This window comes from Polynucleobacter nymphae (assembly GCF_018882155.1).
GTDB classification, from domain to species: domain Bacteria; phylum Pseudomonadota; class Gammaproteobacteria; order Burkholderiales; family Burkholderiaceae; genus Polynucleobacter; species Polynucleobacter nymphae.
The window spans coordinates 1488671-1670505 of record NZ_JACVPA010000001.1; the positions used below are offsets into that span (position 1 = coordinate 1488671).

At 45.2% G+C, this 181835-nt stretch carries 164 protein-coding genes and 2 tRNA genes (1 of these 166 cut by a window edge); 85 read left to right on the forward strand and 81 right to left on the reverse strand.

Annotated elements, in window-relative coordinates:
• Positions 1-984 carry the 3' portion of an ammonium transporter gene (locus ICN29_RS07770; protein WP_216131404.1) on the forward strand. The gene continues 219 nt to the left of window position 1, outside the view, so 984 of the gene's 1203 nt are visible here — the last part of the coding sequence; its start codon lies beyond the left edge, outside the window; its stop codon occupies positions 982-984.
• 45 nt (positions 985-1029) lie between these two features.
• Positions 1030-1554, forward strand: a complete 525-nt coding sequence (locus ICN29_RS07775; protein ID WP_216131405.1) for a gamma carbonic anhydrase family protein — start codon at positions 1030-1032, stop codon at positions 1552-1554.
• 8 nt (positions 1555-1562) lie between these two features.
• Here the strand turns inward: ICN29_RS07775 and ICN29_RS07780 are convergent, their stop codons facing one another.
• From ICN29_RS07780 to ICN29_RS07790, 3 genes are read right to left on the reverse strand one after another with little or no spacing between them, the layout of a single operon-like run.
• A complete protein-coding gene (locus ICN29_RS07780; RefSeq protein WP_216131408.1) occupies positions 1563-2546 on the reverse strand; it encodes a Bug family tripartite tricarboxylate transporter substrate binding protein in 984 nt (327 codons plus the stop codon).
• A 29-nt stretch (positions 2547-2575) separates the two neighbouring features.
• Complete coding sequence (locus ICN29_RS07785; RefSeq protein ID WP_216131410.1) at positions 2576-3337, reverse strand: SDR family oxidoreductase; 762 nt, start codon at positions 3335-3337, stop codon at positions 2576-2578.
• Positions 3338-3376: 39 nt separating this feature from the next.
• Positions 3377-3841: an Lrp/AsnC family transcriptional regulator gene (locus tag ICN29_RS07790; protein WP_088525350.1), complete on the reverse strand. Its 465-nt coding sequence runs from the start codon at positions 3839-3841 to the stop codon at positions 3377-3379.
• Between the two features lie 147 nt (positions 3842-3988).
• On the opposite strand from ICN29_RS07790, the gene ICN29_RS07795 reads away from it, so the two are divergent.
• Genes ICN29_RS07795 through ICN29_RS07805 form a run of 3 tightly spaced genes read left to right on the forward strand, consistent with a single transcriptional unit; the run spans position 3989 to position 9023 of the window.
• A complete protein-coding gene (locus ICN29_RS07795; protein ID WP_216131413.1) occupies positions 3989-4945 on the forward strand; it encodes a 2-oxo acid dehydrogenase subunit E2 in 957 nt (318 codons plus the stop codon).
• A 34-nt stretch (positions 4946-4979) separates the two neighbouring features.
• Positions 4980-7631, forward strand: a complete 2652-nt coding sequence (mdeB, locus tag ICN29_RS07800; RefSeq protein ID WP_216131416.1) for an alpha-ketoglutarate dehydrogenase — start codon at positions 4980-4982, stop codon at positions 7629-7631.
• A gap of 54 nt (positions 7632-7685) precedes the next feature.
• Positions 7686-9023 carry an NAD(P)H-dependent oxidoreductase gene (locus ICN29_RS07805; protein WP_216131419.1) on the forward strand — a complete coding sequence of 446 codons (1338 nt, stop codon included), beginning with the start codon at positions 7686-7688 and terminating at the stop codon, positions 9021-9023.
• A 16-nt stretch (positions 9024-9039) separates the two neighbouring features.
• Here ICN29_RS07805 and ICN29_RS07810 read toward each other — a convergent pair whose 3' ends face one another.
• On the reverse strand, positions 9040-9936 hold the full coding sequence (locus ICN29_RS07810) for a LysR substrate-binding domain-containing protein (protein ID WP_255538105.1): 897 nt from the start codon (positions 9934-9936) through the stop codon (positions 9040-9042).
• A 150-nt stretch (positions 9937-10086) separates the two neighbouring features.
• Between ICN29_RS07810 and ICN29_RS07815 the strand changes: the two genes are divergently transcribed.
• Positions 10087-10926, forward strand: a complete 840-nt coding sequence (locus tag ICN29_RS07815; RefSeq protein ID WP_216131425.1) for a class II aldolase/adducin family protein — start codon at positions 10087-10089, stop codon at positions 10924-10926.
• Between the two features lie 84 nt (positions 10927-11010).
• Here ICN29_RS07815 and ICN29_RS07820 read toward each other — a convergent pair whose 3' ends face one another.
• From ICN29_RS07820 to ICN29_RS07830, 3 genes are all read right to left on the reverse strand, one after another.
• A complete protein-coding gene (locus ICN29_RS07820; RefSeq protein WP_216131428.1) occupies positions 11011-12117 on the reverse strand; it encodes a glycosyltransferase family 4 protein in 1107 nt (368 codons plus the stop codon).
• A 127-nt stretch (positions 12118-12244) separates the two neighbouring features.
• The gene (locus ICN29_RS07825; RefSeq protein WP_216131431.1) at positions 12245-13009 is read right to left on the reverse strand and encodes a glycosyltransferase; all 765 of its coding nucleotides are present in this window, start codon (positions 13007-13009) and stop codon (positions 12245-12247) included.
• 246 nt (positions 13010-13255) lie between these two features.
• The gene (locus tag ICN29_RS07830; protein ID WP_216131433.1) at positions 13256-13921 is read right to left on the reverse strand and encodes a GntR family transcriptional regulator; all 666 of its coding nucleotides are present in this window, start codon (positions 13919-13921) and stop codon (positions 13256-13258) included.
• Between the two features lie 123 nt (positions 13922-14044).
• Here ICN29_RS07830 and ICN29_RS07835 point away from each other — a divergent pair, with 123 nt between their 5' ends.
• The 3 genes from ICN29_RS07835 (at position 14045) to ICN29_RS07845 (ending at position 16887) form a co-directional block, all read left to right on the forward strand.
• Complete coding sequence (locus tag ICN29_RS07835; protein ID WP_216131436.1) at positions 14045-15601, forward strand: Rieske 2Fe-2S domain-containing protein; 1557 nt, start codon at positions 14045-14047, stop codon at positions 15599-15601.
• A gap of 64 nt (positions 15602-15665) precedes the next feature.
• Entirely contained in the window at positions 15666-15953 is a 288-nt protein-coding gene (locus tag ICN29_RS07840) for a 2Fe-2S iron-sulfur cluster-binding protein (protein ID WP_369411648.1), read from the forward strand.
• Positions 15943-16887 (forward strand): ketopantoate reductase family protein, encoded by a 945-nt coding sequence (locus ICN29_RS07845; protein WP_216131439.1) that lies wholly within the window; start codon positions 15943-15945, stop codon positions 16885-16887. Before ICN29_RS07840 ends, ICN29_RS07845 begins: the two co-directional genes overlap by 11 nt.
• Here the strand turns inward: ICN29_RS07845 and maiA are convergent.
• The 5 genes from maiA to ICN29_RS07870 are packed head-to-tail and all read right to left on the reverse strand — an operon-like array spanning position 16880 to position 22277.
• Positions 16880-17548, reverse strand: a complete 669-nt coding sequence (gene maiA / locus ICN29_RS07850; RefSeq protein ID WP_216131442.1) for a maleylacetoacetate isomerase — start codon at positions 17546-17548, stop codon at positions 16880-16882. The genes ICN29_RS07845 and maiA overlap by 8 nt on opposite strands.
• A 4-nt stretch (positions 17549-17552) precedes the next feature.
• Positions 17553-19151, reverse strand: coding sequence for a gamma-glutamyltransferase (gene ggt / locus ICN29_RS07855; RefSeq protein ID WP_216131445.1), 1599 nt, complete (start codon positions 19149-19151; stop codon positions 17553-17555).
• Between the two features lie 35 nt (positions 19152-19186).
• A complete protein-coding gene (locus ICN29_RS07860) occupies positions 19187-20629 on the reverse strand; it encodes a TRAP transporter large permease (protein ID WP_439651268.1) in 1443 nt (480 codons plus the stop codon).
• On the reverse strand, positions 20629-21171 hold the full coding sequence (locus tag ICN29_RS07865; protein WP_216131449.1) for a TRAP transporter small permease subunit: 543 nt from the start codon (positions 21169-21171) through the stop codon (positions 20629-20631). The genes ICN29_RS07860 and ICN29_RS07865 overlap by 1 nt, the downstream gene beginning before the upstream one ends.
• 20 nt (positions 21172-21191) lie before the next feature.
• On the reverse strand, positions 21192-22277 hold the full coding sequence (locus ICN29_RS07870; RefSeq protein WP_216131452.1) for a TRAP transporter substrate-binding protein: 1086 nt from the start codon (positions 22275-22277) through the stop codon (positions 21192-21194).
• A 335-nt stretch (positions 22278-22612) separates the two neighbouring features.
• Here ICN29_RS07870 and ICN29_RS07875 point away from each other — a divergent pair, with 335 nt between their 5' ends.
• On the forward strand, positions 22613-24283 hold the full coding sequence (locus ICN29_RS07875; RefSeq protein ID WP_216131455.1) for an MFS transporter: 1671 nt from the start codon (positions 22613-22615) through the stop codon (positions 24281-24283).
• 54 nt (positions 24284-24337) lie between these two features.
• Here the strand turns inward: ICN29_RS07875 and ICN29_RS07880 are convergent, their stop codons facing one another.
• Both ICN29_RS07880 and ICN29_RS07885 read right to left on the reverse strand, forming a co-directional pair.
• The gene (locus ICN29_RS07880) at positions 24338-24949 is read right to left on the reverse strand and encodes an MOSC domain-containing protein (RefSeq protein ID WP_216131458.1); all 612 of its coding nucleotides are present in this window, start codon (positions 24947-24949) and stop codon (positions 24338-24340) included.
• 14 nt (positions 24950-24963) lie between these two features.
• On the reverse strand, positions 24964-25284 hold the full coding sequence (locus ICN29_RS07885) for a 7(1) septoil knot domain-containing protein (RefSeq protein ID WP_216131461.1): 321 nt from the start codon (positions 25282-25284) through the stop codon (positions 24964-24966).
• A gap of 68 nt (positions 25285-25352) precedes the next feature.
• Between ICN29_RS07885 and ICN29_RS07890 the strand changes: the two genes are divergently transcribed.
• The 10 genes from ICN29_RS07890 to ICN29_RS07935 all read left to right on the forward strand — a co-directional run bounded on the left by ICN29_RS07890 (position 25353) and on the right by ICN29_RS07935 (position 35745).
• Positions 25353-25429, forward strand: a tRNA-Met gene (locus ICN29_RS07890).
• 60 nt (positions 25430-25489) lie between these two features.
• Complete coding sequence (locus ICN29_RS07895; protein ID WP_216131463.1) at positions 25490-26023, forward strand: DUF2878 domain-containing protein; 534 nt, start codon at positions 25490-25492, stop codon at positions 26021-26023.
• 166 nt (positions 26024-26189) lie between these two features.
• Positions 26190-27233 (forward strand): recombinase RecA, encoded by a 1044-nt coding sequence (gene recA / locus ICN29_RS07900; protein ID WP_255538107.1) that lies wholly within the window; start codon positions 26190-26192, stop codon positions 27231-27233.
• A gap of 4 nt (positions 27234-27237) precedes the next feature.
• Positions 27238-27765, forward strand: coding sequence for a recombination regulator RecX (recX, locus tag ICN29_RS07905; RefSeq protein WP_216131469.1), 528 nt, complete (start codon positions 27238-27240; stop codon positions 27763-27765).
• 188 nt (positions 27766-27953) lie between these two features.
• On the forward strand, positions 27954-29123 hold the full coding sequence (gene sucC, locus ICN29_RS07910) for an ADP-forming succinate--CoA ligase subunit beta (RefSeq protein WP_216131472.1): 1170 nt from the start codon (positions 27954-27956) through the stop codon (positions 29121-29123).
• Between the two features lie 15 nt (positions 29124-29138).
• The gene (sucD, locus tag ICN29_RS07915) at positions 29139-30032 is read left to right on the forward strand and encodes a succinate--CoA ligase subunit alpha (protein WP_216131475.1); all 894 of its coding nucleotides are present in this window, start codon (positions 29139-29141) and stop codon (positions 30030-30032) included.
• A 49-nt stretch (positions 30033-30081) separates the two neighbouring features.
• Entirely contained in the window at positions 30082-30786 is a 705-nt protein-coding gene (locus ICN29_RS07920) for a TerC family protein (protein WP_216131478.1), read from the forward strand.
• A 121-nt stretch (positions 30787-30907) separates the two neighbouring features.
• Complete coding sequence (locus ICN29_RS07925; protein ID WP_216131480.1) at positions 30908-31426, forward strand: pilin; 519 nt, start codon at positions 30908-30910, stop codon at positions 31424-31426.
• A 150-nt stretch (positions 31427-31576) separates the two neighbouring features.
• A complete protein-coding gene (locus ICN29_RS07930) occupies positions 31577-33046 on the forward strand; it encodes a tetratricopeptide repeat protein (RefSeq protein WP_216131483.1) in 1470 nt (489 codons plus the stop codon).
• Positions 33047-33180: 134 nt separating this feature from the next.
• Complete coding sequence (locus ICN29_RS07935) at positions 33181-35745, forward strand: tetratricopeptide repeat protein (RefSeq protein WP_216131486.1); 2565 nt, start codon at positions 33181-33183, stop codon at positions 35743-35745.
• Between the two features lie 63 nt (positions 35746-35808).
• Here ICN29_RS07935 and moaC read toward each other — a convergent pair whose 3' ends face one another.
• Positions 35809-36288: a cyclic pyranopterin monophosphate synthase MoaC gene (gene moaC / locus ICN29_RS07940; protein ID WP_216131489.1), complete on the reverse strand. Its 480-nt coding sequence runs from the start codon at positions 36286-36288 to the stop codon at positions 35809-35811.
• 23 nt (positions 36289-36311) lie between these two features.
• On the opposite strand from moaC, the gene ICN29_RS07945 reads away from it, so the two are divergent.
• A complete protein-coding gene (locus ICN29_RS07945) occupies positions 36312-38012 on the forward strand; it encodes a M48 family metalloprotease (protein ID WP_216131492.1) in 1701 nt (566 codons plus the stop codon).
• Here the strand turns inward: ICN29_RS07945 and ICN29_RS07950 are convergent.
• The 5 genes from ICN29_RS07950 to ICN29_RS07970 are packed head-to-tail and all read right to left on the reverse strand — an operon-like array spanning position 38009 to position 41299.
• Positions 38009-38629, reverse strand: coding sequence for a DUF2946 family protein (locus tag ICN29_RS07950; protein WP_216131495.1), 621 nt, complete (start codon positions 38627-38629; stop codon positions 38009-38011). The genes ICN29_RS07945 and ICN29_RS07950 overlap by 4 nt on opposite strands.
• Before the next feature lie 8 nt (positions 38630-38637).
• Positions 38638-39072, reverse strand: a complete 435-nt coding sequence (locus tag ICN29_RS07955) for a YybH family protein (protein ID WP_216131498.1) — start codon at positions 39070-39072, stop codon at positions 38638-38640.
• Positions 39073-39091: 19 nt separating this feature from the next.
• Positions 39092-40126, reverse strand: a complete 1035-nt coding sequence (gene waaF / locus ICN29_RS07960) for a lipopolysaccharide heptosyltransferase II (protein ID WP_216131501.1) — start codon at positions 40124-40126, stop codon at positions 39092-39094.
• A gap of 46 nt (positions 40127-40172) precedes the next feature.
• Positions 40173-40361 carry a zinc-finger domain-containing protein gene (locus ICN29_RS07965; protein ID WP_216131504.1) on the reverse strand — a complete coding sequence of 63 codons (189 nt, stop codon included), beginning with the start codon at positions 40359-40361 and terminating at the stop codon, positions 40173-40175.
• Positions 40362-40375: 14 nt separating this feature from the next.
• Positions 40376-41299, reverse strand: a complete 924-nt coding sequence (locus tag ICN29_RS07970; RefSeq protein WP_216131506.1) for a branched-chain amino acid transaminase — start codon at positions 41297-41299, stop codon at positions 40376-40378.
• 189 nt (positions 41300-41488) lie between these two features.
• Between ICN29_RS07970 and ICN29_RS07975 the strand changes: the two genes are divergently transcribed.
• The 7 genes from ICN29_RS07975 to ICN29_RS08005 are packed head-to-tail and all read left to right on the forward strand — an operon-like array spanning position 41489 to position 48974.
• A complete protein-coding gene (locus ICN29_RS07975) occupies positions 41489-42700 on the forward strand; it encodes a phosphoglycerate kinase (RefSeq protein WP_216131509.1) in 1212 nt (403 codons plus the stop codon).
• A gap of 2 nt (positions 42701-42702) precedes the next feature.
• On the forward strand, positions 42703-44139 hold the full coding sequence (gene pyk / locus ICN29_RS07980; RefSeq protein ID WP_216131512.1) for a pyruvate kinase: 1437 nt from the start codon (positions 42703-42705) through the stop codon (positions 44137-44139).
• A gap of 46 nt (positions 44140-44185) precedes the next feature.
• Positions 44186-45250 (forward strand): class II fructose-bisphosphate aldolase, encoded by a 1065-nt coding sequence (fba, locus tag ICN29_RS07985; RefSeq protein WP_216131515.1) that lies wholly within the window; start codon positions 44186-44188, stop codon positions 45248-45250.
• Positions 45251-45257: 7 nt separating this feature from the next.
• Positions 45258-46154 carry a phosphoribosylaminoimidazolesuccinocarboxamide synthase gene (locus ICN29_RS07990; protein WP_216131518.1) on the forward strand — a complete coding sequence of 299 codons (897 nt, stop codon included), beginning with the start codon at positions 45258-45260 and terminating at the stop codon, positions 46152-46154.
• Between the two features lie 40 nt (positions 46155-46194).
• Positions 46195-46689, forward strand: a complete 495-nt coding sequence (purE, locus tag ICN29_RS07995; RefSeq protein ID WP_216131521.1) for a 5-(carboxyamino)imidazole ribonucleotide mutase — start codon at positions 46195-46197, stop codon at positions 46687-46689.
• Positions 46690-46693: 4 nt separating this feature from the next.
• On the forward strand, positions 46694-47878 hold the full coding sequence (locus tag ICN29_RS08000) for a 5-(carboxyamino)imidazole ribonucleotide synthase (protein WP_216131524.1): 1185 nt from the start codon (positions 46694-46696) through the stop codon (positions 47876-47878).
• A gap of 1 nt (position 47879) precedes the next feature.
• Positions 47880-48974, forward strand: a complete 1095-nt coding sequence (locus ICN29_RS08005) for an L-threonylcarbamoyladenylate synthase (RefSeq protein ID WP_216131527.1) — start codon at positions 47880-47882, stop codon at positions 48972-48974.
• Here ICN29_RS08005 and dacB read toward each other — a convergent pair.
• The 4 genes from dacB to ICN29_RS08025 form a co-directional block, all read right to left on the reverse strand.
• On the reverse strand, positions 48920-50389 hold the full coding sequence (gene dacB, locus ICN29_RS08010) for a D-alanyl-D-alanine carboxypeptidase/D-alanyl-D-alanine endopeptidase (protein WP_369411649.1): 1470 nt from the start codon (positions 50387-50389) through the stop codon (positions 48920-48922). The genes ICN29_RS08005 and dacB overlap by 55 nt on opposite strands.
• Positions 50390-50507: 118 nt before the next feature.
• A complete protein-coding gene (locus ICN29_RS08015; protein WP_255538109.1) occupies positions 50508-52901 on the reverse strand; it encodes an ATP-binding protein in 2394 nt (797 codons plus the stop codon).
• Between the two features lie 52 nt (positions 52902-52953).
• Positions 52954-53577: a response regulator transcription factor gene (locus ICN29_RS08020; protein ID WP_216131537.1), complete on the reverse strand. Its 624-nt coding sequence runs from the start codon at positions 53575-53577 to the stop codon at positions 52954-52956.
• On the reverse strand, positions 53577-54419 hold the full coding sequence (locus ICN29_RS08025) for a diguanylate phosphodiesterase (protein ID WP_216131541.1): 843 nt from the start codon (positions 54417-54419) through the stop codon (positions 53577-53579). Before ICN29_RS08025 ends, ICN29_RS08020 begins: the two co-directional genes overlap by 1 nt.
• Positions 54420-54734: 315 nt before the next feature.
• On the opposite strand from ICN29_RS08025, the gene ICN29_RS08030 reads away from it, so the two are divergent.
• From ICN29_RS08030 to ICN29_RS08040, 3 genes are all read left to right on the forward strand, one after another.
• A complete protein-coding gene (locus tag ICN29_RS08030; protein ID WP_216131544.1) occupies positions 54735-55025 on the forward strand; it encodes a co-chaperone GroES in 291 nt (96 codons plus the stop codon).
• 28 nt (positions 55026-55053) lie between these two features.
• Positions 55054-56706, forward strand: a complete 1653-nt coding sequence (groL, locus tag ICN29_RS08035) for a chaperonin GroEL (RefSeq protein WP_216131547.1) — start codon at positions 55054-55056, stop codon at positions 56704-56706.
• A gap of 116 nt (positions 56707-56822) precedes the next feature.
• A complete protein-coding gene (locus ICN29_RS08040; RefSeq protein ID WP_216131550.1) occupies positions 56823-58532 on the forward strand; it encodes a tetratricopeptide repeat protein in 1710 nt (569 codons plus the stop codon).
• Between the two features lie 68 nt (positions 58533-58600).
• Here ICN29_RS08040 and ICN29_RS08045 read toward each other — a convergent pair whose 3' ends face one another.
• The 4 genes from ICN29_RS08045 to ICN29_RS08060 form a co-directional block, all read right to left on the reverse strand.
• Entirely contained in the window at positions 58601-59335 is a 735-nt protein-coding gene (locus tag ICN29_RS08045) for a hypothetical protein (protein WP_216131553.1), read from the reverse strand.
• A 178-nt stretch (positions 59336-59513) separates the two neighbouring features.
• Positions 59514-60881, reverse strand: a complete 1368-nt coding sequence (locus ICN29_RS08050) for an NAD(P)(+) transhydrogenase (Re/Si-specific) subunit beta (RefSeq protein ID WP_216131556.1) — start codon at positions 60879-60881, stop codon at positions 59514-59516.
• Between the two features lie 33 nt (positions 60882-60914).
• Positions 60915-61253, reverse strand: a complete 339-nt coding sequence (locus tag ICN29_RS08055; RefSeq protein WP_216131559.1) for a proton-translocating transhydrogenase family protein — start codon at positions 61251-61253, stop codon at positions 60915-60917.
• A gap of 28 nt (positions 61254-61281) precedes the next feature.
• Positions 61282-62412 carry a Re/Si-specific NAD(P)(+) transhydrogenase subunit alpha gene (locus tag ICN29_RS08060; RefSeq protein WP_216131561.1) on the reverse strand — a complete coding sequence of 377 codons (1131 nt, stop codon included), beginning with the start codon at positions 62410-62412 and terminating at the stop codon, positions 61282-61284.
• A gap of 179 nt (positions 62413-62591) precedes the next feature.
• Between ICN29_RS08060 and mnmA the strand changes: the two genes are divergently transcribed.
• Positions 62592-63704, forward strand: a complete 1113-nt coding sequence (gene mnmA / locus ICN29_RS08065) for a tRNA 2-thiouridine(34) synthase MnmA (RefSeq protein ID WP_216131564.1) — start codon at positions 62592-62594, stop codon at positions 63702-63704.
• Between the two features lie 24 nt (positions 63705-63728).
• Here the strand turns inward: mnmA and ICN29_RS08070 are convergent, their stop codons facing one another.
• On the reverse strand, positions 63729-64343 hold the full coding sequence (locus ICN29_RS08070) for a glutathione S-transferase (RefSeq protein WP_216131567.1): 615 nt from the start codon (positions 64341-64343) through the stop codon (positions 63729-63731).
• A gap of 94 nt (positions 64344-64437) precedes the next feature.
• Here ICN29_RS08070 and purB point away from each other — a divergent pair, with 94 nt between their 5' ends.
• Together purB and ICN29_RS08080 are read left to right on the forward strand one after the other, a co-directional pair.
• Positions 64438-65817 (forward strand): adenylosuccinate lyase, encoded by a 1380-nt coding sequence (purB, locus tag ICN29_RS08075; protein ID WP_216131570.1) that lies wholly within the window; start codon positions 64438-64440, stop codon positions 65815-65817.
• 2 nt (positions 65818-65819) lie between these two features.
• Positions 65820-67175 (forward strand): 3-deoxy-D-manno-octulosonic acid transferase, encoded by a 1356-nt coding sequence (locus tag ICN29_RS08080; protein WP_369411650.1) that lies wholly within the window; start codon positions 65820-65822, stop codon positions 67173-67175.
• Positions 67176-67187: 12 nt separating this feature from the next.
• Here the strand turns inward: ICN29_RS08080 and secF are convergent, their stop codons facing one another.
• The 5 genes from secF to queA form a co-directional block, all read right to left on the reverse strand.
• Positions 67188-68162, reverse strand: coding sequence for a protein translocase subunit SecF (secF, locus tag ICN29_RS08085; RefSeq protein ID WP_216131576.1), 975 nt, complete (start codon positions 68160-68162; stop codon positions 67188-67190).
• A 3-nt stretch (positions 68163-68165) separates the two neighbouring features.
• Entirely contained in the window at positions 68166-70025 is a 1860-nt protein-coding gene (gene secD / locus ICN29_RS08090; RefSeq protein WP_216131579.1) for a protein translocase subunit SecD, read from the reverse strand.
• 25 nt (positions 70026-70050) lie between these two features.
• The gene (gene yajC, locus ICN29_RS08095; protein ID WP_216131581.1) at positions 70051-70377 is read right to left on the reverse strand and encodes a preprotein translocase subunit YajC; all 327 of its coding nucleotides are present in this window, start codon (positions 70375-70377) and stop codon (positions 70051-70053) included.
• Between the two features lie 130 nt (positions 70378-70507).
• Positions 70508-71665 carry a tRNA guanosine(34) transglycosylase Tgt gene (tgt, locus tag ICN29_RS08100; RefSeq protein WP_216131584.1) on the reverse strand — a complete coding sequence of 386 codons (1158 nt, stop codon included), beginning with the start codon at positions 71663-71665 and terminating at the stop codon, positions 70508-70510.
• Positions 71662-72708, reverse strand: coding sequence for a tRNA preQ1(34) S-adenosylmethionine ribosyltransferase-isomerase QueA (queA, locus tag ICN29_RS08105; RefSeq protein WP_216131587.1), 1047 nt, complete (start codon positions 72706-72708; stop codon positions 71662-71664). The genes tgt and queA overlap by 4 nt, the downstream gene beginning before the upstream one ends.
• 30 nt (positions 72709-72738) lie before the next feature.
• Here queA and recG point away from each other — a divergent pair, with 30 nt between their 5' ends.
• Positions 72739-74805 (forward strand): ATP-dependent DNA helicase RecG, encoded by a 2067-nt coding sequence (gene recG / locus ICN29_RS08110; protein ID WP_216131590.1) that lies wholly within the window; start codon positions 72739-72741, stop codon positions 74803-74805.
• A gap of 10 nt (positions 74806-74815) precedes the next feature.
• Complete coding sequence (gene ubiA, locus ICN29_RS08115; RefSeq protein ID WP_216131593.1) at positions 74816-75679, forward strand: 4-hydroxybenzoate octaprenyltransferase; 864 nt, start codon at positions 74816-74818, stop codon at positions 75677-75679.
• A gap of 16 nt (positions 75680-75695) precedes the next feature.
• Here the strand turns inward: ubiA and proC are convergent, their stop codons facing one another.
• From proC to ICN29_RS08140, 5 genes are read right to left on the reverse strand one after another with little or no spacing between them, the layout of a single operon-like run.
• The gene (gene proC / locus ICN29_RS08120) at positions 75696-76529 is read right to left on the reverse strand and encodes a pyrroline-5-carboxylate reductase (protein ID WP_216132161.1); all 834 of its coding nucleotides are present in this window, start codon (positions 76527-76529) and stop codon (positions 75696-75698) included.
• 32 nt (positions 76530-76561) lie between these two features.
• Entirely contained in the window at positions 76562-77287 is a 726-nt protein-coding gene (locus tag ICN29_RS08125; RefSeq protein ID WP_216131596.1) for a YggS family pyridoxal phosphate-dependent enzyme, read from the reverse strand.
• Positions 77284-78561 carry a glycolate oxidase subunit GlcF gene (gene glcF / locus ICN29_RS08130; protein WP_216131599.1) on the reverse strand — a complete coding sequence of 426 codons (1278 nt, stop codon included), beginning with the start codon at positions 78559-78561 and terminating at the stop codon, positions 77284-77286. The genes ICN29_RS08125 and glcF overlap by 4 nt, the downstream gene beginning before the upstream one ends.
• 8 nt (positions 78562-78569) lie before the next feature.
• Positions 78570-79712, reverse strand: coding sequence for a glycolate oxidase subunit GlcE (glcE, locus tag ICN29_RS08135; RefSeq protein WP_216131602.1), 1143 nt, complete (start codon positions 79710-79712; stop codon positions 78570-78572).
• Positions 79712-81202 (reverse strand): FAD-linked oxidase C-terminal domain-containing protein, encoded by a 1491-nt coding sequence (locus ICN29_RS08140; RefSeq protein WP_216132164.1) that lies wholly within the window; start codon positions 81200-81202, stop codon positions 79712-79714. Before ICN29_RS08140 ends, glcE begins: the two co-directional genes overlap by 1 nt.
• A gap of 42 nt (positions 81203-81244) precedes the next feature.
• Between ICN29_RS08140 and ICN29_RS08145 the strand changes: the two genes are divergently transcribed.
• On the forward strand, positions 81245-81814 hold the full coding sequence (locus ICN29_RS08145) for a cob(I)yrinic acid a,c-diamide adenosyltransferase (protein ID WP_216131605.1): 570 nt from the start codon (positions 81245-81247) through the stop codon (positions 81812-81814).
• A gap of 51 nt (positions 81815-81865) precedes the next feature.
• On the opposite strand, the gene ICN29_RS08150 is transcribed toward ICN29_RS08145, so the two are convergent.
• From ICN29_RS08150 to ICN29_RS08165, 4 genes are read right to left on the reverse strand one after another with little or no spacing between them, the layout of a single operon-like run.
• Positions 81866-82990 (reverse strand): 3-deoxy-7-phosphoheptulonate synthase, encoded by a 1125-nt coding sequence (locus tag ICN29_RS08150; protein WP_216131608.1) that lies wholly within the window; start codon positions 82988-82990, stop codon positions 81866-81868.
• A gap of 30 nt (positions 82991-83020) precedes the next feature.
• Positions 83021-84511: a metalloprotease TldD gene (tldD, locus tag ICN29_RS08155; protein ID WP_255538112.1), complete on the reverse strand. Its 1491-nt coding sequence runs from the start codon at positions 84509-84511 to the stop codon at positions 83021-83023.
• A gap of 20 nt (positions 84512-84531) precedes the next feature.
• Positions 84532-85365, reverse strand: coding sequence for a carbon-nitrogen hydrolase family protein (locus ICN29_RS08160; RefSeq protein WP_216131611.1), 834 nt, complete (start codon positions 85363-85365; stop codon positions 84532-84534).
• The gene (locus ICN29_RS08165; RefSeq protein ID WP_216131613.1) at positions 85362-89516 is read right to left on the reverse strand and encodes a YhdP family protein; all 4155 of its coding nucleotides are present in this window, start codon (positions 89514-89516) and stop codon (positions 85362-85364) included. Before ICN29_RS08165 ends, ICN29_RS08160 begins: the two co-directional genes overlap by 4 nt.
• A gap of 78 nt (positions 89517-89594) precedes the next feature.
• On the opposite strand from ICN29_RS08165, the gene glnE reads away from it, so the two are divergent.
• Entirely contained in the window at positions 89595-92414 is a 2820-nt protein-coding gene (gene glnE, locus ICN29_RS08170) for a bifunctional [glutamate--ammonia ligase]-adenylyl-L-tyrosine phosphorylase/[glutamate--ammonia-ligase] adenylyltransferase (protein ID WP_216131617.1), read from the forward strand.
• Positions 92415-92417: 3 nt separating this feature from the next.
• Here the strand turns inward: glnE and recN are convergent, their stop codons facing one another.
• Together recN and ICN29_RS08180 are read right to left on the reverse strand one after the other, a co-directional pair.
• Positions 92418-94088 (reverse strand): DNA repair protein RecN, encoded by a 1671-nt coding sequence (gene recN / locus ICN29_RS08175; protein ID WP_216131620.1) that lies wholly within the window; start codon positions 94086-94088, stop codon positions 92418-92420.
• Positions 94089-94114: 26 nt separating this feature from the next.
• Positions 94115-95020, reverse strand: coding sequence for an NAD kinase (locus ICN29_RS08180; protein ID WP_216131622.1), 906 nt, complete (start codon positions 95018-95020; stop codon positions 94115-94117).
• A gap of 37 nt (positions 95021-95057) precedes the next feature.
• On the opposite strand from ICN29_RS08180, the gene hrcA reads away from it, so the two are divergent.
• The 5 genes from hrcA to dnaJ all read left to right on the forward strand — a co-directional run bounded on the left by hrcA (position 95058) and on the right by dnaJ (position 101166).
• Entirely contained in the window at positions 95058-96068 is a 1011-nt protein-coding gene (gene hrcA / locus ICN29_RS08185) for a heat-inducible transcriptional repressor HrcA (protein ID WP_216131624.1), read from the forward strand.
• Between the two features lie 27 nt (positions 96069-96095).
• Positions 96096-97190, forward strand: coding sequence for a ferrochelatase (gene hemH, locus ICN29_RS08190; protein ID WP_216131626.1), 1095 nt, complete (start codon positions 96096-96098; stop codon positions 97188-97190).
• A gap of 67 nt (positions 97191-97257) precedes the next feature.
• On the forward strand, positions 97258-97830 hold the full coding sequence (gene grpE, locus ICN29_RS08195) for a nucleotide exchange factor GrpE (protein ID WP_369411658.1): 573 nt from the start codon (positions 97258-97260) through the stop codon (positions 97828-97830).
• Between the two features lie 163 nt (positions 97831-97993).
• Complete coding sequence (dnaK, locus tag ICN29_RS08200; RefSeq protein ID WP_216131632.1) at positions 97994-99928, forward strand: molecular chaperone DnaK; 1935 nt, start codon at positions 97994-97996, stop codon at positions 99926-99928.
• Between the two features lie 113 nt (positions 99929-100041).
• On the forward strand, positions 100042-101166 hold the full coding sequence (gene dnaJ / locus ICN29_RS08205; protein ID WP_216131635.1) for a molecular chaperone DnaJ: 1125 nt from the start codon (positions 100042-100044) through the stop codon (positions 101164-101166).
• A 7-nt stretch (positions 101167-101173) separates the two neighbouring features.
• On the opposite strand, the gene panB is transcribed toward dnaJ, so the two are convergent.
• The 6 genes from panB to ICN29_RS08235 are packed head-to-tail and all read right to left on the reverse strand — an operon-like array spanning position 101174 to position 106442.
• Entirely contained in the window at positions 101174-101989 is an 816-nt protein-coding gene (panB, locus tag ICN29_RS08210) for a 3-methyl-2-oxobutanoate hydroxymethyltransferase (protein ID WP_216131638.1), read from the reverse strand.
• A gap of 17 nt (positions 101990-102006) precedes the next feature.
• On the reverse strand, positions 102007-102534 hold the full coding sequence (gene folK, locus ICN29_RS08215) for a 2-amino-4-hydroxy-6-hydroxymethyldihydropteridine diphosphokinase (protein ID WP_216131641.1): 528 nt from the start codon (positions 102532-102534) through the stop codon (positions 102007-102009).
• Between the two features lie 52 nt (positions 102535-102586).
• Positions 102587-103990 (reverse strand): polynucleotide adenylyltransferase PcnB, encoded by a 1404-nt coding sequence (pcnB, locus tag ICN29_RS08220; RefSeq protein WP_216131644.1) that lies wholly within the window; start codon positions 103988-103990, stop codon positions 102587-102589.
• Complete coding sequence (locus tag ICN29_RS08225) at positions 103987-104667, reverse strand: histidinol-phosphatase (protein ID WP_216131647.1); 681 nt, start codon at positions 104665-104667, stop codon at positions 103987-103989. Before ICN29_RS08225 ends, pcnB begins: the two co-directional genes overlap by 4 nt.
• A gap of 19 nt (positions 104668-104686) precedes the next feature.
• Complete coding sequence (gene hda / locus ICN29_RS08230; protein WP_216131650.1) at positions 104687-105442, reverse strand: DnaA regulatory inactivator Hda; 756 nt, start codon at positions 105440-105442, stop codon at positions 104687-104689.
• Between the two features lie 10 nt (positions 105443-105452).
• The gene (locus tag ICN29_RS08235; RefSeq protein WP_216131652.1) at positions 105453-106442 is read right to left on the reverse strand and encodes an AI-2E family transporter; all 990 of its coding nucleotides are present in this window, start codon (positions 106440-106442) and stop codon (positions 105453-105455) included.
• 72 nt (positions 106443-106514) lie between these two features.
• On the opposite strand from ICN29_RS08235, the gene purM reads away from it, so the two are divergent.
• Entirely contained in the window at positions 106515-107567 is a 1053-nt protein-coding gene (gene purM / locus ICN29_RS08240; protein ID WP_216131655.1) for a phosphoribosylformylglycinamidine cyclo-ligase, read from the forward strand.
• Positions 107568-107578: 11 nt separating this feature from the next.
• Here purM and miaA read toward each other — a convergent pair whose 3' ends face one another.
• Positions 107579-108583 (reverse strand): tRNA (adenosine(37)-N6)-dimethylallyltransferase MiaA, encoded by a 1005-nt coding sequence (gene miaA / locus ICN29_RS08245; RefSeq protein WP_216131658.1) that lies wholly within the window; start codon positions 108581-108583, stop codon positions 107579-107581.
• Between the two features lie 58 nt (positions 108584-108641).
• Here miaA and ICN29_RS08250 point away from each other — a divergent pair, with 58 nt between their 5' ends.
• Entirely contained in the window at positions 108642-109286 is a 645-nt protein-coding gene (locus tag ICN29_RS08250) for a VTT domain-containing protein (RefSeq protein ID WP_216131661.1), read from the forward strand.
• A gap of 20 nt (positions 109287-109306) precedes the next feature.
• On the opposite strand, the gene ICN29_RS08255 is transcribed toward ICN29_RS08250, so the two are convergent.
• Both ICN29_RS08255 and murJ read right to left on the reverse strand, forming a co-directional pair.
• Complete coding sequence (locus ICN29_RS08255) at positions 109307-110149, reverse strand: SirB1 family protein (protein WP_216131664.1); 843 nt, start codon at positions 110147-110149, stop codon at positions 109307-109309.
• Between the two features lie 5 nt (positions 110150-110154).
• Positions 110155-111708 carry a murein biosynthesis integral membrane protein MurJ gene (gene murJ, locus ICN29_RS08260; protein ID WP_216131667.1) on the reverse strand — a complete coding sequence of 518 codons (1554 nt, stop codon included), beginning with the start codon at positions 111706-111708 and terminating at the stop codon, positions 110155-110157.
• 152 nt (positions 111709-111860) lie between these two features.
• On the opposite strand from murJ, the gene rpsT reads away from it, so the two are divergent.
• On the forward strand, positions 111861-112127 hold the full coding sequence (gene rpsT / locus ICN29_RS08265) for a 30S ribosomal protein S20 (protein ID WP_216131670.1): 267 nt from the start codon (positions 111861-111863) through the stop codon (positions 112125-112127).
• Positions 112128-112200: 73 nt separating this feature from the next.
• On the opposite strand, the gene ICN29_RS08270 is transcribed toward rpsT, so the two are convergent.
• Entirely contained in the window at positions 112201-112515 is a 315-nt protein-coding gene (locus ICN29_RS08270) for a DUF3579 domain-containing protein (protein ID WP_216131673.1), read from the reverse strand.
• Positions 112516-112667: 152 nt separating this feature from the next.
• On the opposite strand from ICN29_RS08270, the gene argF reads away from it, so the two are divergent.
• The 3 genes from argF (at position 112668) to ppnP (ending at position 115252) form a co-directional block, all read left to right on the forward strand.
• Complete coding sequence (argF, locus tag ICN29_RS08275; protein ID WP_216132169.1) at positions 112668-113615, forward strand: ornithine carbamoyltransferase; 948 nt, start codon at positions 112668-112670, stop codon at positions 113613-113615.
• A 68-nt stretch (positions 113616-113683) separates the two neighbouring features.
• Positions 113684-114916 carry an argininosuccinate synthase gene (locus ICN29_RS08280; protein WP_216131676.1) on the forward strand — a complete coding sequence of 411 codons (1233 nt, stop codon included), beginning with the start codon at positions 113684-113686 and terminating at the stop codon, positions 114914-114916.
• Positions 114917-114946: 30 nt separating this feature from the next.
• Positions 114947-115252: a pyrimidine/purine nucleoside phosphorylase gene (ppnP, locus tag ICN29_RS08285; RefSeq protein ID WP_216131679.1), complete on the forward strand. Its 306-nt coding sequence runs from the start codon at positions 114947-114949 to the stop codon at positions 115250-115252.
• 71 nt (positions 115253-115323) lie between these two features.
• Here the strand turns inward: ppnP and ICN29_RS08290 are convergent, their stop codons facing one another.
• Positions 115324-115776: a DUF192 domain-containing protein gene (locus tag ICN29_RS08290; protein ID WP_216131682.1), complete on the reverse strand. Its 453-nt coding sequence runs from the start codon at positions 115774-115776 to the stop codon at positions 115324-115326.
• Positions 115777-115859: 83 nt separating this feature from the next.
• Positions 115860-116063: a cold-shock protein gene (locus ICN29_RS08295; protein WP_011903586.1), complete on the reverse strand. Its 204-nt coding sequence runs from the start codon at positions 116061-116063 to the stop codon at positions 115860-115862.
• A gap of 277 nt (positions 116064-116340) precedes the next feature.
• On the opposite strand from ICN29_RS08295, the gene clpS reads away from it, so the two are divergent.
• Genes clpS through ICN29_RS08310 form a run of 3 tightly spaced genes read left to right on the forward strand, consistent with a single transcriptional unit; the run spans position 116341 to position 119261 of the window.
• Positions 116341-116697, forward strand: a complete 357-nt coding sequence (gene clpS, locus ICN29_RS08300; RefSeq protein ID WP_216861484.1) for an ATP-dependent Clp protease adapter ClpS — start codon at positions 116341-116343, stop codon at positions 116695-116697.
• Complete coding sequence (clpA, locus tag ICN29_RS08305; protein WP_216131685.1) at positions 116694-119000, forward strand: ATP-dependent Clp protease ATP-binding subunit ClpA; 2307 nt, start codon at positions 116694-116696, stop codon at positions 118998-119000. The genes clpS and clpA overlap by 4 nt, the downstream gene beginning before the upstream one ends.
• Positions 119001-119027: 27 nt before the next feature.
• Positions 119028-119261 carry an Hc1-related histone H1-like protein gene (locus ICN29_RS08310; protein WP_216131688.1) on the forward strand — a complete coding sequence of 78 codons (234 nt, stop codon included), beginning with the start codon at positions 119028-119030 and terminating at the stop codon, positions 119259-119261.
• Between the two features lie 58 nt (positions 119262-119319).
• On the opposite strand, the gene dut is transcribed toward ICN29_RS08310, so the two are convergent.
• From dut to ICN29_RS08335, 5 genes are read right to left on the reverse strand one after another with little or no spacing between them, the layout of a single operon-like run.
• Positions 119320-119769, reverse strand: a complete 450-nt coding sequence (gene dut, locus ICN29_RS08315; protein WP_216131691.1) for a dUTP diphosphatase — start codon at positions 119767-119769, stop codon at positions 119320-119322.
• Between the two features lie 24 nt (positions 119770-119793).
• A complete protein-coding gene (gene coaBC, locus ICN29_RS08320) occupies positions 119794-121005 on the reverse strand; it encodes a bifunctional phosphopantothenoylcysteine decarboxylase/phosphopantothenate--cysteine ligase CoaBC (RefSeq protein WP_216131694.1) in 1212 nt (403 codons plus the stop codon).
• 9 nt (positions 121006-121014) lie between these two features.
• Positions 121015-121503, reverse strand: a complete 489-nt coding sequence (gene lspA / locus ICN29_RS08325) for a signal peptidase II (RefSeq protein ID WP_216131697.1) — start codon at positions 121501-121503, stop codon at positions 121015-121017.
• 12 nt (positions 121504-121515) lie between these two features.
• On the reverse strand, positions 121516-124395 hold the full coding sequence (gene ileS, locus ICN29_RS08330) for an isoleucine--tRNA ligase (protein ID WP_439651269.1): 2880 nt from the start codon (positions 124393-124395) through the stop codon (positions 121516-121518).
• The gene (locus ICN29_RS08335; RefSeq protein ID WP_216131703.1) at positions 124370-125320 is read right to left on the reverse strand and encodes a bifunctional riboflavin kinase/FAD synthetase; all 951 of its coding nucleotides are present in this window, start codon (positions 125318-125320) and stop codon (positions 124370-124372) included. Before ICN29_RS08335 ends, ileS begins: the two co-directional genes overlap by 26 nt.
• Before the next feature lie 39 nt (positions 125321-125359).
• Here ICN29_RS08335 and purN point away from each other — a divergent pair, with 39 nt between their 5' ends.
• The 3 genes from purN to ICN29_RS08350 are packed head-to-tail and all read left to right on the forward strand — an operon-like array spanning position 125360 to position 128773.
• On the forward strand, positions 125360-125989 hold the full coding sequence (purN, locus tag ICN29_RS08340; protein ID WP_216131706.1) for a phosphoribosylglycinamide formyltransferase: 630 nt from the start codon (positions 125360-125362) through the stop codon (positions 125987-125989).
• Positions 125986-127545, forward strand: a complete 1560-nt coding sequence (locus ICN29_RS08345; protein ID WP_216131709.1) for an RsmB/NOP family class I SAM-dependent RNA methyltransferase — start codon at positions 125986-125988, stop codon at positions 127543-127545. Before purN ends, ICN29_RS08345 begins: the two co-directional genes overlap by 4 nt.
• A 34-nt stretch (positions 127546-127579) precedes the next feature.
• On the forward strand, positions 127580-128773 hold the full coding sequence (locus ICN29_RS08350) for a DesA family fatty acid desaturase (protein WP_216132175.1): 1194 nt from the start codon (positions 127580-127582) through the stop codon (positions 128771-128773).
• 70 nt (positions 128774-128843) lie between these two features.
• Here the strand turns inward: ICN29_RS08350 and rpmG are convergent, their stop codons facing one another.
• The 3 genes from rpmG to radC all read right to left on the reverse strand — a co-directional run bounded on the left by rpmG (position 128844) and on the right by radC (position 130096).
• On the reverse strand, positions 128844-129011 hold the full coding sequence (rpmG, locus tag ICN29_RS08355; protein ID WP_015421876.1) for a 50S ribosomal protein L33: 168 nt from the start codon (positions 129009-129011) through the stop codon (positions 128844-128846).
• 11 nt (positions 129012-129022) lie between these two features.
• Positions 129023-129256 carry a 50S ribosomal protein L28 gene (rpmB, locus tag ICN29_RS08360; protein WP_011903570.1) on the reverse strand — a complete coding sequence of 78 codons (234 nt, stop codon included), beginning with the start codon at positions 129254-129256 and terminating at the stop codon, positions 129023-129025.
• Positions 129257-129403: 147 nt separating this feature from the next.
• Positions 129404-130096 carry a RadC family protein gene (radC, locus tag ICN29_RS08365; protein ID WP_369411651.1) on the reverse strand — a complete coding sequence of 231 codons (693 nt, stop codon included), beginning with the start codon at positions 130094-130096 and terminating at the stop codon, positions 129404-129406.
• 30 nt (positions 130097-130126) lie between these two features.
• Here radC and ICN29_RS08370 point away from each other — a divergent pair, with 30 nt between their 5' ends.
• The 7 genes from ICN29_RS08370 (at position 130127) to ICN29_RS08400 (ending at position 136303) form a co-directional block, all read left to right on the forward strand.
• Positions 130127-130573: an FKBP-type peptidyl-prolyl cis-trans isomerase gene (locus ICN29_RS08370; RefSeq protein WP_216131712.1), complete on the forward strand. Its 447-nt coding sequence runs from the start codon at positions 130127-130129 to the stop codon at positions 130571-130573.
• Between the two features lie 3 nt (positions 130574-130576).
• Positions 130577-131518: a 4-hydroxy-3-methylbut-2-enyl diphosphate reductase gene (gene ispH, locus ICN29_RS08375; protein WP_216131716.1), complete on the forward strand. Its 942-nt coding sequence runs from the start codon at positions 130577-130579 to the stop codon at positions 131516-131518.
• A 25-nt stretch (positions 131519-131543) separates the two neighbouring features.
• On the forward strand, positions 131544-132728 hold the full coding sequence (locus ICN29_RS08380) for a branched-chain amino acid ABC transporter substrate-binding protein (RefSeq protein WP_216131718.1): 1185 nt from the start codon (positions 131544-131546) through the stop codon (positions 132726-132728).
• Between the two features lie 72 nt (positions 132729-132800).
• Entirely contained in the window at positions 132801-133736 is a 936-nt protein-coding gene (locus ICN29_RS08385) for a branched-chain amino acid ABC transporter permease (RefSeq protein WP_216131721.1), read from the forward strand.
• Positions 133711-134820, forward strand: coding sequence for a branched-chain amino acid ABC transporter permease (locus ICN29_RS08390; protein ID WP_439651265.1), 1110 nt, complete (start codon positions 133711-133713; stop codon positions 134818-134820). The genes ICN29_RS08385 and ICN29_RS08390 overlap by 26 nt, the downstream gene beginning before the upstream one ends.
• Positions 134817-135590, forward strand: coding sequence for an ABC transporter ATP-binding protein (locus tag ICN29_RS08395; RefSeq protein WP_216131723.1), 774 nt, complete (start codon positions 134817-134819; stop codon positions 135588-135590). Before ICN29_RS08390 ends, ICN29_RS08395 begins: the two co-directional genes overlap by 4 nt.
• Positions 135590-136303: an ABC transporter ATP-binding protein gene (locus tag ICN29_RS08400; protein ID WP_216131726.1), complete on the forward strand. Its 714-nt coding sequence runs from the start codon at positions 135590-135592 to the stop codon at positions 136301-136303. The genes ICN29_RS08395 and ICN29_RS08400 overlap by 1 nt, the downstream gene beginning before the upstream one ends.
• A 24-nt stretch (positions 136304-136327) precedes the next feature.
• Here the strand turns inward: ICN29_RS08400 and ICN29_RS08405 are convergent, their stop codons facing one another.
• Positions 136328-137521 (reverse strand): acetylornithine transaminase, encoded by a 1194-nt coding sequence (locus tag ICN29_RS08405; RefSeq protein ID WP_216131729.1) that lies wholly within the window; start codon positions 137519-137521, stop codon positions 136328-136330.
• A 56-nt stretch (positions 137522-137577) separates the two neighbouring features.
• A complete protein-coding gene (locus tag ICN29_RS08410) occupies positions 137578-138618 on the reverse strand; it encodes a CDP-6-deoxy-delta-3,4-glucoseen reductase (RefSeq protein ID WP_216131732.1) in 1041 nt (346 codons plus the stop codon).
• A 36-nt stretch (positions 138619-138654) separates the two neighbouring features.
• Between ICN29_RS08410 and ICN29_RS08415 the strand changes: the two genes are divergently transcribed.
• Complete coding sequence (locus ICN29_RS08415) at positions 138655-139542, forward strand: SDR family oxidoreductase (RefSeq protein WP_216132184.1); 888 nt, start codon at positions 138655-138657, stop codon at positions 139540-139542.
• Here the strand turns inward: ICN29_RS08415 and ICN29_RS08420 are convergent.
• The 3 genes from ICN29_RS08420 to ICN29_RS08430 all read right to left on the reverse strand — a co-directional run bounded on the left by ICN29_RS08420 (position 139523) and on the right by ICN29_RS08430 (position 143362).
• On the reverse strand, positions 139523-141295 hold the full coding sequence (locus tag ICN29_RS08420; RefSeq protein ID WP_216131735.1) for a glutamine--tRNA ligase/YqeY domain fusion protein: 1773 nt from the start codon (positions 141293-141295) through the stop codon (positions 139523-139525). The genes ICN29_RS08415 and ICN29_RS08420 overlap by 20 nt on opposite strands.
• Positions 141296-141379: 84 nt before the next feature.
• Entirely contained in the window at positions 141380-142882 is a 1503-nt protein-coding gene (locus tag ICN29_RS08425) for a tripartite tricarboxylate transporter permease (RefSeq protein ID WP_216131738.1), read from the reverse strand.
• Between the two features lie 18 nt (positions 142883-142900).
• Positions 142901-143362 carry a tripartite tricarboxylate transporter TctB family protein gene (locus ICN29_RS08430; protein ID WP_216131740.1) on the reverse strand — a complete coding sequence of 154 codons (462 nt, stop codon included), beginning with the start codon at positions 143360-143362 and terminating at the stop codon, positions 142901-142903.
• A gap of 125 nt (positions 143363-143487) precedes the next feature.
• On the opposite strand from ICN29_RS08430, the gene alaS reads away from it, so the two are divergent.
• Both alaS and ICN29_RS08440 read left to right on the forward strand, forming a co-directional pair.
• Positions 143488-146112 (forward strand): alanine--tRNA ligase, encoded by a 2625-nt coding sequence (gene alaS / locus ICN29_RS08435; protein WP_216131743.1) that lies wholly within the window; start codon positions 143488-143490, stop codon positions 146110-146112.
• An 11-nt stretch (positions 146113-146123) separates the two neighbouring features.
• A complete protein-coding gene (locus ICN29_RS08440) occupies positions 146124-146351 on the forward strand; it encodes a sulfurtransferase TusA family protein (RefSeq protein WP_216132187.1) in 228 nt (75 codons plus the stop codon).
• A gap of 16 nt (positions 146352-146367) precedes the next feature.
• Here ICN29_RS08440 and galU read toward each other — a convergent pair whose 3' ends face one another.
• Positions 146368-147252 (reverse strand): UTP--glucose-1-phosphate uridylyltransferase GalU, encoded by an 885-nt coding sequence (galU, locus tag ICN29_RS08445; RefSeq protein WP_216131746.1) that lies wholly within the window; start codon positions 147250-147252, stop codon positions 146368-146370.
• A 35-nt stretch (positions 147253-147287) separates the two neighbouring features.
• A complete protein-coding gene (locus tag ICN29_RS08450) occupies positions 147288-150179 on the reverse strand; it encodes a valine--tRNA ligase (protein WP_216131749.1) in 2892 nt (963 codons plus the stop codon).
• A 24-nt stretch (positions 150180-150203) separates the two neighbouring features.
• On the opposite strand from ICN29_RS08450, the gene ICN29_RS08455 reads away from it, so the two are divergent.
• Entirely contained in the window at positions 150204-152567 is a 2364-nt protein-coding gene (locus tag ICN29_RS08455) for a UvrD-helicase domain-containing protein (RefSeq protein ID WP_216131752.1), read from the forward strand.
• A gap of 20 nt (positions 152568-152587) precedes the next feature.
• Here ICN29_RS08455 and ICN29_RS08460 read toward each other — a convergent pair whose 3' ends face one another.
• Genes ICN29_RS08460 through ICN29_RS08470 form a run of 3 tightly spaced genes read right to left on the reverse strand, consistent with a single transcriptional unit; the run spans position 152588 to position 154772 of the window.
• The gene (locus ICN29_RS08460; protein ID WP_216131755.1) at positions 152588-153367 is read right to left on the reverse strand and encodes a BPSS1780 family membrane protein; all 780 of its coding nucleotides are present in this window, start codon (positions 153365-153367) and stop codon (positions 152588-152590) included.
• Positions 153364-154341: a homoserine kinase gene (locus ICN29_RS08465; RefSeq protein WP_216131758.1), complete on the reverse strand. Its 978-nt coding sequence runs from the start codon at positions 154339-154341 to the stop codon at positions 153364-153366. The genes ICN29_RS08460 and ICN29_RS08465 overlap by 4 nt, the downstream gene beginning before the upstream one ends.
• Before the next feature lie 17 nt (positions 154342-154358).
• Positions 154359-154772 carry a hypothetical protein gene (locus ICN29_RS08470; protein WP_216131761.1) on the reverse strand — a complete coding sequence of 138 codons (414 nt, stop codon included), beginning with the start codon at positions 154770-154772 and terminating at the stop codon, positions 154359-154361.
• A gap of 82 nt (positions 154773-154854) precedes the next feature.
• On the opposite strand from ICN29_RS08470, the gene polA reads away from it, so the two are divergent.
• Genes polA through ICN29_RS08485 form a run of 3 tightly spaced genes read left to right on the forward strand, consistent with a single transcriptional unit; the run spans position 154855 to position 159369 of the window.
• Positions 154855-157689, forward strand: coding sequence for a DNA polymerase I (polA, locus tag ICN29_RS08475; RefSeq protein WP_216131764.1), 2835 nt, complete (start codon positions 154855-154857; stop codon positions 157687-157689).
• Positions 157690-157714: 25 nt separating this feature from the next.
• On the forward strand, positions 157715-158590 hold the full coding sequence (locus ICN29_RS08480; RefSeq protein WP_216131765.1) for a dienelactone hydrolase family protein: 876 nt from the start codon (positions 157715-157717) through the stop codon (positions 158588-158590).
• A gap of 5 nt (positions 158591-158595) precedes the next feature.
• Complete coding sequence (locus ICN29_RS08485) at positions 158596-159369, forward strand: ZIP family metal transporter (protein WP_216131768.1); 774 nt, start codon at positions 158596-158598, stop codon at positions 159367-159369.
• Between the two features lie 14 nt (positions 159370-159383).
• Here the strand turns inward: ICN29_RS08485 and ICN29_RS08490 are convergent, their stop codons facing one another.
• Entirely contained in the window at positions 159384-160217 is an 834-nt protein-coding gene (locus tag ICN29_RS08490) for a sulfurtransferase (protein ID WP_216131771.1), read from the reverse strand.
• 46 nt (positions 160218-160263) lie between these two features.
• Positions 160264-161370 carry an aromatic ring-hydroxylating oxygenase subunit alpha gene (locus ICN29_RS08495; protein WP_216131774.1) on the reverse strand — a complete coding sequence of 369 codons (1107 nt, stop codon included), beginning with the start codon at positions 161368-161370 and terminating at the stop codon, positions 160264-160266.
• A gap of 161 nt (positions 161371-161531) precedes the next feature.
• Between ICN29_RS08495 and xseB the strand changes: the two genes are divergently transcribed.
• From xseB to folE2, 4 genes are read left to right on the forward strand one after another with little or no spacing between them, the layout of a single operon-like run.
• The gene (gene xseB / locus ICN29_RS08500; protein ID WP_216131777.1) at positions 161532-161765 is read left to right on the forward strand and encodes an exodeoxyribonuclease VII small subunit; all 234 of its coding nucleotides are present in this window, start codon (positions 161532-161534) and stop codon (positions 161763-161765) included.
• Entirely contained in the window at positions 161765-162655 is an 891-nt protein-coding gene (locus ICN29_RS08505) for a polyprenyl synthetase family protein (protein WP_216131779.1), read from the forward strand. Before xseB ends, ICN29_RS08505 begins: the two co-directional genes overlap by 1 nt.
• Positions 162656-162666: 11 nt before the next feature.
• Positions 162667-164577, forward strand: a complete 1911-nt coding sequence (dxs, locus tag ICN29_RS08510) for a 1-deoxy-D-xylulose-5-phosphate synthase (RefSeq protein ID WP_439651271.1) — start codon at positions 162667-162669, stop codon at positions 164575-164577.
• A gap of 25 nt (positions 164578-164602) precedes the next feature.
• Entirely contained in the window at positions 164603-165430 is an 828-nt protein-coding gene (folE2, locus tag ICN29_RS08515) for a GTP cyclohydrolase FolE2 (protein ID WP_216131785.1), read from the forward strand.
• 16 nt (positions 165431-165446) lie between these two features.
• Here folE2 and tsaD read toward each other — a convergent pair whose 3' ends face one another.
• Positions 165447-166517, reverse strand: coding sequence for a tRNA (adenosine(37)-N6)-threonylcarbamoyltransferase complex transferase subunit TsaD (gene tsaD, locus ICN29_RS08520; RefSeq protein WP_216131788.1), 1071 nt, complete (start codon positions 166515-166517; stop codon positions 165447-165449).
• A 77-nt stretch (positions 166518-166594) separates the two neighbouring features.
• Here tsaD and rpsU point away from each other — a divergent pair, with 77 nt between their 5' ends.
• From rpsU to ICN29_RS08550, 6 genes are all read left to right on the forward strand, one after another.
• Positions 166595-166807, forward strand: coding sequence for a 30S ribosomal protein S21 (gene rpsU / locus ICN29_RS08525; protein WP_011903537.1), 213 nt, complete (start codon positions 166595-166597; stop codon positions 166805-166807).
• 128 nt (positions 166808-166935) lie between these two features.
• Complete coding sequence (locus ICN29_RS08530; RefSeq protein ID WP_216131791.1) at positions 166936-167382, forward strand: GatB/YqeY domain-containing protein; 447 nt, start codon at positions 166936-166938, stop codon at positions 167380-167382.
• Between the two features lie 51 nt (positions 167383-167433).
• The gene (gene dnaG, locus ICN29_RS08535; RefSeq protein ID WP_216131794.1) at positions 167434-169359 is read left to right on the forward strand and encodes a DNA primase; all 1926 of its coding nucleotides are present in this window, start codon (positions 167434-167436) and stop codon (positions 169357-169359) included.
• Positions 169360-169582: 223 nt separating this feature from the next.
• The gene (gene rpoD / locus ICN29_RS08540) at positions 169583-172066 is read left to right on the forward strand and encodes an RNA polymerase sigma factor RpoD (protein WP_216131797.1); all 2484 of its coding nucleotides are present in this window, start codon (positions 169583-169585) and stop codon (positions 172064-172066) included.
• A 255-nt stretch (positions 172067-172321) separates the two neighbouring features.
• A complete protein-coding gene (locus ICN29_RS08545; RefSeq protein WP_216131800.1) occupies positions 172322-173032 on the forward strand; it encodes an outer membrane protein in 711 nt (236 codons plus the stop codon).
• Between the two features lie 117 nt (positions 173033-173149).
• Positions 173150-173226: transfer RNA gene (locus ICN29_RS08550), tRNA-Ile, on the forward strand.
• Between the two features lie 133 nt (positions 173227-173359).
• Here ICN29_RS08550 and ICN29_RS08555 read toward each other — a convergent pair.
• Positions 173360-173767 carry a GlcG/HbpS family heme-binding protein gene (locus ICN29_RS08555; protein WP_216132189.1) on the reverse strand — a complete coding sequence of 136 codons (408 nt, stop codon included), beginning with the start codon at positions 173765-173767 and terminating at the stop codon, positions 173360-173362.
• A gap of 10 nt (positions 173768-173777) precedes the next feature.
• Entirely contained in the window at positions 173778-175325 is a 1548-nt protein-coding gene (gene garD, locus ICN29_RS08560) for a galactarate dehydratase (RefSeq protein ID WP_216131802.1), read from the reverse strand.
• Positions 175326-175416: 91 nt separating this feature from the next.
• Here garD and ICN29_RS08565 point away from each other — a divergent pair, with 91 nt between their 5' ends.
• From ICN29_RS08565 to ICN29_RS08590, 6 genes are all read left to right on the forward strand, one after another.
• The gene (locus ICN29_RS08565) at positions 175417-176442 is read left to right on the forward strand and encodes a LacI family DNA-binding transcriptional regulator (RefSeq protein ID WP_216131805.1); all 1026 of its coding nucleotides are present in this window, start codon (positions 175417-175419) and stop codon (positions 176440-176442) included.
• A gap of 120 nt (positions 176443-176562) precedes the next feature.
• Positions 176563-177318, forward strand: coding sequence for an SDR family oxidoreductase (locus ICN29_RS08570; protein ID WP_216131808.1), 756 nt, complete (start codon positions 176563-176565; stop codon positions 177316-177318).
• Positions 177319-177324: 6 nt separating this feature from the next.
• The gene (locus tag ICN29_RS08575) at positions 177325-178278 is read left to right on the forward strand and encodes a 2-hydroxyacid dehydrogenase (RefSeq protein ID WP_216131811.1); all 954 of its coding nucleotides are present in this window, start codon (positions 177325-177327) and stop codon (positions 178276-178278) included.
• A gap of 15 nt (positions 178279-178293) precedes the next feature.
• Positions 178294-179244, forward strand: a complete 951-nt coding sequence (locus tag ICN29_RS08580) for a Bug family tripartite tricarboxylate transporter substrate binding protein (RefSeq protein ID WP_216131813.1) — start codon at positions 178294-178296, stop codon at positions 179242-179244.
• Between the two features lie 55 nt (positions 179245-179299).
• Positions 179300-180283 carry a Bug family tripartite tricarboxylate transporter substrate binding protein gene (locus ICN29_RS08585; RefSeq protein WP_323482586.1) on the forward strand — a complete coding sequence of 328 codons (984 nt, stop codon included), beginning with the start codon at positions 179300-179302 and terminating at the stop codon, positions 180281-180283.
• Between the two features lie 22 nt (positions 180284-180305).
• Entirely contained in the window at positions 180306-181223 is a 918-nt protein-coding gene (locus ICN29_RS08590) for a dihydrodipicolinate synthase family protein (RefSeq protein WP_369411653.1), read from the forward strand.
• A 239-nt stretch (positions 181224-181462) separates the two neighbouring features.
• Here the strand turns inward: ICN29_RS08590 and ICN29_RS08595 are convergent, their stop codons facing one another.
• Positions 181463-181765, reverse strand: a complete 303-nt coding sequence (locus tag ICN29_RS08595; RefSeq protein ID WP_216131816.1) for a hypothetical protein — start codon at positions 181763-181765, stop codon at positions 181463-181465.
• Between the last annotated feature and the right edge of the window lie 70 nt (positions 181766-181835).

Here is a 181835-nt window from a genome sequence, read left to right on the forward strand (position 1 = left end):
GGCGCGGAATTGCTGGCCGAGAAAAACGGTTATGAGTTAGTGAAATTTTTCTTCTTACTCACTTTTGCTGCTGCTATTCCTGCAATTGTTTCTGGCGGTATAGCAGAGCGCGCTAAATTTAATCCACAGTTGATTGCCACATTTGTGCTAGTGGGTTTTATTTACCCCTTCTTTGAAGGAATTGCATGGAATCAGCACTATGGTATTCAAGCATGGATCAAGGGTTTGACTGGTGAAGAATTTCATGATTTTGCTGGCTCAATAGTTGTTCATGCTGTAGGCGGTTGGATTGCCCTGCCAGCAGTGATTCTCTTAGGAGCTCGTCGTGGCCGCTATACCAAAGAGGGTCAAATTTCTGCACATCCACCTTCAAGCATTCCATTTTTAGCCTTAGGTGCGTGGATTCTGGCAGTAGGTTGGTTTGGTTTTAATGTAATGAGCGCGCAGACAATCGATAAGATCAGCGGCTTGGTTGCCATGAATTCATTAATGGCAATGGCTGGCGGCACACTCGCTGCTTGGATTGTTGGTCGCAACGATCCAGGATTCGTATATAACGGCCCTCTTGCAGGCTTGGTTGCTGTTTGTGCGGGATCTGATTTAATGCATCCAGTTGGCGCATTATTCGTTGGCTTAGTTGCAGGCGCATTGTTTGTGTACATGTTTACCTTGGTGCAAAACCGCTGGAAGATTGATGATGTTCTGGGTGTTTGGCCTTTGCATGGTCTATGTGGACTCTGGGGTGGATTGGCTGCTGGTATTTTTGGAACGAAAGCACTGGGTGGTATTGGTGGCGTCACCTTTACAGGCCAACTGATTGGTAGCGCACTGGGTGTGAGCATTGCCCTGCTTGGTGGATTTTTGGTCTACGGAGCGCTGAAGGCAGTGCTCGGTATTCGGATGTCTCAAGAGGAGGAATATGAAGGCGCTGATTTAAGTATCCACCGCATTTCGTCCACTCCAGATCGTGAGCCTAATTGGTAGTTTTGCAGTCTTTATCTATGGCCTGATTCATACCTATAATGAGTCATGGCTATATTTGAACTAGACGGAATGACTCCTCAGCTATCTGAGGGCGCTTGGGTTGCTCAGAGTGCTGAAGTAATTGGGAGGGTAGAACTCCATAAAAATGTGAGCATCTGGCCTAAAGTCGTGATCCGTGCTGATAACGATCTTATTCAAATCGGTGAAGGCAGCAATATCCAAGACGCATCAGTCCTGCATGCTGATCCTGGCTACCCACTCATTATTGGTAAGAACGCTACAGTGGGACATCAAGTCATGCTGCACGGTTGTCATATTGGAGATGGCAGTCTGATTGGTATCGGTGCCGTGATTTTGAACGGTGCAAAGATTGGCAAGAACTGTTTGGTTGGTGCCGGAGCTCTGGTTACTGAAGGTAAGGAGTTTCCGGATGGCTCAATGATTATTGGCTCACCCGCCAAAGCAGTAAAGACATTAAGCCCAGAGCAGATTGCTGGCATTCTTGATATTGCTGGACGCTATGTCAAAAATGCACAGCGTTATATCAAGACACTTAAAAAGATTGCTTAGGTTTTAAACTAATCAACGCTGAGTTTGAGTTCTTTAGCCAAATTACTGTAGTCAACAATTTCCTTATTGATACGCACCTTTAGTTCTCCGGGCGTACTTGGCATTGGTTCAATACCAAGCGCTTGCAGTTGTTTGCGCATCTCAGGATCGTTCAGCACGGTCACAATCGCACGATTGAGTTTATCAATGATGGCTTGATCGGTGCCTGCAGGCGCCATCAAACCATTCCAGGTGCCTACGTCTATTGCAACTCCAGATTCAATCAAAGTGGGTACGTTTGGTAGAACGCTAGAGCGTTTTGCAGTAGTAACTGCAAGCGCTTTTATTTTTCCATCTTTAATATGTGGAAGAGCGGAAGGAATTGTGTCAAACATCACTGATACTTGACCTCCAAGTAAATCCACAACAGCAGGCCCACTTCCGCGATAGGGAATATGGGTTAAGTTGGCCCCAGTTTTGATTTTGAACATTTCCCCGATCAGGTGGTGAGCTGAGCCCGGCCCCACTGAGGCGTAGTCATATTTATCAGGATTGGCTTTAGTGAGCGCAACTAATTCTTTGATGTTATTAACGGGAATAGAAGCATTTACCACTACAACATTCGGAATCATGCCTACGGTTCCAATAGGCACTAAATCTTTATCGATACGGTAATTCAGTTTTGGGAAAACAGATTGGGCGATCGTGAGATGCAAGGTTCCCATCAATATGGTGTAACCATCCGGAGTTGCCTTTGCAACAAAGTCTGCGCCTACCGTGCCAGATGCTCCAGACTTATTCTCAATCAGAATCGATTGGCCAAGAACTTTGCCGAGCGCTGGGCCAAGATTGCGGGCCATGGCATCGGTACTACCTCCAGCAGGAAAAGGAATCACAATTTTGATTGGACGGTTTGGGTAATCATTCTCTGGGGCAGAGATTGCATTAAAGCTTGGCAATAATGCAGCACAAATTGCAAGGCTGAGCCATTTGCGACGATATAAATTTTTCATGAGCTACCCCAGTGATACTGAATTAAAAATTAGCCTCTACCCACAAAAGGCATCTTGGTCGCCATGATAGTCATCGACAGAATATTGGTTTCTAGTGGCAGTTGGGCCATATGCAATACTGCCTCTCCTACGTGATCTACATCCATGCGTGGTTCAACCTTGATAGATTGATCAGCCTGCATGATGCCAGCAGCCATACGCTGAGTCATTTCGGTTGCCGCATTACCGATATCAATTTGACCGCAAGCAATATTAAATGGACGACCATCTAGCGCAATCGTTTTTGTTAAGCCACTAATTCCATGTTTAGTGGCGGTATAAGGCGCTGACATAGGCCTTGGAGCATGTGCAGAGATAGAGCCGTTATTAATAATTCTGCCGCCTTGTGGAGATTGCGCTTTCATCATACGAATTGCTTCTTGTGAGCATAAGAAGGCGCCACAGAGATTTGAATTCACAACATTCATCCACTGTTCGTATGTCAAGTCTTCCATCGGAATCGCTGGCGCACCAACGCCTGCATTATTAAACAATACGTCGATCCGCCCAAAGCGTTCTTTTAAGGCTGCAAATAATTTCCTGACTTGCTCAGGCTTACCGACATCGCAAGTTACGGCTAGACAGTTTTCATTGCTGCCGCCAATATCGATAATTGCTTTCTCTAGCTTTTCTAGATTGCGTCCAGTGAGCACAACTTGATAGCCGCCTTTCAGAAGTGCTTTAGCTGCCGCTCTTCCAATGCCTACGCCAGCTCCAGTGACGAGTGCTACTTTATTATTTGTTTGTGGCATCGCTTTCTTTCTAATCAATGTCTTAGATAAATTCTATATTTACTTGGGTAATGGTAAAGCAGTTTTATAGCGCACTTGTTTTAAGGCAAAGCTAGACCGAATTTTTTCAATTCCAGGTATTGGCGTTAGCTGTTCTAGGATAAATTTTTCCAGTGCACCCATATCAGCTACTGCCACACGGATCAGATAGTCGCTATCGCCAGTCATGAGATAGCATTCCATGACTTCATCGTGCTCAGAGATACGTTGTTCAAATTGCGCCAAAGCCTCTTTGGATTGCTCTTTAAGACTAATCGAGATAAAGACATTTAAGCCAAGCCCCAAAATCTTAGGGTCTGCTAGGGCAACATAGTTTCGGATAACGCCTTTATCTTTCAGCGCCTTAACGCGCATTAAGCAGGGCGAGGGCGATAGATGAACCCGCTTGGCTAGCTCCACATTGCTATGGGAGCTATCATTTTGTAATTCATTCAATATTCTGATATCTATGGGATCTAGTTTCATAAAATTCTATAAATAGTTAATTACACGATATATTATGCTGAAAAATATGATTTTTAGCCAATAAATAGCATCCTATTTTGTTTGTAATCCAACACAATAAAGCTATAAAGACACCCCTTAATTCTTGGAGGAGCTGTGGGTATTGAGATGACGTTTCCTGGGGTCCAAAAAGATCAAGCCATGACTGCACCTCAGTACTGGGCTGGCCCCTCGGCCAGAAAATTTGCCCGTGAATTTGGCGTCGATATTGCGCAGGTTTTGGGCAGTGGTCAAAGAGGCCGAATTACTAAAGAAGACATTGGGCAATTTATCAAGCGCTCAATGTTGGCAAGAGAAAGTTCATCTGCCCAAGTAAGTCATCCTAGTTTAGATTTTGACCTGCTGCCTTGGCCTAAGGTCGACTTTACCAAGTTTGGAGAAATTGAGCGCCAAGCTCGCAGCCGAATTCAAAAAGTTTCAGCTGCTAATTTAGCGCGTAATTGGGTAATGATTCCGGCGGTGACCTATCACGATGATGCGGATATCACGGAACTAGAGGAGTTTCGTGCTGCATTAAATAAAGAAAATAAAAAAGATGAAGTGAAGATTACTTTATTGGCATTCTTAATTAAGGCGGCAGTGGCTGCGCTCAAGAAGTATCCAACGTTTAACTCCTCTCTTGATGGCGAAGATCTCATCTTAAAAAAATACTTCCATATTGGATTTGCGGTAGACACCATAGGTGGCTTGGTAGTTCCGGTAATTCGGAATGTGGATCAGAAGGGCATTGTGGAGATCGCACAGGAGACTGCTGCTCTAGCAAAGTTAGCACGCGAAGCTAAGTTAAAGCCAGACCAGATGCAAGGCGCTTCTTTTACGATATCTTCATTAGGTGGAATTGGCGGCACTTACTGCGCCCCGATTGTGAATGCGCCAGAAGTAGCAATTCTGGCGGTCAATACATCTGCCATAAAGCCATTTTGGGATGGGGCGCAATTTGTTCCGCGCCTCATTTGCCCGCTTTCCATGACTGCAGATCATCGCGTGATTGATGGTGCTCTAGCAACCCACTTCACTGGCTACCTTACCCAGCTATTGGGCGATTTTCGTAAAGTTACCTTGTGAATTTAAAGTATAAAAAGTTAAAGAGGAATTTTTCATGAATGCTCCCGACATAAAAAAATATTTAAATCTTGAGCACGTTGATAACGATCCAGCAGAAACTGCGGAGTGGAATGAGGCGTTTATGGATTTGCTAGCCTCAGGCGATAGTGCGCGGGCTAAATTCATTTTGGATAATTTGCTAAAGCTAGCCAATAAAAATCAAATCAATTGGGTACCTGATTTAGTGACCCCTTATGTCAATTCCATCCCCGTGGATGAGCAACCCCCATTCCCTGGAGATCTTGCAATTGAAGAAAAACTCGCTTCTTTGATGAGGTGGAATGCGCTCGCAATGGTTGCAAAAGCAAATGAAGCGTATGGGGAGTTGGGCGGTCATATTGCTAGCTATGCGAGTGCAGCAGATTTATTTGAAGTTGGGTTTAATCATTTTTTCCGTGCAAGAACCGAAGGTGGAGACGCCAAAGAGCGCGGAGACTTGGTTTTCTTTCAACCTCATAGCGCCCCCGGAGTCTATGCACGTGCTTATCTAGAGGGAAGGTTGACCAAAAATGATCTTGCTCATTACAGACGCGAGATTACTGCACCCGAATCTGGAGCAAGGGGTTTATCAAGCTATCCACATCCTTGGTTAATGCCTGATTTTTGGCAGTTCCCAACAGGCTCAATGGGGATAGGACCTATTAGTTCGATTTACCATGCGCGCTTTATGCGCTATCTTAGCGATCGAAAATTATTAGATTGTTCTACTAGAAAAGTCTGGGGTGTATTTGGTGATGGCGAGATGGATGAGCCAGAAAGCATGAGCGCCCTGACCTTAGCTTCTAGAGAAAAACTGGATAACTTAGTTTGGGTAGTCAATTGCAACTTACAGCGCTTAGATGGCCCTGTTCGTGGCAATGGCAGAATTATTGATGAGCTTGAAAAGCTATTCAGAGGTTCTGGCTGGAACGTAATTAAATTAGTTTGGGGCAGCGATTGGGATGGACTGTTTGCCAGAGACACTACTGGAGCACTAGTAAAAGCTTTTGCTCAAACCGTTGATGGACAAATGCAAACCTTTGCTGCAAAAGACGGCAGCTTCAATCGTAAAAATTTCTTTGGTCAAAATGAAGAGTTAGCTCGTCTGGCTCAGGGTATGACTGATGAGCAAATTGATCGGCTCAAAAGAGGCGGCCATGATTTAGTCAAAATCCACGCTGCCTATCAAGCTGCTGCTGATCATGTAGGTCAGCCAACGGTGATCTTGGCGCATACCAAAAAAGGCTATGGCATGGGTAACGCAGGTCAAGGAAAAATGACCACCCATAGTCAGAAGAAATTAGATGATGAAGCATTGATTGCATATCGCAATCGTTTTAATTTGCCATTAACGGATGAGCAGGCTACTAGCCTCACCTTCTTTAGGCCTGATGAGAATAGTGAAGAACTGAAATATCTAAAAAATCAGAGAAATAAGCTTGGCGGTCAGCTGCCTAAGCGCTATTCAGAATGCGGGCAATTAAATATCCCAGATATTACTTCTTATGCAGCTTTTGCAATCAAGGCTGAGTCAAAAGAGATGTCAACGACGATGGCTTTCGTGCGCATGCTTGGAAACTTGCTGAAAGATAAAGAACTTGGCCCTAGAGTAGTTCCAATTGTTGCAGATGAGGCACGCACATTTGGCATGGCCAATTTATTTAAACAGGTTGGTATTTATTCTAGCGTTGGCCAACACTATGAACCAGAAGACATTGGCTCAGTGCTGAGCTATCGCGAAGCATTAGATGGACAGATTCTGGAAGAGGGCATTAGTGAGGCTGGTGCGATTGCAAGCTGGACTGCTGCAGCAACTAGCTATAGCGTACATGGCATCGCAATGTTGCCTTTCTATATCTATTATTCGATGTTTGGTTTTCAGCGTATTGGTGATGCTATCTGGGCTGCTGCTGATCAACGTGCCAGAGGATTTTTATTGGGCGCAACCTCTGGTAGAACAACATTGGGTGGTGAAGGTTTGCAGCATCAAGATGGCAGTAGCCAGCTCGTTGCAGCAACCATCCCTAATTGCAAGGCATATGACCCCGCTTTTGCAGGCGAGTTAGCAGTAATTATGGAACAAGGTATGCGCGACATGCTGGTCGATCAAAAAGATTTGTTCTATTACATTACTCTCATGAATGAAAACTATGCTCAGCCTGATCTGCCTGAGAACGTAAATGAGGGCGTGATTCGTGGTTGCTACAAATTCAAGACGGTTAAGGCTAGTAATGGCGATACCAAGTCTAGTGTCACTTTGCTTGGTTCTGGCGCAATCATGACTGAAGTATTAAAGGCAGCAGAGATGCTTGCCAATGATGGCATCAATGTCGATATCTTTAGCGTGACCAGCTGGAGTGAATTATCTAGAGATGGCAAGGCAAAAGAGCAAGCAAGGCTGTCTGGTGAGTCTGATGTTGAGCAGGCATTTATTAGCCAAGCACTTACCGAAGGGCGTGGCCCGATTGTGGCTGCTACAGATTATGTGCACGCGCTCCCCGAAAGTATTCGTGCCTATATTCCTGAAGGCAGGGGGTATATTACGCTCGGTACTGATGGTTTTGGTAGAAGTGATACGAGGGCTGCATTGCGCGAATATTTTGGCGTTAATGCAGACAGCATTTATAGGGTAGCGAAAGAATCTTTGAAAAATAATCTTTTGTCTTGATGCCTTATGATGGCTTCACTATTGCCCATTACTGAATTGACTGGAGATTTTTAGATGTCCCTTATTCAAAAGCTCAAGGCACGTGCTGCGAACAATAACCCCGTGCGTGTGGGCATTATTGGCGCAGGCAAATTTGGTTCTATGTATCTCTCGCAGGTGCCGCGGACTCCAGGTATTCATTTAGTTGCAGTTGCTGATTTATCTCCCGCACATGCCAAAGAGTCTCTTGCTCGTGTAGGTTGGGATACATCTCGTTATAGCGCTACCTCATTACAGGATGCAGCTAAGACTGGCGCCACTTTTGTGACTGATGATGCAGAAAAAATGATTGCTAGCGAGCACATAGATATTGTGATTGACTCTACTGGCAGCCCAGCAGCCGGTATTCGTCATGCCCTGCTCTGCTTTGATCATCGCAAACATATCATTATGGTTAACGTCGAGGCAGATGTTTTGGCTGGTCCTTTGCTTGCGCGTAAAGCAGCAGAGGCTGGTGTCATTTACTCAATGGCTTCAGGTGATCAGCCGGCCCTCATTGCAGAATTAGTAGATTGGGCAAGAACGATTGGCTTAGAAGTAGTGTGTGCAGGCAAAGGCACTAAATATTTACCGATCTATCACCAGTCCACACCCGATACGGTTTGGGGTCATTATGGTTTTTCTGAGGAGCAAGTTGCCGGTGGCGACTTTAATGCGCAAATGTTCAATTCATTTTTGGACGGAACTAAATCGGCTCTTGAAATGGCCGCAGTATCGAATGCTTGTGACTTAATTCCCCCTAGCAATGGCTTGGAGTTCCCTCCTTGTGGAGTAGATGACTTGCCGCATATCTTCCGTCCAGTAAATGAAGGCGGCATTCTGAAACAAAAGGGAACTGTTGAAGTAGTGTCTTCAGTTGAGCGAGATGGACGTCCGGTATTTAGAGATTTACGTTGGGGTGTATTTGCAGTGTTTGAAGCACCGAGCCAATATGTGATTGATTGCTTTTCACAATATGGCCTGAAAACAGATAGCACTGGTAAATATGCAGCGATGTATAAGCCTTACCACTTGATCGGTTTAGAGCTAGGCATCTCGGTGGCAAGTATTGCTGTGCGAGGAGAAGCCACTGGAGCGACTGGTGACTGGAAGGGGGATGTGGTGGCTACTGCTAAGCGCGCGCTCAAGTCAGGCGAGAAACTCGATGGAGAGGGTGGCTTTACTGTTTACGGAAAACTCATGACTACTGCTGACTCTCTCAAGCTGGGTGCTTTACCTATTGGTTTAGCGCACAACATGGTACTCAATAAAGATATTCCAGCCGGCAAACCAGTGTGCTGGAGTGATGTAAATTATGACGCTACACAGCAAGCTATTCAATTTCGACGCGAAATGGAAAAAGTGTTTAGCTAATTAATGGGCACTTGTTTTAGCTTGTGGCAACTCCCGCTTTTAAGCATAGCCACTCTTTAAACAGTTTAATTTTTTGACTGTTTTTAGCGTTCGATCGATAGGATAAAAAATGAGTCCTATCGGTAGTGGGTAAAAAGATCCCTTTACCAAGTTCTACCAGCTCACCGCGCGAAATTTCTCTTTCCGCAAAGCGTGCGCTCTCCAGTACGGCGCCGATGCCATCTACGGCGGCAGATACTGAGAGGGCTGCGCGATCAAATGACATCTTGCGGGTTGATGGGTTTTTTAGATGATTGATCTCAAACCATTTCTCCCAGGTATGGAGATTTAAGGAAGACTCAATGAGCATTAGTCTGCTCATCAGCTCTTTTACTGGAATGCTGGCGTCAATGAGTTCAGGTGCGCATAGGGGAATAATCTTTTCTTCACCTAAAGACAGAGAGGTGATACCAGGCCCTTCATGGGTAGATTGATAGGAGATGGCAATATCAATTTCTTGGTTACGCAAGAGATCAATTGGCTCTGCTCCAGAAGTGAGGCGAATAGTGATGTCAGGATTATTTTTAATGAACTCAGGAAGTCTGGGACTAAGCCACTTTGCAGCAAAACTGGGTGAGCAGTGCAGAGCAAGAACTTGTGAACTTGGGGCGAGAGTTACTTCATTACATGCCGCCTCAATGACATCAAATACTCGGGAAAGAGAATCTAATAAACGCCGCCCTTCTGAGGTTGGCTCTACTTTGCGGTTTTTTCGTAAAAATAGCGACTTAGCAAAATAATCTTCAAGTTCTCTAATTTGATGGCTAATCGCCGACTGAGTGAGGTGTAGCTCTTGAGCCGCCAAGGTAAAGCTTTCGAGGCGGGCAGCAGCCTCAAAAGCCCGTAAAAGAACATAACTTGGCATTTTTCTCATGTAAATATAATATACATGATTTATATTCATCTATCTATGAATAGTTATCGTTTGTCAAAAGCTTCGGGAAAGCCGATGATTACGGCTTAGTTATCTTTTGAGTTTTCTCAAAACACCAAATTCGCATCAATTTTAGAAAAAGGAATTTACATGGCTGCAGTAATCGAGAAAGAACGTAAGTTAGATTTGGGCGGAAGAGAGTCCATTTATCAACCTGAAGATAAATCCCAGATTTTTCCTTACCAGCCAAAATTCAATAGTTTTGCAGAGGAACGTCAGCATCTTAAGGAGCGCTTAGTTGCAGCATGTAGAGCATTTGCTCTTGAAAAGTTTGACTATGGATTTGCCGGACATTTAACTGTGCGTGATCCAGAGCATCCAAATCTGTATTGGACTAATCCAATGGCGGTGCATTTTGATCAAGTTAAAGTTTCTAACTTAATTTTGGCAGATCATGAGGGCAATATTTTGGAAGGCAAGCATGCATTAAATCGCGCTGGATTTGTGTTGCATGCAGCAGTTCATGAAAAGCACCCAGACATCGTTGCGATGTGTCATGCACATACAGTCTATGGAACAGCATTTGCAGCCCTTGGTAAGCCACTAGATCCAATTTCTCAGGATGCCGCAGCATTTTTTGAGGACCATATGGTTTTGGCAGAGCAGGCTGGACAAGTAGCGGTTGAAGATAATTCTGGCTACAACATAGCAGGCTCACTCAAAAAAGTGAAAGCCATTATTCACCGCAATCATGGCCTGTTAACCGTCAGCCGTCATAGTATTGAGGCTGCTGCGTTCTGGTTTATCGCTTTAGAGCGTTGCTGCAAACAGCAGATGATGGTTGAAGCTACAGGCATTAAGCCTGTGTTGTTGTCACCAGAAACCGCGCGCTATAGCCGTGAACACGTAGGCAGTGAGTACATTGGCTGGTTGCATTTCCAACCTATCTGGGGTTATTTAAAAGAAAACCAGCCAGATATGTTTACGTGATTTTGAGATTTTTGCTTCTGAAAAGTATTGTTTGAGACATCTAGAATATTTAATCTCAAATAGAGCGATTTGGAGTTTGATGGCTTAGGGAATAGAAATTGAAAATTTTGGTCGAGTTAGTATTTTAGATCTCATTAAGCTTTCTATTGCAGCATCAACAGCCTTGGACCAATTAAATTCAGACCTAACAATTGTGCTGGCTTTAAGAGCGCACTCGTTCCATTTTGATTGGTTTTTAACCATGCCAAGCATTTGGTCGGCTAAGTCGTTGTCATCAGCTTCAGCCCAATTTCCATAGTTCCCGCTATCTGAAGGCCAGCACCTTTCAAATATGAGATCAGAAATCGGAATAATTTTGTACTTAATTGGCAGATATAAATTGTCAATTCTTGATAAGTATTCAGTTTGGCCAGAATAATTAACTGCTGCACACGGTAGACCACAGGCTATTGCCTCCAGCAAGGTTAGCCCCCAGCCCTCAGCACGCGATGGGAGAACGAAGCCATCGGCATAACTATAAAGAGCCAACAAATCATTTGTGTCTATGGCGCCCTCAATTATTTTTATATTCTTAAGCCCTATTCCTTCGACTTGATTTTTAAGTTCATTCCTAGCCCTTTCCTCGTCTGCAAAAAAATCAGCTTTGATTAATAACTCGACCTCGGGAGTTGTGCTAAATGCTTTTCTAAATGCTTGAAATAATTGATCATATCCTTTTCGCTGCTCATATTTTCCTAGCGCAAGAAAACGATAGAAACCGCTGTCATTAACATTTTTTTCGAAGGGGTGAAAAATATATTGATTTACACCCTCTGGCACTACATCAATTTTTTCTTGTGGCAAACCATTCGCAACTAGTATCTTCTTTCCCCAATTACTTGGGGTCCAAACTAGGTCTCCTTTTGAAAGTGCCTCAATATATTTACGAGGCAATAGATCAGATTCAAATATTGCCCACAAAATATTTTTTCCTTTAAAAAAAGGCATGCTGGAGTTGGAAGCAGTAAACCATATATTTATATCCTCTTCGGTGGTTTGGGAAACCGCTTCAATTAGACTGGATTGATTAGTAATATCCCACTCTTTAATCGTTTTATTGAAGACCGAATATCGTCTAAGAGCATCAGCAAAAGATGAGAAATGTACCCCACCTCCTAAAATATTACGCTGACCGAAGAGGTTTATTTTCATTTTTTATAAAGTTCAGTATTCACTAAAATAGGGTGCTAGTTTACTAATTCCATTATGTATCATTAATACTTTGTATAGCCATATGCTTGAAATTATGCTACTAATGTGGGGTGGTGATTTATATGACTTACCAAGGCATTACACCAAAACGATTTACAAGACTCTCACACTCTTCTTCTGAAATATCTGAGTATTCGCTATTAGCCGCTATTTGCGCCATTCCTGAGTTTGAATGTACAAGCCGCCTTACCAGAGGATACGGAGATACATGTCGAGCGAGATTAGAAAAACTTAATACATTCATAAGCCACGGCCTTACTTCTTGCACATATCTCTTTTTTACGGGAGCTGTTGACTCAATCATATGAATTCTTTTTAACTTTGCTTCAGATAGCCTTCCCAGCCACTCATTATCAAGATGGAATCTATAGCTTTCGTTAAACTCACCAACTATTTTTAGAGTTGATGCAGGCATAAACCATCCAGACGGCGTTGGAAAATCATTTACTCTAATGAACTCGCCAGTTTCATCAAACTCTGCTTGGGTCGAGGAGACAAAATCACAAAGAGCTATTGCTTGCATTGCAAAATTTAGATAATCAGGCATCCATTGGTCATCATCTTCAAGAAAAGCGACAAATCCTTCGTGAACTTGTCTTATTGCTGCATTTAAGGCTTTTGCTTGCGAAGTTCCATCAGATTCAATGCATTGCACTCCGAGAAGATCCGAAATGGCAGGTTCTAACCCACAGCCCTTATCGACTCCGATCAAAAAAGTAATTGCAAACTGATCTGCAATAGTCTGCTTCCGCGCTGATTCGGTTGCTCGTTGTATAAAAGAAATTTGTTTTTCTTGTTTTCGTGAGGGGATAATTATGGTGAGTTTATTCAAGCAAGCCTTTCAGTCTCCATCGTTGTAGTCACTTATGTACTTAGAGAGTCTGTTTATGCGTTTTTGCTGAGAGCTCAAATGTAGCATATGTCTGATGCAAAGACATTAGGTATTTCTGCTGCCAGATTTTATGCCGCAAACGTGATGATGCTCTTGGTTTTACATAGGTCGGGGGCGGTCTAAAGTGAACAGCGGAATCTAACTATCAGCCCAAATGAAAATGCCCCACATAAAACAGAGGAGTTTTTAATTGCTCGAGAGTGCTTGCTCCAGCTGGTGGATCAGATTTTTCCTAGCGCGTATTGCATGTAACTCAGAAAGCTCAGCAGCTTTATGCTCGTCGCCGTTTTTGATTGCATTCGCAATAGCTTGATGTTCATCCCAAATCGCTGAGCGCTGCGAAGATTGCAAGACGGCACCCATTACTCGGCGTAGATGAACCCAATGTAAATGAGCACTCTTGGCTATTAATGGATTTTCAGATGCTTCATAGATTGCACTATGAAAAGCCATATCTGCATCGATCAATGCTCTGACATCGGCTTTTTCAGAAACTGCTCGGCCATGTTTAATCAACGCAGGGTCAATCACAGACTTCTTTTGTGCAGCAAGTTTGGCTGCTAAAGAATCTAGTGCACCTCGTACCTCATATAATTTATCGATCCACTCAATATTTAAAGCAGTGACTTGCAGTCCTCGTCCGGGCGCATCTTCCACAAAGCCATCATTTTTTAACATGCGCAAAGCCTGCAGGACTGGCAAGCGAGAAATATTCATTTGCTCGGCAATGTCTTCCTGAGTAATACGGGTGCCTGGCGGCAAAGAGCCGTCGCTAATGGCATCCAGTAAAGCCTTGTAAACCGCTTGAACATAATCGGTTCTTGCTGGGAGTTTATTTAGTTGAGAAAGCATCTTTTTAGCGTTCTGGGTGCCTGAAATGGGTATTTTTGGCCTGCGCCCCTGTCAAAAATATTATATACTCTGTATACAGTATACAAAGTATATATCAACAGTCAATCATCAGGAGCCCCAGTAATGACAGGCAAACAGGAGCAGGCGGAGAAAAAGGTCGGAGCATCTGCGGGATCTGCAACGCCAAAGAAATTAGTTCCCTATGGTGGCTATTACACCAATAAAGTTCCTGGGCACGATCCTGAGCTCACAGAAGTTGGCCCCGGCACACCAACAGGCGAGTACATGCGCAGCTTTTGGCATCCAGTTTGTATGTCAATTGAATTAACCGATACTCCCAAATTTTTAACTATCTTAGGTGAAGAGTTGGTAGCGTTCCGTGATGGCAGCGGCAGGATTGGTGTATTGCACGCGCATTGCGTTCATCGTGGCGCATCACTCGAGTATGGTTTGATTCAAGAGCGCGGTATTAAGTGTTGTTATCACGGCATGCACTTTGATGTAGATGGTACTTGTTTGAATGCACCATTCCCCAAGGGTGAAGAAGCAGAGGCAAAAAAATATGCATGCTCAATTCAGCAGGGTGCTTATAAAGCTTTCGAAAGAAACGGCCTAGTGTTTGCTTATATGGGCGCGCCCGATAAGGAGCCGCCATTTCCAGAGTGGGAGTCTGATTTCACAGTAGCCCCTGGTGATGAACTTGTACCCTATAGCAATTTCCAACACTGTAATTGGTTACAAGTTCAAGATAATGCTGCAGACAATTTCCATACAGCTGAACTACATTCAGCAAAAAATGTGGTGGGCGGTCATTTTCAAGGGACAACGTTTGATGAAGTAGGTTCTCCTACAATGGAAGTGCATCCAGATATGCAGTTTGTGCCAATCCATGGCGGTCGAGGTTTAGCCTGCTCTGGCGCGCGTCGCGTCAATAACGATAAATTGTTTATTCGTGTTCAGCATCAAGTGCTGCCAAACCTGAGTTTGCATGCCTATACTTCTGAAGATGGTTCTAATAAGAAATTATTTAGCCGCTTTCATATCATCCGCTGGACAGTTCCAGTCGATGATGTAAATAGCAAGATGATTGGCTGGCGTGTCATGGGCCCCGGTATCGATACTCGCGGCATCGGGCAAAAAGAGCTAGTTGGCTATGAATCAATCGACTTTTTGGATGGCCAAGTTGCCTTGAGAAGAGCAGAGCGTTTTGGTAAGCATACGATTAACGACATTGTTGATATTCCTACTGATCATAGGGCGCGCTCTAATTACAAGATGGCTCAGTATGCACCCGGTGATTACGAAGCCATCATTAGTCAAAGACCAATTGCAATTCATGCCCTCGAGAACCCTACTAAATTTGATGCCGGCCCTTACTTATTTAGAAAGATGTTACGTGATGCCGTTCGTGGCTCCAATCCAGCGGCAAGCGCAGAAGCCTTTGTTGAGTGGTTAAAGGAATTTGATGGCGCCCCTAATAGTTATTGCTCTGGCACTGTATTTGAACTACCAATTGGTGCTACTACTGAAGAAGAAGTAGCACAAAGACGCTTTGTGGCTAAAGGTGTGATTGCTATTCTCACGGAAAGCGAGCAGTACAAAGGTAAAGAGCGAACTGACTTTGTGAAGCAAAAAATGGAAGAGCTTGAGCAAACTGCAAAAGCACAATTTAAGCATTAATCTATCAATCAGAAGAGATGGGCTGCTATTGCAGCCCATTCTTTTTGTGGGGTGAGACAAAAAAGTGAATAAAATTTCAAGTGCAGACTCTGAAGAGTTAGTGATCGAGGTTCAGAGTACTGGCCAAAAAATAAGCCTCACAAGAGCCGAGTCAATCATTGATGCTTTAGCAAGATCAGGCATTGAGGTGCCTACTTCATGCCAATCAGGCTTATGTGGCACATGCAAGACAAGATACATCAGTGGTGATGTAGAGCATGGAGATTGTATTTTGAGTGATGCCGAGCATCATGAGTACTTAACGCCCTGCGTCTCTCATATCAAGAGTGGAACATTGGTCCTTGATTTATAAAACACAACGCTATCAAAAAATATATGTATTAGGTGCAGGCGCAGTAGGCTGCTTTTTTGGTGGCATGTTGGCTCGTGCTGGTCATGAGGTAACTTTTATCGCAAGACCTGAGCGTGCAGAGGCTTTGAATAGTTTGGGCTTGGAGATGGATTGCAAAGCATTTCATGAGACGATTCAAGTTAAGGCCAGCTCTGATCTATCTGATTTGAGGGATGCTGATTTAGTTTTGCTGAGTGTGAAGTCTTTAGATACAGAAGGCACGCTGACACAAATTAAATCAGTTTTACCAAGCAAAGCGGTCATCTTAAGTTTGCAAAATGGCGTGGCAAATGTAGAGATTGCCTCAAAAATTATTACTAATCCAGTTTATGCAGCAGTAGTTTATGTTGCTGCAGGGATGATTGGTCAAAGTACTATGAAGCATCATGGCCGCGGTGAGCTCCTAGTTGGCAGCATTAGCGCTTCATCGCCTACTGATGATGAAAATCTCCAAGAAATTTGTAAGCTCTTTGAAGGCGCAACTGTTCCATGTTCGATTGCTCCACAAATTCAAAGAGATATGTGGCTCAAGTTTTTGGTGAACTGTTCTTTTAATGCGATTTCAGGGATTGGTCAGATTTCTTATGGGGAGATGGTTAAGTCCCCCGGCATTGTCAAATTGATTAAAGAAATTACCAAAGAATTTCTTGCTATCGCTGCATTTGAGGATGTCAAGATTAGTATGTCAGAGGCGCTTGCAGCCAATGATTCGATTGCAACTACGATGGTTACGCAGATTTCCTCAACTGCTCAGGATTTGGCCAAAGGAAAAATGACAGAGATTAATTTCTTAAATGGATACATTGTGGAATTGGGTAAACGCTATGGAGTACCAACACCATATAACCAATCTGTATATGCTTTAGTCAAAATGATGGAATCCAAAATTAAATAGTGGGGTTTGCTCCTTCGGCATCTATTTGCTTTTCCCAAGATGCATCTATAAAAGCAGGTAGCTTCATACTCTCATTTAAGATTTTCATGAGAGTAGGGTAGGGACTCATATCCAGTTTGCTACTTAAAGCATTAAAAAGTTGTGGCACCAAGCAAACGTCAATTAGGCCAGGCTGATCGCCAAAGGCAAAACGGCCACGACGTGAATCAGTACTGAGCTGCTTTTCAACGCTCGCTAGCCCTAACTTGATCCAATGCTGATACCAAGCATCCTTCACCTCATTATTTGCTCCAACTTCTTTGATCAAGTGGCGCAGTACCCGCAAGTTACTAATGGGGTGAATATCAATGGCCATATCCATGGCTATTGAGCGTACCCAAGCACGATCTATTGGTGAGCTTGGGAGTAAAGCCGGCTCAGCTTGAATTTCATCTAAGTATTCAATAATAGCGAGCGATTGGTGAATCCTATTTTTTCCATCATCAAATAGTGGCACCAGACGATTGGGATTTTTATTCTCATAAGACTCGGACATTTGTTCGCCACCATTTTTGCCGAGGTGCACCGGAATGACTTCATAGCCCATGCCTTTGAGATTGAGTGCAATCCGAACACGAAAGGCCGCTGAGCTGCGCCAGTAGCTATAAAGCTTAGGTTTCATAGACCTAAAACGCGCTAACCGCCCCGTCACTACGAGGATCCCACCCGCCACGTAATGTGCCTGATGGATCGCGAATGATGCAACCAGCATGACCTACTGTCTCATCAAAAGAGTCCAGCATCTCAATTTCATGACCCATAGCATGCAATTCTTTTGCAACCCATGGACTAAAGCGAGATTCTAATTTGAGACTATCGCTGGTTTGACCCCAAGTACGACCGAGCAACCACCGTGGACGACTAATCGCATCTTGTGGGTCAAGTCCATAAGTGGCAGTGCGGGTAAATAGAGCACATTGTGTTTGAGGTTGACCATCGCCCCCCATCGTTCCGTAAACCATTGAGCGACCGTCTTTGAATAAAGCCATGGCGGGATTGAGTGTGTGGAAAGGTTTTCGATAGGGCTCGAGATGGTTCAGTGTCTTAGGGTCTAAAGAGAAGCTGCACCCACGGTTCTGCCAATTGACGCCCGACTTTGGGAGCACAATGCCAGCGCCAAACTCGTGATAAATACTTTGAATGAAAGAGACACAGTTACCATCGCCATCAATCACGCCCATCCAGATGGTATCTGCCGGACCTTTACCCTGACCCCAAGGTAAGGCTTTTTTAGGATTAATGTTCTTAGCCAGTTTTTTCAGAAATGCAGGCGATAAAAATGACTGCGCATTTTTTGTCATGTAAGCAGGGTCGGTTACGAACTGGTCGCGAATCTTAAATGCTTGCTTCGTTGCCTCAACGCAGTGGTGGACATACTCAGTGCTGTCTACCTTAAAGCGTTTTAAATTTAATTGGTCCAAGATGCCAATGATCATCAATGACACTACGCCTTGGGTAGGGGGAACCATGTTGTACACCTTACCCATGCTGTGCTTGAGCTCCAGTGGATCAATGAGTTTTGCATGATGTCGTTGAAGATCGCTTAAGCGTAATGGACTACCAATATCAGTGAGCTCTTTTGCCAGTAAATTAGCAAGATCACCACGATAAAAATCATCCGTACCTTTGCTTGCAATCTGACTTAATGTTTTAGCTAGACGTTCTTGCTTAAAGATGCTGCCAACAGCTGGCGCTTTGCCATTGACTAAGAAGGTTTTAGAAAAACCTGGAATAGAGCTAAGCTCCACACGCTTCTTAGCGGTTAAGCTAGATTGACTATAGGTAACTGGCACACCAGTTTCTGCGTAATGAATAGCATCAGCTAACAAGCGAGATAAGGGGATCTTGCCACCTAGACCTTGTTTAGAAAGTTTGTGTGCAGCACCCCAGCCAGAGATTGTGCCGGCAACAGTATTGGCTGCAACTGGTCCGCGAAACGGAATGGCTTTAGTAATGCCGCGCTCTGCATACCATTGCTTGCTAGCTAAGCCAGCAGCGGCACCGCAGGCATCAATACCACCCATCGCCTTACCAGGAGAGTGTATGACCCAGAAAGAGTCTCCACCAATCGAATTCATATGGGGATAAACGACAGCGATGGTTGCTGCTGCTGCCACCATTGCTTCTAATGCGTTACCGCCTTCTCTTAGAACCGCTAGTGCTGATTCAGAAGCAAGGGAGTGCGGTGCAACCGCCATCCCTTGAATACCCCACTTTGCCTGCATTGCAAAACCCCTCTATTTGTTCTACTGTTTTTATATTATTTATTTTCACGCAATTGCCGTTCGATCTCTGAACTAGAGTCTACCGTGATCTCATTTTGCTCGACGCCAGCCAATGGATCCACTGAGATTGCGTTAGCATCAACTGCAATAGCAGGTTTATCAATAAAGTAGGTCACTGTTTCTGGCACGAAGATGATGATCGCTACCAGAATCAGCTGTAGACCAACCCATGGTAGGGCTCCATAGTAAATATCGGAGCTCTTCACGGATTTTGGTGCTACCCCTCTTAGATAAAATAGAGCAAATCCAAATGGCGGATGCATGAAGGAGGTTTGCATATTGGCACCGAGAAGTACGCCAAACCAAATCAAGTCGATTCCCAATTTTTGCGCCACTGGAGCAAGTAGTGGAATGATGATGAAGGCAATCTCAAAGTAATCTAAGAAGAAAGCTAGGAAGAAGACAAATAAGTTCACCACAATTAAGAAGCCTACTTGGCCACCAGGTAGACCTGAGAGCAGATGCTCAATCCAGAGGTCACCATCAACACCGCGGAAGGCTAAGCCAAATACAGTAGAGCCAATCAGAATGAAGATCACCATCGCGTTGATACGCATCGTGGAAGTCATTGCATCCCAAACTAAAGTCTTTTGTAAGCGCCCATTCATAGCGGCGAGAACTAGGGCTCCTACGGAACCCATAGCACCACCTTCAGTTGGTGTTGCTAGACCCATCAAAATAGTTCCGAGCACTAAGAAGATGAGGGCAATCGAAGGAACAATACCCCAGAGGATTTTCTTGAATAACTTCCAATCAATTTTTGGGCGTGCTTCAGGTGGTAGTGCCGGTACGTCTTGCGGTCTAAAAATCGACAAGAACAAAATAAATAAACAGAACAGAATGATTTGAATGATGGAAGGCCCAATAGCGCCTGCATACATATCACCCACAGACTTCCCTAACTGGTCAGCCAACACAATTAAGACCAGGGATGGTGGAATCAGTTGGGTAATCGTTCCTGAGGCAGCAATCACACCAGTTGCCACACGCGGGTTATAGCCATAGCGCAGCATGATTGGCAAAGAGATTAAGCCCATTGCAATCACGGATGCGGCAACGGTTCCGGTAATCGCTCCGAGAATTGCGCCAACAATAATGACGGCATAGGCTAAGCCTCCACGGATTGGACCAAATAGTTGACCCAAACCTTCGAGCATGTCTTCTGCTAATCCGCATTTCTCAAGAATCGCACCCATAAAGGTGAAGAAGGGAATCGAGAGCAATAAGTCGTTCGAAAGAATGCCAAAGACTCGGTCTGGAAGTGCTTGCAAGAAAGTGGGCTGGAACATGCCCATCTCGATACCGATAAATGAAAAGAATAGGCCAACAGCACCAAGCGAAAATGCAGCTGGATAGCCAATTAATAAAAATACAATCAAGCCCCCAAACATGATGGGGGCCATCAAATCTTGGCTAATCATTGGAGAGGTCTTTCGTACTTAGGATCGATTTGAATCATGCCAATAATGGCGGCATAGCGCTTGATGATTTCTGAAATTCCCTGGAGTGTTAATAAGAAAAAGCCCAGGGTAATTACGCCACGTACCGGCCAACGAATTAGGCCGCCAGGGTTGCTCGAGGTTTCATTTTGAATGACCGAAGTAATAAAAAATTCCCAAGAATAGTACCCAATGATGATGGTCATTGGTAAGAAGAAAATAATGCCGCCCAAAAAGTCTAACCACAGGCGAACTTTGTTAGGGTACATCGCATAGAGCACATCTACACGCACGTGTTCATTGAGGCGGAAGGTGGTGGCAGCACCAAGCATCACCATGCCAGCAAATAAATACCACTGCGCTTCAAGCCAGCCGTTGGAACTGACATTAAAGCCGTACCGAATCAGCGCATTTGCTGTGCTGACCAGTACGGCAATCAATACCATCCAACTTGCTAATACACCAAAACGGTCGTTTAAGCGATCAACAAAACTTGCAAAAACTAAAAATTGTTTTGGCATATCAGACTCTCAATAAGATTTTATTTGACTGGATTAGTCAACATGAAACTCATGAGAGTTTGCTCAGCAACTTTATTCCACAGCATTTGATCGTTGCGGAATTTTTTCCATGGTTCGTAAATCTTCTTGAACGATGGGTTCTTCGCCGCCTCTTCTTCATACATATCAAAGGCAGCGGTAGAAGCTGCTTTCATAATGTCTGTGGAGTAAGACTGCAACTTAACACCATTTTTAATTAAGCTTTGCAAAGCGATTGGGTTTTTATAGTCGTACTCAGCCATCATGTCGATGTTGCATTCTGCGCAAGCTGAAATCAAAGCCTCTTGGTATTGCTTAGGCAGCTTTTCCCATTCTTTAATGTTCACATACATGGAGTACATCGAACAAGCCTCCCACCATCCTGGGTAGTAGTAGTAAGGGGCGATTTTGTAAAAGCCCAATTTTTCATCATCGTATGGACCGACCCATTCAGCGGCATCAATCACGCCTTTTTCAAGCGCAGGATAAATATCACCACCAGCGATTTGTTGTGGAATTGCGCCCAGACGAGACATCACTTCACCGCCAAGTCCAGCAATTCGCATTTTGAGACCCTTGAGGTCTGCAACAGTTTTCACTGGCTTTTTAAACCAACCACCCATCTGTGTTCCAGTGTTGCCGGCTGGGAAAGAAATAATGTTGTAGTCACGCAAGAACTCGCGTTGTAGTTTCAAGCCACCACCCCAATACATCCAGGCATTTTGTTGGCGTTGATTCATACCAAATGGAACAGTTGTATCAAAAGCAAAAGTTTTATTTTTACCGACAAAGTAATAGCCAGCAGTGTGTGTGCACTCTACAGTTCCTTGCTGTACTGCATCTACAGTGCCAAAGGCTGGAACAATCTCACCCGCGCCAAAAATACGGATTTGAAATTTCCCGTCTGTTAAAGCGGCCACCCTTTTAGAGATAAATTCACCACCACCATAAATCGTATCCAAGCTCTTTGGGAAGCTAGAGGCACAGCGCCACTTCACTTCGGGCATAGATTGGGCAATTGCCGGTGCAGCCAATACTCCAGCAGCAGCGCCAAGTGCGGTCTTGCCTAGAAAGTCACGTCTTTTCATTTGAATTGCTCCTTATTGAATTTTGATGAGAGGGCATTTTTTGATACTGCCTTTTTCTTAACTTCTGGGTCTATTAAAGCGAATTACGGTCTGATTCCTCAAGGTAGTTTGCACCCGGATGCGCGAATATGCACTCTGATTGTGCATATTGCCATAAAGGCGGGCTAATCCTTACTTTTATTATGGTTTAAGCGTGTTGTAGCCAATCCACATTCATCGGGAAAACCCCGAGCTAAATCGATGAGTAATTACCCTAAGTAATGAATTTCTTTGATTTTTTTCAAAGCATAATCAGCGGGTTGTTTTTTATTTAATAAAAATTTTAGGAGCTACTGATGTCAACATCAACTAAAGCAGCCCCAATGACCGCCGCTGAGCGCAAAGTTATTTTTGCTTCCTCATTAGGTACGGTTTTTGAGTGGTACGATTTTTACCTGTACGGCTCTTTGGCTGCGGTTATTGCCAAGCAGTTTTTCTCAGGCTTAGATGCTGGCTCTGCCTTCATTTTTGCTTTACTAGCTTTTGCGGCTGGTTTCATCGTGCGTCCATTTGGTGCATTGGTGTTCGGACGTTTAGGCGATTTGATTGGTCGTAAGTACACCTTCTTAGTTACCATTGTCATCATGGGTGGATCTACATTTATTGTAGGTATTTTGCCTAGCTACGCAGCGATTGGCGTTGCTGCCCCAGTTCTCTTGATTGCATTGCGCATGCTGCAAGGTTTGGCTTTGGGTGGTGAGTACGGTGGTGCTGCTACTTATGTTGCAGAACATGCTCCTCACGGTAAGCGTGGTGCATACACAGCTTGGATTCAGACAACTGCCACTCTTGGCTTGTTCCTTTCCTTGCTCGTGATTTTGTTCACACGTGAATTGACTGGTCCAGACTTTGATGTTTGGGGTTGGCGCGTTCCTTTCATTGCTTCCATTGTTCTGTTGGGCATCTCAGTCTGGATTCGTTTGTCCATGGCTGAATCACCAGCATTTACAAAAATGAAGAATGAAGGCAAATTGACTAAGGCGCCTTTAACAGAGTCATTCGGTCAGTGGAAAAACCTAAAGATCGTGATCTTAGCCTTGTTTGGTCTGGTTGCAGGTCAAGCGGTTGTTTGGTACACAGGTCAGTTCTATGCTTTGTTCTATCTCACTCAGGTATTGAAGGTAGATCCTAAGACTGCAAACTTATTGATTGCCGCTTCATTGGTCATCGGCACACCATTCTTTATTGTGTTTGGTAGCTTGTCCGACAAGATTGGTCGTAAAGTGATCATCATGGGTGGTTTGCTGTTAGCGATCATTCTGTACATCCCGAATACACCAGTGTCCTTGTTTAATGGCTTAACCCACTTTGCTAACCCAGCGTTAGAAAAAGCGATGGCAACTGCTCCAGCAAGCGTTACTGCTGATGTGAGCGAATGTACTTTCCAGTTCAACCCAACCGGTACTGCGAAGTTCACTAGCTCATGTGATATTGCTAAGCAAGTGATGGCCTCTAACTCTGCAAGCTACACAACCATCCCTGGCCCAGCCGGTGGAGTTGCTGTTGTGAAGATTGGCGATACAGAGGTTCAAGGTTACACAGCCAAGGGTATGGCCCCTGCTGATTTGAAAGCAAAAGATGCAGAGTTCAAGAAAGCCATTCGTGATGCATTGAATGCTGCTGATTATCCTGCAAAGGCTGACCCTGCTGCCATGAACTTGCCAGCAATTCTTGGTATCTTGGTCATTTTGGTGATCTTGGTAACCATGGTTTATGGCCCAATCGCGGCGATGCTCGTGGAGATGTTCCCAACCCGCATTCGTTACACCTCAATGTCATTGCCATACCATATCGGTAACGGTTGGTTCGGCGGCTTGTTGCCAACGATCTCCTTTGCCTTGGTAGCGCAAAACGGTAATATTTACTACGGTCTCTGGTATCCAATCATCATCGCAGCGATGTCATTGGTAATCGGTATGCTGTTTGTTAAAGAAACTAAAGACGTAGATATCTATGCAAATGACTAAGCATCTTTAGTCAGCAGTAAATAAGAAACCCGACCACAAAATGGTCGGGTTTTTTTATTCCCATAAATCTTGTTGATTACGATGTTGAAGTAGATTGCGATTTTGTTGGGCAATTGAAATTTCTCTTGCTCCAGGGACAACAGTGATTTGCGCACCTGCGGCTAAGACACCAGTTTTAGTCACTCGCAGATACCATCCACAAAAGCCCGATTGCACCATTGCCTTGGAGGCGCCTTTGTAGCCCACAGTAGCATTGAACTTAAAGCAGGGTTCACGGAGTTTGACAACCACAAATTCGAGATCGCCAATAAATAGTTTGTCACCAACAAAGACTTCGGTTTCTAGTAGACCTTCAATGGTGAAGTTCTCCCCAATTGCACCGTGTTTTAGCAAAGTGGGTTTTTTCGTTTCACGAGAGAGCAGCTCATTCCAAAAAGCATAGTGCTCTGCTGGATAAACATAGATTGCTTTTTCGATTCCACCATGCACACTCAGATCAGCTTGCTCATCGCCTTTGACACCTAAAGAATGAATTTCCACGGAGAGTGGATTTTCTAAATTGCTGACACACTTTTTATGGATTGCTGAAGCAACCGATTTGTAGTCTGGGTGGTGATTACCAAACAGCGGTACAACCTTACCTGTGGAAATCGAGAGTAGTCTCATGAATATAAATTCCGCTAGTAGCGACAGCGCGCATCACTTTTGTATTTGGTGAAATAGACGATTAAGTCAGCGTCTGATTTGTATTGGGTGTAGTAGATCACTGCACGCGCATCACTTTTATATTTTGTATAGAACCATACGCCTGGCTCATTATCACTAGAGTATTGGGTTTCATACACAATGCAGTTAGCCTCAGACGGATATTTGGTGACAAATACCTTGGCATTGGCTTCCGAGGGATAGTTGGTGATGAAAATTTGCGCTGCGGATGCGTTTGAGGCAAAAAAACTACTCAAAATGGTCAAAATCAGGAATTGTGGGAGATGTTTTCTCATGACTCTATATTACGGTTTCTGGCTTAGGCCATTACAGAATGGGGCAGATTTGCTACAATCACACCTTCGGCGATTTAGCTCAGTTGGTTAGAGCGATGGAATCATAATCCACAGGTCCGGGGTTCGAATCCCTGAATCGCCACCAAATCTCAAGGCCATTGCCCGCCGGCAGTGGCCTTTTTCTTAGGTTGGCTAGAATCGTCTTATGGCTAAATTTTGGAACTTTGTTCTTTTTCAGGCAGGTTGGTTTGCTTGTATCTTGGGCGCTGCTCATCAGCAGGTCCTCTGGGCCGTGATCGGAAGCCTGACTTATATTGTTTTTCATGTCTGGCGCTCCCAGACCCCAAAACTGGAGCTGAGCTTGCTACTCAAAGTCCTATCTTTTGGGATCCTGACCGATAGCCTTTTGATGTATTTTGGAATTCTCGACTTTAAGGGCGCCTGGCCCTCTCCTTATCTATCACCAGCATGGATGTGGGCGCTCTGGCTTTTAGTAGCCAGCACCCTCAATAACTCCTTATCTTGGCTAAAGGACAAGCCTGTTCTAGGGGTAGTTTTAGGGGCGGTCTCTGGGCCTCTATCTTATGAGGCTGGGATTAGATTGGGAGCCGCAAACTGGGGTTCTGGGTCCCAAATCCTAGGTTTAGGGCTTATTAGTGTGGTTTGGGCAGTAGCGATGCCCCTTTTTTTCTATTGGGATCGCACCTCTATCAAACCTAGCCTAGTAAAAAATCTGTAAATTCCTTTAAAAAGTCGCTTGCAAATACTACTGTTTTTATATACAGTAACTTCTAAGTTGTGAAACAGTAGATAAAACTTCGGGAAAAAGCCCAACATAAAGCGAAAAGGAAGAAAACATGGCCTTAGATGAAAAAAGAAAATCAGCCTCCTCAGAATTTGAGGGAATGAGCGGAGACAAACAAAAAGCATTAACAGCAGCTTTGGCACAAATTGAGAAGCAATTTGGCAAGGGCTCGATCATGAGATTGGGCGATGCTGAAATCAGTCAAGATGTTCAGGTGGTATCAAGCGGTTCACTAGGCCTTGATATTGCTTTAGGAGTTGGTGGTATTGCACGTGGTCGTGTGATCGAAGTGTATGGGCCAGAGTCATCTGGTAAGACGACTTTAACTTTGCATGCCATTGCAGAAATGCAAAAGCTTGGCGGCACTTGTGCATTTATTGATGCAGAGCATGCCTTAGATGTGCAGTACGCGTCGCGTCTTGGTGTTGATGTAAACAATCTGTTGATTTCTCAACCAGACACTGGTGAACAAGCTTTAGAAATTGCTGATGCCTTAGTGCGCTCAGGCTCGATTGATTTGATCGTCATTGACTCAGTTGCTGCTTTAGTTCCAAGAGCTGAAATTGAAGGCGATATGGGAGATTCTTTGCCAGGCCTACAGGCCCGCTTGATGAGTCAGGCTTTACGTAAGTTAACTGGTGCAATTAAGCGTACCAATACAACAGTGATCTTTATTAACCAAATTCGTATGAAGATTGGCGTGATGTTTGGATCCCCAGAAACGACTACTGGCGGTAATGCACTGAAGTTTTACGCATCCATGCGTTTAGATATTCGCCGTATTGGCAGCATCAAAAAAGGCGATGAGATTGTGGGTAATGAAACCCGGGTGAAGGTTGTTAAGAACAAGGTTTCTCCGCCATTCCGCGAAGCTATTTTTGACATCATGTATGGCGCTGGTATTTCTAGAGAAGGTGAAATCATTGATATGGGTGTTGAAGCTGATATCGTTGAAAAGTCTGGCTCTTGGTATAGCTATAACGGCGATCGAATTGGGCAAGGTAAAGATAATGTGCGCGAATTCTTGAAAGAGAATCCGGAGATTGCTAAAGACATCGAAGCAAAAATTCGTGCAAAGTTGGGTGTTAAGTCTGGTTCAGCAGTAGTAACTGATGTGCTGAGCGAAGAAGAGGAAGTTGAATAGTTCGATGTCAGAGCTAGCTAGTAAAAGCAAAGAAAGAACTACGCAAAGCCCGAGTCTCAAAGCTCGGGCTTTGCGTCTTTTATCGCTCCGAGAATACAGTCGCAAAGGCTTGGCAGCAAAGCTGGCAGAGTCAGAGGCGAGATGGGCCAAGCTAGGGGGCGAGCAGGCTGATGAAAGCTCAGAATCCACCGCAGTACAAATTACAGCAGTGCTAGATGACTTTGAAGCGAGAGGATGGCTTTCAGATGAGCGTTTTGCTGAGGCCTTGGTGCGCAGACGGGGTGAACGCTATGGGACGCGCAAAATTGCCGATGAACTGCAAAGGGCAGGGGTTGACGGGGCTCAGTCAGCGGCTCTCCTGCACTCCTTGCGGGAGAGTGAATACCAACGGGCTTATGAGCTTTGGAACCGAAAGTATGGCCTAGTAGCTCAGGATCAGAAGGAGCGTGCCAGGCAATACCGCTTCTTGGCCTCTAAGGGTTTTAGCTCCGATGTCGTTGGAAAGGTGATTGGTGGGCAAAAGCCTGATTAGGGCAATTACGGATCGCGAATAGGCAATTGCCGCGTTGCAGCATGATAGACTTATGGAGTCGGTCAAGCCGTTCGCATTTATTCAAATTTGGCTAATTTCGCTATTTCTAGAGTAAGTATGGGATCAAGGCAGTATCGGTTTAACTAATCCTCATTGCCTACTAAAAAAGATACCGTTTCGGAGTAATTATGAAAATTCACGAGTACCAAGGCAAAGAACTTCTGCGCCAATTTAATGTGCCTGTTCCAAACGGCATCCCCGCATTTAGTATTGATGAGGCAATGAAAGCTGCTGAAAAACTCGGCGGACCAGTATGGGTTGTTAAGGCGCAGATTCATGCAGGCGGTCGCGGTAAAGGTGGTGGCGTGAAGTTAGCAAGAAGTATGGACGACGTAAAAAAATATGCTTCTGAAATTTTGGGCATGCAACTCAAGACTCATCAGACAGGACCAGCAGGTCAAAAAGTTAATCGCCTCTTAATTGAAGATGGCGCAGATATCAAAAAAGAGTACTACTTCAGTATCGTTACAGATCGTGGCACACAAAAGAATGTGATCATGGCTTCGAGCGAAGGCGGCATGGATATTGAAGAAGTTGCTGAATCCCACCCAGAAAAAATTATCAAAGTATTTGTTGATCTATTGATTGGCCTAACAGATGCTGACTGCGACATTGTTGCAAAAGGCATTGGCGTTCCCGAAGCTTCTATTCCAATGGCACGCGACGTATTTAAGAATTTATATAAGACCTATTGGGATACAGATGCATCCTTGGTAGAGATCAACCCATTAATCCTTGAAGGTAATGGCAAGATCAAGGCACTTGATGCTAAATTTAACTTTGATCCAAATGCATTATTCCGTCATCCAGAAATCGTTGCTTACCGCGATATCGATGAAGAAGATCCAGCGGAGATTGAAGCTTCTAAATTTGACCTTGCTTATATTTCTTTGGATGGCAATATTGGTTGTTTGGTGAATGGCGCTGGTTTGGCCATGGCAACCATGGATACTATTAAGTTATTCGGCGGTGAGCCAGCCAACTTCTTAGACGTTGGTGGTGGTGCGACAGCTGAAAAAGTCACTGAAGCATTCAAGATCATGCTGAAGAACAAAAGTGTTGAAGCGATTTTAGTGAATATCTTCGGCGGCATTATGCGTTGTGATGTGATCGCTGATGGCGTGGTTACAGCATGTAAGGCTGTAAACCTCACAGTGCCTTTGGTTGTGCGCATGAAAGGTACAAATGAAGAGCTAGGCAGGAAGATTCTTGCAGACTCTGGTTTACCAATCATTAGTGCTGATTCAATGGCCGAGGCTGCTACCAAGGTAGTTGCTGCTGTTGCCAAAAACAAATAATTCAGGAATTTCAATATGTCTATTTTGATTAATAAAAACACTAAGGTCATTACTCAAGGCATTACTGGTAAGACTGGTCAGTTCCATACTGAAAAGTGTCAAGAGTATGCAAACGGCAAAAATTGTTTTGTTGCTGGCGTGAATCCTAAAAAAGCTGGCGAGTCTATTTTTAATATTCCCATTTATGGAACTGTTAAAGAAGCTGCAGCGCAAACTGGTGCTACGACTTCCGTCATTTATGTGCCGCCTCCAGGTGCTGCTGCTGCAATTTGGGAGGCGGTTGAGGCTGACCTTGATTTCGTGATCTGTATTACTGAAGGTATTCCTGTGCGCGATATGCTCGAAGTGCGCAACAAGATGAAAGCTAAAGAAGCTAAAGGCGGCAAGAAAACTTTATTACTAGGCCCTAACTGTCCAGGAATTATCACTCCTGATGAAATTAAGATTGGCATCATGCCTGGGCATATTCATAAGAAGGGTCGTATTGGTGTTGTAAGCCGCTCTGGAACCTTGACTTATGAAGCAGTTGGTCAATTGACTGCAATTGGTTTAGGGCAATCTACGGCTGTTGGTATTGGTGGCGATCCAATCAATGGTTTGAAGCACATCGACATCATGAGAATGTTTAACGAAGATCCAGAAACTGACGCCGTCATCATGATTGGTGAAATCGGTGGTCCAGATGAGGCTGAAGCTGCTCGTTGGTGTAAGGACAATATGAAAAAGCCAGTAGTAGGCTTTATTGCTGGCGTAACAGCGCCTCCAGGAAAACGGATGGGCCATGCTGGCGCATTGATTTCTGGTGGAGCAGATACTGCCGATGCCAAACTTGCCGTCATGGAAGAGTGTGGCTTCACAGTAACAAAGAATCCATCAGAAATGGCAGCTTTGTTAAAAGCTATGTTGTAATTAACAGTTCAGAATAAGTAGTTAAAACATAAAAACCTAGGGAGACAATATGGATTTTTCAGCTTTTTCAGATGCCACCTTTTGGGCGGCACTTTTATCAATCATCGTAGCCAATATCCTGTTATCAGGCGATAACGCAGTAGTAATCGCGTTGGCGTCACGTAACTTGCCGCCTGCTCAGCAAAAGAAGGCCATTTTTTGGGGTAGTGCAGCAGCGATTATTTTGCGCGTTGTACTAACAATAACAGCTGTGCATTTACTAGCCTTGCCCTACCTTAAGATTGTTGGCGCCATTTTGCTGCTCTACATTGGCGTGCAACTACTGGCAGATAGCGGTGAAGAAGAAGAGATGAAAGGTCATTCGAATATCTGGGGCGCCATTCGTACCATATTGATAGCGGATTTAGTGATGAGTTTAGATAACGTTCTTGCTGTTGCTGCTGCAGCACAAAAGGGTCCAGAAGAAACTCGTTTGCTTCTCTTAATTATTGGCCTTGGACTTTCTATTCCTTTAATCATCTTTGGCAGTACTTTGCTCCTTAAGGTAATGGATCGTTTTCCAGTCATTATCACTTTAGGCGCTGGCTTATTGGGTCTCTTGGCTGGTGGGATGCTAGTTGAGGATCCGGCGATCAAAGAATCAATGCAAGCAGCTTTTGAAGATGCTCATATGATCTTTGAAGGTATTGGGGTTGCTATTGTGATCTTATTGGGCACATACCTTAAGAAAAAGAATGCTCATAAAGAGGCGTAAGTTTCTTTCCAAAAAATCAGAATTAGCCGGCCCCCAAAGCCGGCTTTTTTACGTGTAGTGCTCTTGAGAAGAAGAGGTTTAGACTGGATGATGAGGCATTTCACCTCAGGAGTCAGAAGATATGCAAAACTTAAGTAAAGAAATTCAGAATCAAGGTAAAAGCCAGGAGGCAGGATTTACCTTAATTGAAGTTATGGTTGTGGTGGCCATCATTGGCATATTAGTTGCTGTAGCAGTCCCTCAGTATCAAGATTACATTGCCCGTAGTCGTATTGTTGAGGGTATGAATTTATCCTCCAGCGCAAAGCTTGCTGTTACAGAAGCATTTGCAAGTCGTGGCACTATTCCTATGGATGAGGCTACAAATGGATCATTTACCTTTGGACCAACCCGTAGCGTCAAGTTAATAGAAATTACACCATCAGGAGCCATTGCGATTGACTATCAGGTGAGCGTAGCGCCGGCAGGCAAGAATACATTGCATCTCATTCCAACAAATGAGCCAGATGCTAATGCCCCTAAACCACTTGATTTATCAAAACCAGAGGGGTCCACTTGGTCTGGCGGCTGGTCATGCAGATCTACAGAAACAAACCTGCTATCTCAGTTGCTGCCATCTGAGTGCAGGATTAGTAAATAATAGTTTCTTATAAATAGGCAAAGATTGTTTAGTCAACTAAGGTTATTGAACAATCTTTGCAGTAACCGCAATCATTCAAAACTGCAATAGCATTTGACTAGTGCTCAGAGAAATTTAATTTTTTAGATGAAATTACTATAATGTCTTCCTATGAATCCTCAAATTGGCTTTCTTCTAAATAAAACGCTGGAATCTCTTAGGGTTTCCAATTTAGATTTAGCTGAGCTCTATTTAAAGCAGGCTATGAGGATAGAATCGAATAACCCCCATGTATATAGGCTGCTTGGTGTTCTGTCTACAAATAGAAAAAAATATCCAGAAGCTTTAGATTATTTCAATAAATCTCTTAAATTTCTTCCAAAAAATTCATTAGCTTTGTGTAATTTAGGGAATGTTTTTTATGATTTAAAAAATTATGAAAAGGCATTAGATATTTATGACAAATCGATCAAGCTTGATCCAAACTTTGAAGAAGTTTGGTCAAATAGGGGAAACGTTTTATTTGAGATGAATCGTTATGAAGAGGCTTTAGTAAATTATGATAAAGCAATCAACTTAAAACCCAGCTATGCTGATGCATGGTCTAATAAAGGCAACACCATACGCCAGCTTGGATTGCCTGAAGACTCTATCATTTACTATGATAGGGCTCTTAGTTTGAAACCAGATCACCACGAAGCAGCATGGAACAAAAGCTTAGCGCTGCTTTTGCTAGGGGATTATCAGCATGGATTACCACTATACGAGAGTAGGTGGAGATCAAAGAGCATTAGTGAGATTGCAGAAAAACGCTCTTTTGATAAGCCTACTTGGCTTGGAATGGAGTCCCTGAATGGCAAAACAATTTTGCTTTATGGGGAGCAGGGTTTAGGGGACTTTATCCAGTTTTGCCGCTACGCTAAATTGGTTGCTGATTTAGGTGCTAAGGTGATTTTGGAGGTGCCCCAATCCCTTGCAATAGTATTGACTGACTTGGCAGGAGTTTCAGAGTTAGTAATTAAGGGTCAGGAGCTACCCCCTTTTGATTTTTGCTGCCCACTTCTCAGTCTGCCCCTGGCATTTAATACCAATGTTGCTAGCATTCCCGCAGAAAATGCTTATATTGCGAGTGATTCAAATAAGGTATCTGAATGGGGTTCTAAATTAGGGCCAAAAACGAAAAAAAGAGTGGGTTTAGTTTGGAGCAGTATCTCTAGCTTTCAGCATGATTCAAAAAGAAGTTTGCTACTGTCAGATTTTGTAAAGGCGCTTCCTACCGAAGGGTATGAATATATCTGTTTACAAAAAGAAATCAAAGATTGCGATAAAGAATTTTTTAGAGAATATAAAAATATTCAATATTATGGCGACCAACTCAATGATTTTAGTGATACTGCCGCTTTAATTGAATGCGTTGATTTAGTTATCAGTAGTTGTACTAGCGTTCCTCACTTAAGTGCAGCGATGGGTAAAGAAACTTGGGTTATCGTACCTTATGTACCAGATTGGCGATGGCTGTTAGATAGGGAAGATAGTCCATGGTACCCATCAGTGAAGTTGTACAGACAGTCAGCTATAAATGATTGGAGTGGTGTGCTGGAGAGAGTGCGAAAAGATTTGGCTGGTACCCTCTTAGGATAGTTAGCTTAATTGAGCTGATTGATCGGCCCACTAGACTGGAGGCGATATCGTTTAAGGCCGATTGGGTAATTTTCATTAATCTTAAGTTGTGATCTTATTTCAGTGATAAGTATTTTGGCTTTAAAATGCGTGCTATGAGTCCTCAACTTCAAAAACTTCTTCAGCAAGTTATTCAAGCTTTTCAGCGTGGAAATTTTACTGAGGCTGACTCAATTCTGAATGAGCTTCTGCAAAATGATCTCAATAGTGCCGATACTATTTTTCAATTTGGCATTTCATGTTTAAAAACGAATAGATTAGCTGAAGCATTAACTATCTTTCAATGCTTACAGCCCTATAAAAGTGGTGATGTAAGAATTCCATATAACTTGGGCTTTATTCATTCTCTGCAAGGTATGCATCAACTAGCATTGGATGCTTATGATTTAGCTCTTAAAATTCAGCCCAATGATGCTGAGACGCTAATTAATAAAGGCTCAACTTATATCGATATCAAAAATTATATTTTGGCGCTAGATGCCCTTGATAAGGCAATTCAAATAAAGCCTAATATCCCAGAAGCTTGGTCTAATAAGGGTATTGCACTAAGTAATTTAAATTTATATGAGGAGTCCATTCACGCCTATAACGAGGCTATTAAACTTAGTCCAAGATATCACGAGGCATGGTCAAATAAAAGTGTGCCTCTTAATAAGTTAAAGCGATTCTTAGAGTCTTCAGAGACATGTGATAAAGCCTTAAGCCTGAAGCCTGACTATGCCGAGGCTTGGTTCAATAAAGGCAATACTCTGCACGAACTAAAGCATTATGACGAGGCGCTTACTCATTATGATAAAGCCTTAAGCCTGAAGCCTGACTATGCCGAGGCTTGGTTCAATAAAGGCAATACTCTGCACGAACTAAAGCATTATGACCAGGCGCTTGATCACTACGATAAAGTGCTCAGCCTAAAGTCTGACTATCACGGCGTTTGGCACAATAAAGGGGAAGTGCTCAACTTTCTTAAAAAGCATGCTGAATCAGCCTATGCCGAGGTTTGGTTTAATAAAGGCGCTACCTTACAGGAGCTCAAGCGTTATGACGAGGCTATAACTCATTATGATAAAGCACTGAGCCTAAAGACAGACTATATTGAGGCTTTGTTTAATAGAGGTGCCGCATTAAATGAACTGAAGCGTTATGACGAGGCGCTTGATCACTTCGATAAAGTACTTAGCCTAAAGCCTGACTATCACGATGCCTGGCACAATAAAGGGGAAGCACTCAATTTTCTTAAGAGGCATTCTGAATCAGCTAAATCTTACCTCAAAGCTCTAGAAATTAAGGGCGGAGACTCTTATTTATTGGGTAAAGCTCATCACCAAATGATGCTTGGATGTGATTGGACAAATTATAAAAAGAATATTAACGATATTTTTCATTTAATTAATGAAGGAAAAATGTCCGAGCCTTTTGGTTTTCAAGGAATTTCAAATTCAGAGGCGCTGACACAAAAATGTGCTGAAATTTATTCAAATGATAGGTTTCCTGCGCTGGGTAATACGTCTGAATTTTCACAATATAAACATCATAAAATACGTATCGGTTATTTGTGTGGCGAGTTTAGGAATCAAGCCACCTCAATCTTAATGACTCGTATTTGGGAGCTACATGACAAATCCAAATTTGAAATTTTTGCTTTTGATAATGGCTGGGATGATGGCTCAGACTATCGCCAAAGAATTGTAGGCGCCTTTGGTAATATATTTGATATATCGAAATTATCTGATTTAGATGCAGTCAAACTGGTTCAATCCAATGAGATTGATATCCTTATCAATTTGAACGGATTTTTTGGTCTTTCAAGACAGGAGATATTTTCTTATAAACCTGCCCCAATACAAGTGAACTATCTTGGCTTTCCTGGAACTATTGGCGCTAAATATATGGATTACATCATTGCCGATAAAGTAGTCATACCAGAAGAGTCAAAAAAATATTATGTTGAAAAGCTTGTGTATCTCCCCAATAGTTATCAAGCAAATGACGACCAAAGAAAAATCTCTGATAGGAAATTTACGAGGAGGCAATTAGGTCTTCCAGAAGATGCTTTTGTTTTTGCTTGCTTTAATAACAATTACAAAATAACCCCATCTACCTTCGATTCTTGGATGAGAATTATGTTTCACGTTCGAGGAAGTATTTTATGGCTTTTAGCCGACAATCCAATTGCTAAGGAGAATTTGATAAAGGAAGCTGCTGCTCGAGGGATAGAATCTAATAGGTTGATATTTGCTGAGCGCCTATCAATTGAAGATCATTTGGCCCGCCATGATTTAGCAGACTTATTTCTGGATACTCTGCCGTATAACGCTCATACAACCTGCAGCGATGCTTTATGGGCTGGATTACCGGTGCTGACAATAGTGGGTGACACTTTCCCAGGAAGAGTTTCTGCTAGCCTTCTGACTTCCGTAGGATTAGATGAGCTAATTACCTCTGGCGAAGAACAATATGAAGCTTTGGCGATTGAGCTGGCCATGAACCCCAAGAAACTTGCAGATATTAAATTGAAGTTGGCGAATAATCGTTTGACTACTCCTCTATTTAACGCATCTCTTTTTGCTAAGCATCTTGAGGCTGCTTATATCAAAATGTATGAGCGCTACCAAAATGATATGCACCCAGATCATATACTTGTTGGTTGTGAGGTAGGCTAACTAAATTAATAGACTTTTAAACTTAGCCATAGTTTTTTATTCTTCTAATTTCTTGACCAGTCTTTACTCTCCCAGCTTCCACTCTCCAGACTTACCACCACTCTTCTCTAAGAGTTTGACATCGCCTATAACCATGCCTCGGTCTACTGCTTTACACATATCGTAGATCGTGAGGAGGGCAACTTGGACTGCAGTGAGGGCTTCCATTTCGACGCCAGTGGGCCCCGTGGTTTCTGCCCTGACTTGACAGGCGATGCTGCTATCTTTTGAATTTGTTTGAAACTCAAGACTCACATGGCTTAAGGCTAGTGGATGGCAGAGTGGAATAAGATCGGCAGTTTTCTTTGATGCCTGTATGCCTGCGATTCTGGCAATACCTAGTACATCCCCTTTTTTATGGGTACCTGCTTCGACCATTTTAAAGGTCTCGGAAAGCATGCTGATCTTGCCCGTTGCAATAGCAATTCTGTGCGTCGAGGCTTTATCACCCACATTTACCATATGGGCTTGGCCACTTTCATCAAAATGAGTTAGTTTGTTCATGGGATAAGTTTTACCATATAGGGATGCAGGATATAAAGCTCATTAGAAAAACCTCGTTTTTGCAGCGCTTTTTGGCTGCTCAGCTGATGTTGGCCTTGTCATGTTCAGGGATTACACCTGCTTATGCTGCTACCCCTGTTGGGGATGTTTCAGTAGATGGCAACTCTGCAGCTGCCCAAAATATTGGTCGGGTGATGCAGTCTCCGGAGGCCAAATCTTCTAAGCTGCCCAATCGTAATGCCTTACAAAGCCAGCCCAATATTATTTTGCCTGATATGGGTGATCCTGGCGGGGACTCGCTCAGTCGTATTGATGAGCGGAAATATGGCGAGATGATCATGCGTCAGATTCGTCCTGATCCAGATTATTCAAATGATTTACCAATTTATGATTTTTTAAATCAAATGGAGCGCCGCTTACTGCAGGCTGCTAAACAATTGCAACTTGGTGGTGCGAATGAACAAGGAAGTGGGGCATATAACTTTGAAGTATTTGCAGTAAAAGACAGTAGCATCAACGCATTTGCTTTGCCAGGTGGATTTATTGGTTTTCATACGGGCTTACTTGTGAGCGCAGAAACAGATTCAGAAGTGGCATCTGTAATGGGCCATGAAACTGGACACGTATTACAGCGCCACCTTGCTCGCCAAATGGACAAACAATCTACTAATACCATGATTGCTATAGCGGGCATGGTACTTGGTGCTTTAGCAATGTCTCGCAATCCCTCTGCAGGCGCTGGGTTAATGCAAGGTGGCCAGGCAGTTGCTATCGACAATCAACTTTCTTACTCCAGAGATGCTGAGCGTGAGGCTGATCGTGTTGGCTTTCAGATTTTGGATGCGAGTGGGTATGACGTAAATGGTGCCCCAGGTTTCTTCCAGCGCCTACAAAGAGCTACAGGCGTTATGGACAAAGGCGTCCCTGCTTATGTTCGAACCCACCCTTTAACGACAGACCGTATCGCTGATATGCAAGATAGAGCAAGAAGGGTTGCTACGCGTAATGTTCCAACCTCAGTTGAGTTTTATTTCATAAAAGCTAGAGCACGTATGGAACAGTCAGGGACTTCAAGTGGTTTATACGATCTTAAAAATACCTTTGAAAGCTTGAGTAAGCAGCCTCAGGCTGGCAAGCAAATGGAGGGCTTTTATGGCTTGGCTCTCATTGCTCAACGTCAGGGTAAGGTAGATCAAGCAGAATCTTATCTACAGCAAGCACGCAATTTGGCACAAGCCGCTAGTGCTCCAGGCTCACCGATTCAGAGACAAAGTTTATCTTTGGATATCACCGCATCTGAATTGGCTTTAGCTAAAGGTAAGGGTGATGAAGCTTTGCAGGTTGCACAAGCTACTTTCCGCGCTTACCCTCAGTCTTATGCCGCTGGTGCTGCGATGATCAATGCAGACTTAGCACTTGGCCGTACCAATGATGCGATTACTTGGCTCAAAGCCCGTACCCGTCTTCAGCCTAATGAAGTTGTCTGGTGGAATCTGCTATCAAAAGCGTACGATCAGGCCAAGAATGTGCCAATGCGTCACTACGCTCTTGGAGAAAAATACGCTCTTGAAGGTGCTTGGCCATCAGCAATCGAGCAATTGAAGATTGCCCGCTCTGCCAGCGGCTCTGACTACTATCAAGGTTCTAGTATTGATGCGCGTTTGCGCGAGATGCAAAGACAGTACCAAGATGAGCTAAAAGAGCAAGGGAAGATCCCCAGTTAGGAGAGAAGTTGATCGCTTGGAGTTGCAATGAACCTAAAGCGAGGAGCTATCTCTCCTGAATGGATTGGATCTAAAGGCAATTGCTTACCTTGCCAAGTCCAGGATCCGCCAAAGCTACAAGCCTCTTCACGTAACTGGGCTAATTGGGAAAAATGATCTAAGTCGTGATCATGCAAAAGCGCTAGGGTCTGACAATCTTCCTTGAAAAATTGATTTTCATTTTTATAAATGAGCTGATTAACTTTTCCGACAATATAAATATTGCCGCTTTCATCGCTTAATGCACCGCTGGGTTTAATTGAGCTGTCACATTGAGTGATGAGTTGCAAGCCATCAGTACTCGGTGTAATACGGACGATCCAGGGCGTGGCATCGAGCGTGATGAATACGCGCTGCGGCCCATTTTGAAAAAAGTATCTGCCCAAATGATCACAGACATAGTTTCTGGAGATAAATTCATTTAAAGCGATATGAGTAATAACTTGCCCAGGTAATTTATTCTGCTGTGCAAACGCATCACGCATGCGCCATTGACCGCGCCGATCTAAAGCAAGCCAACCAAAGCAGTCAGGTAGATTAGGCCACTTGATGAGCGACCGCAATACTCGCTCATCCATATCGATATTTAATGCAAGCCGTGTGGTGTGGAGGGAGCATCAAAAGTTTCTTCGGTAGAGCGACTCGCATGTAGATGAGCAATACGCCAGCCTTGACTATCTTGTAAAAGCACTAGAGTGATATTCAGGAAGAATTCAGCCTCAATTTGATCGGGTCTTAGATGCACTGCTTCCGTAGTATCGTAAATAGCTGCGCCTGGGATGGAGTGGCTGATGCAGGCAATGGGTTCTAAAAATAAGGGTTGTTTGAATAAAAGCCTTTCTAAGCCTTTACGAATTTCGGCATGACCACTGAGGCGATGTCCCTCAGGAAGTACGCAAGTGATGGAGTCATCATCAAGCCAAATATCCAAAGCGCCTTTGACATCACGATTTCTTAGTGCTTCTCGCCAAGCATCTACGACTTCATCAGCATTGTGAAAGAGTCTTGCAAGTTTGGTCATAACTTACTTTTCCGAGTAATTATTTCAATCTATTGAGTGTAGCTAATACTTGTTCTGGCAGGATATCTTTTAGGCATCGTAAATGGCCTAAAGGGCACGCTCTTTTATGGCATGGGCTACAAGACATATTTAGCCAGATAATCTCAGCCCTGTCGGATAAAGGGGGAGTATGGGCGGGATCGCTAGAGCCAAAGATAGCAACCTGAGGGATCTGGAGAGCTGCTGCAACATGCATCAACCCTGAATCATTACTTACTACCGCCTTGCTCATTCCAATCAAAGCAATGGCCTCATCTAAGGAAGTATTGCCACACCAGTTATGAATATTGGCGGCATGCTTTGCATGGGCAGTAATTTCTTGGGCAAGAGCATGATCACTTTTGCTGCCTAAAAGAATAATTTGATGATTTGAGTTTTGCGTGATGAGCTTCTGTGCCAAAACTGCAAAGTGTTCGGTAGGCCATCTTTTAGAGGGCCCATACTCTGCACCTGGGCACATTACATAAATAGAGTCAGGATTGATATTGTTGTTTTGTAATTTGCGCTCTACCGATTGCTTTGCAGTATTGGAAACATGCAGTTTAGGGATTAGCTCAATAGATGAAAGAGGAGAGTCATCTTTTAGAAGTTGGCTTAATGCTAGATAGTGCCCCACCATTTGTGGACGATTGATTTTGCTGGGGTTATCTAGGGCTAAATTAATCAGACCAAAACGCAACTCGCCACGGTAACCAATCCGAAAAGGAATATTAGCTAACCAGGGAATGAGGGCAGATTTAAAACTATTCGGCAATACAAAACATGCTTGATAGTTTTTAGCTGCAATCTCTCTGGCCAATTGCTTGCGTAAGCCCCATTGCAGTTTTTTGTGCTCAAATTTCGCCTCAATGACTTCATGTACTTCGGAGCACGCACGATAGATAGGCGATACCCAATTACTGGCAAGGACATCTATTTTAGAATCTGGATAAAGTGCTTTGAGATTGGCTAGCAAAGGTTGCGTTGTTACGGCATCTCCGATCCAGTTTGGAGTAATGATCAGAATACTTTGCATGGGTCGTATCCCGAGTCAGCGCCCCATGGCGAGGCGCTGATAAGGCCTAGTGTCCGTGGGGCTCAGTGCCAGGAATGAGATTGTACTCGGCGCCACAATACGGACACTTCGCTTCCCCGGTTTTGGTAATGTCTAAAAAAACCCGTGGATGAGAGTTCCAGGCTGGAGTTTGATTGGTTGGGCAATGCAATGGCAGATCTTTGCCATCCACCATCACAACTTGAGCTTGCGTCATATTTCTCTTCCTGATTATTTCACGTAAGTGAGCCAAGATTTATATTTATCGCTTCTGCCATATACCGCATCAAAATACGTCTTCTGTATTTTTTCAGTGATTGGACCACGCTTACCATCACCAACGGTGCGATCATCAAGCTCACGAATCGGAGTTACTTCAGCAGCAGTACCAGTAAAGAAGGCTTCATCTGCAGAGTAGATCTCATCACGGGTAATCCGTTTTTCGCGCAACTCAAGTCCAAGGTCTTTTACGATATCGATAATGGAATCGCGAGTGATACCGTCTAAGCATGAAGCTAAATCTGGTGTGTATACGATGCCATCACTAATCATGAAAATATTTTCGCCAGAACCTTCCGAAACATAGCCTTCGGTATCTAGTAGTAAAGCTTCGTCATATCCATTGGCGGTCACTTCTTGATTAGCCAAAATCGAATTGATGTAATAGCCAGAAGCCTTAGCGCGCACGAGTGAGGAGTTCACAAAGTGGCGAGTAAATGAGGAGGTCTTGACTCGAATACCTTTATTTAAGCCATCTTCACCTAAATAAGCACCCCATTCCCAGGCAGCGATTGCCGTATGAATAGTGTTTCCTTTAGGAGAAATACCTAGTTTTTCGGAACCAATAAAAATAATTGGGCGAATGTAGCAAGCCTCAAGCTTATTGCTGTTGACCACATCAATAATTGCCTTAGTAATCACTTCTGGGCTGTATGGCATGCTCATTTGAAAAATCTTGGTGCCATTAAAGAGCCGTTTGACATGCTCTGGGAGGCGGAAAATTGCTGTGCCCTGGGGGGTTTTGTAGGCTCGGATGCCTTCAAATACGCCCATACCGTAGTGCAGACTATGGGTTAGGACATGAATATTGGCCTCACGCCAGGGAACAAGCTTCCCATCGGACCAAATAAAGCCATCGCGGTCGGACATCGACATTTTTTCTACCTTTTTGTATCTGGTTAATCGAGGCGCCAAGGGAGGGTTTATGGCCCAAGACCCAAAATGCGTCCAAGTCCCTATTGTAGAGCAGGCAGGGGACTACGTTGCCTGAGATCCTTTAGGGGATTTGGGCTAGACGATTTAGAATAGAGTATTCCCAATAAACCATTACATTTGCCCAATCCCATGCCGGAACCCTTATTTAAAGTTAAACGTTTAAGTGAATTAGCCCAATCCGGCCAACTCAAGGGAAAGCGGGTTCTGATTCGCGCCGATCTCAATGTGCCCCAAGATGAAGCGGGCAATATCACTGAAGACACTCGTATTCGGGCTTCGATGCCTGCGGTGCAGATGTGCCTAGATGCTGGCGCAGCAGTAATGGTGACCTCTCACTTGGGTCGTCCTACCGAAGGCCAATTCAAATCTGAAGATAGCTTAGCCCCAGTAGCAGATCGCATAGCTACTTTGCTACATCGCAAAGTTCCACTGATTAGTAATTGGGTTGATGGAGGATTTCAGGTGCATCCTGGCGAAGTGGTTCTTTTGGAAAACTGCCGCTTAAATGTGGGCGAGAAAAAGAATACTGATGAGTTGGCTAAAAAGATTGCTGCTCTGTGTGATATTTACGTAAACGATGCATTTGGAACTGCACATCGCGCTGAAGCAACTACCAATGGTGTTGCTAAGTTTGCACCGGTTGCTTGTGCTGGCCCATTAATGGCAGCTGAGTTAGATGCATTAAGTCGTGCATTAGCAAATCCAAAGCGGCCATTAATAGCGATCGTTGCTGGCTCTAAAGTTTCCTCTAAGCTCACTATTCTTAAGGCTCTCTCTGAGAAGGTCGATGAGTTGATCGTTGGCGGCGGTATTGCAAATACCTTCATGCTTGCCAAAGGCTTACCAATTGGTAAATCGCTTGCTGAGCCAGACTTAGTCAATGAAGCTAGAGAAATTATGGATCTTATGGAAAAACGTGGCGCGCATGTGCCCATTCCTGAGGATGTCGTAGTTGCGAATGAACTCTCCCCCTTGGCTCGTGCAAATCGCGTGCCTGCTGATCAAGTTGCCGAAGATGACATGATTTTGGATATTGGCCCTAAGACTGCTGCTCGTCTTTCCACCATGCTTGCGCACGCAGGCACGATTGTTTGGAATGGCCCATTAGGCGTATTCGAAATTGATCAATTTGGCGGAGGCACAAAAATGCTGGCTGCAGCAATCGCCCACTCACCTGCATTCTCGATTGCTGGCGGCGGCGATACATTGGCAGCGATTGCTAAATATGGTATTGAAAATCAAGTGGATTACATTTCAACTGGCGGTGGCGCTTTCTTAGAATTCTTAGAAGGCAAAACTTTGCCAGCCTTTGCAGTACTAGCCGAAAGAGCGAAAGACTAAATATGCTACGAGCAACAAAAATTATTGCAACTCTAGGACCAGCATCTGAAAAGCCTGAGGTACTCCGCGACATGATTCGCGCAGGTGTTGATGTGGTGCGGATGAACTTTTCACATGGCACTGTGGCTGATCATAAAGCGCGTCATGATTTAGTCAGAAGTATTTCTGCGGAAGTTGGCAAAGAGGTTGGCATCATGGCCGATCTGCAGGGTCCTAAGATTCGTGTGGGTAAATTTGCAAACAGCAAAATTCTTCTCAAAGAGGGCGAAAAGTTTATTCTGGATGTCACTTGCGAGCTCGGTGATCAAGGACGTGTAGGACTTGACTACAAAGAGTTGCCTAATGATGTGAAGCCGGGTGACCGCCTCTTATTGAATGATGGCTTGGTTGTACTACGCGTTGAGAGTGTTAAGGGTGGAGAAATTTTTACGCTCGTGGAGCAAGGCGGCCCACTTTCCAACAACAAAGGCATCAATCGTGCCGGTGGCGGTTTGACAGCACCAGCACTTACCGAAAAAGATATTGCTGATTTAGATGCTGCAATTGCGATGGGCGTTGATTTCTTGGCTATTAGCTTTCCAAAAGATGGCGCTGATATGGCGTATGCCCGTAAGTTAGCTGATGCAGCTAGTGCTAAATATGGTGTTGGCAAAGTGAGAACCATTGCTAAAGTCGAGCGTGCTGAAGCTATTGAACCTAAGGCACTCAAAAGCATTATTGCGCAAAGTGATGGCATTATGGTTGCCCGCGGTGACCTTGCTATTGAGGTTGGAAACGCCGCAGTACCGGCATTACAAAAGCGCATGATTGATTGGGCGCGTAAGGCTGATAAATTTACGATTACTGCAACGCAAATGATGGAGTCCATGATTAATGCTCCAGTGCCTACGCGTGCTGAAGTCAGTGACGTAGCCAATGCCGTATTAGATGGTACAGACGCTGTGATGCTTTCCGCAGAATCTGCTGCTGGCTCATATCCAGTGCAAACGATTAAAGCAATGGCAGAGATTTGTGTCGAGGCCGAGAAATCAGATCCAGTGAAATTAGATACCGATTTTTTAGATCAAACCTTTGCCCGCATTGATCAAACAATTGCCTTAGGTGCTTTATTTACTGCGCATCATTTGCATGCAAATGCGATTGCTGCCCTGACAGACTCTGGCTCAACTCCAATTTGGATGAGTCGTCATAATATTCATGTGCCTATCTTTGCATTGACTTCAAAGATTGCGACCCAAAGAGCCTTAAGCACTTATCGAAATGTCACACCAATTGGCTTGGATTACACCAAGGACCGCGATACTGCCCTGCAAGAAGTAGAAGCTTGCTTGAAGAAGGCTGGTGCAGTTAAAAAGGGTGATACCGTAGTGTTGACCTCGGGTGAGCCGATGGGTGAACCTGGTGGCACGAATACTCTTAAGATTGTTCACGTGAAGTGACTTGTACATTGATTAACTATTTATTTATATCTATTAAGAGAACATCATGGCTTTAGTATCATTACGACAACTTTTGGATCATGCTGCTGAAAACGGTTATGGCTTGCCGGCATTTAACGTCAATAACCTTGAACAGGTCACGGCAATTATGGAAGCAGCCAATGAGGCTGACTCGCCGGTCATCATGCAGGCATCTGCTGGCGCGCGTAAATATGCTGGCGAAGCATTTTTACGTCACTTGATCTCTGCTGCTGTCGAAGCATACCCACATATTCCAGTTGTAATGCATCAAGATCATGGCCAAAGTCCGGCTGTCTGTATGGCGGCAATTAAGAGCGGCTTTACTAGCGTGATGATGGATGGCTCGCTTGAAGCTGATGGCAAAACGGTTGCCAGTTACGAGTACAACTTAGCCGTCTCCCAGGAAGTTGTGAAGTTTTCTCACTCCATTGGAGTTACTGTGGAAGCAGAGCTTGGAGTCTTGGGCTCTTTAGAAACGATGCAGGGCGACAAAGAAGATGGTCATGGCGCTGACGGCAAGATGACTCGTGAACAGTTATTGACAGATGTTGAGCAGGCCGCTGACTTTGTGAAAGCAACTCAGTGCGATGCTTTAGCGATTGCAATTGGGACTAGCCACGGCGCTTATAAATTTACTAAAAAGCCTACTGGTGATATTTTAGCGATTGACCGCATTAAAGAAATTCATGCGCGTATTCCGAATACGCACTTAGTAATGCATGGTTCGTCTAGCGTCCCTCAAGAGTTACTTGCGGAGATTCGTGAGTTTGGTGGTGATATGAAAGAAACTTACGGTGTGCCTGTTGAGGAGATTCAAGAAGGTATTAAGAACGGTGTTCGTAAGATCAATATTGATACCGACATTCGCTTAGCAATGACTGGCGCTGTCCGCCGTTATCTCATGGAGAACCCCGGTAAGTTTGATCCCCGTGACTATCTGAAGCCAGCCCGTGAAGCTGCTAAGAAGATTTGCATTGCCCGCTTTCAGGCCTTTGGATCTGCTGGCCAGGCATCTAAAATCAAACCTATTCCTCTAGAGAAAATGGCTGAACTCTATAAGAGCGGCAAGCTCACTCAGATCGTGAAGTGAATTAAAGATGCCAGCTTTGTATGCCACCTCTATTAAGTCATTACCTTTACTTTCTAAAGGTAAGGTACGTGATGTTTACGCCCTGGATCACGATAAATTATTGATGATTACCACTGATCGCTTATCTGCATTTGATGTAGTAATGGGCGAGCCGATTCCTGAGAAGGGTATCGTTCTTAATCAGATGGCTAATTTTTGGTTTGATAAATTAGCGTCAGTCATTCCAAATCATTTAACTGGAATTGATCCTACTAGTGTTGTGACTTCTGATGAAGTTTCTCAGGTGAAGGGCCGTGCCGTAGTCGCTAAGCGCTTAAAGCCAATTTTGGTAGAGGCGGTAGTGCGTGGTTATTTGGCTGGTAGCGGCTGGAAAGACTATAAAGAAAGTGGCAAGGTTTGCGGAATTACATTGCCTGCTGGCTTAGAGAATGCTCAAAAATTACCTGAGCCGATTTTTACGCCTGCCGCTAAAGCAGAAGCAGGTGATCATGACGAAAACATTTCATTTGAGAAAGTTGTTGAACTCATTGGTGAGAAATTAGCCAATCAAATTCGTGAAATCAGTATTCGTTTATATAAAGAAGCCTCTGAATACGCTGCGACTCGTGGAATTATTATTGCCGATACCAAATTTGAATTTGGCCTAGATGATTCTGGTCAATTGGTTTTAATGGATGAGATCCTTACTGCGGACTCTTCTCGCTTCTGGCCATCAGAAACCTATTATGTGGGCTCAAATCCACCATCTTATGACAAGCAATTTGTACGCGATTGGCTAGAAACCGCCCAAGTAAATGGCAAGTTATGGCCTAAGACTGCCCCCGCACCGCAGTTACCAGCGGATATTATCGAAAAGACAGCCCAAAAGTATCGTGAAGCTCTGAATCGTTTAACTCAGGGATAATGGAGTACTCAGTAAATATTTAGGGTATTTGGAGAGGTAAATGAGCAAGAAGCCAATAGTCGGAATAGTAATGGGCTCCAATTCAGATTGGGACACTATGCAGCACGCCGCTCAGATGCTGGAGCAATTTGACATTGCTCACGAGGCTAAAGTACTCTCAGCGCATCGTATGCCAGATGATATGTTTCAGTATGCAGAAGATGCTCAGGCCAATGGCTTGCAGGCCATCATAGCTGGTGCAGGTGGTGCAGCGCACTTACCAGGCATGCTTGCTTCTAAAACCATTGTTCCGGTTTATGGTGTTCCAGTTGCCAGCAAATACTTGCGCGGTGAAGATTCTTTATATTCCATCGTGCAAATGCCAAAAGGTGTTCCAGTTGCTACTTTTGCGATTGGTGAGGCTGGTGCAGCTAATGCTGCCCTACATGTCATTGCTAGTCTCGCATTACATGATGCAGATCTTGCCAAACGTCTTACAGAGTTTCGAGCAAAGCAATCTGATACTTCACGATCTATGAATTTGCCGGGATATTAATTACATGGCAGATCGTCTGGAGCCCATCTTGCCGGGCTCGTATTTAGGAATATTGGGTGGCGGTCAACTGGGGCGTATGTTTACTCAGGCTGCACAAGCAATGGGATATAAAGTTTGTGTTTTAGATCCTGACTCTGATAGCCCTGCTGGTTCAATTGCAGAAAAATTTATTCAAGCGGATTACACCAACTCAATTGCTCTAAAAGAAATGGCAGCTTTATGTGCGGCCGTCAGTACTGAATTTGAAAATGTGCCAGCACAAGCTCTAGACGATCTAGAATCTCTGGGAGTTTTTGTAGCACCTCGCAGTAGTTGCGTCTCTTTGGCGCAAAATCGGATTGCTGAGAAGAAATTCCTAGCTACCTGGAAGTCTGAAACCAATATTGGTCCTGTACCCTATTTTGTAATCGAACATGATGCTGATATTGCGCATGTTCCTACAGATCTTTTTCCTGGAATCTTAAAGACTGCTCGCATGGGTTATGACGGCAAAGGCCAGGTAACTATTGACGATACTGAAGGTTTGATTGCTGCATGGAACCATTTTGAGCGTGTGCCGTGTGTTCTTGAAAAGCGTATGGAGTTAGATTTTGAGGTTTCTGCTTTAGTAGTGCGCGGTCATGATGATGTAGTTGTAGCTTATCCAGTTTCTCAAAACATTCATCGTAGCGGTATCTTACATACCTCTACCGTACCAGCTCCATCGCTAAAGCCCGCGCAAGAGAAAAAGATTGTTGATGCAGCGAAAGCACTGATTCGGAAGATTGATTATGTCGGTGTTCTCTGCATTGAATTTTTTGTTCTTAAGAATGGCGAGATTGTTGCCAATGAAATCGCACCTCGTCCACATAACTCCGGGCACTACACTATGGATGCTTGTGTCAGTAGCCAGTTTGAGCAGCAAGTAAGAGCAATGGCTCGTTTGCCTTTAGGAGATACACGACAATTAGCACCAGTTTCGATGTTAAATTTGTTAGGCGATCTTTGGTTTGAAGGCAGTGAAGATAAAGCAAGAGAACCCGCTTGGAATAAAGTACTTGCACATCCTGATGCAAAATTACATCTTTACGGTAAATCCGCTCCTCGCATCGGCAGAAAGATGGGCCACATCAACTGCTTGGGCGAAGCATTGAATGAGGCTCGCCAAAATTGTGCTGCTGTAGCTACTGAATTAGGCATCGAGCCCTAGAATGTCCACCGATAGTACGCCACTGCAATCTTCTGCAGTGATCAATGAAGCAGTTCAGACTTTGCGTGATGGCGGTTTGGTTGCGTTTCCAACAGAGACTGTATATGGACTAGGAGCAGATGCAAGAAATCCAGAGGCCATTAACAAAATCTTCAGCACCAAAGGTAGACCAGCGAATCATCCACTGATTGTGCATTTAGCTGCGCCTGATAAATTTGATCAAACCCAAGTAGATTGGGTGCCATTAGTAGCGCCCTGGGTAAGAGATTTATCTGAAGATGCGTTAAAGCTGGTTAATGCATTTTGGCCAGGACCTCTAACCTTAGTCTTTAAAAAAGATAAGAGCGTTCTCAATAAATTAACTGGTGGTCAGGATACTGTTGCTATTCGTGCACCCGCACATCCAATGGCTCAGGAGTTATTAAGGAAATTTAAGGGTGGCGTTGTCGCACCATCTGCTAATCGTTTTGGCAAAGTATCTCCAACTAGTGCTGCTGATGTACGTAATGAATTTGAGGATATTCTTGATCTGATGATCTTGGACGGCGGTGACTGTGAGCTTGGGATTGAATCAACCATTATTGATATGTCTTCTGGTGATAAAGCTATTCTGCTTCGTCCAGGCGTAATAACTCCAAAAGAGATCTTTGCTAAGACTGGCATTAAGGTATACCAAGCTGGCGAGACAAAGCATGAGCGCCATGAGCTTGCATTGCCAAGAGTTTCAGGAAGCTTAAGGGCGCATTACGCACCAAATACCCCATTGCGGCTCTATGCACCCGGTCGCGTTTTGGATGCGCTAAGCGAATTTCCGGATACGAAGTCTCGTGTGGCAGTTGCAGTTTGGGATTCAGAATCCTCTTTGAGTGAGGATGGTCATCCATCTGTTCATTTTGAAGAAGTGGAAGTACCAAGTGACAGCAGTGGTTTTGCTAATCGCCTGTATCGTTCATTACGCGATTTAGATCAACAAGGTTGGGATTTAATTTTATTTCCTGAGCCACCCCCTGGTGAAGAATGGGATGGCGTTAGAGATCGACTTCAGCGTGCGTGTTTTGGCTCTGGACCATCTTCAAGCAGCCAAGATAGCAATTGATCATGCGCCTCTAAACCTCTCCAAGCGTTTGGGTGATTGATAAATGAAGTCACTGCATATAGCTTTCCAGATTTACTTATTACATAGCCTGAGATAGCGCGTACATCAGCAAGTGAACCCGTCTTAATCCTGGCCTCAGGCTTTTTCTTAAGATGTAAAAATTTACGCAGTTGTGTCATCAGACGACTTCTCATCGTGCCATCAGTGCCAGCAATCGGAAGACTGTTATAGAAAGCCTCTCCGACTGGCAAATTACGTGCAGTAAATAAAAGTTGATTCATTTGCTCTGCTGAAATAGCCTCATTGCGTGATAAGCCTGAACCGTTTTCAATCACCAAGCCAGGAAAATCCAAGCCATTTTGCTTGAGCCAACCCTGAATAACTAATTCTCCATTAAAAGTGGTGGCGGGCTTACCCATTTTTTCTAGGGCTAATGTCAAAAGAAGTTGGCGTGCCATGACATTATTTGAATACTTATTAATATCAATCACATCATCGGCAAGATTGATCCCTTCAAACTGTAGAAGGAGTCGTGCAGCAAGAGGTACATTCCCATTTTTTCCAATAGGTGCTTTTGTCCATGTGCCACCTGATAGTTCCCAGGCAGCAGCAAAGCCTTGTGTCAAAAAAGTATTGGCATCCAGGGCAACTACATTGTAGTTAACACCTTTACAGGTACTAGGAAATGCCCCTGAAAACTGTGCCACCACTAATTGATCAGTTTTAGTTGTGCCCTCAGGATCTAAATTAAAACGAATATCACTTTTCCAGTTATCACAAGTACGATCAACTAACTGCATTTGATTATCAATTTTGAGTTGCGAAAGCGTTGGCGTATAGCTAATGTCGATAAATTCAGCCGAGCGTGATTTACTTAGCTGAAAAGAGAGAGTACGAAATGAATACAGCAATGGATCAGGTGGCACATTGTATGCACGTAGGGCCTCTCCATCGATAGTGTTGTGCTCCATAACGCTAGGGGCATAAGCGCTTCGATCAAAGAATAAGTTGCCGTCAATCTTTTGAATGCCAAGTCCTTTCAAGGACTTCATCAGTTTAGCCAGCTCTTCGGGAATGAGTTTTGGATCGCCAGTACCCTGTAAATATAAATTTCCTTTGAGAACACCCTGACGAATCAGACCGTCAGTGTAGATATTGGTTCGCCAGCGATATTGGGGCCCCAAAATATCTAAACCTGCAAGTGTTGTCAGCAGCTTCATGGTTGATGCTGGGTTCATGGCTTCGGCAGCTCGCCAATCTAAGATATTTTTTGCAGTATTTTTTCCTAGTCGATCAGCTCCAATTTCTATTACTGAAATACTTACAGTGTCTTTTGGAATTTGATTGCGCTCTAGGCTACTTATAACTGCCTGCGGTAGGGTTATACGTGCTTCCTCAGCCTTCGCTGGTAACACGAAAAGGCAAAACCCAGTCCAGAGGACAGTTAGCATTAGAGAAATGAGATGAGGTATGGGCCGCTGCATTCCCAATAGGATAAACCCAGGGAGGCAGAAGGCAAAGCCATGTCCTTAATTAATGGCTGGTATGCTTTGCCATATAGGACTCAATGATCTGATTTTGCTCTTCCAGTAATTGAATGAATGCACTCACTCTGTCTGGCAAAGAGCCCTCAGTTGCTAAGCTTTCGCAGCACTGAACAAAGCGCTGAGCGCTCAGAAGTTGGGCGCCACCCTTAACCTTATGAATCATGCTTGCCAAGGTAGCTTCATCAACACTCTTAGTTGCAAGTATGGCAAGGGTTTCAATATGAACTTTTTTAATCTCTTCTAATATGACCAGAATATGGCTTGGATTTTTTTTCAAGAGATTGGAAAAGCACTCAAATGAGTATTCTCCAGGCACATCTACTACATTTTTAGCATCAACTATTTCTTGAGAAGTGAAATAACGAGTTAGCTCATTCTCTAATGTCATTAAGTTTAAAGGCTTGATAAGCACCCCATTCATGCCAGCAGCAAGAAATTGGTGTCGAGAATCTAAGGCATAAATATCTGCAGTAATGCCAATGATGACAATCTCATGATGGCCCAAAGAGCGAACGTGTTTTGCTAATTCTGAGCCCTGCATACCTGGGATAGATTGATCGGTAAGCAGAAGGTCGAAATGTTTCTTGGATAAGAGTTCAAGTGCCGTGTTTGCGCTTTCGCAAACCTGCACCTCGAGACCTAGGGCTTGCAATTGCAAGGAAAGAATTTGTCGACTCGCGGGGTGATCTTCAACTACCAATGCCTGAAGTAGGCGATTTTCATTCTGAGCCTGTTTAGAGACTAACCTCCGAGGAAATGAGTCTTCATCTGTAAGATTATTTTTGGATGCAGCAATACTGGTTCTGGGGAGCGCCACACAAAAATGAATATTGCTACCAAAGCCGGGCGCGCTTTCAAAATAGAGCTGACTGTTCATGGAGGTGATTAAATGATTGGTAATGGTGAGTCCTAAACCAGTACCATTTTGCTGATCTGTTTTACCTGAAACTTGTTCAAAAGCTTGAAGAGCGAGCTTAATTTCCTTAGTACCCATGCCAATTCCGGTATCAATGACTCTAAATTCAACCAACTGTCCCGCATGATCATCTGCTAGCACGCTGATTGAGAAATAGATCTCACCGTGATCGGTAAATTTAATGGCATTACTTAGTAAGTTTTGCAGAATTTGACGTAGTCGTAAGGTATCAATCATTAAGACAGCAGCAATTCGGGGGTCTTTGGAGGTATGTAGGGTCAGGTTCCGCTGGTTTGCCATGGTTGAGAATGCAGAATGAATGTCATCAATCAGAGTATTGAGACAGCAAGGCTCTAAATTTAAGGCGAGCTTGCCAGCCTCAATCTTGGAAAGGTCTAGCACTTGATTCAGAATGCCTAGCAATGATTGAGCCGAGGAATGGGCGCTCTTCAATAATGATTTTTCGTTTTCCGGAAATTGCCGACTACTCAGCAATAACTCTTGTACCCCCAAGATGGCATTCATCGGGGTGCGAATCTCATGGCTCATAGTCGCCAGAAAGGCAGATTTAGCGGCATTCGCCTTTTCGGCTAAATCTTTCGATGCAATTAAGCTTGCCGCCTCTTCTTCCTGAAGAGATTGCTTTTTTTGTAGACGCCACATTAAGAGACTGCCAAGCATCAATATAGAGAAGGTCGATAACCACGGAAGAGTGCTCCAATGAGAGTCTTTATTTGATGTGGAGTTGAAATCGCCAAATGCAACTAGTTGACCTGATTCAATGGGATCCAATCCATTTAAAAAATAACTTAAGAGATTATGTAAGGGGGCGTCTTCATGAGAAATCATCCACCGATATGCAAAAGGCTCACGGCTGTATAAGCCATCTAGTCGAAGCTCTGGCTTATCGATTTTTTGGATTAGCTGATTAGCTAGTCGAATGGGCAATACTAAGGCCTCAATATCATTCTTGAGTAAATCGAAAATAAGTTTCTCGGCGTGGGAAGAAACACCGGCTTGAGATTGACGAGGTATTGGAGGACTTTCAAACCCGCGATCAAAATAGGCAATATTGGCAGGCGAAATGGATTCAATTTTTTTAGGCCCCGTTGTCAGAATGGCATCATGCCCCCAAAAGATTGCCTCTGATAAAGAGCCAAACCTGAGGTATTCATCATTCATGGTTGGGGGATCAATAATGAAATCGACTTCACCACTCGCTAGCTGATGAAGTCCTTCTTGCTCAGTTTTTCTCCACTTTGGTGAAAATTCTTGTCCCGTAAATTTCCCAAGTCGCTTGAGGAGACCGTAAAAGACCCCAGAATTCTTGTTATTCTTCTCAGCCTCTAAATAAGGCGCATATTTCTCATGAATGCTGAAGTTCACTATGGGATGTTGATCGATCCATCGCTGTTCTGCTGGGCTCAGAGAATTGGCATAAACCATTCCATTGGCCTTATTCAACAACGGGCAAATGAGCAGTGACACACAGACGATGAATCGATACATGCTTCTTTTAGCTTTCAATAATCTTATTCATGCGGCAAAACAAGATTAAGTCAGCAATATTATTGATGCCAAGCTTGTCAAAAACTCTAGTCTTATAAGTTGCTACAGTCTTATTGCTGATATGTAGTATGTCTGAAATTTGCTGATTGGTATTCCCTTTTCCAAGGTACTTCATGACTTGTAACTCGCGATCAGAAATCAGCGCTAATTTATCGTTGTCACTTAATGAGCTATTACCGTTTTTTCCATGAGTAAAAAAGTTATAACCCTGTGAGATGGCAACGCAGGCAGCTAAGATAACATCCGCCCCAGCAGTTTTATTGACAAAGCCGTGTCCGCCAAGCGATCGAACTCTGCCGCCATATACAGCTTCATCCATGCTGGATAGGACTAGAACCCTGACATCTGGATACATCAAGCCAATACGCCGAATGACATCAAAGCCATCAGTCTTAGGCATATCGAGATCCAGAATCACCATATTGGGATTTACCTCTTTCATGGACCGAAGACATTCTTCCCCATTCTGGGCTTGTCCTGCTATTTCAAATAACAGCTGATCTTGCAACATACTTTTAAGAGCCATCAGCATAGCCGGATGGTCATCTACCAACATCACGCGTTTTCTCATTACTTGTCTCCATTTTGGTTTGGTTGTGGATGAGGGTGCAGCGAAAAAATAGCCTTAGCGATACGGCTATCATTAATCTGGAGCATCTGATGGCGACTGAGTGGAGACATCATCAAGCCTCCATAGCAATGATCTATTTGGAGAGCAGCTACGTGCTCTAGGTCTTTTACAAGGCCGACATTACTTGCATAAATTTGTGTGGGTGAATAGGGCGACTGTCTTAGTTGGTTAATCACGCTAGTCGACAACGTCTTATCACGAAGCTGACTCATGTCGATGTGAATTCCTTCCATTTGCATTTCAGAAATCCAGTGCAACTGCTCTATGCTTCCTGAGAAACTCATGAAGTGGAGCAAGACACCTAGTCTTCGCATCCGCAACAAGCCCTCCTTGTAAGCATCGGCAATATCCGGTTCGGGAAGTGATGGAACTCCCAATGCAATAAGACCTACTGGCAGTCTTGAGTTCAGTATCAGATCACTCAGAGCATCGATATAAGCACTTGAGGCTATTGCATGTGTTGGTACCGTGAGAATGCCGGTAATAAAGCGACCGCTACGATGCCAGTAAGAAATCGTATCTAGGCCTTCCATGAATAAGCGCAGTAATTGCATATCAGAGGCTGTCAGTAATGGTCTAAATAAAGAGCTGGTCAGTTTTGTTCCCTTGCAGTTAAAAATGGGTTCATGGCTAATCGCTTGTCGCTTGGACCAGGATTGGTGTTCTTCTAGAGCCTGGCTACTAATGCCAAGCCAGGGTGCGCCACAGGTGTCGCGTACTTCTTGGAAGGGTTTGTTCTTCCATGCCTTTACAAGCGTGTACAGCCGGGATTTCGGGCTCATCAGCAATCTCCAATCGGTGACTGTCCAGTCTAGGCAGGACGGATTGGAGCGGTAAGGGCTTAAAGCTGATTTATCTGTAGGAAACGACTTACCAGCCTGTCCAAATTATAAATAGGGCCTAAATCCCTAGTAATTTATGGGCTTTACCCTTGAAATCTCGTGATTTGCACCTATATAATCAGCACTCCCTACACGCGAGTGCTAAAAATGGCTCATTTTTAAGTGAATCTACCTTAGTTTTCGTGTGAAGAGATTATAAAGCATTGATTTATATAGAAATTTAATTAGTTAACACTTACTAACATAGGAGAAGAGATGAATTTGCGTCCCTTACATGATCGCGTAATCATTAAGCGTTTAGATCAAGAATCAAAAACTGCATCCGGAATCATCATTCCTGACGCTGCAGCAGAGAAGCCTGATCAAGGTGAAGTTTTAGCAGTGGGCCCTGGTAAACGCGATGACAGCGGTAAATTAAATGCACCCGATCTCAAAATTGGCGATCGCGTGTTGTTCGGTAAATATGCAGGTCAAACAGTTAAGGTCGACGGCGATGAGCTTCTTGTCATGCGCGAAGAAGACATCATGGCTGTTGTGCAGAAGTAATTTCAGTATTTAAGAGAGGAATTCAATCATGGCAGCAAAAGACGTTGTATTTGGAGATAGCGCCCGTACCAAGATGGTAGAAGGCGTCAATATTCTCGCGAACGCAGTTAAAACTACTTTAGGACCAAAAGGTCGTAACGTGGTGATGGAGCGCTCATTCGGCGGTCCAACTATTACTAAAGATGGTGTATCTGTAGCAAAAGAAATCGAACTCAAAGACAGGCTTCAAAACATGGGTGCGCAGATGGTGAAGGAAGTTGCTTCTAAAACTGCTGACATCGCTGGTGACGGTACTACTACTGCTACTGTTTTGGCGCAATCGATCGTACGTGAAGGCATGAAATATGTTGTTTCAGGCCATAACCCAATGGATCTTAAGCGTGGAATTGATAAAGCAGTTACAGCTGCTCTTGAAGAACTCAAGAAAATCAGCAAGCCCTGCACAACTACCAAAGAAATCGCTCAAGTTGGTTCTATTTCAGCTAATAGTGATCACAGTATTGGTCAACGTATTGCTGAAGCAATGGAAAAAGTAGGTAAAGAAGGTGTTATTACTGTTGAAGATGGCAAGTCTTTAGAAGATGAGCTTGAAGTGGTTGAAGGTATGCAATTTGATCGTGGCTATCTCTCTCCATACTTTATTAACCAACCTGAAAAACAAGTGGCTGTATTGGAAAGCCCATACGTTCTCTTGTTTGATAAGAAAGTTAGCAACATTCGTGACTTACTCCCAGTACTTGAGCAAGTAGCGAAGTCTGGACGTCCATTGCTCATCATTGCAGAAGATGTTGAAGGCGAGGCCTTGGCAACTTTGGTTGTCAATAACATCCGCGGCATTATCAAGACTTGTGCTGTTAAGGCTCCAGGCTTTGGCGATCGTCGCAAAGCCATGTTGGAAGACATCGCAATTTTGACTGGCGGCACAGTGATCGCTGAAGAAATTGGTCTTACTTTAGAGAAAACGACTCTGGAACATTTAGGTCAAGCGAAGCGTATCGAAATAGGTAAAGAAAACACTATCATTATTGATGGTGCTGGCGATGCTAAAGCGATCGAAGCGCGCGTGAAGAACATTCGTGTTCAGATCGACGAAGCAACTAGCGACTACGATAAAGAAAAATTGCAAGAGCGCGTTGCCAAGTTGGCCGGCGGTGTTGCAGTGATTCGTGTTGGCGCTGCTACTGAAGTAGAAATGAAAGAGAAGAAAGCCCGCGTTGACGACGCATTGCATGCAACTCGTGCTGCCGTTGAAGAGGGTATTGTTCCTGGCGGTGGCGTAGCGCTGATTCGTGCAATGCAAGGTATCAAGGGCTTGAAAGGCGATAACCCAGATCAAGATGCTGGTATTAGTATCGTTTTGCGCGCTATGGAAGAGCCGTTACGTATCATCGTATCTAACGCTGGTGACGAAGCAAGCGTAGTTGTGAACGCAGTATTGGCTAGCAAGGGCAATAACGGTTACAACGCTGCTACTGGCGAATATGGTGATCTCGTAGCCCAAGGTGTGATTGACCCAACTAAGGTGACTAAAACCGCATTAGTAAATGCAGCTTCTGTTGCAGCCTTGTTGCTGACCACTGATTGCGCTATCTGCGAAGCACCAAAAGACGAATCTGCTGGCGGCGGTATGCCTGATATGGGTGGTATGGGCGGTATGGGCGGTATGGGCGGAATGATGTAATAGCTTTACCTCCTTAGCTTCCCGCTGAAGAAACGAGAGCGCCTGGTTCAAAAGACCGGGCGCTTTTTTGTTTGAGACGTACAATTTATTAAACACGAATTACCCTTAAATTGAGCATGTCAGAATTCGAAGATTTTAATGGCAAATATTGTATGAATAAAAATTTCTCCTCACAAATGCTAGAGATTATTAATCATATTAAAAATAACAAACTAAAAGAAAATTCTGATCTTATTCTGTTATCAGTAAAAGAAGATCCCAGAAATCTAAATAATCTTTTCGAGCTTGGGGTCGATTGCGCTGAAAGCGGTAAGGTGAATGATGCATTAATAATCTTTGATTTATTAAAGGCATGCAATATTAATGACGCAAGAATTCCCTACAATTTGGGTTTTTTGTATACATTAAAAAATGACTATCAAAGTGCATTAAGGAATTTTCATGATGCATATAAAATTTCCCCAAATGATTTAGATATACTGGTGAATTATGCTAGCACTCTCCATGAGCTCAAGCAATACGATGATGCCATCCTCATCTTCGATAAAGCGCTAACGCTAGATCCAAATTGTGCTCAAGCTTTAACAAATAAAGGGGTTACCTTATTTGAACTGAAGCATTTTGATGAAGCACTCTTTATTCATGATAAAGCGCTTAGTGTGGAGCCTCACAATTATGTGGCGTGGTCAAACAAAGGGAATGCGCTAAGTAAACTAAAGTATTTTGATGAAGCTATTATTTGCTTTGACAAAGCATTAATTTTAAAGCCTGATTACTATGATGCATGGATGCATAAAGGGTCAACCCTTTTTGAACTCCAGCGTCTGGATGAGGCTATTGCCAACTTCAATAATGCATTAAGAGCAAAACCAGATCACCACGAAGCAGCATGGAACAAAAGCTTAGCGCTGCTTTTGCTAGGGGATTATCAGCATGGATTACCACTATACGAGAGTAGGTGGAGATCAAAGAGCATTAGTGAGATTGCAGAAAAACGCTCTTTTGATAAGCCTACTTGGCTTGGAATGGAGTCCCTGAATGGCAAAACAATTTTGCTTTATGGGGAGCAGGGTTTAGGGGACTTTATCCAGTTTTGCCGCTACGCTAAATTGGTTGCTGATTTAGGTGCTAAGGTGATTTTGGAGGTGCCCCAATCCCTTGCAATAGTATTGACTGACTTGGCAGGAGTTTCAGAGTTAGTAATTAAGGGTCAGGAGCTACCCCCTTTTGATTTTTGCTGCCCACTTCTCAGTCTGCCCCTGGCATTTAATACCAATGTTGCTAGCATTCCCGCAGAAAATGCTTATATTGCGAGTGATTCAAATAAGGTATCTGAATGGGGTTCTAAATTAGGGCCAAAAACGAAAAAAAGAGTGGGTTTAGTTTGGAGCAGTATCTCTAGCTTTCAGCATGATTCAAAAAGAAGTTTGCTACTGTCAGATTTTGTAAAGGCGCTTCCTACCGAAGGGTATGAATATATCTGTTTACAAAAAGAAATCAAAGATTGCGATAAAGAATTTTTTAGAGAATATAAAAATATTCAATATTATGGCGACCAACTCAATGATTTTAGTGATACTGCCGCTTTAATTGAATGCGTTGATTTAGTTATCAGTAGTTGTACTAGCGTTCCTCACTTAAGTGCAGCGATGGGTAAAGAAACTTGGGTTATCGTACCTTATGTACCAGATTGGCGATGGCTGTTAGATAGGGAAGATAGTCCATGGTACCCATCAGTGAAGTTGTACAGACAGTCAGCTATAAATGATTGGAGTGGTGTGCTGGAGAGAGTGCGAAAAGATTTGGCTGGTACCCTCTTAGGATAGTTAGCTTAATTGAGCTGATTGATCGGCCCACTAGACTGGAGGCGATAATTTAAATGGTTTTTAAAACCTTAAATGTCTTTTAGCGAAGACCAATCAAACAAGGGCGATAGCCAAGCCGTCTCTGTGTGAGTGGCAAGTCCGGGTATAGGTGTCGCAATTCTTCTGCCACGCTGCTGAAGTGCCATAAAGGCTTGGTAGTCATGTGGATGATTTCCACCGCAGTACTCCAACCAAATTGGAAGATCTTCTAAAATTGTTTTAGCCTTAGCTGCAAAAGTAAGGGTTGTAGAGTTTGTATATTTCCAATGAGAGTTTGGGGTCAGGAAAATCCCTGTTTTTTCAACCCCTTCATCCGTAATTGCAGGATTGCCTCCATTAGCTGGCGGCATATATTTATCAGGATGATCATAAAGACTAATGTAATCAGCGCGGTTTAATCCTTCTAGCGTGACGATATTATTCATTTTCTGAGTATCAGTATCTAAGGCATTACTCTTAAATAAATAGTCATCTTCTTGAAAAACAACAATATCTTCCACCGATATTTGTTTTAAAAGTTGCAGTTGGAGTTTAAAACTTGCTCCATTAGAGCCAGTATTTACCTCAAGTAAGTGCGCATTCTTAGGTAAATTTCCTATTAAAAACTTTTTAAGTTGGGCGTTAACATTGTCAGCAATTACGAAGACAGTATCAGAAGGGGTTGGGAAATTTTTGCAAAAATTTAGAAAGCAAAATTCTTTTGTAGCGATATCCAGCCGTTTCTTTTGATAGGAATTATCGCTAATTCTATAGAAAAAATTCATATTAATAATGTATGGTTTTAATTATCCGAAACAAGAGGCTAACATTTTTATGCTGTGGGCTTGCCACTGCCATGGCGATTTCGTATTGAAACCATGTTTTTCTATCCTAGCTTTACAGCAATTTGACAAGCCCTAATTTATTTCCCTAGAAAGCCTTACTAGCCAAGACACCTACGTCTCACGAAACAGCCTTGACCATATCCTCAACAACCTTCTTCGCATCACCGAAGACCATCATAGTTTTATCCATGTAGAAGAGCTCGTTATCTAAGCCAGCGTAACCAGCAGCCATAGAGCGTTTATTGACGATAATGGTTTTGGCTTTGAAGGCCTCTAAGATTGGCATCCCAAAGATCGGGCTGCCTGGAGTGCGCGCAGCTGGGTTAACGACGTCGTTTGCACCAAGCACTAACACTACGTCAGCCTGACCAAAGTCACTATTGATATCTTCCATCTCAAACACTTGGTCATAGGGTACTTCAGCTTCAGCTAAGAGTACGTTCATATGTCCAGGCATGCGACCAGCTACGGGGTGAATTGCATACTTCACAGTAACGCCATGATGAGTCAATTTTTCAGTTAACTCTTTAAGAGCATGCTGTGCGCGGGCAACTGCTAATCCATATCCAGGAACAATAATGACGGTGTCAGCATTTTCCATGAGGAATGCCGCATCTTCTGGCGATCCAGTTTTATAGTTCTTAGGGGAGCCATCGTCAGCCCCGCCAGTAGCAGCCTCAGCACCGAAGCCGCCGAGCAATACGGCAACGATCGAGCGATTCATCGCCTTACACATGATGTAAGACAGAATCGCACCTGAAGAACCCACGCAAGCGCCAGCAATAATCAAAACTGGGTTGTTCAAAGTGAAACCAATGCCTGCTGCAGCCCAACCAGAATAGCTGTTAAGCATAGATACTACAACCGGCATATCAGCGCCGCCGATAGGAATAATTAAGGTCACACCCAACACCAAGGCAATCGCACACATCGCCAAGAAAGCAGCGTGGCTATCACCCATGTAATAAGCAATGCCTGCACCAACCATAGAAATAGCTAGGATCAAGTTAAGCAAGTGTTGGCCAGAGAAGGTGACTGGTTTACCGCTTACCTTGCCAGACAATTTGCCGAAAGCAATCACAGAAGCAGTAAAGGTAATCGCACCAATAAATGCGCCAATAAAGAGCTCAATTTTTTGGGCGCCAGTATGGGCTTGCGCGGGATTGAATACGGCAGCAATGGCAATCAAGACTGCTGACAAGCCTACGAATGAGTGCATCAATGCCACGAGCTCAGGCATCTTGGTCATTTGCACTTGTTTAGCTGCAATCATGCCGATAATTGCGCCGCCGACAACAGCACCAATGATGAGGCTAAAGACTGGCTTAAAGTCAGGAATAAAGAATGTCGTAATGACAGCCAGCAGCATACCAATCATGCCAAACATATTGCCTTGGCGAGAGGTAGTAGGCGAGGAGAGTCCACGCAATGCGAGGATGAACAGCACCGAGGAAATGAGATATGAAATTGCAGTTATGTTTGACATAAGTTTGGTCTCTATGTAGATCTTGTTCTAGTTTTATTTAGTTCCAGCCGCATCTGCTTTGGGTGTTTTCTTCTTAAACATCTCGAGCATGCGTCGGGTGACCATAAAGCCACCAAAAATATTGATTGAAGCTAGGAATACTGCAACTGCACCAATGATGCTAGTGAGGGTTATTTCATCGCCACCAATGACTTCAGTTTGCAGAAGCGCGCCAACAATAATAATTCCGGAGATGGCATTAGTAACGGCCATCAATGGAGTATGTAATGCAGGAGTAACGTTCCAAACCACGTGGTAACCAACAAAAATGGCCAATACAAACACAGTGATGTTTTGGACTGTGAGGATGCTTTGAAAAGCAGCGAGATCCATGATATTTCCTTAATCTAAATTTGTTCTATTAGTTTTTACGGACAGCTTGACCATCACGACACATTAAGCAGGCAGTAACGATATCGTCAGCAGCAGGAATAACCAACTTTGCGTCTTTATCAACAATGAGTTTCATGAAGTCGATCAAGTTACGTGCATAGAGTGCTGATGCATCTGCTGCAACCATGCTTGCAAGATTGGTATAGCCAACAATTTTTACGCCATTCACTTCAACAATTTTGTCAGCTTGAGTGAGTGGGCAGTTACCGGAACCATTTTCACCTTTACCTGCTGCAATATCAATCACGATAGAGCCGGGCTTCATATTGGCGACGGTATCACTGTGCAATAAGACTGGTGGCTTACGGCCTGGGATTAATGCGGTAGTAATCACAATGTCAGCTTGTTGAGCGCGCTCTGCAACTAAAGTGGCTTGACGTTTCATCCAAGCTTCTGGCATCGGGCGAGCATAGCCACCGACGCCTTTAGCGATTTCACGCTCCTCATCAGTTTCATAGGGAACATCAACAAATTTACCGCCCAAGGATTCGATTTGCTCTTTAGCGGCAGGGCGCACATCAGATGCTTCAATAACAGCACCTAAACGTTTAGCAGTTGCGATAGCCTGCAAGCCAGCAACTCCGGCACCTAAAATGAGTACGCGAGCCGCTTTAACGGTGCCAGCGGCTGTCATTAACATTGGCATAAAGCGTTGATATTCATTTGCAGCAATCATCACTGCTTTATATCCAGCAATATTTGCTTGTGAAGACAAGACATCCATACTCTGTGCGCGAGTAGTACGAGGCGCTGCTTCTAATGAGAATGCTGTTACACCTTGTGCAGCCATTGCAGCAATGTTGTCGTTATCAAACGGATCAAGCATGCCGATCAGCACACTGCCAGATTGAATTTGCTTAAGCTCAGCCGCTTCAGGAGCGCGTACCTTTAAAACAATTTCTGCACCAAATGCATCAGCAGCACTGCCAATGGTGGCACCTACAGCTTCATATGCGGAGTCTGGTTGACTGGCCTGAACGCCGGCACCCTTCTGCATAAGGACGCTATGACCTTGGCCGATCAGTTTTTTTACGGTTTCTGGCGTGGCGGCTACTCGAGTTTCCCCAGGCCTTGTTTCTAGCGGCACTCCTATGCGCATGGCATGTCTCCAAAAGCAAAATTTTTAAAAGTCTATTTTATAGATAAACAGGGTAGGTTTTACCTATTTACTGAGTCCCCAGGTCTGCCGGCTATGGTTTTGCCTAAAATCCTGTGAAGTCTGGTTGAGACTTCTACAATGGGGTTTATCTGTCTATGAAGTATTCTCGCATTTTTTTGATGAACTCCCTCAATTCTTCATCAATCCCGTCTGCAAGGCCCCGGAAAGTCGTTATTGGCATGTCTGGAGGGGTAGATTCGTCAGTAGCTGCCTGGATGCTCAAAGAGCAAGGTTATGAGGTTGTTGGCCTCTTTATGAAAAATTGGGAAGATGACGATAACGACGAATATTGCTCTTCCCGCCAGGATTGGCTCGATGTTGTTTCGGTAGCAGATTTGATCGGAATCGATGTTGAGGCGGTCAATTTCGCTGCTGAATACCGGGAGCGTGTATTTGCCGAGTTTTTACGCGAATATGCTGCAGGGCGAACTCCCAATCCTGATGTTCTCTGCAATGCCGAAATTAAATTTAAAGCCTTTTTAGATCATGCTATGAGTTTGGGTGCGGATGCAATTGCAACTGGACACTACGCCAGAGTTCGTCATGAAGGCGGCAAAGTTCAGTTATTAAAAGCGATTGATGCGAGTAAAGACCAAAGTTATTTTTTGCATCGCTTAACGCAGCAACAACTAGCGAATGTTTTATTCCCGTTGGGAGAAATTCCAAAAACGGAAGTGCGTAAGATTGCTGAAAAAATTGGCTTACATAATGCGCGTAAAAAAGATAGCACTGGAATTTGCTTTATTGGTGAGCGCCCGTTTAGAGAATTCTTGAACCGTTACTTGCCTCGCACACCAGGACTAATAAAAACGCCCGATGGTAAGACTGTTGGCGAGCATATGGGATTGGCTTTTTTCACCTTAGGTCAGCGCAAAGGGATTGGCTTGGGCGGTAGTCAGGATGGTAATGGCGATGCCTGGTACGTAGCGCGGAAGGATATGGCAAATAACATCTTATATGTAGCGCAGGGCCATGAACACCCTTGGTTATTAGCTAATAAGCTAGAGGCTATTGATGCGAGTTGGATTGCGGGCAGCACTCCAATTTCTGGAAACTATTCTGCTAAGACTCGCTATCGCCAAACTGATTCAACTTGTATGTTGAATACAGGTGAGGCGCCCTTGAATTTCAGTTTAAATTTTCCAGAGGCGCAGTGGGCAGTAACGCCAGGACAATCTGCTGTTTTATACGATGGCGATATCTGTTTGGGAGGCGGAATTATCTCTGCCTAATCCCAATATGCAATTGAAACTGAATTACGCTGCTGGCGGCTCAGTTTCAATAAAAGAAGGCCGCTGCAATAACTTTTGGTAGAGGCGATCTAAGTTTGGATATTGCGCCTGCCATTTGACATCTGGAAAGCGAAGTAATAACCAACCCAGTGCGCAACCTGTTGCAATATCAGCAAGCGTTATTTGATTGCTATGGCACCAGGCATTCTCACCCAAGATCTCAGACATTTGACGTAGGGAGTTTTGAATCTTGCCCATTTGGCGATCGACCCAAGCTGAGCTCTGTTGTTCGGCAGGGCGCCAAGTGCGCTCCAGTCGAGCCAAAATACCAGCATCCATAATTCCGTCAGCCAGGGCTTCCCAAGTTTTCACGCTTGCGCGCTCGCGGCTATCAGTTGGAATAAGCCTGCTCACTGGGCTTAGGGCATCAGCATATTCAGCGATGACGCGAGAGTCGTAGAGAGCCTCACCGTCGTCCAGAACGAGGCAAGGAACCTTCCCTAGGGGGTTGAAATTGGCTATTTTGGTGTCTGCCGCCCAAACGCTCTCTAATTCAAGGTCAACATCAACCTTTTTCTCTGAAAAAACGATACGTGCTTTACGAACGTAGGGGCTGGTAAGGGATCCGATTAGTTTCATAGGGCACATTATAGCGATCCTAATGGGGGCGCGCTTTAACCTGGAACGCATTAAAATAGGTTTTATTGACATATTCAATGCAAAGGCAATATTCGTGAGTCAGCCGCTTTCTACCCTTAATGCCCTTTCCCCCTTAGATGGCCGTTACGCTGGGAAATTAGATGCTTTGCGTCCCTGGCTTTCTGAGGCGGCTTTTATGCGTCAGCGCGTCTTTGTGGAAATTCATTGGTTACTGGCATTGGCAGCTGCCGGCCTTCCTGATGTACCAAAAATCAGTGCTGCTGATGAAGCTTTCTTGCTATCGCTTCCCGAAAGCTTTTCTGACGTGGATGCGCAGCGTATTAAAGATATCGAAGCTGTCACTAATCATGATGTCAAAGCAGTTGAGTACTTCTTAAAAGAAAAAGTTGCTGGTCGTCCAGATTTACTCAAGGCCAGTGAGTTCATCCACTTTGCTTGCACATCTGAAGATATCAATAACACCTCACATGGCTTAATGTTGCGCGGTGCACGTGATGAAGTACTTTTGCCGCAGCTCAGAAAAGTGCTTTCAGTATTAACTGAGCTTGCCCTTGAGAATGCTAAGGTACCCTTGTTATCACGTACGCATGGTCAACCTGCGTCACCAAGCACACTTGGTAAAGAAATTGCCAACATCGCAAAACGTTTAGAACGTGCGATTGATTCAATTGTTGCAGTTCCATTGTTAGGTAAGATGAATGGTGCAGTGGGTAACTACAACGCGCATCTATCTGCTTACCCAGATTTTGATTGGGAAAATTTTTCGAAGAATGTGGTTGAGCAGCGTCTCGGCCTCACTTTTAATCCCTACACCATTCAGATTGAGCCCCACGATGGCATGGCACAGTTATTTGATGCAATTGCCCGTGCGAATACCATCCTATTAGATATGGATCGGGATTTCTGGGCTTATATTTCTATAGGTTATTTCAAGCAGCGTACTAAGGCTGGTGAGATTGGCTCATCCACAATGCCGCATAAAGTGAATCCGATTGATTTCGAAAACTCAGAAGGTAACTTGGGCGTTGCAAATGCACTGCTTCGCCACCTTGCAGAAAAATTACCGATTTCTCGTTGGCAGCGCGATCTGACTGATTCAACGGTCTTGCGTAATTTAGGCCCAGCATTTGGTCATAGTGTCTTGGCTTATGACAGCGCTTTGCGTGGCCTCGGTAAGTTGGAAGTCAATCACGCAGCGATTGCAGCAGATTTAGATTCATGTTGGGAAGTATTGGCTGAGCCAGTTCAAACTGTCATGCGTCGCTACGGCATTGAGAATCCCTATGAACAGTTAAAAGAATTGACTCGTGGCAAGGGGATTAATAAAGCAGATTTACAAAATTTCATACGCGGTTTAAAGATTCCAGAAGATGCAAAGGCGCGTTTGCTGGAAATGACCCCATCTTCTTATTTAGGTAAGGCGGTTGAATTGACCGAACGTCTCAAAAAGTGACTGTGAACTCCGATTCAGAATACGGGGCACGTCCTCGAGTCTGGTTTGCTGTTTATCAATTGCTATGGCATCTCCTATTGCCATTAGCTTTTGTCCGTCTAGCATGGCGCGCTCGCCATTCTTTTGCATATCTGCACCACATTCCAGAGCGCCTTGGCTTTGGCTATGACAAGCCCATTACCCAAGGAGCTATTTGGATTCATGCAGTATCAGTTGGTGAGACCCGTGCCGCTCAGCCATTAATTGAAGCGTATCTTGCCCGTGGCGAAACTATCTTGCTGACGCATATGACTTTAAATGGCCGTCGTACAGGCAAAAAACTATTTGCTAAGCAAATTGCTTCTGAACAGATACGTCAGGTGTATTTGCCTTATGACCTATGTTGGTCAGTCGAACATTTTCTAAACACTTTTAAGCCTAAGCTTGGCCTCTTCATGGAGACTGAGGCGTGGCCAACGGTTATTTTTCGTTGTGCAGAAATTGGCCCACCGCTGTTCTTAGTAAATGCTCGTCTCTCCGAAAGAAGTGCGCGCCGCATAAACCGATTTGGTAAAGCGGGCCGCTCATTATTTCAAGCCTTTAAAGGCATCTTGGCACAAACTGATTTTGACGCACAGCGTTACCGTAGACTTGGTGTGAACAATATCGGTATCGTCGGCAATCTCAAGTTTGATGTAGCTCTAGATGCACAGCTAGTGCAACAAGGCGAGCTATGGCAACAGGAGTTGCATGCTAGTAAGCGTTTGATGGTCTGCGCTGCCAGCACTCGCGATGGTGAAGAGGAAATCATTCTGAAGGCTTGGAAAGAATTGCTATTGAGCAATTATTTTGTAGTTCAGCCTCTACTTTGTTTGGTACCTCGCCACCCCGAGCGATTTACAGAAGTTGCCGATGCGATTCATTCAACTGGTTTAAAGTTTCGCCGTCGAACTGAATGGTCAGGAGTTCCTAAGGACTGTAATGGAATAGAAGTAGTCTTAGGCGATTCTATGGGCGAGATGCCGATGTATTACAGCGCTGCTGATTTAGTTGTGATGGGTGGTAGCCTCTTGCCGTTTGGCGGTCAAAACTTAATAGAGGCTTGTGCAGCTGGTTGTCCAGTTTTATTGGGTGCGCACACCTATAACTTTCAGCAAGCTTCCCTAGATGCAATTCAAGCTGGTGCTGCTAAGCGTATTGAAGGCGACTTATTGTTAGGCGAATCAAGCACCTTAATGGACGCTTTAAAGGAGTTGCTTTCAAATGCTACTGAACTCAGCAAAATGGGCGAAGCAGCCAAGACTTACTCCATCGAACATCAAGGCGCTACCAAGAAAATCGTCGCCGCCCTTGATCAACAGAACCGTTCTTTCAGTTAAGCCCAATTTGATTTAAACGCGTGCCCCAAAATTAGGATCATCATTGCGTGTATTGTCATCAGGCTTTTTGTCGCCCTTCACTAAATCTTCACGAGTTACGCCAAGCCACATTGCCAAGGCTGCAGCTACGAATACTGAAGAGTAAATACCAAACAAAATACCAATGGTCAGAGCTAGAGCAAAGTAGAACAGTGTTGGGCCACCAAAGATGAGCATAGCCAGAACCATCATCTCAGTGCTACCGTGAGTAATCACGGTACGACTGATTGTGCTGGTAATCGCGTTGTCAATAATCTCACGGGTATTCATCTTGCGATATTTGCGGAAGTTTTCACGAATACGATCAAAGATCACCACAGATTCGTTTACGGAGTAACCCAGAACTGCAAGCACTGCTGCCAAGACAGAGAGCGAGAACTCCCATTGAAAGAAAGCAAAGAAGCCCAAGATGATGATGACGTCATGCAAGTTCGCGATGATGCCAGCTACCGCAAATTTCCACTCAAAGCGGAAAGAGAGGTACAGCACAATACCAATAATCACAAAGATCAGAGCCTTCAAGCCATCCATGGCCAACTCTTGGCCAACTTGTGGTCCAACGAACTCAACGCGCTGTAGCTTGGCTCCACTGCTGGCTGGCTCAAGCGCTTGCATCACGGCTGTACTTTGATCTGCAGAAGAAATGAGTTTTCCTGCGGCATCCTTTTGTAAAGGGAGGCGAATCATGATGTCGCGTGAGCTGCCAAAGTTCTGAATCTGGGTATCTGCGTAACCTAACTTCTCAACTTTGGCGCGAATAGAATCTAAAGGAGCAGTTTGAGGATAGCTCACCTCCATGACGGTACCACCAGTAAATTCAATGGAGAGATGAAGGCCGTTGTGCCATAAGAAGAAGACAGCTGCTAAGAAGGTAATTAAAGAAATCGCGTTGAGCACCAAGGCATGGCGCATGAAAGGGATATCTTTTTTGATCCGGAAAAATTCCATGGCTTATTTCTCCTGTGGGCGCCAAACTTGGCCAATAGCAAGTTTTTGAACCTTCTTGTGTCTGCCATACCAAAGATTGACAAGACCGCGCGAGAAGAAGACAGCCGAGAACATAGAGGTCAAAATACCTAAGCAGTGAACCACCGCAAAGCCTTTGATTGGTCCAGAGCCAAATGCTAAGAGGGCAAGACCAGCAATCAAGGTAGTCACGTTCGAGTCCAAAATAGTTGCCCATGCTTTATCAAAGCCAACTGCAATGGCAGTTTGAGGAGCGGCGCCATTACGGAGCTCTTCCCGAATACGCTCGTTAATCAATACATTGGAGTCAATTGCCATACCGAGCGCTAAGGCCATCGCGGCGATGCCAGGCAAAGTGAGAGTAGCTTGCAACATTGACAGCACAGAGATTAGTAGGAGTAAGTTCACTGCCAAAGCAATCACTGAGAATGTACCAAACAGTAAGTAGTAAGCCATCATGAAAATGGCAATTGCGCCAAAGCCGATTAAGAGGGATTTAAATCCTTTTTCAATATTCTCTGCGCCCAAACTTGGTCCAATAGTGCGCTCTTCGATGATCTCCATCGGCGCAGCTAAGGAGCCAGCTCGGAGTAAGAGTGCCAAGTCATTAGCGCTGGCAGTAGTAGGTTGACCGGTGATCTGGAACTTAGAGCCAAATTCACCTTGAATAGTCGCAATCGTAAGAACTTCACCCTTACCCTTTTCAAATAAAATCATGCCCATTGGCTTACCAATATTCTCGCGAGTGACTTCTTGCATCACGCGGCCGCCGGCTGCATCAAGAGAGATGTTTACTGCAGGACGTTGGTTCTGATCAAAGCCAGCGCTCGCGTCAGTAATGCGATCGCCACTGAAAATAACCGACTTCTTAAATACACCTAATCGGTTTTCTCCAAAGCGGAAGGTATCCGTGCCTGGAGGCGGAGTTTCACCAAAGCCAATACTGGAAACTGATGGGTCGGCTAAGCGAGACTCTAAAGTCGCTGTTCGACCGATAATATCTTTGGCGCGCGCGGTATCTTGAACGCCTGGCAACTGCACCACGATACGTTCAGCACCTTGTTGTTGAATAACTGGTTCTTTAACTGCTAACTCATTCACGCGTTTATTTAAAGTAATGATATTTTGTTTAACTGCGCTATCTTGAATTTCTTTTAATGCCGTTGGTTTAAATTCACCAACTAACTTTGGTGACAGACCAGTAGGCTTTACTTGCCAAATGAGCTCTGGTTGAGCAGATAACATCACTGTGCGCGCAGCATCTGCATCAGTAGTGCTACCAAAGTTAATAGTGATACTGTCAGCACCACGCTCAATACCCTGGTGGCGAATATTTTTATCGCGTAATTGAGTGCGAATGTCGGTTGCTAAAGAAGTTACCTTCTTTTGTACAGCGCCTTTCATGTCCACCTGTAGCAAGAAATACACGCCACCTCGTAAATCAAGACCTAAAGGCATGGGCAGTGCATTGATAGCATGTAGCCAATCTGGTGTATTTGAAAGAAGATTTAATGCAACGGTAAAGTTCGGATCACTTTGATCAATATTGATTTTCTGCTGTAAGAGGTCGCGTGCGCGCAGTTGGATGTCGGTGTTATTAAAGCGAATTTTGATGGAACCTACATTGGTAGCATTCTCAAAGAAAATACCAGTGTTACTGATATCAGCTTCAGACAAAATCTTTTCAACACGAGCTTGTGTCGCCAAATCAACCTTGATAGTTGGTTTGGCGGACGAGATCTGAACCGCAGGAGCCTCACCATAGAAGTTTGGTAATGAATATAGTCCGCCGATCAACAAGGCAACAGCGATAACTAAGTATTTCCAGAGAGGGTAGCGATTCATATTGAGATACTTTTAAACAAGCGCATTAAGCAGACTTCAGCGTGCCTTTTGGCAATACAGTGGTGATAGCACCTTTTTGTAATTGCACTTCAGTACCGGCTGAAATTTCAACAGTAACTACAGCATCTTTCAATGCAGTCACTTTGCCCATGATGCCGCCAACAGTAACTACTTCATCGCCAACTGATAATGCTTCGAGCATAGCTTTAGTTTCTTTTTGACGCTTCATTTGTGGACGAATCATGATGAAGTACAGCACTGCAAACATCAAAACCAAAGGAAGAAAGCTCATTAAGCCACCAGAATCTGCGCCCGCAGCTGGAGCTTGGGCAAAAGCGTTACTAATCCACATATAAAACCTCCGTTAAAGACTATTTGGAAACTACTTCAGTTCTAGACTTTTAAGTAAAGCCGTAAACCCGCAATTCTAAACTGTGTGGGGGTTTAGAGGGGTTTTGGGGCTGTGTATCCCAGTAGGACTGTTAATCCTGCCCTGGTTCTACGCCACGCTGGCGATTATTGTGGAACTCTTCGCGGTAGGCGCTAAAACGGTCATGACTCAAGGCCTCCCTGACTTCGGCCATTAATTGGAGGTAATAGGACAGGTTATGAATAGTGTTGAGCTGTGACCCTAGAATCTCATTCGCCTTTTGAAGGTGATTTAAGTAGGATCTAGTGAAGTTTTGACAGGTGTAGCAGGCGCAAGTAGGGTCTAGTGGCCGATCATCATCCTTGTACCCAGAATTGCGTAATTTGAGGTCACCAAAGCGGGTAAAAAGCCATCCATTGCGTGCATTACGGGTAGGCATCACACAATCAAACATATCAATGCCAAGGCTAACACCCAACATCAGATCCTCAGGTGTGCCAACGCCCATAAGGTAGTGCGGCATATGTTCTGGCAGCTTGGGTGCCGTGAAATTCAAAATACGTTCAAACTCTGGTTTAGGTTCGCCAACGGATAAGCCGCCAATCGCAATACCATCGAATCCCTGTTGACTTACAGCCTCTAAAGAAAATTCCCGTAGATTCTCAAACATCCCGCCCTGGACAATGCCAAAGAGGCCATTACCAGTATTGAGTTCTCGAAAACGTTTGAGTGAGCGGTCACCCCAGCGGAGCGACATTTCGAGTGATGCGCGAACCGTTTTTTCAGAGGTGGGTTGGCCTTTGATTTCATAGGGGGTGCATTCATCAAACTGCATCGCGATATCACTGTTTAATACAGCCTGAATTTCCATAGATACTTCAGGGGACATAAAAAGTTTGTCACCATTAATCGGGGATGCAAAGGTCACACCTTCTTCGGAGATCTTGCGTAGCGCTCCCAAACTAAAGACCTGAAAGCCACCAGAGTCGGTCAGTATTGGTTTGTCCCAAGCCATGAAGCGATGCAAGCCACCATGTTTTTTGATGACATCTAAACCAGGACGCAACCAGAGATGAAAAGTGTTACCTAAAATAATTTGTGCTTTTGCTTCATGTAAATCGCGCGGTGTCATCGCCTTGACGGTGCCATAAGTTCCCACCGGCATAAAAATGGGAGTTTGTACGCTACCATGTGGAAGATTAAGCTGACCAAGGCGAGCAGGACTTTGCGAGTCGCGCGCCAAAATATTAAAGTGAACAGGTTTGGTCATAGATTTGTATTCTTAAGTTTGCAAAGAAACATCGCATCTCCATAGCTGAAGAAGCGATATTTCTGGTCAATAGCATGTTGGTAGGCGGCGCGAATATTACCCATGCCCGCAAAAGCACTCACCAACATCAATAGGGTAGATTTTGGCAGATGAAAGTTTGTTAGCAAACAATCTACCGTTTTGAACTCAAACCCCGGGGTAATAAAGAGGTTGGTCTCACCACTGCTCTGCTGGCTAAGAGCCTGGCTCTCTAAGGCTCTGAGGCTGGTTGTGCCTACTGCAATTACTCTTCCACCCTGTTTCTTAGTTTCCTCAATTACTTGCAAGCAAGCTTTTGGAATCGAGTACCACTCATGATGCATTTTATGTTTCGAGAGATCTTCCTCCCGAACGGGAGTAAAGGTGCCTGCTCCTACATGTAGCGTGATAGTTGCCAGGCTCACTCCTAAATCTTTTAATTGCTGCAGAATATTTTCATCGAAGTGAAGTCCTGCAGTAGGGGCTGCTACTGCGCCTGGATTTTTAGCAACTACAGTTTGGTAGCGCTGCGCATCTTCACTATCAGGTTGATGCTCAATATAAGGTGGCAGTGGCAATTCACCAAAGCGCTCTAGTAGCCCAAATACATTTTCTGGAAAACGCACTTCGTAAAAACGGCCGTCATATCCCATCATCTCCACTGAAAAAGTTTCTCCAGTCTGGTTGTAGATTTGAACAATAGAGCCAGTCTTGGGAACTTTAGATGCCCTAATTTGTACCCAAGCTTGTTTGTCACCGCTAATGCGTTCGATGAGCAACTCCACATTACCGCCAGTCTCTTTTTTGCCATGAAGACGGGCAGGGATCACCTTGGTGTCATTAAAGACTAATAAATCCCCTGGCTTAATAAGGCTTAGGATTTCCTTAAACTGACGGTCTATTAGCTGGGCGTGATTCCCCCCTTCAGCCTTGACCTCTAGGAGGCGGCTGTCGGTTCTATTCGCCAAAGGGTATTGGGCAATTAGGTCGGCAGGAAGTTCGTAATTGAAGTCGGAGAGTTGCATAGCATTACCATCAGGTATTGGATTTTAACGATGACTACCAAACAAGCGCCAAGCACACTCCAAAAAATGGGTTTAGACAGCCCTATGGCCCTTGCTTTGCATCTTCCATCTCGTTATGAAGATGAGACTGAGTTATTCACTATTGAAGAGGCCCTCAATCAGGGCAGATTTAGCTCGATCCAGACCCAAGGGATCGTCATTCGGAATCAGGTCTTATTTAGACCCAGAAGACAGATGCTAGTCACTATTGAAGATGAGACTGCTACTTTGCAATTGCGATTTCTCAATTTCTATCCTAGTCAGCAAAAGCAAATGGCAGTGGGCGCGCATATCCGAGTCCGTGGTGAGGTGCGGGAAGGATTTCAGGGTCCAGAAATAGTTCATCCAACTGTCAGAGGGGTGGCTGCAGATGCCCCATTGCCAACAAGCCTTACTCCAGTCTATCCAGCGAGCGCTGGAGTTTCACAAGCTGTCATTCGCAAAGCAGTTGTACAAGCACTACGCGATCCTAGTTTGCAAGATAGTTTGGCTGAGTTCTTGCCCAAAAAGTTAATGACAGAACTTCTTCCAGGTAATAATTGGCTCAGTTTGCAATCTGCCATTAGCTACTTACATCAACCACCTTCTGATGCTAATACTCAAGCATTGTTGGAGCGTACTGATCCGGCATGGCGCCGTGTGCAATTTGAAGAATTACTGGCGCAACAGATTTCCTTGAAACGTGCCCATGCCATTCGAAGAGAGCGGCATGCTCCAAGCTTTGCCAAGCCCTCAAAAGAAAAAAGTCTTGAGGCAAACCTAATAAAAGCACTACCTTTTACACTAACTGGCGCGCAAGCTCGTGTTTGGTCAGAGATTAGCCATGATCTAGAAAAATCATTTCCTATGAATCGTCTCTTACAGGGTGATGTGGGGAGTGGCAAGACAGTAGTCGCAGCCTTAGCAGCAGCACGTGTGATAGATCATGGTTATCAGGCCGCTGTGATGGCACCTACAGAAATCTTGGCTGAGCAACATTACTTAAAAATGAAAGAGTGGTTTGAGCCATTAGGCGTCCGCATTGCTTGGCTCTCAGGCAGTTTGAAAGCAAAAGAAAAAAGATTGTCCCAAGAGATGATTGAGAGTGGTCAGGCCCAACTGATCATTGGTACCCATGCTCTGATTCAGGAGAGTGTCAGTTTTTCTAAATTAGGCTTGGCAGTCATTGATGAGCAACATCGTTTTGGAGTGAGACAGCGTTTAGAAATTCAGCAAAGACTTGGATCCGAGTTGTTCTATTGCCATCAACTGATGATGTCAGCCACACCAATTCCCCGTACTTTAGCGATGACGTATTACGCAGACCTCGATGTATCCGTGATTGATGAACTCCCTCCCGGTCGAAAACCTATTACCACCAAGGTGGTGAAAGCTTCACGTCGTGATGAGGTCATTGGTGGTCTACAAAGTTGGTTGTCGAAAGGACTGCAAGCCTATTGGGTCTGCCCTTTGATTGAAGAGTCTGAGGCCTTGCAATTACAAACTGCTGTTGAAAGTTATGAGCAGCTGACACAGGCTTTGCCTAATTTTAAAGTTGGCTTAGTGCATGGCCGCTTAAAAGCAGAAGAAAAGGCAGCAGTGATGGCAGCCTTCAAAGCAAATGAAATTCAATTATTAGTTGCTACGACAGTGATTGAGGTAGGGGTAGATGTGCCGAATGCTGCGCTCATGGTTATTGAGCATGCAGAGCGTTTTGGTTATGCTCAGATTCATCAATTGCGTGGGCGTGTGGGGCGCGGTTCTGCTGACTCTGTTTGTATCCTGATGTATGCAGAGCCTCTATCGATGGCTGCTAAAGAACGCTTGCAGACTCTACGAGAGGTGTCGGATGGCTTTGTGATTGCAGAGAGGGATCTTTCCCTGCGTGGCCCCGGCGAACTACTCGGAGCGAAGCAGTCCGGCGATGGCATGTTGCGTTTTGTAGATTTGCAGCGCGATGCTTGGTTAATTGAGCTGGCTCAACAAGCAGCTGAACGATTGCTAGCAGAGCATGCTGATTTAGTAGAGCGGCATTTAGAGCGCTGGTTAGGATCGCGCGCTGAATTTCTAAAGGCGTGATAATTACTCTATGTCCTTGAATGATCGCCTTATCTCATATGCTTATCTGATTCGCTTAGATAAGCCGATTGGTACTCTACTGCTTTTATGGCCAACCCTTTGGGCCTTATGGCTCGCCAGTGCTGGAGTACCCGATCTCAATATCTTATTGATATTCGTAGCTGGTACATTCTTGATGCGTAGCGCAGGTTGCGCGATGAATGATTATGCTGATCGCGACTTTGATCGTCATGTACAGAGAACGCAAGCGCGTCCTGTAACAAGCGGTAAGATTTCAGGGAAAGAAGCGCTACTAGTTGCTGCGATGCTAGCCTTACTTGCCTTCTGGTTGATTCAGCCACTGAATAGGTATACCAAGTTACTATCAGTTTTTGCATTGGCAGTCGCTTTTATTTACCCCTTTACTAAACGTTTCTTTGCGATGCCTCAAGCTGTTTTAGGTGTCGCTTTTGGTTTTGGCATCCCAATGGCTTATGCCGCTATCTTGAATGACATCCCCTTAGAGGCTTGGATCTTATTCGTAGGAAATATTTTTTGGGCTATCGCTTATGACACTGCCTATGCCATGGTTGATCGTGAGGATGATCTGCGTTTGGGTTTGCGTACCTCCGCAATTACCTTTGGGCAATATGACGTTGCTGCAATTGCGGTGAGTTATGCCATCTTGTTTATCAGCCAAATTTGGGTAGCGCAATTAGCTGACTTGAGTAATTACTTTTTGCTTGGATGGTCTATAGCCCTAGCTTGCGCTATTTACCATCTCAAATTGATTTCTACCCGTAAGCGCGAAGAATGCTTTGCTGCATTTCGCCATAACAATTGGTTGGGTGGATTTTTATTTCTAGGAATTGTGCTTGGCCTTAGTTTGCGCTAAGGCTTACTTCAGGTAATTAACTCTTACCCAATTCGTCTCCCATTGCTTTACCACGCTGACTTGCGGCATCAATGGCTTTTTCAAGAATCTCGTTCCAACCTTCTTGCTTCATGACTTCAAGCGCTGCTGCTGTAGTGCCACCTTTAGAGGTGACACGCTCACGCAGTACACCAGCATGTTCATCAGAGTTATGAGCAAGTTGCGTTGCACCCTCAAGAGTTGCATAGGCCAGCTTGCGAGCACTCGCCGCATCCAATCCTAATTTCTCACCAGCCGATTGCATAGCTTCTAAAAAGGCAAAAACATAAGCAGGACCACTGCCCGAAACCGCCGTAACAGCATCCATGAGCCTCTCTTCTGATACCCAAATGCTTTGGCCAACCGCATTGCAGATGGTCTGGGCTAGTTCACGATCAGCTTCATTTACGGCTGTATCAGCAAATAATCCAGTAATACCTTTGCCAATTAATGCTGGAGTATTGGGCATAGCGCGCACACAGCGGGCATGATCTAGCCAGCGACTCATATCTTTTAAGCGAATACCAGCAGCAATACTCAAAATCAATGGGCCAGGTGCAGATGCATGCTTGAGCTTTGCGGCTAAGCCTTTAGCTACCACATTAAAGTCCTGAGGTTTAATTGCCATGACAAGGACATTATTTTTTGAGAAGTCAAAAGTAATCTGTTCTAAGGCGCCAATACCTTGAACGCCAAAGTCTTCATGCAACTTTATTGCAGTCGCTGCATTAGCTTCAACTACAGAAATTTGATTAGAGATAAATCCATTGGCTAGTAAGCCACTAATTAAGGCGCGGCCCATATTGCCACCACCAATAAAAGTGATGTGCACGTTGCTATTTTTTTGGCTATTTTGATTTGTGCTCATTTGCTAATCTTATCGCGCTTCCCAAAAATGGCGGTCCCAACGCGAACAATAGTGCTGCCTTGGGCAATAGCAGCCTCAAGATCATCGGACATACCCATCGATAGGGTATCAAAGAATTGATACCTGGTATTCGTAGATCGGGCAGCTTGAATACGTTTAAAGCAGTCTTGGACCTGGGCAAATGCTTTACGCTGCTCACCCAAATCTGTGCTTGGAGCCGGGATAGCCATTAAACCCCTGAGAACTATATTGGGCAACTGAACAATTGAATCACAAAGTGCCTCAGCCTCAGAAAGAGGCACGCCACCTTTACTTTCTTCATCGCTCACATTGACTTGAACGCATAGTTGCAATTCTGCAAGGCTAGGAAACTCACCGCGCTGTGCAGATAAACGCTCTGCAATTTTGAGTCGGTCAACGCTATGTACCCAATCGAAATGTTCAGCAACTTCCCTAGTCTTATTGCTTTGTAGTGGGCCTATGAAGTGCCATACTAGCCAGGGACGTAATTTGGCCAATTGAGTAATTTTCTCAACACCCTCTTGAACGTAGTTTTCACCAAAAGCAGTTTGTCCTGCGTGCATGGCTTCTTCAATTGCGGAAGTTGGAAAGGTTTTACTGACTGCTAAGAGCTCAATCTCTTCGGGCTCGCGCTTTGCCGCTAGCGCTGCAAGCTCGATGCGCTGTTTTACCTGCATGAGGTTAACAACAATAGAGCTCATTTGACCTTAGAAGATTTACTGATCAATTGGTCCACGATCTCAATCCAGTGAAGTACTGGCGTATCTTCTTGTTGAAGATGCGTAATGCAGCCAATATTTCCAGAGACAATGATTTCTGCGCCAGATTCTTCGCAGGCTGCATTTAAATGATTTAACTTATTCTTACGCAACTGCTCTGAGAGCTCGGGCTGGGTTACTGAATAAGTGCCTGCAGAGCCACAACACAGATGACTATCTGCGCACAAGCGAACGCCGATACCAATGCTTGATAGCAAAGCTTCAACCTTGCCCCGAATTTGTTGGCCGTGTTGCAATGTGCAAGGTGGGTGATACACCACACCAGGTTTTTGATCTGTGCCAATCAACTGGATTAATTCATTTTGTAGATCAGGCAGTATTTCCGAAATATCTTTAGTTAAGTGAGAGATCTTTTTAGCTTTAGCTGCGTAAGTAGGGTCATTCGCAAAGAGATGGCCATAATCTTTAACCATGACGCCGCAGCCAGAGGCTGTCATCACGATTGCTTCAACACCACTCTCAACCAAAGGCCACCATGCATCAATGTTTTGCTTGGCGTTCTCTAGGCCGCCTGCTTGATCATTTAGGTGGTAGCGCAAGGCACCACAGCAAGTAGCGTTTGGAGCACTAATGAGCTGAATCTTTAATGCATCTAAAACACGTGCAGTTGCCGAATTGATATTTGGCAACATACCTGGCTGAACACAGCCTTCCAGAATCAGCATTTTGCGATCATGTGAAGTAGTAGGTCTTGCATAAGGGTCTGTTGAGTTATCTAAGCCCTTATTCTTCACTTGTGGGATCTTGCGCTTGATACCGCTTGGCATCAGCGGTCGTACTAAGCGACCCAAAGCCATCGCCGAATTAAATAGTGCCGGCTTTGTTAAACCCTCTTTTAAGGCCCAGCGTGTTAAGCGCTCGCCAAGAGGGCGTTCAGGTGTGCTGTCTTCAGCCCACTTGCGACCAATATCGATTAAGTTGCCGTATTGCACGCCGCTAGGACAGGTACTTTCGCAATTGCGGCAAGTCAGGCACCGATCTAGGTGCATACGGGTTTTTTCTGTAGGCGCTACACCCTCAGCCATTTGCTTGATGAGGTATATACGACCACGCGGACCATCAAGTTCATCACCTAAGATTTGATAGGTTGGGCAAGTAGCTGTACAAAAACCACAGTGAACACATTTTCCCAAAATTCGAGCTGCTTCTATCCCTTCGGGTGTATTGGCAAATTGAGGGGCGAGTTGAGTTTGCATAGCGGGGCTTACGGGAGACGTTTAGTAGCGAATACACCGGCTGGATCAAATGCAGATCTGAGGCGTTCTTGAACTGCTTCAAGGGCCTTAGAGTGGACTTGTTCACTCAGTAATGTAAAGCGTTGGAATGCGGGATTGACATTCATCCCTTGCTTAAATCGAGTTGCATGTCCACCATGGCTAGTTGCAAGTTGCTTGATTAGAGTAAATGTCGCCTCGTCGCCGGCGGCTTTAATCCAGCGCTGTTGACCGTGCCATTCCAAAACTATTTCACTACTTGCGCCAGGGATGGTGAGGGGTCCACATGCTGCCGGGAGGGCTAAGCGATAAAGAGTTTGATCAGCAGCGATATTTTCAAGTGATGACAACTGATGCTCGCGTAAATCACTCCAAAATACTTCGGCAGATTGAGGCTCTACTTCGCTTGCATTAACTAGTGAGCTCATGAAAGGGATCGCCGCTTTGATTGCCGCCGCCGCGCCTGCCAAACGAATAGTTAACTGACCATCTCCGCTTGCATTGCCAATCCAGCAACTGGCCGATAGTGGCAGTGGTTGGCCAGCCCATTCATTTAAGATCCTCAAGGCTTTTTCTTGAGAGATCTGGCAACGCAATGTTGCTGTGGCTGCTGGTTTTGGTAATACCTTCACAGATGCTTCTAGTAAGAGTGCTAGGGTACCCATTGAGCCCGGCATTAAGCGAGATACGTCATAGCCGGCTACGTTCTTCATGACTTGGCCGCCAAAAGAGAGATCTCGACCCTTGCCATCCATAACGCGCGCACCTAAAACAAAATCTCGGAAGTTACCCACGCTAATACGACCTGGACCAGCTAATCCAGCTGCAATGGCGCCGCCAAAAGTAGCATACTGACCAAAGTGTGGCGGCTCGAATGCGAGTACTTGATTTTTGTCTTTCAGAGCTACTTCAATTTCTTTCAGCGGGGTTCCAGCACAAGCGGTAATTACCAATTCTTCTGGCTGATATTCCAGAATGCCGGAATAAGTTCGAGTATTTAGCTTAGCAAGTGTGTTGCTGTTGCCATACCAAGACTTTGTGCCGCCGCCCTCAATAGAGAGCGGCGTTTTGTTTTTTGCTGCGTGCAGAACTTGTTCGCGAAATTCCTCAATGATGGGATCGGTAGCATTCATTAGAAGCGCTCTAACTCTGGGTGGGGTAATTGACCGCCGCTAATGCGCATACGACCATACTCTGCACAGCGACTGAGTGTTGGGATGGCTTTATCTGGGTTAAGTAATTTCTCTGGATCAAAGGCACTTTTCACCCCCCAGAAGGATTCAAGTTCACCTTCGCCAAACTGCACACACATGGAATTAATTTTTTCAATGCCAACACCATGCTCGCCAGTAATCGTTCCGCCAAGCTCAACACAAGCTTCTAGAATCTCAGTGCCAAACTCTTCAGCGCGATGCCACTCATCTTGGTCGGCACCATTAAACATAATCAGAGGATGCATATTGCCATCGCCTGCATGGAAAACATTCAAGCAACCTAAGCCATATTTTTTTTCCATAACCTGAATACGCTTAAGTAGGGTGGCAATATGTCTACGTGGAATGGTGCCATCCATGCAGTAGTAATCAGCAGCGATTCTTCCTGCTGCTGGGAAGGCATTTTTACGGCCACTCCAAAACTTCAAGCGTTCCGTTTCATCTTTAGAGATCTGAATGCCACTCGCACCAGATTGCTCTAATACTTTTGTCATGCGTTCAATTTCTTCAGCAACCTCTTCTGGAGTCCCGTCGGATTCGCAAAGCAAAATAGCTACGGCCTCTAAGTCATATCCTGCATTTACAAACTCTTCCACAGCTCTTGTAGTCGCCTGATCCATCATCTCTAAACCAGCAGGAATGATGCCAGCAGCGATGATGGCCGCAACAGCATTTCCACCTTTTTCAATATCATCAAAACTCGCCATGATGACGCGTGCTAGTCTTGGTTTGGCAACTAGCTTCACGGTAACTTCGGTGACCACTGCGAGCATGCCTTCGCTACCCATCACAATGGCCAATAAATCTAAGCCTGGTGCATCTGGAGCGAGACTACCAAATTCAACAATCTCGCCATTCATCAAGATCCCGCGCACGCGCAGAACATTGTGCAGAGTGAGGCCGTATTTAAGACAGTGCACACCACCCGAGTTTTCATTCACGTTGCCGCCAATAGAGCAGGCAATTTGAGATGAGGGATCTGGAGCGTAGTAGAGACCCAAATGAGAAACTGCTTCGGAGATCGCTAGGTTGCGGACTCCAGGTTGCACCACTGCTGTTCGGGTAAATGGGTCAATACTGAGAATTTTCTTGAGCTTTGCAAGGGAGAGCACTAAACCTTGGGAGATTGGCATTGCTCCTCCAGATAGGCCGGTGCCAGATCCGCGTGGAACCACAGGAATTTGCATCTCAAAGCAGACTTTGAGAATTTGAGTGACCTGCTCTTCCGTTTCTGGGAGGGCAACTGCCAGCGGCATACGCTTATATGCAGCCAAACCATCGCATTCATAGGGAATCGTATCCTCAGGCTCCCACAGCAAGGCATGCTCAGGGAGGATTGGACGCAAAGCCGAAACCAGTTTTGACTGAAGTGCAGTGATAGCGGCTAGATCGGGGGGTGGGCTCACCATATTCATAGGAATCATTTTAGCCATTTACTTATAATTAAGCTCATGGGAAATCGACTATCAAAAATCGCCACTAGAACGGGTGATGAAGGCATGACTGGCTTGGGTGACGGAAGTCGCGTTGAGAAGGATCATTTGCGGATTTGCGCCATGGGCGATGTAGATGAGCTGAACTCCCAAATCGGTGTTTTGATGACTGAGGACATCCCAGAGGCTATTGCGCCTGAGGTGATAGAGCTTTTCTTGCAGGTACAGCATGATTTATTTGATTTGGGTGGTGAGCTCTGCATTCCTAATTACAAGCTCCTAAAGCCAGACCACGTAGCTAGGTTAGATGTATGGCTGGAGAAGTACAACCAACAATTGCCTCCTTTAACCGAATTTATTCTACCTGGTGGTACACGCGCTGCCGCACAGGCTCACGTATGTCGCACAGTTTGCAGAAGAGCAGAGCGTTCAATTGTGCGCTTAGGTTGGGCGGAGCCTTTGTATGATTCTCCTCGTCAGTATGTCAATCGTTTATCCGATTTACTATTTGTGCTCTCACGTATTTTGAACCGTGCCGCTGGTGGGGCCGATGTACTTTGGAAACATGAAAAAAAAGAGACTAAATAAATTAGCCTCTTTTGGTATTGCGTTAATTACTACCGGTATTTAATTCGTTGATTATTTGTTCTTACTTCTGCGTTTCTTTACCGCACTAGCTAAACGCTCCAGCACTTTCACTGAATCATCCCAATTAATGCAGGCGTCAGTAATACTCTTACCGTATTCCAGTTTACTTGGATCATCTTTGCCAGGCGTAAATTTCTGTGCGCCATCGTTGAGATGGCTCTCCACCATTACACCAAAAATCTGCTGTGAACCAGACTCAATTTGCTTAGCAATATCATCTGCTACAACGATTTGACGCTCATGTTTTTTACTTGAATTAGCATGCGATAAGTCAACCATCAAACTGGCTGGAAGCTTTGCTGCTGCTAGCTCAGTGCATGCTGCTTGTACATGTGACGCTTCGTAGTTAGGCTCTTTGCCACCGCGCAAAATGACGTGACAGTCTTTATTGCCTTTAGTTTCCACAACCGATACTTGACCGTTCTTATGAACAGATAAGAAGTGGTGTGGACGACCCGCCGCCTGAATAGCATCAGTCGCAATTTTGATGTTGCCATCGGTGCCATTCTTAAATCCAATAGGTGCAGACAAACCGGAAGCGAGTTCGCGATGAACTTGACTTTCAGTTGTGCGAGCACCAATTGCGCCCCAAGAGATCAGGTCAGCAATATATTGTGGAGAGATGACATCAAGGAACTCGCTACCCGCTGGCATGCCAAGACGATTAATTTCCATCAGGACTTGACGTGCAAGACGCAAGCCCTCTTCAATACGATAGCTCTCATCTAGATAGGGGTCGTTAATCAGACCTTTCCAACCGACAGTGGTGCGAGGCTTTTCAAAATAAACACGCATCACAATTTCTAATTCGCCAGCAAAGCGCTTACGCTCAACTAAAAGACGTTGACAGTATTCCAGTGCAGCGCGTGGATCATGAATCGAGCATGGCCCAATGATGACAAGTAAGCGATCATCTTTTCCATGAATAATGTCGCGAATCTTCTTGCGGGTTTTGCTGATCAATGCTTCAGTTGGCGTTCCGGAGATCGGAAAGAAGCGAATTAAATGCTCTGGCGGAGCCAGGACAGTAATCTTGTCAATGCGTTGATCGTCAGTATCTGACGTCTTATCAACGGCAGAGTACCAATTAGCGGGATTAGTATTTTGTTGGCTCATAAGGTTATTTTAAGCCGTAATTCAGTAATATCAGGCAGTCCCACCAACAGTGAGGCTGTCGATACGCAAAGTGGGCTGCCCAACCCCAACCGGAACGCTTTGTCCTTCCTTGCCGCAAACCCCAATCCCGCCGTCTAATTTAAGGTCGTTGCCAATCATGGAGACCTGTTTTAGGGACTCTGGGCCGCTGCCAATAATAGTGGCACCTTTGACTGGGTATTGAATTTTGCCGTTTTCAACCCAGTAGGCCTCCGATGCTGAGAACACAAATTTGCCGCTAGTAATGTCGACTTGACCACCACCAAAATTCACTGCATATAGACCGCGTTTGATACTAGCCACAATTTCTTGGGGATCATCCTTGCCCGCGAGCATATAAGTATTCGTCATGCGGGGCATTGGTAGTGATGCAAAACTTTCGCGGCGACCATTACCTGTTAGAGGCATTTTCATGAGTCGTGCATTCAAGCTGTCCTGAATATAACCCTTCAAAATTCCATCTTCAATCAAAGTGGTGCATTGAGTAGGAGTGCCTTCGTCGTCAATATTGAGGGATCCTCTGCGACCAGAGAGAGTGCCGTCATCGACAACAGTGACGCCCTTAGCAGCTACACGTTGCCCAATACGACCAGCAAAAGCGGAAGAGCCTTTACGATTGAAATCACCTTCCAAACCATGACCCACAGCCTCATGCAAGAGAACGCCAGGCCAGCCTGGCCCCATCACAACCGTCATAGGGCCTGCAGGCGCAGGACGCGATTCTAGATTGACTAAAGCGCCATCAACTGCTTCGTCAGCATATTGATTGATCAGAGCAGTATCAAAATAATGATAGTCATGTCTTGCGCCGCCGCCCGAAGATCCAGATTCACGACGACCATTTTGCTCTGCAATGACATGGACTGAAACCCGGACTAGTGGCCTTATATCTGCAGCTAGTAAGCCATCTGCACGGATAACTAGAACAACATCAAACTCACCAGCAAGACTCGCCATTACCTGGATGATGCGGGGATCACGTGCTTTTGCACGACGCTCAATACTTTCTAAGAGGGCAATTTTTTCTTTGGGACTTAATGAGTCCAAAGGATTGATATCGGAGTACAGCTTATTAGATATTGGATTAAATAGTTTGCTAGCAACCGCCTGCTTGCCACCTTGTGGGCCAATAACGCGAGTCGCTTTGGCAGCTTTACTTAGTGCCTCTAGATTAATTTCGTCTGAGTAGGCAAAGGCAGTTTTATCGCCATAAATAGCTCGCACCCCTACGCCTTGATCAATATTGAAACTGCCAGACTTCACAATTCCTTCTTCAAGGCTCCAACTTTCACTACGAGTATGTTGAAAGTACAGATCAGCATCATCTAGACGATGAGTAAACATGCTGCCAAATGTCTTATGAAGATCTTGCTCTGAGAGTCCAGTTGGTTCAAGCAGAATAGACTTAGCTAGTTTAAGAAGGTCTGCCTGCGTTTTGGCTTTGGTCCAGTTGACTGGAAATAGTGCTTCAGGTGCATTCATTTGATTGTGCAGATCTCTCTTTAAAGCTTACGGTGTGCCAGCGCAGGAAGCTTAGAGCGTACCTCGTTTAATTTATCTTTGCTTAATACCCCGGAAATAAACCCCTCACCCTCAGGAAGAGTGGCTAGGATGTCTCCCCATGGGTCTATCAGCATGGTGTTGCCCCAAGTGCGTCTTTGGTTTTGGTGTATGCCGCCTTGCGCTGAAGCTAAGACGTAACACTGGTTTTCAATAGCGCGAGCCCGCAACAGAATTTCCCAGTGATCTTTACCAGTTGTGTAAGTGAACGCAGCAGGAATGATATGACAATCTACTTGCCCTAGGGCGCGATAGAGTTCTGGAAAACGTAAGTCATAGCAAATGCTCAGGCCAAAGGTCCATTCAGTGCCATGCATACTGATCTTGACAATACTAGGCTCGTCACCAGCCTCAATGGTTTCAGATTCTTGGTAACGCTCTGTGTTCGTTTGAAAGCCAAACAAATGAATCTTGTCGTAACGCCCAACTCTCTGCCCATCTGGATTAAAGACTAGAGTTGTATTCAATACTTTATTGGGATCTTTTGCTTCAAGAGGGATAGTTCCCGCAATTAAATAAATATCACTGTCTTTAGCAATCGCTGCAAGTTCTTCTTGAATCGGACCGCTACCTAATTTTTCTTTGGCACGAACTTTATCTGTGTCTTTAAGCCCCATGATGCAAAAGTACTCTGGTAAAACAGCAAGCTGCGCGCCATCCTGAGCTGCCGCTTGGATAAGCCTCTTAGCCGTTGTTAGGTTCTCTTGTAGTGATGCACTAGACACCATTTGAATCGCAGCGATCTTCAATTCTGTGGAGTTTGCTGATGTGCTCATAAGGTCTGCGTTTGAGGTTTTGGTGTTGGTGCACCGTTAGTACCAGGTTTAGTTTGTTCTTTTAGTAAATCTTTACTTCGTATCGTATTTAAATTTTTAGCATCAATCGGCTGACCCTTTTGATCCAGCGGGATAACCTCTGGCTTATCCCAGGAGCCTTGTACCAAATAGTCGGATTGTAGATTTCGATTAATTTGATTAGTAATAAGGTACTGCCCAACTAATGCGCCTAATCCAACAATCGGGTTAATTGCAAATGCAGCCAAGGAACCAGCAGTAGCGTCAATAGTTGGGAAGATGGTGACACGTAGGTCTTGAGTTTGTTTTGGGACATTGATTTGTCCTGTCATAGCGACTCTAGCCTGGTCTAATCCCATAGTGAATTGCTTAGTTTGGGCAAGGCCATTATTAATGTCAAAGCTGGCATTAATGGTATTGAAAGGCGTACCCTTGCTAACAATATTGCCAAGGCTGCCTTGAAGATCAAATGTGGCAAACCTGAATAGACTTTGAAGACTCAGTACATCTAAAATTTGAGCGTCGCTAGTATTCACTTCTAGCAAGCGGCCCTTTTCAAGAGTTAAATTAACCTTACCAGTCAGGGTTTCATATTTTGGGCTGAAGGGAGAGCCATCCCACTCCGCATTCGCTGTTATTTTGCCTTGACCACCTTCAACTGATTTTTGTGAGCTCCAGTTAGCAATGATGAGACCGGCATCTTTGACGTCCAAGTCGATGTTGATATTGCTATGCTCTTGCTGATTTGCGGTAGCGCCAATCCATTGACCAGAGGTAATTGAGCTGCCTTGCGGATTATTGAACTGAATAGATTCAATAGTGAGTAAATTATTGCTGGTCTTCGTTTTGAACTTGGTTTGGCCAAGATAAGCTTTGGACCAATTGAAATCATCGATAGTTAAGTCAAAACTAGGAATGGCATTAGGTGAGAGTTTACTTTTGCCAACACTATTTTTTTCTACGGATTTGGTAGTTTCGGTGGGAGGGTTCTTAGCAACGTTAGAAATGGGGGCTTCGTCTGGAACTTTGAGGCGATTTAAATGACCGCTGATCAAGCCACTAGCATGTGTTGTGTTGGGTGCTTGGTACTGAATTTGTCCGGCAATGAGGGGTGAGTTGATGCGCATCCGCCAGTCGATATTTTTATTGCTTATAGATAGGTTCATATCTTGCCAGGTACGGTCAAATAATGTGAGTTGCTTAACAGTTGCAGTCACATAAATATTATTTTCGCTATCCTCATCTACTTGTACAGCATCATTTTTCTGTTTTTGCTTTTTGAAAAAATCCAACCAATCATCTAAATTAAGTTCATTACTCGCTAGATTGAGTTGGAACCCAGCTTGAGACAGGTTGGCTGGCGCACCTATCCCTAAGGCATAGCGGAATTCACCCTCACTATTTAAATCTCCTTGAACTGTGTAGATGTCGCCAAGCTTGCCATTCCAGCTAAGGCGATTTGCCCCAGATTGATTGTTAGATATGGTTTTAAGGGTAATTTGACCCGTCATGGGCATGCCTATCAACTTCTTTGCGGGCTCTGGTGCAGCGCTTGCCCAGTCACGCAAATCAAATTTGAGATTGGTCTCGCTACCCGTTTTATTAAAGCTCAAGGTACCTTCGTATTTTGTAGAGCCACTCATTGCCTGAAGAATCGAGGTGGACTCGGTCTTCATCGTCTTGACCAGGTAGTCCTTAATAAAGCTTGCAGTCAGATCGCCCGCAATATTAAAGTTTTGTTTTCCTGGTACTGATGGAGTGCTGCTTATTTTTAAGGAGCCACCCAAGAAGTTGGCGGAGACGTCCTCAAATTCGGGATTGATTTCGGTGATCCGAATTTTGCCATTCAGATTTTCAAGTGGAGGTAAGTTAGACCACTGCGCTTTATTCCCAGTTAATGCTACCTTGATATCAACATTGACGTCGTCATTGTTAGATAGGGGCACCTTTAATCCTAGATCAAGATCAATCGGTCCGCTTACTCGTAAATTCTTTTCTAACCTACTTTGTTTTTTGGCAAATGGAGAGGCAAATAAATATTCCAGCATTTGCGGCGCATTGCCCTGCGCACTGCCGCTTACCGACAAAATCAATTTTTTTGCACTGATATTTGGAATTTCCGCATGAAATTGATTGAGTACAACATCTTTGTAATTAGCCCGAGAAACGTCAACCATAAGCTGGGAGTTTTGCATTGCAAGTATGCCGTTAGCTTTACTAAACGCAGACCATACTCCTTGACTGCTTGGCAATAATGGAACGGGGCTGAAGGTAGCTCCTATGATTGGTAGGTTTAAAGTGAACTCTCCCTGGGCGCTATTGGAGAAGGGGACGCCATTAGGGTCGCCCTTGATATGAAGGCTGCCCTTTTGTATTGTGCCTGCTGAAAATGCTTTACTCAGGTACAGCTGTACATCCTTTCCAATTCCAATAGGTAAGTAGCGGTATGCGGTGGCTAAGTTGGCCCTTGAAAAATCCATATCTAAGGTCATCTGATCCGGTTTTTTAGGGTCACCGATGACGTAATTAAGATTTAGGGTTGTATCTATTTCTGGGTTGCTTAAAGCAAGCTGGTTTGCATTAATGACCCAATTACCCTTTTTCTTCGACCAGGTCACCTGCCCAATTGCCCGATCTAATTTAATTTTAGGGTCGGCTAATAAATTATTAACTTCTAACTCTAAATCCTCAGAGTTAATCGAGAAGCTTCCCTGATTTTGATCGCTAGCAATAGATCCGGAGAGATTTGAGGCGGATGGCATAGATTTATTAATGCCAACAAAGCTCAGGTTTACCAGCTTAGCGCTAACGGAGAAATCTAGCTTGTTGGATTTAAACCAAGCGCCAGGAATATTTAGGGCCGATAAAGGAGATTTACTCTCAGACCAGCGGATATCAAGATCTTGTAACTCACCATCTGCTTGAGAAGCTTTAATCCATTGGTGTACTTTTTTAGATAAGGGTAAATTTAACGCGAATAGGGCAACATCTTCGACCAGAATTTTGGGAGAAGAAAATCCAAACTCTTTAATCTCGCCATCTGCCTCAGGCGGTCTCCAGCTAAAAGTCATTGGGCTTAAATTTTCTAATGGCGCAGTTTTTGAGCTCTCCATGTCTCGCCAAGCAAATGTCTTAGTGGTAACGGAAATCAAACCGCTATCATTTTCTTGGACGAGATTGGTCTCTACTCTACCTAAAGCAATAGCATCTTCATTTTTTTCTAGCTGTACGATGAGATTATCTGCGGCTATATATACTTCCCCGCCATCAGGCTGACCGTTATCAATTTTTAATTTTCCTTTAGAGCTGAGCTTTCCTTCGAGGTTGTTTAGTGGAAGAGAAAACTCTTTTGTAATTTGATCGAGCTTGAGATCGGCTACATCCCAAGAGACGCTCCCAATCCAGTTGCGCCAATTACCAGCTTGTCCACCAAGGTGGTGGACAAAGTCAGCCTTGATTCCTAAGGAGCCATTGGTCCATGGCGTTGTTGCTGATAACATCGCCTGGTGGCTACGAATTCCGTTACTTAACTCCAGATTTTGAATCTGAATAGAGGTGCTTAGTTTTTTATCTAGCTTATCTACCCAAAATAACTTGAGATTACTAACAGCAATCTTATCTTGAGACATGAGCCAATTCTCAAATTCATGACCATTTGACTTTCCATGAATCGGCATTCCAGCGATGCTGATGATGCCTTTGTTATCGCGCTGGGAATAAATTTCAGCGTTTTCAAAGGAGAGCTCGTGAAAATAGGGTGCTAAGTGATAGAAAGAATTCCAACTGAGTTCGCCCCGAATTTTTTTAATCTGCAGTAGTGCTTGTGATTTGTCAGGGCTGTTGAAGCGTAGACCATCGATTTCAAAATCGGGTCTGATGCCAGTCCAAGAGACTCTTAAATCGTCCATGACGACATCTACCCCAAGGCGGGCACTAATCAGTCTTTCTACTGAGGCTTTAGATTTCTCGATTTGGGGCCAAATAATGAAGCGAATGCCAAAGTGACCAATCACAAATAGTGCCAAAACAAAGCCGCAAAGAATGAGGATGCGTTTGCGCCAAGGTCCGCCAGAATCTTGAGGACGTTTAGCAAGCAAACTCTTGAGGCGAGGCGGGATGATATTTTGCAGCATGCCCTCTATTATCCGTCAGCCTTTGGCCAGTCGCCAAGCTTCTGCCATGAAGTTCAGGGTACGGATTAAGATGGTGGAATGGATGATTTTTCTCGGCAAATTGCGTTTCTAGAGCGGCATTCCACGTATGCGCAGCGTTGGCTGAATGCTCACCCCGAATGGCTTGACTGGCTAAAGACTTGCAGACAGCAAAAGGTTGATCTTCAGGGTATCCAAGATTTATTGAAACCCTGTGGGCTTACTCAGCAGGGGGCAGTGCTAGATGAAGCGCAATTTATGGCTAATTTACGGCTGGCCAGACAGCGCTTAATGATTTGGATAGCCTTTCGGGATCTAAATGGAATGGCGAGCTTAGATGAAGTCACTCATGCCTTGAGTCATTTCGCGCAGTTGGCCGTGACAGACTCTATTGCCTTTATCCATGAAGATTTAAAAAGTCGGTTTGGACTTCCGTGGAGCAAGCCAAATAATGCCGAGATGCCGCTAATGGTTGTAGGGATGGGTAAATTGGGCGGTCTTGAATTGAACCTCTCATCTGATATCGATTTGATTTTCTTATATGAGCATGAAGGTGAGACCGAGGGCGGACCCAAAAGTCTTTCAAACCACGAATGGTTTTCTCGCATGGGCAAACGTTTAATCAAGCTTTTATCTGAGCACGATGAAAATGGTTTTGTTTTTCGGGTAGATATGCGTTTACGTCCTAATGGGGATTCTGGACCACTAGTATGTAGCTTAGACATGCTTGAAGAATATCTTTTAGTGCAAGGCAGAGAGTGGGAGCGCTATGCCTGGATTAAAGGCCGCTTGATCGCGCCAGCGCCAGGATCTCTAGAGTATGTTTACTGCGCAAAGGAGTTGGAGCAGCTGATTCGTCCGTTTGTATATCGACGGCATTTGGATTATGGCGTGATTGCCTCTATCCGAGATTTGCATGCGCAGATTCAACATGAGGCTGATAAAAGATCAGCTGGGCATCAGGGACGTTCACGCGACATTAAGTTAGGCCGCGGCGGTATTCGAGAGATTGAATTTCTGGCGCAAATGTTTCAGTTAATGCGTGGCGGTACTGACCCTCGCTTTAGGGTCTGCCCTACTTTAGAGGTTCTCAGTCTGATTAGTCAGCAAGGCATCTTACCTGCAGAAGAAGTAGAGGCCTTAAAAGCAGCCTATGTCTTTTTAAGACGCCTAGAGCATCGTATCCAAGTTTGGGATGACCAACAAACCCACTACCTGCCAGATGATGAGTTAGTTCGCTCGCGCTTGGCGATGTCAATGGCGGGGAGAGATCTCGACCATGACAGCAAATCTTTTATGGCCAAGTTGGATCTTCACCAAAATAATGTTGCTCGTCTTTTTGAGAAAGCTTTCTTGTTAGACGACGCCTCCCGGTTAGAGCTCGCCCCTCTCGATTTAAGTTGGGAGCCAGATGAGCAATATTTCCCGCAAACTCTTGTGCGTTGGAGTGGATGGGTTGATGGCCCAAAGCAAAGACAATTACCCGAGAAAAGTCGACTCATCTTTGATAATTTGATGCGTAAAGCTGCAGAAAGTTTGCAGCTTGCTGGTAGCGATCAAGCGCATGCCGATCAAACCTTACTCCGTTTTTTTGATTTGCTCGAAGCAATTGCAAGACGTAGTGCTTACCTGTCGATTTTGGCCGAATATCCAAGAGCGCTTTTGAATGTGCTGGATTTGCTAAAAGCTTCTCAATGGGGCGCACAGTACCTTACACGACACCCACATTTATTGGATCACTTGCTCCATTCAGGGACTGAGAAGGCTTTAATCGAGCAACCCGAAGAATATTGGCGAGAAGTAAGAGCCAATTTGAATATGCGTCTAGATGATGTCATGACCGATGGTGATGATTCAGAGCAGGCCATGGATATTTTGCGTGTGACCCACCACAACGAGACATTTATTACGCTTTTGGCGGATCTTGGGATTGGTGTTGATAAGCCTCTCGCTGTTGAAAAGGTGAGCGACCATTTATCTGCTCTGGCAGATCTGATATTGCAGACTACTTTTGAACGTGTATGGCCAGGTGTAGCTCAGAAGTTTGGCTTACCCAAAGATTTGCTTGCACCATTTGCAATGATTTCTTATGGGAAGTTGGGGGGTAAAGAGCTTGGGTACGCTTCTGATCTGGATTTGGTATTTTTGTATCAATCAGAAGAGTCTGACTATGCCGCCCAAGAAATTTATGCGCTTTTAGCTAAACGCATGATTAACTGGTTAACGTCATTTACATCTACTGGTAGTTTGTTTGAAATTGATACCCGGCTTCGCCCTAATGGAACAGCTGGGTTTTTAGTGACCAATGCTGAGGCTTTTAAAAAGTATCAAATGCGTGAGGGAGATAACACTGCCTGGGTCTGGGAGCATCAAGCTTTAACTAGGGCGCGTTTTTCTGCTGGTAATCCAGCCGTTGGTGCAGAGTTTGACCTTGTGCGTTCGGAAGTATTAAGCCAGCAACGCAAGATTGCTCAGCTTCGTACTGAAATTTTGGAGATGCGCCGCAAAGTTCATGCTGGCCATCCTAATGCCAGTGTCGAGTTTGATTTAAAACATGACTCTGGCGGTATGGTGGATATTGAATTTATTGTGCAGTTCTTAGTCTTAGCTTACTCGCATCAATACCCACAACTAGTTGGTAATCTGGGCAATATTGCCTTGCTTCGCATTGCTGGAGAAGCGAGTTTGATCGACCAAAAAATTGCTAGCTCCGTTGGCGATGCCTATCGTCTCTTGAGATCGCGTCAACATCGCTTACGTTTGGATGGGGCCGAGAAAACACGCATTAATCTTGCAAATGAGCCTGAATTAAGTGCTGCTAGAGCTGCTGTTGTGGCACTCTGGCTAGAAATCTTTCAAGCGCCTTCTGATAATGAGTAAGTTTTAGCTTTGCTCAAGCAACTCGCGCGCATGGCGACGGGTGGTATCAGTGATTGTTGCACCACCCAACATACGCGCTACTTCTTCAACGCGTTCCGCTCTAGCTAAAGGCTGGACTTGTGAAATAGTTTTATCGCCACTCTGTGATTTGCTGACTTTAAGGTGGTGATTTCCCTGTGCTGCAACTTGAGGTAAATGCGTCACACACAAGATTTGATGAGATTGTCCTAATTGGTGTAATAGCTTGCCAACCGTTTCTGCAACAGCGCCACCAATGCCTGCATCGACTTCGTCAAATATTAAAGTAGGGGTGAATGAAGCTTTGCTGGTAATCACGCTAATTGCTAGGCTGATACGAGCAAGCTCGCCACCAGAGGCAACTTTAGCTAAGGAGCGCGGGGTGCTACCAGCGTGCCCTGCAACCAAAAATTCAACTTGCTCTAAGCCATGCGAGCCGCCCTCACTAAGCGGTGTCAGGGCAATTTCTATTTTGCCGCCTACCATTGAGAGATCCTGCATTGCATCAGTTACTAATTTCCCCAGTTCGGATGCAGCGCCACCCCGTTTTTGCGATAGCTGTTTTGCAAGCTTGAGATAAGCAGCTTCTTCTTGCTTCACTTTTTCGCGTAAGGCCTCAATATTTTGTGATGCTGCTAGGGCATCTAAGCGCTCAGCAGTTTCGAGAAGAAGTGCTGGTAGTGCATCTGCCTCAGTGCGATATTTTCGAGCCGCGCTATGTAGTGCTTGCATACGCTCTTCAACTTGGGCTAGTCGTGCTGGGTCAAGATCTACTTTTTGCAAATATCGATTGAGGCTATGAATTGCTTCATCTAATTGAATTTGTGCAGATTCAAGGGCTTCACTAATATCGCTAAGAGATGGATCGTGCTCTGCCAATGCGCCGATAGTGCTGCACACCTTGGTGAGGCTCGATTCAATCGAGTTATCGGCATCACTTAAGACTTCAATAGCCTCTTGGCAGCCACCAATAATTTTAGCGCCATTGGCAAGCCGCGCATGCTCAACTTGAATGCTTACCCATTCATTTTCTTGAGGTGATAACTCATTAAGCTCCTCAAGTTGCCACTCTAAGCGCTCACGCTCACGCTCAATATCCTGCCCTGCATTTTCTGCTTGCTCTAAGCGACGACGTGAATCGTTCAGAGTTTTAAAGGCTTGTGCTACCTCAGTAGCAAGGGGCAATAAGCCAGCATGACGATCTAGCAGTTCACGTTGGGCACCGCCCTTCAGTAATAGTTGGTGCGCATGTTGTCCATGAATATCAACCAGTTGATCACCTGCCTCACGCAGTTGCGCCAAAGTAGCAACGCTGCCATTAATAAAAGCACGACTTCTACCGCCGCTTTCTACAGTTCTTTTGAGTAAGAGACTTTGGCCATTATCCTCAATGGGAAAGCCCTGATCATCCAGCCATTTGCCAAAAGATTGAACCAGTTCTGGATCAATTCGAAAGAGAGCGGAGATTTCTGCTCGGCTGCTACCCTCTCGAATTTGGCTGCTATCAGCACGCTCCCCTAAAACTAGACTAAGAGCATCTAGAAGAATGGATTTGCCAGCACCAGTTTCACCGGTCAGGACAGTAAAGCCAGCAGAAAAGTCCAGCTCAAGCTGATCGACAATGACGAAATCACGAAGTGAGATAGTTTGAAGCATGTATTAGCGTAGCAAATAACTCGACATCAGAATGTCGATGGGTATTCATTCCAATGCAATTTCTCACGCAAAGTTTTGTAGTCGCTGTGATTGCTAGGGTGTAAAAGGGCGATTGTTTTATCGGATTGACGTACTTCAATCTTGTCGCCGCCCTGTAAGTTAGTTTGCGATTGCATATCAAAATTGACGATCACCCCAAGTCCATTGATTACCTCAATCACTGTGATACTGTCTTGCGGCAAGACAATCGGCCGATTAGAAAGCGAGTGGGGGGCAATTGGTACTAGCAAAATACCTGCAACGTGGGGATGCAAAATAGGGCCACCGGCAGATAATGCGTATGCGGTTGAGCCAGTCGGCGTGGAAATAATCAAGCCGTCAGAACGTTGGTTGTACATGAAAGAACCGTTGACGTGCACAGCTAGTTCTACCATTCCAGAAATACCAGAGCGATTCACGACAACATCATTCAGTGCTAACGCGCGATTAATTGTTTTGCCGTTACGAATGACGACCGCATCAAGTAATGTCCGGGTGTCGGCTTCATATTCGCCAGCGATAATTTTGGGTAAAGTATCTTTTACCGACTGAATGGGAATATCCGTCATGTAGCCAAGACGACCCATATTGATTCCTACGAGCGGGACATTGCTGCCTGCTAATTGACGTCCAATGCCCAGCATGGTTCCATCGCCACCCAAGACAACCACCAGGTCAATAGCTCCCGCAAAGTCTTGGGGGGATTTAATAGGGTAGCCGTTCATACCAAGATGAGCGGCAGTAGCAGACTCAATAAAAACCTCACAACCCAGGCCTAAGACTAGTTTGGCGAGGTCTTTGAGGCGCTCTTCAATGCCGTCAGCCTGAAATTTGCCGACGAGCGCCACCCGGCTAAATGCCTTCTTGGAGGAATTGGGGGATGGGCTTAACATATAACGATTAAACCATAGGCATAAAATCCCTTCCACCATGGATGAACGTTCCCGCGCTTTACTAAAAACCCTCATCGAGCGTTATATCGAGGAGGGCCAGCCTATTGGCTCTCGTACGCTATCTAGATTCTCGGGTTTAGACCTTTCGGCGGCCACTATTCGCAATGTGATGGCAGATCTAGAAGATATGGGCCTAGTCACCAGCCCCCATACTTCCGCAGGCCGAATTCCGACTCCAAGAGGCTATCGCTTATTTGTAGACACCATGGTCACGGTTCGCCCCCTTGAGGAAATTGCTACCCGTGAACTGGAAAGAGGGCTCTTGCCAGACTCTCCTCAACGGGTTTTGAGTTCTGCCGCTCAAATCTTGTCGAACTTAAGTCATTTTGCTGGGGTTGTAATGACTCCAAAGCGAGCCCAAGTTTTTAAGCATATTGAGTTTTTACGCTTAGGCGAAGGCAAGATCTTATTGATTATGGTGACCCCAGAGGGAGATGTGCAAAATCGAATTTTGCCAACGACTCAGGATTACACTCCCAGTCAATTAATTGAGGCTGGCAATTACATCAATGCACAGTTTGCTGGAAAAAGTTTTGATCAAGTGCGCCTGCATCTTAAAGCCGACTTGGATAATTTAAGAGCAGATATTTCTGGCTTAATGACTTTGGCCCTACAAAGTGGTGTTGCTGAATACGATATGAGTCAAGGCGACATGGTGCTATCTGGTGAGCGGCGCTTATTGAATGTTGGTGATTTGAGCTCTAACCTGGATAAGCTACGCAAGATGTTTGACATGCTGGAGCAAAAATCGGTATTGATGCAATTGCTTGATGTATCGAGTCATGCCGACGGCATTCAAATCTTTATTGGTGGCGAAAGCGACTTATTACCCTACGAAGACTTGGCAGTGATTAGTGCGCCATATAGCGTAGACGGCCAGATCGTCGGTACTTTGGGGGTAATTGGCCCAACCCGTATGGCTTATGACCGGGTCATTCCTATTGTGGATATCACCTCCAAGCTATTATCAGGTGCGCTGAGCTCCTAAAATGATATTCATTAGAGATAGATTATTTTGAATCAAAACCCACACCTACGTGCTACTAAGACGGCAGTCCTACTGTTGAACTTAGGTACACCATCTGCGCCAACTTCAAAAGCGGTGAGAGCGTATTTAAAAGAATTTCTCTCTGATCCTCGCGTCGTAGAAATACCGCGCTTTATCTGGCGATTTATTTTGAATGTCATTATTTTGCCGATTCGTAGCAATACTTCAGCAAAAAAATATGCATCCATTTGGATGCCACAACTGGGTTCGCCCCTGATGCATTACTCTCGGTTACAAGCAAAAGAGCTGGCTGATAAATTTGCGAATGAGGGGCACATTGTTTTAGTTGATCTGGCGATGCGCTATGGCAAACCTTCTACCCAGGAAGTCTTGGAGAGCTTGAAGGAGCAAGGGATGGAGCGATTGCTCCTGTTACCTTTATATCCCCAATACTCGGCGACCACTACTGCATCGAGCTTTGATGAAGTTTTTCGAGTACTAGGTACTTGGAGAAATCAACCCGAGCTCCGCTTAGTCAAACACTATCACGACAACCCAGCGTATATTGCAGCGCTTCGTGATCAGGTACTAAGTGCCTGGGACAGGGATGGTAATCCGGATTTTGCAAGAGGTGATCGCTTCGTCATGTCTTTTCATGGCTTACCTAAGCGCAATTTGATGCAGGGTGATCCTTATCACTGTGAGTGCTTGAAAACAGGGCGCTTACTCGGAGAGGCTTTAGGTTTAGAGCCAGGGCAGTACATTGTTACTTTTCAGTCTCGATTTGGTAAAGCTGAATGGTTGAAGCCGTATACCGCACCAACTATTGAGAAGCTAGCAAAAGAAGGTTGCTCTCGAGTCGATGTTTTTTGCCCAGGATTTCCGGCAGACTGTTTGGAGACTTTGGAAGAAATTGGGATGGAAGCAAAAGAAATATTCTTAGATCACGGCGGCAAGGACTATCGCTATATTCCTTGCTTAAACAGTAATCCAAAATGGATCGATGCCCTGCGTGACATAGCTTATCAGCACTTGTTAGGCTGGACCTTGGGAGTCGAATCCGCGGATGTTTTGACTCAGCGTGCAAAAAGAGCGGACTTGGCTGACAAAGCAAAGACTTGAAATTGAATAGAATGTCCCAATATTAAAAAGCACTAGCTTTAGATAAAGCAACATTAGGTAGAACAAAATACAGAAAAGTGAATCAGCGTCCATGACACCAGAAAATCAACCTCCAAATCCAGAGCAAGAAAACTCCTCGGCACAGACTCCGGCTGAAGCAGTACCTGAAGAAGCCGCTGTTAAGACGCCAGAGCAAGAGATTGCAGAACTTAATCAAAAAATTGGTGAGCTGGAAGATAGCTTCTTGCGCGCCAAAGCTGAAGGTGAAAATATTCGTCGCCGTGCCGTTGAGGATATTGCTAAGGCACATAAGTTTGCAATTGAGAGTTTTGCTGAACATTTAGTGCCGGTGACTGATAGTCTGTACGCAGCTTTGAGTACAGAGACTGGCGATGCTAAGGCTTTTAAAGAGGGTCTAGAAATTACGCTAAAGCAGCTCCTGTCTGCTTTTGATAAAGGCCGCATGACTGAAATTAATCCTGCGGTAGGGGATAAGTTTGATCCACACCATCATCAGGCAATTGCTTCTGTTCCATCTGAGCAAGAGGCCAATACCGTGGTTTCTGTATTGCAACGGGGTTATACCGTGGCTGACCGGGTACTCAGGCCTGCTTTAGTCACAGTAAGCGCCCCCAAATAAACTAAAAATTAGGGCTTAAACCCTCATAAAAGCATCAAAAAGGCAGATTTCTGCCTTTTTTGCTATTCCAGCCCTTGAATTTGCCTTTTTAGGCCCCATTTACTGGGTATTGGAATATTTACATTAGAAGCACAACAAAGTAACTTAATTTTTTGGAGCAATTATGGGAAAGATTATCGGAATCGACTTAGGAACCACTAACTCGTGCGTTTCAGTCGTTGAAAACAATGCACCTAAAGTTGTCGAGAATGCAGAAGGTGGGCGTACAACTCCATCCATCATCGCCTATCTTGAAGATGGCGAAGTATTAGTTGGCGCACCCGCTAAGCGTCAGTCAGTCACCAACCCAAAGAACACTATTTACGCTGTCAAGCGTTTAATGGGTCGTAAGTTCACTGATGCTGAAGTGCAAAAAGACATCGGCCTCATGCCTTATTCAATCATCCAAGCAGAGAACGGTGATGCTTGGGTTGAAGCACGCGATAAGAAAATGGCGCCACAACAAGTGTCCGCTGAAATTTTGCGCAAGATGAAAAAGACTGCTGAAGACTATCTTGGCGAAGAGGTAACAGAAGCAGTGATTACTGTGCCTGCTTACTTTAACGATAGCCAACGTCAAGCAACTAAAGATGCCGGTCGTATTGCTGGTTTAGATGTCAAGCGCATCATTAATGAGCCTACTGCTGCAGCATTGGCATTTGGCTTAGACAAACAAGACAAAGTGGATCGCAAGATTGCTGTCTATGACTTAGGTGGTGGCACCTTTGATGTATCCATCATTGAAATTGCTAACGTTGACGGTGAGAAGCAATTTGAAGTGCTCTCTACCAACGGCGATACTTTCTTGGGTGGTGAAGACTTCGACCAACGCATCATTGACTGGATCATTGCTGAGTTCAAAAAGGAACAAGGTGTAGATTTGAGCAAAGACGTATTGGCATTACAGCGCTTAAAAGATGCTGCTGAAAAAGCCAAGATCGAATTGTCATCCGCACAACAAACAGAAATCAACTTACCTTATGTGACGGCTGACGCTAGTGGCCCTAAGCATTTGAATTTGAAACTCACCCGCGCCAAATTAGAATCTTTGGTAGAGGAGTTAATCAACCGTACGGCCGGTCCTTGCTTGACAGCGATTAAAGATGCTGGTGTGAGCACTTCCGATATTGATGATGTCATTTTGGTTGGCGGTCAAACCCGCATGCCTGCGGTTCAGGACAAAGTAAAAGAAATCTTTGGCAAGGAGCCACGCAAAGACGTCAACCCTGATGAAGCAGTTGCTGTTGGTGCTGCGATTCAAGGATCAGTATTGTCTGGTGACCGTAAAGACGTATTACTCTTAGACGTTACCCCATTGTCATTGGGTATCGAAACTCTTGGTGGCGTAATGACTAAGATGATTCCGAAGAATACGACGATTCCAACCAAGCATTCCCAGGTTTATTCGACTGCAGAAGATAACCAGCCTGCGGTAACTATCAAGTGTTTCCAAGGTGAGCGCGAGATGGCTGTAGCTAATAAATTGCTCGGTGAATTTAATCTTGAGGGTATTGCACCTGCACAGCGTGGCATGCCACAAATTGAGGTGACCTTTGATATCGATGCCAATGGTATTTTGCATGTCACTGCAAAAGACAAGACCACTGGTAAAGAGAATAAGATCACTATCAAGGCAAACTCTGGTTTAACCGAAGAAGAGATTGTGCGCATGGTCAAAGATGCCGAGGCGAATGCGGCTGAAGATAAGAAAGTGCTTGAGTTGGTAACGGCTCGTAATACTGCCGATGCTTTGGCTCACTCCACCAAGAAAGCCTTGGAAGAGCATGGCGGCAGCTTAGAAGCTTCAGAGAAAGAAACGATTGAAGCAGCCCTTAAAGAGTTAGATGAAGCAATCAAGGGTAGTGATAAAGCTGTTATTGAAGCAAAGACTGAAGCTTTAGGTAAAGCCAGTCAAAAGCTTGGCGAGAAGGTGGCGGCGGCTGAGCAAGCAAAAGCTGGTGGTGCCGCTCCTGGTGCAGCCCCTGGGGGCGCGCAACAAGCTGCTCCAGATCCTGATGTAGTCGATGCTGACTTTAAAGAGGTGGATGACAAGAAGTAACTAAGTCGTTTAATATTTAAAAGACGCATTCATTAATGTATTTATGAAGTGCTTAAATAACAAGTCGGCCTCGCGCCGACTTGTGTCATTCAGGTAGTTGAGAGGAATTGGTTGTGGCTAAAGGTAAACGCGATTTTTATGAAGTGCTTGGGGTAGCAAAAGGTGCAAGCGATGAAGAGCTTAAAAAAGCCTATCGCAAGATGGCAATGAAGCATCACCCCGATCGCAATCCTGATAGCAAAACAGCTGAGGCCCAATTTAAAGAGGCCAAAGAAGCCTACGAAACACTCACTGATCCTAATAAGCGGGCAGCCTATGATCAATATGGTCATGCTGGTGTTGACCCTTCAATGGGCGGTGGCGGATTCGGTGGCGGCGGATTCGGTGATGCCTTTGGCGATATCTTTGGCGATATCTTCGGTCAGGGTGGCGGCCGCCATTCTGGTCCGCAAGTCTATAAAGGCGCTGACCTTCGCTACAACATGGATATCAGTCTCGAGCAAGCAGCGGAGGGTTACACAACTCAAATTCGCGTGCCGAGCTGGAATAATTGCAAGCCTTGTCATGGCACGGGCGCAGAACCTGGTAGTAAAGCGGAAAAATGTTCTACCTGTGATGGGCATGGCCAAGTGCGTGTGCAACAAGGTTTCTTCTCTATGCAACAGACTTGCCCTAAGTGCCGCGGCACAGGTGAGTACATTCCGAAGCCTTGTAAAACTTGCCACGGTAGCGGTAAACATAAAGAACAAAAAACTCTGGAAATCAAAATTCCAGCGGGTATTGATGATGGTATGCGCGTGCGTTCAGTCGGTAATGGCGAGCCCGGTCTGAATGGCGGACCTTCTGGCGATCTCTACGTAGAAGTTCGTGTTAAGCCACATCCAGTATTTGAGCGTGATGGTAGCGACTTGCATGTACAAATGCCTATCTCATTTGCAACAGCAACCATTGGCGGTCAAATCGAAGTCCCAACTTTATCGGGTCGCGTTGAGTTTCCGATTCCAGAGGGCACGCAGACTGGTAAAACTTTCCGTTTGCGTAATAAAGGTATTAAAGGATTGCGCTCTGCATTGGTAGGCGATCTTTTTGTTCATGTCCTGCTTGAAACACCGGTGAAACTGACTGATGAGCAGAAAAAATTACTTACGCAGTTTGATGAGAATCTGAAATCCGGTGGTGATAAACACAGCCCACAGCAAAAGGGCTGGTTTGATGGGGTGAAGAGCTTTTTTAGTTAAAAATGAACTAGCCGGCAAAACCGTGCTCTAGTCCAGGAAACTTTCCAGATTTCACTTCGCGAACATAGGATTTAATGGCAGCCTCAATCGAGTGGTGACCATCCATAAAGTCTTTAACAAACTTGGGTGGCTTACCTGGGCTGATACCCAGCATATCTTGAAGAACTAATACCTGACCAGAGCAATCTGGTCCTGCACCGATTCCGATAGTTGGAATATGGAGTTCAGCAGTAATTTTTTCTCCGAGTGAAGAAGGAATCGCTTCCAGTACTACCATTTGTGCGCCAACTGCCTGGCAAGCAAGCGCTTGTTCAAGCATATGACTTGCAGCATCTTTAGATTTACCTTGCACCTTGTAGCCGCCCAAAAGATGAACTGATTGTGGGAGCAGGCCAAGGTGTGCGCAAACAGGAACGCTGCGTTCAACTAGATATTGAATGATGTCTACTTGCCAATCTCCGCCTTCAAGCTTGACCATGTCAGCGCCAGCACGCATCAGTGCTGCTGCTGAATCTAGCGCTTGCACTGGATCGCCATAACTTGCAAATGGAAGATCCGCTATCAAAAATGCATGTGTATTAGCGCGGGTTACGCATTCAGTGTGATAAACCATTTGCTCGATGGTAACCGGCGTCGTACTCGAGTGACCTTGAATCACATTGCCTAATGAGTCGCCAATCAAAATGACTTCGATGCCACAGCGATTTAACAACGCCGACATGGTCGAGTCATATGCGGTGAGCATAGTAATTTTCTCTCGCTCGGCATGCATAGCGAGGAGTTTAGTAATAGTGATTGGCTTATCGCCTTGTAAGTAACCCATGGCGAGAGTTTAATGAATTAATGCGACGATGGTCTATAAACGTCTTTTTCCCCGCAATTACAGTTCCTGCAGGGTAGTTTTTGAATTCTTTGGTCCGCTACTTGAGGTAAATAGGTCTTCAGTTCGCCTAGATTTGGTAAAAAGAAATTCGGAGCTATTTCCAAGAGCGGCAGAAGAACAAAAGAGCGCTCAATCATTCTTGGATGAGGCAGCATCAACTCAGTTTCGTTTTGAGTAACGCCCTCAAAAGACAGGATATCGAGATCAAGTGTGCGAGGCGCATTTGAGTAGGGGCGCTCGCGGCCAAACTCCTGTTCTATTGCTTGGCAGACATGCAATAGACCATATGGGGTGAGTTCAGTTTCAATTTCAATGACTGCGTTAATGTAGTCGCCGCCAGTCGCACCCACAGGCGCACTTTGATAAAAGCAGCTTTTGGCAAGAATTTGCAATTCAGAGCGCAGCGCAAGACAAACAATCGCATCAGTGATGAGCTGACGCGTATCACCAATATTGCCGCCAAATCCGATAAAAACTCGTGCCATACGACTCCAAACTAGATATAAAACTACTTTACTGAAATTTCTCTAAGTTTGCTTAGTCTGCTTCAGGTTCGGGGGATGGGTCAGATTTGGGTTTTCTGCGACGACGCCGTTTAGCAGGCGAGCTTGCACTGCTGCCTAATTCCGTCTTGGCAGTAGCCATCAGGGCTTCTTGCCCCACTGGATCAGCAGCAATGAAATCGGTCCACCACTCGCCAAGGCTTGGATTTTGCTCGCCGGTGGCACAGCGCAGGAGCATAAAGTCATAAGCAGCCCTAAAGCGGGGCGATTCAATGAGGCGATAGGGATAGCGTCCTACCCGTTTTTCAAAGCGTGGTTGCATTGACCAGATCTCGCACATATCACTCTCAAGACGCCGTTGAATCGTCATGCTACTGCTTTGAGTGGCGATCGTATCGTCCATGGCGTCGTGTAGCGCAGAAATATTGGATATGCCTTTGGCGATATTAGCTTTCCAGTTCTTGAGCAGGTCGGGCCACAGCAAGGTGGCAAATAAGAACCCAGCAGAAACACTTTTGCCAGATTGAATACGTTGATCAGTATTGGCTAATGCTAGCTTAACAAAATCATTTGCGCCCTTAGAATCTACTCCGCTATCCAAAATATGATCTAGTAAGGGCAACAGACCATGATGTAGGCCTGCATCTCTTAAGCCCTGAATCGCAGCCCAAGAATATCCAGACATGAGTAACTTGAGAATTTCATCAAAGAGTCTAGCTGAGGGCACATCTTGTAAAAGATTACTGAGTGTTGCAATTGGCGCGCGCGTAGCCGTATCTAAAGTAAAGCCAGTTTTGGCGGCAAAGCGAATCGCTCGTAGCATTCGAATCGGGTCTTCACGATAGCGCTTGGTGGGATCACCAATCATGCGTAAGGTTTTCTTTTGCATATCGGCCATACCACCGTGATAGTCCAGGACAGTCTCGCTGGATGGGTCGTAATACATGGCATTGATCGTGAAATCTCGTCTTGCAGCATCTTCACCTTGTGAGCCCCAGACGTTATCGCGTAATATTCGACCGCTTTCAGCAACATGGTCACCGGCGTTATCTAGAAGAGCTCTGAAGGTGGAAACTTCAATAATTTCGGGGTGGCCTTTGCCAAAGAAAGTGACGTGCACAATCTGAAAGCGGCGACCAATCAGACGTGCTTTGCGAAACAGCCTTTGTACTTGATCGGGAGTTGCATTGGTAGCCACGTCAAAATCTTTTGGGCCAATTCCTAAAGCAAGATCACGAACTGCGCCACCAACAATGAAGGCCTCAAAGCCAGCCTCTTGAAGTGTATGCGTTACTTTGACTGCATTCTTTGAGAGCAAATGTGGATCAATGCGATGTGCTTTTTTTGGAATGCGTTTCGGTGCTCCAGCCTTATTCGCTTGCGTATGTTTAGCCATGGGGTCACGACGCAAAATACGTTTGATGAATTTAGTGATCATGCAAACAGTTCAAGAATTGGCCAATTGCGTTTATGAGCCTCATTACGAAGGCGCTCATCTGGATTGGTGGCAACAGGATTGCTCACTTCCTCTAACAAAGGCAGGTCATTCATAGAGTCGGAGTAGCAATAGCTGCAAGGCATCTGATCGAAAGAAAGATTTTGGGCCGCTAACCAAGTATGTAAATTTTGAACCTTGCCTTCCCGAAAGTTGGGGATACCTTTTACTTTGCCGGTGTAGTTGGCTAAAGGATCATTGTTGATGGTGGCCGGCTCGGTTGCAATCAGGTGCTCAATACCAAAACTTTCTACAATCGGCCGAGTCACAAAGCTATTGGTTGCAGTGATGACACAGCAGAGATCTCCAGCATCTTGATGGCGTTTTACTAAATCAAGCGCTTGTGGGCGCAACTGCTCAATAATCACTTCTCTCATGAAGGCATCATGCCAGTCTTTGAGTTGGGCGCGTGAATGCTCGGAAAGTGGCTTTAGGGCAAAGCGCAGAAATTCATGAATATCGAGCTTGCCCTCTTTGTAGTCCTGATAGAAGCGTTCATTTTGTTTGGCGTAATGCTCGCCGTCGACCACGCCGGTGCGCGCCAAAAATTGCCCCCACTCATAATCGCTATCGCATGGTAGGAGGGTGTAATCTAAATCGAAAAGGGCTAACTGAGTCACAAATGGAATATTAAGTAAATTATTTTGGCCGCAAGAGCTCGCGCACAAGCGGCAAGGTTACAGCACGTTTTGTTTCTAGTGAATATGCATCCAAAGCATCAATCAAGGCCATTAAATTAGGCATATCGCGATAAAAACGGTTTATTAACCAAGGCAATACTTCTGGAGATAAAACCAATCCTCGTGCCTTAGCGGCTTGCTCTAAGGCTTGTATTTTCTCACCATCATCCAAAAGCTGTGTTTGAAAAACTAAACCCCATCCCAGGCGGGTCCGAAGGTCTTCACGCAACTCCAGATTGGCTGGTGCAGCTTTGCCAGCCATAAAAATATGGATATTCTTGCTGGCCTGAACGCCATTCAGAATTCGAAATAGGGCGCCAACTAAGCGCTCATCTAAGGCATCTACATCATCGACGGCAATGACCGAGGGCGCAGCACTTTGCGCTAGGGCATTCATTTTTTCTTCAAGACGAACCCATGAGATAGGCTCTCTAGGATTAAGAAAGAAATATTCCATGCCTGCACTTTGCGCAGCATTTGTCATTGCCTCAAGTAAATGGGTGCGTCCAGACCCTTCTGGTCCCCACCAATAGATCCAGCGATGATTTAGTGGATTACTAGCTTGATTGATAGGATTCTCTTGCCAAGCTTTGCAAAGGTTTTGTAAAGCGGAAATCAATGCTAGGTCTTTACTGGGAAGGTAATTAGCGAGACTAGCTTTGGGGATATGACTGAGATCTAAAGCAAACTGCCTTGGAAGCGGAGGAGTATTCATTACTGCAAAATTATTTTTGATACCAAGAGCTCTGTGTATAAACAGACCAAAGGTACTGAACTAATACTAAGGCCACAGCACTAATTGGCAGAGCAAGTAGTACGCCAAAAAAGCCAAAGAGTTTTCCAAAGAGCAGCAAAGAAAAAAGCACTGCAACTGGATGCAGGCCAATGCGCTCACCTACCAAGCGGGGTGTCAGCACAAAGCCTTCTATAAATTGTCCAAGACCATATAGAGCGAGCACGGCAACGATTTCGTATTGAGGGCCAAATTGTAGTGCGGCTGACAAAATAGCAAGTGACAGTCCCAAGATAATGCCAATGTAGGGAATCACAATCATGATTGCAGTAAAGATGCCTAAAGCCACTGCTCCTTGGATGCCAATGAGCATTAAACCAACGCTATAGAAGGCGGACATGATGGCAATCACAATTACCATACCGTTTAAATACTGCGAGAGCAGTCCATCGGTATGCATTGCAAGATGATGAATTGTTTCTTGGGCGCGCAATGGAACCATTTTCTTCATAAGTCCAAAGAAGTGATCCCAGTCAATAAGCAAATAGAACATCACAAAAACAATCAAAACAGAATTTACAAAGCCGGCAATGACTGAGCTGCCAGACATGAGTACAGTTTCTAAGGTGCTTGATATGAGGGCATCAGCGTTATCGCTAAGGTGCGCAGAGATTTTTTGAGAAGCAGCTGTTTTGAGGGCGCCCCAATCAAGGCCAATATGAAATTCAGATAATTTGGGGCCGAGCCATGCTTGAGTATTTGCAATCCATTCTGGCCATTGCGCCCTGATTAAAGGTAGTTCAGTTTTGAGTAGGCCGATAAAGAGGCTCAAAATGGCAATCATGACACCCAAGCCAAAGACGACGGACAGAAGAGCTGCTATGGTGGCTGGTAATCGACGTCTCTCCAGCCATAGAAAAGCGGGCCTTAGGATATAAGCCAGAATGAAAGCAGTCAGAAAAGGGGTAAAAAGTTCAGCCATTGCGAGTAATCCTCTAGAATTCAATGATTCTACTGATCAAGTGACATTTTTCACCAATATTCCGACTCTGACATGACTTCATCTACTAATTCCCCTTCAAAAGGCCTTTCTTACCGCGATGCTGGCGTCGATATTGACGCTGGGGATGACTTAGTCGATCGCATTAAGCCCATGGCCAAGAAAACGATGCGAGAAGGTGTTTTGGCTGGCATTGGGGGCTTTGGGGCCCTTTTTGAAGTGCCTAAGCGCTACAAAGAACCTGTTTTAGTAGCTGGTACCGATGGTGTTGGTACCAAACTTCGCCTCGCCTTCGAGTGGAACCGTCACGACACCATTGGCCAAGATTTGGTTGCGATGAGTGTGAATGATATTTTGGTCCAAGGTGCAGAACCCCTCTTTTTCTTGGATTACTTTGCTTGCGGCAAGCTCACTGTGGATACTGCTGCTACCGTTGTTGGCGGCATTGCTAAAGGTTGTGAGTTATCTGGTTGTGCACTCATCGGTGGAGAAACTGCTGAGATGCCTGGCATGTATCCACCAGGTGAATATGATTTAGCTGGATTTGCAGTGGGTGCGGTTGAAAAATCCAAAATCATTACTGGCAATACGATTGTTCCCGGTGATGTTGTATTGGCAATTGGTTCGAGTGGCGCACACTCCAATGGTTACTCTTTAGTGCGCAAAATTATTGAGCGCGCAGGTGCGAAACCAAGCGATGATTTAGGTGGTCGACCACTGGGTGATGTGGTGATGGCCCCAACTGAGATTTACGTGAAACCTCTTTTAAAACTCATTTCTGAAATTAATGTCAAGGGTATGGCGCATATCACTGGTGGCGGCCTAGTCGATAACGTGCCGCGCGTTCTCCCAGAAAATACTCAAGCAGTATTGCATCGCGATAGCTGGCAGATGCCTGAACTCTTCCGCTGGTTGCAAATGAAGGGTGGCGTTGCTGATGCAGAAATGGTTCGCGTATTTAACTGCGGCATTGGCATGGTGGTGATTGTTTCTCCAGATCAGGCAGATACTGCAATTAAATCATTGACAGCGCAAGGCTTGAAGTCTTGGGTGGCGGGTGAAGTAGTGGAGCGGCCAAAAGATGCCCCACAAACTATCGTTATCTAAGACGAAAGCGTCTATTTATTTAAAGTACTTTTGCAGTAATCTAGTGCTGCCTTGAGCTCTTCTGGCTTGAAGGGATCAAAGGTTTTTCTACCTGCAATTGCGCGTAACCAAGTTAATTGTCGTTTACCCAACTGCCTAGTAGCTGCCAAGGCTTTGTAGCGCATCTGATCAAAGTCAATTTGGTTGTCTAAAAATTCCCATGCCTGTCGATAACCTACTGAACGAGTTGCCGGCAAGTCTGCATGTAAGTTGGGATTGGTGCGCAAGGTTTTGACTTCGTCCATAAATCCAGCAGCCAGCATTTCATCAAAACGTTTTTCTAGATTGGCATGAAGCCTTGCACGATCACTGGGTTCAAGAGAAACTAAATGGATCCAAGTAGGAATACTTGATCCTTCTCTACCATCTTCGCTGGGTGAGTCAGCCAATAAAGCGGACATAGGTTTGCCGGTGATCTCAAATACTTCCAAAGCGCGTTGCACCCGTTGTGAATCATTGGGCTTTAAGCGTGCAGCAGTTTCTGGATCGACGCTAGACAGTTTTTCATGCATGGCTGGCCAGCCAATGGCCTTGCCTTCTTCATCTAGTCGCGCACGAATCTCTGGATTAGCAGGCGGTAAGGAGGAGAGTCCATGTGCCCAAGCGCGCCAATACAACATCGTGCCACCAACAACGATAGGAATGTTTCCTCTATCGCGGATTTCTTCACAGAGACGTTTTGCATCTTTCGCAAAGCGTGCAGCTGAATAGACCTCAGTGGGCTCCAAGATGTCAATTAAGTGATGAATGACAGATGCACGTTCTACTGTTGTAGGTTTTGCGCTGCCAATATCTAAACCGCGATAGACCAATGCTGAATCCATGCTGATGAGTTCGATGGTCAAGCCAATAGATTTGGCATACTCGGCAAGCAGCATTGCGAGATGAGTTTTGCCTGCGCCAGTGGGGCCAACAATACAAAGTACCGGTATGGCCTCTGGAGCATGCATACGCTGAATGTAGGGTTCGGTTTGCATGCCTGATTATAGGAGCCTGTTAATATCCGCATCAAGCCAATATTTGGAGTGCAAGTGGATGGATACCCTTTTACAACTCAGCGATTTCTTTTTACACATTGACCGTCATTTAGACGTTGTCATCGCGCAATATGGTCCATGGGCTTATGGCCTCCTCTTTGCGATCATATTTGCTGAAACAGGTTTAGTAGTTGCCCCATTCTTGCCTGGTGACTCCCTCCTATTTATTACGGGGGCATATTGCGCTACCGAGCATTTCAATATCTGGACCATATGTGTTGGGTTGTTGATCGCTGCAGTGGCAGGCAATACCGTCAATTACTTTATTGGTCGCTGGATTGGCAAAAGAGTTTTTAGTAGTCAGTCACGCTGGATTGATCAGCGAGCTTTACTGAAGACCCAAGCCTTTTATGAGAAGCATGGCGGCAAGACCATTATCTTGGCGCGCTTCTTGCCGATTATTCGTACCTTTGCACCTTTTATTGCAGGTGTATCGGCAATGAACTTCTCGCGTTTTCAGTTTTTCAATATCACTGGTGCCGCACTGTGGGTATTTGGTCTAGTTATTGCCGGATACTTTTTTGGCAATATTCCAATTATTCGTCAAAACTTAAACGTGATCGTTTTGATTGGCATTGGTGCTGCAGCTATTCCAGTAGTATTGGCTGCCCTCTACAAAATTTTTCAGCGCAAACAATCGTAATGACACTTCGGAGTTAAGCTTTAATGAAACTTAGCCTGACTCTCTAGTGTGGCAATATGCTCGCGGATATCACCAGCATCTTCGGCTTCTGGTGATTCACTGAGATAGCGATGCATGTCTGCTAAGGCTGGACGCAAATATTCCAGTTGAGCAAAGATCAGTCCACGATCACGAACTTCTTCAATCGAATCTGGCAGCAAAATCACTAGACGCTCTTGAACGCCAAGTAGACGCTCCCAACGCTCATCTTCGGAGTAAATCATTTTGAGGTTTCGTAGGAAGCGGGACAAGATTTCACGTGGGTTAGAGGCCCGCAGGAAGATGTTCAGAGGCAGGCTCAATTCTCCTCGGTAGCCTTTCGCATCTAAGTATGGATCAAGCATTTCTTGCAGTTGATTTTTGGAAAGCGATTCACCAGTAAGCGGGTCCATGATGATTTCTCCTTGTTGCAAGGAGATGCGCATCATGAAGTGGTTTGGAAATGAAACGCCACGAATCTTCAAGCCAATTTGTTGACCTAATTCCATCATCAGAATAGCTAGTGAAATCGGAATCCCTCGGCGATTCTCAAGCACATAGTGCAAATAAGAATTTTCTGGGGCATAAAAATCATTTGGGTTTGGTCCAAAACCTAATTCGGTATAAAAGAAATGCTTCAGAATTTGTAAACGCTGAATTGGGGATGTGTCTGGAGTAATTCGTGACTTCAACTGATTACCCATTTGATCTAATTGATCTAGTACGTTTTGAACATCCAAATCCGGATAGGCATGTTGTGCTACAGCGATTACCGCCTCAGTTAGCGGTAAGTGTTCGTCTTCAGCAACTAAAGACGTGAAATAGTCGAGTTGTTGTGTTGGCATAACTCCTATTTTGCATGACGCAAGAATTTTTGCCAGCGAATTCCAACTAGACCAAGGGCGCCAAAGTAAACCAAGGCTGCGGCGGTCAACCATGCTGCCACTAGACCGATACGGACCCAAGGCTCTGCCTGAAGGGCGATCCAATTATGGGCGCCAGCAGCATAAAAAAGGACTACAGAGAAGGGGATGAGGGCCAACAATAGCTGCCCAAGGTATTTCGCCCAAGCCGAGCTAGGTAGGGCGCCTCGCTGATGAAGGCCAATCCATAGGAGGGCAGCATTGAGACAGGCGCCAGCGCCGACGGAGAGCGCAAGACCCGCATGCCCAAGCCAAGGCACAAAAATAAGGTTAGCTAGTTGGGTTGCGACAAGCACTAATAAACCAATTTTGACGGGGGTGCGAATATCTTGGCGCGAATAAAACCCCGGCGCCAAAATTTTTACCAAAATAAGCCCAATGAGTCCGACGCCATAGGCCGCTAATGCACGTTGTGTCATCAGAACATCAAGCGCGTTAAATTTGCCATAGTGATACAACACTGCTGCTAATGGCTCGCCAAAAATAAAGAGTGCAATTGCGCAAGGCGCAGCCAATAAGAATGTCAACTGCAATCCCCAGATGAGTAATTCACCAGCGTGAACTAAGTCATTCTTGGCGTTAGCTTTGCTGAGGCTTGGAAGCAGAACAGTACCTAAAGCTACACCTAATAATGCAGTCGGAAATTCCATCAAACGATCGGCATAGGAAAGCCACGACACACTCCCTGTTTGTAGGCGTGATGCGATATTGGTGTTGATAATGAGTGAGATTTGCGCAACAGAGACAGCGAAGACTGCCGGCCCCATCAATTTCAATACCCGTTTTGCTTCTGGATTTGCAATGGCAGTTTTAACAGCGCCAGGCAATAAACCAATTCGTGGCAAAAGTCCTAAACGAGAAAGTGCGGGAATCTGAAGTGCTAATTGCAAGACACCACCTAAGAGCACGCCAATACTCAGAGCGTAGATTGGTTGTTCTAAATGGGGCGCCAAGAAAAGAGCGCTAGCAATTAAAGCTAGGTTCAATAAAACGGGAGTAAAGGCAGGAATGGCAAAGCGCTGAAAAGTGTTGAGAATGCCTGCTGATAGTGAAACCATGGAAATCAGCCCAATATAAGGAAACATGATTCGGGTCATGACCACGCTGGCCTCATAGGCTGGCCCACCACTAAATCCCGTAGCAATGACCAGAATGAGCAAGGGGGCGCCAATTACCCCGAGTAATACCGTCAGCAGCAAAGCCCAAAATAAGAGGGTGGCGACCGCGTCAACCAGAATATGAGCCTGCTTTTGATCCCCATCCTTGGAGATTTCACCCAAAATCGGTACAAAAGCCTGAGAAAAGGCCCCTTCAGCGAAAAGTCGGCGCAGTAAATTGGGTATCCTAAAGGCCACATTGAAGGCATCCGTCCACTCTGAGGCTCCGAAACTACGGGCAATCAGGGTCTCCCTAAGCAGCCCCGTAATACGAGACAGCATGGTGAGGGAGCTTACCTTGGCGGCGGCAGAAAGCAGGTTCATGAGCCGATTTTCACCTATTTATGGGTCGGCTGGGCTTTTTTGCCCCTTTCAGGTAAAATCTTGGGTTTTGGCGAGCTTGCTTATGGATTTGGCAAGACCGCAGGTTTTTTTAACTAATCGTATTTTGTAATTTATAGAGGCAAGGTTTAAAGATGGCTAATACAGCACAAGCGCGTAAGCGCGCACGCCAGGCAGTAAAACAGAACGAACACAACTCCAGTTTGCGTTCAAAGCTCCGCACTTCCATTAAGGCAGTACGTAAAGCGATCGAAACTGGTGATAAAGCGTCTGCAGCGAAAGTATTTGCAGCAACTCAAGCAACCATTGACAAAATTGCTGACAAAAAGATTGCTCATAAAAATACTGCATCTCGTCAGAAGTCACGTTTGTCTGCAGCTATTAAGGCGATGGCAGCGTAATACAGAATTGGTTTTAGGCTGGTCGAAGTAATTTCGACCTTAGCCCGCTCCTTATCAGAGCGGGTTTTTGTTTTTAGGACTGGGTTTGTGGTTTGGGCTCAAACTCACAGGCCTCTTCGATCGGTAGACCGTTGTCTTTGGCAAAGTTTGTTACAAAGTCCAGCGCTCTTGGATCAAGATCACCCAGTCTGGTATCAATAACAACGCATTTCACTGCAGCAATCACTACTGGTGTGACATAGGGTGAATAGGTGAAGCGAGGGTCTCCAGAATCTCCTGGAGGGCGAAAGCTAGCCATCACCCCGCACAGACGCTCCGCCCAGTCACTGGGTCGAAATGGTTTGCCAGAAGTGGTAATGCCTTGAATGAAAAGCTTTTTGTGGTTCAAGTTCGCATAAAGAAGGTGTTAGGGATCGGCGTTACTAAGCCCTCTAGCTTAACAGCCGGGGTTAGTCGTAAGATGACTTTAGATTCAATTTTCGTGCAGTCAATTGTTTTCAGAAAAAAATGCAAGCCAAAACTTTAGTAGAAAGCTCAACTATGACATCTCTGGCAAAGCCTCAAGTGCCCGGTCACGTCAAGCACTATCTGCAGTTTGCTGACCTTACTCGAGAAGAGTATGACTACTTGCTGAAAAGATCGGCATGGCTCAAGTCCAAGTTCAAAAGCTATGAGACTTGGCATCCACTTCACGACCGTACCTTAGCAATGATTTTTGAGAAGCATTCCACACGTACTCGTCTCTCCTTTGAGGCAGGCGTCCATCAGCTTGGTGGGCATGCCGTATACCTGAATACCCGCGACACGCAACTTGGCCGTGGTGAGCCTGTAGAGGACGCTGCGCAGGTGATTTCACGGATGACTGACATGATTATGATTCGCACCTTCGGCCAAGACATCATTGAGCGATTTGCTGCTAATTCCAGGGTGCCGGTGATCAATGGCCTCACCAATGAACACCACCCTTGCCAAGTATTGGCTGACATCTTCACTTTTGTAGAAGCACGTGGCCCAATTCAGGGTAAGACAGTCGCGTGGGTTGGTGATGCCAACAATATGGCCTATACCTGGATACAGGCTGCTGAATGTTTAGATTTTCAGTTTCGCTTTTCTGCGCCAGTGGGCTATCAATTAGATCCCTCTCGATTAACAAAGACAGCTGCAAAACATTTAACCATTTGTGCTGACCCTAAAGATGCTTGTAAAGGTGCTGATTTGGTGACAACTGATGTTTGGACTAGCATGGGTTATGAGGCTGAAAATACCTCACGCATTAATGCTTTCCAGGATTGGATGATTGATGAAGAGTTAATGGCTCTAGCAAAGCCTGACGCATTATTTATGCATTGTTTGCCAGCCCATCGCGGCGAAGAAGTGTCTGCTGGTGTGATTGATGGCCCGCAAAGTATTGTTTGGGAAGAAGCAGAAAATCGTTTGCATGTGCAAAAGGCTTTGATGGAGTATTTGCTCTGCGGCCGTTTGGACTAAAAGCGGGTCTTAAGTTTAGAAATTTACGCCATTTATTTTTTTAGTTAATTTTGATTGAATAAAAAATCATGTCTGATATTAAAAAAGCAGTTTTAGCCTATTCTGGTGGTCTTGACACTAGTGTGATTTTGAAATGGCTTCAAGATACTTACGGTTGTGAGATCGTGACATTTACCGCCGACCTCGGTCAGGGTGAAGAGTTAGAGCCTGCGCGCGCTAAAGCTCTGCAGTTTGGCATCAAACCAGAGAATATTTTCATTGATGACTTACGCGAAGAATTTGTACGTGACTTTGTATTTCCTATGTTCCGTGCAAATACCATTTACGAAGGCGAGTATTTACTGGGTACATCGATTGCACGCCCACTAATTGCAAAGCGCCAAATTGAGATTGCCCGGTTGACCGGTGCTGATGCTGTATCGCATGGCGCCACTGGTAAAGGCAATGACCAAGTTCGCTTTGAGTTAGGTTATTACGCTCTAGAGCCAGGAATTAAAGTGATCGCACCTTGGCGTGAATGGGATTTGCTCTCACGCGAGAAGTTGATGGCTTACGCAGAAAAACATGGCATTCCAGTTGAGATGAAGCATAAGCAAGGCGGCTCACCCTATTCCATGGATGCCAATTTATTGCATATTAGCTATGAAGGCCGTCATTTAGAAAACCCTAATGCAGAGGCTGAAGAGTCTATGTGGCGTTGGACGGTTTCTCCTGAGAAGGCTCCAGATGCCCCAGAAATTGTTGAAATTGAATTCAAAGCAGGTGATCCGATTGCCATTAACGGCAAGAGCTATAAACCACACGAGCTATTGGCTGAGTTAAATCGTATCGGTGGTAAGCATGGTATTGGCCGCCTTGATTTAGTTGAAAACCGTTTTGTTGGCATGAAGAGTCGCGGTTGCTATGAAACCCCAGGCGGCACCATTCTCTTGAAGGCTCACCGCGGCATCGAGAGTATTACCCTTGATCGTGAAGTGGCTCATCTGAAAGATGACCTCATGCCACGCTACGCCAGCTTAATTTATAACGGCTTGTGGTGGTCGCCAGAGCGCGTTGCATTACAGACCTTGATTGACCACAGCCAGCAGGCAGTCAATGGCACGGTTCGTTTGAAACTCTACAAAGGCGCCGTCTCTGTTATTTCACGGGATTCGGAAAATACTTTGTTTGATCAAAATATCGCAACCTTCGATGATGACGGTGGCGCATATAACCAAGCCGATGCTGGCGGATTTATTAAACTCAATGCTTTGCGTATGCGGATTGCTGAAATAGCAAAACGTAAACGCGCCAAGAAATAATGAGTAATAACCAGATTAGAAAGAGTCCAGATGCAATTTGATCAAGTTTCAGTAGGTAAAAAAGCCAATGTATTTTTTGATGGTAAGTGCGTATCTCATACGGTGACTCTGCCCAATGGTGTTCGGAAGTCGGTTGGTGTTGTTCTGCCAAGTACCTTACGTTTTGACTTAAGTACTAGAGAGGTGATGGAAGTAGTGGATGGCACTGCTTTCGTGAGCATCAATGGCGCACCAGAGCAAGAGTTTAAGGCTGGCCAAAGCTGGGAAGTGGAAAAGGGCGGTTACTTTATTATTCGGGCTGAGCAAGCGGTGCACTATGTGTGCCATTTTGAATAAATAAGATTCACTGCCAATAAAAAACGCAGACTAAGATCTGCGTTTTTTATTGCCTACAGTATCTGGATTTACTATTTTTTAGGCAAGCCGCTAATAACAGATCCAGGTGTAATGACTCGATCAGAGAACCAGCGCTGATTCATTTCAAGAGCGAAGCGGACCGGTGCCTTAGGGCAGTGGTTGTTTGTTGAACCAGCTTGCATCTCTTCGATGTTCACAATCTTGCCGTCATCTGCGATAAAAGCAATCGAGAGAGGAATCTTGGTGCTAAACATCCAAAAGCAATGCCCCGCTTTTTCTTCAAATACAAAGAGCATTCCAGAATTCATTGGCATGCTGGTGCGATTCATTAAGCCGGTCTGTCTAGTTTCTGAGCTATCCGCTATTTCTGCTTGAATACGGTAGATGCCAGTTTTTAGCTCCAGAGTTTTGAGGCCCACGTTGTATTGCGCAAGAGCAAAGCCTGAGCTCAGGAGAGTAGCGAAGGCTAATAGGCTGAGTAAATTTTTTCTTGTTTTATGCATAGGCTGTATTTTAATTGAGTAAATTACAGGCGAAAAAAAACCCAGGAACAAGTCCTGGGTTTTTGATAATGCTCTAAGGGCTATTAAGCCGCTTGGATATTGGTAGCTTGCTTGCCTTTAGGGCCTTGGGTAATATCAAACGTTACCTTTTGGTTTTCCTTAAGGGTTTTGAACCCAGGCATAGTAATTGCGCTGAAATGCGCGAACAACTCTTCTTCACCATCATCAGGTTTGATAAAGCCAAAACCTTTTGCATCATTGAACCACTTAACAATTCCGGTCGCCATGCGAACTCCATTACATAAACTTTAAAACAACCGTGATGAGGGTAAATACTTTTTAATCAGTCTCGCTCCACAACACGCCTAAATAGAACTTCTTGTGAAGCCTACCCCCCGATTGTTTGCCCTTTTTGTAGGGGTGTCAAGGAGTTATGTGCATTTATCCCTTAGTAATTACCCCATTTTTATCAAAAAATGCCCCAATATGGCTTAAACAGGGCTTTTTGCAGGTTTTTTATCTACAAGACCCTAGTAAATTAAAGTTTGAATATCTGTGTTTAGAATGTTTCATATGAGCCCCACACCAAAAAATCCCACTAATGGCGCACCAGCCAATCCCTACATTGAGGACACCATTCTTCTCGAAAAGCAGGCCGAGAAAGTTAAAGCGCCTTCGATGTATAAAGTTTTACTATTGAATGACGATTACACACCAATGGAATTTGTGGTGATGGTGATTCAGGAGTATTTTAATAAGGATCATGAAACAGCTACACGCATCATGTTACAAGTTCATTTAGTTGGCAAAGGTATTTGCGGGGTCTTTACTCGTGATGTCGCTGCCACCAAAGTGCATCAAGTTGTCGAACTCTCCCGTGAAGCGGGCCACCCACTACAGTGCACTATGGAGGAAGCATGATTGCCCAGGAACTAGAAGTAAGTTTACACATGGCGTTTGTTGACGCTCGGGCATCACGACACGAGTTCATTACGGTCGAACATTTATTGGCTGCATTGTTAGACAATGCGACCGCAGTTGAGGTTCTAAAAGCTTGTGCGGTCAATATCGCAGAGTTGCGCTCTCAACTTAAAAACTTCATCAATGACAATACGCCAGTAGTGCCTGGTAACGATGAGGTTGATACACAACCTACGCTGGGATTTCAGAGGGTGATTCAACGTGCCATCATGCATGTGCAATCTACTTCAAATGGCAAGAAAGAAGTCACTGGTGCCAATGTTTTAGTTGCTATCTTTGGTGAAAAAGATTCGCATGCAGTGTATTTCCTGCAGCAGCAGGGAGTGACTCGCTTAGACGTGGTGAACTTCATTAGTCATGGCGTTCGTAAAGATCAGGCTGAGCATGTGAAGCCTGCCGACACAACGCAAGAAACTGAAGAATCTCCCTCATCAGGAAAAGAAAGCCCCCTAGATCAGTACACCCAAAATCTGAATGCTTTGGCTCGCCAAGGAAAAATTGACCCCTTGATTGGTCGCGAAAGCGAAGTAGAGCGGGTAATTCAGGTGCTTTGCCGTCGCCGAAAGAACAACCCACTTTTAGTTGGAGAGGCTGGCGTTGGTAAAACTGCAATTGCAGAAGGATTGGCTTGGCGGATTGTTAAAGGCGATGTGCCTGATATCTTGGCCAATGCGACTGTCTACTCCTTAGATATGGGTGCCTTACTTGCTGGCACTAAATATCGTGGTGACTTTGAGCAACGCTTAAAGAGTGTTCTGAAGTCTTTAAAAGATCACACCCATGGTGTTTTGTTTATTGATGAGATTCACACATTGATTGGTGCGGGTGCTGCATCTGGTGGAACATTGGATGCAAGTAATTTATTGAAGCCTGCTTTATCAAATGGTCAACTTAAATGTATTGGTGCAACCACGTTTTCTGAGTACCGCGGAATTTTCGAAAAAGATGCTGCCTTATCTCGTCGTTTCCAAAAAGTTGATGTCGTTGAGCCAACGGTTGATCAGACCGTACAAATTTTGCGTGGCCTGAAGTCTCGCTTTGAGGAACACCATAGCGTGAAGTATGCAGCTGGCGCATTGGTGGCTGCTGCAGAACTGTCGGCTCGTTATATCAATGATCGACATTTGCCAGATAAGGCAATCGATGTCATTGATGAGGCTGGTGCCGCACAGCGTATTTTGCCGAAATCTAAACAGAAGAAAACGATTGGTCGTCCAGAGATCGAAGAGATTGTTGCCAAGATTGCTCGGATACCGCCTCAGTCCGTGACTGTAGATGATCGCAGCAAGTTACAAACATTAGATCGCGACATTAAGAGCGTGGTCTTCGGTCAAGACCCTGCAATTGAAGCTTTAGCTAGCGCTATTAAGATGACGCGCGCTGGTCTTGGGAAGATTGATAGGCCAATTGGGTCATTCTTGTTCTCTGGCCCAACTGGTGTTGGTAAGACAGAAGTTGCAAAACAGCTCGCTTATATTTTAGGTATTGAGCTTCTGCGTTTCGATATGTCGGAGTATATGGAGCGTCATGCAGTCAGTCGCTTGATCGGAGCTCCTCCAGGATATGTTGGCTTTGATCAGGGTGGTTTGCTAACTGAGGCGGTTAGCAAGAAGCCACATTGCGTACTATTACTTGATGAGATTGAAAAAGCCCATCCGGACATCTTCAATATCCTTCTGCAGGTCATGGACCATGGCACTTTGACGGATAACAATGGCCGTAAGGCCGACTTCCGTAACGTCATCATCATTATGACCACTAACGCTGGTGCAGAGGCGATGCAGAAGTCCATTATGGGCTTTACGAATGTCCGCGAGTCTGGTGATGAGATGGCGGATATTAAGAAGTTCTTTACACCAGAATTTCGCAATCGCTTAGATGCTATTGTTTCCTTTAAAGCACTTGATGAAACTATCATCATGCGAGTGGTTGATAAGTTCCTGATGCAATTGGAAGAGCAACTACATGAGAAGAAAGTTGATGCTACCTTTAGCTCTAAATTACGCGCTCATTTAGCTAAGCATGGATTTGATCCATTGATGGGTGCTCGCCCAATGCAGCGCATTATTCAAGATACAGTGCGTAAAGCCCTTGCCGATGAATTGCTCTTTGGTAAGTTAGCCCAAGGCGGACATGTAGACGTGGATGTAGATGCAGATGGCCATGTGCAATTAAACTTTGACGCCCCTGTATTGCCAGGTAAGGCATCTAAAAAAGATGTAGCTCCTGCAGAAGAAATTTAATTATTAGCAATTTTTAAAAAGGAAAACATGTCACACCACGATAAATTGCTAGATGCTTTTGAGGCCTATAAGGCTGAGCATGAAAAGTTCGAAGGCAAAGGCATTAAAGCCTCAGCTACCCGTGCTCGTAAAGCTTTACAAGAAATTGCGGGTTCTTGTAAAGAGCGCCGTAAGGAAATTTCTGCCGAAAAAGAATCTCGCGAAGGTAAGGGTGCGGGCATGTCTCAAGATACTGCTCGTCACGCACATATTCGTAAGTAAGGCTTCATGATGATGAAAAGGCCGCCTGAGGGCGGCTTTTTTATTTAAGCTCAGCAGCTTAGGCTCGCCCAGTACTTCCAAAGCCTCCAGTACCACGACTGCTCTCCGTAAACTCTTCAACCACTTTGAGCTGCACTTGCTGGATGGGCATTACTACTAATTGGGCTAAGCGCTCCATGGGTTCTAGCTTGAACGGGATTGAGCCACGATTCCAAGTGCTCACCATTAATTGACCTTGGTAGTCAGAGTCAATCAACCCAACTAAGTTACCCAAGACAATGCCATGCTTATGACCAAGGCCTGAGCGTGGCAGAATAAATGCGGCATAACGGGGATCTTCAACAAAGATAGCTAAGCCAGTTGGCACCAGTATGGTTTGGCCTGGCGCTATCTCAATCATTTCATCAATGCAAGCGCGTAAATCTAATCCAGCACTGCCTGGTGTGCCGTAAGCCGGCAATTGATTACGCATACGTTCATCGAGAATTTTGACTTGGAGCGATTGCATAGAAGTTCCTAAAGCGGGGGTAATTTAAATTTTCTTAGCAACGAGCTGAATCAGTTGCCGTGCAAGCTGAAGCTTTTCAGCCTTAGTAATTTTCTTGCTACCAGATTCATCAATCACCAACAATTGATTGAGATCGCTGCCAAAGGTTTCTGGGCCAATATTACCAACCACCATCGGGATACCTTTGCGTAGTCGTTTTTCAGTAGCATGCGCTTCTAAATCAGTTGATTCGGCTGCAAAACCTACACAGTAGGGGTAAGGTTTGCCACCTTTCATTTTTACAGTTTTTGCAACGTCTAACAGAATGTCCGGGTTAGCAATAAATTCAATGCTTGGAGCTGCTTTGCCTTGGCGCTTGATCTTTTCCTTAGCAGGCTTCGCAATACCCCAATCAGCTACTGCAGCAACTGCAAAGAAGATATCGCAATCAGAGACGTTTAATGTTGCCGCATACATTTCTTTTGCGCTTCTCACATTACTGCGAGTAATTTTTCCGGTAGCCTCTAGCGGAGTTGGTAAGTCACAAGGGCCTGCAATGAGGTGAACTTGGGCGCCTGCCTCAACAGCTGCACGTGCGATAGCAAAGCCCATCTTGCCTGAGCTGTGATTAGTAATGCCGCGCACTGGATCGATTGCTTCAAAGGTAGGGCCAGCAGTAATCAATACTTTTTTACCGGCTAAGGTCTTCTTCTGAAAGAAGGCAATGACTTGCTCGGCGATTTCATAAGGCTCTAGCATTCTGCCCATACCTACTTCACCACAGGCCTGAAAGCCACTGGCTGGACCAAGAAGGGTAACCCCATCTTTATTGAGGCGCTCCACACTTCTCTGGGTTGCAGCGTGTTCCCACATTTGCTTATTCATTGCTGGTGCAAGTAAGAGGGAGCAATCTCTAGCAAGGCAAAGCGTACTCAGTAAGTCATCAGCCAAACCTAAGGAGAGCTTGGCCATTAAGTCAGCACTAGCAGGTGCAATCACAATGGCATCAGCAGAGCGAGATAGCTCAATGTGTGCCATATTGTTTGGAATAGTGCTATCCCATTGACTCAAATAAACCGGATTACCTGTGAGCGCCTGCATTGTGACTGGTGTTACGAATTGCGTTGCAGCTTCAGTCATTACCACCTGAATGGATGCGCCTTCTTGCATCAATTGGCGAGCAAGTTCAGGCGTCTTATAGGCGGCAATACCACCGGAGATGCCGAGAATTATTTTCTTATTTAAAAGTGATTGCATGGCGCCAGCTTAATGGGATTGAGCGGATTTGCCAAATGACTTGTGCAATTCCTCAAAAATAATAAGAACAGCCCCAATACAAATGGCGCTATCAGCAATATTAAATGCTGGCCAATGCCAGTTAGCGTAATGCAAGTCAATAAAGTCGATAACGGCACCGTACATTAGTCGATCCAATACATTTCCTAGGGCGCCACCCAAAATTAGGCTGAGGGCTAGACACAGTAGTTTGTCGTTCTGGTTTTTGCGCAGGAGCCAAACAATATAGATACAAGCTACCAAACCCACGATTGTAAAGAACCAACGCTGCCATCCTGAGCCTTGGGCTAGAAAAGAAAATGCTGCTCCAGGATTTAAGAGTAGCAACCAATTCATAAAAGGGAGTACTGGTTCTGGAATACCTAACTGCAAACTACTCAATGCTGACCACTTGCTTAGTTGATCTAAGAGCAAAGTGATTGCAGCAATTGCCAGAGAGCGCAGAAATATAATACTCATTGAGTTAATCTGTTAAGCAAACAAGCGGTGATCACCATCACCAAAAAGGTTGCTAATGCAGCGCCCGCAGAGTTCTGGGTGTTCATTGTCATTCCCAACATCCTGAGTGTGATGCCAGCAGCGACCACATTTCTTGTATTGACTACCGCGTACTAAAACCTCAAGGCCATCCGGACTAAGTTCGATATTGGCGCTTGAAGTAATCGTCACAAAGCGTAAGTCATCTTCTAATGAGTGGAGGATTGCAAAGTCAATATCATCTACTTTAATAGTGAGTTCAGCTTGCAATGATGAGCCAACATTACCCGCCTCACGCTCGACCTCAATTGCTTTAGTAACTTCAGAGCGAATTTCACGAATACGATGCCACTTAGTCAGCAATTCATCTGCTTTAGCAATTTCGGGGAAGGTGCCAAACTCTTCCATAAAGATTGACTCAGAAGGTTTACTAGCCGAGCCATGTGGGAAATCCTGCCAAGCTTCTTCTGCAGTAAAGGAGAGGAAGGGGGCCAACCATTTCAAAAGATTACGGGTGATGTGGAACAAAGCATTCTGTGCTGCGCGACGATCAGGTGAATCAGGTGCGCTAGTATAGAGACGATCTTTCAGAATGTCTAAATAGAAGCCACCTAAATCTTCCGAGCAGAATGACAACATGCGAGTTACTGCCGGATGAAATTCATAAGCCTTGTAGTGTGCCTCAATGTCACCCTGAATTTGATTGGCTAGTGCGACGGTATAGCGATCAATCTCAAGCCATTGATCAGCAGGCATGGTGTGCTTGCTGGGATCAAAGTCAGACAAGTTAGCTAACAAGAAGCGCAGAGTATTACGAATGCGACGATAACTTTCAGTCACACGTTTTAGAATCTCATCAGAGATCGTCATCTCACCTGAGTAATCGGTGGAAGCTACCCAAAGACGAATAATTTCAGCACCCAGCTTATCTGCAACTTGCTGAGGAGCAATCACGTTACCTACAGATTTACTCATCTTGCGTCCTTGGCCATCTACTGTGAAGCCATGTGTTAGCAAGGCTTTGTATGGTGGCTTGCCATCGAGCATTGCGCCAGTGAGCAGCGATGAGTGGAACCAGCCACGATGCTGGTCTGAGCCTTCTAAATACAAATCAGCTAAGCGTCCATTAGGAGTTTTGGCATCGGCGGTGAGTAATTCATTGCGGTGTGAACCACGAATCACATGCCAATGGGTTGTTCCTGAATCAAACCACACGTCTAGCGTGTCACGATTTTTTTCATATTGAGCAGCTTCATCACCAAGTAACTCAGCAACTTCTAATTTCTGCCAAGCTTCGATGCCATCTTTTTCTACGCGTTTAGCAACCTCTTCAAGTAGCTCGACAGTGCGTGGATGGGGCTCACCACTCTCCTTATGAACAAAGAAAGCCATTGGGACACCCCATTGGCGCTGACGTGATAAGGTCCAGTCAGGACGGTTAGCAATCATGCTGTGCAAGCGTTGTTTGCCCCAGGCGGGAAAGAATTCAGTGCTATTGATACCAGCCAAGGCTGTTTCACGCAAGCTAGCCTTGCTGTCCAAAGGCTTCTTATCCATACTCGCAAACCACTGGGAAGTAGCGCGATAAATGATAGGCGACTTGTGGCGCCAGCAGTGCATGTATGAGTGGGTATAGGTTTTATCCCGCAGTAGACTCCCAGCCTCACGCATTGCTTCCACAATCTTAGGATTTGCTTTCCAGATGTACTCATTGGCAAAGAGTGGTAACCATGATGCGTACACACCATTGCCCATCACTGGATTGAGAATATCGTTGTCAGCCAGTTTATTTGCTTTACAGGACTTAAAGTCCTCTTCGCCATAAGCAGGTGCAGAGTGAACAATGCCAGTACCGGTATCTAAAGTGACGTACTCAGCCGGATAAATTGGGGAGAGTCGCTTATAACCATCATGTAGTTGAGCAAGTGGATGCCAGAAAGAGATATTGGCCAATTGCGCACCTTGGCAAGTAGCAATGATTTTCCCCTCCAGGCCATAGTCCTGCAGGCAAGTCTCAACACGATCTTTCGCCAGAATTAATAACTTGTCACCCACATCAACCAAAGCGTAAGTCAGTTCGGGATGTACGTTCATTGCCTGATTCGCAGGAATGGTCCAAGGTGTTGTAGTCCAAATCACAATCTGACCTGGTTTATTTGGCAGTTCAGAAAGACCAAAGGCCTTAGCAAGTTGTGGGCGCTGCGCATCATCGAAAGCAAAACCAACATCAACGGTTGGATCAGTCTTATCTTGATATTCCACTTCCGCTTCTGCAAGAGCGGAGCCACAGTCAAAACACCAATTCACGGGCTTTAAGCCGCGGAAGACATAGCCCTTTTCCCAGATCTTACCCAGCGCACGAATTTCATCGGCTTCATTACGATAGCTCATGGTGAGATAAGGATTATTCCAGTCACCAAGAACACCTAAGCGTTCGAAGTCTTTCTTTTGCTTATCGACCTGGACTTGAGCATAGGCGCGGGCCTTAGATTGCACTTCAGCCGTCGGTAAGTTTTTACCAAACTGTTTTTCAATTTGAATCTCAATTGGCATGCCATGGCAATCCCAGCCGGGAACATACACAGAATCAAAGCCCATTAACCAACGGGACTTCACAATCATGTCCTTCAAGATCTTGTTTACCGCATGACCAATATGAATATCACCATTGGCATAAGGAGGGCCGTCATGCAAAATAAATTTAGGCTGATTAGCATGCGCAGCACGAATCTTTTCGTAGAGTTTATTTTTTTGCCACTGGGCAACCCATTGTGGTTCACGCTTGGCAAGGTCTCCTCGCATTGGAAACGAGGTGTCTAGAAGATTGACGGGATAAGAGTTTTCTTTTTCAGACATAAGCTTTTTTCTGGAAATAATTTCTGGCGTGCTTTGCATCTGCTGCAATTGCATTCGTAAGTGCGTCGAGGTCATCATACTTTGCCTCGTCACGAATTTTTTCTAAGAGCTCTACGGTAATAATTTTTCCGTATACGTCTTGTTGATAATCAAAGATGTGGGTCTCAAGCAATACCCGACCTTCATCCTCTACTGTAGGTCTTACTCCTAGGCTGGCTACGGCTGGTAGCGGCCTATCAGCAAGACCCAATACTTGCGCAGTAAAGATGCCAGTGGTCGCTGGTTTGCGATGATGTAAATGATTGGCTACCGCTAAGTTCAAAGTAGGAAAGCCAAGCTTTCGACCTAATTGTTGCCCATGAATCACGTGACCAGAAATTCCGTAGGGACGGCCTAATAATTTTTCAGCTTGATTCATGTCGCCGTTAGCAAGCGCTGCTCGTAAAGCGGAACTAGAAATGCGTTCACCATTTTCCAAGATCGTTTGAATGCTTGATACTTCAAAGCCATATTTTGCCCCGGCAGCTTTGAGGCTCGCAAAATTGCCTGCACGTTTTGCCCCATAACAAAAATCATCGCCAATCAAAATCCATTTGGCATTCAGACGTTTCACAATAATTTCAGAAACAAATTCTTCGGGTGTAAGGCGCGCAAAAGCGGCATTGAAGTGCTCCACTACAACTCGGTCAATTCCAAGTTGGGCCAAGGCAGCTAGCTTATCGCGCAGATTCAGAATGCGAGGAGGAGCTTGTTCGGGTGAGAAGAATTCTTTGGGGTGTGGCTCAAAGGTCATGACGCAGCTCACCAGACTTCGTTCTTTGGCGCCATCTACGAGTTGTTTCAATAGGGCGCAATGACCCCTGTGCACACCATCGAAATTACCGATGCTAAGGGCACAAGCAGGTCCTGCAGAAAACTGGGTCGGGCCACGGAATACGTTCACAAAATCGCTTTCAGGGTAGCCATCAATTATATTGTGGGCATGCTTTCTATCGTTACCTTAATCTCAGGCCGCGGATCTAATTTCGAGGCTATCGTCAAAACCGCTCAAAAAGAGCGGTGGCCAGTGAAGTTTGCTGGGGTAATAGCCAATCACTCTGCGGCTAAGGGCCTTGATTTTGCTCGCTCCCAGGGTATTCCAACCTTCGTTGTAGAGCACAAAGAGCATGCTACTCGCGATTCGTTTGATGCTGCCCTAAGCATGCAAATTGATGCTTTAGGGGCTGATTTAGTGCTACTAGCAGGCTTTATGAGAATTCTGACTCCAGGGTTTATTCGCCATTTTGAGGGTCACCTCATCAATATTCATCCAGCCCTCCTGCCGGCATTCCCTGGTTTGCACACCCATGAGCGGGTTTTAGAGGCCGGGGTTAAGGAGCATGGCGCTACGGTGCACTTTGTTACTGAGGGCGTAGATGAAGGGCCCATTATTTGCCAAGCCTCTGTTCCAGTCCTAGAGGGCGATGATGCTGACACCTTGGCAGCCCGTGTTTTAAGTGCCGAACATCAGATTTACCCGCGGGCCGTAAAATGGTTCCTTGATGGACGATTGCGAATAGAAGGTAATCAAGTGAAGCTTCAACCCCCAGAGTCGCAATTTTTTAAATTATGAGTGCAGAACGGCCACCCCGTAAATCTGGAAACAGACTCGCCCCACATAAAAGTTACGCCGCTAAATCGAATGACCCACAGCGCCGTCCAGAGCGACGGAATGCAAGCGGAAATTTAATTGCGCCTGAAGGCCAAAAGAATTTCTCCAATGCCAAAGCATTGCCTCAGCATGCACTTCATCTGGAAAGACTCTTACCCGAACTGCTGAGCTTTGAACAACCATCTGATCGCGTAGTTAGTCGCTATTTTCGTGCTGAGCCACAACTCGGAAATCGAGATCGTGCCCTGATTGCAGAGAGTGCTTTTGCAATTTTGCGTCGTAAGAATGAGTTCTCGCAATTTGCTGCTAGTGGCGAGGGTTCTCAGCCTAGACGCTTAGCCCTATTGGGTTTACTGTCTGCTCTATCGGAAGGTGGGCTTGGTTCAGCTAACCGTGCAGAGAGTGCCATCGCAGATTTAGCGCATGTGCTTAAGCCAGGTGAGTATGAATGGTTGCAGCGTTTTGCCACAGTAGATCCTGCGGCATTAAATCCTCTTGTTCGTAATAATTTACCGGAATGGCTATGGGACGCGTTTGGAAAATATCCTGGTGAAGAGACGCGTGAAGAGCTAGCCAAATCATTAATGCATCCAGCGCTATTGGATTTACGCGCAAACACCATGAAGACTAATCGCGAAGAATTGCTGGTGCAGATGAATGCATTGGGTGGTCGCTATCAAGCGATCCCAACTCCATATGCACCAGATGGTGTGCGCATTATGGGTAAGCCTGCTTTACAAAATACTGCTGGATTTAAGGCGGGTATGTTTGAAGTTCAGGATGAAGGCAGTCAGCTCCTTGCTTATTTACTTGCTCCTAAACGAGGTGAGATGGTTGTCGACTTTTGTGCTGGAGCGGGTGGCAAGACTTTGGCGATTGGAGCCTTAATGCGCTCTACAGGGCGCCTCTATGCATTTGATACATCAGAACGTCGTTTGGCTAATTTGAAGCCACGACAAGCCCGCAGCGGCCTATCTAACGTCCATCCCGTATGGATTGATAGTGAGAATGACGCTAAGGTCAAACGTTTGGCTGGAAAGATTGATCGTGTTCTGGTGGATTCCCCTTGCAGTGGGATGGGTACCTTGAGGCGTAATCCAGATCTTAAATGGCGCCAAACCCCAGCTGGGGTTTTAGAGCTCAATCAAAAGCAAATGAATATTTTGGCTTCTGCTGCTCGATTATTAAAACCAGGTGGTCGTTTGGTTTACGCCACTTGCAGCCTTTTACCTCAAGAAAATCAAGCGATTGCAGAAGATTTTCTGGCTAAGCACCCTCAATTTGAGGTTGTGCCCGCCGCTGAGGCTCTCAAACCGCTTTTTCCAAAAGACAAGCTGCCTTTGGGCTGCAGTCCAGATAATCCTTGGTGGCAGCTTTGGCCTCATATTCACGGAACGGATGGCTTTTTTGGTGCTGTTTTCCAAAAGAAGGCTGCTGCTATTGTTCCTGACTCTGAAAAAGGGGCGGAAAAAGAGGTAAAAGTCAAAACCAAGAAACCTGCGAAAGAATTAAAATAAAGGTTTAGACCTCTCTAGGGACTCACTTTTGAATATCGCTTCAAGTTCAGGTTTTGATTTATTTCTCAATTGGCTAGCCAATGGCTATCTCGATTGGTCTTGGTGGCAAATTACCATTTTTACATTGGTAGTCACTCACATCACTATCGCTGCAGTCACCATCTTTTTACATCGCTGCCAAGCACACCGTGCCTTGGATTTGCATCCGATTGCTTCCCATTTCTTCCGTTTTTGGCTCTGGCTAACTACAGGCATGGTGACCAAAGAGTGGGCCTCAATTCATCGCAAGCATCATGCTAAATGCGAGACGGTTGATGATCCCCATAGCCCGGTAATTTTGGGTATTGGAACCGTGCTTTCTCGTGGTGCCGAGCTTTATAAAAACGAAGCAGCCAATCAAGAGACTTTAGAAAAGTTTGGCCATGGCACTCCTAATGATTGGCTTGAGCGCAATATTTACTCCAAGTTTTCTTGGCAGGGTGTTGCCATCATGCTCATCATCGATGTGTTTTTATTTGGCGGCATTGGTCTGACCGTTTGGGCTATCCAAATGTTGTGGATTCCCATTACTGCAGCTGGTGTGATTAATGGTATTGGGCACTATTGGGGTTATCGTAATTACGATTGCGCAGACGCCTCATCGAATATCATCCCTTGGGGAATCTTGATTGGCGGCGAGGAGCTTCATAACAATCACCACACCTTTGCTACAAGCGCTAAGTTATCAAATAAATGGTATGAGTTTGATATTGGTTGGCTGTACATTCAGATCATGAGTGCTGTAGGTTTGGCTAACGTCAAGAAAACGCCGCCCAAGCCTGTGCTGAGCGATTTACGTCCTGCTGATCACAATACTCTTGAGGCCATTATTGCCAATCGTTATGAAATCATGGCGCGCTATAGCAAAACATTGCGCACTTTTTTCAGCAACGAAGTGCAGCATATGCAGGTTCTTGCAGCGCATTTAAGTGATGCCCGTACTTGGTTAGCCAAAGACGAATCACGTCTTAGTGAGCAAGAGCGCTTAAAGCTTGAAGAGTTAATGGCCAGCAATGCACAACTGCGTAAGATGATCGAGATGCGTCGCGATCTCCAAGCAATCTGGGGGCGTTCTAATGCTACTAGAGAGCAGTTAGTTGCACAGTTGCATGCGTGGTGTCAGCGTGCTGAGGATAGTGGCTTAACAAGCCTTCGTGAATTCTCATTAAGATTGCGCCGCTACGCATAGATCAGTAGTTAGCAATTTTTAGGCAATAAAAAACCCGCACGCAGCGGGTTTTTTATTTGCTGAAAGTAAATTACTTCAGCTTTGTTTCTTTGTAAGCAACATGCTTGCGAATCGTTGGATCAAACTTCATGATCTCCATTTTCTCAGGCTTAGTACGCTTGTTTTTTGAAGTTGTATAGAAGTGACCAGTACCTGCTGATGACTCTAACTTGATTTTTTCTCTGCCGCCTTTAGCCATTTGCGCGCTCCTTAAATTTCGCCACGTGCACGTAGATCAGACAACACAGCATCAATGCCGTTCTTGTCGATAACGCGCAAACCAGCATTGGTTAAGCGCAAGCTAATCCAGCGGTTTTCTGATTCAACCCAAAAACGACGGTTTTGCAAATTCGGCAAAAAGCGACGCTTCGTTTTATTGTTTGCATGGGATACATTGTTGCCAACCATCGGCTTCTTCCCAGTGACTTGGCAAACTTTTGCCATGACATAACTCCATTAATTGCGAAAAAAGAAGATTGTATCAGTCCTAGCCTATTTTGGGCTAGCCCTAAATGGCTTTGGTATTCGACCTTAGACGACAAAATGGATAGAAAAGTCCTTAAATTCAGAATAAGTTAGTAATTACTTCCATTATTTGCCATGATTCATAAGACCAGAATCTGAAAAAGAGAAAAATCCACTACCGCTGACAATGCAATGGTCGAGAAGCGCTATGTCAACCAATTGCAAGGCGTTCTGGAGGGTTTTAGTTAGATCTTGATCTGCATTGCTTGGTAGCGGGTTGCCACTGGGGTGGTTATGCGCCACGATCAGGGCGCTGGCATTTCTGGAGAGGGCCTCCTTAAGGATTTCTCGGGGATAAACAGCTGTGTGGGTAATAGACCCCCTAAAAAGCTCCTGACACTCAATTAGATGAAGCCGTGAGTCGAGGTAGAGGCAAAGGAAGACCTCATGTGGCAGACGGCCAATTTTGGCCTGCAGGAACTCTCTCACATGGCTTGGCGAGGAAAAGATAGAGTCTTGGGCTAGCCCCTCCTCGAGACTACGTTTTACTAACTCATAGGCAGCTTGGATTTGGGACCATTTGGATAGTCCCATTCCGTGGATGCAAGTGAGCTCTTCACGGCTGCATCTAAGTAAGCTGGGTAGGCTTCCAAAATGGTGCAATAGATCCTGCGCTAGGGCCACTGCGCTTTTGCCTTTTACGCCCACCCGCAAAAAAATGGCAAGAAGTTCCGCATCGGAAAGTGCAGCAGCACCATCAATACGGAGTTTTTCGCGTGGCTGTTCATGTTTGGGCCAGCCCGTAATTGGGGAGTGCACAGCCGGCGCAGGCCTCGATACAATAAGCTTATGACTAAGCTTACTGTTTTGCCTCACTCCTACTTGACCCTCAACTACCGGCTCACTTTGCCTAACGGGGACGATTACATCAATACTTTTGTTGATCGTCCTGCGACGGTTCTGATGGGTTCTGGACAATTTGCTCCTTGCTTTGAAAAGGTGTTGCTAGGACTTGGGCTAGGTGAGAAAAAAAGTGCCTTACTTCCACCAGAAGAAAGTTTTGGTGAGCGTAAAGAAGATTTGGTGCAATGGGTTTCTTTGAAAGCCTTGAAAGAGGGTCGCGATGACGGCGTAGAATTTAATCCGGGTGATGTGATTGAATTTAATGCACCAGACGGGGCGCAATATGCAGGTGTTTTGCAATCGATTAATGATGAGGGAGCATGGTTTGACTTCAACCATCCATTGGCTGGCAGGCCTGTCACTTTTGAAGCAGAAATTGTTGCTATTCTCTAAGCGATGAGTAATCCAGATAACCTTGAAATTTTGATGGCACAGCCCCGCGGTTTTTGCGCGGGCGTTGATCGCGCTATCAATATCGTCAATGAAGCTCTTACACGTTTTGGTGCGCCCATTTATGTGCGCCATGAGATCGTTCACAACGCATATGTTGTAAATGAATTGCGCGAGAAGGGTGCAGTGTTTGTGGAAGACTTGCAAGAGGTTCCTAAAGGTGGAATTGTGGTGTTTAGTGCTCATGGCGTATCTCAAGAAGTGCGCAAAGATGCTCAAGAGCGTGGCCTGCAGGTTTATGACGCTACCTGTCCACTGGTGACAAAAGTACATCTTGAGGTAGTGAAGATGTCCAAAGATGGTTTTACTATCTTGATGATTGGTCATGCAGGACACCCTGAAGTTGAGGGAACGATGGGACAGGTTGAAGAAGGCCTTTTCTTGATTGAAAAAGTTGCCGATGTTGCCGAATTATCTTTTCCAGAGAATGAAAAAATTGCTTTTGTGACGCAAACAACCTTATCAATCGATGAGACCAAAGAAATTGTTGAAGCGCTCACAAAAAAATTCCCCAACATTGTTCAGCCACGTAAGCAAGATATTTGTTATGCCACTCAGAATCGTCAAGATGCTGTGAAATTTATGGCGCCTCAAGTAGAGGTGGTCATTGTGGTGGGAAGTGCGGCGAGCTCGAACTCCAATCGCTTGCGGGAATTATCAGAAAAATTGGGCGTTCCCTCTTACATGGTGGATGCCCCTGAGCAACTCAAGCCAGAGTGGTTTGTTGGCAAAAAGCGTATTGGCCTGACTGCTGGTGCATCCGCACCGGAGAGTTTGGCTCAATCGATCGTGGCGCGCATTTTGGAATTTGGACCACGTCAAGTCCGTGCATTAGATGGTGTAGTGGAAGATGTGACATTCTCACTACCGAAAAATTTAGTTGGCTGAAGTATTCATATCAGAGGAGCTGTAGATGATTAATGTAAAAGCGTCAAAAGTGATATTTGTGAGAACTGCTGTTGCAGCAGCAGCGACCTTAGTTTTGCTTGGTTGCGGCAAGGGTGGCGATAAGACTGCCGCTACTCCGGCTGATGGAGTGGAAGTGAAGATCGGGCACGTCGCTCCTTTGACTGGCCCAATCGCTCACTTAGGCAAAGACAATGAAAATGGTGCGCGCCTAGCGATTGAAGAGATCAATAAAAGCGGCTTAACAATTGATGGTAAAAAAGTTGTTTTAACTTTGGTGCCTGAGGATGATGCTGAAGATCCTAAGACTGCTACCCAAGTAGCGCAGAAATTGGTAGATGCTAAGGTTGTTGGTGTAGTTGGCCACCTGAATTCTGGAACTAGTATTCCAGCCTCCAAAATCTATAGTGATGCTGGGATTACACAGGTCTCTCCCTCTGCAACCAATCCTGACTTTACAAATCAGGGCTTTAAAACTACCTATCGTTTAGTTGCCACTGATGCACAACAAGGCCCAGCATTGGCTAATTATGTTGTGAATACCTTAAAAGCCAAAACTGTTGCCATCATCGATGACTCTACTCAGTATGGCAAAGGCTTGGCAGATGAGTTTGAAAAAACTATTAAAGCTGCTGGCGTGAAAGTAGTTGCTCGCGAAGCAAGTAATAACAAAGCGACAGACTTCAAAGCCATTTTGACTAAAGTAAAAGGTAAGAAACCTGATGTCATTATGTATGGCGGTATGGATGCCACTGGTGGTCCATTAACCAAGCAAGCTGCAGAGCTTGGCATGAAAGCTAAAGTGGTTGGTGGTGATGGTATGTGTACCGAGAAGCTTGCAGAGTTAGCTGGTGAGGCTGTGGTCAATGTGACTTGCTCAGAGGCTGGTATGGCCCTGTCCAAAATGGCACAAGGAGCTGATTTCCAGAAACGTTATAAAGAGCGCTTCAATGCGGACGTACAGATCTATGCCCCATTTACCTATGATGCGGTTTATGTCCTCGTGGATTCAATGAAGCGTGCAAACTCTGCTGATCCAGCAAAGATTCTCGCGGTCATGCCAGATACTAAGATGAATGGCTTGGTTGGCAACATCGCCTTTGACAATAAAGGCGATATGAAAGAGGGTGTCATTACCTTATATGACTTTAAAGATAAGAAGAAAACAGTTTTAGATGTTATTAAGATGTAAGGATTGTTGATAAAAGAGTGCCGCTTCTGCGGCACTCTTTTTTTACGCCTCGCAAATACAGACAGTGACTTAATGGATATCCTCCTTCAGCAAATTATCAATGGCTTAGTGCTGGGCAGTATCTATGCCTTGATTGCTTTGGGTTACACCATGGTGTACGGTGTGTTGGGCATTATCAATTTTGCTCACGGTGAAGTGCTCATGATTGGCGCCATGGTATCGCTTTCGTTGTTGCGATTAATCTTGGGCTTCACTAGTGATCTTCCGGGATGGCTAACGCTCTTAATTGTGTTGCCGATCACGATGGCCGTTTGCGCTGGCTTAAGTTACTGGATTGAGCGGATTGCATATCGTCCTTTGCGCAATGCGCCGCGTTTAGCCCCCTTGATCTCTGCAATCGGCATGTCTATCTTGCTTCAAACGATTGCGATGATGATTTGGTCACGTAATCCGATGACCTATCCACAATTATTGCCTTCAATTCCGATTGATTTATGGGGCAGTGGTGCCACGATTACTGGTAAAGAAATTGTCATCATTGTGGTCGCGTTAGCAGTGATGTGTGGATTGCTATTCTTGGTTGAAAAAACCAAGCTCGGCAGAGCAATGCGAGCTACTGCCGAGAATACTCAAATTGCTGCACTCATGGGCGTGAATCCTAATCGGGTTATTTCAATTACCTTCATGTTGGGTGGAGCTCTGGCGGCTCTGGCTGGGATCATGATTGCTAGCAACTACGGTAACGTGCATTTTTATATGGGATTCATTCCCGGGCTAAAAGCTTTTACTGCGGCTGTTTTGGGCGGCATTGGAAATTTAAAAGGGGCGATGTTAGGCGGCCTTCTTTTGGGATTAATTGAATCTTTAGGTGCCGGCTATATTGGCGATTTAACAGGTGGCATCTTTGGCTCAAACTATCAAGATATCTTTGCTTTCTTGGTATTGATCTTGGTCTTAGTATTACGTCCAACGGGACTCTTGGGTGAAAGGGTTTCGGATCGTGCTTAAGGAGGCGCTATTTAAACGACTTCCCAGGTCCGCTTATTTATGGATCGGCATCATTGCTTTAATGATTTTGCCTTGGGTGGTTGGCGCTAGTGGCGGCAATTACTGGGTGCGAGTACTCGACTTTGCTTTGCTTTACATCGTTCTTGCCCTGGGTCTGAATGTCGTCGTGGGCTTTGCTGGTCTGCTGGACTTGGGATATATCGCTTTTTATGCGCTTGGCGCTTATAGCTTCGCACTATTAGCATCCCCACACTTACCACAGCACTTTGAGACTATTGCGGCAGCCTTTCCGGAGGGGATGCATTTTTCTCCTTGGATGGTTGCAGTATTCTCCATCGGCTTGGCCGCTTTGTTCGGAATCATTTTAGGTTTTCCAACTCTACAGTTGCGAGGAGATTACCTAGCGATTGTGACTTTGGGTTTTGGAGAAATTATTCGCATTTTTATGAATAATCTAGATCGCCCATTCAATCTGACTAATGGCCCCAAAGGAATCAATGCAATTGATCCAATTCAGATCTTTGGAATTTCATTTACAAAGTCTTTAGATTTGGGATTTATCCAAATTCCTGGTCTATATCTCGTCTTCTATTTATTTTTACTCTTGGTAGTATCGGTGGCAATAATCTGTTTGCACTTACAGGACTCACGAATCGGTCGTGCATGGGTAGCAATTCGTGAGGATGAGATAGCTGCAAAGGCAATGGGTATCAATACTCGTAATATGAAGCTGCTAGCCTTTGCTATCGGCGCATCTTTTGCCGGTGTCGCTGGAGTTTTATTTTCCGCTTTTCAGGGATTCGTTTCTCCTGAATCATTTACCTTGTGGGAGTCGATTGTTGTCCTAGCCATGGTGGTACTAGGTGGCATTGGGCATATCCCTGGTGTCATTCTGGGGGCCGTTCTACTTGCCATCTTTCCAGAGGTATTACGTGGTGTTGCACAACCTTTGCAGCAAGCCATGTTTGGTCATGTGATTATTGATGTTGAAATCATTCGCCAACTGATTTACGGCTTAGCCCTGATCTTAATCATGCTGTATCGCCCAGGCGGTATCTGGCAAAAGAGCCGGAAAAATTCATGATGGAGCGCTTACTTTTAGATGTCACTGATGTTTCTAAACGCTTTGGCGGCGTCCATGCGCTCGATTCAGTAGGTTTAAAAGTTCCGCATGGCTCAATTGTCGGTTTAATAGGGCCAAATGGCGCAGGTAAGACTACCTTTTTTAATGTGATTACGGGTTTATATCCAGCCGACTCTGGGATATTTCTATTTGACGGAAAGTCCTACTTTCCTGAGTCAGTCTCCAAAGTAACTCAGTCTGGATTAGCCAGAACCTTTCAGAATATTCGCTTATTTGGAGAAATGTCTGTTCTAGAAAATGTAATGGTTGGATGCCATTGTCGATCGAAGGCGGGAGTCATGGGAGCAATCTTTCGCTTTCCATCTACTCGGCGTGAGGAGCGATCGATTCGAGATAAATCACTTCAACTACTAGCTTATGTTGGTTTAAGTGAATACGCCGATATGGAGGCTCGTAATTTATCTTATGGTCATCAACGTCGCCTAGAGATCGCACGAGCCTTGGCTACTGAGCCTAAGCTGCTGGCTTTAGATGAGCCTGCAGCGGGCATGAACGCAACTGAAAAACTGGAATTGCGTGAGTTATTACTGCGCATTCGGGCGGATGGCAAAACGATTTTGCTGATCGAACATGATGTGAGTTTGGTTATGGGTATTTGTGACAGCCTTACAGTGCTTGATTATGGAAAAGTGATTGCCTCGGGTAAGCCTGCAGACGTTCGCGAGCATCCAGAAGTGATTAAGGCCTATCTCGGCCAGGGGGCATCGTAATGAGTGCCTTGCTGAGTGTAAAAAATCTCAAAGTTTCTTATGGTGGTATCAATGCCGTCAAAGGAATTGATTTAGAGGTTGGTCAAGGCGAGTTGGTAGCTTTAATTGGCGCCAATGGTGCAGGCAAGAGTTCAAGTTTGAAAGCCATTGCTGGTGTATTGACCCCATCAGCAGGCGAGATTCAGTTCTTGAATCATCCTACTGAGAAATTGCCAGCCTATGATTTAGTTCAACTTGGCTTGGGCATGGTTCCTGAGGGCCGCGGCGTCTTTAAGCGCATGACTATTCTGGAAAATCTTCAGATGGGGGCATTTCTGAAAAAAGATGCCAAGGCTGTTCAGCAAAAGCTAGAGGAGATTTACTCGTACTTTCCAAGACTGAAGGAGCGCTTATCGCAGCTGGCAGGAACCCTCTCGGGCGGTGAACAGCAAATGGTGGCCATGGGTAGGGCGATGATGGCTGAACCCCAGCTATTGTTACTAGATGAACCCTCGATGGGTTTATCCCCCATCATGGTAGAAACTATTTTTGACGTTATCCGCAATCTTTCAGCCAATGGCATGACTATTCTCTTGGTGGAGCAAAACGCACGTTTAGCCTTACAGATGGCAAATCGTGCTTATGTGATGGAAAGTGGATTAATTACTTTGAGTGGCTCAGGCACAGAATTGCTAGAGGACTCTCGAGTAAGAACAGCCTATTTAGGCGAATAGGTGAACGTTTAAAAACTCACAGCCCTAAACAGTTTGTTTTAGTAGCTCACGCAGCATATTAGCCATCTGACGAATCTCATCCTCACTCACATTGAGAGCCGGCATAAAACGCAATAAGTTTGGCCTTGGTGAATTAATTAATAGTCCCTCGGGATTGCGCTCACGGGCAAGATCAACTAACTTTCCGCCGACATCTTTGCCCAGCATGAGTGCCCGCAATAAACCTTCACCGCGTTCACCTTCGAGATTAAATTCTGTAGATAGCTTGAGTAGTTCTGATTTGAGCAACTCACCTTTGGCTTTCACGCTAGCCAAAAATCCTGGCGCTAATAATTGCTCAATGACGCTAATGCCTACAGCAGTCATCAGTGGGTTACCGTTATAGGTGCCACCTTGATCGCCCTGTACAAAGCAGGCTACTGCATTCGTTGCCATAAGGGCTGCAAGGGGGACGCCACCACCAATGCCCTTACCTAAGGTCATGATGTCTGGCTCAATTCCGTATTGCTGGTAAGCAAAGAGTGTGCCAGTACGGCCGCACCCAGCCTGTACTTCATCAGCGATTAGCAGAATATTGTTTTCTTTAGTGAACTTGCGCAGTTCGTGCATAAATTCTTTGGTGGCAGGTATCACGCCGCCTTCGCCCTGAATAGGCTCAATCATTACCGCAACGGTTTTATCAGTTACGAGTTTTTTGACAGAATCTAAATCATTTAAATCTGCTTTTGGAAAGCCAGCAACTTGTGGGGCAAACATCGTATCCCAACCAGGTTTTCCAGAAGCACTCATCGTAGCTAATGTGCGACCATGAAAGCTGTGTTCAAAAGTAATGATTTCAAAAGCACCATTTTTATTGAGCTGACCCCACTTACGCGCGAGTTTGATGGCGCCTTCGTTTGCTTCTGCGCCGCTGTTAGCAAAAAAGACTTTATCAAAACAACTATTTTCCGTGAGTAGATTGGATAAGCCAACCATAGGCTCGTTATAAAACGCAGGACTTGGGTTGATTATTTTTTTTGCTTGAGCATTAAGAGCCTCAATCATTCCAGGATTGCTGTGGCCTAAGCAATTGACAGCCCAACCCTGTAAGAAATCTAAATAACGCTTGCCATTGTTATCTGTTATCCATGAGCCTTTACCCTCGACCATAATGACTTCTGGGCGCTTGGTGATGAACATCACTGAATGGGTATCGATTGCTTGAGCTGGCTTATTCATACTTGGTTTAGGTAAATGGGGCTAATGAAGTTTCTATTATCTAACTTTATCGGAGTTTAGTTCGTTGCTAAATCTGCAGCGCTAGTGAATGAGTCCGCAAAGAATTCTTCCTCAGGTAGATGACATTTCGACGAAAAGTCATCTCGTGCTGCATTCACCATCACTGGCGCGCCACAGGCATAGATCTGAAGGTTCTTCATATTGGGATGGTCTGCCATTACGGCCTGGTGGACAAAGCCAGTTCGGCCGGTCCAAGCATCTTCTGCTAAGGCATCTGAGATGACTGGAATGTACTGAAAGCCAGGAATATTTTTTTGCCAAATCTTGCATAAATCATCTAGATAGAGATCGCTGGGCCGGCGCCCACCCCAGTAGAGCTCAATAGGCCTTTGAATCTTTTTAGCCTGCATCTGTTCGATGATGGATTTGATTGGGGCAAGGCCTGTGCCTGCTGCAACAAAAATAATGGGTTTTTTAGAGTCCTCTCTCAGAAAGAAGCTGCCCATAGGCCCTTCGAATCGCAGAATATCTTTTTCTTTTAGGGCGGGGTTTGTGGCCCCAAAGACAAAATCAGTAAATAGGCCACCAGGTAGATGGCGAATATGTATCTCCAGCGGACCTTCTTGATCTGGCGCATTCGCAATTGAGTAGGCACGACGCTGACCATCCTTGAGGAGAAACTCTAGATATTGACCCGCTAGAAATTGAAAACGTTCAGCAGCCGGTAACTGTAATTTCAGAATTGCGACATCGCTGCTTGGCCTCTCAATGACGTTTACTCGGCAAGGCACTTTCCGAATGGCAATATCGCCAGCGCCCTGAACCTCCCGTGCCTCAATCAATAGATCGGAATGGGGGTGGGCGCAACAAAATAAAGCACTGCCAGTGGTCTCATCAGCTTTACTCAAGGCGCTCTCGCTATGCTGGCCATGAGTCACTTGACCTTCTACAACTTTCCCTTTGCAGGAGCCACAAGCACCATTTTTACAGCCATAGGGTAAATTAACGCCTTGACGAAGAGCGGCTTCCAGGAGGGTTTCATCCTGGTTAACAGTAAATTGTTTGCCGCTCTTTTTGAGCGTGACTTGATAAGACACTCTCATTCCTTTCAATAAATCGTTACGATGTTACTTATGCAATCTTTTGGTAAACCTTCAATCCTGATTATTGGCTGCGGTGACATTGGTCTTCGGGTAGCAAAGCAGCTATCCCGTAGTCATCGAGTTTTTGCCTTAACTACTTCGAAGAATCGCTTTCAGGAGTTGAGGGAGGTTGGCGCGACCCCTATTTTGGGTAATCTGGACCAGCCAGAATCTTTATGGCGCTTATCCGATTTAGCTCAAACCGTGATTCATTTAGCGCCACCCCAAAATCAGGGAAGTCGTGATTGCCGAACCCGCAACCTAATCCGAATTTTAGCCCAAGGATCGCATGCCGTCAGGCGCCTGATCTACATCAGCACTACAGGCGTCTATGGCGATCACCAGGGTGCCAAAGTGAGTGAGAGTACCCCAGTCAGCCCTCAGAGCGAGCGCGCTCGCAGAAGGGTTGATGCTGAGCTTGCCTTGCGCTTGTGGGCGCCTGCCCATGGGGTGGCTTTAACCATTTTGCGTGTACCTGGTATTTATGCGGCTGACCGTCTGCCGCTAGAGCGTTTGCAGTCTCAAACTCCAGCACTACGGCCTGAGGAAGATGCGTACTCAAATCATATTCATAGCGAAGATTTGGCAAGGTTAGTTTGTGCAGCGGTGTATCACGGTAAACCACAGCGAGTGATCAATACCTGTGATGGGGGTGAAGCCAAAATGGGCGATTACTTTGATGAGGTAGCTGATGCTTTTGGTCTAGATCGACCACCCAGAATGCCTGCAGAGCAATTGCAAAAAATGGTGAGCCCGATGCTCTGGTCATTTATGCGTGAGTCAAGAAGAGTCACTAACAATCGCTTACATGAACTCAAAACGCCACTTCGTTATCCAAGTGTGACGCATTTCCTAAATACTATTTCCAAGAATCCTTAAGACCAACGGTACGATTAAATACTAGCTTGCCAGGTTTGGAATCAGACTCATCAGCAACAAAGTATCCATGGCGTTCAAATTGAAAACGCTCACCCGGTTTAACTTCTTTCATGCAAGGCTCAAGGTAGGCTGTAATGGTTTGCTTGGAGTGAGGATTAATCGCATCCAAGAAATTCTTATCACCGCTATCAGGATGCGGATCACTAAAGAGGTGATCGTATAAACGGACTTCGCTGGGAATTGCCTCGGCAGCGCTAATCCAGTGAATATTGCCCTTCACCTTATAGTTATTGGAGCCAGGAGTGCCGCTCTTACTGTCGGGGAAGTAGTTTGCATTGATCTGCGTAACGTTGCCAGCGGCATCAGTCTCAAACCCAGTGCATTCAATCACAAAACCATGGCGCAGCCGCACGCGACTACCGGGCTGATCACCCATCGGCGGAAATAATCTAAAGAAACCTTTACTTGGTTCTGTCATGAAGTCATCTGCCTCAATCCACAACTCGCGTGTGAAATGAAATTCGCGATTACCCCATTCAGGATATTGTGGGTGATATGGGGCGGAGCAAGCCTCTTTGGTCGCAGCATCAAAGTTCTGAATAACCAGCTTGAGTGGTTTCAGCACAGCTGTGGCGCGAGGTGCTTTTGCTTCCAGATCATCCCGCAGCGCTTGATCAAGAGTACTCATATCAATCCAGCTATCCGCTTTAGACACTCCAATGCGTTCACAAAACAAACGAATACTTTCTGGGGTGTAACCACGACGACGAATGCCCACAATGGTTGGCATACGCGGATCATCCCAGCCATCAACCTGTTTTTCTTCAACTAGTTGTAATAACTTGCGCTTACTAGTGATGGTGTAGGTGAGGTTGAGGCGGGCAAATTCATATTGATGGGGAACGGGATCTTTAAAAACCCCCAACTCTTTCAGAGAGTTCACTATCCAGTCATAGAGCGGGCGGTTGTTTTCAAACTCGAGAGTACAAATCGAATGAGAAACGTTTTCTAGCGCATCCGAAATACAGTGCGTGAAGTCATACAAGGGGTAGATACACCATTTGCTACCAGTGCGATGGTGATCCGTATGCCTAATGCGGTAGACCACTGGATCGCGCATCACGATATTGGGGTGAGCCATATCAATTTTCAGCCGCAGAACATGTTCACCATCTTTGTATTTGCCATCACACATTTCTCGAAAGAGGGCCAGATTTTCTTCTGGGCTACGGTCGCGGTAAGGGCTATTTTTCCCAGCCTGACTAAAGTTACCGCGATTAGTATGAATGTCATCAGCACTTTGGCTATCAACATAAGCTTTGCCATTCTGAATCAGAATTTGTGCAAACTCATAGAGACGATCAAAGTAATCGCTGGCGTGATAAAGATGGGTGCCCCAATCAAATCCAAGCCATTTGACTGCATCCAAAATGCTGTCGGCATACTCAACATCTTCTTTGACTGGGTTGGTATCATCAAGGCGCATATTGCAACGCGCACCACCAGGCTGATTGTTATAGTCAGCAGCAAGCCCAAAGTTCAGGCAAATACTTTTTGCATGGCCAATATGTAAATAGCCATTAGGCTCAGGCGGAAAACGGGTAATGATTGATGGAATTGCCTCGCCAGCCAAGTTGGTGCGATTAGCAAAAGCACCGCTTGCTAAGTCATGATCAATGATCTGACGTAAGAAGTTGGAGGGCTCAGCTAGGGCGCCAGTACTCGCTTTTGAGGGTTTGCTATCTTGGGACATAGCCACATTGTAGAGAAAAGCCCTGGCCTATAAAGAAAAAGCCCGCAAACTAGTGCGGGCTCGTTCTGCGTAAGACGGTAGAAATTACTCTTCTACGAAAGCCTCTTCACGAGTCTTCTTCACTGCTGGCAAGGCCACGATCACCACTAAGAGGGCGGCTGCAATCAGCAATCCCAGTGAAAGTGGGCGAGTCAGGAAGGTGGTGAAATCACCGCGGGAAAGTAATAGGGCGCGACGGAAGTTCTCTTCCATCATTGGTCCCAGCACGAAACCTAAAAGCAGTGGGGGAGGTTCGCAACCGAGTTTGAAGAAAAGGTAACCAATCAAGCCAAAGCCTGCAGTGACATAGACATCAAAGACAGTATTGTTCACGGTGTACACGCCGATACAGCAGAACACCAAAATTGCTGGGTAGAGGAAGCGATATGGAATCTTTAAGAGCTTGACCCAAATACCGATGAGGGGCAAGTTTAAGAGAATCAACATCACGTTACCAATCCACATCGAAGCAATCAGACCCCAGAACAAGGCTGGGTTACTGGTCATCACTTGTGGACCTGGTTGAATGTTATGAATGGTCATTGCACCAACCATCAAAGCCATCACGGCGTTTGGTGGGATACCCAATGTGAGCAATGGAATAAATGAGGTTTGAGCCGCAGCATTGTTAGCTGCTTCAGGGCCTGCAACACCTTCAATAGCACCCTTACCAAATTCATGACTGTACTTAGAAGACTTTTTCTCAACAGAGTAAGCTCCGAAAGCCGCCAAGGCAGCACCACCGCCGGGCAGAATACCCAAGATAGAACCAATAGTGGTGCCACGCAAGATCGAAGGAATCATGCGCTTAATATCAGTTTTAGTTGGGATCATGGTGGTGAGCTTGTTCAGGAAGCCCTCGTCCTCGCCAGTTTTTTCTAGGTTGCCCATGATTTCTGCGAAACCGAATACTCCCATCGCAACGGCAACAAAGCCGATACCATCACTGAGTTCTGGAATATCAAAGGCATAGCGAGATACACCAGAATTCACGTCAGTTCCAATGATGCCCATTAAGAGACCTAAGATAATCATGCCGATCGCTTTGATCAAAGAGCCTGATGCCAACACAACCGCACCAATCAAACCTAATACCATCAGAGAAAAATATTCAGCAGGACCAAACTTAAATGCAAGCTGTGAAAGTGGTGCAGCAAAAGCAGCCAAAACCAAAGTTGCTACGCAACCTGCAAAGAAGGATCCCACGCCAGCGGTAAATAAGGCGACACCCGCTCGACCATTGCGAGCCATTTGATAGCCGTCGATTGCCGTTACTACCGACGACGTCTCCCCCGGAATATTGAGCAAAATTGCGGTTGTAGATCCACCGTACTGTGAGCCGTAATAAATACCAGCCAACATGATCAAAGCAGCAATCGGAGGCAGCGCATAAGTTGCTGGCAAGAGCATCGCGATGGTGGCGATAGGGCCAAGACCAGGCAATACACCAATGAGTGTTCCCAATACGCAGCCGATGAGGCAGTACAAGAGGTTCTGCAGCGTAAACGCTGTATCGAAACCAAGGGCTAGATTGCTAAATAAGTCCATTTTTAGAGTCCCGGTTCTTTATTGTTGTAGGAATACTGGTAGGAGCGGGAACTGAAGCTTCAGTCCCATGACAAATACTGAATAAGTAAATGCGACTAGGAAAGCGGCATTAATTAATGAGCCCTTCCAAGTAAATTCTTTGCTTGCGCTTGCTGAAACCAGTACTAAAACAACCACAGCAATTAAAAAACCTAAGCGCGGCATTAGCAGGCCATAGAGCACTACCGCGCCAGTAATCTGAGCAATAATCCGCCAATTAAATTTAGGAATCTTCTCGATCACTGCAGTTGCGCTAAAAGACTTCACTAGAACTAGGAGGCCTAATAGGGTCAGTAGGAGGCCCAGAAAAAATGGGAAATAGCCTGGACCCATTTTGGCGGCTGTGCCCATTTGGTATTGGGATGCGACGATGGTGAAGAAGAGGCCAATGACCATATACATGATCCCTGCCCCAAAATCCCGTTGATTGCGAATTTTCAAGTTGTGCTCCTTATGTATCGGCTTAAGTGCCGATCTATTTAATGATGTTGTGCGATTGTAAGGCACCAGGGGGGTCTATTGTCTAGGGTTTGCCCTAGAGGGGTGCCAATGCGATAATTATTGCCATGAAAGTCTCTCAAATTCGCCAGGCATATCTGGATTTCTTTGCCCAAAAAGGCCACCAAATCGTTCCGTCCAGTCCGGTAGTCCCGGGGGATGATCCGACTCTCTTATTTACTAATGCAGGGATGAACCAGTTCAAAGACGTATTTTTAGGCTTTGATAAACGCCCTTACAACCGTGCCACAACTGCTCAAAAGTGTATTCGGGCGGGTGGAAAACATAATGATTTAGACAACGTTGGCTACACCTCACGGCATCACACCTTTTTTGAGATGCTGGGTAACTTCTCGTTTGGGGATTATTTCAAAAAAGATGCAATTCAATTTGCTTGGGATTTGTTGACTCAAGTATTTAAGTTACCCAAGGAAAAACTCTTGGTCACGGTCTATGCCGAAGATGATGAGGCTTATGAGATTTGGAATAAGCAAATTGGCATTCCGGCTGATCGCATTATTCGAATTGGTGATAACAAGGGCGCACGTTACGCCTCTGATAATTTCTGGATGATGGGCGATACCGGTCCTTGCGGTCCTTGTACAGAAATTTTCTATGACCACGGCGAGCATATTCCTGGAGGCCCTCCTGGTAGTCCAGATGAAGATGGCGATCGCTTCATTGAAGTTTGGAATAACGTCTTCATGCAGTTCAACCGCGATGAAGCAGGTGTAATGCATCTACTGCCTAAGCCAAGCGTTGATACAGGTATGGGTCTTGAGCGGATTGCCGCTGTTTTGCAGCACGTGCACTCTAACTATGAGATTGATCTTTTTGTAAATCTACTCAAGGCTTCTAAGGAAGCGGTAGATGCTGCTGGTGGTCAAAACTGCGATGCGCAGAGTCCTTCACTCAAAGTAATTGCTGATCATATTCGTGCCTGCAGCTTTATCGTTGTGGATGGCGTCATTCCAGGTAACGCAGGGCGCGGTTATGTATTGCGTCGTATTGCCCGTCGTGCGATTCGTCATGGCTATAAGCTTGGTGCCCGCAAACCATTCTTCTATCAGTTAGTACCTGCGCTCGTGAAAGAGATGGGGGATGCTTACCCAGAATTACGTGTTGCGCAAGATAAGGTTGGCGAAGTGCTGAAGCAAGAAGAAGAGCGCTTCTTCCAGACTATTGCCAATGGCATGGAAATTTTAGATGGTGCATTAGCAGGTGGCGCTAAGGTGGTTGACGGTGAAACTGCTTTCCGCTTGCATGACACCTTTGGTTTTCCATTGGATTTAACCGCGGATGTTTGTCGTGAACGTGACGTTACTGTCGATGCTCAAGGTTTTGAAGTAGCGATGCAAAAGCAACGTGATCAAGCTAGAGCAGCTGGGAAGTTCAAAGTAGCTCAGGGCTTAGATTACAAAGGGAAGCCAACCCAATTTCATGGTTATGACGCTTTAAGACATGAGGGTGCTAAGGTGACAGCCCTCTATCTAGATGGTTCTGCCGTTCAATCGGTCAAGGCGGGCGATGCTGCAGTAGTGGTGTTGGATAACACTCCTTTCTACGCAGAGTCTGGTGGCCAGGTTGGCGATAAAGGCGAGCTTCGTAATGAGACGGTTCGTTTTGCGGTGGAAGATACCTTCAAGATTCAGGCCGATGTCTTTGGTCATCAGGGGGAGTTGCTTGAGGGCGAGCTCAAGGTTGGCGATGTGCTCAATGCCTTGGTAGATACTCAGCAAAGAACGGATACGATGCGCAATCACAGTGCTACGCATATCTTGCACAAGGCCTTGCGCGAAGTCTTAGGTGATCATGTGCAGCAAAAAGGTTCACTAGTAGACGCCACGAAGACCCGTTTCGACTTTACTCACAATGCTCCGATTACAGCTGAGCAAATTCGCAAAATAGAAGATATTGTCAATCAAGAGATTCTTGAGAATACTGCTACCTCAGGCAAAGTCATGTCTTTAGAGGATGCGCAAAAGACTGGCGCCATGATGCTCTTTGGTGAAAAGTACGGCGAGGAAGTCCGCGTTTTAGAAATTGGCAGCTCGAAAGAGTTGTGTGGTGGCACGCACGTATCTCGTACTGGTGATATCGGTAGCCTCAAGATTGTTTCTGAAGGCGGCGTAGCGGCTGGTATCCGTCGTGTTGAGGCGGTCACTGGTAAGAACGCGCTGCACTTCTTGCACGGTATGGAAGATAAGCTGCATGAAGCTGCAGCGATTCTCAAAACCCATCCAGGGGATTTGGTCAACCGCGTTACCCAATTACAAGAGAGTTTGCGTCAAGCTGAGCGTGAGCTAGAAAAAGTCAATTCTAAGCTGGCAGCGAGTCAAGGAGATGAGTTGGCTGGTCAAGCAATCGATGTGAATGGTCTCAAAGTGCTGGCTGTTCGCATTGATGGTGCTGATGCAGGAGTCTTACGTGAAACTATGGACGCCTTAAAAGCAAAGCTCAAAACTGCTGTAATTGTCCTAGCATCTGTGCAGGGTGATAAGGTGAGCTTAATAGCTGGCGTAACTGCTGACTCTATTAGTAAGGTGAAGGCAGGCGATCTTGTGAACTTTGTGGCTCAGCAAGTGGGTGGTAAAGGCGGTGGTAAGCCGGAGATGGCGATGGCCGGCGGTACTGATTCAAGCAAGTTAAACGCAGCATTAGAAAGTGTTAAAGATTGGGTGGCGAGTAAATGAGCGATCAAAATATTGCATTTAATGCCGAGGTAGATGCGATTGGCATGAATTGCCCTCTACCTATTTTACGTACCAAGAAAGTCTTAGCCACTATGCAATCTGGTGAGGTGCTAAAGATTAAAGCAACCGATGCGGGTGCTGCTCATGACTTTCCAGCATTTGCTAAACAAACTGGTAATGAATTGATTTTTAGCACCACTGAAGGTGATGTCTTAGTTTTCTTCTTAAAAAGAAGATAAGAAGAAGATAAGAATCTTAGGTTAAAGAGCGACTTTTTAAGTAGGCTGCGAAATCAGTCGCTACTTCTGGGTGGCGCAAGGCAAATTCCACTGAAGCCTTGAGGTAGCCAAGCTTGCTACCGCAGTCATAGCGCACACCATCGTATTCATAAGCAAAGACAGGCTCTTGCTTTAACAATGAAGCAATCGCATCAGTCAGTTGGATCTCTCCACCAGCGCCGGGTTTGAGGTTGCGAATATGACTAAAAATATCTGAGGACAGAACATAACGCCCAACAACTGCTAAGTTGGAAGGGGCATCTTTGGGTTGTGGTTTTTCTACGATGCCGTTAAGGCGATAGATGCCTTTAGCTACTTCTGCGCCAGAGACAATGCCATAGGAGCTACTCTTAGCTGGATCAATCTTTTCCACAGCGATAACTGAACCGTTTTGCTCATTAAATACCTTGAGCATTTGCTTTAGTACTGGTGGCTGTCCATCCAATAAGTCATCTGCCAAGATGATGGCAAAAGGCTCATCGCGTACTAATTTCTCAGCACACAAAACTGCATGACCTAAACCCAAGGCTTCAGGTTGACGGACATAGACACAATCAATATGACTAGGTTTAACGCTACGCACAATTTCTAGTAGTGCTTGTTTATTTTTAGCTTCTAGCTCAGCTTCTAGTTCGTATGCTTTATCAAAGTGATCTTCAATGGCACGTTTACTGCGACCGGTAACAAAAATCATTTCAGTAATGCCAGCTGCGATTGCCTCTTCAACCGCATACTGAATTAGAGGCTTATCAACTACATTGAGCATCTCTTTCGGGCTTGCTTTAGTGGCAGGCAGAAAGCGAGTGCCTAAGCCAGCAACGGGAAAGACGGCTTTAGTAACAGCTTGAGTAGTTAATGGCATAAAGGGCTTCCGATCGCTCTGGATTTATTACTGTTTTATTTGAGACGCTCTAATTGTGCAACAAGCTTCTCATGATTCTGCTCAAAACCAGCAAGACGTTGTTTTTCTTGGGCAACAACCTCTTCTGGAGCACGGGCTACAAAGCTTTCATTGGTCAATTTCCCACGGGCTTTAGTAATTTCATTGGCTAGGCGCTCAATTTCCTTGCCGAGTCGAATGCGTTCTGCCGCAACATCCACCTCAATCTTAAGTAATAACTTCAGGTTGCCAACAAGTGCTATTGGTGCGCCAGGAGCATCTTTTTCCAAGCCAGACTCATCGTGATAGATTTTGACTTCAGAGAGTTTGGCTAAGGCGAGCAAGTAAGGCGTAGCTTTTTTGAGGAAAGCTTCTGGTCCGCTAATCCAAAGGGGGACTTTTTGACCAGGTGGTACTTGCATCTCACCACGCAAGTTTCTACAGGCATCCACAATCGCTTTAATCTGGGCTACCCAAGCTTCACTCTGCTCATCGATTTTTTCTGGCTGAGAAATAGGGTAGGGTTGTAGTGCAATGGTTTGCTTGATTTGCTTGGCTAACTCTTTTCCAGACTTTGGCCCAACGGTTTGCCAAAGAGTCTCAGTAATAAATGGGATCAGCGGGTGCGCCATGCGTAAGATAGCTTCCAGAACCCGTAATAGAGTGCGGCGTGTTGCGCGCTGTTGTGCTGGCGTGCCCGTTTGCAACTGTACCTTGGCAAGCTCTAAGTACCAATCACAATATTCATCCCAAACAAATTGATAGATGCTGCTAGCGATGTTGTCAAAGCGATAGTTCTCAAAACCTTTAGCAACTTCAGCCTCAGTTCTTTGTAACTGAGAAACAATCCATTTATCTGCTGGTGAGAAATCCAAGTAACCATCCGGCCCACATTGATTGTCGCAAGGCGCAAAGCCATTGTCTTCATCGCCACCTGGGCAGTTCATGAGAACAAAGCGGGTAGCGTTCCAAAGCTTGTTACAGAAGTTGCGGTAGCCCTCACAACGCTTCTGGTCAAAATTAATATTGCGACCAAGAGAAGCTAAAGATGCAAAGGTAAAGCGTAAAGCATCTGTACCAAATGCAGGAATGCCATCTGGAAACTCTTTCTTGGTTTTCTTACTAATACTCTCTGCTTGTTTGGGATTCATCAAGCCAGTAGTACGCTTGCCTACTAATTCCTCAATCTTGATGCCATCGATCAAATCAATTGGGTCCAAGGTATTACCTTTGGACTTACTCATTTTTTGACCTTCGGCATCACGCACTAAGCCATGAACATAAACAGTATGAAACGGTACTTTTCCAGTGAAGTGACAAGTCATCATCACCATGCGTGCTACCCAGAAGAAGATGATGTCAAAACCAGTAACTAATACTGATGAAGGTAGGAAGTGATTTAAAGCAGGCGTCTCTTCTGGCCAGCCCAGGGAGCTAAAAGGTACGAGCGCTGAACTAAACCAAGTGTCTAGAACATCTGGGTCCCGATTAAGCTTACCGGTATAGCCAGCCGAAGCCGCTTTGGCTTTAGCCTCTTCTTCAGAGCGCGCAACAAAGATCTGGCCATCATCACCATACCAAGCGGGGATTTGATGGCCCCACCAGAGTTGACGCGAGATACACCAGTCTTGAATATTTTCTAGCCACTGGGTGTAAGTATTGATCCAGTTTTCTGGTACGAGCTTAATGTCGCCTTTAGTAACTGCATCTAAAGCAGCGCCAGCGATTGAGGAGCCGGGTTGATATTGGTTATCAGGACTCGGTTTAGACATTGCCACAAACCATTGGTCAGTGAGCATCGGTTCAATAATGGTTTGGGTGCGATCACCACGCGGCACCATGAGTTTGTGTGGCTGAACTTTTTCTAATAAACCTGCGGCATCTAAATCAGCCACTACTTTTTTACGCGCTGCAAAACGTTCCAGACCTTGATAGGTAGCTGGTGCGTTCTCATTAATTTTGGCATCTAATGTCAGGATGTTGATCAATGGTAATTGATGACGCTGTCCAACAGCATAGTCATTAAAGTCATGTGCGGGAGTTACCTTGACTACGCCAGTGCCAAAGTTCAAATCCACATAGTCATCTGCAATGATCGGGATTTGACGGTCACATAAAGGTAAGTTGACTGACTTGCCAATCAGGTGTTTATAGCGTTCGTCTTCTGGATTGACCATGACAGCAACGTCACCCAGCAAGGTTTCGGGGCGGGTGGTAGCAACAGTCAAGTGGCCTAAGCCATCAGTTAATGGATAGCGGATGTGCCACATTGAGCCATCCTCTTCTTCGCTTACTACTTCAAGATCTGATACTGCGGTTCCTAAAACAGGATCCCAGTTCACCAAACGTTTGCCGCGATAAATGAGACCTTGCTCATGCAAACGTACAAATACCTCAACCACTGCCTTGGACATCTTGTTGTCCATTGTGAAATATTCTTTACTCCAATCAATCGAAGCACCTAGGCGACGAATTTGACGAGTGATGGTGTTGCCAGAAGCTTCTTTCCACTCCCATACTTTTTCTAAAAACTTTTCACGACCTAAATCATGACGAGATACTTTTTGCGCATCGAGCTGACGCTCAACCACGATTTGCGTGGCAATACCAGCGTGGTCAGTACCAGGAACCCACAACGTATTTTTGCCAGACATCCGTGCGTGACGAACTAACCCATCCATGATGGTTTGATTAAAGGCGTGACCCATGTGAAGGGTGCCAGTGACGTTCGGGGGTGGCAACTGAATAGAAAAATCCCCTTTGTCTTCAAGCATGGTGGCCTCGGCAATACCCCTGCGTTCCCACTCTGGCCCCCAATAGGCTTCGATTGGGCCAGGCTCATAGGATTTGGCAAGTTCGTCTGCTGAACTGGCTGCTGGTGAATTAGGGGTATTTGAGTCATTTGGCATAAGAGGCAAATTATAATTGGGGCGATGTACTCTGACTTGCTCGCCAACCTCAATCCAGAACAGCGCGAGGCAGTGACCCTCCCGCCTGTCAATGAAAATGGCCAAGCCCAATCAGCCATGATTTTGGCTGGGGCCGGTAGTGGTAAGACCCGCGTCCTCACCACCCGTATAGCTTGGTTGATTCAGACCTGTCAGGTGTCGCCTATTGGTGTCCTAGCAGTGACTTTCACTAATAAGGCTGCCAAAGAGATGATGGTGCGCCTCAGTGCCATGTTGCCAATTAATACCCGAGGCATGTGGATTGGCACTTTTCATGGCCTTTGCAATCGTTTATTGCGAGCCCACCACAAAGAAGCCGGCTTGCCATCGACATTTCAGATCTTAGATACCCAAGACCAGCTTTCTGCCATTAAGCGTCTTTTGAAGGGCTTGAAGGTTGATGATGAAAAGTACCCTCCAAAACAACTGCAGTACTTTATTGCTCATGCAAAAGAGCGCGGACAGCGCGCTAAAGATTTATCGGTCGGTGATGACTTTCAGGAAAAAATGGCGCAACTATATGCGGCCTACGATGAACAATGCCAGCGTGAAGGCGTAGTGGATTTTGCAGAGCTTCTCTTGCGTAGCTATGAATTGCTCAAGCACAGCGAACCCATTCGTACGCATTATCAAGAACGCTTCCGTCATATTTTGATCGATGAGTTTCAGGATACCAACGCCTTGCAATACGCTTGGCTCAAATTATTATCGGGTCATGATGCCAGTCGCATCAATGTGAGTGGCGCTGGAAGTAGTGCAGTCTTTGCTGTTGGTGATGATGATCAAAGTATTTATGCCTTCCGCGGTGCTGACGTTGAGAACATGCGTCTTTACGAAAAGCAGTATCACCCCATGATGGTCAAGTTAGAGCAGAACTATCGCTCACACGGCCATATTTTGGATACAGCAAATCATTTGATTGCAAATAATTCAGAACGTCTTGGTAAAAACCTACGAACCGATGCTGGTCATGGCGAACCAGTCCGCATCTTTGACGCACCAAGCGACCATGCAGAAGCTGCTTGGTTGGTCGATGAGATTAAAGCCTTGATTAGTAGTGGCATTAAGCGCACTGAAATAGCACTGCTTTATCGCAGTAATGCACAGTCTCGCATCATTGAGCATGCCTTGTTCTCGGCAGGCATTCCGTATCGTGTCTATGGCGGATTGCGATTCTTCGAGCGTGCCGAAATTAAGCACGCCCTTGCTTATATGCGCTTACTCGAAAACCCGAATGATGACACCTCTTTTTCGCGGGTAGTCAATTTTCCAACACGGGGTATTGGGGCAAGATCAATTGAAGCATTGCAAGACGCCGCAAGAAGCCAACAGTCTTCCTTGTACACAGCGGCATCTTCCTTAGAAGGTAAGGCTGGTGCCACTCTAGGCGGCTTTGTGCGTTTAGTAGATCATATGCGTGAAGCAACACGTCACAATACTCTTCCTGAAACCGTTGAGTTTGTGATTGGACATAGTGGTTTGATTCAGCATTACCTCTCAGAGCGCGAAGGTCAAGATCGTGTAGAGAACTTACAAGAATTGATTAATGCCGCTACTGCCTTTATTGCAGAAGAGGGTTACGGGCAGGATACTGCTGCAGCGATGCTACCTGGAGAAAATGCTCCCGGCGTTGTTGATATATCACCGTTAGCAGCCTTCCTATCCCATGCTTCGCTAGAGGCGGGCGATAACCAAGCGCAAGCGGGTCAAGATGCAGTGCAATTAATGACAGTTCACTCTGCAAAAGGCTTAGAGTTCACCTCGGTATTTATTACGGGTCTTGAAGAAGGCCTGTTCCCGCATGAGAACAGTATCAATGAGCAGAATGGCTTAGAAGAAGAGCGACGCCTAATGTATGTTGCAATTACTCGCGCTAAAGAGCGTTTGTATTTGTCGCACACTCAGTCACGCATGCTTCATGGCCAAGTGCGCTACAACATGCCATCACGTTTCTTGGAAGAATTACCCTCTGATTCTTTGAAGTGGCTAACACCGAAGGCAAAAGATGCGCGTTGGGGCGGCAGCACTAAATCAGGATCTACTTGGCAGGATGGTTATACCCGCCAGCGCGAGTATGAATCGAATGATTTCTTTGATTCTGGGAGTGAGCATCAAAAACCGGCCAAGCGAGTTGGTTCGGCTTCAACTGAAGTAAAAAGGTTGGCTTCGCCACCACGAGGAAGTTATCCATTCACGATTGGCCAAAACGTATTTCACACGAAGTTTGGTGAAGGCCGAGTTACAGGCTTAGAGGGGGTAGATGCTGATGCACGTGCCCAAGTGAGCTTCAAGCGTCACGGCGTGAAGTGGTTACAACTCAGTATTGCTAAGCTTGCCGCAATTGATTAGTTTGAAATCTCAGTTGATATTTAAGCGGACGGAATGACATCGCCTTCAGTAAAGCAAGCTTTCCACGTTGCATAGAAAGAGCAGTGCATTAAGGTCAAGCCTCCCATGGAAATGGGTGCAATGATGAAAGAGGCCGCCTGACCCAGATCGATTGCATCAAAAAGCATGCCCAGCATTAATGGGATAGCAATCAGAAAAACGCTCCAAATCGCAAGATACAAAAAGAAGGCTGCCTTGTTTGCCCAGCAAGCTAAGAAGCTAGAAAAGAGTGCTTGAGCAACTGGCATATCCGCCCAGGCAACCAAGACTGGGGAGAACCACATCAACATTGCTACTGGGATATAAAGAATCGCTCCAAAGAACAGTACCAAGTAAATTTGACGAAGAGTCTCAGGTGTCATTGGCTTATCGCTTGTCATTAATGGAATGAGTAATTCAAAATCAACCAAGAGACTCAAGGTAAAGCTGAGAACTATAATCAGAACTGCATACACAATGCCTAGTTGTAAGATGCGTTTACGAACAAGGGCGCCAGACTTTAGTGCGATTAAATACACCATCGGACTGATGCGTTCCTTTTGGATAGCTTGCCGACAAGCAGTCATAAAACCTACTGCTAATGTTGGCGTAAGCAGTAAGACCGCAAACACGCCGATTACTGGAATAATGACTGCCAATTGAGCAGCAAAGACATACATAAAGACCAACATCAAGAAGCCCAATGGATTCTGTTTGAAGAGCCAAATGCCTTGTCTAATCCAGGTGTAACCTTCTTTGGGTGCAACAGAGTTCAGTTTCATAGGGATCGACGACTTAAAAGAATACGTTCAAAATGAGTGGGGTCATGGGGCGTTAACATTTGTGCGTCTCTGGGTAAATAAAAGTCCCAAAGGCGGGATACCCAGAAACGTAGAGCTGCAGCACGTAGCATGAGAGGCCAACTTGCTTGCTCTTCTTTGGTAAGAGGGCGGACTGATTGATAGGCTTTCATGAGCGAATCCAAGCGTGCAGGATCTAAGTCCTGTTTATTATCCGCCAGACACCAATCATTCGCAGTGACCGCCAGGTCAAATAACCACTTATCAGTACCAGCGAAATAAAAGTCAAAGAACCCGCCTAGTTGATCATTGGAAGGATCGTTTGATCCCTGAGGATCAAATAAAACGTTATCGCGAAATAGGTCGCAGTGACTGGCACCTTGTGGAATGCTGTCATAAGCAGCTGAGCTGAAAAAGTCTTCTTGGATTGCTAGCTCGTGAGTAAGCAAATCTTTTTGTGATGTATTGAGGTGTGGCAGCACTAGAGGAATCGTTTTTTGCCACCACCCAAGGCTACGAAGATTTTCTTGGATTTTAGAAAAGTCTTTCCCGGCTAAATGCATCTTGGCTAACATCTCGCCAACCATGCTGCAGTGTTTTGCTTCTGGTTGTAGTCTAGATAATCCAGGAAGTTTGCTAACAATTGCCGCAGGTTTACCCTTGAGTGAAAATAGAATGTCACCTTTACGATTCTCGATCGGTTTTGGAACGGGAATACCTTTGTTTGCCAAGTGGCGCATCAATTCTAGGTAATAAGGTAACTGCTGGGCGGACAATCTTTCAAAGATCGTTAGAACATATTCTTCTTTTTTGCCATCCTTGACGGTGTCTAGGAAAAAATTGGAGTTTTCAATACCCCCATGGATTCCACGAATTTCGTTGGCTTGACCAATCTTGAAGTCCTCAGCAATCCAATGGGAAATATCTTTAAGTTCGATCGGGGTAAAAACAGCCATGAAGCGATAACTAATCTTTATTGAATGGGAATGCTAATGCTAGGCACGCTTAGCAAATTGCCTTCCCCAGATTGGGGGCCAGGCTTTACTGAGTCTGGAGGGGACATCTCATAAGTGGTGTATTTAGTTTTCACTTGAACTTGGGTTGGCCCGTTGGCATCTTTGTATTCTGTGATTTCTGTACCCCGGTCATTTTTGTATTGATAACTTGGCTGTCGACTCTGAGGACCCTCTAAAACACCTGTGGGGCTCACTGTAGGAGATAGCGGCTGGTTATTGATTCGGTTAAGTTCTGAGGGGCTTAAGGCTTGGCTGTTATTCTGAGCTTGTGCTGGCGCCGCTACTAAAAGTCCTAAAGCCATCAAAAAGCTGATGAGAGCGAGGTTTTGACTGAGGGCGTGGCTAATTAAGTTAGTTAGAGCATGCATCATTTTTCACCTTTTTAAGCCTACTCTCGGGCGGTTCCTTAACCAGACCTGTAGGCAATTCACAACTAGATTGTACGATTGCGGTATGACTAAACATAGACTCTTGTTGGTAGACGGTTCTAGCTACCTCTACCGTGCCTTTCATGCCATGCCAGACCTCAGAAATGGGGCTGGGGAGCCCACTGGGGCCATATATGGCATGGTCAATATGATGCGTCGGGCTAGGTCTGAACTCAAGGCTGACCACATTGCCTGTGTTTTTGATGCCAAAGGCAAGACTTTTCGGGATGAAATGTACTCTGAGTACAAGGCCCATCGCTCCCCAATGCCTGAGGATTTGGTCAAACAAATTGAGCCGATTCATGCGATTGTCAAAGCATTGGGCTGGCCGGTATTAATGGTTTCTGGAGTTGAGGCCGACGATGTGATCGCTACTTTAGCTTGCCAAGCTACAGAAGCGGGTTGGGAAACGATCATCTCTACTGGTGATAAAGATTTAGCTCAGTTGGTTAATTCATCGGTGACTTTGATCAATACGATGAGTAACGAAAAGTTAGATATCAATGGCGTCATTGAGAAGTTCGGAGTTCCGCCAGAGCGCATAGTCGATTATTTATCCATTATTGGCGACACCGTGGATAACGTTCCTGGAGTTCCTAAGGCTGGACCTAAGACAGCCAATAAATGGCTAGCAGAGTTTGGCGATCTCGATAATCTAATGGCTAATGCTGATCAAGTAAAAGGCGTCGTTGGAGAAAACCTACGCGCTTCATTAGAGTGGTTACCTCAGGCGCGCCAACTCATTACTGTTAAAACCGATTGTGACTTATCGCCGCATTTGCCTGGCTTAGATGATCTTCATGCGAAGTCTGAAGACCCATCCCTACTACGCGAGTTATTTGAACGTTATGCTTTTAAGACTTGGCTGCGGGATGTTGAAAAGCAACTGACAAGCCCTTCTGGAGAGGGTTCTGAGGTCGGAGCTACATTTGATTTAGCAGGCACTCCCATTAGCAATACACCGTCTGAAGAAGCCCCCTTTGCTAAAAAATCTGCAAGCATTGCAAGCTCACCTACAAAAGATTTATCGCAAGATACCAGAGATTTTCAAGGTGCGATTGAGAAAATATATGAATGCATCGTGGATGAGGCGGGTTTAGATAAATGGCTGAAGAAAATTGATTCTGCCCAATTAACTGCCGTCGATACTGAAACTACTAGTCTTGATGCGCTGGCTGCAGAGTTGGTAGGTATTTCTTTATCGGTAAGGCCAGGTGAAGCTTGTTACATTCCAGTCGCTCATCGCAATGGAGAGGCGCAGCTAGATCGCGCTACTGTTCTTGCGCGCATCAGGCCTTGGCTGGAAAGTAAAACACATTTGAAGGTGGGGCAAAACTTAAAGTATGACGCACATATCTTTGCTAATTATGGAATCACCCTGAACGGAATTGCATTTGATACCTTACTCGAGTCCTATGTCTTAGAGTCGCATCTTCCGCACAATATGGATAGTTTGGCTGAGCGCCACCTTGGCATGAAGACCATTCGTTATGAAGAGGTCTGTGGCAAGGGGGTTCATCAGATTGGTTTTGATCAGGTTGATCTGAAGATCGCTACGGACTATGCAGCAGAGGATGCAGACATTACTTTGCGCCTGCATTTAGAGCTTTGGCCACAGATCCAGGAAAGTGCTGGCTTGCTCTATGTTTATGAAAAGATTGAAATGCCAGCGATGCGCGTGCTGGGTATCATGGAGCGCAATGGCATCCGTATTGATTCCACCTTATTGGCCAAACAAGGTCAGCAAGTAGGAAAGCGTCTCTTGGAGCTAGAGGGAGAGATTCATAAGCTGGCTGGGCAACCATTTAATATTCAATCGCCAAAACAGATTGCAGAAATCTTGTTTGGCCAACTTGAATTACCCATCATTAAGAAGACGCCTTCAGGCGCGCCCTCTACTGATGAAGAGGTTTTGCAAAAACTTGCTGAAGATTACCCCTTGCCAGCACGCATCTTGGACTATCGCAGTTTAGCGAAGTTGATGTCTACCTATATTGAGAAACTCCCACGGATGGCTGATCCGAAGACGGGTCGTGTGCATACCAACTTCTCTCAGGCAACTGCGGTTACCGGCCGCTTGGCATCTAGTGATCCGAATTTACAGAACATTCCTGTGCGTACCGAAGAAGGTCGTCGCATCAGAGAGGCTTTTGTGCCAGCAGATGGCTGCAAATTACTATCAGCTGATTATTCGCAAATTGAGCTTCGTATCATGGCGCATATTGCTGAGGATGAAAATCTATTAACCGCCTTCAGAGATGGCAAGGATGTCCATCAAGCAACCGCTGCAGAAATCTTTGGTATTGCATTAGATGAAGTGAGTTCAGAGCAGCGACGTTATGCCAAGGTCATTAATTTCGGTCTGATTTATGGCATGAGCGCATTTGGTTTGGCTGGTAACTTAGGCATAGAGCGTTCCGCAGCACAAAACTATATTGCTAAATATTTTGATCGTTACCCCGGGGTTGCTCAGTACATGGAGCACACTCGCTTGGAAGCCAGAGAAAATGGTTATGTGGAAACTGTCTTTGGACGTCGTCTTTGGCTGCCTGAAATTAAGGGTTCTAATGGCCCGCGTCGCCAAGGGGCTGAGCGGGCTGCAATTAATGCTCCTATGCAGGGTACGGCAGCAGATCTCATTAAATTAGCGATGATTGCAGTTGAAGATTGGCTTGAAAAAGAGCAATTAAAAACAAAATTACTTCTTCAGGTGCATGATGAATTGGTGTTCGACGTTCCCTTGGATGAAATCGAACTCCTGCAAGCCAAGTTACCTGGCTTAATGTGTAACGTCGCACAGCTCAAGGTACCTTTGGTAGTTAGTATTGGTATTGGCGATAATTGGGAAGAAGCGCATTAGAAATAAAGATAAGGAGACAAATTCAATGAACCAGAAAACACAGAGCAGCAGACGCAATTTTATAAAGACCTCAGCAATTGGGGCTACTGCAATTGGCGTTGGTTTTGTAGCAGCATCTGAGCCAGTGCTGGCTGCAGCCATTGAGACGGATTTCAATGGCCTCAAAGCTGGTGAACAAATGATTCCGGTAGGTAGCTTTCAGATGCCCGCTTATGTATCGCGTCCTGAAAAAGCCAAGGGATCTTTGCCCATCATTATTGTGGCGAGTGAGATCTTTGGTGTGCACGAATATATTGCGGACGTCACTCGTCGTTTTGCAAAGCTTGGTTATCTCGCAATTGCTCCAGAGTTTTTTACTCGAGCTGGTGACCCCAATACCTATGGCACTACCGCAGAGATTCAGAAGAATATTGTGGCTAAAACACCGGATGCACAAGTTCTGAATGATTTGCAGGCTGCTTTAGTGTGGGCTGGTAAAAATGGTGGCGATCTCAAAAGAGTCGGTGTTACTGGGTTCTGTTGGGGTGGGCGCATTACTTGGCTATCTGCCACATTGCCTCAAGTGCGCGCGGGAGTAGCTTGGTATGGCCGCTTGATTGGTGAGAAGACGGAAGGTAATCCCCGTCATCCAGTAGACATTGCTGCAGATTTGAAGGCACCAGTTCTTGGTTTATATGGCGGTGCTGATGCTGGTATTTCTCTGGAGAGTGTTGAGCAGATGCGCGCAGCAATAGCAGAAGCAGCTCCTAAGAACCCTGCTGCTAAAGCATGTCAGTTTGAGGTATATCCCGATACCCCTCATGCTTTCCATGCTGACTATCGCGCAACCTATCGCGAAGGTCCCGCTAAAGACGGTTGGGAAAAGTGTATCGCTTGGTTTAAGAAAATGGGAGTAGCTTAGTCACCATGACGGTTTTACAAACCCTTGTCTTAGTTACTGCCTTAGCGGGAGTTGCTAGTGTCTTAGTAGCAGCTACTTTTTCAGTAGCCTTGCTGGCCAAGATGGTCAACAACATGGTGAGTTTGTCGGTCGGCATTTTGCTGGCGACTGCTTTACTGCATTCCTTACCTGAAGCATTCAATATCTCAGGGGCAAGCCCACAGCTGTTGTTTGCAACATTACTTGCGGGTTTATTGGGCTTCTTCCTGCTCGAGAAAATTGCCCTCTTGCGCCATGACCACCATCATGAGGGTGATGGTCATTCTCATCACCATGGACATGACGCTGAGAATGCTGGCCGCAGCGGTTGGATGATCTTGGTCGGGGATGGTATTCATAATTTCGTAGATGGCATCTTGATTGCTGCTGCATTTATGGCCGACTATCAAGTGGGTATCTTTACCGCAATTGCGATCATTGCACATGAGATTCCGCAAGAAATTGGCGATTTCATTGTTTTGCTCAATGCAGGTTTTTCAAAAGCCCGCGCATTGTTGTACAACCTGATTTGTGGTTTAGCGGCAGTGCTTGGTGGTGTATTGGCCTATTTCTTTTTGGAGAAGGCGCACGCAGCAATGCCGTATTTACTAGTCATTGCATCTAGTAGTTTTATCTATATTGCAGTGAGTGATTTAATCCCTCAAATGCACCGCCGTCCTCATTGGGTAGAGTCTTTGCGTCAAACAATTTTGATTGCGTGTGGCGTAGGATTCGTGATCCTACTATCCTTGCTGCATTGAGAGCTTAACTGGCGCTAATCAGTAGCAATCGGTCTTATAGGGTCGGCGCACCACTCGCTCCAACTGCCTGCATACAGACGTGAACCCTTTAATCCTGCTACTTCCATTGCCAAAAGATTATGACAGGCAGTAACACCTGAACCACATTGATGAATCACTTCAGATGGTTTCTTGGTACCCAGTAGCTCTAGATAATCTTTAAAGAGTTGCTCAGGTGCTTTAAATGCTGTGGCAGAAAGATTGCCTTTAAAGAAGTGATTAACTGCACCTGGGATATGTCCACCAATAGGGTCTAAGGTTTCATTCTCACCATGAAAGCGATCATTGGCTCTGGCATCAATGACGAGATTTTTACCAGACTGTAGATTGCTCACCACATCACTAACTAAGGCCAGGCCAACATAAGGCATAGGCTCAATCGCTTGAGATGTCGACGTTGGATTGCGGGGTATTATCCCCATCGGCCCATTCCAAGCATCAAGACCACCGTCTAAGACGCGGACATTGGCATGTCCTGTGGCTTTGAGCATCCACCATAGGCGACTGGCATAAACCGAGCCCTGTTTGTCGTAAGCCACTACTAGCGTGTTTGGGCTCATACCTAAACGGGCTTTGGTTTTTGCCCAAGCTTCAGGAGAAGGGAGTGGATGTCGACCATTGACTCCAGTTTTAGTTCCAGACATGTCTTGATCAAGATCGACATAAATAGCACCAGGGATATGACTTTCTTCGTACGCTTTTCTGCCAGCTTCTGGATTTGCTAAATCAAAGCGGCAATCGCAGAGTAAAACATTCTCACCACTATTGAGGATTTCTTCTAACTGGTTTGCGGAAACTAGAGGAGTCATAAGGCTTCCTATATTGAATGCAAAATTATTTAAGAGAGCGTCTTAATTATGCGCCTTGAAAATTCATTACGCGACGGTACCACTCATGAAAGTGTTGCATACCGTCTTCCATGGGGCTTTGATAGGGGCCTACTTCATTAATGCCGCGTGCAAAAAGGGCAGCACGACCTTGATCCATGCGCTCACCAATCTCATCATCCTCAATACAGGTTTCCATATAGGCAGCACGTTCAGCTTCTACAAACTCGCGCTCGAATAGGGCGATTTCTTCTGGGTAATAGAACTCAACGATATTGCGCGTTTTATTTGGACCCATGGGGTGCAGAGTAGAAACACAGAGTACGCCTGGGTACCACTCCACCATCACATTAGGGTAGTAAGTCAGCCAGATTGCCCCATGCCGCGGTGTTTTACCGTTGTATTGACGTAAGACCGCATCGTGCCAGTTGCGGTATACCGGTGAACCTGGCGTTTGCAAATCTTTATGAATTCCAACAGTTTGCACACTATGCCAGTCACCAAATTCCCAGCGCAAATCTTCACAAGAAATAAACTTACCTAAGCCAGGATGAAATGGCACAACATGGTAATCCTCGAGATAAACCTCAATAAATGTTTTCCAGTTGTAATTGCAATCGTGTACTTCAACATGATCAAGTAGGTAACCATCAAATTGAAGATCTTCGGCCACACCGAGTTTTGCAAGATCAGCTCGCACATCGCGCGGACCTTCAAATAAAAGCCCTTGCCAATTTTGCAAAGGGGACTTGCCTAGGTTAAGGCAAGGCTTATCTTCAAAATGGGGTGCGCCTAACAAATTTCCACCTAAGTCATAAGTCCAACGATGGAGTGGGCAAACAATATTTTCTGCTTTACCTTTGCCGTTGAGCATCAGCGCTTGGCGATGACGGCAGACGTTAGAAAGTAGTTCGACGCCAGATTCATTGCGAACCAGGATGCGACCTTCGTTTTCTGCGCTTAAGGTTTGATAGGAGCCAATTTCAGACACCATGAGTTCGTGGCCAACATAGCCAGGCCCCTGCTTAAAAAGCAGTTCAATTTCCCGCTGATAGAGGTCAGCGTCAAAATATGCCGAAACCGGCAGTTGTAGATTGGACGGCGCAAGCTTCTGCGCGGCAGCCAGATTAGTCATTCTCCCCACCCCCGAAAACGTCAGCCGAAGCTAAGCGGAATAACCAATCCAACCATCGACGGATCGATATTGGAAAGGAAGGGGTCGATTATACCCATCTGAAGGGCTTCTCGCTTTAATATGTAGGGCTATCCGTATGGGAAATATGAAGGAAACAGCTTATGCCAGCCAAAAAGTCAGAGACTCAAAAACCAGGCCTTGAGGTCACAATCGACCCAGATCTCCGCTATGAGCAAGCTGTGAAAGAGCTCGAAAAGTTAATTTCGGACATGGAGTCAGGAAAATTCTCTTTGGAAGAGACCCTTTTAGCTTATCAACGCGGTGCTGCTTTGTTAAAGCATTGCCAGGGCGTGCTTGCTCAAGTTGAACAACAAGTGCGAGTGTTCGAGGCTTAATGACTACCATTTTTCAATTTCAAGAGTGGCTTAGTAATCGCTCTGAGCGAGCTGAGAGTGCATTAGATGGCTTACTCGATTCTGCTCAAACTACGCCGCATCGTTTACATGAAGCGATGCGTTATGCAGCGCAAGGTGGTGGCAAACGAATTCGTCCCTTGTTAGTTTATGCAGCAGGCTCTCTTGGTGATGCTAAGGCGCAGGCATTAGATGCTGCTGCAGTGGCGATTGAATGTATTCATGCTTATTCATTAGTACACGATGATTTACCTTGCATGGATGATGATGATTTACGTCGTGGCCGTCCAACCGTGCACAAAGCTTTTGATGAGGCAACTGCGCTTCTGGTTGGCGATGCTTTGCAAACCCGTGCTTTTGAGATACTCGCCAATGCGGAGTGTGAAGTGGATGTACGCTTACAAATGATCAGTGCTTTAGCTGCAGCTTCTGGTTCGCGGGGTATGGCAGGCGGTCAAGCAATTGATTTAGAGAGCGTTGGAATAAAATTAGATCTGGCAGGTTTAAAACAAATGCATGCCATGAAAACTGGTGCTTTACTCTCTTGTGCTGTTGAGTTAGGCGGCATTGCAGCACATCTCAATTCTGGTCAAATGGCGCAACTCCAAAAATATTCAACAGCTCTTGGCCTAGCGTTTCAGATTGTTGATGATGTGCTTGATGCAACAGCTGATAGTCAAACCCTTGGCAAAACAGCGGGCAAGGACGCAGCAGCCAATAAGCCTACCTATGTAACTTTGATGGGTTTAGACTACGCACAACAGCAAGCTAAAGAGTTACAAGAAATGGCAATTGCTAGCCTCCTTGATTTCGGTGGTAGGGCAGACGCCTTAAAAGATTTGGCGCTCTTAGTTGTTAATAGAGTTAAATAAGTACAGATTAAATCAATTTAATGACTTTACATTCCATCAACTCCCCCAACGACTTAAAAAAACTGACTCGCGAAGAATTGCCAGCGCTTGCTGATGAGTTACGTCAATTTGTCTTGGATTCGGTATCGCAGACTGGCGGACATCTGTCATCTAATTTAGGAACCGTGGAGTTGTCGATTGCTTTGCATTATGTATTTGACACTCCAGATGATCGTATCGTGTGGGACGTGGGACACCAAAGCTACCCACACAAAATATTGACTGGCCGGCGTGAGCGTATGAACACCCTGCGTCAGTTCAAAGGGCTATCAGGATTCCCACAGCGCGCAGAAAGTGAGTTTGATGCCTTTGGTACAGGGCACTCTTCTACCAGCATCTCGGCGGCGATGGGAATGGCTCGCGCATTTCAAACCAAGGGCGAGAATCATGTCGCTGTAGCAGTTATCGGCGATAGCGCGATGACTGGTGGTATGGCATTTGAGGCTATGAATAATGCTGGCGTGTACGACGATCTGCCGCTAGTGGTTATTCTGAATGACAACGATATGTCGATCTCTCCCGCAGTGGGCGCACTCAATCGTCACCTGGCAAGATTGCTGAGCGGCAATATTTATTCCGCTACCAAAAAAGGAATCGATAGTGTTTTATCGATTGCGCCCCCCTTACGTGAGTTTGCAAAACGTCTTGAAGATCATGCTAAGGGCATGGTGTCACCTTCAACTATCTTTCAAGAGTTTGGTTTCAATTATTTTGGACCAATTGATGGCCATGATTTAGATGCTTTAATTCCAATGCTGCAGAACGTGCGCCGCCTTGCCTTAGAGGGAGGTGGCCCACAGTTCTTGCACGTAGTTACGCGCAAAGGTCAAGGCTATGAATTGGCTGAAGCCGATCCCGTTCTGTATCACGGCCCCAGCAAATTTAATCCTGAAGAGGGCGTTAAAAAAACGGTTGCCACCAAGAAAACTTTCACACAAGTATTTGGTGAGTGGTTATGCGATATGGCTCATGCTGATCCATTATTAGTTGGTATTACACCAGCGATGCGCGAAGGTTCAGGTTTAGTTGAATTTGAAAAGAATTTCCCAAAACGTTACTACGACGTCGGTATTGCCGAACAACATGCAGTCACATTCGCTGCAGGGATGGCATGCGAAGGGATGAAGCCAGTAGTGGCTATTTATTCCACTTTCTTACAACGTGCTTACGATCAATTGATTCATGATGTGGCTTTGCAAGATTTGCCAGTCTTGTTTGCATTAGATCGCGCTGGCTTGGTTGGCGCTGATGGCGCAAGCCATGCAGGCGCTTATGACATTCCATTCTTGCGCTGTATTCCAAATATGTTGCTGATGACGCCAGCAGACGAGGCAGAGTGTCGAGATCTACTGACCACGGCATTTCATCAACCGCATCCAAGTGCTGTGCGCTACCCTCGTGGTGCAGGCGTTGGAGCGATTCCCTCTAAGGAGTTGAGAACATTACCCTTTGGTAAAGGTGAGCTGCGCCGTAAATCCCATGCGCCTGCTGGTCAACGCGTAGCAATTCTGGCATTTGGTACTTTGTTGTATCCAGCGCTAGAAGTTGCAGAGGGGATTGATGCGACTGTTGCTAACATGCGTTTCGTAAAACCACTCGATCTTGATCTGATTAAATCTTTAGCAGCGGATCATGAGTATTTTGTAACAATCGAGGACGGCGTCATTGCGGGTGGTGCAGGAAGTGCTTGCTTGGAAGCTCTCGCTCATCTCGGAATTAATAAACCCCTTTTGCAGTTAGGTCTTCCCGATCAATTCATTGAACATGGGGACTATAACCTGCTGATGAGCAAGTGTGGGCTGGATGTAGAGGGCATCACCGATTCCATCAAACAACGTTTTCCAGCTGTATTCACAATAAATTCAGTGTTGGTGGGCAAATAAGCCCGTTTTGCTTGAAAATAGAGTTATGAATGACATGAACCCCGCCTTTCTGAAAGCCAGCGCAATGCCTGATGTGCAATCCACATTAGATGAGCGTGCTTTGCCGATTGAGCAGGTTGGTATTCGTGGTGTGCGTCATCCCTTGACCATTCGCAGTGCATCTGGAGATTTTCCATCCGTTGGAACTTTTGAGATGGATGTGGCCTTACCTGCGCATGTCAAAGGAACGCATATGTCGCGTTTCATGGCGCTTCTACAAAAACAAGAAATGGCAGTTGATAGCACAACAGTTGTTGCAATGGTGTGCGACATGCTGCCTTTGCTTGATGCTAAAGAAGGCCATGTGCAGTTTACTTATACCCACTTCGTTAAAAAAGCAGCGCCTGTCTCTGGTGTTGAAAGCCTAATGGATTACGAAGTGACGTGGATCGCAAAAGCCAAAAAGAATCCTGCAGGAAAATTGGATATTGAACTGGGATTACGTGCTCAAGTACCAGTGATGAGTTTATGTCCCTGCTCTAAAGAGATTTCAGAATTTGGGGCGCACAATCAACGCTCCCATGTCATCATGGATGTGGTGTTAGATTCAGAAACAAAGATGACAGTGGAAGATTTAATTACCGCTGCAGAAAGCGAAGCTTCTAGTGAGCTTTGGGGCTTGCTTAAGCGTCCCGATGAGAAGTGGGTGACTGAGCATTCGTATAGCAATCCTAAATTCGTAGAGGATTTAGTTCGTGATGTAGCCGGCAATCTCAAGGCTGATCAGCGTATCCGGTCCTTTGTAGTTGAGGCCGAGAACTTTGAGTCTATTCATAACCACAGTGCTTTTGCCAGAATTAGCTTCTCAAAATAAACTGATTTCACAGATTTTATAGATTGTTGCTATGCAAATCCCAACGGGGTTTGATATCAAAAGCCCCAGATTTAGTCGAACCATTATTTTCTACCAGCATGCGCAGCGCTCCTGCAAATGCAATCATGACGCCGTTATCTGTACATAGCTCCAATGGTGGATAGTGCACTTCAAAACCGTTCTTTTGGGCTTTGTCATTTAGTGCCTTGCGTAGTTGTGAATTAGCCCCCACGCCACCAGCCAGAACTAAATGCTTACAGCCAGTTTGCTTGAGTGCTTTTTCTGATTTACTCACTAGTACTACAACGATGGAGTCAACAAAGCTGCGTGCAAGATCTGCCTGAAATTGCATTACCTCACTAGGGCCACTAATTTTTTTCTCTGCAAACTTTTTAACTTGATTCAGAACGGCAGTCTTTAATCCTGAGAAAGAAAAATCTAAATCGCCAGAGTGCAGCATGGGTTTTGGTAGATCAAAGATTCCAGGCCGTCCTTTTTCTGCCAACTTAGAAATGGCAGCGCCACCTGGGTAATCTAAGCCTAATAATTTGGCAGTCTTATCAAATGCCTCGCCTGCAGCATCGTCCAAGGTTTCGCCTAAAAGTTCGTATTGGCCAATGCCCAAAACTTTCATGAGTTGGGTGTGACCACCAGAGACTAGTAGGGCAATAAAGGGAAACTGGGGCGCTGTTTGGCCTAAAAGCGGGGAGAGCAGATGTCCCTCGAGGTGGTGAACCCCAATTGAGGGCAAATTGAGCCCTTGGGCTAGCGATTTAGCAAAAGCACTACCCACTAGAAGGGCGCCAGCAAGGCCTGGACCCTGAGTGAAGGCAACCGCATCAATACCATCTAATTTGAGCCCAGATTGACTTAAAGATTGGTCTAAAAGGGGTAAAACACGCCGGATGTGATCTCTTGAGGCTAGCTCTGGAACTACGCCACCATAGTCTTTGTGCATGGCGATTTGGGAGTGCAAACCCTGGCCTAGAATGCCCTGGAATGCAGGTTTGCCTTCCTCCCAAGGGGTGGTGTTGTATAAAGCCACCCCAGTCTCGTCACAAGAAGTTTCTATCCCTAAAACAATCATTTTTTGGTTTGGTCGTGCTAGAATCGCAATTCAGTTAATTTTTCGATATTTATCGAGCATATACGAGTTAAATAAGTATGACTACAGTCCGCCTCCGCGAAAACGAACCATTTGAAGTGGCATTGCGCCGTTTCAAGCGCACCATTGAAAAAAATGGTCTTTTGACAGACTTGCGTGCCCGCGAGTTTTACGAGAAGCCAACGGCTGAACGTAAGCGTAAAAAGGCCGCCGCTGCAAAACGCCATTACAAGCGTATTCGCAGCCAAATGTTGCCTAAGAAGCTTTACTAATAGAATTTAAAAGCTCTCTTCACCGAGAGGCTTTGAAACCCGCTGACGGTGAAACGCAGCGGGTTTTTGCTTTTTGAATTGCTAACCATAGCTAGACAGCGAAATATATTCAACATCAGGAAAATGCCATGAGTCTAAAAGATCAAATCACTGAAGATATGAAAAATGCCATGCGTGCAAAAGAGACTGCACGTTTGGGAGCTATTCGTTTGTTATTAGCCGCTATTAAGCAGCGTGAGGTTGATGAACGTATTGTTTTGGATGATGCAGCAGTAATTGCAATCATTGAAAAAATGATGAAGCAGCGTAAAGACTCGATCTCTCAGTTTGAAAAAGCCAATCGTGATGATTTGGTAGCAATCGAAGCTGCTGAAATGCTCATCTTGCAAGCCTATTTGCCTGCACAAATGTCGGATGCCGAAGTGGAGGCCGCAGTAGCTGCAGCAGTTGCTTCTACAGGTGCTGCCGGTCCTCAGGATATGGGTAAAGTGATTGGCGCCCTGAAGGGTCAATTGGCTGGCAAGGCTGATATGGGTAAGGTATCTGCTTTAGTAAAAGCCGCACTCGCTAAGTAAGTAATTAAGCGACTAGCCAACTAAGTAAAACAGTTTCATACTGCTAGCCTGATGGCGCTTATTCCACAATCCTTCATTGCCGATCTTTTAAATCGGGTTGACATCGTTGATGTGGTTGGGCAACACGTAAAGTTAAAAAAAGCCGGTGCAAACTACCAAGGTTTGTGCCCCTTCCATTCAGAAAAGTCCCCTTCATTTTCCGTTTCACCGACGAAGCAGTTCTATCACTGCTTTGGCTGTGGAGCGCATGGTTCTGCCATTAGCTTTTTGATGGAGTATTCGGGGCTTGGCTATGTGGATGCAATTGAAGATTTAGCGCGCTCTGCAGGTCTAGATGTGCCTCGAGAAGAGCGCACCGCAAATGATGTCGCAAGAGCGCAGCAAGCAATGGCTTTAAGTGAAGTCATGAGCTCGGCTGCTGATTGGTATCGTCAGCAGCTCAAAGGGAATACACGAGCAGTGGAGTATTTGAAAGGCCGCGGACTTACCGGCGAGATCGCAAAACGCTATGCCTTAGGTTATGCCCCAGATGGTTGGCAAGGTCTTGAGGCTGTCTTCGGACCTTATACCAATGATGAGGTCGCAAAGACTTTGGTGGAGGGTGGCTTACTCATTCAAGGGGAGCAGTCGGAAGGCTCGCCAGTAAAGCGTTACGACCGTTTTCGCGATCGCATTATGTTCCCCATTCGCAATCCTAAAGGCCAAACTATTGGCTTTGGTGGCCGCATTCTGGATCAAGGCGAGCCCAAGTATTTAAATTCTCCTGAGACACCACTGTTCTCAAAAGGCAATACGCTATATGGGTTATTTGAGGCAAGACAAGCGATCCGTTCACAAGAATATGTTTTGGTATGTGAAGGCTATATGGATGTGGTTGCACTTGCGCAATTGGGCTTCCCAAATGCAGTAGCAACCTTAGGAACAGCATGTACTGCAAACCACGTACGTATGCTGCTCAGACAAACAGACAAAGTGGTTTTCTCATTTGATGGTGACTCTGCTGGTCAACGTGCAGCACAGCGTGCGCTTGAGGCGTGTTTGCCACTCATGTCTGACGATAAAGAAATTCGTTTCCTATTCTTGCCAACTGAACATGATCCCGATAGCTATGTGCGCGCTTATGGGGCGACTGCCTTTGAAAAAGTGATTAAAGAGGCAATGTCAATCTCGAGCTTCTTCTTTAAGGTGGTGAGCGAAGCGCATGAGCTCACTACTCCAGAGGGTAGGGCGCATACGCATCATGCTGCCAAGCCATTATTGCTGTCTATGCCACCAATTGCATTGCGCACTCAGATTTTGCGTGAGCTAGCAATTCGAACAAACACCACGCCAGCAGAGCTTGAAGCTTTCTGCGGCCTAACAGTAGCACCAGCTCCCTTACAGCAAGCAAGATCGCAAAATAATCCGAATAATTTTCCTAGCAGCAATAGGCAAGGCGCACCTTGGCAGGCCTCTAAAGGTTCTGCAAAACGCGTTGCTACACAAAACATTGAACCACCAAAAGCGCCTACTGATTTAGCTGAGCAAATGTTGCGTGTGCTGATTCAGTTCCCCCATTTAGGTAAAGCGCTGGATCCTAATCAGCGCACACTCGCTCTTAAAGCTGCGGAGCAAAGATCAGAAAAAGCACTCGCCCTCATGCAAGACCTTTTATCCCAATGTGACTTAGTTGAGCTGATTCCTGATGAGGACGGCAAGAATGCAACTGTCGGTGCTGGCGCTTTTGCCATGTTCCAGGATCAGCTATCGCGCAGTGAATTTGCCCCTTCATACGAAGTGCTGAGAAATCGGGTCATGGGTTCTGATGTAGAGCTGAATGGCGCTAAGGCAGACTTAGATGGTGCCTTTAAAAAGCTGGAGTTAACCTATCTAAAACAAGAAATGACCGCAATCACTCAAAAGATTGCTGGCAATACTGCTAACGACCAAGATCGGGCTAGATATCGTGAATTGGGCGAGAAACTGAAATTCTCCTAAGAATTTACGCATTCACCGCTAGGAATCCCCTGAAATTGCCCCATATTTTTAGCTAATTGGGGGCTAAAAAAGTCCTAATCGACTATAATCCTCTGTTCCCAAGAAAAAAATGAATTAATTCAGCTACTTGCGCTTTATTTTGATGAAATTTGGGGCAAGTGAACTACGGGGCTGTACTTAATCAGTCGATATCCATAACAGTAATGTGAGTAAGCGCTAATAAATGCCTAATACCAAGACCAAAAAACCCGCCAAACCAGTAGCCAAAAAAGCGAAAGCTCCAGCTAAACCAGTGAAAGCTGCTGCTAAGCCAAAAGCAAAGGTTGCTGCTAAACCAGTAGCCAAAAAAGCGAAAGCTCCAGCTAAACCAGTGAAAGCTGCTGCTAAGCCAAAAGCAAAGGTCGCTGCTAAACCAGTAGCCAAAAAAGGGAAAGCTCCAGCTAAACCAGTGAAAGCTGCTGCCAAACCAGTAGCTAAAAAAGCTGCTACTAAGCCAGCGCCCAAAACGAAGGCTGCTGCCAAGCCTGCAAAAACTGTAAAGACAACTGCAAAACCAGTGAAGGCTGCTACTAAGCCAGCGCCTACAAAAGCCACGAAGCTTGAGGCAGCAAAAAAAGTGAAGGCCTCTGCAGCGCCAAAAGTTGAAGAAATCAAAGGTAAAAAGGCGAAGGCGCAAGACGCTGCTGCTCCGGTAGTTGAGGAAGAGAAAAAGCGTGGTCGTAAAGCAAAAGCTGAAGTTCCTGCTGATGGTGCTGAGCCAGTATTAACAGATCGTCAAAAAGCGCGTGAGCGTAAAGCAAAAGAGAAAGCGCTCTTAAAAGAATTTGCCGCCCAGCAATTGGGTACAGAAGAACAGCAGGAGTTACGTCGTGCTCGTTTGAAAACCTTAATCAAGATGGGCATGTCCAAGGGTTACTTAACCCATGGTGAAATGAATGACGTGATGTCTGATGAGTTATCTGATGCGGATGCATTAGAGACTTTAATTAGCCTATTAAATGACATTGGTATCACTGTTTATGAGCAGGCTCCAGACGCAGAAACATTAATTCTGTCTGACAACACGGAAGCTGCGGCTTCTGAAGAAGAGGCTGAAGAAAAGGCTGAAGCAGCCCTCTCTACGGTTGATTCAGAATTTGGTCGTACTACCGATCCAGTCCGTATGTATATGCGCGAGATGGGTACTGTAGATCTTCTGACTCGCGAAGGCGAGATTGTGATTGCGAAGAAGATTGAGGCTGGCCTAAAAGATATGGTGATGGCCCTAGCTGCTTGCCCAGTTACGATTGGCGAAATCCTGAGTAACGCTGAAAAGATTGCAACTGGCGAGATGGAGATTGATCAGTTTGTGGATGGTTTAGTAGATCCCAATGCTGAAGATATTAAGTTGGGACCTGAGGAGCCAGAGATTGACCCTGACGCTGAAGAAGGTGAAACAGAGGGCGAGGATGAAGGTGGTGGCGCGGCTGCAACAGCCAATGCTAAACAACTCGAAGAGTTAAAACAAATCTCTCTCGAGAAATTTGCTATTGTTCGCACTCAATCCGACAAAATGCGTCGTGCCTTTGATAAAGAGGGTTACAACTGCCCAGCCTATATCAAGGCGCAAGATCTGATTCGTGGCGAGCTATTGGGTTTCCGCTTAACTGCCAAGAGTGTTGAGAAGTTGTGCGACACCATGCGCTCCCAAGTAGACCAAGTATGGAAGCTTGAGCGAGGCATCGTCAGTTTGTTAGTGGATAAAGTTGGCGTCAACCGTGGTGAAGTATTAAAAGACTTCCCGAAGATGGCTATGAATTTGACTTGGACTGATAAGCTGCTCAAAGAGAACAAGCCATACAGTGCACTTTTGCAGCGTAATGTACCTGCGATTCAGGAACTTCAACAGAAATTGATTGATATTCAGACTCGTGTAGTTATTCCATTGCCAGAGTTAAAAGAAGTTAATAAGCAGATGACTGCGGGTGAGAAGCGTACCCGTGAGGCTAAGCGTGAGATGACTGTAGCTAACTTACGTTTGGTAATCTCCATTGCGAAGAAATACACTAACCGTGGTTTGCAGTTTTTAGACTTGATTCAAGAAGGCAATATCGGCTTGATGAAGGCGGTAGATAAGTTTGAATACCGTCGCGGTTATAAGTTCTCTACTTATGCAACCTGGTGGATTCGTCAGGCAATTACCCGTTCTATTGCTGACCAAGCACGTACGATCCGTATTCCGGTTCACATGATTGAGACTATCAATAAGATGAACCGCATCAGCCGTCAGATCTTGCAAGAGACTGGTCATGAGCCAGATGCTGCAACCTTGGCGCTGAAGATGGAGATTCCGGAAGACAAGATTCGTAAGATCATGAAGATTGCTAAAGAGCCAATCTCCATGGAGACGCCAATTGGCGACGATGAAGATTCTCATTTAGGTGACTTCATTGAAGATGGTAATACCTTGGCCCCAGCCGAAGCAGCCCTGCATGAATCCATGCGTGACGTTGTCAAGGATGTTCTGGATTCATTAACACCGCGTGAGGCAAAAGTATTGCGGATGCGTTTTGGTGTTGAGATGAGTACAGACCATACCCTCGAAGAAGTAGGCAAACAATTTGATGTTACCCGCGAACGTATTCGTCAGATAGAAGCTAAGGCTCTGAGAAAAATGCGTCATCCAAGTCGTAGCGACAAACTCAAGACCTTCTTAGAAGAAGATTAAGAAGTCTAAAGTTTTTAGTCATCCGTTAACTGAGGATTGCAGTCTAAAAAAGGCATTCCCTCTAGAGCGAATGCCTTTTTTGCGTCCTAAATTACCCTTATAAAAGTTGTAAATAAACAACATGGAGCCCATATATTGTTTGGCTCTAAAAGAGGGGTGCAATTAAATACTTCCAAAAATTGTAACAATCTATTTACACTTGGACGGTAATCTTCAATGAGTTACGCCCAGTCAAAATAAGAGGAATAAAAGAAAATGAAAATCAAATTATTAGTAGCGGTTGCAGCAACGGTGCTTGCTAGTTCTGCAATGGCACAGTCAGCTTTTCAAGGATTCTATGGACAGTTAGCTACTGGATATGAGAGTAACTCAGCCTCAAATCTTAACTACACAGGCACACAATCTAGTCAGCCTAACGATACTTGGAATACTAGTAGCCAAACTTTTGGTGGCGCTGCATTGGTTCTTGGCGCAGGTTATAACTACTCGGTTGCACCTAAGTGGTTGGTAGGTGTTGGTATAGATTATTCTGCCTTGAGTCAAAAGAGTTCAGCCTATAGCTCAAGTGCTGGGTCGACAACACTAAGTGGATCTACTCTACAAACGTCTAATCGTTTTAACATTTTTGTGACCCCAGGGTACGAGATTGATAAAGACAAGTTGGTTTACTTGAAGGCGGGTTATAGCTCTGTATCTATTCAACAACAGACTGCAACAACTTATAAGAATGCTACCAGTAGCGGTCCACTAGTTAACACCAACTCCACATCAACCCAAGGCGGATATGTAGTCGGTTTGGGTTATAAGCAAATCATTACTGGCGGTATTTATGGATTTGCTGAAGGTAACTATATGAGCTATGGCAAGCCAAGTTTTTCTGTCACTCAAACAGACGGTTATAAACTGACAAGCAACCCAAGCCTGAATTCTTATCAATTACTCATTGGTGTTGGCTACAAGTTCTAATTAGTTTCAATTGTTTATTGAAGGCCACTGTTCGCAGTAGCTTTTTCATTTCTACCCTTGCTTTTTGGTATTCCCCTCAATCCTTTACAATCATCCTCTAGCCTTAATAACGATTTAGGGCCCATAGCTCAGTTGGTTAGAGCAGAGGACTCATAATCCTTTGGTCCCAGGTTCAAGTCCTGGTGGGCCCACCAATGAAATCAACGACTTAGGGAGAAATTCCTAAGTCGTTTTTCTTTCTGTGCCAGTGTGTAAGTAATTTCCACGCATCTTCCAGAGGAGCTCCAATAAAAATATGGATCTGCAGTTGGAGCAATGAACTGCTTATTAACTGAAGATTGCGGAAATTCCTGCTCTTGCAGTATTTCCATCTTCTCCATTCTTTACTCCAGAAACACCAACAGCGCCAATCGTATGTCCATCCACTACGATATTGACCCCGCCCTCTAGCATCATGGCTATATGAGGGGCGGATAAGAAGGCATGTCGTCCTTTATTAATCATGTCTTCGTAGGCTTGAGTCTCTCGCTTACCCATAGCAGCAGTACGTGCTTTTTCTTGAGCAAAATATGAGGATACGGGCTGGCATCCATCCCGTCGAATCAGTCCAAGAAGATGGCCTCCATCATCACAAACTGCTATGGCAACGATATGACCTTTTTCAATAGCGTATTGATTAGCTGCATCCAAAATATTTTGAACATTTGCCTGAGTTAGATAGGGCTTAGTGGGCATCATGATGAATTTAGGTCACAGGGGCTGGATTAAATAATGAAATCGCATTGTGTAATTTCCATTGCTCTGCAAAAGTTTTCTTACGGCCACTCGCTACCTCTAGCATCATATGAAATATTTCCCAGCCGATGTCTTCTATTGTGGCAGTACCATCTGCAATCTTCCCTGCGTTGATATCCATCAAATCATTCCAGCGTTTGGCTAAAGCGGTACGTGTAGCTACTTTAATGACAGGAACGGCAGCTAATCCATAAGGCGTTCCACGACCAGTAGTAAAAACATGCAAGTTCATGCCTGCTGCTAACTGCAAGGTTCCACAAATGAAATCACTTGCTGGTGTAGCAGCAAAAATTAATCCTTTTTGCTTAAGCTTATTGCCTGGAGCTAAAACGCCAGAGATTGGTGAGGTACCAGATTTAACAATTGAACCCATTGCTTTTTCGACAATGTTTGATAGCCCCCCTTTTTTATTGCCCGGCGTTGTATTGGCACTTCTGTCCACTTTGCCTCTTTTTAAGTATGCGTCATACCAAGCCATCTCATCAATCATGGCTTTGGCAACCTCTGGAGTCATTGCGCGAGAGGTGAGTTGGTCAATACCATCTCGTACTTCAGTTACTTCCGAGAACATCACTGATGCGCCGGCTCGAACTAAAAGATCTGTGCAAAACCCTACTGCAGGATTGGCTGTTACCCCAGAGAAGGCATCACTACCACCACACTGAACGCCAACAATAAGTTCACTGGCAGGTACAGTCTCGCGTTTGCGAGCATTAAGTCTTTCAAGATGGGATTCTGCAGTCTTCATAATGGAATCAATCATGGACATAAAACCAACATGGACTTCATCCTGTAGGCAAACTACATCTAGCTCTTCAGACGTATTACCAGCATTGATGGGTATGCTACCAGGTGGAAGCAATCTTTGAGGCTGAAGCTTTTCACATCCAAGGCTAACAACCATGACTTCGCCGCCAAAGTTTGGATTTAGACTAATGTTCCGTAAGGTGCGAATTGGGATATCAGCTCCATCAGCATCAATTGCTACTCCACAGCCATAGGTATGCTCAATACCGATCACATCATCGATGTTGGGATACTTTGGCAGTAGCTCGCTTTTAATTCTTTGTACGGCATAGTCAACTACACCAGATACACATTGAACAGTGGTGGTAATGGCTAATATATTTCTTGTTCCAACTGAGCCATCAGCATTGCGGTAGCCTTCAAATGTGAACCCTTCTAGCGGCGGCATTGGTGCTGGCTTGACTGTGGCGATTGGAAGATTGTCTAGTCCGCGTGCATCAGGCATTCTCAAAATCTGTTCACTCACCCAGCTTCCAGCGGTGATATCCTGAGCTGCATACCCAATCGGTATTCCATATCGAATTACGGGAGAGTTCAAAGGTAAGTCCACTAAAGCAACTTTGTGCCCTTGTGGCACATGTTCTCGCAAAGTGAGCCCAGACGAAAGTTTGGCTCCGGCCGGTAAACCACCATCGTTGGCAACAATCGCTACGTTATCGCGATCACTCATGCTGATAGTCAGCGGTATCATCACTTAGTCCTATTGGTTGGTATGGAATATATATTATGTGAGATTATTGCAGAAATGATAGCGCTATCAATTTACCTATGCAAGTGCCCTTATGAGTGAAAATGAGGTTAAACGTAGTCGTCGGAGTAGTGGAGCAATTACGCTTCATGATGTCGCTCGTTTAGCTGGTGTTTCCCCAATTACCGCTTCTAGGGCCATTAATAAGCCAGAACAGGTTTCGCCAGAACTATTAAAAAAGGTTGAGGAAGCCGTTTCTCGGACAGGTTATGTCCCCAACAGAATAGCTGGGGGTTTGGCATCCTCTAGAAGTAAGCTGATTGCCGCAGTTGTACCTAGTACTGTTATTTCTGTATTTAATGAAACTATTGAAGCGCTTAATAACACGTTATTTGATGCTGGCTATCAGTTGATGCTTGGCCAATCAGTGTATTCATCAACTAGAGAAGAGCTGCTCTTAGATTCTGTGATTGGTCGTCGTCCTGACGGCATTTTTTTAACAGGGGTGATGCAGCCGGGTAAAGGTCGTACACGTCTCATGGCTTCTGGAATTCCAGTGGTAGAAACCTGGGATTTAACACCGACCCCAATTGATATGCTAATTGGTTTCTCTCATACGGATATTGGCTTAGCAGTCGCCAAGTACCTATTGGTAAAGGGTCGAAAACAGTTTGCCATTATTCGTGCTGAAGATGAGCGTGCAGATCGTAGAACGATGGCATTTGATGCTGCCATTGCAGAAGTAGGGTTGCCTAAACCTTACGTTGTTAACGTAGGTGATCAGCGCTCCATTCGAAGTGGACGTGATGCCATGTTTAAGGTTCTTAAAAATGCCCCACAGACTGACGCTATTTTTTGTAGCTCAGACCTACTTGCTTTAGGGGCACTAACTGAGGCTAGGGCGCAAAAAATTGAAGTGCCAAAGCAGATCGCTATTGTAGGATTTGGCGATATCCCATTTGTAGCCGATATGCTTCCCGCCTTAACTACAGTTCGGATTAATGGTGGAAGAATTGGCCAATTAGCCGCGCAATACCTCATGGATAGAGCGGAAGGTAGAGAAGTCTCAAATCCACTCATCAATGTTGGCTTTTCGATAATTGAGCGAGATACGGCCTAAAGCATCGTAAAAACCCTAGATTGAATAGTTTGACAAGATCGATTGATATCGCTTATATTGCACCATATTTGGTAGCGCTACCATTAATTAATGGGTAGTCAATAAATCGGGGCAAACAATATGTCGAATGAAAAAATTGCTTTAGTAACAGGTGCTGGAAGTGGAATCGGCAAAGCGGTTGCTTTGGGCTTGCTCGAAGATGGTTTTAAGGTTGTTCTGGCGGGAAGAAGATTGGAGCTACTCGAGGAAGTTGCGCAATTAGCTAAAGAAAAAGGGCAAGAAGCTTTCCCCGTATCTGTAGATGTCAGAGACCCTACAAGTGTTGATCATTTATTTGCAGAGATAGAAAAAAAGTATGGTCGTCTAGATGTGGCGTTTAATAACGCTGGTGTTAATGCTCCAGCAGTCACTATTGATGAACTACCTTTAGAGAAATGGCAAAACGCTATTGATACTAATGTCACCGGTGTATTTTTATGTGCCCGCGCTGAATTTGGTTTGATGAAAAAACAAAGTCCTCAAGGCGGCCGAATTATCAATAATGGCTCAATTTCAGCACATACTCCACGTCTTTACACAACGCCATATACAGCAAGCAAACATGCCGTGACAGGGATTACAAAAGGCATTGCATTGGATGGAAGAAAGTTCAATATTGTTGCCAGCCAAATTGATATTGGTAATGCCCTTACAGAATTGTCCGTGCGTATGACTAAAGGCGTTCTTCAGGCTAATGGCGATCTTGCACCAGAACCCATGATGGATGTGAAGCATGTTGCTGATGCGGTTCGTTACATCGCTGCATTGCCACTCTCGGCAAATGTACTCAATATGACGGTAATGGCAAGTGCAATGCCATTTGTTGGTCGAGGATAAGAAAAAATGAAACCTACAGTCTTGCAACTTAGCCCAATTTTGATTCCATCAGTCAGTCAAAAACTCAATGAGCTATATGACGTTCATAAGTACTTTGAGATTGAAGATAAAGAAATTTTTATTGCCAAGCATGGTTCTTCTATTAGCGGTGTGGTGAGCGGTGGTCACACAGGAATCAGTAAAGCTTTAATGGAGCAGTTACCAAACTTGAAGGTGGTTGCAGTCAATGGAGTAGGGACAGATGCAGTTGATATGGCGTATGCCAAGAGTCGCGGTATTCATGTCACAGCAACCTTTGGTGCATTGACTGAAGATGTTGCCGATTTAGCTATTGGTCTTTTGCTTGCAACTTGTCGTAGTATTTGTTCGGGCGATCGATTTGTACGCGAGGGTAATTGGGTTAAGTTTCCATCCCCAACTGCAATTCCATTGTCACGTCGTTTTAGTGGTATGCGTGTGGGTATTGTTGGTATGGGTCGCGTAGGGCGGGCAGTAGCAATTCGTGCTTCGGCCTTTGGGTGCCCTATTCAATATACCGATCTACAGAAAATGGATGACTTACCATACGGCTTTGTTCTTGACTTGGTTGAGTTAGCGCATCAAAGTGATGCTTTGATCCTTTGCGCAGCTGCAGATAAGGCTGAGGGCATTGTGAATGCAAAAGTACTGAATGCTTTAGGCAAGGATGGATTCTTAATTAATATCGCACGCGGCAAACTGGTAAATGAGCCAGATTTAGTAGATGCGATTAAGACCGGAAAAATTGCAGGAGCTGGCTTAGATGTTTTTGTTGATGAGCCAAATGTGCCAGAGGTTCTTCTGAAGAATGATTCAATCGTAATGCAGGCTCACCGTGCAAGCGCTACTTGGGAAACTCGCACTGCTATGGGTAATATGGTTTTAGATAGTCTCGCTCAAGGTATAGCAGGTGAGAGGCCTGAAATGAGTCTTACTACATAAAGGGAGTCCACTTAAATGAAAGCTCAATTTTTAATTGCATTTCTTTTTATCTGTGGGTTAGCTCAAGCGCAGTCATACCCCAATAAACCGATCACTATCATTATTGGCTCGACTCCTGGCAGTACTAGCGATGGGTTAGCCCGAGCTATTGGTGTAGAAATTACCAAGGAAACTGGGCAGGCAGTTATTGTCGAGAGTAAAGCGGGTGCCTTTGGTGGAATTGCAGCTCAGTATGTGGCAAATGCTAAACCTGATGGTTACATCCTGTTTGTTACGACCAATACCACTCAAGCAGCTAATCCACATTTGATTAAAAAGCTTCCATACGACCCAATCAAGGATTTCAGTCCAATTACTAAGCTTGTGCAAGGCTATATGTTGTTGGTTACTAATCCTGCGTTAAAAGCGAACTCGGTGAGTGAGCTAATCGTGCTCGCAAAAAAAGAACCTAGAAAGTTAACTTTTGGTGCCGGTAGCTCTTCAGCGCGCGTTGCGGTCGAGTTGTTTGAAAAGATGTCTGGCACCGAGATGGTTTATGTACCATACAAGTCTAATCCTTTAGCGGTAATTGATTTAGTTGGTGGGCAGGTAGATTTAATGATTGTGGATTTAACAACGAGCCTACCGCAAGTAAAAAATGATAAGTTAAAAGCCTTAGGGGTTAGTAGCTTGACTAAATCTCCGCTGGTACCGACTTTGCCAACCATCGCTTCTGCTGGTATCCCGGGTTATGAGTTCTCTCACTGGAATGCTTTGTATGGACCTTCGGGAATGGATGCGGCTACGATTAAGCGTATAAATGAGCTGTTTATATCAGCGATGAAAAAACCTGCTGTCAAAAAGTTTGTAGAAGAAAATGGTATGGAGGTTTCAACAAGTACACCTGATGGATTATCAGTTTTTCAAAACGCAGAGTTAAAACGCTGGGGTCAAATTATTAAAGATGCCGGCATACAGCCTGAGTAAAAAGAAGAGTAATTTATCTTAATTAATAGCAAATCATCATAAATTGGAGACTCCAGTGTTTAAAAGTATGAGGGCTAGTAATGTAATTGCAGCTTTATTTCTTTTATTGGTAGCTTCTTTAGGGAATGCTCAAACTGGAAGCTTTCCTGATCGATCTGTGACGATCGTGGTTCCATTTCCGCCAGGCGGTGGAACAGACGCTGGTGCTCGATTGATTGCACAAAAGTTATCTACCCGCTGGGGTCAGTCCGTCATTATTGATAACAAGGCTGGCGCGTCTGGCATGGTCGGATCTGAATATGTATCTCGTGCAAAGCCAGATGGCTATACCTTGCTCATCGGCAATATCGGCACCTTCTCAATCAATCCATCGCTCTACAAAAAAATGCCTTACGACCCAGACAAGGCATTTGTGCCGGTGAGCATGATTGCAGAATTGCCATACTTTCTTTTGGTTACCCCAAGTGTGAAAGCTAATAATGTAAAAGAATTCATTGCTTTTGCAAAAGCCAATCCTGGAGCGGTTACCTATGCAAGCTCAGGTAGTGGGAGCGGTCCACATCTCGCGGGTGAGATGTTTGAAAAAGCAACCGGCTTAGACATGATGCACGTACCATATAAGGGCGGTGGTCCAGCAGCTGCTGATGTCATGGCAGGGCACGTCAATATGTATTTCTCAACCGTGCTGGAATCAATTGGTTCTGTAAAGTCTGGCAAGCTTAAAGCATTAGGTGCAAGCTCATTAGTCCGCTCACCAGCAATGCCTGAGTTACCAACTATAGCTGAGTCTGGTGTTCCTGGCTTTGATGCTGCTTCATGGATTGGAATCGCTGCACCAGCAGGAACCCCTCCAGTACTCGTGGATAAGATTGCTGCCGATATTAAAGCAGTGATCTTAGAACAAGATACAAAGCAAACACTCATTCAGCAGGGCGCTACACCTATGCCGCTGACACCAACTGTGTTTAAAGCAAGAATTGAAAGTGACCGACAAAGGTATGCAAAGGTCATTAAAGATGGAAATGTGCAAGTAGATTAATTGAATATTAAAAGAGGCCATTGTGCAATCAACTACATTACCCGCAGTTCTAGCTCCTGTCATTAGTCCTTTTAATAGTAATGGTCGAATTGATGTCGCTAAGCTATTAAAGCAATGTCAATGGCTTAAGGCAAATGATGTAGGCATAGCAATTTTTGGTACGAATTCAGAATCAAACTCTATTTCTGTAGCTGAGAAGTTGGAAGTATTGGAGAAGCTCATTATTGGCGAAGTAGACCCCAAGACTATGATGCCTGGGACAGGCGCATGTTCAGTTGATGAGACAGCTTTGATGACTTCAGCTGCAGTGAAGGCAGGATGTGCCGGAGTATTAATGTTGCCCCCTTTTTACTATAAGGATGTCTCTGATGATGGACTTTTTGCCTATTTTTCTGAGGTAATAGAAAAGGTTGGGGATAGCGCGCTTCAGATCTACCTATACAACATTCCCCCTATGACTAAGATTTCTATGAGTTTGGGGCTGCTAGAAAGATTGATTACGACTTATCCAAATACGATAGCGGGCATGAAAGATACGTCTGGTGATTGGTCATATACCGAAGCCGTATTAAAACAATTTGCACCACGAGGATTTAGGATGTTCGTAGGTAATGAATTATTTTTACTGCGAACTATGCGCGCTAGTGGATATGGTTGCATCTCCTCTATGGCTAATATTGATCCACGCAGAATTGCTTACTTGGCAGCGCATTGGCAAGATAGTAATGCTGAGCAATTACAGGCTGACATTGATACCCTAAGAGCTTGCTTAGTACCATTCCCAACCGTGCCAACTATGAAAGCTGTGATAGCCCGCTTTTCTAATGATCCAGAGTGGGCTAGGGTTCGACCCCCATTGGTTTCATTAACAACAGAGCAGCGTAAGCAAATGGCTATAGAGTTAGAAAAAATCCAATTTTCTGTTGATGGTCTAACTTGATCTTTTATTTATAAATCTAAAGAGCAAAACAGTATTGTGTGAAAGATGAGAATTTGCTTACACATTTGCTTACACACCGACACTGACCACCCGCAGACCCCCTGTTTATAAGGGTCTAACTTGGGCTTCTGCTCTCATAATCCTTTGGTCCCAGGTTCAAGTCCTGGTGGGCCCACCAATGAAATCAACGACTTAGGGAGAAATTCCTAAGTCGTTTTTCTTTCTGTGCCACTAAAGATTTATCCCTCTTCAGGTACTTGCATGATCTCTAGCTCACCAAAAATAAATGATTCATTTGTTAATAGCTTCCAGCCGAGATCAGGAAAAACATCTTCATAGTATTTAGAGTATTTAGGTGAGAGACCATTAAAAATTTCGGTCAATTCTTGCTCTTCTTGAGCATCAATTGTCTCAGAGAAAAAAATAACTTTTTCTGGGTTATAGGTTGATTCTACCAATGCCCCGGGAATGTCTTGAATGCAAATTGAACTGACCTGATTTTTAGTACCACTCCAGAAGAGAGGATTTTTGATAATCTTCACCTTAAAGGAGTGCTAAATATGGCAAAAGGCCAACGTCTTAAACCCGAGCAAATCGTCACCTTATTGCGTC

What these genes read in the sequence shown, in the direction of transcription:
- ICN29_RS07775 (WP_216131405.1), top strand. Translation starts at nt 1,030, where the DNA reads ATGGCTATATTTGAACTAGACGGAATGACTCCTCAGCTATCTGAGGGC.
- ICN29_RS07780 (WP_216131408.1), bottom strand. Translation starts at nt 2,546, where the DNA reads ATGAAAAATTTATATCGTCGCAAATGGCTCAGCCTTGCAATTTGTGCT.
- ICN29_RS07785 (WP_216131410.1), bottom strand. Translation starts at nt 3,337, where the DNA reads ATGCCACAAACAAATAATAAAGTAGCACTCGTCACTGGAGCTGGCGTA.
- ICN29_RS07790 (WP_088525350.1), bottom strand. Translation starts at nt 3,841, where the DNA reads ATGAAACTAGATCCCATAGATATCAGAATATTGAATGAATTACAAAAT.
- ICN29_RS07795 (WP_216131413.1), top strand. Translation starts at nt 3,989, where the DNA reads ATGACGTTTCCTGGGGTCCAAAAAGATCAAGCCATGACTGCACCTCAG.
- mdeB (WP_216131416.1), top strand. Translation starts at nt 4,980, where the DNA reads ATGAATGCTCCCGACATAAAAAAATATTTAAATCTTGAGCACGTTGAT.
- ICN29_RS07805 (WP_216131419.1), top strand. Translation starts at nt 7,686, where the DNA reads ATGTCCCTTATTCAAAAGCTCAAGGCACGTGCTGCGAACAATAACCCC.
- ICN29_RS07810 (WP_255538105.1), bottom strand. Translation starts at nt 9,936, where the DNA reads ATGAGAAAAATGCCAAGTTATGTTCTTTTACGGGCTTTTGAGGCTGCT.
- ICN29_RS07815 (WP_216131425.1), top strand. Translation starts at nt 10,087, where the DNA reads ATGGCTGCAGTAATCGAGAAAGAACGTAAGTTAGATTTGGGCGGAAGA.
- ICN29_RS07820 (WP_216131428.1), bottom strand. Translation starts at nt 12,117, where the DNA reads ATGAAAATAAACCTCTTCGGTCAGCGTAATATTTTAGGAGGTGGGGTA.
- ICN29_RS07830 (WP_216131433.1), bottom strand. Translation starts at nt 13,921, where the DNA reads ATGCTTTCTCAACTAAATAAACTCCCAGCAAGAACCGATTATGTTCAA.
- ICN29_RS07835 (WP_216131436.1), top strand. Translation starts at nt 14,045, where the DNA reads ATGACAGGCAAACAGGAGCAGGCGGAGAAAAAGGTCGGAGCATCTGCG.
- maiA (WP_216131442.1), bottom strand. Translation starts at nt 17,548, where the DNA reads ATGAAACCTAAGCTTTATAGCTACTGGCGCAGCTCAGCGGCCTTTCGT.
- ggt (WP_216131445.1), bottom strand. Translation starts at nt 19,151, where the DNA reads ATGCAGGCAAAGTGGGGTATTCAAGGGATGGCGGTTGCACCGCACTCC.
- ICN29_RS07865 (WP_216131449.1), bottom strand. Translation starts at nt 21,171, where the DNA reads ATGCCAAAACAATTTTTAGTTTTTGCAAGTTTTGTTGATCGCTTAAAC.
- ICN29_RS07870 (WP_216131452.1), bottom strand. Translation starts at nt 22,277, where the DNA reads ATGAAAAGACGTGACTTTCTAGGCAAGACCGCACTTGGCGCTGCTGCT.
- ICN29_RS07875 (WP_216131455.1), top strand. Translation starts at nt 22,613, where the DNA reads ATGTCAACATCAACTAAAGCAGCCCCAATGACCGCCGCTGAGCGCAAA.
- ICN29_RS07880 (WP_216131458.1), bottom strand. Translation starts at nt 24,949, where the DNA reads ATGAGACTACTCTCGATTTCCACAGGTAAGGTTGTACCGCTGTTTGGT.
- ICN29_RS07885 (WP_216131461.1), bottom strand. Translation starts at nt 25,284, where the DNA reads ATGAGAAAACATCTCCCACAATTCCTGATTTTGACCATTTTGAGTAGT.
- ICN29_RS07895 (WP_216131463.1), top strand. Translation starts at nt 25,490, where the DNA reads ATGGCTAAATTTTGGAACTTTGTTCTTTTTCAGGCAGGTTGGTTTGCT.
- recA (WP_255538107.1), top strand. Translation starts at nt 26,190, where the DNA reads ATGAGCGGAGACAAACAAAAAGCATTAACAGCAGCTTTGGCACAAATT.
- recX (WP_216131469.1), top strand. Translation starts at nt 27,238, where the DNA reads ATGTCAGAGCTAGCTAGTAAAAGCAAAGAAAGAACTACGCAAAGCCCG.
- sucC (WP_216131472.1), top strand. Translation starts at nt 27,954, where the DNA reads ATGAAAATTCACGAGTACCAAGGCAAAGAACTTCTGCGCCAATTTAAT.
- sucD (WP_216131475.1), top strand. Translation starts at nt 29,139, where the DNA reads ATGTCTATTTTGATTAATAAAAACACTAAGGTCATTACTCAAGGCATT.
- ICN29_RS07920 (WP_216131478.1), top strand. Translation starts at nt 30,082, where the DNA reads ATGGATTTTTCAGCTTTTTCAGATGCCACCTTTTGGGCGGCACTTTTA.
- ICN29_RS07925 (WP_216131480.1), top strand. Translation starts at nt 30,908, where the DNA reads ATGCAAAACTTAAGTAAAGAAATTCAGAATCAAGGTAAAAGCCAGGAG.
- ICN29_RS07930 (WP_216131483.1), top strand. Translation starts at nt 31,577, where the DNA reads ATGAATCCTCAAATTGGCTTTCTTCTAAATAAAACGCTGGAATCTCTT.
- ICN29_RS07935 (WP_216131486.1), top strand. Translation starts at nt 33,181, where the DNA reads ATGAGTCCTCAACTTCAAAAACTTCTTCAGCAAGTTATTCAAGCTTTT.
- moaC (WP_216131489.1), bottom strand. Translation starts at nt 36,288, where the DNA reads ATGAACAAACTAACTCATTTTGATGAAAGTGGCCAAGCCCATATGGTA.
- ICN29_RS07945 (WP_216131492.1), top strand. Translation starts at nt 36,312, where the DNA reads ATGCAGGATATAAAGCTCATTAGAAAAACCTCGTTTTTGCAGCGCTTT.
- ICN29_RS07950 (WP_216131495.1), bottom strand. Translation starts at nt 38,629, where the DNA reads ATGGATGAGCGAGTATTGCGGTCGCTCATCAAGTGGCCTAATCTACCT.
- ICN29_RS07955 (WP_216131498.1), bottom strand. Translation starts at nt 39,072, where the DNA reads ATGACCAAACTTGCAAGACTCTTTCACAATGCTGATGAAGTCGTAGAT.
- waaF (WP_216131501.1), bottom strand. Translation starts at nt 40,126, where the DNA reads ATGCAAAGTATTCTGATCATTACTCCAAACTGGATCGGAGATGCCGTA.
- ICN29_RS07965 (WP_216131504.1), bottom strand. Translation starts at nt 40,361, where the DNA reads ATGACGCAAGCTCAAGTTGTGATGGTGGATGGCAAAGATCTGCCATTG.
- ICN29_RS07970 (WP_216131506.1), bottom strand. Translation starts at nt 41,299, where the DNA reads ATGTCGATGTCCGACCGCGATGGCTTTATTTGGTCCGATGGGAAGCTT.
- ICN29_RS07975 (WP_216131509.1), top strand. Translation starts at nt 41,489, where the DNA reads ATGCCGGAACCCTTATTTAAAGTTAAACGTTTAAGTGAATTAGCCCAA.
- pyk (WP_216131512.1), top strand. Translation starts at nt 42,703, where the DNA reads ATGCTACGAGCAACAAAAATTATTGCAACTCTAGGACCAGCATCTGAA.
- fba (WP_216131515.1), top strand. Translation starts at nt 44,186, where the DNA reads ATGGCTTTAGTATCATTACGACAACTTTTGGATCATGCTGCTGAAAAC.
- ICN29_RS07990 (WP_216131518.1), top strand. Translation starts at nt 45,258, where the DNA reads ATGCCAGCTTTGTATGCCACCTCTATTAAGTCATTACCTTTACTTTCT.
- purE (WP_216131521.1), top strand. Translation starts at nt 46,195, where the DNA reads ATGAGCAAGAAGCCAATAGTCGGAATAGTAATGGGCTCCAATTCAGAT.
- ICN29_RS08000 (WP_216131524.1), top strand. Translation starts at nt 46,694, where the DNA reads ATGGCAGATCGTCTGGAGCCCATCTTGCCGGGCTCGTATTTAGGAATA.
- ICN29_RS08005 (WP_216131527.1), top strand. Translation starts at nt 47,880, where the DNA reads ATGTCCACCGATAGTACGCCACTGCAATCTTCTGCAGTGATCAATGAA.
- ICN29_RS08020 (WP_216131537.1), bottom strand. Translation starts at nt 53,577, where the DNA reads ATGAGAAAACGCGTGATGTTGGTAGATGACCATCCGGCTATGCTGATG.
- ICN29_RS08025 (WP_216131541.1), bottom strand. Translation starts at nt 54,419, where the DNA reads ATGAGCCCGAAATCCCGGCTGTACACGCTTGTAAAGGCATGGAAGAAC.
- ICN29_RS08030 (WP_216131544.1), top strand. Translation starts at nt 54,735, where the DNA reads ATGAATTTGCGTCCCTTACATGATCGCGTAATCATTAAGCGTTTAGAT.
- groL (WP_216131547.1), top strand. Translation starts at nt 55,054, where the DNA reads ATGGCAGCAAAAGACGTTGTATTTGGAGATAGCGCCCGTACCAAGATG.
- ICN29_RS08040 (WP_216131550.1), top strand. Translation starts at nt 56,823, where the DNA reads ATGTCAGAATTCGAAGATTTTAATGGCAAATATTGTATGAATAAAAAT.
- ICN29_RS08045 (WP_216131553.1), bottom strand. Translation starts at nt 59,335, where the DNA reads ATGAATTTTTTCTATAGAATTAGCGATAATTCCTATCAAAAGAAACGG.
- ICN29_RS08050 (WP_216131556.1), bottom strand. Translation starts at nt 60,881, where the DNA reads ATGTCAAACATAACTGCAATTTCATATCTCATTTCCTCGGTGCTGTTC.
- ICN29_RS08055 (WP_216131559.1), bottom strand. Translation starts at nt 61,253, where the DNA reads ATGGATCTCGCTGCTTTTCAAAGCATCCTCACAGTCCAAAACATCACT.
- ICN29_RS08060 (WP_216131561.1), bottom strand. Translation starts at nt 62,412, where the DNA reads ATGCGCATAGGAGTGCCGCTAGAAACAAGGCCTGGGGAAACTCGAGTA.
- mnmA (WP_216131564.1), top strand. Translation starts at nt 62,592, where the DNA reads ATGAACTCCCTCAATTCTTCATCAATCCCGTCTGCAAGGCCCCGGAAA.
- ICN29_RS08070 (WP_216131567.1), bottom strand. Translation starts at nt 64,343, where the DNA reads ATGAAACTAATCGGATCCCTTACCAGCCCCTACGTTCGTAAAGCACGT.
- secF (WP_216131576.1), bottom strand. Translation starts at nt 68,162, where the DNA reads ATGGAATTTTTCCGGATCAAAAAAGATATCCCTTTCATGCGCCATGCC.
- secD (WP_216131579.1), bottom strand. Translation starts at nt 70,025, where the DNA reads ATGAATCGCTACCCTCTCTGGAAATACTTAGTTATCGCTGTTGCCTTG.
- yajC (WP_216131581.1), bottom strand. Translation starts at nt 70,377, where the DNA reads ATGTGGATTAGTAACGCTTTTGCCCAAGCTCCAGCTGCGGGCGCAGAT.
- tgt (WP_216131584.1), bottom strand. Translation starts at nt 71,665, where the DNA reads ATGACCAAACCTGTTCACTTTAATATTTTGGCGCGCGACTCGCAAAGT.
- queA (WP_216131587.1), bottom strand. Translation starts at nt 72,708, where the DNA reads ATGCAACTCTCCGACTTCAATTACGAACTTCCTGCCGACCTAATTGCC.
- recG (WP_216131590.1), top strand. Translation starts at nt 72,739, where the DNA reads ATGACTACCAAACAAGCGCCAAGCACACTCCAAAAAATGGGTTTAGAC.
- ubiA (WP_216131593.1), top strand. Translation starts at nt 74,816, where the DNA reads ATGTCCTTGAATGATCGCCTTATCTCATATGCTTATCTGATTCGCTTA.
- ICN29_RS08125 (WP_216131596.1), bottom strand. Translation starts at nt 77,287, where the DNA reads ATGAGCTCTATTGTTGTTAACCTCATGCAGGTAAAACAGCGCATCGAG.
- glcF (WP_216131599.1), bottom strand. Translation starts at nt 78,561, where the DNA reads ATGCAAACTCAACTCGCCCCTCAATTTGCCAATACACCCGAAGGGATA.
- glcE (WP_216131602.1), bottom strand. Translation starts at nt 79,712, where the DNA reads ATGAATGCTACCGATCCCATCATTGAGGAATTTCGCGAACAAGTTCTG.
- ICN29_RS08140 (WP_216132164.1), bottom strand. Translation starts at nt 81,202, where the DNA reads ATGGTGAGCCCACCCCCCGATCTAGCCGCTATCACTGCACTTCAGTCA.
- ICN29_RS08145 (WP_216131605.1), top strand. Translation starts at nt 81,245, where the DNA reads ATGGGAAATCGACTATCAAAAATCGCCACTAGAACGGGTGATGAAGGC.
- ICN29_RS08150 (WP_216131608.1), bottom strand. Translation starts at nt 82,990, where the DNA reads ATGAGCCAACAAAATACTAATCCCGCTAATTGGTACTCTGCCGTTGAT.
- tldD (WP_255538112.1), bottom strand. Translation starts at nt 84,511, where the DNA reads ATGAATGCACCTGAAGCACTATTTCCAGTCAACTGGACCAAAGCCAAA.
- ICN29_RS08160 (WP_216131611.1), bottom strand. Translation starts at nt 85,365, where the DNA reads ATGAGCACATCAGCAAACTCCACAGAATTGAAGATCGCTGCGATTCAA.
- ICN29_RS08165 (WP_216131613.1), bottom strand. Translation starts at nt 89,516, where the DNA reads ATGCTGCAAAATATCATCCCGCCTCGCCTCAAGAGTTTGCTTGCTAAA.
- glnE (WP_216131617.1), top strand. Translation starts at nt 89,595, where the DNA reads ATGGATGATTTTTCTCGGCAAATTGCGTTTCTAGAGCGGCATTCCACG.
- recN (WP_216131620.1), bottom strand. Translation starts at nt 94,088, where the DNA reads ATGCTTCAAACTATCTCACTTCGTGATTTCGTCATTGTCGATCAGCTT.
- ICN29_RS08180 (WP_216131622.1), bottom strand. Translation starts at nt 95,020, where the DNA reads ATGTTAAGCCCATCCCCCAATTCCTCCAAGAAGGCATTTAGCCGGGTG.
- hrcA (WP_216131624.1), top strand. Translation starts at nt 95,058, where the DNA reads ATGGATGAACGTTCCCGCGCTTTACTAAAAACCCTCATCGAGCGTTAT.
- dnaK (WP_216131632.1), top strand. Translation starts at nt 97,994, where the DNA reads ATGGGAAAGATTATCGGAATCGACTTAGGAACCACTAACTCGTGCGTT.
- panB (WP_216131638.1), bottom strand. Translation starts at nt 101,989, where the DNA reads ATGGGTTACTTACAAGGCGATAAGCCAATCACTATTACTAAACTCCTC.
- folK (WP_216131641.1), bottom strand. Translation starts at nt 102,534, where the DNA reads ATGGCACGAGTTTTTATCGGATTTGGCGGCAATATTGGTGATACGCGT.
- pcnB (WP_216131644.1), bottom strand. Translation starts at nt 103,990, where the DNA reads ATGATCACTAAATTCATCAAACGTATTTTGCGTCGTGACCCCATGGCT.
- hda (WP_216131650.1), bottom strand. Translation starts at nt 105,442, where the DNA reads ATGAATACTCCTCCGCTTCCAAGGCAGTTTGCTTTAGATCTCAGTCAT.
- ICN29_RS08235 (WP_216131652.1), bottom strand. Translation starts at nt 106,442, where the DNA reads ATGGCTGAACTTTTTACCCCTTTTCTGACTGCTTTCATTCTGGCTTAT.
- purM (WP_216131655.1), top strand. Translation starts at nt 106,515, where the DNA reads ATGACTTCATCTACTAATTCCCCTTCAAAAGGCCTTTCTTACCGCGAT.
- miaA (WP_216131658.1), bottom strand. Translation starts at nt 108,583, where the DNA reads ATGCAAACCGAACCCTACATTCAGCGTATGCATGCTCCAGAGGCCATA.
- ICN29_RS08250 (WP_216131661.1), top strand. Translation starts at nt 108,642, where the DNA reads ATGGATACCCTTTTACAACTCAGCGATTTCTTTTTACACATTGACCGT.
- ICN29_RS08255 (WP_216131664.1), bottom strand. Translation starts at nt 110,149, where the DNA reads ATGCCAACACAACAACTCGACTATTTCACGTCTTTAGTTGCTGAAGAC.
- murJ (WP_216131667.1), bottom strand. Translation starts at nt 111,708, where the DNA reads ATGAACCTGCTTTCTGCCGCCGCCAAGGTAAGCTCCCTCACCATGCTG.
- rpsT (WP_216131670.1), top strand. Translation starts at nt 111,861, where the DNA reads ATGGCTAATACAGCACAAGCGCGTAAGCGCGCACGCCAGGCAGTAAAA.
- argF (WP_216132169.1), top strand. Translation starts at nt 112,668, where the DNA reads ATGACATCTCTGGCAAAGCCTCAAGTGCCCGGTCACGTCAAGCACTAT.
- ICN29_RS08280 (WP_216131676.1), top strand. Translation starts at nt 113,684, where the DNA reads ATGTCTGATATTAAAAAAGCAGTTTTAGCCTATTCTGGTGGTCTTGAC.
- ppnP (WP_216131679.1), top strand. Translation starts at nt 114,947, where the DNA reads ATGCAATTTGATCAAGTTTCAGTAGGTAAAAAAGCCAATGTATTTTTT.
- ICN29_RS08290 (WP_216131682.1), bottom strand. Translation starts at nt 115,776, where the DNA reads ATGCATAAAACAAGAAAAAATTTACTCAGCCTATTAGCCTTCGCTACT.
- ICN29_RS08295 (WP_011903586.1), bottom strand. Translation starts at nt 116,063, where the DNA reads ATGGCGACCGGAATTGTTAAGTGGTTCAATGATGCAAAAGGTTTTGGC.
- clpS (WP_216861484.1), top strand. Translation starts at nt 116,341, where the DNA reads ATGTTTCATATGAGCCCCACACCAAAAAATCCCACTAATGGCGCACCA.
- clpA (WP_216131685.1), top strand. Translation starts at nt 116,694, where the DNA reads ATGATTGCCCAGGAACTAGAAGTAAGTTTACACATGGCGTTTGTTGAC.
- ICN29_RS08310 (WP_216131688.1), top strand. Translation starts at nt 119,028, where the DNA reads ATGTCACACCACGATAAATTGCTAGATGCTTTTGAGGCCTATAAGGCT.
- dut (WP_216131691.1), bottom strand. Translation starts at nt 119,769, where the DNA reads ATGCAATCGCTCCAAGTCAAAATTCTCGATGAACGTATGCGTAATCAA.
- coaBC (WP_216131694.1), bottom strand. Translation starts at nt 121,005, where the DNA reads ATGCAATCACTTTTAAATAAGAAAATAATTCTCGGCATCTCCGGTGGT.
- lspA (WP_216131697.1), bottom strand. Translation starts at nt 121,503, where the DNA reads ATGAGTATTATATTTCTGCGCTCTCTGGCAATTGCTGCAATCACTTTG.
- purN (WP_216131706.1), top strand. Translation starts at nt 125,360, where the DNA reads ATGCTTTCTATCGTTACCTTAATCTCAGGCCGCGGATCTAATTTCGAG.
- ICN29_RS08345 (WP_216131709.1), top strand. Translation starts at nt 125,986, where the DNA reads ATGAGTGCAGAACGGCCACCCCGTAAATCTGGAAACAGACTCGCCCCA.
- rpmG (WP_015421876.1), bottom strand. Translation starts at nt 129,011, where the DNA reads ATGGCTAAAGGCGGCAGAGAAAAAATCAAGTTAGAGTCATCAGCAGGT.
- rpmB (WP_011903570.1), bottom strand. Translation starts at nt 129,256, where the DNA reads ATGGCAAAAGTTTGCCAAGTCACTGGGAAGAAGCCGATGGTTGGCAAC.
- ICN29_RS08370 (WP_216131712.1), top strand. Translation starts at nt 130,127, where the DNA reads ATGACTAAGCTTACTGTTTTGCCTCACTCCTACTTGACCCTCAACTAC.
- ispH (WP_216131716.1), top strand. Translation starts at nt 130,577, where the DNA reads ATGAGTAATCCAGATAACCTTGAAATTTTGATGGCACAGCCCCGCGGT.
- ICN29_RS08380 (WP_216131718.1), top strand. Translation starts at nt 131,544, where the DNA reads ATGATTAATGTAAAAGCGTCAAAAGTGATATTTGTGAGAACTGCTGTT.
- ICN29_RS08385 (WP_216131721.1), top strand. Translation starts at nt 132,801, where the DNA reads ATGGATATCCTCCTTCAGCAAATTATCAATGGCTTAGTGCTGGGCAGT.
- ICN29_RS08395 (WP_216131723.1), top strand. Translation starts at nt 134,817, where the DNA reads ATGATGGAGCGCTTACTTTTAGATGTCACTGATGTTTCTAAACGCTTT.
- ICN29_RS08400 (WP_216131726.1), top strand. Translation starts at nt 135,590, where the DNA reads ATGAGTGCCTTGCTGAGTGTAAAAAATCTCAAAGTTTCTTATGGTGGT.
- ICN29_RS08405 (WP_216131729.1), bottom strand. Translation starts at nt 137,521, where the DNA reads ATGAATAAGCCAGCTCAAGCAATCGATACCCATTCAGTGATGTTCATC.
- ICN29_RS08415 (WP_216132184.1), top strand. Translation starts at nt 138,655, where the DNA reads ATGCAATCTTTTGGTAAACCTTCAATCCTGATTATTGGCTGCGGTGAC.
- ICN29_RS08420 (WP_216131735.1), bottom strand. Translation starts at nt 141,295, where the DNA reads ATGTCCCAAGATAGCAAACCCTCAAAAGCGAGTACTGGCGCCCTAGCT.
- ICN29_RS08425 (WP_216131738.1), bottom strand. Translation starts at nt 142,882, where the DNA reads ATGGACTTATTTAGCAATCTAGCCCTTGGTTTCGATACAGCGTTTACG.
- alaS (WP_216131743.1), top strand. Translation starts at nt 143,488, where the DNA reads ATGAAAGTCTCTCAAATTCGCCAGGCATATCTGGATTTCTTTGCCCAA.
- galU (WP_216131746.1), bottom strand. Translation starts at nt 147,252, where the DNA reads ATGCCATTAACTACTCAAGCTGTTACTAAAGCCGTCTTTCCCGTTGCT.
- ICN29_RS08450 (WP_216131749.1), bottom strand. Translation starts at nt 150,179, where the DNA reads ATGCCAAATGACTCAAATACCCCTAATTCACCAGCAGCCAGTTCAGCA.
- ICN29_RS08455 (WP_216131752.1), top strand. Translation starts at nt 150,204, where the DNA reads ATGTACTCTGACTTGCTCGCCAACCTCAATCCAGAACAGCGCGAGGCA.
- ICN29_RS08460 (WP_216131755.1), bottom strand. Translation starts at nt 153,367, where the DNA reads ATGAAACTGAACTCTGTTGCACCCAAAGAAGGTTACACCTGGATTAGA.
- ICN29_RS08465 (WP_216131758.1), bottom strand. Translation starts at nt 154,341, where the DNA reads ATGGCTGTTTTTACCCCGATCGAACTTAAAGATATTTCCCATTGGATT.
- ICN29_RS08470 (WP_216131761.1), bottom strand. Translation starts at nt 154,772, where the DNA reads ATGATGCATGCTCTAACTAACTTAATTAGCCACGCCCTCAGTCAAAAC.
- polA (WP_216131764.1), top strand. Translation starts at nt 154,855, where the DNA reads ATGACTAAACATAGACTCTTGTTGGTAGACGGTTCTAGCTACCTCTAC.
- ICN29_RS08480 (WP_216131765.1), top strand. Translation starts at nt 157,715, where the DNA reads ATGAACCAGAAAACACAGAGCAGCAGACGCAATTTTATAAAGACCTCA.
- ICN29_RS08485 (WP_216131768.1), top strand. Translation starts at nt 158,596, where the DNA reads ATGACGGTTTTACAAACCCTTGTCTTAGTTACTGCCTTAGCGGGAGTT.
- ICN29_RS08490 (WP_216131771.1), bottom strand. Translation starts at nt 160,217, where the DNA reads ATGACTCCTCTAGTTTCCGCAAACCAGTTAGAAGAAATCCTCAATAGT.
- ICN29_RS08495 (WP_216131774.1), bottom strand. Translation starts at nt 161,370, where the DNA reads ATGACTAATCTGGCTGCCGCGCAGAAGCTTGCGCCGTCCAATCTACAA.
- xseB (WP_216131777.1), top strand. Translation starts at nt 161,532, where the DNA reads ATGCCAGCCAAAAAGTCAGAGACTCAAAAACCAGGCCTTGAGGTCACA.
- ICN29_RS08505 (WP_216131779.1), top strand. Translation starts at nt 161,765, where the DNA reads ATGACTACCATTTTTCAATTTCAAGAGTGGCTTAGTAATCGCTCTGAG.
- folE2 (WP_216131785.1), top strand. Translation starts at nt 164,603, where the DNA reads ATGAATGACATGAACCCCGCCTTTCTGAAAGCCAGCGCAATGCCTGAT.
- tsaD (WP_216131788.1), bottom strand. Translation starts at nt 166,517, where the DNA reads ATGATTGTTTTAGGGATAGAAACTTCTTGTGACGAGACTGGGGTGGCT.
- rpsU (WP_011903537.1), top strand. Translation starts at nt 166,595, where the DNA reads ATGACTACAGTCCGCCTCCGCGAAAACGAACCATTTGAAGTGGCATTG.
- ICN29_RS08530 (WP_216131791.1), top strand. Translation starts at nt 166,936, where the DNA reads ATGAGTCTAAAAGATCAAATCACTGAAGATATGAAAAATGCCATGCGT.
- dnaG (WP_216131794.1), top strand. Translation starts at nt 167,434, where the DNA reads ATGGCGCTTATTCCACAATCCTTCATTGCCGATCTTTTAAATCGGGTT.
- rpoD (WP_216131797.1), top strand. Translation starts at nt 169,583, where the DNA reads ATGCCTAATACCAAGACCAAAAAACCCGCCAAACCAGTAGCCAAAAAA.
- ICN29_RS08545 (WP_216131800.1), top strand. Translation starts at nt 172,322, where the DNA reads ATGAAAATCAAATTATTAGTAGCGGTTGCAGCAACGGTGCTTGCTAGT.
- ICN29_RS08555 (WP_216132189.1), bottom strand. Translation starts at nt 173,767, where the DNA reads ATGCCCACTAAGCCCTATCTAACTCAGGCAAATGTTCAAAATATTTTG.
- garD (WP_216131802.1), bottom strand. Translation starts at nt 175,325, where the DNA reads ATGATACCGCTGACTATCAGCATGAGTGATCGCGATAACGTAGCGATT.
- ICN29_RS08565 (WP_216131805.1), top strand. Translation starts at nt 175,417, where the DNA reads ATGAGTGAAAATGAGGTTAAACGTAGTCGTCGGAGTAGTGGAGCAATT.
- ICN29_RS08570 (WP_216131808.1), top strand. Translation starts at nt 176,563, where the DNA reads ATGTCGAATGAAAAAATTGCTTTAGTAACAGGTGCTGGAAGTGGAATC.
- ICN29_RS08575 (WP_216131811.1), top strand. Translation starts at nt 177,325, where the DNA reads ATGAAACCTACAGTCTTGCAACTTAGCCCAATTTTGATTCCATCAGTC.
- ICN29_RS08580 (WP_216131813.1), top strand. Translation starts at nt 178,294, where the DNA reads ATGAAAGCTCAATTTTTAATTGCATTTCTTTTTATCTGTGGGTTAGCT.